The 226,163-nt window shown below is 69.0% G+C and carries 209 protein-coding genes, 3 tRNA genes and 1 pseudogene (2 of these 213 running past the window's edge); 137 read left to right on the top strand and 76 right to left on the bottom strand.

Going from position 1 to position 226,163, the window contains the following annotated elements; all coding sequences use genetic code 11:
* From EL288_RS15020 to EL288_RS14985, 8 genes are all read right to left on the bottom strand, one after another.
* A protein-coding gene (locus tag EL288_RS15020) for a hypothetical protein (RefSeq protein ID WP_003810249.1) crosses the window boundary here: on the bottom strand, positions 1–32 show its 5' portion. Its footprint begins 364 nt before the window's first position; the window shows 32 of its 396 coding nt (coding positions 1–32); the start codon lies at positions 30–32; the stop codon falls past the left edge of the window.
* Positions 29–1,288, bottom strand: a complete 1,260-nt coding sequence (locus EL288_RS15015; protein WP_003810251.1) for a glutamate-5-semialdehyde dehydrogenase — start codon at positions 1,286–1,288, stop codon at positions 29–31. Before EL288_RS15015 ends, EL288_RS15020 begins: the two co-directional genes overlap by 4 nt.
* A gap of 121 nt (positions 1,289–1,409) precedes the next feature.
* Complete coding sequence (gene holA, locus EL288_RS15010) at positions 1,410–2,465, bottom strand: DNA polymerase III subunit delta (RefSeq protein WP_003810253.1); 1,056 nt, start codon at positions 2,463–2,465, stop codon at positions 1,410–1,412.
* Positions 2,466–2,467: 2 nt separating this feature from the next.
* Positions 2,468–3,127 (bottom strand): LPS-assembly lipoprotein LptE, encoded by a 660-nt coding sequence (locus EL288_RS15005; protein ID WP_003810254.1) that lies wholly within the window; start codon positions 3,125–3,127, stop codon positions 2,468–2,470.
* Between the two features lie 15 nt (positions 3,128–3,142).
* On the bottom strand, positions 3,143–5,800 hold the full coding sequence (gene leuS / locus EL288_RS15000) for a leucine--tRNA ligase (protein WP_033452460.1): 2,658 nt from the start codon (positions 5,798–5,800) through the stop codon (positions 3,143–3,145).
* A gap of 77 nt (positions 5,801–5,877) precedes the next feature.
* Positions 5,878–7,083 carry an MFS transporter gene (locus EL288_RS14995; protein WP_126621979.1) on the bottom strand — a complete coding sequence of 402 codons (1,206 nt, stop codon included), beginning with the start codon at positions 7,081–7,083 and terminating at the stop codon, positions 5,878–5,880.
* Positions 7,080–7,592, bottom strand: a complete 513-nt coding sequence (locus tag EL288_RS14990; RefSeq protein ID WP_003810260.1) for a MarR family winged helix-turn-helix transcriptional regulator — start codon at positions 7,590–7,592, stop codon at positions 7,080–7,082. Before EL288_RS14990 ends, EL288_RS14995 begins: the two co-directional genes overlap by 4 nt.
* 122 nt (positions 7,593–7,714) lie before the next feature.
* Positions 7,715–8,164 (bottom strand): HU family DNA-binding protein, encoded by a 450-nt coding sequence (locus EL288_RS14985; protein ID WP_033447186.1) that lies wholly within the window; start codon positions 8,162–8,164, stop codon positions 7,715–7,717.
* A 431-nt stretch (positions 8,165–8,595) separates the two neighbouring features.
* On the opposite strand from EL288_RS14985, the gene EL288_RS14980 reads away from it, so the two are divergent.
* Positions 8,596–10,401 (top strand): SulP family inorganic anion transporter, encoded by a 1,806-nt coding sequence (locus tag EL288_RS14980; RefSeq protein WP_033447544.1) that lies wholly within the window; start codon positions 8,596–8,598, stop codon positions 10,399–10,401.
* 113 nt (positions 10,402–10,514) lie between these two features.
* Here EL288_RS14980 and rpmG read toward each other — a convergent pair whose 3' ends face one another.
* The 3 genes from rpmG to EL288_RS14965 form a co-directional block, all read right to left on the bottom strand.
* Positions 10,515–10,682, bottom strand: coding sequence for a 50S ribosomal protein L33 (gene rpmG, locus EL288_RS14975; RefSeq protein WP_003810296.1), 168 nt, complete (start codon positions 10,680–10,682; stop codon positions 10,515–10,517).
* A 63-nt stretch (positions 10,683–10,745) separates the two neighbouring features.
* Positions 10,746–10,982: a 50S ribosomal protein L28 gene (gene rpmB, locus EL288_RS14970; RefSeq protein WP_003810297.1), complete on the bottom strand. Its 237-nt coding sequence runs from the start codon at positions 10,980–10,982 to the stop codon at positions 10,746–10,748.
* Positions 10,983–11,351: 369 nt separating this feature from the next.
* Positions 11,352–12,545, bottom strand: coding sequence for a multidrug effflux MFS transporter (locus tag EL288_RS14965; protein ID WP_080561929.1), 1,194 nt, complete (start codon positions 12,543–12,545; stop codon positions 11,352–11,354).
* Between the two features lie 159 nt (positions 12,546–12,704).
* Between EL288_RS14965 and EL288_RS14960 the strand changes: the two genes are divergently transcribed.
* The 16 genes from EL288_RS14960 to EL288_RS14885 all read left to right on the top strand — a co-directional run bounded on the left by EL288_RS14960 (position 12,705) and on the right by EL288_RS14885 (position 29,540).
* Positions 12,705–13,970: a class I SAM-dependent methyltransferase gene (locus EL288_RS14960; RefSeq protein ID WP_010926799.1), complete on the top strand. Its 1,266-nt coding sequence runs from the start codon at positions 12,705–12,707 to the stop codon at positions 13,968–13,970.
* Between the two features lie 451 nt (positions 13,971–14,421).
* Positions 14,422–15,423 (top strand): ABC transporter substrate-binding protein, encoded by a 1,002-nt coding sequence (locus EL288_RS14955; RefSeq protein WP_003810304.1) that lies wholly within the window; start codon positions 14,422–14,424, stop codon positions 15,421–15,423.
* Positions 15,424–15,595: 172 nt separating this feature from the next.
* Entirely contained in the window at positions 15,596–16,453 is an 858-nt protein-coding gene (locus EL288_RS14950; RefSeq protein ID WP_003810306.1) for an ABC transporter permease, read from the top strand.
* Positions 16,450–17,712, top strand: coding sequence for a quaternary amine ABC transporter ATP-binding protein (locus EL288_RS14945; protein WP_003810308.1), 1,263 nt, complete (start codon positions 16,450–16,452; stop codon positions 17,710–17,712). The genes EL288_RS14950 and EL288_RS14945 overlap by 4 nt, the downstream gene beginning before the upstream one ends.
* A 100-nt stretch (positions 17,713–17,812) precedes the next feature.
* Complete coding sequence (locus EL288_RS14940; RefSeq protein ID WP_010926797.1) at positions 17,813–18,187, top strand: tautomerase family protein; 375 nt, start codon at positions 17,813–17,815, stop codon at positions 18,185–18,187.
* Between the two features lie 72 nt (positions 18,188–18,259).
* Complete coding sequence (gene bktB, locus EL288_RS14935; RefSeq protein WP_014905810.1) at positions 18,260–19,441, top strand: beta-ketothiolase BktB; 1,182 nt, start codon at positions 18,260–18,262, stop codon at positions 19,439–19,441.
* A gap of 83 nt (positions 19,442–19,524) precedes the next feature.
* Entirely contained in the window at positions 19,525–20,295 is a 771-nt protein-coding gene (locus EL288_RS14930) for a class I SAM-dependent methyltransferase (RefSeq protein WP_010930714.1), read from the top strand.
* A 113-nt stretch (positions 20,296–20,408) separates the two neighbouring features.
* Positions 20,409–21,173, top strand: coding sequence for a GntR family transcriptional regulator (locus EL288_RS14925; RefSeq protein WP_010926795.1), 765 nt, complete (start codon positions 20,409–20,411; stop codon positions 21,171–21,173).
* Positions 21,124–22,425 carry a malonyl-CoA decarboxylase domain-containing protein gene (locus EL288_RS14920; protein WP_010928183.1) on the top strand — a complete coding sequence of 434 codons (1,302 nt, stop codon included), beginning with the start codon at positions 21,124–21,126 and terminating at the stop codon, positions 22,423–22,425. Before EL288_RS14925 ends, EL288_RS14920 begins: the two co-directional genes overlap by 50 nt.
* The gene (locus EL288_RS14915; RefSeq protein WP_010928184.1) at positions 22,422–23,228 is read left to right on the top strand and encodes an enoyl-CoA hydratase/isomerase family protein; all 807 of its coding nucleotides are present in this window, start codon (positions 22,422–22,424) and stop codon (positions 23,226–23,228) included. Before EL288_RS14920 ends, EL288_RS14915 begins: the two co-directional genes overlap by 4 nt.
* A gap of 5 nt (positions 23,229–23,233) precedes the next feature.
* A complete protein-coding gene (locus EL288_RS14910) occupies positions 23,234–24,775 on the top strand; it encodes a malonate--CoA ligase (protein ID WP_033449742.1) in 1,542 nt (513 codons plus the stop codon).
* A 195-nt stretch (positions 24,776–24,970) separates the two neighbouring features.
* Positions 24,971–25,942, top strand: coding sequence for a Bug family tripartite tricarboxylate transporter substrate binding protein (locus tag EL288_RS14905; protein ID WP_003810320.1), 972 nt, complete (start codon positions 24,971–24,973; stop codon positions 25,940–25,942).
* Between the two features lie 156 nt (positions 25,943–26,098).
* The gene (gene sodC / locus EL288_RS14900; protein WP_003810321.1) at positions 26,099–26,611 is read left to right on the top strand and encodes a superoxide dismutase family protein; all 513 of its coding nucleotides are present in this window, start codon (positions 26,099–26,101) and stop codon (positions 26,609–26,611) included.
* 158 nt (positions 26,612–26,769) lie between these two features.
* Positions 26,770–27,744 carry an ABC transporter substrate-binding protein gene (locus EL288_RS14895; protein ID WP_003810323.1) on the top strand — a complete coding sequence of 325 codons (975 nt, stop codon included), beginning with the start codon at positions 26,770–26,772 and terminating at the stop codon, positions 27,742–27,744.
* Between the two features lie 109 nt (positions 27,745–27,853).
* Positions 27,854–28,744 (top strand): ABC transporter permease, encoded by an 891-nt coding sequence (locus EL288_RS14890; protein ID WP_003810324.1) that lies wholly within the window; start codon positions 27,854–27,856, stop codon positions 28,742–28,744.
* 1 nt (position 28,745) lies between these two features.
* Positions 28,746–29,540 carry an ABC transporter ATP-binding protein gene (locus EL288_RS14885; protein ID WP_003810326.1) on the top strand — a complete coding sequence of 265 codons (795 nt, stop codon included), beginning with the start codon at positions 28,746–28,748 and terminating at the stop codon, positions 29,538–29,540.
* Between the two features lie 25 nt (positions 29,541–29,565).
* On the opposite strand, the gene EL288_RS14880 is transcribed toward EL288_RS14885, so the two are convergent.
* Positions 29,566–30,372: a TOBE domain-containing protein gene (locus EL288_RS14880; protein WP_003810328.1), complete on the bottom strand. Its 807-nt coding sequence runs from the start codon at positions 30,370–30,372 to the stop codon at positions 29,566–29,568.
* Between the two features lie 110 nt (positions 30,373–30,482).
* Between EL288_RS14880 and EL288_RS14875 the strand changes: the two genes are divergently transcribed.
* From EL288_RS14875 to EL288_RS14820, 12 genes are all read left to right on the top strand, one after another.
* Positions 30,483–31,073, top strand: coding sequence for a DUF4136 domain-containing protein (locus EL288_RS14875; protein WP_003810329.1), 591 nt, complete (start codon positions 30,483–30,485; stop codon positions 31,071–31,073).
* Positions 31,074–31,083: 10 nt separating this feature from the next.
* Positions 31,084–32,262 carry a DUF3734 domain-containing protein gene (locus tag EL288_RS14870; RefSeq protein WP_003810332.1) on the top strand — a complete coding sequence of 393 codons (1,179 nt, stop codon included), beginning with the start codon at positions 31,084–31,086 and terminating at the stop codon, positions 32,260–32,262.
* A 102-nt stretch (positions 32,263–32,364) separates the two neighbouring features.
* Positions 32,365–32,739, top strand: coding sequence for a helix-turn-helix domain-containing protein (locus EL288_RS14865; protein WP_033449736.1), 375 nt, complete (start codon positions 32,365–32,367; stop codon positions 32,737–32,739).
* Positions 32,740–32,990: 251 nt separating this feature from the next.
* Positions 32,991–34,235, top strand: a complete 1,245-nt coding sequence (locus EL288_RS14860; RefSeq protein WP_003810338.1) for an efflux RND transporter periplasmic adaptor subunit — start codon at positions 32,991–32,993, stop codon at positions 34,233–34,235.
* Between the two features lie 66 nt (positions 34,236–34,301).
* Positions 34,302–37,532, top strand: a complete 3,231-nt coding sequence (locus EL288_RS14855) for an efflux RND transporter permease subunit (RefSeq protein WP_003810340.1) — start codon at positions 34,302–34,304, stop codon at positions 37,530–37,532.
* Positions 37,529–39,028, top strand: coding sequence for an efflux transporter outer membrane subunit (locus EL288_RS14850; protein WP_003810342.1), 1,500 nt, complete (start codon positions 37,529–37,531; stop codon positions 39,026–39,028). Before EL288_RS14855 ends, EL288_RS14850 begins: the two co-directional genes overlap by 4 nt.
* Entirely contained in the window at positions 39,025–39,771 is a 747-nt protein-coding gene (gene pdxJ, locus EL288_RS14845; protein ID WP_003810344.1) for a pyridoxine 5'-phosphate synthase, read from the top strand. Before EL288_RS14850 ends, pdxJ begins: the two co-directional genes overlap by 4 nt.
* A gap of 84 nt (positions 39,772–39,855) precedes the next feature.
* Complete coding sequence (gene acpS / locus EL288_RS14840; RefSeq protein ID WP_003810346.1) at positions 39,856–40,317, top strand: holo-ACP synthase; 462 nt, start codon at positions 39,856–39,858, stop codon at positions 40,315–40,317.
* 38 nt (positions 40,318–40,355) lie between these two features.
* Entirely contained in the window at positions 40,356–41,417 is a 1,062-nt protein-coding gene (gene nagZ, locus EL288_RS14835; RefSeq protein WP_003810348.1) for a beta-N-acetylhexosaminidase, read from the top strand.
* Positions 41,380–43,209: an excinuclease ABC subunit UvrC gene (gene uvrC, locus EL288_RS14830; protein WP_033449735.1), complete on the top strand. Its 1,830-nt coding sequence runs from the start codon at positions 41,380–41,382 to the stop codon at positions 43,207–43,209. The genes nagZ and uvrC overlap by 38 nt, the downstream gene beginning before the upstream one ends.
* A gap of 39 nt (positions 43,210–43,248) precedes the next feature.
* Positions 43,249–43,821, top strand: coding sequence for a CDP-diacylglycerol--glycerol-3-phosphate 3-phosphatidyltransferase (gene pgsA, locus EL288_RS14825; protein ID WP_003810356.1), 573 nt, complete (start codon positions 43,249–43,251; stop codon positions 43,819–43,821).
* Between the two features lie 163 nt (positions 43,822–43,984).
* Positions 43,985–45,238, top strand: coding sequence for an MFS transporter (locus EL288_RS14820; protein WP_003810358.1), 1,254 nt, complete (start codon positions 43,985–43,987; stop codon positions 45,236–45,238).
* Between the two features lie 6 nt (positions 45,239–45,244).
* Here EL288_RS14820 and queF read toward each other — a convergent pair whose 3' ends face one another.
* Complete coding sequence (gene queF / locus EL288_RS14815; protein WP_033458788.1) at positions 45,245–46,066, bottom strand: NADPH-dependent 7-cyano-7-deazaguanine reductase QueF; 822 nt, start codon at positions 46,064–46,066, stop codon at positions 45,245–45,247.
* A gap of 318 nt (positions 46,067–46,384) precedes the next feature.
* Here queF and aceA point away from each other — a divergent pair, with 318 nt between their 5' ends.
* Both aceA and EL288_RS14805 read left to right on the top strand, forming a co-directional pair.
* The gene (aceA, locus tag EL288_RS14810) at positions 46,385–47,707 is read left to right on the top strand and encodes an isocitrate lyase (RefSeq protein ID WP_003810362.1); all 1,323 of its coding nucleotides are present in this window, start codon (positions 46,385–46,387) and stop codon (positions 47,705–47,707) included.
* 542 nt (positions 47,708–48,249) lie between these two features.
* On the top strand, positions 48,250–48,960 hold the full coding sequence (locus tag EL288_RS14805) for a hypothetical protein (protein WP_033458786.1): 711 nt from the start codon (positions 48,250–48,252) through the stop codon (positions 48,958–48,960).
* A gap of 10 nt (positions 48,961–48,970) precedes the next feature.
* On the opposite strand, the gene EL288_RS14800 is transcribed toward EL288_RS14805, so the two are convergent.
* The 5 genes from EL288_RS14800 to bioF are packed head-to-tail and all read right to left on the bottom strand — an operon-like array spanning position 48,971 to position 53,330.
* Complete coding sequence (locus EL288_RS14800; protein WP_003810365.1) at positions 48,971–49,714, bottom strand: LrgB family protein; 744 nt, start codon at positions 49,712–49,714, stop codon at positions 48,971–48,973.
* Positions 49,707–50,066 carry a CidA/LrgA family protein gene (locus tag EL288_RS14795; protein ID WP_003810367.1) on the bottom strand — a complete coding sequence of 120 codons (360 nt, stop codon included), beginning with the start codon at positions 50,064–50,066 and terminating at the stop codon, positions 49,707–49,709. The genes EL288_RS14800 and EL288_RS14795 overlap by 8 nt, the downstream gene beginning before the upstream one ends.
* Positions 50,054–51,490: a dethiobiotin synthase gene (bioD, locus tag EL288_RS14790; protein WP_003810369.1), complete on the bottom strand. Its 1,437-nt coding sequence runs from the start codon at positions 51,488–51,490 to the stop codon at positions 50,054–50,056. The genes EL288_RS14795 and bioD overlap by 13 nt, the downstream gene beginning before the upstream one ends.
* Positions 51,487–52,140, bottom strand: coding sequence for an alpha/beta fold hydrolase (locus tag EL288_RS14785; RefSeq protein ID WP_033458784.1), 654 nt, complete (start codon positions 52,138–52,140; stop codon positions 51,487–51,489). Before EL288_RS14785 ends, bioD begins: the two co-directional genes overlap by 4 nt.
* Complete coding sequence (gene bioF / locus EL288_RS14780; protein ID WP_033449714.1) at positions 52,137–53,330, bottom strand: 8-amino-7-oxononanoate synthase; 1,194 nt, start codon at positions 53,328–53,330, stop codon at positions 52,137–52,139. The genes EL288_RS14785 and bioF overlap by 4 nt, the downstream gene beginning before the upstream one ends.
* 103 nt (positions 53,331–53,433) lie before the next feature.
* On the opposite strand from bioF, the gene EL288_RS14775 reads away from it, so the two are divergent.
* The 14 genes from EL288_RS14775 (at position 53,434) to EL288_RS14710 (ending at position 64,511) form a co-directional block, all read left to right on the top strand.
* Positions 53,434–54,708 (top strand): adenosylmethionine--8-amino-7-oxononanoate transaminase, encoded by a 1,275-nt coding sequence (locus EL288_RS14775; RefSeq protein WP_003810375.1) that lies wholly within the window; start codon positions 53,434–53,436, stop codon positions 54,706–54,708.
* A 64-nt stretch (positions 54,709–54,772) separates the two neighbouring features.
* Positions 54,773–55,747: a P-type ATPase gene (locus EL288_RS14770; protein WP_003810377.1), complete on the top strand. Its 975-nt coding sequence runs from the start codon at positions 54,773–54,775 to the stop codon at positions 55,745–55,747.
* Positions 55,744–55,887 (top strand): cbb3-type cytochrome oxidase assembly protein CcoS, encoded by a 144-nt coding sequence (gene ccoS, locus EL288_RS14765; RefSeq protein ID WP_003810379.1) that lies wholly within the window; start codon positions 55,744–55,746, stop codon positions 55,885–55,887. Before EL288_RS14770 ends, ccoS begins: the two co-directional genes overlap by 4 nt.
* 124 nt (positions 55,888–56,011) lie before the next feature.
* Entirely contained in the window at positions 56,012–57,499 is a 1,488-nt protein-coding gene (ccoN, locus tag EL288_RS14760; protein WP_003810381.1) for a cytochrome-c oxidase, cbb3-type subunit I, read from the top strand.
* Between the two features lie 10 nt (positions 57,500–57,509).
* On the top strand, positions 57,510–58,172 hold the full coding sequence (ccoO, locus tag EL288_RS14755) for a cytochrome-c oxidase, cbb3-type subunit II (RefSeq protein WP_003810383.1): 663 nt from the start codon (positions 57,510–57,512) through the stop codon (positions 58,170–58,172).
* A gap of 2 nt (positions 58,173–58,174) precedes the next feature.
* Positions 58,175–58,351, top strand: coding sequence for a cbb3-type cytochrome oxidase subunit 3 (locus EL288_RS14750; RefSeq protein ID WP_003810384.1), 177 nt, complete (start codon positions 58,175–58,177; stop codon positions 58,349–58,351).
* Positions 58,348–59,286 (top strand): cytochrome-c oxidase, cbb3-type subunit III, encoded by a 939-nt coding sequence (gene ccoP, locus EL288_RS14745; protein WP_003810386.1) that lies wholly within the window; start codon positions 58,348–58,350, stop codon positions 59,284–59,286. The genes EL288_RS14750 and ccoP overlap by 4 nt, the downstream gene beginning before the upstream one ends.
* A 91-nt stretch (positions 59,287–59,377) precedes the next feature.
* The gene (gene ccoG / locus EL288_RS14740) at positions 59,378–60,868 is read left to right on the top strand and encodes a cytochrome c oxidase accessory protein CcoG (protein WP_003810387.1); all 1,491 of its coding nucleotides are present in this window, start codon (positions 59,378–59,380) and stop codon (positions 60,866–60,868) included.
* Positions 60,869–60,896: 28 nt separating this feature from the next.
* Positions 60,897–61,106 (top strand): FixH family protein, encoded by a 210-nt coding sequence (locus EL288_RS14735; protein WP_003810390.1) that lies wholly within the window; start codon positions 60,897–60,899, stop codon positions 61,104–61,106.
* A 13-nt stretch (positions 61,107–61,119) separates the two neighbouring features.
* Positions 61,120–61,359 (top strand): membrane protein, encoded by a 240-nt coding sequence (locus EL288_RS14730; RefSeq protein WP_003810392.1) that lies wholly within the window; start codon positions 61,120–61,122, stop codon positions 61,357–61,359.
* A 95-nt stretch (positions 61,360–61,454) separates the two neighbouring features.
* Positions 61,455–62,198 carry a sulfite exporter TauE/SafE family protein gene (locus EL288_RS14725; RefSeq protein ID WP_003810394.1) on the top strand — a complete coding sequence of 248 codons (744 nt, stop codon included), beginning with the start codon at positions 61,455–61,457 and terminating at the stop codon, positions 62,196–62,198.
* A gap of 32 nt (positions 62,199–62,230) precedes the next feature.
* Positions 62,231–62,731: a GNAT family N-acetyltransferase gene (locus EL288_RS14720; RefSeq protein WP_010930780.1), complete on the top strand. Its 501-nt coding sequence runs from the start codon at positions 62,231–62,233 to the stop codon at positions 62,729–62,731.
* Between the two features lie 98 nt (positions 62,732–62,829).
* Complete coding sequence (locus EL288_RS14715; RefSeq protein ID WP_003810398.1) at positions 62,830–63,753, top strand: ABC transporter ATP-binding protein; 924 nt, start codon at positions 62,830–62,832, stop codon at positions 63,751–63,753.
* Positions 63,750–64,511, top strand: coding sequence for an ABC transporter permease (locus tag EL288_RS14710; RefSeq protein WP_003810400.1), 762 nt, complete (start codon positions 63,750–63,752; stop codon positions 64,509–64,511). Before EL288_RS14715 ends, EL288_RS14710 begins: the two co-directional genes overlap by 4 nt.
* A 15-nt stretch (positions 64,512–64,526) precedes the next feature.
* On the opposite strand, the gene EL288_RS14705 is transcribed toward EL288_RS14710, so the two are convergent.
* The 3 genes from EL288_RS14705 to EL288_RS14695 form a co-directional block, all read right to left on the bottom strand.
* Positions 64,527–65,612 (bottom strand): AI-2E family transporter, encoded by a 1,086-nt coding sequence (locus EL288_RS14705; RefSeq protein ID WP_080603786.1) that lies wholly within the window; start codon positions 65,610–65,612, stop codon positions 64,527–64,529.
* A gap of 97 nt (positions 65,613–65,709) precedes the next feature.
* Positions 65,710–67,785 carry a putative bifunctional diguanylate cyclase/phosphodiesterase gene (locus EL288_RS14700; protein WP_033456898.1) on the bottom strand — a complete coding sequence of 692 codons (2,076 nt, stop codon included), beginning with the start codon at positions 67,783–67,785 and terminating at the stop codon, positions 65,710–65,712.
* Positions 67,786–67,907: 122 nt separating this feature from the next.
* Entirely contained in the window at positions 67,908–68,798 is an 891-nt protein-coding gene (locus EL288_RS14695) for a LysR family transcriptional regulator (RefSeq protein ID WP_003810407.1), read from the bottom strand.
* A 109-nt stretch (positions 68,799–68,907) separates the two neighbouring features.
* Between EL288_RS14695 and EL288_RS14690 the strand changes: the two genes are divergently transcribed.
* On the top strand, positions 68,908–70,194 hold the full coding sequence (locus EL288_RS14690) for an MFS transporter (protein WP_003810409.1): 1,287 nt from the start codon (positions 68,908–68,910) through the stop codon (positions 70,192–70,194).
* Between the two features lie 98 nt (positions 70,195–70,292).
* On the opposite strand, the gene EL288_RS14685 is transcribed toward EL288_RS14690, so the two are convergent.
* Positions 70,293–70,505 carry a YdcH family protein gene (locus EL288_RS14685; RefSeq protein WP_003810411.1) on the bottom strand — a complete coding sequence of 71 codons (213 nt, stop codon included), beginning with the start codon at positions 70,503–70,505 and terminating at the stop codon, positions 70,293–70,295.
* 174 nt (positions 70,506–70,679) lie between these two features.
* Here EL288_RS14685 and EL288_RS14680 point away from each other — a divergent pair, with 174 nt between their 5' ends.
* Positions 70,680–71,090 carry a VOC family protein gene (locus EL288_RS14680; RefSeq protein WP_003810412.1) on the top strand — a complete coding sequence of 137 codons (411 nt, stop codon included), beginning with the start codon at positions 70,680–70,682 and terminating at the stop codon, positions 71,088–71,090.
* A 10-nt stretch (positions 71,091–71,100) separates the two neighbouring features.
* Here EL288_RS14680 and EL288_RS24350 read toward each other — a convergent pair whose 3' ends face one another.
* The 9 genes from EL288_RS24350 to EL288_RS14640 form a co-directional block, all read right to left on the bottom strand.
* Entirely contained in the window at positions 71,101–71,250 is a 150-nt protein-coding gene (locus EL288_RS24350; protein WP_155272952.1) for a hypothetical protein, read from the bottom strand.
* An 88-nt stretch (positions 71,251–71,338) separates the two neighbouring features.
* A complete protein-coding gene (locus EL288_RS14675) occupies positions 71,339–72,202 on the bottom strand; it encodes a DMT family transporter (protein WP_033459530.1) in 864 nt (287 codons plus the stop codon).
* Positions 72,203–72,547: 345 nt separating this feature from the next.
* Positions 72,548–73,483, bottom strand: coding sequence for a LysR family transcriptional regulator (locus EL288_RS14670; RefSeq protein ID WP_010930233.1), 936 nt, complete (start codon positions 73,481–73,483; stop codon positions 72,548–72,550).
* Positions 73,484–73,595: 112 nt separating this feature from the next.
* Positions 73,596–74,333, bottom strand: a complete 738-nt coding sequence (locus EL288_RS14665; protein ID WP_003818574.1) for an amino acid ABC transporter ATP-binding protein — start codon at positions 74,331–74,333, stop codon at positions 73,596–73,598.
* Between the two features lie 19 nt (positions 74,334–74,352).
* Positions 74,353–75,042: an amino acid ABC transporter permease gene (locus EL288_RS14660; protein ID WP_033457461.1), complete on the bottom strand. Its 690-nt coding sequence runs from the start codon at positions 75,040–75,042 to the stop codon at positions 74,353–74,355.
* Positions 75,035–75,724 carry an amino acid ABC transporter permease gene (locus EL288_RS14655; protein ID WP_003810422.1) on the bottom strand — a complete coding sequence of 230 codons (690 nt, stop codon included), beginning with the start codon at positions 75,722–75,724 and terminating at the stop codon, positions 75,035–75,037. The genes EL288_RS14660 and EL288_RS14655 overlap by 8 nt, the downstream gene beginning before the upstream one ends.
* Before the next feature lie 103 nt (positions 75,725–75,827).
* Complete coding sequence (locus EL288_RS14650; protein WP_003810423.1) at positions 75,828–76,646, bottom strand: ABC transporter substrate-binding protein; 819 nt, start codon at positions 76,644–76,646, stop codon at positions 75,828–75,830.
* 65 nt (positions 76,647–76,711) lie between these two features.
* Complete coding sequence (locus tag EL288_RS14645) at positions 76,712–77,914, bottom strand: aminotransferase class I/II-fold pyridoxal phosphate-dependent enzyme (protein ID WP_003810425.1); 1,203 nt, start codon at positions 77,912–77,914, stop codon at positions 76,712–76,714.
* On the bottom strand, positions 77,911–78,591 hold the full coding sequence (locus tag EL288_RS14640; RefSeq protein WP_010928213.1) for an RraA family protein: 681 nt from the start codon (positions 78,589–78,591) through the stop codon (positions 77,911–77,913). The genes EL288_RS14645 and EL288_RS14640 overlap by 4 nt, the downstream gene beginning before the upstream one ends.
* A gap of 285 nt (positions 78,592–78,876) precedes the next feature.
* Here EL288_RS14640 and EL288_RS14635 point away from each other — a divergent pair, with 285 nt between their 5' ends.
* The 3 genes from EL288_RS14635 to EL288_RS14625 all read left to right on the top strand — a co-directional run bounded on the left by EL288_RS14635 (position 78,877) and on the right by EL288_RS14625 (position 80,342).
* Entirely contained in the window at positions 78,877–79,071 is a 195-nt protein-coding gene (locus tag EL288_RS14635) for a hypothetical protein (RefSeq protein WP_033447023.1), read from the top strand.
* A gap of 156 nt (positions 79,072–79,227) precedes the next feature.
* Complete coding sequence (locus EL288_RS14630; protein ID WP_003810430.1) at positions 79,228–80,112, top strand: hypothetical protein; 885 nt, start codon at positions 79,228–79,230, stop codon at positions 80,110–80,112.
* Between the two features lie 11 nt (positions 80,113–80,123).
* The gene (locus EL288_RS14625) at positions 80,124–80,342 is read left to right on the top strand and encodes an oxidoreductase-like domain-containing protein (RefSeq protein WP_003810433.1); all 219 of its coding nucleotides are present in this window, start codon (positions 80,124–80,126) and stop codon (positions 80,340–80,342) included.
* A 7-nt stretch (positions 80,343–80,349) separates the two neighbouring features.
* On the opposite strand, the gene EL288_RS14620 is transcribed toward EL288_RS14625, so the two are convergent.
* Entirely contained in the window at positions 80,350–80,778 is a 429-nt protein-coding gene (locus tag EL288_RS14620; RefSeq protein ID WP_003810435.1) for a copper resistance protein NlpE, read from the bottom strand.
* A gap of 226 nt (positions 80,779–81,004) precedes the next feature.
* Between EL288_RS14620 and EL288_RS14615 the strand changes: the two genes are divergently transcribed.
* The 6 genes from EL288_RS14615 (at position 81,005) to EL288_RS14590 (ending at position 84,068) form a co-directional block, all read left to right on the top strand.
* The gene (locus EL288_RS14615; RefSeq protein WP_033459528.1) at positions 81,005–81,451 is read left to right on the top strand and encodes a carboxymuconolactone decarboxylase family protein; all 447 of its coding nucleotides are present in this window, start codon (positions 81,005–81,007) and stop codon (positions 81,449–81,451) included.
* The gene (locus tag EL288_RS14610) at positions 81,444–82,349 is read left to right on the top strand and encodes a sigma-70 family RNA polymerase sigma factor (protein WP_003810439.1); all 906 of its coding nucleotides are present in this window, start codon (positions 81,444–81,446) and stop codon (positions 82,347–82,349) included. The genes EL288_RS14615 and EL288_RS14610 overlap by 8 nt, the downstream gene beginning before the upstream one ends.
* Positions 82,350–82,493: 144 nt before the next feature.
* Positions 82,494–82,820: a hypothetical protein gene (locus tag EL288_RS14605; protein WP_003810441.1), complete on the top strand. Its 327-nt coding sequence runs from the start codon at positions 82,494–82,496 to the stop codon at positions 82,818–82,820.
* Positions 82,821–82,844: 24 nt separating this feature from the next.
* Entirely contained in the window at positions 82,845–83,063 is a 219-nt protein-coding gene (locus EL288_RS14600; RefSeq protein ID WP_003810443.1) for a DUF3820 family protein, read from the top strand.
* Between the two features lie 49 nt (positions 83,064–83,112).
* The gene (locus tag EL288_RS14595) at positions 83,113–83,730 is read left to right on the top strand and encodes an NUDIX domain-containing protein (RefSeq protein ID WP_003818582.1); all 618 of its coding nucleotides are present in this window, start codon (positions 83,113–83,115) and stop codon (positions 83,728–83,730) included.
* Positions 83,727–84,068 carry a 2Fe-2S iron-sulfur cluster-binding protein gene (locus EL288_RS14590; protein WP_003810446.1) on the top strand — a complete coding sequence of 114 codons (342 nt, stop codon included), beginning with the start codon at positions 83,727–83,729 and terminating at the stop codon, positions 84,066–84,068. The genes EL288_RS14595 and EL288_RS14590 overlap by 4 nt, the downstream gene beginning before the upstream one ends.
* A 36-nt stretch (positions 84,069–84,104) precedes the next feature.
* Here EL288_RS14590 and EL288_RS14585 read toward each other — a convergent pair whose 3' ends face one another.
* Positions 84,105–85,259: a hypothetical protein gene (locus EL288_RS14585; protein ID WP_033447017.1), complete on the bottom strand. Its 1,155-nt coding sequence runs from the start codon at positions 85,257–85,259 to the stop codon at positions 84,105–84,107.
* Positions 85,256–85,984 (bottom strand): oxygen-responsive transcriptional regulator Btr, encoded by a 729-nt coding sequence (gene btr / locus EL288_RS14580; protein ID WP_003810448.1) that lies wholly within the window; start codon positions 85,982–85,984, stop codon positions 85,256–85,258. Before btr ends, EL288_RS14585 begins: the two co-directional genes overlap by 4 nt.
* Before the next feature lie 322 nt (positions 85,985–86,306).
* Here btr and clpB point away from each other — a divergent pair, with 322 nt between their 5' ends.
* The 4 genes and pseudogenes from clpB (at position 86,307) to tcfA (EL288_RS14560) (ending at position 95,343) form a co-directional block, all read left to right on the top strand.
* Complete coding sequence (gene clpB, locus EL288_RS14575; protein WP_003810451.1) at positions 86,307–88,904, top strand: ATP-dependent chaperone ClpB; 2,598 nt, start codon at positions 86,307–86,309, stop codon at positions 88,902–88,904.
* A 316-nt stretch (positions 88,905–89,220) separates the two neighbouring features.
* Positions 89,221–91,062 carry an autotransporter BapB gene (gene bapB / locus EL288_RS14570; protein ID WP_126621978.1) on the top strand — a complete coding sequence of 614 codons (1,842 nt, stop codon included), beginning with the start codon at positions 89,221–89,223 and terminating at the stop codon, positions 91,060–91,062.
* Between the two features lie 365 nt (positions 91,063–91,427).
* A pseudogene (gene tcfA / locus EL288_RS14565) lies at positions 91,428–93,358 on the top strand (autotransporter TcfA).
* Positions 93,359–93,768: 410 nt separating this feature from the next.
* The gene (tcfA, locus tag EL288_RS14560) at positions 93,769–95,343 is read left to right on the top strand and encodes an autotransporter TcfA (protein ID WP_126621977.1); all 1,575 of its coding nucleotides are present in this window, start codon (positions 93,769–93,771) and stop codon (positions 95,341–95,343) included.
* A gap of 64 nt (positions 95,344–95,407) precedes the next feature.
* Here tcfA (EL288_RS14560) and EL288_RS14555 read toward each other — a convergent pair whose 3' ends face one another.
* Complete coding sequence (locus EL288_RS14555; RefSeq protein WP_003810455.1) at positions 95,408–96,091, bottom strand: TetR family transcriptional regulator; 684 nt, start codon at positions 96,089–96,091, stop codon at positions 95,408–95,410.
* A 163-nt stretch (positions 96,092–96,254) separates the two neighbouring features.
* Between EL288_RS14555 and EL288_RS14550 the strand changes: the two genes are divergently transcribed.
* The 3 genes from EL288_RS14550 to EL288_RS14540 all read left to right on the top strand — a co-directional run bounded on the left by EL288_RS14550 (position 96,255) and on the right by EL288_RS14540 (position 98,823).
* Positions 96,255–97,463 carry a Tm-1-like ATP-binding domain-containing protein gene (locus tag EL288_RS14550; RefSeq protein ID WP_003810457.1) on the top strand — a complete coding sequence of 403 codons (1,209 nt, stop codon included), beginning with the start codon at positions 96,255–96,257 and terminating at the stop codon, positions 97,461–97,463.
* 9 nt (positions 97,464–97,472) lie between these two features.
* The gene (locus EL288_RS14545) at positions 97,473–98,303 is read left to right on the top strand and encodes a phosphoenolpyruvate hydrolase family protein (protein ID WP_003810459.1); all 831 of its coding nucleotides are present in this window, start codon (positions 97,473–97,475) and stop codon (positions 98,301–98,303) included.
* A 67-nt stretch (positions 98,304–98,370) separates the two neighbouring features.
* The gene (locus tag EL288_RS14540) at positions 98,371–98,823 is read left to right on the top strand and encodes an SRPBCC family protein (RefSeq protein WP_003810461.1); all 453 of its coding nucleotides are present in this window, start codon (positions 98,371–98,373) and stop codon (positions 98,821–98,823) included.
* Positions 98,824–98,830: 7 nt separating this feature from the next.
* Here EL288_RS14540 and EL288_RS14535 read toward each other — a convergent pair whose 3' ends face one another.
* Positions 98,831–99,793, bottom strand: coding sequence for a LysR family transcriptional regulator (locus tag EL288_RS14535; protein ID WP_003810463.1), 963 nt, complete (start codon positions 99,791–99,793; stop codon positions 98,831–98,833).
* Between the two features lie 104 nt (positions 99,794–99,897).
* Here EL288_RS14535 and EL288_RS14530 point away from each other — a divergent pair, with 104 nt between their 5' ends.
* Both EL288_RS14530 and EL288_RS14525 read left to right on the top strand, forming a co-directional pair.
* Positions 99,898–101,340, top strand: a complete 1,443-nt coding sequence (locus tag EL288_RS14530; RefSeq protein WP_003810464.1) for an N-acyl-D-glutamate deacylase — start codon at positions 99,898–99,900, stop codon at positions 101,338–101,340.
* A gap of 47 nt (positions 101,341–101,387) precedes the next feature.
* The gene (locus EL288_RS14525; protein ID WP_004568582.1) at positions 101,388–102,344 is read left to right on the top strand and encodes a tripartite tricarboxylate transporter substrate binding protein BugE; all 957 of its coding nucleotides are present in this window, start codon (positions 101,388–101,390) and stop codon (positions 102,342–102,344) included.
* Between the two features lie 15 nt (positions 102,345–102,359).
* Here the strand turns inward: EL288_RS14525 and EL288_RS14520 are convergent, their stop codons facing one another.
* The 5 genes from EL288_RS14520 to EL288_RS14500 are packed head-to-tail and all read right to left on the bottom strand — an operon-like array spanning position 102,360 to position 106,757.
* On the bottom strand, positions 102,360–103,739 hold the full coding sequence (locus EL288_RS14520; protein WP_126621976.1) for a sulfite reductase subunit alpha: 1,380 nt from the start codon (positions 103,737–103,739) through the stop codon (positions 102,360–102,362).
* Positions 103,739–104,755: an FAD:protein FMN transferase gene (locus tag EL288_RS14515; protein WP_003810470.1), complete on the bottom strand. Its 1,017-nt coding sequence runs from the start codon at positions 104,753–104,755 to the stop codon at positions 103,739–103,741. Before EL288_RS14515 ends, EL288_RS14520 begins: the two co-directional genes overlap by 1 nt.
* Before the next feature lie 4 nt (positions 104,756–104,759).
* Positions 104,760–105,560 (bottom strand): DUF4198 domain-containing protein, encoded by an 801-nt coding sequence (locus EL288_RS14510; RefSeq protein WP_003810472.1) that lies wholly within the window; start codon positions 105,558–105,560, stop codon positions 104,760–104,762.
* Between the two features lie 29 nt (positions 105,561–105,589).
* A complete protein-coding gene (locus tag EL288_RS14505) occupies positions 105,590–106,105 on the bottom strand; it encodes a DUF2271 domain-containing protein (RefSeq protein ID WP_003810474.1) in 516 nt (171 codons plus the stop codon).
* Between the two features lie 22 nt (positions 106,106–106,127).
* Entirely contained in the window at positions 106,128–106,757 is a 630-nt protein-coding gene (locus tag EL288_RS14500; RefSeq protein WP_003810476.1) for a PepSY-associated TM helix domain-containing protein, read from the bottom strand.
* A gap of 147 nt (positions 106,758–106,904) precedes the next feature.
* Between EL288_RS14500 and EL288_RS14495 the strand changes: the two genes are divergently transcribed.
* The 4 genes from EL288_RS14495 to crcB all read left to right on the top strand — a co-directional run bounded on the left by EL288_RS14495 (position 106,905) and on the right by crcB (position 109,691).
* A complete protein-coding gene (locus EL288_RS14495) occupies positions 106,905–107,852 on the top strand; it encodes an ATP-binding cassette domain-containing protein (protein ID WP_003810478.1) in 948 nt (315 codons plus the stop codon).
* Positions 107,849–108,634, top strand: coding sequence for an ABC transporter permease (locus EL288_RS14490; protein ID WP_003810480.1), 786 nt, complete (start codon positions 107,849–107,851; stop codon positions 108,632–108,634). Before EL288_RS14495 ends, EL288_RS14490 begins: the two co-directional genes overlap by 4 nt.
* Positions 108,635–108,734: 100 nt before the next feature.
* Positions 108,735–109,295 carry an HdeD family acid-resistance protein gene (locus EL288_RS14485; RefSeq protein WP_003810481.1) on the top strand — a complete coding sequence of 187 codons (561 nt, stop codon included), beginning with the start codon at positions 108,735–108,737 and terminating at the stop codon, positions 109,293–109,295.
* Positions 109,296–109,304: 9 nt separating this feature from the next.
* Positions 109,305–109,691: a fluoride efflux transporter CrcB gene (gene crcB, locus EL288_RS14480; protein WP_003810483.1), complete on the top strand. Its 387-nt coding sequence runs from the start codon at positions 109,305–109,307 to the stop codon at positions 109,689–109,691.
* A gap of 22 nt (positions 109,692–109,713) precedes the next feature.
* Here crcB and hpnE read toward each other — a convergent pair whose 3' ends face one another.
* From hpnE to hpnC, 3 genes are read right to left on the bottom strand one after another with little or no spacing between them, the layout of a single operon-like run.
* Positions 109,714–111,045: a hydroxysqualene dehydroxylase HpnE gene (gene hpnE / locus EL288_RS14475; protein WP_033449612.1), complete on the bottom strand. Its 1,332-nt coding sequence runs from the start codon at positions 111,043–111,045 to the stop codon at positions 109,714–109,716.
* The gene (hpnD, locus tag EL288_RS14470) at positions 111,042–111,905 is read right to left on the bottom strand and encodes a presqualene diphosphate synthase HpnD (RefSeq protein WP_003810487.1); all 864 of its coding nucleotides are present in this window, start codon (positions 111,903–111,905) and stop codon (positions 111,042–111,044) included. Before hpnD ends, hpnE begins: the two co-directional genes overlap by 4 nt.
* Before the next feature lies 1 nt (position 111,906).
* Complete coding sequence (gene hpnC, locus EL288_RS14465; RefSeq protein WP_003810490.1) at positions 111,907–112,737, bottom strand: squalene synthase HpnC; 831 nt, start codon at positions 112,735–112,737, stop codon at positions 111,907–111,909.
* Positions 112,738–112,865: 128 nt separating this feature from the next.
* Here hpnC and alr point away from each other — a divergent pair, with 128 nt between their 5' ends.
* Both alr and EL288_RS14455 read left to right on the top strand, forming a co-directional pair.
* Positions 112,866–113,993, top strand: coding sequence for an alanine racemase (gene alr / locus EL288_RS14460; RefSeq protein ID WP_003810492.1), 1,128 nt, complete (start codon positions 112,866–112,868; stop codon positions 113,991–113,993).
* A gap of 151 nt (positions 113,994–114,144) precedes the next feature.
* Positions 114,145–114,861: an SDR family oxidoreductase gene (locus tag EL288_RS14455; protein ID WP_003810494.1), complete on the top strand. Its 717-nt coding sequence runs from the start codon at positions 114,145–114,147 to the stop codon at positions 114,859–114,861.
* Between the two features lie 13 nt (positions 114,862–114,874).
* Here EL288_RS14455 and EL288_RS14450 read toward each other — a convergent pair whose 3' ends face one another.
* The 3 genes from EL288_RS14450 to EL288_RS14440 all read right to left on the bottom strand — a co-directional run bounded on the left by EL288_RS14450 (position 114,875) and on the right by EL288_RS14440 (position 117,972).
* Positions 114,875–115,597, bottom strand: a complete 723-nt coding sequence (locus EL288_RS14450; RefSeq protein ID WP_003810496.1) for a hypothetical protein — start codon at positions 115,595–115,597, stop codon at positions 114,875–114,877.
* 3 nt (positions 115,598–115,600) lie between these two features.
* Complete coding sequence (locus EL288_RS14445) at positions 115,601–116,179, bottom strand: RNA polymerase sigma factor (RefSeq protein ID WP_010926777.1); 579 nt, start codon at positions 116,177–116,179, stop codon at positions 115,601–115,603.
* A 77-nt stretch (positions 116,180–116,256) separates the two neighbouring features.
* Positions 116,257–117,972, bottom strand: coding sequence for a vWA domain-containing protein (locus tag EL288_RS14440; protein ID WP_126621975.1), 1,716 nt, complete (start codon positions 117,970–117,972; stop codon positions 116,257–116,259).
* Between the two features lie 126 nt (positions 117,973–118,098).
* On the opposite strand from EL288_RS14440, the gene radA reads away from it, so the two are divergent.
* The 3 genes from radA to EL288_RS14425 all read left to right on the top strand — a co-directional run bounded on the left by radA (position 118,099) and on the right by EL288_RS14425 (position 120,642).
* Positions 118,099–119,460: a DNA repair protein RadA gene (gene radA, locus EL288_RS14435; protein WP_010928233.1), complete on the top strand. Its 1,362-nt coding sequence runs from the start codon at positions 118,099–118,101 to the stop codon at positions 119,458–119,460.
* A gap of 22 nt (positions 119,461–119,482) precedes the next feature.
* Positions 119,483–120,256, top strand: coding sequence for a sulfite exporter TauE/SafE family protein (locus EL288_RS14430; RefSeq protein ID WP_003818618.1), 774 nt, complete (start codon positions 119,483–119,485; stop codon positions 120,254–120,256).
* Positions 120,257–120,414: 158 nt separating this feature from the next.
* Positions 120,415–120,642: a hypothetical protein gene (locus tag EL288_RS14425; protein WP_015063981.1), complete on the top strand. Its 228-nt coding sequence runs from the start codon at positions 120,415–120,417 to the stop codon at positions 120,640–120,642.
* A 67-nt stretch (positions 120,643–120,709) separates the two neighbouring features.
* On the opposite strand, the gene EL288_RS14420 is transcribed toward EL288_RS14425, so the two are convergent.
* The 6 genes from EL288_RS14420 to radC all read right to left on the bottom strand — a co-directional run bounded on the left by EL288_RS14420 (position 120,710) and on the right by radC (position 126,675).
* Entirely contained in the window at positions 120,710–122,116 is a 1,407-nt protein-coding gene (locus EL288_RS14420) for an MATE family efflux transporter (protein WP_003810507.1), read from the bottom strand.
* A complete protein-coding gene (locus EL288_RS14415; protein WP_003810510.1) occupies positions 122,113–123,849 on the bottom strand; it encodes an ArnT family glycosyltransferase in 1,737 nt (578 codons plus the stop codon). The genes EL288_RS14420 and EL288_RS14415 overlap by 4 nt, the downstream gene beginning before the upstream one ends.
* A gap of 115 nt (positions 123,850–123,964) precedes the next feature.
* Positions 123,965–124,231 carry a type B 50S ribosomal protein L31 gene (locus EL288_RS14410; protein ID WP_003810513.1) on the bottom strand — a complete coding sequence of 89 codons (267 nt, stop codon included), beginning with the start codon at positions 124,229–124,231 and terminating at the stop codon, positions 123,965–123,967.
* A 168-nt stretch (positions 124,232–124,399) separates the two neighbouring features.
* Positions 124,400–125,254 carry a tryptophan 2,3-dioxygenase gene (gene kynA / locus EL288_RS14405; RefSeq protein ID WP_003810516.1) on the bottom strand — a complete coding sequence of 285 codons (855 nt, stop codon included), beginning with the start codon at positions 125,252–125,254 and terminating at the stop codon, positions 124,400–124,402.
* 27 nt (positions 125,255–125,281) lie between these two features.
* Positions 125,282–125,911: an arylformamidase gene (gene kynB, locus EL288_RS14400; protein ID WP_033459719.1), complete on the bottom strand. Its 630-nt coding sequence runs from the start codon at positions 125,909–125,911 to the stop codon at positions 125,282–125,284.
* An 86-nt stretch (positions 125,912–125,997) separates the two neighbouring features.
* Positions 125,998–126,675: a RadC family protein gene (gene radC, locus EL288_RS14395; protein WP_003810520.1), complete on the bottom strand. Its 678-nt coding sequence runs from the start codon at positions 126,673–126,675 to the stop codon at positions 125,998–126,000.
* A 52-nt stretch (positions 126,676–126,727) separates the two neighbouring features.
* On the opposite strand from radC, the gene EL288_RS14390 reads away from it, so the two are divergent.
* From EL288_RS14390 to maiA, 3 genes are read left to right on the top strand one after another with little or no spacing between them, the layout of a single operon-like run.
* A complete protein-coding gene (locus EL288_RS14390) occupies positions 126,728–127,204 on the top strand; it encodes an FKBP-type peptidyl-prolyl cis-trans isomerase (RefSeq protein ID WP_003810522.1) in 477 nt (158 codons plus the stop codon).
* The gene (ispH, locus tag EL288_RS14385; protein ID WP_033446429.1) at positions 127,204–128,181 is read left to right on the top strand and encodes a 4-hydroxy-3-methylbut-2-enyl diphosphate reductase; all 978 of its coding nucleotides are present in this window, start codon (positions 127,204–127,206) and stop codon (positions 128,179–128,181) included. The genes EL288_RS14390 and ispH overlap by 1 nt, the downstream gene beginning before the upstream one ends.
* Positions 128,182–128,219: 38 nt before the next feature.
* Positions 128,220–128,864, top strand: a complete 645-nt coding sequence (maiA, locus tag EL288_RS14380; protein WP_003810527.1) for a maleylacetoacetate isomerase — start codon at positions 128,220–128,222, stop codon at positions 128,862–128,864.
* A 49-nt stretch (positions 128,865–128,913) separates the two neighbouring features.
* Here maiA and EL288_RS14375 read toward each other — a convergent pair.
* Positions 128,914–128,989, bottom strand: a tRNA-Thr gene (locus EL288_RS14375).
* 171 nt (positions 128,990–129,160) lie between these two features.
* Here EL288_RS14375 and EL288_RS14370 point away from each other — a divergent pair.
* Positions 129,161–129,236, top strand: a tRNA-Asn gene (locus EL288_RS14370).
* Between the two features lie 126 nt (positions 129,237–129,362).
* On the opposite strand, the gene EL288_RS14365 is transcribed toward EL288_RS14370, so the two are convergent.
* Positions 129,363–129,698: a cupin domain-containing protein gene (locus EL288_RS14365; protein WP_003810529.1), complete on the bottom strand. Its 336-nt coding sequence runs from the start codon at positions 129,696–129,698 to the stop codon at positions 129,363–129,365.
* A 209-nt stretch (positions 129,699–129,907) separates the two neighbouring features.
* Here EL288_RS14365 and EL288_RS14360 point away from each other — a divergent pair, with 209 nt between their 5' ends.
* Entirely contained in the window at positions 129,908–130,912 is a 1,005-nt protein-coding gene (locus EL288_RS14360; protein ID WP_033446428.1) for a CobW family GTP-binding protein, read from the top strand.
* Positions 130,913–130,964: 52 nt separating this feature from the next.
* On the opposite strand, the gene EL288_RS14355 is transcribed toward EL288_RS14360, so the two are convergent.
* Positions 130,965–131,555, bottom strand: a complete 591-nt coding sequence (locus tag EL288_RS14355; RefSeq protein WP_003810534.1) for a malonic semialdehyde reductase — start codon at positions 131,553–131,555, stop codon at positions 130,965–130,967.
* A 104-nt stretch (positions 131,556–131,659) separates the two neighbouring features.
* Here EL288_RS14355 and EL288_RS14350 point away from each other — a divergent pair, with 104 nt between their 5' ends.
* Positions 131,660–132,571 carry a LysR family transcriptional regulator gene (locus tag EL288_RS14350; protein ID WP_003810537.1) on the top strand — a complete coding sequence of 304 codons (912 nt, stop codon included), beginning with the start codon at positions 131,660–131,662 and terminating at the stop codon, positions 132,569–132,571.
* An 820-nt stretch (positions 132,572–133,391) separates the two neighbouring features.
* Here the strand turns inward: EL288_RS14350 and EL288_RS14345 are convergent.
* A tRNA-Met gene (locus tag EL288_RS14345) sits at positions 133,392–133,468 on the bottom strand.
* A 69-nt stretch (positions 133,469–133,537) separates the two neighbouring features.
* Between EL288_RS14345 and scpB the strand changes: the two genes are divergently transcribed.
* From scpB to typA, 8 genes are all read left to right on the top strand, one after another.
* Positions 133,538–134,626 (top strand): SMC-Scp complex subunit ScpB, encoded by a 1,089-nt coding sequence (gene scpB / locus EL288_RS14340; RefSeq protein ID WP_033446426.1) that lies wholly within the window; start codon positions 133,538–133,540, stop codon positions 134,624–134,626.
* Between the two features lie 35 nt (positions 134,627–134,661).
* Positions 134,662–136,404, top strand: coding sequence for a 23S rRNA pseudouridine(2605) synthase RluB (gene rluB, locus EL288_RS14335; protein WP_033451234.1), 1,743 nt, complete (start codon positions 134,662–134,664; stop codon positions 136,402–136,404).
* A gap of 461 nt (positions 136,405–136,865) precedes the next feature.
* Complete coding sequence (rimP, locus tag EL288_RS14330) at positions 136,866–137,372, top strand: ribosome maturation factor RimP (protein ID WP_003810544.1); 507 nt, start codon at positions 136,866–136,868, stop codon at positions 137,370–137,372.
* Positions 137,369–138,847 carry a transcription termination factor NusA gene (gene nusA, locus EL288_RS14325; protein WP_003810546.1) on the top strand — a complete coding sequence of 493 codons (1,479 nt, stop codon included), beginning with the start codon at positions 137,369–137,371 and terminating at the stop codon, positions 138,845–138,847. The genes rimP and nusA overlap by 4 nt, the downstream gene beginning before the upstream one ends.
* A 76-nt stretch (positions 138,848–138,923) precedes the next feature.
* Positions 138,924–141,917: a translation initiation factor IF-2 gene (gene infB, locus EL288_RS14320; protein WP_003810548.1), complete on the top strand. Its 2,994-nt coding sequence runs from the start codon at positions 138,924–138,926 to the stop codon at positions 141,915–141,917.
* A gap of 27 nt (positions 141,918–141,944) precedes the next feature.
* Positions 141,945–142,346, top strand: coding sequence for a 30S ribosome-binding factor RbfA (gene rbfA / locus EL288_RS14315; RefSeq protein ID WP_003810550.1), 402 nt, complete (start codon positions 141,945–141,947; stop codon positions 142,344–142,346).
* A gap of 44 nt (positions 142,347–142,390) precedes the next feature.
* A complete protein-coding gene (gene truB / locus EL288_RS14310) occupies positions 142,391–143,125 on the top strand; it encodes a tRNA pseudouridine(55) synthase TruB (RefSeq protein WP_003810552.1) in 735 nt (244 codons plus the stop codon).
* A 16-nt stretch (positions 143,126–143,141) separates the two neighbouring features.
* A complete protein-coding gene (typA, locus tag EL288_RS14305; protein ID WP_003810554.1) occupies positions 143,142–144,962 on the top strand; it encodes a translational GTPase TypA in 1,821 nt (606 codons plus the stop codon).
* Between the two features lie 70 nt (positions 144,963–145,032).
* On the opposite strand, the gene EL288_RS14300 is transcribed toward typA, so the two are convergent.
* The 3 genes from EL288_RS14300 to EL288_RS14290 form a co-directional block, all read right to left on the bottom strand.
* On the bottom strand, positions 145,033–145,758 hold the full coding sequence (locus tag EL288_RS14300) for a toxin (RefSeq protein WP_003810557.1): 726 nt from the start codon (positions 145,756–145,758) through the stop codon (positions 145,033–145,035).
* Positions 145,755–146,159, bottom strand: a complete 405-nt coding sequence (locus tag EL288_RS14295; protein WP_003810558.1) for a hypothetical protein — start codon at positions 146,157–146,159, stop codon at positions 145,755–145,757. The genes EL288_RS14300 and EL288_RS14295 overlap by 4 nt, the downstream gene beginning before the upstream one ends.
* A 148-nt stretch (positions 146,160–146,307) precedes the next feature.
* Positions 146,308–146,991 (bottom strand): LOG family protein, encoded by a 684-nt coding sequence (locus EL288_RS14290; protein ID WP_023852903.1) that lies wholly within the window; start codon positions 146,989–146,991, stop codon positions 146,308–146,310.
* Between EL288_RS14290 and polA the strand changes: the two genes are divergently transcribed.
* The 3 genes from polA to EL288_RS14275 all read left to right on the top strand — a co-directional run bounded on the left by polA (position 146,990) and on the right by EL288_RS14275 (position 151,494).
* Complete coding sequence (gene polA / locus EL288_RS14285) at positions 146,990–149,704, top strand: DNA polymerase I (protein WP_003810562.1); 2,715 nt, start codon at positions 146,990–146,992, stop codon at positions 149,702–149,704. The two genes, EL288_RS14290 and polA, sit on opposite strands and share 2 nt — an antisense overlap.
* Positions 149,705–149,814: 110 nt before the next feature.
* On the top strand, positions 149,815–150,651 hold the full coding sequence (locus EL288_RS14280) for a ZIP family metal transporter (RefSeq protein WP_003810564.1): 837 nt from the start codon (positions 149,815–149,817) through the stop codon (positions 150,649–150,651).
* A 54-nt stretch (positions 150,652–150,705) separates the two neighbouring features.
* Positions 150,706–151,494: a dienelactone hydrolase family protein gene (locus tag EL288_RS14275; RefSeq protein ID WP_003810566.1), complete on the top strand. Its 789-nt coding sequence runs from the start codon at positions 150,706–150,708 to the stop codon at positions 151,492–151,494.
* Between the two features lie 33 nt (positions 151,495–151,527).
* On the opposite strand, the gene EL288_RS14270 is transcribed toward EL288_RS14275, so the two are convergent.
* Positions 151,528–153,189 carry a Na/Pi cotransporter family protein gene (locus EL288_RS14270; RefSeq protein WP_003810567.1) on the bottom strand — a complete coding sequence of 554 codons (1,662 nt, stop codon included), beginning with the start codon at positions 153,187–153,189 and terminating at the stop codon, positions 151,528–151,530.
* Positions 153,190–153,356: 167 nt separating this feature from the next.
* On the opposite strand from EL288_RS14270, the gene EL288_RS14265 reads away from it, so the two are divergent.
* Positions 153,357–154,748: an L-serine ammonia-lyase gene (locus tag EL288_RS14265; RefSeq protein ID WP_033446851.1), complete on the top strand. Its 1,392-nt coding sequence runs from the start codon at positions 153,357–153,359 to the stop codon at positions 154,746–154,748.
* Positions 154,749–154,946: 198 nt separating this feature from the next.
* Here the strand turns inward: EL288_RS14265 and EL288_RS14260 are convergent, their stop codons facing one another.
* Positions 154,947–155,606 carry an epoxyqueuosine reductase QueH gene (locus tag EL288_RS14260; RefSeq protein ID WP_003810571.1) on the bottom strand — a complete coding sequence of 220 codons (660 nt, stop codon included), beginning with the start codon at positions 155,604–155,606 and terminating at the stop codon, positions 154,947–154,949.
* Between the two features lie 35 nt (positions 155,607–155,641).
* Positions 155,642–158,467 carry a bifunctional [glutamate--ammonia ligase]-adenylyl-L-tyrosine phosphorylase/[glutamate--ammonia-ligase] adenylyltransferase gene (glnE, locus tag EL288_RS14255; RefSeq protein ID WP_003810574.1) on the bottom strand — a complete coding sequence of 942 codons (2,826 nt, stop codon included), beginning with the start codon at positions 158,465–158,467 and terminating at the stop codon, positions 155,642–155,644.
* 33 nt (positions 158,468–158,500) lie between these two features.
* Here glnE and EL288_RS14250 point away from each other — a divergent pair, with 33 nt between their 5' ends.
* Complete coding sequence (locus tag EL288_RS14250; RefSeq protein WP_126621974.1) at positions 158,501–162,160, top strand: YhdP family protein; 3,660 nt, start codon at positions 158,501–158,503, stop codon at positions 162,158–162,160.
* A gap of 67 nt (positions 162,161–162,227) precedes the next feature.
* Here the strand turns inward: EL288_RS14250 and rho are convergent, their stop codons facing one another.
* Together rho and trxA are read right to left on the bottom strand one after the other, a co-directional pair.
* Positions 162,228–163,484 (bottom strand): transcription termination factor Rho, encoded by a 1,257-nt coding sequence (rho, locus tag EL288_RS14245; RefSeq protein WP_003810577.1) that lies wholly within the window; start codon positions 163,482–163,484, stop codon positions 162,228–162,230.
* 111 nt (positions 163,485–163,595) lie between these two features.
* The gene (trxA, locus tag EL288_RS14240; protein ID WP_033446842.1) at positions 163,596–163,922 is read right to left on the bottom strand and encodes a thioredoxin TrxA; all 327 of its coding nucleotides are present in this window, start codon (positions 163,920–163,922) and stop codon (positions 163,596–163,598) included.
* Between the two features lie 241 nt (positions 163,923–164,163).
* Between trxA and EL288_RS14235 the strand changes: the two genes are divergently transcribed.
* From EL288_RS14235 to EL288_RS14220, 4 genes are read left to right on the top strand one after another with little or no spacing between them, the layout of a single operon-like run.
* Positions 164,164–166,176, top strand: coding sequence for a DNA topoisomerase IV subunit B (locus EL288_RS14235; RefSeq protein ID WP_004568562.1), 2,013 nt, complete (start codon positions 164,164–164,166; stop codon positions 166,174–166,176).
* Positions 166,176–166,787, top strand: coding sequence for a YcxB family protein (locus tag EL288_RS14230; protein ID WP_003810583.1), 612 nt, complete (start codon positions 166,176–166,178; stop codon positions 166,785–166,787). Before EL288_RS14235 ends, EL288_RS14230 begins: the two co-directional genes overlap by 1 nt.
* Positions 166,788–166,804: 17 nt before the next feature.
* Positions 166,805–169,120, top strand: coding sequence for a DNA topoisomerase IV subunit A (gene parC / locus EL288_RS14225; RefSeq protein WP_003810585.1), 2,316 nt, complete (start codon positions 166,805–166,807; stop codon positions 169,118–169,120).
* Positions 169,121–169,122: 2 nt separating this feature from the next.
* Positions 169,123–170,334 carry a DUF418 domain-containing protein gene (locus EL288_RS14220; RefSeq protein WP_003810586.1) on the top strand — a complete coding sequence of 404 codons (1,212 nt, stop codon included), beginning with the start codon at positions 169,123–169,125 and terminating at the stop codon, positions 170,332–170,334.
* Here EL288_RS14220 and EL288_RS14215 read toward each other — a convergent pair.
* The 4 genes from EL288_RS14215 to EL288_RS14200 all read right to left on the bottom strand — a co-directional run bounded on the left by EL288_RS14215 (position 170,331) and on the right by EL288_RS14200 (position 176,560).
* Positions 170,331–172,931 (bottom strand): TRAP transporter fused permease subunit, encoded by a 2,601-nt coding sequence (locus tag EL288_RS14215; RefSeq protein WP_003810588.1) that lies wholly within the window; start codon positions 172,929–172,931, stop codon positions 170,331–170,333. The two genes, EL288_RS14220 and EL288_RS14215, sit on opposite strands and share 4 nt — an antisense overlap.
* A 106-nt stretch (positions 172,932–173,037) precedes the next feature.
* Positions 173,038–174,042 carry a TAXI family TRAP transporter solute-binding subunit gene (locus EL288_RS14210; RefSeq protein WP_003810590.1) on the bottom strand — a complete coding sequence of 335 codons (1,005 nt, stop codon included), beginning with the start codon at positions 174,040–174,042 and terminating at the stop codon, positions 173,038–173,040.
* A 108-nt stretch (positions 174,043–174,150) separates the two neighbouring features.
* The gene (locus EL288_RS14205; protein ID WP_033450744.1) at positions 174,151–175,491 is read right to left on the bottom strand and encodes an aspartate aminotransferase family protein; all 1,341 of its coding nucleotides are present in this window, start codon (positions 175,489–175,491) and stop codon (positions 174,151–174,153) included.
* Positions 175,492–175,531: 40 nt separating this feature from the next.
* Complete coding sequence (locus tag EL288_RS14200; protein ID WP_033450741.1) at positions 175,532–176,560, bottom strand: MurR/RpiR family transcriptional regulator; 1,029 nt, start codon at positions 176,558–176,560, stop codon at positions 175,532–175,534.
* Between the two features lie 195 nt (positions 176,561–176,755).
* Between EL288_RS14200 and EL288_RS14195 the strand changes: the two genes are divergently transcribed.
* The 14 genes from EL288_RS14195 (at position 176,756) to EL288_RS14130 (ending at position 190,408) form a co-directional block, all read left to right on the top strand.
* Positions 176,756–177,301 (top strand): MarR family winged helix-turn-helix transcriptional regulator, encoded by a 546-nt coding sequence (locus EL288_RS14195; protein ID WP_033447334.1) that lies wholly within the window; start codon positions 176,756–176,758, stop codon positions 177,299–177,301.
* Positions 177,298–177,858: a diaminobutyrate acetyltransferase gene (gene ectA, locus EL288_RS14190; RefSeq protein WP_003810598.1), complete on the top strand. Its 561-nt coding sequence runs from the start codon at positions 177,298–177,300 to the stop codon at positions 177,856–177,858. The genes EL288_RS14195 and ectA overlap by 4 nt, the downstream gene beginning before the upstream one ends.
* Before the next feature lie 110 nt (positions 177,859–177,968).
* Positions 177,969–179,276 (top strand): diaminobutyrate--2-oxoglutarate transaminase, encoded by a 1,308-nt coding sequence (gene ectB, locus EL288_RS14185; protein ID WP_003810599.1) that lies wholly within the window; start codon positions 177,969–177,971, stop codon positions 179,274–179,276.
* Complete coding sequence (locus EL288_RS14180; protein ID WP_003810601.1) at positions 179,273–179,668, top strand: ectoine synthase; 396 nt, start codon at positions 179,273–179,275, stop codon at positions 179,666–179,668. The genes ectB and EL288_RS14180 overlap by 4 nt, the downstream gene beginning before the upstream one ends.
* Positions 179,669–179,686: 18 nt before the next feature.
* Positions 179,687–180,613: an ectoine hydroxylase gene (gene thpD, locus EL288_RS14175; protein WP_003810603.1), complete on the top strand. Its 927-nt coding sequence runs from the start codon at positions 179,687–179,689 to the stop codon at positions 180,611–180,613.
* Between the two features lie 249 nt (positions 180,614–180,862).
* Positions 180,863–181,885, top strand: coding sequence for a 2-keto-3-deoxygluconate permease (locus tag EL288_RS14170; protein WP_003810604.1), 1,023 nt, complete (start codon positions 180,863–180,865; stop codon positions 181,883–181,885).
* Positions 181,886–183,103 (top strand): D-threonate kinase, encoded by a 1,218-nt coding sequence (dtnK, locus tag EL288_RS14165; protein ID WP_033459871.1) that lies wholly within the window; start codon positions 181,886–181,888, stop codon positions 183,101–183,103.
* Entirely contained in the window at positions 183,100–184,155 is a 1,056-nt protein-coding gene (gene pdxA, locus EL288_RS14160; RefSeq protein ID WP_003810611.1) for a 4-hydroxythreonine-4-phosphate dehydrogenase PdxA, read from the top strand. The genes dtnK and pdxA overlap by 4 nt, the downstream gene beginning before the upstream one ends.
* Before the next feature lie 4 nt (positions 184,156–184,159).
* Positions 184,160–185,062 (top strand): GntR family transcriptional regulator, encoded by a 903-nt coding sequence (locus tag EL288_RS14155; protein ID WP_010926765.1) that lies wholly within the window; start codon positions 184,160–184,162, stop codon positions 185,060–185,062.
* Positions 185,063–185,138: 76 nt separating this feature from the next.
* Positions 185,139–186,011 carry an MOSC domain-containing protein gene (locus EL288_RS14150; RefSeq protein ID WP_003810615.1) on the top strand — a complete coding sequence of 291 codons (873 nt, stop codon included), beginning with the start codon at positions 185,139–185,141 and terminating at the stop codon, positions 186,009–186,011.
* A gap of 130 nt (positions 186,012–186,141) precedes the next feature.
* A complete protein-coding gene (gene panD, locus EL288_RS14145; protein WP_003810617.1) occupies positions 186,142–186,510 on the top strand; it encodes an aspartate 1-decarboxylase in 369 nt (122 codons plus the stop codon).
* Positions 186,511–186,567: 57 nt separating this feature from the next.
* On the top strand, positions 186,568–187,614 hold the full coding sequence (locus EL288_RS14140) for a CDP-6-deoxy-delta-3,4-glucoseen reductase (RefSeq protein WP_003810619.1): 1,047 nt from the start codon (positions 186,568–186,570) through the stop codon (positions 187,612–187,614).
* Positions 187,615–187,809: 195 nt separating this feature from the next.
* Positions 187,810–189,066: a D-amino acid dehydrogenase gene (locus EL288_RS14135; protein WP_003810621.1), complete on the top strand. Its 1,257-nt coding sequence runs from the start codon at positions 187,810–187,812 to the stop codon at positions 189,064–189,066.
* 4 nt (positions 189,067–189,070) lie between these two features.
* Entirely contained in the window at positions 189,071–190,408 is a 1,338-nt protein-coding gene (locus tag EL288_RS14130) for an extracellular solute-binding protein (protein ID WP_003810623.1), read from the top strand.
* 270 nt (positions 190,409–190,678) lie between these two features.
* Here the strand turns inward: EL288_RS14130 and EL288_RS14125 are convergent, their stop codons facing one another.
* Positions 190,679–191,629 (bottom strand): LysR family transcriptional regulator, encoded by a 951-nt coding sequence (locus EL288_RS14125; RefSeq protein ID WP_003810628.1) that lies wholly within the window; start codon positions 191,627–191,629, stop codon positions 190,679–190,681.
* Between the two features lie 96 nt (positions 191,630–191,725).
* Here EL288_RS14125 and EL288_RS14120 point away from each other — a divergent pair, with 96 nt between their 5' ends.
* From EL288_RS14120 to EL288_RS14040, 17 genes are all read left to right on the top strand, one after another.
* Complete coding sequence (locus tag EL288_RS14120; protein WP_004568554.1) at positions 191,726–193,102, top strand: acyclic terpene utilization AtuA family protein; 1,377 nt, start codon at positions 191,726–191,728, stop codon at positions 193,100–193,102.
* Positions 193,095–193,454: an AtuA-related protein gene (locus EL288_RS14115; RefSeq protein WP_161780343.1), complete on the top strand. Its 360-nt coding sequence runs from the start codon at positions 193,095–193,097 to the stop codon at positions 193,452–193,454. Before EL288_RS14120 ends, EL288_RS14115 begins: the two co-directional genes overlap by 8 nt.
* A gap of 47 nt (positions 193,455–193,501) precedes the next feature.
* Positions 193,502–195,076 carry an ABC transporter substrate-binding protein gene (locus EL288_RS14110; protein WP_010926763.1) on the top strand — a complete coding sequence of 525 codons (1,575 nt, stop codon included), beginning with the start codon at positions 193,502–193,504 and terminating at the stop codon, positions 195,074–195,076.
* 58 nt (positions 195,077–195,134) lie between these two features.
* Positions 195,135–196,073, top strand: a complete 939-nt coding sequence (locus EL288_RS14105) for an ABC transporter permease (protein ID WP_370511778.1) — start codon at positions 195,135–195,137, stop codon at positions 196,071–196,073.
* A gap of 17 nt (positions 196,074–196,090) precedes the next feature.
* Positions 196,091–196,921, top strand: coding sequence for an ABC transporter permease (locus EL288_RS14100; protein WP_003810639.1), 831 nt, complete (start codon positions 196,091–196,093; stop codon positions 196,919–196,921).
* Complete coding sequence (locus EL288_RS14095) at positions 196,914–198,548, top strand: ABC transporter ATP-binding protein (RefSeq protein ID WP_003810641.1); 1,635 nt, start codon at positions 196,914–196,916, stop codon at positions 198,546–198,548. Before EL288_RS14100 ends, EL288_RS14095 begins: the two co-directional genes overlap by 8 nt.
* Complete coding sequence (locus tag EL288_RS14090) at positions 198,545–199,900, top strand: amidase (RefSeq protein WP_003810643.1); 1,356 nt, start codon at positions 198,545–198,547, stop codon at positions 199,898–199,900. Before EL288_RS14095 ends, EL288_RS14090 begins: the two co-directional genes overlap by 4 nt.
* A gap of 177 nt (positions 199,901–200,077) precedes the next feature.
* Positions 200,078–200,839, top strand: coding sequence for a TcpQ domain-containing protein (locus tag EL288_RS14085; RefSeq protein WP_010926761.1), 762 nt, complete (start codon positions 200,078–200,080; stop codon positions 200,837–200,839).
* Positions 200,836–202,413, top strand: a complete 1,578-nt coding sequence (locus tag EL288_RS14080) for a lipoprotein (protein WP_033452424.1) — start codon at positions 200,836–200,838, stop codon at positions 202,411–202,413. The genes EL288_RS14085 and EL288_RS14080 overlap by 4 nt, the downstream gene beginning before the upstream one ends.
* Positions 202,414–202,416: 3 nt before the next feature.
* Positions 202,417–203,691, top strand: a complete 1,275-nt coding sequence (locus EL288_RS14075; RefSeq protein ID WP_033448219.1) for a type 4b pilus protein PilO2 — start codon at positions 202,417–202,419, stop codon at positions 203,689–203,691.
* On the top strand, positions 203,666–204,172 hold the full coding sequence (locus tag EL288_RS14070) for a hypothetical protein (protein ID WP_232018691.1): 507 nt from the start codon (positions 203,666–203,668) through the stop codon (positions 204,170–204,172). The genes EL288_RS14075 and EL288_RS14070 overlap by 26 nt, the downstream gene beginning before the upstream one ends.
* Positions 204,169–205,884, top strand: coding sequence for an ATPase, T2SS/T4P/T4SS family (locus EL288_RS14065; RefSeq protein ID WP_033459815.1), 1,716 nt, complete (start codon positions 204,169–204,171; stop codon positions 205,882–205,884). The genes EL288_RS14070 and EL288_RS14065 overlap by 4 nt, the downstream gene beginning before the upstream one ends.
* Positions 205,877–207,010, top strand: a complete 1,134-nt coding sequence (locus EL288_RS14060; protein WP_033459817.1) for a hypothetical protein — start codon at positions 205,877–205,879, stop codon at positions 207,008–207,010. Before EL288_RS14065 ends, EL288_RS14060 begins: the two co-directional genes overlap by 8 nt.
* A 37-nt stretch (positions 207,011–207,047) precedes the next feature.
* Entirely contained in the window at positions 207,048–207,653 is a 606-nt protein-coding gene (locus EL288_RS14055; RefSeq protein ID WP_003810661.1) for a type 4 pilus major pilin, read from the top strand.
* Positions 207,650–208,468 carry a hypothetical protein gene (locus EL288_RS14050; protein ID WP_033459820.1) on the top strand — a complete coding sequence of 273 codons (819 nt, stop codon included), beginning with the start codon at positions 207,650–207,652 and terminating at the stop codon, positions 208,466–208,468. Before EL288_RS14055 ends, EL288_RS14050 begins: the two co-directional genes overlap by 4 nt.
* A 71-nt stretch (positions 208,469–208,539) precedes the next feature.
* Positions 208,540–211,164 carry an alanine--tRNA ligase gene (gene alaS, locus EL288_RS14045; RefSeq protein WP_003810664.1) on the top strand — a complete coding sequence of 875 codons (2,625 nt, stop codon included), beginning with the start codon at positions 208,540–208,542 and terminating at the stop codon, positions 211,162–211,164.
* Complete coding sequence (locus tag EL288_RS14040; RefSeq protein WP_003810665.1) at positions 211,151–211,405, top strand: sulfurtransferase TusA family protein; 255 nt, start codon at positions 211,151–211,153, stop codon at positions 211,403–211,405. The genes alaS and EL288_RS14040 overlap by 14 nt, the downstream gene beginning before the upstream one ends.
* A 68-nt stretch (positions 211,406–211,473) precedes the next feature.
* Here EL288_RS14040 and EL288_RS14035 read toward each other — a convergent pair whose 3' ends face one another.
* Positions 211,474–212,055: a hypothetical protein gene (locus EL288_RS14035; protein ID WP_003810668.1), complete on the bottom strand. Its 582-nt coding sequence runs from the start codon at positions 212,053–212,055 to the stop codon at positions 211,474–211,476.
* A 303-nt stretch (positions 212,056–212,358) separates the two neighbouring features.
* Here EL288_RS14035 and rpsP point away from each other — a divergent pair, with 303 nt between their 5' ends.
* The 3 genes from rpsP to trmD all read left to right on the top strand — a co-directional run bounded on the left by rpsP (position 212,359) and on the right by trmD (position 214,181).
* The gene (gene rpsP / locus EL288_RS14030) at positions 212,359–212,619 is read left to right on the top strand and encodes a 30S ribosomal protein S16 (protein WP_010926757.1); all 261 of its coding nucleotides are present in this window, start codon (positions 212,359–212,361) and stop codon (positions 212,617–212,619) included.
* A gap of 165 nt (positions 212,620–212,784) precedes the next feature.
* Positions 212,785–213,408, top strand: coding sequence for a ribosome maturation factor RimM (gene rimM, locus EL288_RS14025; RefSeq protein ID WP_003810674.1), 624 nt, complete (start codon positions 212,785–212,787; stop codon positions 213,406–213,408).
* A complete protein-coding gene (gene trmD / locus EL288_RS14020; RefSeq protein ID WP_003810676.1) occupies positions 213,408–214,181 on the top strand; it encodes a tRNA (guanosine(37)-N1)-methyltransferase TrmD in 774 nt (257 codons plus the stop codon). Before rimM ends, trmD begins: the two co-directional genes overlap by 1 nt.
* On the opposite strand, the gene EL288_RS14015 is transcribed toward trmD, so the two are convergent.
* The 4 genes from EL288_RS14015 to EL288_RS14000 all read right to left on the bottom strand — a co-directional run bounded on the left by EL288_RS14015 (position 214,178) and on the right by EL288_RS14000 (position 217,976).
* Positions 214,178–215,386 (bottom strand): aminotransferase class V-fold PLP-dependent enzyme, encoded by a 1,209-nt coding sequence (locus EL288_RS14015; RefSeq protein ID WP_003810678.1) that lies wholly within the window; start codon positions 215,384–215,386, stop codon positions 214,178–214,180. The genes trmD and EL288_RS14015 overlap by 4 nt on opposite strands.
* 25 nt (positions 215,387–215,411) lie before the next feature.
* The gene (locus EL288_RS14010; protein WP_033448216.1) at positions 215,412–215,885 is read right to left on the bottom strand and encodes a RidA family protein; all 474 of its coding nucleotides are present in this window, start codon (positions 215,883–215,885) and stop codon (positions 215,412–215,414) included.
* Positions 215,886–215,958: 73 nt separating this feature from the next.
* The gene (locus EL288_RS14005) at positions 215,959–217,308 is read right to left on the bottom strand and encodes an ATP-binding protein (RefSeq protein ID WP_033448215.1); all 1,350 of its coding nucleotides are present in this window, start codon (positions 217,306–217,308) and stop codon (positions 215,959–215,961) included.
* The gene (locus tag EL288_RS14000; protein WP_003810683.1) at positions 217,305–217,976 is read right to left on the bottom strand and encodes a response regulator transcription factor; all 672 of its coding nucleotides are present in this window, start codon (positions 217,974–217,976) and stop codon (positions 217,305–217,307) included. The genes EL288_RS14005 and EL288_RS14000 overlap by 4 nt, the downstream gene beginning before the upstream one ends.
* Before the next feature lie 129 nt (positions 217,977–218,105).
* Here EL288_RS14000 and EL288_RS13995 point away from each other — a divergent pair, with 129 nt between their 5' ends.
* Positions 218,106–218,861, top strand: a complete 756-nt coding sequence (locus EL288_RS13995) for a MipA/OmpV family protein (protein ID WP_003810685.1) — start codon at positions 218,106–218,108, stop codon at positions 218,859–218,861.
* 92 nt (positions 218,862–218,953) lie between these two features.
* Here EL288_RS13995 and EL288_RS13990 read toward each other — a convergent pair whose 3' ends face one another.
* Positions 218,954–221,836 (bottom strand): valine--tRNA ligase, encoded by a 2,883-nt coding sequence (locus EL288_RS13990; protein ID WP_033459823.1) that lies wholly within the window; start codon positions 221,834–221,836, stop codon positions 218,954–218,956.
* A gap of 321 nt (positions 221,837–222,157) precedes the next feature.
* Between EL288_RS13990 and ndk the strand changes: the two genes are divergently transcribed.
* The 5 genes in view from ndk to hisS are tightly spaced (at most 52 nt apart) and all read left to right on the top strand, a layout consistent with a single transcriptional unit that may run on beyond the window.
* On the top strand, positions 222,158–222,583 hold the full coding sequence (gene ndk, locus EL288_RS13985) for a nucleoside-diphosphate kinase (protein WP_003810689.1): 426 nt from the start codon (positions 222,158–222,160) through the stop codon (positions 222,581–222,583).
* A gap of 27 nt (positions 222,584–222,610) precedes the next feature.
* Positions 222,611–223,759, top strand: coding sequence for a 23S rRNA (adenine(2503)-C(2))-methyltransferase RlmN (gene rlmN, locus EL288_RS13980; RefSeq protein WP_033459826.1), 1,149 nt, complete (start codon positions 222,611–222,613; stop codon positions 223,757–223,759).
* Positions 223,756–224,262: a helix-turn-helix domain-containing protein gene (locus EL288_RS13975; protein ID WP_003810693.1), complete on the top strand. Its 507-nt coding sequence runs from the start codon at positions 223,756–223,758 to the stop codon at positions 224,260–224,262. Before rlmN ends, EL288_RS13975 begins: the two co-directional genes overlap by 4 nt.
* A 6-nt stretch (positions 224,263–224,268) precedes the next feature.
* Positions 224,269–225,570 carry a flavodoxin-dependent (E)-4-hydroxy-3-methylbut-2-enyl-diphosphate synthase gene (ispG, locus tag EL288_RS13970; RefSeq protein ID WP_003810695.1) on the top strand — a complete coding sequence of 434 codons (1,302 nt, stop codon included), beginning with the start codon at positions 224,269–224,271 and terminating at the stop codon, positions 225,568–225,570.
* A gap of 52 nt (positions 225,571–225,622) precedes the next feature.
* A protein-coding gene (gene hisS, locus EL288_RS13965; RefSeq protein ID WP_003810698.1) for a histidine--tRNA ligase crosses the window boundary here: on the top strand, positions 225,623–226,163 show its 5' end (the start). It continues 746 nt past the right edge of the window; the window shows 541 of its 1,287 coding nt (coding positions 1–541); its start codon is at positions 225,623–225,625; its stop codon lies beyond the right edge, outside the window.

Raw genomic sequence — 226,163 nt, 5'->3', positions numbered from 1 at the left:
ACGGTTTGAGAATACATGCCGGCCTGCATCATCCGCGCACCTGGCCTTCGCCGTTGAGCACCCATTTGAGGGTGGTCAGGCCTTCCAGGCCGACCGGGCCGCGCGCATGCAGGCGGTTGGTCGAGATGCCGATTTCCGCGCCCAGGCCGTATTCGAAGCCGTCGGCAAAGCAGGTGGGCAGGTTGACGTACACCGAGCTGGAGTCCACTTCGCGCTGGAAGCGCTGCGCCGCCGACAGGTTTTCGGTGACGATGGCGTCGGTATGGCCGGAACCCCAGCGTGCGATGTGGTCCATGGCTTCGTCGATCGTGTCGACCACGCGCACCGCCAGGATGGGGCCGAGGTACTCGGTGGCCCAGTCGGCGTCGTCGGCCGGCTTGCCCTCGGGCAGCCATTGGAGCGCGCGGGCGCAGCCGCGCAATTCGACGCCGTGCTCGTGCAGCGCCTGGCCCAGCACGGGCAGCAGGCGCTGCGCCACGTCGGCGTGCACCAGCAGGGTTTCCATGGCGCCGCACACGCCGTAGCGATAGGTCTTGGCGTTGAAGGCGATGTCGTGCGCCTTGGCGAGATCTGCGGCCGCGTCCACGTACACGTGGCAATTGCCGTCCAGGTGCTTGATCAGCGGCACGCGCGCCTCCTGCGCCAGCCGGCTGATCAGGCCCTTGCCGCCGCGCGGCACGATCACATCGACGTGTTCGGTCATGGTGACCAGCTTGCCGACGGCGGCGCGGTCGGTGGTGTCGATCACTTGCACGGCGGCCGTGGGCAGGCCGGCGGCCTGCAGGCCCGCCTGCACGATGCGCCCCAGCGCCACGTTGGAGTGCAGCGCTTCGCTGCCGCCGCGCAGGATGGTGGCGTTGCCGGATTTGAGGCACAGCGCGGCGGCGTCGATGGTGACGTTGGGGCGCGATTCGTAGATGATGCCGATCACGCCCAGGGGCACGCGCATCTGCGCCACGCGCATGCCGTTGGGCCGCACGCTGGTGGCGGTAATGCTGCCGACCGGGTCGGGCAGGGCGGCGATCTGGCGCAGGCCCTCGGCCATCAGCGCGATCGAGCGGTCCGAGAGGGTCAGGCGGTCGAGCAGGGCGGCTTCGAGTCCGTTGGCGCGCGCGGCGGCCACGTCCTTGGCGTTGGCGGCCTGCAGTTCGGCGCGCTGGGCCAGGATGGCCTCGGCCATGGCCAGCAAGGCCTGGTTCTTGGCGGCGCCGGTGGCGCGCATCATGGCGCGCGAGGCGGTGCGGGCCTGTTCGCCCACGGACTGCATATAGGTTTCGATAGAGGACATGGCTGCGTTCTGGTCTTGTAATGTCTGGCCGGCGGCTGGCCGGCATGCATGGCTGAAGTTTAGCCCGACCGATGCGCGGGGCGGGCCGGTCGGCGGGACGGAGGTGGCGGCCAGGCCGCCTTCACGGTCGGGCGCCGGCCGCGGCCACGCGCAGCGCGAGCCGGGTCATTTCTTCCCAGGGATCGGCCAGCCGGCCCGGTACGCTCAGGCCCTTGATCAGGCGATCGACTTCATGGGCGTGCTGCACGGCCGCCGGCCATGCGCCGGGCGCGACCCGGCCCAGCGCTTGCAGCGCAAGCCGTTCGTGGGCGCCGAAAATGCGCAGACGGCGCATCAGTGCGCCGGCGTCCTGGCCTTGCTGGCGCGCCTGCGCCACGCGCGCCAGCAGGCGGATTTCCTCGCCGACCGCCCACAGCACCAGCGGCAGGGCTTCGCCCTCGGCGCGCAGGCCGTCGAGCATGCGCACCGTGCGCGCCGTGTCGCCGGCCAGCATGGCGTCGCGCAGCCCGAAGACGTCGTAGCGCGCCACGTTGAGCACGGCGCGTTCGACGTCCTCGGCGGCCAGCTGGCCTTCCGGGTAAAGCAGCCCCAGTTTCTGGATTTCCTGGTGGGCCGCCAGCAGGTTGCCCTCGACCTTGTCGGCCATCCATTGCAGCGTGGCGGTGTCGGCGCGCTGGTTCTGGCGCCCCAGGCGCATGCCGATCCAGGCCGGCAGGCGGCCGCGCTCGACGTTGGCGATGTCGGCCATGACGCCGCCGCGCGCCAGCGCCTGGGCCCATTTGCTTTCGCGCGTGGCCTTGTCCAGGCGGGGCAGGGCCACGACCACGAGCGTGTCGGCGTCGGCCTGGTCGCGCGCCTGGTCGGCCAGCCGGGCCAGCATCTCGCCGCCGCTCTTGCCGGGCTTGCCGGTCGGGATTTTCAGTTCCAGCAGGCGCCGGTCGCCGAACAGCGAGACGCTTTGCGTGGCGGCCGCCACCGCGCTCCAGTCGCTGCGCGCGTCCATGACCATGGAGGTGCGCTCGGTGTAGCCGGCCGCGCGCGCCGCCGCGCGGATGGCGTCGGCGGCCTCGGTGACCAGCAGCGGCTCGTCGCCCGATACCGTGTACAGCGGCGCCAGCCGGCCCCCCGCGCGTGCGAGGTGGCTGGCCAGGGCGTCGCTGTCCAGGGGCGCGGCCATCGTCAGGGCGTGTCCATGCCGGGGTAGGCGTTGGGGGTGTTCCAGGGCGACGGCTGGCTGGCGGGCGTGGCCTGGTTGGGGTCGTAGACCGGCGCGTCGGGATCCAGCGTGCCGGCCGCGGCCCTGGCGGCGGCTTCGTGCACGTCGGGGGCCGTCAGGCGACGCAGCAGGCGGTTGACCAGCTCTTTTTCCATCGACTGGTACAGCGCGTCGATCTGGCCCTGCTTGGCCTGCACGACCTGGTCGTCATACGGCATTTCGCGATAGATCGACATCGTGGTGTCGGGCACCAGGGCATTGCCCTTGGCGTCGATCAGGCGGAACGTGTAGTCGATGCCCAGTTCGTATTCCTCGACCCGGCCCTGCGCATTGAGCGAAACCTCGCGCAGCGTACGGTCGGTGTTGACCTGCTGCAGGATGGCCTGCGCGTCCTTGCTGGTCGGCACCTGGCGGGTATTCGGCGAGGCGGCGCGCAGCGCGCGCCGCACGTCCGCGCCGAAGCGCGTGTTGTCGGGAATGCCGACATACAGCGTATCGAACGGCAGGGGCGTGACGCCGCGCATGGTGAAGCCGCAGCCGGCCAGCAGCATGAGCATCGCCAGCGCGATGCCGCGCGGCCAGGTCAGGCGGGGAAAATGCAGGAAGTGCCCGGCGAAGTTCATGCTTGTGGACCTCTGTCAGCCTACGACGTTGACCAGCTTGCCCGGCACGACGATGACGCGCTTGGGCGGACGGCCTTCGAGAAAGCGCGCCACTTCTTCCTGGGCGGCGGCGATGCGCTCGATGTCTTCCTTGGGCGCCTTGGCGGCAACCCGGATCGAGCCGCGCAGCTTGCCGTTGACCTGCAGCATCAGCTCGATCTCGTCGGCCACCAGGGCGGCCTCGTCGACGTGCGGCCAGGGCGCGTCCAGCAGGTCGCCCAGGTGCTCGGCGTAGCCGAGATCCTGCCACAGGTGCCAGGTGATGTGCGGCACCACGGGGTACAGCACGCGCAGCAGCAGGCCGAGGGTCTCGGCGCGCGCGGCATCGGCGGCGGGGCCTTCGGGCAGGGGCGCGTCGTCGATGGCATTGAGCATTTTCATGCAGGCCGACACGACCGTGTTGTACTGGATGCGCTGGTAGTCGTAGTCGGCCTGCTTGAGCAGCCCGTAGACCTCGCGGCGCAATTCCTTGACGGGGGCCGGGGCCTGCGCCCAGTCGGCGCCGGTGGCCAGGCCGCGGCCGACCGCCTCGCGCTGCGCGTAGCCCAGCGCCCACAGGCGGCGCAGGAAGCGGTTGGCGCCCTCTACCCCGGAGTCGGACCATTCGAGCGTCTGCTCGGGCGGGCTGGCGAACATGACGAACAGCCGCGCCGTGTCGGCGCCCAGGGTGTCGATCAGCGACTGCGGGTCGACGCCGTTGTTCTTGGACTTGGACATCGTGCCCACGCCGCCGTAATTCACTTCGGAGCCGTCGCGCTGGAGCTTGGCGCCGACGATGGCGCCCTTGGCGTCGTAGACGTTGTCGACTTCCTCGGGCCAGAAGTATTCGATGCCGCCCTGCGGCGTCTTGCGCGAGTAAATGTGGTTCAGCACCATGCCCTGGCACAGCAGCTTGGTGAAGGGCTCGTCGAAGTTGAGCAGGCCCAGGTCGCGCATGACCTTTGTCCAGAAGCGCGCGTACAGCAGGTGCAGCACCGCGTGCTCGATGCCGCCGATGTACTGGTCCATCGGCATCCAGTAATCGTTGCGGGCGTCGACCATGGCCTGGTCGTTGTCCGGCGACGTGTAGCGCATGAAGTACCAGGACGAGTCCACGAAGGTGTCCATGGTGTCGGTTTCGCGGCGCGCGGGCTTGCCGCAGCGCGGGCACGAGCACGACAGGAAGGCTTCGTTCTTGGCCAGCGGGTTGCCCGAGCCGTCCGGGATGAGGTCGTCGGGCAGCACCACGGGCAGGTCCTGCTCGGGCACGGGCACCGGGCCGCAATCGGCGCAGTGGATGATGGGGATGGGCGTGCCCCAGTAGCGCTGGCGCGAAATGCCCCAGTCGCGCAGGCGCCAGGTGGTCTGTTTCTCGCCCACGCCCTGGGCCGCCAGGTCGGCGGCGATGGCGTCCACCGCGGCCTGGTAGGCCAGGCCGTCATATTTTCCGGAGTTGACGGTGTGGCCGGCCTGCTTGTCGCCGTACCATTCCTGCCAGGCGTCGGTGGAGTAGGTCTTGCCTTCCAGCGCGACGACCTGGCGGATCGGCAGGCCGTACTTGCGCGCGAAGGCGAAATCGCGCTCGTCGTGCGCCGGCACGCCCATCACGGCGCCGTCGCCGTAGGTCATCAGCACGTAGTTGCCGACCCAGACGTCGATTTCCGCGCCGGTCAGCGGGTGGGTGACGGTCAGGCCCGTGGGCATGCCTTCCTTTTCGCGCGTGGCCATCTCGGCCTCGGTGGTGCCGCCCAGCTTGCATTGCTCGACGAAGGCGGCCAGCGCCGGATTGGACTGCGCGGCATGGGTGGCCAGCGGGTGCTCGGGCGCCACCGCGCAGAACGTCACGCCCATGATGGTGTCGGCGCGGGTGGTGAACACATACAGCTTGCCGTCCTGGATCAGCTTGCCGTCGGCGCCGGCGATGCGGTGCGGGAAGGCGAAGCGCAGGCCCTCGGACTTGCCGATCCAGTTCTCCTGCATCAGGCGCACGCGCTCGGGCCAGCCCGGCAGGTTGGTGCTCACCTGGTCCAGCAGTTCTTCGGCGTAATCGGTGATGCGCAGGTAGTAGCCGGGGATCTCGCGCTTTTCGACCGGGGCGCCCGAGCGCCAGCCGCGCCCGTCGATGACCTGTTCGTTGGCCAGCACCGTCTGGTCGACCGGATCCCAGTTGACGACCTGGGTCTTGCGGTAGGCGATGCCTTTTTCCAGCATCTTCAGGAACAGCCACTGGTTCCACTTGTAATACTTCGGGTCGCAGGCGCACATTTCGCGCGACCAGTCGATGGCCAAGCCCATCGCCTTCATCTGCTTCTTCATGTAGGCGATGTTGTCGTAGGTCCACTTGGCCGGCGGTACCTTGGACTTGATGGCGGCGTTCTCGGCGGGCATGCCGAAGGCGTCCCAGCCCATCGGCATCAGCACGTTGTAGCCGCGCATGCGCAGCTGGCGCGCCATCATGTCGTTGATGGTGTAGTTGCGCACGTGTCCCATGTGCAGCTTGCCGCTGGGGTAGGGCAGCATGGAGCAGGCGTAGAACTTGGGTTTTTCCGACCCGTCGGGGTTCTTGGCGTGCTCGTGCACCAGATAGGCATCGCGGGCCTGCCAGGTTTGCTGGGCGGCTGCTTCGACGGAGTTGGGTTGGTAGCGTTCCTGCATGGACTCGTGCGAAAAAATAGGTAACGGACCGCGCCCGGCAGGGCGCGGGCGGTCAAAACCATCGATTATAGGAGGTGCTAGGCGATCGCAGGGGCCGGCGTGGTTTCCGGGATGCGCGCCGACCGCGCCAGGCACCCGTACAGCAGGGCTGCCAGCGAGGTCAGCGCGCCGGCCGCCGTGACGCCCAGCCAGCCGGCGTGGGCGTAGATCCAGGCCGACAGCAGCGATCCCGCCGCGCCGCCCAGGAAATACGAGGTCATGTAGCCGGCGGTCAGGCGGCTGCGCGCCTCGGGCCGCAGGCGATAGATGGCGCTCTGGTTGGTGACATGGACCGCCTGGATCGCCAGGTCCAGGGCCAGTACGCCGGCCAGCAGGGGCGCGACGTGGTGGGCGCCCCAGGCCAGCAGCGGCCACGAGGCCAGCAGCAGCAGCAGGCCCTGGCGCGTCGAGCGGTTGCCCTGGCCACGGTCGTTCAGGCGGCCGAACCGGTTGGCGCCATAGGCGCCGATGGCGCCGGCCAGACCGAACAGCCCGATGGTGGTATTGGAATAGCCGTAGTTCGGGCCGGACAGCAGGAAGGTCAGCGGCGTCCACAGCATGCTGAACGCGGCGAACAGCAGCGCGCCGAGCACCGAGCGGGCGCGCAGCAAGGGCTCTTGCGCGTAAAGCTGGACGATCGAGGCCAGCAGGCGCGGATAGCTCAGCCTCGTCGGGTTGACCGAGCGCGGCAGCACGCGCCACAGCGCCATCGACATCAGCAGCATCAGGATGGCGGCCACCCAGTAGACGGTGCGCCAGCTGCCGAGATCGGCCAGCGCGCCGGCGATGGTGCGCGCCAGCAGAATGCCCAGCAGCAGGCCGCTCATGACCGCCCCGACCACTTTGCCGCGTTCGTGCGGTTCGGCCAGGGTGGCGGCAAACGGCACCAGGACCTGCGCCACGACGGACAGCAGGCCGGTCACGGCGGTGCCCAGCATGAGCCAGCCGATGCCGGGCGAGAAGGCCGACAGCAGCAGGCCCACGGCCGACAGGGCGGTCATCAGCGCGATCAGGGTGCGCCGCTCGTAGAGGTCGCCCAGCGGCACCAGCAGGATCAGGCCCACGGCATAGCTGAGCTGGGCCACCGTGACGATGGCGCCGGCGGTGGCGGTGGTGAGGGCGAATTCGGCGCCGATGGTATGCAGCAGCGGCTGGGCGTAATAGTTGCTGGCCACGGCCAGGCCGGTGGCCACGGACATCAGCAGGACGATGGGCGCGGTCAGGCGCGCGCGCGCGGAGCTCATTGCGGGATGCCTCCCGGCGTCGTGCGGTCGTGTTCGGCCAGCAGGCGCTTGAGCAGGCCCGCCAGCTGGCGGCGCTCGGTGGCCGACAGGGGCGTCAACAGGGCGTCGATTGCCTCCAGGTAGTCGGCCAGGATCTGCCGGATGGTGCGCAGGCCCGCGGGCGTGAGCGAGACGATGACGCCGCGCCGGTCGTCCGGGTTGGGGCTGCGCGCGATCAGGCCGCCCTGTTCGAGTTGATCGAGCCGGTGCGTCATGGCGCCGGAGGAAAGCAGCAGGGCAGCGGTCAGTTGCTGCGGCGACAACGCATGCGGGGCGCCTGCGCGATACAGCGTGGCCAGCAGGTCGAACTGTCCCTGGTGCAGGCCGGCGGCGCGAAACAGCGGCTCGATGCGCCGCAGCGCGGCGGTATTGAACCGGAAAATACGCGCCAGCACGGCCATGGACGAGACGTCCAGGTCGGGGCGTTCGTGCGCCCATTGGGACAGCACCAGGTCGACGTGGTCTTTCATTGTTGTCTCGATATAAAGTATCTTTATATCAAGATAAATACGGCCCGGTCAAATCGCGACTGCATAAACGAAGAGCCCGCCGGTGCGGCGGGCTCTGCGGTTTGACCTGAGACGTCAGGCGCTTATTGCGCGGCGTCCTTCAGCTTCTTCAGGGGACGAACCTTGACCTTCACCGAGGCGGGCTTGGCCGGGAACCAGCGCTCTTCGCCGGTGAACGGGTCCTTGCCGAAGCGCTTGGCCTTGGCGGGAACCTTCTGCACGGCGACCTTGAACAGGCCGGGCAGGGTGAATTCGCCAGCGCCCTTCTTGTCGACCGAGGCGAGCACCGAGCTTTCCAGGCCAGCCAGCACGGCCTTGACCGACTTGGCTTCCACGCCGGTGTTCTCGACCAGGTAGGCGATCAGTTGCGACTTGTTCAGCGCTTCCTTGATGGGGCGCACTGCGGCGGCCGTTTTCTTCACGGCGGGTTTGGCGGGAGCCTTCTTGGCGGGAGCCTTGGCAGGAGTCTTGGCAGGAGCCTTGGCGGCGGTCTTCGTGACTTTCTTGGCAGGCGCTTTTGCTTTGGTAGCCATGGTCAAAATCCGTAGTAGTGAGGATATGGAGGCAGCGTGTTCGCCGGATATTCGATGAACAACACCTCGCGCCCGATGATAGCGGAAACTCGCGCCGCTGCATGCGTTCAGCGCCGCGCAGAGGTACAGGTTGTTGTTTTCAGCGCAACGAATGCGTGCCGACGCTGGTTTTCCCTAGCCGCGCGGCGGATGCGCGGCGATGCGCGCGCGCACCTCCGAACCCTTCGTGGACGATGCGCGCGGGCAGCCGGGCAGGGCGCGTGGCGATGGCGCGCCCAATCCCGGATGTTCTGGCGCCAGGATCGGAAAGCGCCGTGGCAAACACAGGAGTCGCCCGCGCGTTGCGCGTGCGCGGCCATGGGTTTACGCTAGCGCCTTTTGACGCGACAGCGGGCGCAAGCGGCCGTGGCGCGGGATACAAGGTCAACAAGATGGGGAAGACAGTACGCGGCGGCGCGGCCGCAATCCTGGGCGGCTGGGTCAACGACATCACGCCCGGCACGCTGCGCGCGGATGCGCAGGCCGGTTTGCTGGGGGCGCTGCTGGTGCTGCCGCAAGGGGTGGCCTTCGCCATGCTGGCCGGCCTGCCGCCCGAATACGGGCTTTATTCGGCCATCGTGCCCTGTATCGTCGCGGCGCTGTTCGGCTCCAGCCGGCATGTGCTGTCCGGCCCGACCAACGCCAACTCGCTGGCGCTGTTCGCCGTGCTGGCGCCCTTGGCGCTGCCGGGCAGCCCCGGTTATATCCAGATGGCGCTGGCGGTCACCATCCTGGTCGGGGTGATGCAGCTGGCGGTCGGGCTGCTGCGGCTGGGCTCGCTGGCCAATTTCATTTCACCCTCGGCGCTGTTCGGCTTCACCAGCGGGGCGGCGCTGCTGATCGCCGTGCACGCGCTCAAGGATGCGCTCGGGCTGGAAGGCGTGCAGGCGCACTCCGCCGGCGCGGTCCTGGCGGCAGTGGGCAGCCGGCTGGGCGAGGCGCACTGGGGCGCCAGCGCGGTCGCGCTGACGACCATCATCGTGACGCTGCTGGTGCGGCATTGGGATCGCCGCAAGCCGCACATGCTGGCCGGCCTGGCGGCCGGCACGCTGCTGGCGGCCGCGCTCAACGCCGGCGTGTTCGCCGCGGCGGGCCAGCCGATTTCGGTGCTTGGCGCCCTGGCGCAGCCGTGGCCGCCGTTTCATGTGCCGGCCGTGCAATGGAGCGTGCTGCCTGATCTGGTGGGCGTGGCGGTGCCGCTGACCATTGTCGCGCTGGCGCAATCCATCTCGATCGCCAAGGCGGTCGCGATGCGCTCCGGCCAGTTGATAGACGCCAACCGCGAGTTCATCGGCCAGGGCTTGTCCAATGTCGTGGGCGGACTGTTCTCGTCGTACCTGTCATGTGGTTCGCTGAACCGTTCGGTGCCGAACTACGAGGCGGGCGCGCGCACGCCGATGGCGGCGGTGTTCGCGGCCTTGCTGCTGGTCTTGCTGGTGCTGGTCAGCAGCCCGGTGCTGGCGCTGATTCCGCACGCGGCCATCGCCGGCCTGCTGATCGTGGTGGCCTGGTCGCTGCTGGACCTGCCGCGCTGGCGCGTGCTGGTGCGCATCGCGCCGCGCGAGGCGCTGATCGCCGCGGCGACGCTGGCGGCCACCGTGACGATCCGCATGGAGATCGCCATCCTGCTGGGCACGCTGCTGTCGCTGACTGCCTACCTGTACCGCACGGCGCGGCCCGCCATGCGCCCGATGGGCTTCGATGCCGCCGATCCGCAGCGCCATTTCGCGGTGCTGGAAGGGCAGCCCGGCGAATTGCCGGAATGCCCCCAGCTGAAACTGTTGCGCATGGAGGGGTCGGTGTATTTCGGCGCGGCCACGCATGTCACCGACCGCCTGCAGGCGCTGCGCGCCGGGGCGAGCGCCGGACAGCGCCACCTGCTGGTGATGAGCAAGAGCATGAACTTCATCGACCATGCCGGCGCGCAGGTCTGGGAGGAAGAATTGCGCAGGCGGCGGGCGGGCGGCGGCGATCTGTATTTCCACCGGCCGCGCCCCGAGGTGCTGCGCGACTGGCGCCGCTCGGGCTTCATCGACCGCCTCGGCGCCGACCACATCTTCCCCGACAAGGCGACCGCCATACATACCATTTACGAGCGGCTGGATCCGGAGATCTGCCGCGGCTGTACGGCGCGCATCTTTACGGAGTGCGGCCCGCCGGGCACGGCGCACCAGCCCGGCGCCGAGCGCGACGAATGAGCCGGCCCGCCGGGCCGGGGCCTGCCACGGCGGGCCTTGCCAAATAAAACGGCCCCGCCAGGGCGGGGCCGTTCACCATGGCGCGCGCACGCGCCATGCCAACGCAAGCCGAATTACTTCAGCTTGGTCTCTTTGTAGTCGACATGCTTGCGAGCGACGGGATCAAATTTCTTGATCAGCATCTTTTCGGGCATGTTGCGCTTGTTCTTGGTGGTCGTGTAGAAGTGGCCCGTGCCGGCAGTCGACTCGAGCTTGATCTTTTCGCGGATACCTTTGGCCATGTCGTGCTCCTGGGGTGTAGTGTTGGCGGCTAATGTCTAGGGGACTGGGGGCGGTAGCCCTGCTCAGACCGCTTCGCCGCGGGCACGCAGGTCGGCCAGGACGGCGTCGATGCCGTTCTTGTCGATCGTGCGGATGGCTTTTGCCGTCACGCGCAGGCGCACCCAGCGGTTTTCGCTTTCGACCCAGAACCGGCGCGATTGCAGGTTGGGCAGGAAGCGGCGCTTGGTTTTGTTGTTCGCGTGCGAAACATTGTTGCCCACCATCGGGCCTTTACCGGTCACTTGGCATACGCGTGCCATGGATGCACCTCTCAGGGTTGTTCTAGTCCGCGGCGCGTCGGGAATCGGTGACCGGGTATTTGCCGCAAGGTGCTGCGCCGTGGCCTGCGGCCGACTAGACGCCCGGGGCAGGACCCCGGCCTTGCCACCCAGTATCTGGATGGGGTCCGCGAGATGGCCGATCCGGCGCCTGCCGCGTCGCGGGGTTGAACCACCGAAACGCGTGCGGCAAGCCGTAAGCCACCTCAGGACCTGTGCTTATACCCCGTTGCCTATCCCGCGTGTGTTCACTGCGAGACGCAAATTATGCACACGGCCACAAAGCATAGTAACCGTGCACGGGAAACTTCAAGTCAAGACGGCAAGTCTACTACGAAAACCCAAGGAAAATCAAGCAGGTCTGCGCGCCATGCGGCCGAACTGCCACGACAGGCAGGCCGAGCCGGCCAGCACCGCGGCCAGCGGCAGCACGCTTTCGGCCGGCCAGATGCTGATGATCAGCCCGGCCAGCGCGCCACAGGACAGCTGCAGCGTACCCAGCAGGGCCGATGCCGCGCCCAGGCGCCGGCCCTGTTCCGCCAGCGCCAGGGCGGCCGAGTTGGGGTTGACGAAGCCCTGGCTGAACATATAGCCCATCAGGCAGGCCATCAGCAGCGGCAGGCTCATCAGCCCGAGCAGGGCCAGGGCCAGGGCGCTCAGGCTGGCCACCGCCAGCGCGACCTGGGCGCGCCGCTGCAGGGTGGCCGGCGCGGACTTGCGCAACAGCCGGGCGCTGATCTGCGAGCCGACGATCAGCGCGGCCGCGTTGGCGCCGAACAGCAGGCCGTAATACTGGGGCGCTATGCCGTACAGCTCGATGAAAATGCGCGGCGAGCCGACGATGTAAGCGAACATGCCCGCCTGGCCCATGCCGCCCGCCAGGCTATGGCCCATGAAGCCGCGGTGCGCCAGCAGCGCGCGGTAATTGCTCAGGATGGTGCCTGCCCGCAGCGGCAACACGCGCTCGGGAGCCAGCGTCTCCTTCATCGTCAGCGCCACGGCCAGCAGCAGCGCCAGGCCGCCGGCGGCCATCAGCCAGAAAAGGCTGCGCCAGCCGACGAAAGCGAGCAATTGCGCGCCGGCCAGCGGCGCCAGGATCGGCGCCAGGCCCATGATCAGCATCAGCAGCGACATGGCGCGCGCGGCTTCCTGGGTCTCGTAGTGGTCGCGGATCACCGCGCGCGGGATGACGACGCCGGCCGCGCCGCCCAGGGCCTGGGCCACCCGCCACGCCGTCAGGGTCTGGATGTCGCCGGCCAGCGCACAGCCCAGCGAGGCCAGCACGTACAGGATGAGCCCGCCCATCATGGGCAGCTTGCGGCCGTAGCGGTCGGCCAGCGGGCCATAGATGATCTGCGCCCCGGCCATGCCGATCAGGTATGCCGCCAGGGTCCGCTCGACTTCGCCGCGTTCGACGCCCAGGCCGGCGGCGATCGACGGAAACGCCGGCAGGTACATGTCGATGGAGAAGGGGCCGATGGCGGTCAGCGCACCCATGAGGATGAGCCAGCCCGGCATGCTGCGGGAAATGGTTTGCGGGGGCATGGGAGGGGCGGTGCGCGGCGACGGCGTACAGGGCCGTGCGAGCGTTATTGCATGGTCTGAGGCAAGCCGGCCACTGTATCACGGCCAGGCTTGCGTTTGAATTGCAACTGTTTTCCGATAAAGTCTGCGTGTCCGTTCATATTCAGGGGAGAGGAAGTCGTGAATCCTTTGCTGTCTGTGGTGGAACGCAAGCTCCAGGAATTGCCGGTACCGGTGCAATTGACCCTGCCCGATGGCACGGTCTTGGGCAGTCCCGAGGCGCGCGTGCGCTTCGTGGCGCGGGACAAGACCGCGCTGGCCCACCTGGCCGAGGGCGCCGTCGGCGTGCTGGGCCAGGACTACGTCGAGGGCCGCATCGATATCCAGGGCAGCATGCGTGATGTGATGGCGGCCGCCGCGGCGCTGCTGCCCAGTTCGCCGGTCGACGCGGCGCGCGGCGGCTGGCTGACCGAGCTGGTGCGCAAGGTCACCTCGGTGTGGCGCCACTCGATCGAGCGCGATGCGCGCCAGATCGAGTTCCACTACGACCTTTCGGACGATTTCTATGCCCTGTGGCTGGATCCGCGCCGGGTCTATTCCTGCGCCTATTACCGCACGCCCGACATGACGCTGGCGCAGGCCCAGGAAGCCAAGCTGGACCATATCTGCCGCAAGCTGCGGTTGCAGCCGGGCGAGCGTTTCCTGGACGTCGGCGCGGGCTGGGGCGGGTTGCTGCTGTGGGCGGCCGAGAACTACGACGTCGATGCCACCGGCATCACGCTATCGCGCAACCAGCATGCCTATGTCAACCGCCTGATCGAGGAAAAAGGCCTGTCGGGGCGGGTGCGCATGGAGCTGCTCGACTACCGCAAGCTGGACGAAGGCGCGCCGTACGACAAGATCGCCTCGGTGGGCATGTTCGAGCACGTCGGGCGCGCCCAGCTGCCGGGCTATTTCGCCAAGCTGCGCCGGCTGGTCAAGCCGGGCGGACTGGTCATGAACCATGGCATTACCGCGGGCGGCGTCTACAACGCCGAGCTCGGCAACGGCATGGGCGAATTCATCGAGAAGTACATCTTCCCGGGCGGCGAGCTCACGCATATCAGCAGCGTGCTGGAGGCGGTGACGGCGGGCGGCCTGGAAGCCGTCGACGACGAGAACCTGCGCCCGCACTACGCGCGTACGCTGTGGGCCTGGAGCGACGCGCTGGAAGCATGCCTGCCCGAGGCCGCGCGCATCCTGCAGGGAGAGCAGGGCGAGCGTTCGCTGCGCGCCTACCGGCTGTACCTGGCCGGCTGCGCGATGGGGTTCGAGCACGGCTGGATTTCCCTGCACCAGGTGCTGGTCACGACCCCGGCCACGGGCCGCACCGACGAGCTCGACATGGCCCGGGACCTGGCCTATCCGTGGCGGCGCGATTACATCTACGCCGGCAACGCCCGCTAGGATGCGGCCGGCCCCGGCGCCATGCGCCGGGGCCGGCCGTCGCAAATCATTTCATCTCCAATTGAAACCAAATAATTCGACGCCGTGCTGCGCCGCAACACGGCGCGTACGCTGGTTTTGCGCCTCACGCCTAGGGGCTTTCCCCGACGCCCGAACAGGGTGAATGTATCTGTTTGCTTCGGTCCTGGGGTTGGTCGAGGATTCAAAATCGTCTAAGATGCGGCCTTCTTCGTTTAGTTTCTTTCAATTTTCTGCGAGCCTTGTACCGGCAACTTCGCCGGTGACCAGGCCGCTGTCTTACAGGATGGCCCCAGCCCGCGGCGCGGCCTCCTGCTGCTAGTGTCGGTTTGTATTGGCGGTTCTGCCCGTCTTCCGCACAACCCCCTTAGCTCCACGGCATGGTCCGGCGTCTGCCCGGTCCCGTGTCCCTGACCTATGGAGGCAAAAGCCAATGCGTTTCACCCCAGTAAAGACCCTGGCCGCCCTGGCCGCACTCTGCGCGTTCAGCGGTGCGGCCCAGGCAGCCGACCAGCCCCAGTGCGAAGTCTCGCGGCCCGTCAATTTCGGCGGCATGAATTGGGAATCCAACCTCGTCCTCGTCGACATCGAGCGCTTCATCATGGAAAAGGGCTATGGCTGCAAGACCGAGGTCTTGCCCACCGAGACCCTGCCGGCGCTGGCCGCCCTGGAGCGCGGCGACCTCGACATCAATACCGAAATCTGGCTCAACAGCGTTGCCGACCCTTGGGACCGCGCCCAGAAGACCGGCAAGGTCAAGCGGGTGGGCGAGCTCTACATGGGCGGCGAAGCCTGGTTCGTTCCGCGCTACACCGCCGAGCGCCTGCCCGAGCTGAAGTCGGCGGCCGACCTGCCCAAGTTCAAGGACCGTTTCAAGGACCCCGAGGAGCCCGGCAAGGGGCGCTTCTATGGTTGTCCGGCGGGCTGGGGCTGCGAAGTGACCAGCACCAACCTGTTCCATGCGCTCAAGCTGGATGACAGCTACACGCTGTATTCGCCCGGCACCGGCGCGGCGCAGAAGGCGGCCCTGATGTCCGCCTACAAGCGCAAGCAGGACGTGGTGTTCTACTACTGGTATCCCACGCCGCTGGTCGGCTCGATGGATCTGGTCAAGCTGGAACTGCCGCCGTACGATGCGGAAAAGCACAAGTGCCTGACGGCGCCCAAATGCAGCGATCCGCAGCCTAGCGCCTATCCCGAGAACCCGGTGTTCACCGCTGTGAATACTCGGTTCTCGGAAGAGGCGCCCAAGCTGACCGAGTTCCTGTCCAAGGTGGCGGTGCCGCTGCCGGTCATGGACCAGACCCTGGCCCACATGGAAGAGTCCGGCGACGAGTCCGGCGCCGTGGCGCAGTGGTTCCTGAAGAACCAGGCCGACGTCTGGAAGAAGTGGGTGCCGGCCGACGTGGCCGAGCGCGTCCAGACCGCCCTGTAGCGGTCCAGGGCCACGATGGCGCCATTGCGCCGCCGTGGCCCGCGATGGCGCCCGACGGGGGCGCCGATCGCGCCCGGCGCGGCCATAGGCCCCGGGCATCCCGTGTCGCCGGCCCCGTACGCCGGAGCGGCCCTTTCCCGGGCCGCGCGACACGCCAGAATGGAGTCGCCTGATGTTCCCTGAAGTCATTCCCGCGCGCGCAGTGCGCGGGGCCATCGACGGATTCGTCGATCATCTCGTTACCAACTACGCCGACACGCTGGAAGCGATGTCGCAACCTTTCCTGAGCGTGCTGGTCTGGCTGGAGCAGGTGCTGCGCCAGTCGCCGTGGTGGGCGGTGGTGGCGGTCACCATCGCCATCGCGTGGCTGGTCAGCCGCCGCATCGGCCTGAGCCTGGCCATGGGCGCGCTGCTGTGCGTCATCGGCGTGCTGGGCCTGTGGGACGCCGGCATGCAGACGCTGGCGCTCATGATCATGGCCGCCGGCCTTTCGGTGGTGATCGGCATCCCGCTGGGCGTGCTGATGGCGCGGGTGGACTGGCTGCGCGCCGGCATGCTGCCGGTGCTGGACGTGATGCAGACCATGCCCAGCTTCGTGTACCTGATCCCGGTCGTGATGCTGTTCGGGCTGGGCAAGATCCCGGCCATCATCGCGACCGTGATCTACGCCGTGCCGCCGCTGATCCGCCTGACCGACCTGGGTATCCGCCTGGTCGACCGCGAAGTCCTGGAGGCGGCGCGCGCCTTCGGCGCCAATCCGCGCCAGCAGCTGTTCGGCGTGCAGTTGCCGCTGGCCCTGCCCAACATCATGGCCGGGATCAACCAGACCACCATGATGGCGCTGTCGATGGTGGTCATCGCTTCGATGATCGGTGCGCGCGGCCTGGGCTATGAAGTGCTGCTGGGCATCAACCGCCTGGAGGTCGGCCGCGGACTGCTGGCCGGGCTGGGCATCGTCGTGCTGGCGGTGCTGTTCGACCGCATCACGCAATCGTACGGGCAACGCGTACGCACGGGAGGCCAGCGATGAGCAAAATCGAAGTCAAGAATATCTACAAGATCTTCGGCCCGCATCCCGGCAAGTGGCTGCAGGCCGCCCGCGACGGCATCAGCAAGGAAGACCTGCTGGCCAAAAGCGGCCACACGCTGGGCCTGCGCGACATCAGCCTGTCCATCGAGGAAGGCAGCATCTACGTGATCATGGGGCTGTCGGGGTCGGGCAAGTCGACGCTCATCCGCCACTTCAACCGCCTGATCGAGCCCAGCGCCGGCCATATCCTGGTCGATGGCGTGGATGTGGTCAGCCTGAACAAGCGCGACCTGGAGACGTTCCGCCAGAAGAAGATGAGCATGGTCTTCCAGCGCTTTGGCCTGTTCCCCCACCGCACGGTGCTGGACAACGCCGGCTACGGGCTGGCGGTGCAGGGCGTGGCGCGCGCCGAGCGCGAGCAGCGGGCCCGCCATTGGCTCGACCAGGTAGGCCTGTCCGGCTTCGAGAACCAGTATCCCCACCAGTTGTCGGGCGGGATGCAGCAGCGCGTGGGGTTGGCGCGGGCGCTGGCCACCGACGCCGAGATCCTGTTGATGGACGAAGCCTTCTCGGCCCTGGACCCGCTGATCCGCCGCGAGATGCAGGACCACCTGCTGCAGCTGCAGGCCAAGCTGAACAAGACCATCGTGTTCATCACGCACGACCTGGACGAGGCGCTGCGCCTGGGCAACCGCATTGCGATCCTGAAGGACGGCGAGCTGGTGCAGGAAGGCACGCCGGAAGACATCCTGCTCAATCCCGCCACCGAATACGTGCAGTCGTTCCTGCAGGACGTCAATCGCACCAAGGTGCTCAACGCGGCGCACGCGGTCAACCCGCCGCGCCTGACCTTGACGATGCGCTCGCGGCCGGCGCATGCGCTGGACCGCATGCAGGCGCTGAGCTACGAGTACGCGCCGGTGCTCGATGGCAAGCGCCTGGCGGGCGTGCTGATGGCCGCCGCCGCGCAGCAGGCGGTGGACGAGGGCGCGCGCGATGTGTCGCGCTTCGTCGAGGACCTGGCCTCGGTGCCGGCCACCGCCGGCCTGGACCAGGTGCTGGCGCAGCTGGTGCACAGCGACCAGCCGGTGGCGGTGACGGGCGAGGGCGACGAGTTCATCGGCATGCTGTCGCGCAAGAAGGTGGTCGAGCTGGTCACGCCGGTGCTGGCCGAGTCCGACTCGGCCGACGGGCAGGGCGATGCCGCGGACGCGGCCTCGGACGGCGCGGGGCAGGCGCACGAGCGCGACGCGGCCTGAGCCGGCCGCCCGCAGGTTTCGCCGCACGCCCCGACGGCGATATGATGGAAGACGGTCACCAGTGGGTGGCCGTTTTCCCAATCGCTATCGGAACCCTGTCATGCCTCTCTTGAATGTACAGATCATGCAAGGCCACCAGCCGGCGCAGAAGTCGGCGCTGCTCGCGGCCGCCTGCCAGGCTGTGGTCGACAGTATCGGCGCGCCGCTGGCCAGCGTGCGCGTCGTGCTGGAGGAAGTCCCTGCCGCCCATGTCATCGTGGCGGGCGAGCTGGGCCGGCAAATGGCGCTGGTGACGGTGGACATGATCGCCGGCCGCACCGACGAGCAGAAAGAGGCGCTGATCGGAGCGCTGAACCGCGCCGTGTGCGACAGCATAGGCATCGACGGCGCGGATGTGCGCGTGATGATCCACGACGTTTCCAAGGCCAACATGGGCGTGGCCAATGGCATCAGCGCCCGGGCGGCGGGCCGCTGAGGCATGCCGCGGCGAGCGGCGGTATGATCGATTGCATGGCCATACCGCATGAAAACAGGAGGAATTGACATCATGAACGAAGTCGTAGTCGTAGCCGCTGCCCGTACCGCCATTGGCGATTTCGGCGGCGGCCTGAAAGATGTGGCGCCCTGCGACCTGGGCGCCACGGTCATCCGGGAAGCGCTGGCGCGCGCCGGCGTGGCCGGCCCCGAGGTAGGCCACGTCGCCGTCGGCCATGTCATCAACACCGAGCCGCGCGACATGTACCTGTCCCGCGTGGCCGCGATCAATGCCGGCATCGGCAAGGAAACCCCGGCGTTCAACGTCAACCGCCTGTGCGGGTCGGGGCTGCAGGCGATCGTGTCGGCCGCCCAGACCATCATGCTGGGCGATACCGAGATCGCCGTGGGCGCGGGCGCCGAAAGCATGAGCCGCGCGCCGTATATCGCCCCGGCGCAGCGCTGGGGCGCGCGCATGGGCGACAGCGCCATGGTCGACATGATGACCGGCGCGCTGTCCGATCCGTTTGGCCGCATGCACATGGGCGTGACGGCCGAGAACGTGGCGGCGCGCTATTCCATCAGCCGCGCCGACCAGGACGCGCTGGCGGTCGAGTCGCATCGCCGCGCCGCGGCCGCCATCGACGCGGGCCGCTTTCGCGACCAGATCGTCCCGGTGACGTTGAAGACGCGCAAGGGCGAGACTGTGTTCGACACCGATGAGCACGTGCGCCGCGACATCACCATCGAAGGCATGGCGGCCCTGCGGCCGGTGTTCCAGAAGGAAAACGGCACGGTCACGGCGGGCAACGCGTCGGGCCTGAACGACGGCGCGGGGGCGGTGGTGCTGATGAGCGCGGCCGCGGCGGCGCAGCGCGGCATCGCGCCGATGGCGCGCCTGGTGGCCTATGCGCATGCCGGCGTGGACCCCGAGATCATGGGCATCGGCCCGGTGCCGGCCACGCAGGCCGCGCTCAAGCGCGCCGGCCTGACCGTCGACCAGCTCGACGTGATCGAGGCCAACGAGGCGTTCGCCGCGCAGGCCTGCGCGGTGACGCGCCAGCTGGAGCTGGATCCCGCCAAGGTCAATCCGAACGGCAGCGGCATCAGCCTGGGCCATCCCATCGGCGCGACCGGGGCCATCATCACGGTCAAGGCCTTGTACGAGCTGCAGCGCGTGGGCGGCCGCTACGCGCTGGTGACGATGTGCATCGGCGGCGGGCAGGGCATCGCCGCCATTTTCGAGCGCGTCTGAGGCCCGGCGCTCGTGGCGCCGCTGGCGCCGCGAGCCCGCCTTCGGCATGCGGCGAGGGGGGGCGCAGTGGCTACAATGCCGCGATGCCTATTCGCTACACCCCCTCAGAACTCGACCAACCTTCGCTGTCCGAAGCCGACGGCATCCGTTATCTGCATTTCGGCACCGAGTGGGTGCAGGGCGCGATGCTGATCCGCGACCCGGCCCGGCTGGTGCTCGAGTACACCGCCCAGATGATGGCCTGGCTGCTGTTTCTCGAGCCGCCGCGCGAACAATCCATCGGCCTGCTCGGCCTGGGCGCGGGGTCGCTGGCGCGGTTCTGCCTCAAGCACACGCGCAGCCCGGTGACGGTGGTCGAATGGAATCCTCAGGTCACCGCGGTCTGCCAGATGTTTTTCCGCCTGCCCACGCCGCAGCGCCTGGACGTGCATCATGACGATGCCGGCGCCTGGGTGGCCGACCCTGCGCGCGCCGGCGATTGCCCGGTGCTCATGGTCGATCTCTATGACGCGCAGGCGCGCGGCCCGGTGCGCGATTCGGTCAAGTTCTACCGCGATTGCCGCCGTGTGCTGGGCGAGGTGGGCGTGCTGTCGGTCAACCTGTTCGGCCGCCACGAGAGCTACGGGCGCAACATCGACAACCTGAGCAAGGCTTTCGACGACCGCCTGGTGCTGCTGCCCGAGATCGACGCGGGCAACCAGATCGTGCTGGCGTTTTCCGGCCCGCCACTGGCCATCACCCCGGCCGAACTGCTGGCGCGCGCCGAAACCGTCGAGGCGCAGTACGGGTTGCCGGCGCGCCGCTGGGCGCGGGCATTGACCCGCCACGCGGTCGACGGCGTGCTGCACTTCTGAGCGGGCGGCTTCCTCCCCTGGGAATACCCTAGGCGCGCGGTCCTTAACGGCCGCCGCAAAGCAGGCTACCATCGCCTTATTCATAATTATGAATTACGGCCTAGGGGCAACCGATGACTACACCCATCGTCCGGCAGGCGTTGTACCTGGAAGTGGCGGATCGCTTGCGCACCATGATCCGCACCCATGCGCTGGGCGCCGGCGCCTGGGTGGACGAGGCGGGGCTGACCGAGCAGCTGGGCATTTCCCGCACGCCGCTGCGCGAGGCCCTCAAGGTGCTGGCTACCGAGGGCCTGGTACGCCTGGAGCCTGGCCGGGGCTGTTTCGTCAACGAGCTGACGGTGCGCGACCTGGAGCAGATCTTTCCGCTCATGGCCATGCTGGAGGGACGCTGCGCCTTCGAGGCGGCGCAGCGCGCCGGCGATGACGACCTGCGCGCGCTCGAACCCTTGCACCGCGCCTTGCAGGCGCATGCGCAGGCCGGCCGCATCGACGCCTATTACGAGACCAACTACCGCATCCACGTCGCGGTGCAGACCCTGGCCGACAACCGCTGGCTGTCCGACATGGTCGACAACCTGCGCAAGGTGCTCAGCCTGTTTCGCCACAAGAGCCTGGCGCTGCCGGGGCGCATCCGCGAATCCTGCGCCGAGCACATGGCCATCTTCGCCGCGCTCAAGGCGCGCGACCCGGAAGGCGCCGAGGCCCTGACCCGCAAGCACCTGCTGCGCCAGTTGGCCGCCCTGCAGGCGCTGGCCGGGCAGGAGCCGGCCGGCGGGGCCGCCGCCATCGATTCACCCGCCGTTCAAGCCGTACAGGAGCTCAACCATGTCCGCACTCGATCCCCAGGCATCCGCACGCGTCGCACGCACGCCTGACGCCGAACCGGAGGCGGTCGACGCATCGGCCGCCGGCGAAAGCGCCGGCCTGATCGCCCGGCTGGGCCGTCTGTTCGAGCGAGACAGGCTGCCGCCGCCGGCCGACCTGGCGCAATTGTTCGAGGCGCGCCTGACCGATGTGCGCGCCAACAAACTGGCGCAGGCCTGGCGCCTGGCCTATGAGCAGGCCGACGGCAAGCGGCGCCGCGCCATGCTGGGCGGGCTGGCGCAGGTCGGCGCCGGCATGCAGGGCGACGGCGCGCAGGGCACGCGCCTGTTCAAACGGTTCAATGCCTTGCCCGACGGACTGCGTTTCCTGGTGGCGCTGCGCGCCGACATGCTGCGCTGGCGCAAGCAGGTCGCCGGACTGCAGGCCCTGGACAAGGAGCTGGAGGCGCTGCTGTCGGCCTGGTTCGACGTGGGCCTGCTGGAGCTGCGCCCGCTGACCTGGGACTCGCCCGCCTCGCTGCTCGAGAAGCTGATCCTCTACGAGGCCGTGCACGAAATCCGCTCGTGGGACGATCTGCGCCACCGGGTGGCGGGCGACCGCCGCTGCTACGCGTATTTCCATCCGCAGATGCCGGACGTGCCGCTGATCTTCGTGGAGGTGGCGTTTTCGGCCCAGATGGCCGACAACGTCCAGGCGCTGCTCGACACCAGCGCGCCGCCGCAGGACCTGGACAAGGCGCGCTGGGCGATCTTCTATTCCATCTCGAATACGCAGCCCGGCCTGCGCGGGATCAGCTTCGGCAACTTCCTGCTCAAGCGCGTGATCGACCGCCTGCTGCAGGAGCTGCCCAAGCTGAAATTCTTCGCCACGCTGTCGCCCATTCCCGGCTTCGCCGACTGGCTGTCGCGGCTGGACGCGCAGGAGGTCGAGCAGGCGGTGCGCGACAAGGCGCGCACGCGCAGCGGCGCTCCGGATGGCGCGCGCTGGGTGGCGCGGCTGGCGCGCGCGGCCACGGGCAAGCCGTCGGAAGTGGTGCAGCGAGCCGGCCTGCGCCTGGCCGCGCGCTACCTGCAGGCGATGCGGGCCGGCCAGCCGCTCGACCCGGTGGCCCGTTTCCACCTGGGCAACGGCGCGCGCATCGAGCGCCTGAACTGGGCTGCCGATACCTCGGCCAAGGGCCTGGCGCAGTCCTGCGGCATGATGGTGAACTACCTCTACGAGCTGGGCGACCTGGATGGCAACCTGGCCCGCCTGAACGAAGGCAAGCCGCAAGTCAGCCGCGGCATCGCGCGCCTGGGATGAGCCGCGCCATGAAGCCGAATTCCCAGCCCGGGCAGATCCTGTGCCGCATCGACGCCGGCGTGGCCCATGTCACGCTGAGCCATCCGGGCCGCATGAATGCCATGACGGTCGCGATGTGGCGGCAGCTGCGCGAGGTCTTCGAGGCCCTCGGGGCGGACGCTGCGCTGCGCTGCGTGGTCGTCGCCGGCGCCGAAGGGCATTTCGCCGCCGGCGCCGACATCCGCGAGTTTCCGGCCGAACGCGCCGACCTGGCCGGGGTGCAGCGCTATCACCGCGAGATCCTGGCGCCGGCGCTGGCCGCGGTGGCCGCCTGCCCGCATCCCGTGCTGGCCCGTATCGAGGGCGTGTGCGTGGGCGGCGGCCTGGAGATCGCCGCGCAGTGCGATCTGCGCATCGCCGCCGAGTCGGCCCGCTTCGGCGTGCCGATCGGCAAGCTGGGCTTTCCGATGGCGCCGGACGAAATGCGCGGCCTGCTCGACCTGGTCGGCCGCGCGGCGACGCTGGCCATCCTGCTCGAAGGGCGCGTCTTCGACGCCGCCGAAGCGCTGCGTCTGGGGCTGGTCACGCGCACGGTGCCCGTGGCCGAACTGGACCAGGCGGTGCAGCGCAGCGTGGCCGCCATCCTGGGCGGCGCCCCGCTGGCCGCGCGCATCAACAAGCGCCAGGCGCGCCGCCTGTGCGCCGGCGCGCCGCTGGGCGAAGACGAATACCTGGATTTCTTTTCCTATGCCGAAAGCCGCGACCACCGGGAGGGCGTGCGCGCCTTCCTGGCCGGCACGGCCCCCACATTTACCGGAGACTAGACAAGGTGAGCAACGCCAACCTATATGCTGTGCTGGAGGGGGGCTTCCCCGCCGATCGCGACCGCGTGGCGCTGGAGACCCCGACGCTGCGCTATACCTGGAACGACATCGACCGCGCCAGCGCCTGCCTGGCCAATCTGCTGGCCTCGCTGAAGCTGCCGGCCGGCGCGCGGGTGGCGGTGCAGGTCGAGAAGTCGCCCGAGGCGCTGCTGCTGTACCTGGCCACGCTGCGCGCGGGGCTGGTCTACCTGCCGCTGAACACGGCCTACCGCGAAGCCGAGATCGAATACTTCCTGGGCAACGCCGAGCCGGCCGTGGTCGTGTGCACCAGCGCCAATGCCGGCTGGGTGCGCCGCGCCGCCGCCAAGGCGGGCAGCGCGCACGTCTACACCCTGGACGAAGACCGCACCGGCACGCTGCTGCAGGCCGCCGCGGCGATGCCGCAGCGCTTCAGGACGGTGGCGCGCAAGGCCGACGACCTGGCCGCCATCCTGTACACGTCCGGCACCACCGGCCGCAGCAAGGGCGCCATGCTGTCGCACGGCAACCTGGCCTCCAATGCCCGCGTGTTGCACCAATACTGGGGCTGGCGCGAGGACGACGTGCTGTTGCACATGCTGCCCATTTTCCACGTGCATGGCCTGTTCGTCGCTTCGCACGGGGCGCTGCTGGCCGGCGCGCGCATGATCTGGCTGCCCAGGCTGGACGTGGACCAGGCGCTGCGCTACCTGCCGCAAAGCACCGTCATGATGGGCGTGCCCACCTATTACGTGCGGCTGCTGGCCGACGCGCGCTTCGACCGCGCGGCCTGCGCCAACATGCGGCTGTTCATTTCCGGCTCGGCGCCGCTGCTGACCGAGACGTTCGCCGATTTCCAGGCCCGCACCGGCCAGACCATCCTGGAGCGCTACGGCATGAGCGAAACCGTCATGCTGACCTCCAATCCCTGCCGGCCCGCGGACGGCGAACGCCTGGGCGGCACGGTCGGCAAGGCGCTGCCGGGCGTGCAGGTGCGGGTGGTGGACGACGCGGGCCAGGCCCTGGCGGCCGGCGAGATCGGCAACGTGCAGGTGCGCGGGCCGAACGTCTTCTCCGGCTACTGGCGCATGCCCGAGAAGACGCGCGAGGAGTTCACCGCCGATGGCTGGTTCAAGACCGGCGACGTGGGCCGCTGGGGCGGCGAGTCGGGCGGGCGCGCGGTGCCGGCCGATTACCTGTCGATCGTCGGGCGCAGCAAGGACCTGATCATCTCGGGCGGCTACAACGTCTACCCCAAGGAGATCGAGACGGTCATCGACGAGATGCAGGGCGTGCTGGAGTCAGCCGTCATCGGCGTGCCGCACCCCGATTTCGGCGAGGCCGTGGTGGCGGTGGTGGTGCCGCGCGCCGGCGCGGCGATCGATGTCGCCGCCATGCAGGCCGACCTGAAGTCGCGCATCGCCAATTTCAAGGTGCCCAAGCGGATCCACGTCGTGGACCAGTTGCCGCGCAACACCATGGGCAAGGTGCAGAAGAACGTCCTGCGCGATACCTACGCCGCGTCCTGACGCGATATCGACGGCGCGCGCTGCCAGGGCGCGCGTCCCCATGCAGCAGACCAGAGGAGTGCAGACCACCAGACAGACAACCGCAGGATTTGGACGCGTCAGATGTACATACAAGCCGGCCGCCAGCGTGGCGAGCACGGCGCATAACAGACCGGGCCGGCAGGCCCCGCTACGCTGTACCAACGAGGAGACACCATGAAATACCCCATCCTGGGCGCCGCGCTCATCGCCGCGACGGCGCTGGGCGCCGCGGCGCCGGCTCAGGCCGCCTGGCCGGAGCGCCCCGTCACCATCATCGTGCCGTTTCCGGCCGGAGGCGGCACCGACACCTTCGCGCGCCCGCTGGCCCAGCAACTGGGCATGCAGCTGGGCCAGAGCGTGGTCATCGACAACAAGGGAGGCGCCGGCGGCACCGTGGGCGCCGCCGTGGCGTCCAAGGCCAAGCCCGACGGCTACACCTTCTTCATGGGGGGCGCCCACCATGCCCTGGCGCCATCGCTGTACAAGAACCTGAGCTACGACATCCAGAAGGATTTCGTGCCGGTGGCCCTGCTGGCGCAGCCGCCCCAGGTCGTGGTCATCAACACCGCCAAGCTGCCGGTCAAGTCGCTGCAGGAGTTCATCGAATACGCGCGCAAGCGGCCGGGCGACATCAACTTCGGCACCGCCGGCAAGGGCAGCACCCACCACCTGGCCGGCGAACTGTTCGCCATGCAGACCGGCATCAAGCTGGTCGACGTGCCGTACCAGGGCGCAGGGCCGATGCTCTCGGCCTTGATCGGCGGCCAGGTCGACCTGGCCTTCGACGGGCTGGGGTCGTCGGCGGGGCATATCCGGGCCGGCACCATCAAGCCGCTGGCGGTGGCGGCATCGCAGCGCTCGCCATCCTTCCCCGACGTGCCCACCGCCGCGCAGGCGGGCGTGCCCAACTACGAGGTATCGACCTGGTACGCCCTGTGGGCGCCGGCCGGCACCCCGCAGGAGGCGGTCGACAAGATGACCGCTGCCGTGACCAAGGCCCTGAACGATCCCAAGATCAGGGAAACCTGGGCGGGCAACGGCTCGGCCATCCCCAACCTGACCGGCCCGCAGTTCGGCGCTTTCGTCGACAGCGAAGTGACGCGCTGGGCCAAGGTCGTCAAGGATTCCGGCGTCACGCTGGACTGAGCGGGTGTACAGTGAGGGACGAAAGGGGAGCGGCGCCGGCCGGCGCGGCTCTTCTTTCATCGCTGGTTCCGTATCGCAGGCGGCCTGGCCGCGGGATCGCATGGCGCGGGCTTGCCCGTGCGCGAGCCCCGGCGGGCCCTTTTCAAGGAGCGTGTGATGAAGTCCCTGATAGCCTTGGCTTTGGCGGCCATGTCCGGCGTGGCCGCCGCCCAGTCCGTCGAAATGTCCCTCCTGAGTCCCAAGGGCGACGACCAGAAGATCGGCCAGATCAAGTACGAGCAAACCGACTATGGCGTGCTGTTCACGCCCGACCTGCACGGCCTGGCGCCCGGCGTGCACGGCTTTCACCTGCATGCCAAACCCTCCTGCGCGATGACCAAGGTCGACGGCAAGGACATGGTTGGCGGCGGGGCGGGCGGACACTGGGATCCGGACAACACCGGGGCCCACAAGGGGCCTTATGACAAGACCGGCCACAAGGGCGACCTGCCGGCCGTGTACGTGACCGCCGACGGCAAGGCGACCTATCCGGTGCTGGCCCCGCGCCTGAAGGTGGCCGACCTGGCCGGCCATGCCCTGATGATCCATGTCGGCGGCGACAATTACAGCGATCACCCGGCCGCGCTGGGCGGCGGGGGCGGCCGGATGGCCTGCGGCGTCGTGAAGTAAGGGTTGCGCCGTCCCGCGGCCGGCCGTTCTAGGGATATCCCGCGCCTTGGGGCCGGCCGGCTCACGTTAGACTACACGGTTTCATGGCCGCACGACCTGCGGGAGGCCGCGGGGGCGCCATGGACGATAACTACCCGAGGGTCTAAGGAGCAGACAACATGCTGATCGGAAAAAAACATTTTCTGACGGTAGGCGCGCTGGCGCTGGCGATGGCTATCCACGCCGCACCGGTCATGGCGCAGCAGAAATCGGTGGCGATCACGGCCATCGTCGAACACCCCGCGCTCGATTCCGTGCGCGACGGCGTACAGGACGCCCTGAAGCAGGCGGGTTACGAATCGGGCAAGAATCTGAAGTGGCAATACCAGAGCGCCCAGGGCAACACCGGCACGGCTGCGCAGATTGCGCGCAAGTTCGTCGGCGACCGGCCTGACGTGATCGTGGCGATCGCCACGCCGTCGGCCCAGGCCGTGGTGGCGGCCACCAAGGACGTGCCGGTGGTGTACTCGGCCGTGACCGACCCGGTGGCCGCGCAGCTGGTGCCCTCGATGGAGGCCTCCAACACCAACGTCACGGGCGTGTCCGACCTGTTGGCGCTGGACAAGCAGATCGAGCTGATCAAGAAGGTGGTGCCCAATGCCAAGCGCGTGGGCATGGTCTACAACCCGGGCGAAGCCAACTCGGTCGTGGTCGTCAAGCAGATGCAGGACCTGCTGCCCAAGGCCGGCATGACGCTGGTCGAGGCGGCCGCGCCGCGCACGGTGGACGTGGCCTCGGCCGCGCGCAGCCTGATCGGCAAGGTCGACGTCATCTATACCAACACCGACAACAACGTCGTATCGGCGTACGAATCGCTGGTCAAGGTGGGCAACGACGCCAAGATCCCGCTGGTGGCTTCGGACACCGACAGCGTCAAGCGCGGCGCGATCGCCGCGCTGGGCATCAACTACCGCGACCTGGGCGTGCAGACGGGCAAGATGGTGGTGCGCATCCTCAAGGGCGAAAAGCCCGGCGCCATGCCCTCCGAGACCAGCTCCAAGCTGGAGCTCTACGTGAATCCGGGCGCAGCCGCCAAGCAGGGCGTGACGCTGTCCGACGCGCTGGTCAAGTCCGCGGCGCAAGTCATCAAGTAATCGCGTATTCGGCCGGGCGCCGCGCGGCGCCCGGCCGGCATTTCCACCGAACACAATTCAAGGCAGCGCCGGCCTCATCCACAAGACAGGGCTGGCCAGGTTCTCCTACATGTCATTGTTCTCTTTGCTCGGGGCGTTGGAAATCGGCCTGATCTTCAGCCTGGTCGCGCTGGGGGTGCTGATTTCCTTCCGCCTGTTGCGCTTTCCCGACCTCACCGTCGACGGCAGCTTCCCGCTGGGCGGCGCGGTGGCCGCGACCCTGATCGCCGCGGGCTACGATCCCTTCACCTCCACCATCGTCGCCACCCTCGCCGGCGCCGCCGCCGGGCTGGTCACCGGCTGGCTCAACGTGCGGCTGCGCATCATGGACCTGCTGGCCAGCATCCTGATGATGATCGCGCTGTACTCGGTCAACCTGCGCATCATGGGCAAGCCCAACGTGCCCCTGATCACCGAACCCACCGTCTTCACCCTGCTGCAGCCGCAGTGGCTGAGCGATTACGTGGCGCGGCCGCTGATCCTGCTGGTGGTGGTCATCATCGTCAAGCTGGCGCTGGACTGGTTTCTCGCCACCCAGGCCGGCCTGGCCATGCGCTCGACCGGCTCCAACGGCCGCATGGCGCGCGCCCAGGGCGTCAATACCGGCGCCATGATCCTGGCGGGCATGGCGCTGTCGAACGCCCTGGTGGCGCTGGCGGGCGCGCTGTTCGCGCAGACCCAGGGCGGCGCCGACATCTCGATGGGCATCGGCACCATCGTCATCGGGCTGGCCGCGGTCATCGTGGGCGAGAGCATCCTGCCGTCGCGCCGCCTGGTGATGGCCACCCTGGCGGTCATCCTCGGCGCCATCGTGTACCGCTTCTTCATCGCGCTGGCCCTGAACAGCGATTTCATCGGACTCAAGGCACAGGACCTGAACCTGGTGACGGCCGTGCTGGTCACGATCGCCCTGGTGATCCCGATGCTCAAGCGCCGCCTGGTCGGCAGGAAGGGGGCCTGACATGCTGAGCGCCAAGGATCTGCACATTACCTTCAATGCCGGCACGCCGATCGAGACGCGCGCGCTGCGCGGGCTGTCGCTGGACATTCCGAACGGCCAGTTCGTGACCGTCATCGGCTCCAACGGGGCCGGCAAGTCGACGTTTCTCAATGCCATCTCCGGCGACCTGCCGGTCGACACCGGCACCATACGCATCAACGATGCCGACGTGACCCGCCAGCCGGTCTGGGAGCGCGCCGGACGCGTGGCGCGGGTTTTCCAGGACCCCATGGCGGGCACCTGCGAAGACCTGACCATCGAAGAGAACATGGCGCTGGCCCAGATGCGCGGCGCCAGGCGCGGCTTCAGCCGGGCCGTCAAGGCGTCGATGCGCGAGGGTTTCCGCGAGCGGCTGGCGACCCTGGGCCTGGGGCTGGAGAACCGCCTGGCCGACCGCATCGGCCTGCTGTCGGGCGGGCAGCGCCAGGCGGTCAGCCTGCTGATGGCCGCGCTGCAGCCTTCGCGCATCCTGCTGCTGGACGAGCATACGGCCGCGCTGGACCCGCGCACCGCCGATTTCGTGCTGCAGCTGACCGCCCGCATCGTGGCCGAGAGCCAGCTCACCACCATGATGGTCACGCACAGCATGCGCCAGGCGCTCGACGTGGGCGAGCGCACCGTCATGCTGCACCAGGGCCAGGTGGTGCTGGACGTGTCCGGCGACGAGCGCAAGGGCATGGACGTGCCCGACCTGCTGGCCATGTTCGAGCGGGTGCGCGGCGAGAAGCTGTCCGACGACGCGCTGCTGCTGGGCTGAGTCCGCCGGGGCTGCCCCGGGCGCGTCAGTCCAGCACGCCCAGCATCACGCTGGCGGCGTCGAACAGGGCGCAGACCGGCGTGCCGGCGGCCAGCGCCAGGTCGCGCGCGCTTTCCTCGGTGATGATGGCCGCCAGCGTGCCGCCGCCGTCGAGGTCGACGATGATCTCGCTGTTGACGGCGCCCGGCCGCACCTCGGCCACCTTGCCGGGCAGCTGGTTGCGCGCGGACAGGCGCAGGCCGGGGCCGGGCAGGCCCAGCAGCACCGCCTGCGCCTTGATCAAGGCGATGGCCTGGGTGCCGGGCGCCAGGCCCAGTTCTTCGGTGCTGGCGCGGGTAATGACGGCCGCGATGCGCTGGCCGCCGGCGATACGCAACACGATTTCGTCATTGACGGCGCCGGCATGGACCGCCTCCACGGTGCCCAGCAGGCGGTTGCGGGCGCTGGTCTTGAGCATGAATCGCCTCATGATGTCGATGTCGCCGGCGGCGTCCAGCCCGCTGGCGGCCAGGTGCTGGACGAAACGCTGGTGTTCGGCCTGCAGCGCCCGGAACGTGGCGATCAGGCGGCGGGCGCGGTCGGTCAGGCGCGTGCCGCCGCCGCCGCGCCCGCCGGCCGAGCGCAGCACCAGGGGTTCGCCGGCCAGGTTGTTCATGGCGTCGATGGCGTCCCAGGCGCCCTTGTAGCTCATCCCGGCGGCGCGCGCGGCGGCGCTGATCGAGCCGGTGGCCTCGATCTGGGCCAGCAGGTCGATGCGATGCTGGCCGCCCCAGGGCTGGTCGCCCGAGCGCAGCCAAAGCGTGCCGTCGAGTTGCAGGGAAGGTGCGGACATGGCGGTCTGGCCGGCGCGGCCGGCGGATGGCGGATGCAAATGAGAGTTTATTGCAAGTTGCCTCCGATCGCGGCATGATGGGCGCTCACACGTCGCTACACAGGTGAGACATGCAGATCGTCAAGTTGCTTACCGTCTCGGTGGCCGCCGGCTTGCTGGCCGGCTGCGCGTCGGGCCCCACGCTACGCAGCGATTATGACCACAGCGCCAACTTCGCGCAGTACCGCACTTTCGCGTTCATGTCGCCGCTGGGCACCGACCGGGCCGGCTACAGCAGCCTGCTGACCGAGCGCCTCAAGCAGGCCACTCGCGGCCAGCTCGAGATGCGCGGCTACACCTATGACGAGAGCAAGCCCGACCTGCTGGTCAACTTCAACGGCAAGCTGCAGGAAAAAACCCAGGTGACGCCGGCGCCGCCGCCCATGGGCCCGTACTACGGCTACCGGGCCGGCTTCTACGGCGGCTGGCCCGGCTACGGCTGGGGCGACGACGTCTACCAGTACACCGAAGGCACGCTGAACATCGACCTGATCGACGCGCGCCGCCGGCAACTGGTCTGGGAGGGCGTGGCCACGGGCGAGGTCAACGATCTCGACAAGGCGCAATCCGCCGCCAGCGTCGAGCAGGGCGTGGCGCAGATCTTCTCCAAGTATCCGTTCCGCGCCGGCAACGGCCAGCCGCAGACGCCTCCCAAGCCGTAGCGGGGCGCCGATGAGCAAGCGCAAGGCGCGCCGCGGCGCCGGCATGCCCGACTACGAGACGGTGGCGCTGGTGCTGCAGGGCGGCGGCGCCCTGGGCGCGTACCAGGCCGGCGTCTACGAGGGTCTGCATGCCGCGGGCATACGGCCGAACTGGCTGGCCGGCATTTCCATCGGCGGCATCAATGCGGCCATCATCGCCGGCGCCCCCGTGGACGAACGGGTCGGGCGCCTGCGCGGCTTCTGGGAAGCCATCTGCCGGCCCACCGGATTCGCCGGGCTGCCCTGGGGCGATGCCTGGGCGGCGCTGTTCGCCAACGCGCCGTTCGGCTTCGGCTCCAACCAGAGCAACGGCCAGCTGGCTGCCTTCAACGCGCTCACGCGCGGCCAGCCGGGGTTTTTCGAGCCGCGCTTTCCGCCGCCGTACCTGGTGCAGGGGGGCGGGGCGGCCGCGACCAGCTTCTACGACACGACGCCGCTGCTGCAGACGCTGCGCGACTATGTCGATTTCGACTTGCTCAACCGCGGCGATGTGCGGGTCAGCCTGGGGGCGGTCAACGTACGCACCGGCAATTTCGCCTACTTCGACAGCCGCGAGACCGTCATCAGGCCCGAGCACGTCATGGCTTCCGGCGCGCTGCCGCCGGGCTTTCCCGCCATCGAGATCGATGGCGAGTTCTACTGGGACGGCGGTCTGGTGTCCAACACCCCGCTGACCAAGGTGCTGGCGGTCCACCCGATGCGCGACACGCTGGCTTTCCAGGTCGACCTGTGGCCGGCGCGCGGCCCCTTGCCCACCAGCCTGGAAGAGGTGGCGGAGCGCCAGAAGGACATCCAGTACTCCAGTCGCACGCGCATCGTCACCGATACGTTCCGCCGCCAGCTCAAGCTGCGCCGCAGCCTGCAGCGCGTGCTCGACCGCCTGCCGCCGCAGGTGCGCAGCAGCCGCGAACTGGCGCAGATCCGGCGCGAGGCGTGTACGCCACTGGTCAACGTGGTCAACCTCATCTACGAGGCCAACCAGTTCGAACGCCATTCCAAGGACTACGAGTTCAATACCGAGTCGATGCGGGAGCACTGGCGCTTCGGCCTGGCCGACATCGAACGCACGCTGGCGCAGCCCGGCGTGCTGGACAAGCCGTCGCCCGACGAGAGTTTCGTGACGCACGACATCCACCGCGCGGACGCTTGAACCTTGCACCTAGGATGAGTCCGCTTTTTTTGGCGGGGGCGATTGCAATCGGGTGGGATGGCGTAGCCTCTTGCGCCTGCCGCTTCCGCACCTCCCTCTCCGATGTCCCGCCGTCGTTCCGCTTCCTTCCCCGCCGCCAAGTCGTCCGCCGGGGCGCAGCCCTGGGAGTTGCGTTACCAGGCCTGGGTGCTCGTCACGCCGGCCGGCGCCATCGTGCATCTGTCGGCCGCCGAACGCATCTGTATGCTGGGCCTGCTTGCGCATCCCCGGCGCGAGCTCACCCGCGCGGCGCTGGTCCACAGCCTGCCCGGGCTGGGCGCGGGCGCCATCAACGTGGTCATCAGCCGTCTGCGCCGCAAGGTGGGCGAGACCGGCGAGGTCTTGCCGCTGCGCACCGTGCACGGCATGGGCTATGTGTTCCTGGCCGGGTTGCGCAGCGACACCGCGCCGCCGCAGGCGACGCCCGCCGCGGGTTGAATCCGTCCGGCGTCGTGTCCGCCCCGCCAGGCGGGTGCATGGACATCGGCCCGGCGCAGATGCCGCCGCTGTCCGCAAACGACCGCCCCATGCGCCTTTGACGCCGGCATGTCCATCGGCCAAAGGGGGGAAACCCCGACGTTTTAAACGAAAATCGGCTACATTAATGCGTTCTCTGCGTGCCTCATGCTCGCGTGCGGCCGTCGCAATGGCGGTTGGGAGCAGCGCGCTTTTACCTCCGTGAGGAATCCATGCGTTTTTCGCCTCAGCGTGTCTCGGCTTTCGGTCTTGTTGCGACGCTTTCAGTGTTGTTGGCAGCATGCGGCGAAAAGCCCCAGTTCAATCCTGGCATGCCTCAGGTCAGCGTGATCACGGTGCAGCCGCAGCGCGCCGCGGTGGTGTCCGAGCTGCCCGGCCGCGTGGATGCAGTGCGCGATGCGCAGATCAGGGCGCGGGTAACCGGCATCGTCCAGAAGATCGCCTTCGAGCAGGGCGGCGACGTCCAGGCCGACCAGCTGCTGTTCAAGATCGACCCGGCGCCCTACCAGGCCGCCTACGACCAGGCCGCCGCGCAGCTCAAGCAGGCGCAGGCCGACCTGTTCAGCGCCAAGCTGCTGGCCGAGCGCTACGCGCCGCTGGTCAAGGCCAATGCCGTCAGCAAGCAGGAATACGACAACGCCGTGGCCCGCTACCGGCAGGCCGACGCCAGCGTGGCGGCGGCCAAGGCCAACCTGACCAATGCCAAGATCAACCTGGGCTATACCGACGTGACCTCGCCCATCAAGGGGCGCATCGGCAAGCCGCTGGTGACCGAGGGCGCGCTGGTCGAGGCGACCTCGGCCACCCAGATGGCGACGGTGCAGCAGCTCGACCCGATCTATGTCGACTTCACGCAATCCACCGCCGACCTGGCGGCGCTGCGCCGCGCGTTCGCCGCCGGCAAGCTGCAGCAGGTGGGCAAGGACGCGGTCAAGGTCCAGGTGGTGCTGGAAGACGGCTCGATCTACCCCGAAGCGGGCAAGCTGCTGTTTACCGGCGTGACGGTGGATCCGACCACCGGGCAGGTGAACCTGCGGGCCGAGGTGCCCAATCCCGACAACATCCTGCTGCCCGGCATGTACGTGCGCGTGCGGGTGGACCAGGGCGTCGACGACAAGGCGCTGCTGGTGCCGCAGCAGGCCCTGCAGCGCACCGCCGACGGCATGCAGAGCCTGATGCTGGTCAAGGACAACAAGGTCGAGCAGGTGCCGGTGACCACGGGCAGCGTGATCCACAACCAGTGGGTCATCAACAGCGGCCTGGCGGCGGGAGACGTGGTGGTGGTCGAAGGCTTCCAGAAGATCCGTCCGGGGGCGCCGGTGCAGGCTTCGCCCTGGAACAAGGGGGGCGCGGCGCCTGCCGGCCAGCAGCCCGCTCCTGGCCAGCAGGCGCCGGCCCAGCAGCCCGCCAAGCAGGAACCCGCCAAGCAGGCGCCGGCCGCAGGCCAGCAGTCCTAAGCGGCGCGCGGCGCCCGACGGCGCCGCGTTCCCTTTTCGTGAGCATCGCTTTCAGAGTCAGCCCACATGCCGCAATTTTTTATTGATAGACCGATTTTTGCCTGGGTAGTCGCACTGTTCATCCTGCTGACAGGGATATTGGCCATTCCCAATATGCCCGTGTCGCAGTATCCGGACGTGGCCCCGCCTGCCATCACGATCACCGCGACCTACCCGGGCGCTTCCGCCAAGGAAGTGGCCGAGTCGGTCACCAGTATCATCGAGGACCAGCTCAACGGCGCCAAGGGCCTGCTGTACTACGAATCGGTCAGCGACTCGTACGGCCAGTCGCAGATCACCGCGACGTTCGCTCCGGGCACCGATCCCGACCTGGCCCAGGTGGACGTGCAGAACCGCGTGTCCAACGTGACGGCGCAGCTGCCCGTGGCGGTGATGCAGCAGGGCCTGCAGTACGAGCAGACCAGCGCCGGCTTCCTGATGATCGTGACGCTGTCGTCCACCGACGGCACGCTCGACCAGACGGCGCTGGCCGACTACATCACCCGCAACGTCAAGAACCCGGTGTCGCGCGTGCCCGGCGTGGGCCAGTTCCAGCTGTTCGCCGCGCCGCGCGCCATGCGCATCTGGGTCGACCCGGACAAGCTGGTGGGCTTCAACCTCAGCATGGCCGAGGTCAACCAGGCCATCAGCCAGCAGAACGTGCTGATTTCGGCCGGCAGCATCGGCGCGCCGCCCAATCCGGACAGCCAGCGCGCCACGGCCACCGTGATCGTCAATGGCCAGTTGAGCACGATCGAGGGCTTCGGCCAGATCGTGCTGCGCGCCAACACCGATGGCTCGAAGGTGTTGCTGCGCGACGTGGCCCGCATCGAGGTGGGCGCGGACAACTACCAGTTCGGCGCGCGCCTGAACGGCAAGCCCACGGCGGCGTTCGCCATCGTGCTCTCGCCCGACGCCAACGCGCTGGCCACCGCCGAGGGCGTGCGCCAGCAGATGGCCTCGCTGTCGCAGTACTTCCCGTCCAACATCCGCTACGACATCCCGTACGACACCGCGCCCTACGTGAAGGTGTCGATCGAGCAGGTGATCCACACCCTGGTCGAAGCCATGGTGCTGGTGTTCCTGGTGATGTTCCTGTTCCTGCAGAACGTGCGCTATACCCTGATCCCGGCCCTGGTGGTGCCGGTGGCCATGCTGGGCGCGTTCGCGGTGATGCTGGCGCTGGGCTTCTCGATCAACGTGCTGACCATGTTCGCCATGGTGCTTGCCATCGGGATCCTGGTCGACGACGCCATCGTGGTGGTCGAGAACGTGGAGCGGATCATGGCCAGCGAGGGCCTGTCGCCCAAGGAGGCCACCAAGAAGGCCATGCCGCAGATCAGCGGCGCCATCGTCGGCATCACGCTGGTGCTGGTCACGGTGTTCCTGCCGCTGGCCTTCATGACCGGCTCGGTCGGCGTGATCTATCGCCAGTTCTCGGTCGCGATGGCGGTGTCGATCTTCTTCTCGGCATTCCTCGCGCTCAGCTTCACGCCGGCGCTGTGCGCGACGATCCTCAAGCCCATCCCCAAGGGCCATCACCAGGAAAAGAAAGGCTTCTTCGGCTGGTTCAACCGCAAGTTCGACGCCACCACGCACAACTACCAGAACTGGGTCTCGCGCATCCTGCACAAGGGCGGGCGCATGATGCTGGCGTTCGCGCTGCTGGTGGTGCTGCTGGGCTGGCTGTACATGCGCCTGCCGTCGTCGTTCCTGCCCGAGGAAGACCAGGGCTACGTGGTCAGCAACATCGAACTGCCCACCGGCGCCAGCGCCAACCGCACCATCGAGGTGATCGAGGAAGTCGAGAATTACTTCCGCAACATCCCCGCGGTGGAGAACGTCATCACGGTGCAGGGCTACAGCTTCAACGGCAACGGCCTGAACGCGGCCATCGCGTTCACCACGCTCAAGGATTTCTCCGAGCGCAAGAGCCGCGCCGACTCGGCCGGCGCGATTGCCTTCACGGCTTTTTCCAAGCAGCTGATGGGCATTCACGACGCGCAGGTGTTCACCCTGGTGCCACCGGCGATTTCGTCGCTGGGCAACGCTTCGGGCTTCGACTTCCGCCTGCAGGACCGCGGCGGCGCCGGCACCGAGGCGCTGGGCGCGGCCACCGCCGAGCTGATGGGCATGGCGGCCAAGAGCCCGGTGCTGTCGCAGGTGCGCATCACCGGCCTGGGACCGGGTTCGCAGCTGAGCCTGACGATCGACCGCGACAAGGCGGCGGCGCTGGGGGTCAACTTCGACGAGGCGGCCACCCTGATCTCCACCGCGGTGGGTTCGGCCTTCCTGAACAAGTTCCCCAACATGGGCCGGATGCAGAACATCTGGGTGCAGGCCGACCAGCAGTACCGCATGCAGGTCGAAGACCTGCTCAAGCTGAACGCCCGCAACAACCAGGGTGGCATGGTGCCGCTGTCGACCTTCGTGTCGGCCAAGTGGGTGCAAGGGCCGGTCCAGGTGGTGCGCTACAACAGCTACGAGTCGGTGCGTATCGGCGGCGACGCGGCGGCGGGCTACACCACCGGCGAAGCCATGCAGGAAATGCAGGACCTGGTGGCCCGCTTGCCGCAGGGCTTCGGCTACGAATGGAACGGCCTGTCCTACCAGGAGCGGCTGGCCGGCAACCAGGCGCCCATCCTGATGGGGCTGGCGCTGCTGGTCGTGTTCCTGGTGCTGGCCGCCCTGTATGAGAGCTGGGCCATCCCGCTGTCGGTGATGCTGGTCGTGCCGCTGGGCATGCTGGGCGCCGTCGCGCTGGTGACGGTGCTGGGCATGTCCAACGACGTGTACTTCCAGGTGGGCATGGTGACGGTGATCGGGCTGGCGGCCAAGAACGCCATCCTGATCGTGGAGTTCGCCAAGGACCAGTACGCGCGCGGGCAGGGCCTGTACGAGTCGGCGGTGGAGGCGGCGCGCCTGCGTTTCCGTCCCATCCTGATGACGTCGCTGGCGTTCATCCTGGGCGTGGTGCCGCTGGCCATCGCCACCGGCGCCGGCGCCGCCAGCCAGCGCGCCGTCGGTATCGGCGTGCTGGGCGGGATGCTGGCGGCCACCCCGTTCGCGGTGATTTTCGTGCCGACCTTCTTCGTGGTGGTGCTGGGCCTGTTCAAGACCCGGCCGCGCCTGCTGGGCGCCGAACTGCGCGCCTTCGAGGAAGAGCAGGCGGCCAAGCGCGCCGCCGAGCAACAGCAGCCGCAGGACGGCGCCGCGACGCCGGCGCCGCAGACCGGCGGTCAGGAGAACAAGGAATGATGGCCGTGATGTACAAGCGCAGTGCGCTCTCGGTGCTGGTGGCGGCCGCGCTCGCGGGCTGCTCGCTGGCGCCCGACTACAAGCGACCGGAGGCACCGGTGCAGGCGAACTGGCCGGACCAGCCCAAGGTGCAGTACGGCGCCTACGCCAGCCCGACCTCGCTGGGCGAGCAGCCGGCCGCGGCGGTGGCGCCGCAGGGCGCCACGCCGGCCGACGAGATCGGCTGGCGCGAGTTCTTCCGCGACGCGCGCCTGCAGAAGCTGATCGAACTGGCCCTGGTCAACAACCGCGATCTGCGCGTGGCGGTGCAGCGCGTCGAAGAGGCGCGCGCGCAGTACGGCGTGCAGCGCGGCGCGCAATGGCCCAGCATCGGCGCGGGCATCCAGGGACAGCGCCAGCATCTGCCGCCCGACATGCGTCCGCTCGGCCCGGATTCGACCTCCATCTCCAGCCAGTACCAGGCGGGCCTGGGGCTGACCACGTTCGAGATCGATCTGTTCGGCCGCCTGCGCAATCTGTCCGAGGCGGCCTACCAGCAGTACCTGTCGACCGAGCAGGCGCAGCGCAGCGTGCACATCACGCTGGTCGGCGCGGTGGCGCAGTCGTACTTCAACCTGCGCGCCGCCGAGGTGCAGCTGGAGTTGACCCAGAAGACGCTGGCCTCGCGCCAGGAGTCGTACAACCTGGTCAAGACGCGCTTTGACGGCGGGGTGGCTTCCGAACTCGACCTGAACCAATCCAAGTCGCTGCTCGACAGCGCCTCCGCGGACCTGGCGGCGCTGGCGCGGGCGCGCGCGCAGGCCGCCAATGCCCTGGTGGTGCTGGTCGGGCTGCCGGGCCTGCCCGAGGACCTGCCGGCGCCGGCCGTATTCGGCCGCGACCAGTTGCTGGCCAGCGTGCCGGCCGGGCTGCCGTCCGACCTGCTGACGCGCCGGCCCGACATCCTGGCGGCGGAGAACCAGCTCAAGGCGGCCAATGCGAACATCGGCGCGGCGCGCGCGGCGTTCTTCCCGACCATTTCGCTGACCGGCCTGCTGGGTGTGGCCAGCCCGTCGCTGGACAATCTGTTCAAGGGCGGGCAGGGCTACTGGAGCTTCTCGCCGTCGATCACCACGCCGTTGTTCGCCGGCGGCAGTATCCGCGAAGGCCTGAACCTGGCCAAGGCGCGCGACAACATCGCGGTGGCCCAGTACGAGCAGAGCATCCAGCAAGCGTTTCGCGAAGTCTCGGATGCGCTGGCCGGCGAGGCGACCTACAGCGCGCAGCTCGACGCGCAGCGCGCGCTGCAGGTGGCGGCCGGGCGCACGCTGGAGCTGTCCAACCTGCGCTACAACAATGGCATCGACAGCTATCTGCAGGTGCAGACGGCCCAGGTCGACTTCTTCAACGCGCAGCTTGGGCTGGTACAGACCGGGCTGGCGGCATTGATCAACCGCGTCGAACTCTACAAGGCGCTCGGCGGCGGCTGGCAGGAATCAACCACGAAGCAACCATGATTGAACTAGGTGTCAACATCGACCATGTGGCCACGCTGCGGCAGCAGCGCCATACGGCTTATCCCGACCCCGTGCAGGCGGCGCTGCGCGCCGAGGACGCCGGCGCCGACCTGATCACGCTGCATCTGCGCGAAGACCGCCGCCACATCCAGGACGCCGATGTCTACGCCATCCGCCCCTTGCTGCGCACCCGCATGAACCTCGAGTGCGCGGTCACGCCGGAGATGCTGGAGATCGCCTGCGCGGTCAAGCCCAGCGACGTGTGCCTGGTGCCGGAAAAGCGTACCGAGTTGACGACCGAAGGCGGTCTGGATGTGGCCGGCGCGCAGGCGGCCGTCACCGACGCGGTGCAATTGCTGGCCGAGGCCGGCATCCGGGTGTCGCTGTTCATCGATCCGGACGCGCGCCAGATCGAAGCGGCGGCGCGCGCCGGCGCGCCGGTCATCGAGCTGCACACGGGCGCCTACGCCGAGGCGCGCGACGATGCCGCGGTGCAGGCCGAGCTGGCGCGCGTGCGCGCCGCCGTGGCCGAGGGGCTGCGCCATGGCTTGCGGGTCAACGCCGGCCATGGGCTGCACTACGGCAACGTGCAGGCGGTGGCGGCGCTCGACGGCATCGCCGAACTGAACATCGGCCATGCCATCGTGGCCCAGTCCATCTTCGACGGCTGGGACAAGGCGGTGCGCGACATGAAGGCGCTGATGGTGCAGGCGCGCCTGGCGGCCGTGCGCGGCCACGCCTGAAGCAGGGCGGGGCGCCCGGCGTATTATCATCACGATATCGCGTCGCGGCCGCGCCGCGCGCTCCACTGCAGGAATCCGAACCACATGAGCTCCGTTTCCGCGGCCGGCGCGACGCCGCCCGCGTCGCCCGGCTGCATCGCCGGCATCGGCATGGACCTGTTGCGCATCGAACGCATCGAGCGCGCGCTGGCGCGCCATGGCGACCGTTTCGCGCAGAAGATCCTGGGGCCGGAGGAGCTGGCCAAGTTCCATGCGCGCCGCCGGCGCGACCCGGCGCGCGGCGTGCGTTTCCTGGCCACCCGCTTTGCCGCCAAGGAAGCCTTTTCCAAGGCCATCGGGCTGGGCATGCGCATGCCCATGAGCTGGCGACGGGTGCAGACCCTGAATGCGCCGGGCGGGCGGCCGGTGCTGGTGATCGGCGCCGAGCTGGCCGATTGGTTCGATGCGCGCTTCGGCGCGGCGCATGTGTCCATTACCGACGAGTCCGATATGGCCGCGGCCTATGTCATCGTCGAACGCAAACCGGCGCCCGACGGCCGGCCGTGAGGCCGGCGCGGCCGCCATCCAAACCGAGGCTAGAGCCCATGTCCAGCAAGAAGAAAACCAAGCCCGTCCTGCCTCCCGGCCCCGTCATGGTGGATGTGGCCGGCACGACGCTGACCAAGGACGAGAAGCGCCGCCTGCGCAACCCCCTGGTGGGCGGGGTGATCCTGTTCGCGCGCAATTTCACCGATCGCCGGCAATTGTGCGCGCTGACGCGGGCCATCCACAAGGCGCGCAAGGAGCCGCTGCTGATCGCGGTGGACCACGAAGGCGGCCGCGTGCAGCGCTTTCGCGACGACGGCTTTACCGCGTTGCCGCCCATGCAGGAGCTGGGCAAGCTGTGGGACCGCGATCCGCTGGCGGCGATGCGGCTGGCGACCGAGGCCGGCTACGTGCTGGCCGCCGAGCTGCGCGCCTGCGGCGTCGATCTCAGCTTCACGCCGGTATTGGACCTCGACTACGGCGTGAGCAAGGTGATCGGCAATCGCGCCTTCCACCATGACGCGCGCGTGGTCACCATGCTGTCGCGCGCGCTGGCGCAGGGCCTGGCGCTGGCGGGCATGGCGGCCTGCGGCAAGCATTTCCCCGGCCATGGTTTCGTGGGCGCCGATTCGCACCACGAGATCCCGGTCGATCCGCGGCCGCTCGCGCGCATCCTGAAGGATGACGCGGCGCCTTACGCCTGGCTGGGCGACCTGGTCATGCCGGCTGTCATGCCGGCGCATGTGATCTATCCGAAGGTCGATGCCCAGCCCGCGGGTTTTTCGCGCCGCTGGGTCAGCGAGATCCTGCGCGAACGGCTGGGCTACGATGGCGTGGTGTTCTCCGACGATCTGACCATGGAGGGCGCGTCGGTGGCGGGCGACATCCTGGCCCGCGCCGAGGCGGCCCTGGGCGCCGGCTGCGACATGGTGCTGGTATGCAACCGCCCGGACCTGGCCGACGAGCTGCTGGACCGCCTGCAGGTCCAGCATCCGGCCGCCTCGGTCGAGCGCATCCGCCGGCTGATGCCGCGGTTCGCCGCGCCGGACTGGGACACTTTGCAGAATGACAGCCGCTATCAGCATGCCCGACGACTTCAATCTCAAATCGTTTCTGGCTGACCTGCCGCACCTGCCCGGCGTGTACCGGCATCTCGATGCCGCCGGGGAGGTGATGTATGTCGGCAAGGCGCGCGATCTCAAGAAACGCGTATCGTCGTATTTCCAGAAGAACCTGGCCAGCCCGCGCATTGCGCAGATGGTGGCCAAGGTGGCCAGCGTGGACGTCACCGTCACGCGTTCGGAGGCCGAGGCGCTGCTGCTCGAGAACAACCTCATCAAGAGCCTGCGGCCGCGCTACAACATCCTGTTCCGCGACGACAAGTCGTATCCCTATCTGCTGATCACCGGCCACGCGTGGCCGCGCATCGCGTATTACCGCGGCGCCACCAGCAAGCGGGGGCAGTACTTCGGCCCGTACCCCAATTCGTGGGCCGTGCGCGAGACCATCCAGATCCTGCAGAAAGTGTTTCGCCTGCGCACCTGCGAGGACACGGTCTTCGCCAATCGCTCGCGTCCCTGTCTGCTGCACCAGATCGGCCGCTGTTCGGCGCCGTGCGTGGGCGTGATCGAGGCCGGGGACTACGCCCACGACGTGCAGCGCGCCGTGCGCTTTCTCAACGGCGAGGCGCGCGAAGTCATGGACGAGATCGAAGCCCGCATGCTGCAGGCCTCGACCGAGCTGCGCTTCGAGGAAGCGGCGGTGCTGCGCGACCAGATGGGCTCGCTGTCCAAGGTGCTGCACCAGCAGACCATGGAGAACGTCGGCGGCGACGATACCGATGTGATCGCCGTGGCGTCGGCCGGCGGCAAGATCTGTGTCAACCTGGCCATGGTGCGCGGCGGGCGCCACCTGGGCGACAAGCCGTTCTTTCCCACGCATGCCGAGGGCGAGCAGCCGGCCCAGGTGCTGGAGGCCTTCGTGGCGCAGCATTACGCCGACGGCGCCATGCCGCCCGTGCTGGTCTGTTCGCATGCGCTGCCCGACAGCGGCCTGGTCGGCCTGCTGGCCGAGCAGGGCGGCACCCGCGCGGCCCGGGTGCTGACCCGTCCGCAGGGCGTGCGCCGCTCATGGCTGGAGCAGGCGCAGAAAAACGCCGAGATGGCGCTGGCGCGGGCACTGACCGAATCGGGCGCGCGCGCCGGGCGCACCCTGGCGCTGGCCGAGGCGCTGGATCTCGATACCGACGAGGAGTCGCTCGATGCCTTGCGCATCGAATGCTTCGATATCAGCCACACCGCCGGCGAAGCGACGCAGGCCTCGTGCGTGGTGTTCCTGCATCACGACATGCAGCCGTCGCTGTATCGCCGTTACAACATCGTGGGCATTACCCCGGGCGACGATTATGCGGCGATGCGGCAGGTGCTGACGCGCCGCTTCGGCAAGGTGGCCGACGGCGAGGCGCCTATGCCGGGGCTGGTACTGATCGACGGCGGCAAGGGCCAGGTCGAGGTGGCCCGCCAGGTGTTCGTCGAACTCGGGCTGGACATCCAGTCCCTGGTGGGGGTGGCCAAGGGGGAGGGCCGCAAGGTGGGGCTGGAGACCCTGGTGTTCGCCGACGGGCGGCCGCCCGTCGCGCTGGGCAAGGAATCGGCGGCCCTGATGCTGATTGCGCAGGTGCGCGACGAGGCGCACCGCTTTGCCATCACCGGCATGCGCGCGCGCCGCGCCAAGACGCGCAATGTCTCGCGCCTGGAAGAAATCGAAGGGATCGGGGCGCGCCGGCGCCAGCGGCTGCTGGCGCGCTTTGGCGGCCTGTCGGGCGTCAGTTCGGCCAGCATCGAAGACCTGGCTTCGGTCGAGGGTATTTCGCAGGAATTGGCCGTGCGCATCTATGATGCGCTGCATGGCTGACATCCGCCCGCCGCGCCGGTGAGGTAGCATACGGTCACTATGCCGATAAACGTACCCATTTTCCTGACCTGGCTGCGGATCGCCATGATTCCGCTGGTGGTCGGCCTGTTCTACCTGCCCGAGAGCTGGATGTCCGTGCCCATGCGCGACACCTTCGCGGCCTGGGCGTTCATTATCGCGGCCTTGACCGACTGGTTCGACGGATGGCTGGCGCGGCGCTGGAACCAGACCTCGGCCTTCGGCGCGTTCCTGGACCCGGTGGCCGACAAGCTGATGGTCTGCGCGGCGCTGATCGTGCTGCTGGACCTGAGCCGCGTCGATGCCTTCATTTCGCTGATCATCATCGGCCGGGAAATCACCATTTCGGCGTTGCGCGAATGGATGGCCAAGATCGGCGCCAGCGCGAGCGTGGCGGTGCACCGGCTGGGCAAGTTCAAGACGGCGGCGCAGATGGTGGCGATACCGTGCCTGCTGTACGACCAGCCGCTGTTCGGCCTGAGCAGCCGCCTGATCGGCGACGTGCTGATCGTGGTGGCGGCGGTGCTGACCGTCTGGTCGATGCTGTATTACCTGCAGCGGGCCTGGCCCGCCATCCGCGAAAAGTCGCAGTGAGCGTACGCGGCCGGGCGCAGGCCCGGGCAATACAAGAGGCGAAGCGCGCTGCGCGCCATTCGTCCATGGTGTGGCGGGCTGGTTCGCGGCCGCCGCTTTCTGGAGACCGCGAAGCGCCGCCGCCATCGGCGCACTTCGCTCCTGCCCCCGCCGTGGGGCCGTGATGGCTATGAATTCGGAAACCGCTGTACTGGATAGCCCCGCCCTGCGCCGGCGCGATTGGCAAATCATCCTGCTGATAGGCGTGGCGCACTCGTCTTCCCATTTCTTCCAGCTGGTCCTGCCCTCGCTGTATGTGTCGCTGGGCACGGAGTTCGGACTGGATTTTGCCCGGCTGGGCCTGCTGGTGTCGGTGTTCTACGTGGTCTCCGGCCTCGGGCAGGCATCCTCGGGCTTTGTCGTCGACCGCATCGGCGCGCGGCCCGTGCTGTGGTTCGGACTGGCCTGCTTCGTCCTGTCGGCGGTGCTGATCGGCGCGGCCAGCGGCTATGCCATGCTGATGCTGGCGGCGGCCATCGGCGGTATCGGCAATTCGGTGTTCCATCCGGCCGACTATTCCATCATCAACCATCGCGTCAGCCCGCCGCGGCTGGGCCATGCGTTCAGCCTGCACGGCCTGACCGGCAATCTGGGCTGGGCCTTGACGCCGGTTTTCATCACCACCATCACGCTGCTGGCCAGTTGGCGCGTGGCGGCGTTTTCGGCCGCCGCGCTGGTGGCCGTGGTACTGCTGATGACGGTGATCGGCCGCGACCTGCTGGGCGGCGCCGCGCCGGCCGAGGCGGGCGGCAAGAGCGCCGCGCGGCCGGCCGCGCAGGAAAGCGTCTGGCAGACGCTGGCGGCCCTGCTGGCCCGGCCGGCGCTGTGGGGCGCCTTCCTGTTCTTCGCCTGCACCTCGATCGCGCTGTCGTCGGTGCAGAACTACACCATCCCGCTGCTGGGCCAGCTCTACGATCTGTCCAAGGTGGCGGCCAGCTCGGCGCTGTCGGGCTATATGGTGGCGTCCGCGCTGGGCATGGCCGCCGGCGGCTTCCTGGTGTCGGCCAACCCCCGCACCGAGCTGACGGTGACCGCCGCGCTGATCATGGCGGGGCTGACGCTGGTCGTGCTGGCCATGGGCTGGGTGCCGGCCGGGTGGGCGGCGCTGGTGGTCGGACTGGCCGGGTTCTGTTCGGGCGTGGCGGCGCCGTCGCGCGACATGCTGATCCGCCGGGTCACGCCCAAGGGCGCGACCGGCTCGGTGTACGGGCTGGTGTATTCCGGCATGGACGTCGGGTCGGCCCTGGGGCCGCTGGGTTTCGGCCTGCTGCTCGATGCCGGCATGGCGCATGGCCCGTGGGTCGGCGCCGGCGTGGCGTTCGCCGCCGCCGCCCTGCTGGCGCAATGGATCGCGATGCAGGCGCGCCGCACCGCCTGAACGCGGCTACTGGCGCGCCGTGCGGACGTCGGCCGGCGGCGCGCTTTCGAAGTTGCTGCGCCACGGATTGATGTCCAGCCCGCCGCGTCGCGTGTAGCGCGCGTAGACGGTGAGCTGGCGCGGCTGGCAGGCGCGCATGATGTCGCCGAAGATGCGTTCCACGCAATGCTCGTGGAATTCCGCATGCTGGCGAAACGACACCACATACTTCAGCAGCGCCGCGCGGTCGATCGGCCGGCCGCGGTAGCGCACCTGCAGGCTGGCCCAGTCGGGCTGGCCGGTGACCGGGCAGTTCGACTTCAGCAGGCGCGTGGCCAGCGTTTCCTCCACCTCGTCGCCGGGCGCGCATTGCAGCAATTGCGGCGCCGGCTCGTAGGTGTCGATCTCGATGTCCAGCTTGTCTATATAGATGCCGTCCAGTTCGGCCATGTTCAATTCGCCAAAGCGCTGCGGGCTGATGAACTCCAGCCCCACGGGCGCGCCGGCGGCGGCGGCCAGGTCGCGTTCCAGGCGGTCGCGCAGCGCCTGCGCATTCGGCAGCCGCGTCTGGTTGAACGAATTCAGGTACAGCTTGAACGACTTGGATTCGACGATGTTGGGACTGTCGGCGGGAAAGCTGAAGGTGGCCATGGCCACGCGCGGCTTGCCCCGCGCGTCCAGCCACGAGAGCTCGTAGGCATTCCAGAGGTCGACGCCGGTAAAGGGCAGGGTGGCGCCCAGCTGCAGGCTCGCGCGGTTGGTCGCGCGCGGGATGGGAAACAGCAGGCCGGGGTCGTACTGCGAGGGGTAGGCGACGTGTTGGCCCAGCGGGGTGTTGGACAGCGACATGGAAACCGGATCCGCGTAAGCAATGATGCCCGCATTGTAGGCGCTTCCACGGCCCGCTTTTTTTGCAATGTGAAAAGCCGACTCCGTCATATGAAAGTGCGTGTTGCGCGGCAATGCGATGGCATTTCACAGGCAACAATTGCGTTTCGCAATCCGAAATTGAAAATATAACCACTTGATTTTCAAGATATAAAATTTTTGTCTTATATAAGATATAAGCCCGCATTGCCCTGCAGCAAAGGCATAGACTCTCTCCAACGATTCGCGCTTTGAAAACCGCCGGATCAACGCCTTTCCAAACCTGAGCAGGAGCACACCATGAGCAATCGCGAAACCGAAATCCGCAACTTGCAGAAAGACTGGGCCGAGAACACCCGCTGGCAGGGCATCAAGCGCGCCTACAGCGCCGAGGATGTGATCCGCCTGCGCGGCTCGGTGGCCGTCGAGCATTCGCTGGCGCGCCGCGGCGCGACCCGCTTGTGGGATTCGTTGCATAGCGAGCCCTTCGTCAATTCGCTGGGCGCGTTGACCGGCAACCAGGCCATGCAGCAGGTCAAGGCCGGCCTGAAGGCCATCTACCTGTCCGGCTGGCAGGTGGCCGGCGACGCCAACCTGGCCGGCGAGATGTACCCGGACCAGTCGCTGTACCCCGCCAACTCGGTGCCGCAGGTGGTGCGCCGGATCAACAACGCCCTGGCGCGTTGCGACCAGATCCAGTGGATGGAAGGCAAGAACCCGGGCGACCAGGATTACATCGATTACTACGCGCCCATCGTGGCCGATGCCGAGGCCGGTTTCGGCGGCGTGCTCAATGCCTTCGAACTGATGAAGGCCATGATCGAGGCGGGCGCGGCCGGCGTGCACTTCGAAGACCAGCTGGCTTCGGTGAAGAAGTGCGGCCACATGGGCGGCAAGGTGCTGGTGCCGACCCGCGAGGCCGTGTCCAAGCTGGTCTCGGCCCGCCTGGCCGCCGACGTGATGGGCACGCCCACTATCCTGCTGGCCCGCACCGACGCCGACGCGGCCGACCTGGTGACCAGCGACGTGGATGAGAACGATCGCCCGTTCATCACCGGCGAGCGCACGGTGGAAGGCTTCTTCCGCACCCGCGCCGGCCTGGACCAGGCGATTTCGCGCGGCCTGGCCTACGCGCCGTATGCCGACCTGATCTGGTGCGAAACCTCCACGCCCAACCTGGAGTATGCGCGCAAGTTCGCCGAGGCCGTCCATCGCCAGTTCCCGGGCAAGCTGCTGGCGTACAACTGCTCGCCCTCGTTCAACTGGAAGAAGAACCTGGACGACGGCACGATCGCCAAGTTCCAGCGCGAACTCGGTGCGATGGGCTACAAGTTCCAGTTCATCACGCTGGCCGGTTTCCACGCGCTGAACTACGGCATGTTCGAACTGGCTCACGGTTACGCGCGCCGCCAGATGAGCGCTTTCGTGGAGCTGCAGCAGAAGGAATTCGCCGCCGCCGAGCTGGGCTTTACCGCGGTCAAGCACCAGCGCGAAGTCGGCACCGGCTACTTCGACGCCGTGACCCAGACGATCGAAGGCGGCCAGTCCTCGACCACGGCCCTGACCGGCTCGACCGAGGAAGCGCAGTTCGAGCACGGCGGGCAGGCCGTCAAGGCGGCGTGATTTTCCGGCGCCCGTCCCCGGCATGGGGACGGGCGCCAGCAAGTGTAGTTGCAGGGTGGATTTGGGGCGTCCTCGGACGCCCCCTTTTTTTGCCGCCGGGCCGCCCCAAGGCAAAAAAGCCCCCTCGGGGGGCAGCAAGCCCGCATAGCGGGCGCAGCGTGGGGGCCTTTTTTTGCCGCCGGGCCGCCCCAAGGCAAAAAAGCCCCCTCGGGGGGCAGCAAGCCCGCACAGCGGGCGCAGCGTGGGGGCGCGACCTTTGCCGCCGGGCCGCCCCAAGGCAAAAAAGCCCCCTCGGGGGGCAAAGCGACGGGGTGCCTGTCCCCGCCGGGACAGGCACCCCGTCCCGCTGGCCTGCCAAGACGGTATCTGTCCCCGCCGGGACAGGCGCCTGGAATCTGCGCGTGCCGTCAGCGGGTGCCAGTCCCCCTGCGGGGACAGCACCGCGCGCATCGGGACAGGACCGGGCGCGCGGATGGCTCCGGGGCGGGCCGTGCGCACTTTATGCTAATGTCTGACGCCTCTTTTCCTGCATGGCGTGCTTCATGGCCCTGGTTCTGGCCCGTTTCGGGTTTGGTTTCTGCATGCTGCTGGCGGCGCTGGTGCTGCTGGCGGCGGCGACGCTGCTGGCTACCCGGCTGGTAGGGTGGGCCGTGCGCGCTTTCGCGCTGGAGCGTTCGCAGGCGCTGGCCAGCGGCGTGGCGATCTTCATCCTCGTGGCGCTGGCCCTGTGGGGCTGCCATGCGGTGGGCGAGGTCCTGTATGGCGCCATCGGCGCCACGGCCCTGGTGGGCGGCGCGCCCCATTGGCTGGCGGGCAACAGCCACGTGTCGGCCGCGGCCTTGATGGGCGCCACCACGGCGGCGGCCATGCTGGCCGGCGGCCCGGCTTTCTGGCGCTGGCTGCGCGCCCGGCGCGCCGCCGCGGCCGAGCAGCCGGCGCCCCGCAAGGCGGCGCCGCCCAAGGGGGCGAAGCCGGCCGCCCGCGCCGCCAAGGCCGCTGGCAAGACGCAGATCGCCCCGCGCGGCCAGCGCATTCCCTGGCTGGGCTGGACGGCTTTCTTCCTGTTGTTCATCGGCGCGGCCGTGCTGGCGTTCGCCTATATCGTCGCGCCCATCGAAGCCGGCGCCAGCGGGCTGCGGCTGGAACATGCCACGCGGGCCCGGCCGGTATACCTGGCCGGCCTGACCCTGCTGGGCGGCGGGGCGTTCTTCCTGCTGGCCTGGCTGAGCCGGCGGCGTCCGCCAGGCGATTGAGGGCGCGGCGCTACGAGCCGCCCAGCCCGGCGGCCAGCCGGAACGCGACCGGGATCAGCAGCGAGGCCAGGATGACTTGCAGCCCCAGCGCCAGGCCGGCGTAGGCGCCGGCGTCGGCGTTGACCTGGATGGCGCGCGCCGCGCCGATGCCGTGCGACACCGTGCCCAGCGCGAACCCCCGGTCGGCCCAATCCTGCCGGCCGCGCACCGGGCCAAGAAGATCGAACAGGTATTTGCCGGTCAGCGCGCCCACCAGCCCGGTCAGCGCGGCGAACACGGCCGACAGCGCGGGGATGCCGCCCAGGGTTTCGGACAGGCCCATGGCCACGGGCGCGGTGACCGACTTGGGAGCCAGCGACAGGATGATGTCGCGCGGCAGGCCGACGGCCCAGCCCAGCAGCACCGCGCTGGCGCAGGCCACCGCGCCGCCGAACAGGGCGGCCCACAGCAGCCGGGCCCAGCGGCGGCGCAGCTCGGCGCGCCGCATCCACAAGGGCCAGGCCAGCGCCACCACCGCCGGGCCGAGCAGGAAGTGGATGAACTGGGCGCCGGCGAAATAGGTGGGGTAGGGTACGCCGAAGGCCAGCAGGCCGGCGGCCAGCACCACCATGCTCCATAGCACCGGATTGGCCAGCGGCACCTGGCCCAGGCGCAGGTACATCGCGTGCGCCGAAAGATAGACCGTGAGGGTGGCGGTCAGGCCGAACAGCGGGGTGGACGAGAGGTAGATCCAGAGGTTGACGAAATCAGGCATCGTCGGTCTCCGGCGCTGCGCTCCTGCCCACGCGCAGCGCCCAGTATGTGGCCGCCATGCCGGCCAGCGTCGACAGCGCGATCACGGCCGCCATGCGCAGGCCGTACTCGGCGAGCAGCGCGATATGGGTCATGACGCCCACGCCGACCGGCACGAACAGCAGCGACAGGTGCGACAGCAGGAACTGCGCCGCCAGCGCCACCGGCTCGCGCACCAGCGGCCAGCGCAGCGCCACCAGCAGCAGCAACATGCCGGTCACCGGGCCGGGAATGGGAAAGTGCAGCAGGCGCGAGCAGGCTTCGCCCAGCGCCTGCAGGGCCAGCAGCCAGGTGAATCCGGTCAGGGCCTGCATGCCGGTGTCTCCTGGGTATCGGGCCAGCGGCGCGCCAGGCAGTCGGCCAGCGGCGGGATGCGCGCCGCCCAGGCCTCGACCGCCTCGGCGTCGACGCGCGCCAGGCGAGGGATCTGCGCCAGCACCGGCACGCCGCCGAAATGCTCGATGGCATGGCGGTTGCCTGCGGAGGGTTCGCCCAGCATGATCACGCCCAGCACGGGCAGCCTGCGCTCGCGCAGGGCATGCAGGCTGAGCAGGGTGTGGTTGATGGTGCCCAGCCCGCTGCGCGCGGCCAGCACCACGGGCATGCCCAGGCGGGCAATGAGGTCGATCATCATGTGGCGCTCGTCGATGGGCACGTACAGGCCGCCGGCGCCTTCGACCACCAAGGGGCCGTCGACCTGCGGCGGCGCGATGGCTGCCGCATCGAGCGTGACGCCCTCGAGCGGCGCGGCCGCCCAGGGCGACAGCGGCGCCTGCAGGACATGGGCCGGCGGGTGCAGGCGGGCCGGCTCCAGCCCGGCCAGCGCGGCCACGGTTTCGGTATCGCCCGGTTCTTCGGCCACGCCCGTTTGCAGCGGCTTCCAGTAGTGGGCTCGCCAGGCGCGCGCGAGGATGGCCGAGGCCAGGGTCTTGCCGACGCCGGTATCGGTGCCGGTGACGAACACGCCCGGGGCCTGCTTGCGCCACAGGCCGTAGGCCAGGTCGTAGGTCACGTGGTTTCCTTGTCGATCGAATTGGGCCAGCACGCGCCGGAAGGCGGCGGGCGACAGCGGCGCGTGGCCGGCGGCCGGCGCGCTCGCGCCGATCGCCTTGAGGCTGCGCACGAAGTGCAGCGCATCGGGGTGGCGCTGGCGGTAAGCCTCCCGCGTTATCCCGCCGCGCAGGCCGGCCAGGGTGCGGCCGATGCGCTCGGCCGGCGGATAGGCGGGGGTGGCCGCATGCAGGCCGTGGGCCTGGTGGGCGGCGCGCCATTCGCTGAAAGTGTGTTCGGCCAGCGTCGCGATGGCGAGCAGGCCGCCGGGCGCCAGCAGCCCGGCCAGCCGCGCCAGGCCCGCGTCCAGGTCGCCGAACCATTGGACGGCCAGGCTGGAGCAGATCAGGTCGTAGCCGCCGGGCAGGCCGGCGGGGTGCTCGCCGTCGACCAGCTGGTGGCGCACCCGCCCGGCCGGCGGCGGCCCCGCCTGCTGCGCGGCCAGCATGGCCGGCGCGATATCGGTGATGGTCCAGTCGGCACGCCCCAGCCGGCGCGCCAGCGCGCGCGTCAGCAGCCCGGTGCCGCAGCCGATTTCCAGGATGCGGGGTTCGGCGGGCAGGGGCAGGGCGGCGATACGCTCGGCCAGTTGCTCGGCGGCGTGGCGCTGTACCTCGGCATGGGTTTCGTAGCGGGCCGCGGCGCGGTCGAAGCGCTGGCCTATCGTGGGTGTGGAACGCGTGCTCATGCGGGCAGTCCGGCGAGAAAGGCGCGTATCCGGCCGGCGCACCAGTCGGGGTCCGAGGTGGGCAGCAGGTGGCCGCCGCCGTCGCGCCAGCGCAGTCCGGCGCATGCGCCGAACTGCGCCCGGGTCAGGGCGGGCGCAACGATGGGGTCGGCGGTGCCGGCCAGGGCCAGCAGCGGCAGCCGGCTGGCGGCCAGCGCCTGGCGCTCGTCGGCCTCGCGCAGGCGGCGCAGGTCGTGCCGCAAGGGTTCGGGCCGGGGCGTGCCCGGGTGCGGCGCGCTGCCGGCGCGGCGCCGGAAGTCATCCACCACGGCGGCGGGGTCGAGCTCCAGGCGCGCCAGCATGCGCTCGAGCAGCCGGGGCGCCACCCCGGGCGGGTAATCGGCGCCGCCGGCAAAGCGCGCGAAGCCGTTGATGGCGATGTAGGCGATGCAGCCCGGCGCAGGAGACTGCAGGATTTTCAGAAAGCCGAGCGAATGGCCGATCGCCACCACGGGCGCGCCGTCCGGGGGCGGTTCGACGGCAGGGCCGAAATAGCCGGCGTCGGCGGCCTGCTGGGGCCAGTCGGCCAGCGCGGCGCGCAACGGCGCCCAGACGCCGGCGTCGTGGGCCCAGCCATGTTCGAAGCGCAGCAGCGGGCGGGGCGCGCTCATGCCGCCTGCCGCACGGCGCGCCAGCCGGCGGCCAGGGCCTCGATCAACTGGTCCAGCTCGGCCTCGCCGTGCGCGGCGCTCAGGGCGATGCGCAAGCGGCTGGTGCCGGCCGGCACCGTGGGCGGGCGGATCGCCACCGCCAGCAGGCCGCGCCGCTCCAGCTCGGCGGCCAGGGCCAGCGCATGGCCGGCGTCGCCGACGATGGCCGGCACGATCTGGGTCGAGGATGCGCCGCAATCGATGCCCTGCGCGGCCAGGCTGGCGCGCAGGCGTTCGCCGTGGCCCAGCAGGGCGGCGCGCGCCTGGTCCAGCCGGGGCACCAGGTCCAGCGCCGCGTCGATGGCGCCCAGCACGGCCGGCGGCAGCGCGGTGGTGTAGATGAAGCCGGAGCAGGCATTGACCAGGTAGTCGCACAGCGCCCGCGAGCCGGCCACGTAGGCGCCGAAGCTGCCCAGGCCCTTGCTGAAGGTGCCCATGGCCAGGTCGACGCCGCCAGGCGCCAGGCCCGCCAGTCCCATGCCGCGCGGCCCCAGCACGCCGGTCGCGTGCGCCTCGTCCAGGTACAGGAAGGCATGGTGGCGTGCCGCCAGCGCGGCCAGCGCCGGCACGTCGGCGCGGTCGCCATCCATGCTGAAGACGCTCTCGGTCACGATGAAGCGCGCGCCCGGGGCGCCGGCCCGTTCGGCCAGCAGGTGTTCCAGGTGCGCCAGGTCGTTATGGCGGAAGCGGATCTGGCGCACGCCGGCGGCCTGGCAGCCATGGTGCAGGCTGGCGTGGTTGAGCCGGTCGGTGTAGACCTGCGGCTCGCCCTGCGCGGCCGCGGCCTTGAACAGGGCCGGCAGCACCGCGGCGTTGGCCTGCCAGCCGCTGGCCAGCAGCAAGGCGGCCTCGGTGCCTTTCAGGCGCGCCAGCTTGGCTTCGACCTGTTCGTGCAGGTCCAGGTTGCCGCATACCAGCCGCGAGGCCTGCGCGCCGGCGCCGTGCCGGGTGGCCCACAGGCTGGCGCGCTCGGCCAGCAGCGGGTGGCGCGCCAGCCCCAGGTAGTCGTTGCTGGAGAAGTTGACCAGGGTGCGGCCATCGAGGGCCAGCCGGCCCGGCGGCGCGGCGGTGGCGCGGCGCAGGCGGCGCCGCACCTGGCGCTGCGCGGCCTGCTCCAGGGCGGCGGTGAACAGGGAATCCAGCTTGGACATAGACACGACCCGGCTTGTCGGACAGGGCCAGGCGCGCCTGGCCGTAGAATGCCGAGCATTGTAGTGGAGCGGCCGGCGCCGCTCCCGGTTTCCGGAAACGAGCATGTCTGACACCACGCCTGCCTGGATGGCCCAGGGCTATCCCCATATCTGGCTGCCCTATGCGCAGATGAAGACCGCCGCGCCGCCACTGCCGGTGGTGCGCAGCCACGGCAGCCTGCTGGAGCTGGCCGACGGACGCACGCTGATCGACGGCGTGGCCTCGTGGTGGACGGCCTGCCATGGCTACAACCACCCTCATATCGCCCAGGCGGTGCGCGAGCAGCTGGACCGCATGCCGCATGTGATGTTCGGCGGCCTGGCGCACGAGCCGGCGCTGAACCTGGCCAGCCGCCTGAGCGCGCTGCTGGGACCGGGGCTGGAACGCGTCTTCTACACCGATTCGGGTTCGGTGGCGGTGGAGGTGGCCATGAAAATGGCCGTGCAGTTCTGGCTCAACCAGGGCGAGCGCGGCCGCACGCGCTTCGTGGCGTTTCGCGGCGGCTACCATGGCGATACCTTCGGCACCATGGCGGTGTGCGACCCGGACGAGGGGATGCACGCCATGTTCCGCGGCCTGTTGCCCGAGCACGACGTGCTGGCGCTGCCGCGCGACGAGGCGGCGCTGGCGGCCCTGCAGGCGCACCTGGAGCGCCATGCCGGGCGGATCGCCGGCATGCTGGTCGAACCCCTGGTGCAGGGCGCCGGCGGCATGCTGCTGCACGATCCGCAGGTGCTCGCGCGGTTGCGCGAACTGGCCGACCGATACGGCATCCTGTTGATTTTCGACGAGATCTTCACCGGCTTCGGACGCACGGGCACGATGTTCGCCTTCGAGCAGGCCGGGGTGCGGCCCGACATCGTCACCCTGTCCAAGGCGCTGACCGGCGGGACGCTGCCGCTGGCGGCCACGGTGGCCAGCGCGCGCGTCTTCGAGGGGTTCTGGTCCGACGACCCCGGCCATGCGCTGATGCACGGCCCGACCTTCATGGGCTGCGCGCTGGCCTGCGCGGCGGCCAACGCCTCGCTCGACCTGTTCGAGCGCGAGCCGCGGCTGCGCCAGGTGGCGGCGCTGGAGCAGGCGCTGCGCGCCGGGCTGGAGCCCTGCCGCGACCTGCCCTGGGTGCGCGATGTGCGGGTGCTGGGCGCCATCGGCGTGATCGAACTCGACGGCATCGGCGCGCGCGACGACCTCAGGCGCCGCCTGGTCGACGCCGGGGTGTGGGTGCGGCCTTTTGGCAACATCGTGTACCTGACGCCGGCCTTCACCATTGCCGAGGACGAATTGCAGGCGCTGCTGGCGGCGGTGCGGCAGGTCGTGGCCGAACGCCGCCCCTAGCCAGGCGCGCCGGCTTGATCTGCATCAAGGGCGGGCAGGAGCAGGGCGGGCTACCATCCCTCCCATGCGACCAACCTCTATTCTCGCCGTGCCCGCGGACCTGCCGGGCGCCGACCGGCAGGCGCGCCGCCATGCGCTGGTGCGCCTGGGCGTGGCGTGGCTGGCGATGATGCAGGTCATGATGTTCGCCTGGCCGGGCTATGTGCGCAACGACGGCATCCCCGCCGACGCGCTGGCCACGCTGGACTGGGCCATCGTGCTGATGAACTGGGCCGCCTTGCTGATGACGGTGCCGGTGGTGCTGTATTGCGCCTGGCCGATCTGGCGCGGCGCCGCCAGCGGGCTGCGGCGCGGCCGCGCCGGCATGGACGCGCCGGTGGCGCTGGGCATCGTGGCGGCCTTCGTGCCCAGCGTGCATGCCACCTGGACGGGCCGTGGCGAGGTGTATTTCGATTCGGTCACCATGTTCGTGGCCTTCCTGCTGACCGCGCGCTACCTGGAGCTGTGCGCCCGCCAGGCCTGCGGCGCTTCCGCGCTGGCCACGCCGCTGGTGCGGCGCCTGCACCAAGCCGGCGGCGAACTGGGCGCGGCGGCCGACCGCCTGGCCACGCGCTTCGTGTTCGTCCAGGTGGCGCTGGCGCTGGCCGCCGGGGCGGCCTGGACGCAGATCGACGCCGCGCACGCGGTGCCGGTCATGGTGGCGCTGCTGGTCATGAGCTGTCCGTGCGCCATGTCGATGGCCGTGCCTTCGGCCATGGCGTGCGCGCATTCGGCGCTGCTGGCGCGGCCCGAGGCCACCGCGGCGCAAGGCGACGCCCTGCTGGCCGCGGCCGCGCGGGTGGCGCGCCAGAACCTGTACGGGTCGCTGGCCTGGCACCTGCTCATGACCCCGCTGGCGCTGGCCGGCTGGGTGGCGCCCTGGCTGGCGGCCATCACCATGCTGCTGTCTTCGCTGGCGGTGGCCGGCAATGCATGGCGCCTGCGGCGCCATCGATGGGACGCCGCGCCCGCCGCCGCCGTGGCGCAACCCGCGCCATGAGCATTCTCTATCTGCTGTTGCCGCTGTCGCTGGCTTTCGTGCTGGCGATCGGCGTGGCGTTGTGGTGGGCCGTGTTCAGCGGCCAGTACGACGACACCGAGGACCAGGGCGCCGCGATATTGCGCGATAACGACAACTGAGCGCCGCGCGGGTCCCGGAAACAGGCGGAACGAAGGCCGCTTGACGCAAATCAAGGCGTCCCGGCGCACGGGGCCGCATCATCCATCCTGGAGAAACACTGTCTTTTCTTTTGGGGGATGGCTGATGAACGATTGCAGCGCAATCGCAAGCAAGGCCGAGACGTTCAACTACAAGGTCGTGCGGCAATTCGCCATCATGACTGTGGTGTGGGGCATCGTCGGCATGGCCGTGGGCGTATTGATTGCCGCCCAGTTGATATGGCCGCAACTGAATTTCGACACCGCCTGGCTGAGCTACGGGCGCCTGCGGCCGCTGCACACCAACGCAGTGATCTTCGCCTTCGGCGGCAGCGCCCTGTTCGCCACCTCGTATTACGTGGTGCAGCGCACCTGTCAGGCGCGGCTGTTCTGCGACAAGCTGGCCGCCTTCACGTTCTGGGGCTGGCAGGCGGTGATCGTGGCGGCCGCCATCACCCTGCCCATGGGCTTTACCAGCAGCAAGGAATACGCCGAGCTGGAGTGGCCCATCGACATCCTGATCACGCTGGTGTGGGTGGCCTACGCGGTGGTGTTCTTCGGCACCATCGTCAAGCGCCGCTCCAGGCACATCTACGTGGCCAACTGGTTCTTCGGCTCGTACATCCTGACCATCGCCATCCTGCACATCTTCAACAACATCGAGATGCCGGTGACGCTGTGGAAGTCGTACTCCGCCTATGCCGGCGTGCAGGACGCCATGGTGCAGTGGTGGTACGGCCACAATGCCGTGGGCTTCTTCCTGACCACCAGCTTCCTCGGCATGATGTATTACTTCGTGCCCAAGCAGGCCGGCCGTCCGATCTATTCGTACCGCCTGTCCATCGTGCACTTCTGGGCGCTGGCGTTCACCTACATGTGGGCCGGCCCCCACCACCTGCTGTATACCTCGCTGCCCGACTGGACCCAGTCGCTGGGCATGACGTTCTCGCTGATCCTGCTGGCGCCGTCGTGGGGCGGCATGATCAACGGCATCATGACGCTGCAGGGCGCCTGGCACAAGCTGCGCACCGATCCGATCCTGAAGTTCCTGGTGACCGCGCTGTCGTTCTACGGCATGTCCACCTTCGAGGGATCGATGATGTCGATCCGCACGGTCAACTCGCTGTCGCACTACACCGACTGGACCATCGGCCACGTGCACTCCGGCGCGCTGGGCTGGGTGGCGATGATCACCTTCGGTTCGCTGTACTACCTGATCCCGCGTCTGTACGGCCGCCAGCAGATGCACAGCGTGCGCGCCATGGAGCTGCATTTCTGGGTCGCCACCATCGGCGTGGTGCTGTACATCGCCGCCATGTGGATCGCCGGCGTGCAGCAAGGCCTGATGTGGCGCGACACCGCCGCCGACGGCACGCTGGTCTACAGCTTCGTCGAGGAACTCAAGACGCGCGTGCCGTACTACGTGATTCGCCTGGCCGGCGGCATCCTGTACCTGAGCGGCGTGTTCGTCATGGCCTGGAACGTCTGGATGACCGTGCGCGGCGCGCGCGCCGTCAACCCGGCGATTCCGCTGGAAAACGATAACCGCGCGACGGCGCCCGCGGGCGTGCCGGCGGCCGTCCCGGCAGTCTGAGGAGCATCTCGTGGCACAGAAACAACATGGCTTTTTCTCCCACCAGACGCTGGAGAAGAACATCGGCCTGATGATCATCGCCAGCATCCTGGTGGTGTCCGTCGCCGGGCTGGTGCAGATCATCCCGCTGTTCTTCCAGCACTCGACCACCCAGGCCATGCCCGGGGTGGAGCCCTACGAACCGCTGCAACTGATGGGGCGCGACGTGTACATCCGCGAAGGCTGCGTGGGCTGCCACTCCCAGCAGGTGCGCACCCTGCAGGCTGAGGTGCAGCGCTACGGCCCGTACTCGGTGGCGGGGGAGTCGGTGTTCGACCATCCCTTCCTGTGGGGCTCCAAGCGCACCGGACCCGACCTGGCGCGCGTGGGCGAGCGCTATTCCGACGAATGGCACCGCATCCACCTGCGCGATCCGCGCGCCGTGGTGCCCGAGTCCAACATGCCCGCCTATCCGTGGCTGCAGCATGCCGACCTGACCGGCCAGAACGTGGCCCAGCGCATGCAGGCGCTGCGCAGGCTGGGCGTGCCGTACACCGACGAGGCCATCGCGGCGGCGCCGGCGGCCATCGCCGGCAAGACCGAAGAGGACGCCCTGGTGGCCTATCTGCAGGCGCTGGGCGTGGGCGCGCGGCGCGGCGCCGCCAGCGAGCCGCAGCGCGCGGCGGGAGGCTGATCATGATGGGTTATCTGAGCGCGCTGATAACGGTTCTTTCGATGGGAACGTTTCTTGGCATCGTATGGTGGGCCTGGTCGAGCCACCGCCAGAGCGCCAATCGCGAATCGGCCTTGCTGCCGTTCGCCTTGCCCGACGAGGACGGGCACGCACAACAGGATGGAGCAATGCAGCCATGAGCGATTTCGTCAACGGCTTCTGGAGCTATTTCATAGGCATCATTGCCATCGGCGGCATTGTCTGGTGCGTCTGGCTGCTGTATTCGCAGCGGCGCTGGCTGAGCACCAGGCCGGCCGGCGGGGTGGTCGAGGACACCGGCCACGTCTGGGACGGCGACCTGACCGAGCTGAACAATCCGGTGCCGCGCTGGTGGACCTGGATGTACCTGCTGACCTGCGTGTTCGCGCTGGGCTACCTGGTGCTGTTTCCGGGCGTGGGCTCGTACCAGGGCACCCTGGGCTACACCTCGGTCGGCGAGGTCAAGCAGAAGCAGGCCGAGCTGGCCGAGCGCGTCAAGCCGGTGTACGAACGCTTCGGTGGCATGACGCCGGAGCAGCTGGTCGCCGACGCGCCGGCGCGCGAGATCGGCCAGCGGCTGTTTCTCAACACCTGTGCGCAATGCCACGGTTCGGACGCCAAGGGCAGCACCAGCTTCCCCAACCTGACCGACGGCGACTGGCTGTACGGCGGTACGCCGGAGATCATCGCCGAAACCATTGCCAAGGGGCGCCATGGGGTGATGCCGCCCTGGAAAGGCGTGATCGATCCCAGGATGGCTGGCGATATCGCCCACTACGTGCGCTCGCTGTCCGGCCTGGCGGTCGATCCGGTGCGGGTGTTTCGCGGCAAGCGCGAGTTCGCCAACTACTGCGTGGCCTGCCACGGGGTGGACGCCAAGGGCAACCAGGCGCTGGGCGCGCCCAACCTGACCGACGATGTGTGGCTGTACGGCAGTTCCGAGGCGTCCATCGTGCGCACCATCCTGGACGGCCGCGACAACCGCATGCCGGCGCACGAGGAAGTGCTGACGCCCGAGCAGATCAAACTGCTGTCGGCCTGGGTGTGGGGCCTGTCGAACCAGGCGCCGGCCAAGGCGGCCGAGGCGGCGCGATGAGCGCGCGCCGGTGCGCCGGCTGGCCGTCGGCCGGCGGCCGCGCCGGCGGCGCGTACGCGCGTCTGCGTCAACCGCAGTACGGAGTATCGCAATGACCCAAGGGACACCGGCCGCGCCTGGCGGCCCGTCCGATCCGCAGCCGCCGGCCTGGCGGCCCGCTCCCGGCCCGCGGCGCGCCGACGGAGAAACGCTGGAGCAGACGCTCGCCGATGTGCGCAGCAAGATCTACCCGCGCTCGGTCAGCGGCATATTCGCGCGCTGGCGCGTCGTGTTCGTGGTCCTGACCCAGTTGATCTTCTACGGCCTGCCGTGGCTGCAGTGGAACGGCCGGCAGGCCGTGCTGTTCGACCTGGGCGCGCGCAAGTTCTACCTGTTCGGGCTGGTGCTGTGGCCGCAGGACGTGGTGTACCTGGCCGTGCTGCTGGTGATCAGCGCGCTGGCGCTGTTCCTGTTCACGGCCGTCGCCGGTCGGCTGTTCTGCGGCTATGCCTGCCCGCAGACGGTCTATACCGAAATCTTCATGTGGATCGAGCGCCGCGTCGAAGGCGACCGCATTGCGCGCATCCGCCTGGACGAAGCGCCGTGGAGCGCGCGCAAGCTGCGCATCAAGGCCACCAAGCACGCGCTGTGGCTGGCGGTGGCATGGTGGACCGGCTCGACGTTCATCGGCTACTTCGCGCCCATCCGCGAGCTGGGCCATCAGCTGTTCGCGCTGCAACTGGGCGCCTGGCAATGGTTCTGGATGCTGTTCTACGGTTTCGCCACCTGGGGCAACGCCGGCTTCATGCGCGAATCGGTCTGCAAGTACATGTGCCCGTACGCGCGCTTCCAGAGCGTGATGGTCGATCACGACACGTTCGTGGTGACCTACGACAAGCGGCGCGGCGAGCCGCGCGGCGGCCGCTCGCGCAAGATCGACCACAAGGCGGCGGGCCTGGGCGACTGCGTCGATTGCAGCCTGTGCGTGCAGGTCTGTCCGACCGGCATCGACATCCGCGACGGCCTGCAGTACATGTGCATCGGTTGCGGCGCCTGTATCGACGTGTGCGGCCAGGTCATGGACAAGATGCGCTACGCGCCGGGCCTGATCCGCTATACGTCCGAGCGGGCCGTGGACGAGGGCCTGGACGGCCGGCGCGCTCGCTCGCATCTGCTGCGCCCGCGCGTGCTGATCTATGGCGGGTTGATCCTGGCGCTGGCGATCGCCTTCGTGGTGTCGCTGGGCATGCGCAACCCCTTGCGCGTGGACGTGATCCGCGACCGTGGCACGCTGGGCCGCGAGGTGGCCGGCGGATTGGTCGAGAACGTATACCGCCTGCAGATCATCAATACGTCCGACCAGCCCCTGCGCCTGCAGCTGACGGCCGAGGGCATCGACGGCCTGGCCGTGCTGGCCGGCCGCGACGGCTCGGACGTGGTGGAGGTGGAGGCCGCCGCCAACAAGCTGGTGCCGGTGGTGCTGCGCGCGCCGCGCGGCGATACCGCGCCCGGCGCCCATGCCATCGTCGTGCAGGCCCGTTCGCAGGACACCGGGCGTGTGCTGGAAGTGCGCGAACCCGCAAGTTTCTACCTACCCGAATAGGCCGGAGCCCCGGCAAGGAGACGCTTTCATGACCGATACGCCCGCTGCCCGCCCCTGGTATCGCGAACCGTGGCCCTGGATCCTGATGGCCGGGCCGCTGGTCGCCATCATCGGCTGCGTCATCACCATCTACCTGGCGATGACGCGCTACGGCGACCAGCCCATCGCCGAGGGCGCGGTCAAGCGCGGGCTGGTGGTCGAGCGCGTCGCCGCGCCGGCCGCCGACGCGCGTCGCTGAAGCGGAGCCGACCATGCGCTGGCGTTCGCTGATGTGGATACTCTGGCCGTCCTTCCTGGCCGCCGGCGTGGGCAGCGCGCTGATCTTCGCGCTGATCGACCCGCTGGACGTGGCCATCTTCGGCCAGGTGCCGACCAGCCGGACCGGGTTCTATACCGTGTCCTTCTTCGTGCTGTGGCTGGTGACGGCGCTCTCCAGCACCGTTACCGCCTACCTGATGCCTCCCGGCGACCAGGACGAGGCGCCGTTCTGAAGCGCCGTGTTTGCTGCGACGCAGCAAACACGGCGCGCGCAAGCCGGTAAGATCGCCGCCTGCCATCACGTTGAACAGGGGGCGACGGGCGTATCGTGGATGCATTGCATGTCGTGGTAGTGGCCGGCGCGGTGCTGGCCGGCTTCGTGCAGGGCCTGTCGGGTTTCGGCTACGGGCTGACCGCCATGTCTGTCTGGGCGTGGAGCATCGATCCGCGCCTGGCGGCCGCCCTGGTGGTGTTCGGATCGCTGACCGGGCAACTGATCGCCGCCTTCTCGGTGCGGCGCGGCTTCGACTGGCGGCGGCTGCTGCCGTTCCTGCTGGGCGGCCTGGTGGGCATTCCGATCGGCGTGCGCATCCTGCCCATGCTGGACGTCCATATGTTCAAGGCGCTGCTGGGCGGCTTCCTGGTGCTGTGGTGCCCGCTCATGCTGGCGGTGAAGTACCTGCCCCGCATCACGGCGGGCGGCCGGCTGGCCGACGCCGTCGTGGGCGGGCTGGGCGGCGTGATGGGCGGGATCGGCGGGTTCACCGGCACCTTGCCCACATTGTGGTGCACATTGCGCGGCTTTGCGCGCGACGAGCAGCGCTCCATCATCCAGAACTTCAATCTGGGCACGCTCTTGGTTACCATGGCGACATACGTCGGCACCGGCATCGTCACCGCCGACATGCTGCCGCTGTTCGGCCTGGTGGCGCTGGCGATGCTGATTCCCACCGTGCTGGGCACGCGCCTGTACCTGGGCATATCGGATCAGGCGTTTCGCCGCATCGTGCTGGGCCTGCTGACCTTGTCCGGCGTGGCCATGCTGGCCTCGTCGCTGCCCCGATTGCTATAGGCGCCCGCGTGGCGGGCGCCGCGGGAGGCCCCATGCTGATCCGTTCCGAAACCCCCGCCGACCAGCGCGCCATCTTCGACGTGACGCAGGCGGCGTTTCGCGGCCATCCGCACAGCGAGCAGACCGAGGCGTACATCGTCCAGGCGCTGCGCGCCGCCGGCGCGCTGACGCTGTCGCTGGTGGCCGAACTCGACGCCCGGGTGGTGGGCCATGCCGCGTTCTCGCCGGTGCAGATTTCCGACGGCAGCCCGTCGTGGTTCGGCCTGGGGCCGGTGTCGGTCGATCCGGCCCACCAGGGCCGCGGCATCGGCACCGCCCTGATCGAGCATGGGCTGGCGCGGCTGCAGGCGCGCGGCGCGGCCGGTTGCGTTCTGGTGGGCGAGCCGGCTTACTATGGACGTTTCGGCTTTCGGCCCGAACCCGGGCTGGTGCTGCCGGACATGCCGCCGACGCATTTCCTGGCGCTGACCTTCGGCGCGCCCGCGCGCGGCACCGTCACCTACCATCCGGGATTCGCGGCGCGCGACGCATAATCCGCCGGGGCCGACAACTGTAGTCGGCGCTGGCGTGCAGTGGCGCGCGGCCAGCCGGTAGAATCGGCCATCCCGTACTTTTCCTCCAGGGAGACGCAGTGCAAGCAGTCATCTCCGTGCAAGGCCTGTCCAAGACTTATGCGTCAGGACATCCCGCGCTGAAGAACATCAACCTGGATATCCACCGCGGCGAAATATTCGCGCTGCTCGGCCCCAACGGCGCCGGCAAGACCACGCTGATCAGCATCATCTGCGGCATCGTCAATCCGGGCAGCGGGCGCGTGCTGGCCGACGGCCACGATATCGTGCGCGAGTTCCGCGCCGCGCGCGACGCCATCGGCCTGGTGCCGCAGGAACTCACCACCGACGCGTTCGAGACGGTCTGGAACACGGTCAGCTTCAGCCGCGGCCTGTTCGGCAAGCCGGCCGACCCGGCGCTCATCGAACGCATCCTGCGCGACCTCTCGCTGTGGGACAAGAAGGACAGCCGCATCATGGCGCTGTCCGGCGGCATGAAGCGGCGCGTCATGATCGCCAAGGCGCTGTCGCACGAGCCGCGCATCCTGTTCCTGGACGAGCCCACCGCCGGCGTGGACGTCGAACTGCGCCACGGCATGTGGCAGATGGTGCGGCGGCTGCGCGAAAACGGCGTCACCATCATCCTGACCACGCACTACATCGAGGAAGCGCAGGAGATGGCCGATCGCATCGGCGTCATCCGCAAGGGCGAGATCATCCTGGTCGAGGACAAGCACGCGCTGATGAGCAAGCTGGGCAAGAAGCAGCTCGTCATCATGCTGGATGCGCCGCTGGCCGCGCTGCCGGCGCTGGCCGGCGACTACCAGCTCGAACTGGCCGCCGAGGGCACGCAGCTGGTCTATACCTACGACAACCAGGTCAGCGGCGGGATCGCCGCGCTGCTGCGCGAGCTGGACGCGCGCGGCATAGGCTTTCACGACCTGCAATCGTCCGAGAGCTCCCTCGAGGATATCTTCGTCAGCCTGGTGAGTGCGCAAACATGAACTGGTATGCCATCAAGGCCATCTACAAATTCGAAATGGCGCGCGCCTGGCGCACGCTGATGCAGAGCGTGGCCTCGCCGGTCATCTCGACCTCGCTGTACTTCGTGGTGTTCGGCGCGGCCATCGGCTCGCACATGGTCGAAATCGACGGCGTGAGCTACGGGGCGTTCATCGTGCCGGGCATGATCATGCTGTCGCTGCTGACCCAAAGCGTCGCCAATGCCTCGTTCGGCATCTACATGCCGCGATTTTCCGGCACGATCTACGAGATCCATTCTGCGCCGATCTCGTATGTCGAGATCGTGCTGGGCTACGTCGGCGCGGCGGCCAGCAAGTCCATCCTGCTGGGGCTGATCATGCTGGCGACGGCGCGCCTGTTCGTGCCGTTCCATATCGACCATCCGGTCTGGATGCTGGCCTTCCTGGTGCTGACGGCGGTGACCTTCAGCCTGTTCGGCTTCATCATCGGCATCTGGGCCGATGGCTTCGAGAAACTGCAGATCATCCCGCTGATGATCATCACGCCGCTGACCTTCCTGGGCGGCACCTTCTATTCGATCAAGATGCTGCCGCCGTTCTGGCAGACGGTCACGCTGTTCAACCCGGTGGTGTACCTGGTCAGCGGCTTTCGCTGGGCGTTCTATGGGTCGGCTGACGTCAGCCTGGGCGTGAGCCTGGGCATGACGCTGGCCTTCCTGCTCGTGTGCCTGCTGACCGTGCGCTGGATCTTCCGCACCGGCTACCGTCTCAAGACCTGAACGGCGCGCGCCGGCTCAGCCGGCCGGCGACTGCTGGCGCACCCACTGCATGAACAGGACGTAGCCCAGCCCGAACCCCACCGATCCCAGGAACAGGCCGACGATGCCGGCGGCCAGCACGCCGCCCAGGGCCCCGATCAGGATGACCGGGATGGGGATGTCGACCCCGCGCGCCAGCATCAGCGGCTTGAGCACGTTGTCGCACAGCGACACCAGCAGGCACCATACGGCGAACACGGCGGCGACCGTGGGGGTGTTGTTCAGGAATACGTACACCACCATGGGCACCATCAGCAGGAACAGGGGCAACTGCACGATGCAGATCAGCAGCGCCACGATGGCCCACAGCCCGGCGGCCGGCACGCCGGCCAGCAGGAAACCCAGGCCGGCCAGCACGGCCTGGATCAGGGCCACGCCGATCACGCCCTGGGCCACGGCCCGGATGGTGGCGGCCGTCAGCTGCGCCAGCGCGACGCCCTGTTCGGGCCCGGCGATGCGCACGCCGATCGCGTGCGCGGCGCGCTTGGCCGGGTCGGCATAGACCAGGATGACGCCCGCGATGGCGATCGAGACCAGGAAGACGGCGATGCCCAGGCCGGCGCTGGCCATGCCCGCCAGCAGCCAGCGGCCGGCGGTGGCCAGGTGGGGTTGCAAGGGCTTGAGCACGTCCTGCAGGTTGGTCATCGCCTGCAGCCAGATTTCGTGCAGGCGTACGCCGATCAGCGGCAGTTCGATCACGAAGTCCGGCGGCGCCGGGATGCGCACGATCCGGCCGGTGGAGTGATGGAAGATGTTCACCAGCGAGTCGCCCAGCGACGCGGTCAGCATGGCGCCGGGCACCAGCAGCACCAGCATGGTGGCCAGCGTCAGCACGACGGCGGCCAGCCGCGGGCGCGCGCCCAGCAAGCGGGTCAGCCGCATGTGCAGCGGCGCCAGGGTGACCGCCAGGATGATGGACCACAGCAGCATGCCGATGAAGGGTTCGGCGACCCGGTAGCACCAGACGGTCAGCCCGCCGATCAGGGTAATGCGGATGGCCAGGTCGAGCAGGTTGCGCGCAATGAAGCGTTCGGCCAGGGGATTGGATTCTGTCTGCATCATGAGCCTCGCGGATTGAAGACGGACTTCCGGCGCGCGGCGTCAGGAAAGCGGGCAACGGCAAGCGGGCGCGCGAGGCTATTCTACTGTCGGCCCGCCGCTAGGCGGGCTGGGGCTGCAGCGTGTGGGCCAGGAACTCGGCGGCCGGCAGCGGCCGGCCCAGCAGGAACCCTTGCAGCGAATCGCAGCCCATTTCGGTCAGGAAAGACTGCTGCGCCAGGGTTTCCACGCCCTCGGCGACGATTTTCAGGTTCAGCTTCTGGCCCAGCGCGATGATGGCCGACACGATGGCAGCATCCTCGTTGTCGTGCTCCAGCTGGTTGACGAAGCCGCGGTCGATCTTCAGCTCGGTGGCCGGCAGGCGCTTGAGGTACAGCAGGCTCGAATAGCCGGTGCCGAAGTCGTCGATCGAGATCGACACGCCCAGTTCGGCCAGTTCGCGCAGCACGGTCAGGCTGGCCTCGGCGTCGCGCATCGCGGTCGACTCGGTGATTTCGATGGCCAGGCAGCGCGGGGGCAGGCCGTGGCGCGCCAGCGTGGCGCGGATCGAGTCGATCAGGTCGGGTTGCGAGAACTGCAGCGACGACAGGTTCACCGCCACGGTCCAGTCGGCATGGCCCATGTCGCGCCATTGCCGCATCTGCCGGCATGCTTCGTCCAGCACCCACGCGCCGATGGAGAAGATCAGGCCGGTACGCTCGGCGATGGGGATGAATACGGTCGGGCCGATGACGCCGCGGGTGGGGTGGTTCCAGCGCAGCAGCGCCTCGGCGCCGACCACCGGGCCGGCGGGGGCGACGAACTTAGGCTGGTAATGCAGCTCCAGCTGATTGCGCGGCAGCGCCAGGCGCAGGTCCTGCAGCAACTGCAGCTGTTCGAGCGCGTCCTCGTTCATCGACGGCTCGAAGAAGCTGACGCGATGCGTCTGGCTCAGGCGCTTGGCGTGGTACATGGCGGCGTCGGCATGGGCCAGCAGCGTGCTGGCGTCGGCGCCGTCGCCGGGGAACAGGGCGATGCCGATGCTGGCGGCCACCGACACCTCGTGGCCCTGCACCTCGGCCGGGACGGTCAGCGTGTCGATCAGGCGTTCGGCCAGGCCGGCCGCGTCGTTCGGGTCGGGCAGGTCGGCCAGCACCACGAACTCGTCGCCGCCCAGCCGCGCCACGCAGTCCTGCGGCCGCATGGCGCGCTTGATGCGCTGCGCCATTTCGACCAGCAGCAGGTCGCCCGCGCCATGCCCGTAGGCGTCGTTGATGGCCTTGAAGCCATCCAGGTCGATGAACAGCAGCGAGAAGCCGCGCCCGGCGGCGGTGGCGCGGATGATGGCCTGCTTCAGGCGCTCGTCGAGCAGGGCGCGGTTGGGCAGCTTGGTCAGGGTGTCGTGCAGCGCCATCTGCACCAGTTCTTCATTGGCCTGCGCCAGCGAGGCATTCAGCGCCGAGGTGCGCGTCTCCAGCCGGGTGTCGAGCACCGCCACCACCAGGGCCACGGCCAGCACGGCCAGCGTGACGGCGGCGGTGGAGACCGCCAGCCAGCCGGCCGAGATGCCGCTGTTGGCGGCCATGCAGACGCTGCCTTGCGGGAAATTGGCGGCGGCCATGCCGGTGTAGTGCATGCCGACGATGGCCAGGCCCATGACGATGGCGGCGCAGATCCGATAGGCCGGCGCGCCGGGACGGTTGTGGCGCAGCGCGTGGGTGATCCACAGGGCCGCGCCCGAGGCCACGATGGCCACGGCCACCGACAGCATGAACAGGGCCGGCGAGTACTCGATGGCGGGGTGCATGCGCATGGCCGCCATGCCGGTGTAGTGCATCGCCGCGATGCCCGTGCCCATCAGCGCCGCGGCGCCGGCCAGGCGGCGCCACGGCAGCGTGGCGCGCGTCACCACCCACAGCGCGAACGCCGAGCAGGCCACCGCGAGCGCCATCGACGCCACGGTCAGCGCGACGTCGTAGCCCAGCGGGATGGGCAGGCTGAACGCCAGCATGCCGATGAAGTGCATGGACCAGATCCCCAGGCCCATGGCGAACGCGCCCCCGCCCAGCCAGACCCGCGCGGCCACGCCGCGGCTGGCCGCTACCCGGCCGGCCATGCCCAGGGCGGTGTACGACGCCAGGATGGCAACAAACAGCGAAGTCAACACCAGGGTTGCATCGTAATTGCCGACTAGCATCAGGAGCCTCCAGGAGTACGGCGCATGGCCGCGAGCGCGGGGAGAAAGGGTGCTTGCCGACGCCGGGCGCGTCGAGGTGCGCCAATATACCAGCGGGCGGGCGCTTGTGGGCGGGTCCAGGTCTAGGGGTGGGCGCGGCCGCGCAGCAGTTCGACCGCATGGCGCACTGCTGCGCTGCGGGGCTGGCGCCGGTACGCCATGTCCAGCAGCGCGCGCGGGGCGTCGCCGCGGATAGGGCGGTAGACGATGCCCGCGGCGCCCATGTGGCGCATGGCCGCGGGCACCACGGCAATCCCCACGCCGGCGGCCACCAGGCTGATGATCGACGCCATCTGCGGGGCCTCCTGGATGACGCGCGGCGTGAATCCGGCGCGCTGGCATGCCTGCATGATGGCGTCGTACAGGCCGGCGCCGATGGGGCGCGGGTACAGCACGAAGTCCTGTTCGGCCAGCGCGGCAACGGGCACGGTGCGCTTGCGGCACAGCGGGTGGTCCGGCGGCAGCGCCACCAGCATCGGCTCGTCCAGCACCCGTTCGCTGGCGAACTCATCGTCCAGGGCATAGGGAGGCCGCACGAACGCCACGTCCACCTCGCCGCTGCGCAGGCCCGCCAGCAGCGCCCGCGTATTGCTTTCGCTCAACGCAATGCGTACGCCGGGGTAGCGGTCGCGGTAGGCGCGGATGGCGCTGGGCAGGTACGGGTGAAAGACCGCCGAGGCCGTGAAGCCCACCGCGATGTCGCCCTGTTCGCCGTGGCCCAGCCGGCGCGCGGTCTCGACGGCCAGCTCGGCGGCGTGGAGCACCGCGCGCGCATCCTGCAGGAACCGGGCGCCGGCCTCGGTCAGGGCCACGCCGCGCGGCTGCCGCAGCAGCAGCGGCGTGCCGATCTCCCTTTCCAGCTGCTGGATCTGCAGGCTCAGCGGCGGCTGGCCGATGCCCAGCCGGGCGGCCGCACGGGTGAAATGCAGGTCTTCGGCCACGGCGACGAAGTAGCGCAGGTGACGCAGTTCCATTTTTTTAAAATATCATTGGTGCAGGTTTCATATATTGGACAAATGGCGGCCGGAAGTCTACTGTGGCCAGGCGGGCATGTGCTCCGCTTGCCGTTTTGTCGAGAACCCCATGCCGCCCCCGTCCGCCGTCGCCGCTACCCCGCCCACCACGCATGCCGGGGCGGATCCGGGGCAGCCTTACCTGCGGCGCGGCACGGCCGAGCTGCATCGCGCCCAATGGGCGCTGTTCGCCGCCGGTTTCGCCACTTTCTCCCTGCTGTACTGCGTGCAGCCGCTGATGCCGCTGTTCTCCCAGGCGTTTGCCGTCTCGCCGGTCCAGAGCAGCCTGTCGCTGTCGCTGTCCACGGTCTTCCTGGCGCTGGCCATTTTCCTGGTCGGGCTGTGGGCGCAGGCGCTGCCGCGCAAGGCCGTCATGGCGGTCTCGCTGTTCGCCGCCGCCACGCTGGGCACGGTGGCGGCCTTCGCGCCCGACTGGCACACGCTGCTGGTGCTGCGCGCGCTGCAGGGCGCCGCCATGGGCGGGGTGCCGGCGGTGGCCATGGCCTACCTGGCCGAAGAGGTCGAGCCGGACACCCTGGGTTTCGTGATGGGGCTGTACATCAGCGGCAGCGCGTTCGGCGGACTGACCGGGCGCGTCATCACCGGCTTCGTGTCGGACTACCTGGGCTGGCGCGCGGCGCTGGGTGCGCTGGGCGCCCTGGGCCTGCTGGCGGCCGTCCTGTTCGTCTGGCTGTTGCCAGCCTCGCGCCGCTTCGTGCCGCGCCGCGGCAATGGCTGGCGCGACGCGCGGGCGGGCCTGGCCGCGCATCTGCGCCACGGCCGCCTGGTGGCGCTGTTCGCGCTGGCCGGCCTGCAGGCCGGCGCGTTCGTGACGGTCTACAACTACGTGGGCTACCGCCTGCTGCTGCCGCCGTTCTCGCTCAGCCAGACTTTCATCGGCGCCATTTTCGTGGTCTATCTGGTCGGCATCGTGGCTTCGACGCTGTTCGGCAGGCTGGCCGACCGGCATGGCCGGGGCGCCATGCTGTGCACGGCCACCAGCATCGCGATGGCGGGACTGCTGCTGACGCTGTCCGATGCGCTCTCGGTGCTGGTGGCCGGCATCGTCGTGTTCACCTTTGGCTTCTTTGCCGCCCATGCCGTGGCCAGCGGCTGGGTGGGGCAGATGGCGCGCGGCTACAAGGCGCAGGCGGCCTCGCTCTACCTGCTGGCCTATTACTTGAGCGCCAGCGTGCTGGGTTCGGTGGGCGGCGGCAGCTGGTCGCATGGCGGCTGGGCCGGCGTGGTGGCCCTGGCCGGCGCGCTGCTGGCCGGGGCGGTGGGGCTGAGCGCGTGGCTGTACCGGGGCAATCCGGCCCGCGGCGCGGCGGCCGCGGTCCGCCCGCCCGCCGCCTGAGCCCGGGCCGCGCATCGCGGCCGCCGCACGGCGCGCGCGGACCCGTGCGCGCACGCTGCCGGGGCGGCGCGCCGGACTTGCGGCGGGGGGGCTGGGCGCTAGGCGCCGTTTTTCAGGATCGCGTAGATCTGATCCTTGAGATGCAGCTTTTCCTTCTTCAGCTTCTCGATATCCAGCGATGTGCCGGTGGCGCGGCCGGCCTCGATATCCTGGATATGCTGGTCGAGGTTGTTGTGCTTGTCGTACAACCTGGAGAAATGCGGATCGTCGTTCTTGAGTCGGGATATCAAGTCGCGATACTCAGGGAACATGGGGACCTCCTTGATGAAAATACCGCGCCCGCCAGGGGGACGGTGCGGCGGTTCAAGATTGCCGGGTTCCTGATATGAACCCAGTATAGCGATTGCCGCGCGCTCCATGCGCCGCGCCGATTGCCTATCATGGCGTAACGGGCGCGCATCGCGCCGTCGACCTGTGGAGGCGCTATGTTCAGGATCAAGGGGTTGGACCACATCGTGCTGCGCGTGCGCGACGTGGCGCGCATGCGCGCGTTCTATGTCGACGTACTGGGCTGTACCGGCGAGCGCGAGCAGGCCGAACTGGGCCTGACCCAGCTGCGCGCCGGCAGCGCCCTGATCGACCTGGTGGCGCTCGATGGCAAGCTGGGGCGCGCCGGCGGCGCGGGGCCGGGCGCGCAGGGCCGCAACGTCGATCATTTCTGCCTGGCGGTCGAGCCGTTCGATACCGACGCGATCGTCGCCTATCTGCGTGGGCATGGCGTGGATGTGGGCGAAACAGGCATGCGTTATGGCGCCGGCGGCGAAGGGCCGTCGGTGTATCTGAGCGATCCCGAAGGCAACACCGTCGAATTGAAGGGGCCGCCAACGGCTGCATGAGCCAGCGGCGCTAGTAGCCGCCGCCACCGCCGCCGCCTCCGCCACCAGCGCCGGTATCGTCCGGCATGGAAGAGGCGGGGCGGCCGGCTCCGGGTTCGCCGGCGCAGCCGCCGGTCAGGGCGGCGATCGCCAGCATGGCGAGTATGAGCAAGCGCTTCATGGCGCGTCTCCTGCCGCGGCTAGCGCGGCGCTATCCGCATACCATAGCGCCGCGCCGGCTCGTTGCCAAGGCATCCTGTCCGGCATGCTCAATGCGCGCGCCGGCGCCCGAACACCAGCCCCAGCCCGGCAACGATGGCCGCCATGCCGGCCAGGCTGGCCGGCGCGGGCCGGTTGCCCAGCAGCAGGTAATCCAGCAGCGCCGTGCCGGGGGGCACCAGGTAGAACAGGCTGGTCACGTTGACCAGGTTGCCGCCCTGGATCAGGCGGTACAGCAGCAGCGTGGCCGCGACCGATATCACCAGCGCGAGCCACAGCCAGGTCGCCACGAAACCGGGGCTCCACTGCACCTGCCAGGGCTGTCCGGGCGCGAGCGCCAGGCACAGCGCCAGGCTTGTCGCGTACTGCAGCGGCAAGACCGCGCCGGGCGCCTGGCGCGACCCTTTCTGCAGCAGGGCGCCCGCCGTCATGCAGGCCAGCGCGGCCAGGGCGTAGGCCATGCCGGCGTGCTCCAGGCGCGCCACATCGATGTTGCGCCACACCACCAGCACCAGGCCCGCCAGGGCCAGCGTCAGCCCGGCCAGCCGGCGCGCCGGCAGGTCGCGCTCCAGCCATAGCAGCGTCAGCAGCGGCTGCACGCCCAGCACCGTGGCCAGCACGCCCGGCGTCACGCCGTGTTGCAGCGCCAGCAGATAGCAGATCGAATAGCCGCCCAGCAGCAGCGCGCCGGTGGCGGCGGTGCGCAGGCGCGTGCCAGGCGCGGGCAGGCAGCGCCCCGTGCGCAGGCCCAGGGCTGTCAGGACGGCCAGCGCCAGGGCGAAGCGCAGCACCAGGAAGGCAAAGGGCGAGGCATAGTCCAGCCCCCATTTGGCGAAGATCGCGCCGCTGCTCCACAGCAGCACGAAAAGCGCCGTCGAGCCGCGTGCGGCCCAGACGGTTTGCTTGAATGGCATGTCGAATCACCTGTGTCGAATAACGCACGGGCCGCCGGCGCACGCGCGGGCGCGCACGCCATGGCCGCGCAAGGCGGCCGCGGTGCAGCGGCGACGGTATGGGGCCGGGAGGGCTGCGGATCAGCCCCGGACGTGCCGGGGCGGCGGCGGGGCGCCGCACAGCTGGCCGGCTGGCGGTGAGACGACAGGCGGCGGGGCCTGCAGGCCCGCCAGGGTCGTGCGCGCGCGCGGCAGGCCGCCGGCAAAGGCGGCGGCGGGCGGGCAAGGCAGACCGAAGCGGATCATGGAGGCACCCAGGTGGCGGGACGCAGGAGCCCTATACGCTACACAGGGACGCCGGCGGCGTCAACCGGACCGCAGGCCGCCGGGAGGCAGCGGCAGGAACGCGCCCTCGACCTCGAAGTTGCAGGTCTCGCGCGCGATGTCGATGACCGTGCTGACGACCGGATTGATCAGGCTCTTCTTGTAGACGGCGTAATAGTGGATGGTGGGCAGGTCGGGCTGGACGCGCAGCCGGCACAGCGCGCCGCGCGCCACCAGCGGGTCGAAATAGGCCGAAGGCAGGTGGCTGATGCCCAGCCCCAGCATGGTCAGCTGCGCCATCATGGCCAGGCTGTTGCAGGTCAGCACGCGCTTGACCGACAGGCCTTGCTGCGCGAACCATGCATCGTACAGGTGCGACAGCGCCGAGTTCTGCGGCTGGCTGATGACGGGGAAGGGCGCCAGGTCGTGCGGCGTCAGTGCGCGCGCCGCATCGAGCGCCAGCGCAGGGCTGGCCATCCAGACGTTGGTCACCGAGCCGAGCTGTACGCAGTCGTACTCGTAGCTCCAGAAGGGGCCGGGCATGATGGCCAGGTCCAGTTCGTCGCGCTCGAGCTGCTGGTACATCGTGATGCCGGCCTCGATCTCGGGTACCAGCTGGATCTTCGGATAGCGCTGGTTGAGCCGTTCTATGACCCCGGCCAGCGAAGTGAGCGCCACCAGCTCGGTCACGCCCAGGCGCACGCTGCCTTCGAAGCGCGACGGGTCGGCCATGTCCAGCACCATGCGGCTGTTGAGCTCGAGCATCTCGCGCGCGCCCTCGAACAGCTTGCGGCCTGGCTGTGTCAGGACCAGCGATTTGGCGCGCCGCTCGAACAGCGGCGTGCCCGCGAACCCTTCCAGCTCTCCGACCCGCTTGGCCACGGCCGACTGGGTGGTGTGCAGTTTGCGCGAGGACGCACTGAAGCTGCCCAGCACGGCGCTCCAGTAGAACGCCTCGAGTTGCTTCAGGGTGTACATGGCAGAGTAGGCGGGCTGTCGATCGGAAAGCCCAACCATACCATCGCCCCGCGGCGCCGCCGCCATGCGCCGGTTCATGGCGCCGCGGCGCCATGCAAGGTGTCGCTGCGCATCAGGCCGGGTGGTGCCCGATGATGTCGGCCAGGAAGCGCTGCGCCCGCGGATGCTCGGGCGCGCTGAAAAAGCGCTGCGGCGTGGCGATCTCGAGGATTTCGCCGGCGTCCATGAAGATCACCCGGTCGCTGACCTCGCGCGCGAAGCCCATTTCGTGCGTCACGCAGACCATGGTCATGCCGTCGCGCGCCAGCGATTTCATCACCTGCAGCACTTCGCCGACCATCTCCGGGTCCAGCGCGCTGGTCGGTTCGTCGAACAGCATGATGGGCGGCTTGAGCGCCAGCGCCCGGGCGATGGCCACGCGCTGCTGCTGGCCGCCGGACAGCGCGCCGGGGTAGGCCTGCGCCTTGTGCGCCATGCCCACGCGCTCCAGCAGCTGGTGCGCCAGCGCCTCTGCCTCGCGGCGCGGCGTCTTCAGGATGTGCAGCGGCGCGTACGTCACGTTGTCCAGCACGCTCATGTGCGGAAACAGGTTGAACTGCTGGAACACGAAGCCGATGCCGCGGCGCAGCGTATTGATGTTCACGCCCTTGGCATGGATGTCCTGGCCGTCGATGCGGATGACGCCCTTGCCGATGGGCTCGAGCCGGTTGATGGTGCGGATGAGCGTGGACTTGCCCGAGCCCGACGGGCCGCACACGACCAGCACTTCGCCGCGCCCGACCTCCAGGCTCACATCCTTGAGCACATGGTGCTCGCCGTACCACTTGTTGACGCCTTCTAGCTTGATCATGTTGTGATTCCTCCCGCCGTCACGCCATGCTGCGGCTGCGGCGTACCCAGCGGTCCAGCCAGGCCACGCTGCGGCTCAGGCTGAAACACACCAGGAAGTAAATAATGGCCAGGATGCCGAACACCTGCAGCGGCTGGGTCAGCACCAGGTTGTTGACCTGGTTGGCCGCGAAGGTCAGCTCATTGACGCTGATCACATAGCCCAGCGAGGTCTCCTTGATGGTGGAGACGAACTGGCTGGTCATGCTGGGCAGCACGTTGAACAGCGCCTGCGGCAGCACCACTTTGCGCATGGTCGTCCAGTAGCCCACGCCCAGCGAGCGCGACGCTTCGATCTGCCCCTTGGGAATGGCCTCGATGCCGGAGCGGATGACCTCGGACAGATAGGCGCTTTCGTAGATCACCAGCGCGGTGACCAGGGTCCAGAAGCCGCTGATGCTTCCGCCCGTCAGCTTGGGCACGGCGAAGTAGGCCCAGAAGATCAGCATCAGCAGCGGCATGCCGCGCACGGTGTTGACCAGCAGGCGGCTGGCCACCCGCAGGCCGCGAAACGGGCTGACCCGGGCGATGGCGATCAGCAGGGCCAGCGGCATGGACAGCAGCAGGCCCAGCAGCGCCAGTATCAGGGTGAGCGCCAGGCCGCCCAGCGGGCCGTTGGGATATTGGCCCACCAGCAGCATGGGCCAGTAGTCATGCAGGATATCAAGCACGGCGGCCTCCGCTTCCGATGTTGTAGCGGGCGTACACGCGCGAGCCGATGAACATCAGCAGGAAGGATCCGAGCAGGTACATGAGGGTGGCGGCGCCGAAGGTGGCGAAGGTGCGGTAGGTCTCGTTCTCGATCTCGCGCGCCTGGTAAGTCAGCTCGACCACGCCGATCGCCATGGCCACGCTGGTGTTCTTGAACAGCAGCAGGGCCCGGCCGACCAGCGGCGGGATCGAAATGCGCAGCGCCTGCGGCACGATGACGTGGCGCATGCATTGCAGGTACGACGAGCCCAGCGCGCGGGCCGCCTCGAACTGGGTGCCGGGGATCGCGCGCAGGCCGCTGCGTATGTCCTCGGCGATGTAGGCGGCAGAGCCCAGGCCCAGCGCGATGGCGGCCAGCGAGAGCTCCGCGTTGTGCTGGTAGAGCCAGCCGCGCACGCCTTCGGGCAGCAGTTCGGGCATGCCGAAGTACCAGAACAGCACCTGCACCAGCAGCGGCACGTTGCGGTGGTATTCGACGTAGGCGTCCACGAACCAGCGGCACGGCGCCAGGTTGGTGGTGCGTATCACGACCAGCAGCACGGCCAGTGTGAAGGCCAGCACCCAGGCCACCAGGAACAGCTGCACCGTGGTCATCATGCCATCGGCGAGCTGGGACAGATAATGGGCGTCTAGAAAAAACACGCGTAGAACTCCGGAAACGACTGCGCGGCGGCGCCTTGGTGGGGGCGCACGCCGCGGCAGGATGGCGCGCCAAGGTCCGGGCGCAGGCCGGCGCGCCGGGGCGTCATCCCGCGATGGGCCCGATCTTGAACGAGCGCTGCAGCTTGTACGGGGTCTGCGCGCCGAACCACTTCTCGAACAGGCGCTGCGCCTCGCCGGAGGCTTCGGCCTGGTCCAGGATCTCGTTCACCTTGGCGATGAAGCGGGTTTCGGACTTGCGCATGCCCAGGCCCCACGGCTCGTCGAACACCGCCTTGTCGATGATCGAGACGGGCGCGGTGGGCGGGCTTTGCAGCATCAGGCGCACCAGCACCAGTTCGGAGGCGAATTGCGCGTCGACCTTTTTCTGCTGCAGGGCCAGGTATGAGGCCGAGCTGTCGGTGAAACCGAGCACCTGCGACTTGTCCAGGATGCGCTTGATCTCGCGCTCCGAGCTGGAACCCTTGGTGGCGGCCACGCGGCGGCCGTTGACCGACTCGATGGTCTGCAGGTTCGAGTCCTTGCGCACCAGCAGCTTCTGCGGGCTGACGTAATAGGTGTGGCTGAAGGCGATCTGCTCGGCCCGCTCGGGCGAGTAGCCCAGGTTGGCGGCCAGGATGTCCACGCGGCTTTCGTTGAGTTCGGGCACGCGCGCGGCCACCGACAGCAGCTTGTAGTTGACCTTCACGCCCAGCTTGTCGGCCACCAGCTTGCACATATCCACGTCGTAGCCCACCACGGTGCGGGTGGCGGCGTCCTGGTAGCTGAACGGCTGGGAGGTGCCCAGCGTGCCGCACAGCAATTCGCCGCGCGCCTTGATATCGTCGAGCTGGTCGGCGTGGGCCGGGCCGGCCAGGCCGAGCAGGCTTATCGTCAGCACGGCAAGAACATTGCGTTTCATCATCGATCCCCTTGTTGGTTGTCGAAAAAGCCGCGGCGGGCGCGAGCCCGCCGCCGATCGGGTTGCGCTCAGGCCAGGCGTTCGCACGCCGCGCGGATGGCCGCGCAGCCTTGCTGGATATCCTCCAGCGCCGCTGCGAAAGAAAGCCGGAAGGTGCCGGGCACGCCATACGGCGTGCCGTCGATCACCGCCACGCCGGCTTCGCGCAGCAGGTAGTGCACGAAGTCGGTATCCGTCTCCAGGACGCGGCCGTCGGGCGTGGTCTTGCCCAGCACGCCGGCGCAGTCCGGGAACACGTAGAAGGCCCCCTCGGGCATCACCACGGACAGGCCGGGCGCGCCCTGCAGGGCCGCCACCGCGGCGTCGCGCCGGGCCTTGAAGGTGCGGGCGAATTCGGCCACGCAATCCTGCGGGCCGGCCAACGCCTCGCGCGCCGCCGCCTGGCTGATCGAGCAGGCGCCGGAAGTGCTCTGCGATTGCAGGATGGCCATGGCCTTGATCAAGGCCTCCGGACCCGCACCATAACCGATGCGCCAGCCCGTCATCGCATAGGCCTTGGACACGCCGTTGACCACCAGCGTGCGCTCGGCCAGTTCGGGCGCCACCTGCAGCGGATGCACCGTCGGCGTCGCGGTGAAGTTCAGCCGTGCGTAGATGTCGTCGGTCATGAGCCAGACGTGCGGGTGGCGGCGCAGCACCTCGGCCAGGCCGCGCCATTCGTCGGCGGTGTAGATGGCGCCGGTGGGGTTGCTGGGCGCGTTCATCATCAGCCACTTGGTGCGTGGCGTGATGGCCGCCTCCAGCGCCTGCGGCGTCAGCTTGTACTGGGTGGCCGGCGTCGCGGTCACCGCCACGGGCACGCCGCCGTTGACCAGCACCATGTCGGGGTACGACACCCAGTAGGGGGCCGGAATGATGACCTCGTCGCCCTCGTTCAGCGTGGCCGCCAGGCCGTTGTAGAGCACCTGCTTGGCGCCGGTGCCAACGATGATGTGGCCTTCGGGGTAGTCGACGCCGGTTTCTTCCCGCAGCCGGGCGCGTACCGCCTTGCGCAGCGCCATCGTCCCCTGGGCCGGCGGATACTTGGTTTCGCCGCGCTGCATGGCCGCGATGGCGGCCTCGCAGATATGCGCGGGGGTCGAGAAATCCGGCTCGCCCACCGTCAGGTCGATGACGCGGCGGCCTTCCTCGCGCAGCTGGGCCACGATGGCGCGCGTGGCGACGCTGGGCGACAGTTTGATGCGCTTGATCTTGTCGGCGACGATGCTCATTGCGCGTCCCCGGTCTTCTCGGCGATGATGCGGTCCACCCAGGGCTTGGCATAGGTGCCGGCGCGCAGCTTCTCCTTGGCTGCCAGTTCGGCATCCTCTTTCCTGCGGGCCGCCGCCAGGACTGCCCCGGCCTGGGCCAGCGGTACGGCAACCACGCCGTCGGCGTCGCCCACGATGACGTCGCCGGCGGCCACGACCTGGCCGCCGATGCTCACCGGCACGTTGATCTCGCCGGGGCCGTCCTTGTAGGGCCCCTTGTGCGACACGGCGCGCGCAAAGCAGCCGAACGCGCCTTGCTGGAACACATCCAGGTCGCGCACCGCCCCGTCGATGACGAAGGCGGCCACGCCGCGCGACTGCGCGTCCATCATCATCAGTTCGCCGACCAGGGCGTTGGCCGTCTCGCCGGCGCCATCGACGACGATCACGTCGCCCGGGCCGGCCAGCGAAATGGCCTTGTGGATCATCAGGTTGTCGCCCGGGCGCGTCTTGACCGTGATGGCGCGGCCGACGATGCGGGCAGCGCCGGCATGCAGCGGGCGCAGGCCCTGCACGCCGTACAGGCGGCCCATGCAATCGCTGATCTGGGCCGTGCCGATCTGGGCGAAGCCAGCCAGCACCTCATCGGCCGCGGGCGGCTCGGGCAGGGGAAGGATACGGAAACCGATAGAACTCATGGGAATGGAACCAGATACGTCACGGAACAGGCTTGCATTACAAGACGTCGGTGTGCATTCCTCAAAACGATATAAATTCCACGCCCTGTACGAAATTAATTCGTGAATGGTTATTGTAAGGGTAAACCCTTATTCGTGCCGCCGCGCCGGGCCCGCCGCCTGGCTTGACGCCGCCGCCCGGGCTGGTAGTATGGGCGCGACCGCCTGTCGAGGCGGTCTTCTTTTGGTCGGCGCGTACTGTTCCCGAAAGGGCTGGAGCAGGCGCGCCGCTTGCTATCGACGGTCATGAACGCCACAGCTCCTGCCAGCCGCACCACGCTTTCCGCCGGGACCGCCCGCCGGTGGGCGCAGCGTTGCGCGCCGCGGGCGGCGCATGGCCTGGGCGCCATCGACGCGCTCGATCTCGCACGCCGGGCCATGCTGCTGGCCTCGTACGAGGTGGCCGCGCGTTCGGCTTATGCGCGCGCCAAACCCGGCTGAGCAGACAAGCACGCCATTTCCCCGCCACACCGCCCGCGGTGGCGCATTGCGCCACGCGGCGGCCCGGCCCGCTCGCGCGCACCCCTGGCGGATGCGCGGGCCGGACCGGCCTCGAGCCTGCGTGGCGCGCCATGTCTCGTCCTGTCCGATAGCGTTATGCAACTTACCAAGAATTTCGTCAAAGCCAAGAACCCCTGCACGGCCGGATACCGGTGGTTCCTGCGCGACCACAACGGCCATGGCGAGTACCAGCCCGTGCTCGACGCGCTGGTGGAGGCCGGCCGCATCGACGACGCCATGTGGCTGATCGACCAGTTCGGCCCCACCGATCAGGTGCTGAACCTGGATACGCTGGACGCGCCGGCCCTGGTGTTCGCCGGCACCGTGACGGTACGGCGCGGGATCACCGTCGACGGGGTGCTGCGCGCGGGACGCAATATCGTCTGTGGCGCCGGCATTCGCGCCGGCACGCTGGTGCAGGCCGGCGAAGGCATCGACGCGCGCGGCAGCATCGTCTGCGACGGCGACGTCCAGGCCGGCGGCGATATCCAGACCACATGGGGCGTCCAGGTGGGCAAGCGCCTGACGGTGGGCGGACAGTTGCGCGCCGGCTGGGACATCCGCACCGGCGGCGACCTGAGCGTGGCCGGGCCCATCCGGGCGGGCGACGCGGTGGTCAGCGGCGGCATTCTGAAATGCGAGCAAGGCATCCGCGCGGGGCAGGACGTACAGGCCGAATACGATATCAACGTGGTCAGCGGCATCCAGGCCGGCGGCTCCATCCTGGCCGGCGGCCACGTGGAAACGGGCTGGGGCATGATTGCCGGCCACGATATCGTGGCCGACGGTGCGATCCGCTCGGGCGAAGGCCTGGAGGCGGGCGGGCGCATCGAGGCCGGCGAGGGGCACGGCGTGTACGCCGGGCTGCGGGTGCGCGTCGATGCCTGGCCCGATTCGGCGCGGGTCGCCGCCGCGCGTTGCCTCGGGCCGCTGCTCAGCGGCCACTGGATCGGCGCGGCCGCCCTGGATGCGCAGGCATAGCGCCGCGGCGCATGGCGTATCCTAGGACTATGCAAAGACTTCCCGACCAGGCCGTGGCCGGCGACCCCAGGCCGCAGCCGCCCGAGCCGCCCGAGCCCTCCGATTGCTGCCAGAGCGGCTGCATTCCGTGCGTCTACGATCTCTACGACGAGGCGCGCGAGCGCTACCAGGAAGCGCTGCGCGCCTGGCGCGCACGCCATCCCGAGGCGGCCGGCGGCGGCGACGCCTGACCAGCCGTCACTGGCTGCGCTTGAGCACGTAGTGCTCGGCCAACGGGCCGCTGGGCAGGGTGCCGTCTTGCGACATCATGGTCAGCCGGTTTTCGCCGACCTGGTAACGGTAGTGATCGCCGGCGCTGTCGAGCTCGATGGCGTTGTCGCCCGTCAGCCAGCCGAATCTGCCTTGCACCGTGTCCGGGCGGGGCTGGCGCTCCAGGTACTGGGTCTGCAACTGGTAGGTGTTGTCGGCGCGCAGGGTCAGCACCGTGCGGATGCCGGGGCAGTCGGCGCATGGCAGCACGCCCTGGTACGTGCCTTGCCAGTCCAGCGAATTGCGCGAGGTATGCGTATCGGGCGGCGGCGCGCCCTCGGGCATATCCGAGGGGGCGTTCGCGTTGCAGGCCGACAGCAGGGCGGCAAGCGCCAATACGGGTAGCAGGGTTTTCAAGATGCGCTCCTTTTTGCTGATCAACGCCAACCATAGCTGGCGTTGCGGTTGGCAGGGTAACCGGATATTGACTGCCCATGCCTCGCCGGCGCAATCAGCGGGCATCCACGCGGCAGGTTGAAATTTTTTGTTTCATCTTTGATGGCGCCGCCTGTCACGCGGGCCGGGGCCGCCTCGTCTTGTCTGCATGGTCCGCCATGGTGGGGGGCCGCCTCGGAGAAACCGCATGAAGCCCCGCATGAATCCCTACACCGTCGCCCCTCGGACCATGCAGGCGCTGATGGCCCTGCAGTCGTACGTCAACGATTGCGGCCTGGAGCACAGCCTGCTCGAACTGGTGAAGATGCGCGCCTCGCAGATCAATGGCTGCGCGTTCTGCCTGAACCTGCACTATACCGAGGCGCGCAGGCAGGGCGAGAGCGAGCTGCGCCTGCAATTGCTCAGTGCCTGGCGCGAATCGCCGCTGTATACGGCGCGCGAGCGCGCCGCGCTGGCCTGGACCGAAGCGCTCACGCTGCTGGCGCAGACCCGGGCGCCCGACGCGGACTATGCCGAGCTGGCGACCCACTTCGACGAACTGGAACGGGTTAACCTGACGATGGCCATCAATACCATCAACGCGTGGAACCGGATTGCAGTGGGGTTCCGCAGCCTGCATCCCGTCAATGAGTAAAACCGCCGCCATTACGATCGATACGCCGGGCGCGGACGATTTCGAGCCGCACCGGCGCCACCTGTACGGGCTGGCGTACCGGATGCTGGGCTCCTGGTCCGAGGCCGAGGACATCGTGCAGGAAACCTGGCTGCGCTGGCGCGAGATCGATCCGGCCACGCTGGACAATGCGCGCGCGTTTCTCTCGCGCATCGCGACCCGCCTGTGCCTGGATGTGCTCAAATCGGCGCGCGTGCGCCGCCAGGTCTATGTCGGCCCCTGGCTGCCCGAGCCCCTGCCGGACGCGCAGGCCTATGCCGGCGCGGCCCCGGGCGAGATCGCGCATGACGTGTCGGTGGCGCTGATGCTGGCGCTGGAACGGCTGTCCGCATCCGAGCGCGCCGCCTTCCTGCTGCACGATGTGTTCGATGTGCCGTTCGCCGAGATCGCCGGCACGCTGGGCCGCACCGAGGCAGGCTGCCGCCAGTTGGCCGCGCGCGCCCGCAACCGCGTGCGCGAGTCGCGGCCGCGCTTTGCCGTGGAAGAAAGCGAGGGTATCCGGCTGGCGCGCGCCTTCATCGACGCCGCGCAGCATGGCGACGTGGATGTCCTGCGCCAATTGCTGGCCGATGACGCGGTGCTGCACAGCGACGGCGGCGGCAAGAAACTGGCGTTCATGCGCCCCATCCTGGGCCGCGCCAATATCGTGCGCGCCTTCGCCGGCCTGGCGCGCAAGGGCCAGAGCGACCTGTCGTCGGTGCGCATCGTGCAGCTCAACGGCATGCCGGCCATCTACGGCATCGAGCGCGACGGGCTGCCGCGCACGATTTCGCTGGGCGTGTGCGGCGGGCGCATCGTCCGTGTCTACATCATGCGCAACCCCGACAAGCTGGCGCACCTGGCCCGATTCACCGGCTGATCCGCCGGGGCGGGCAGGCGTGCGCTCTTGTTGCCCTTGTTGCCGATTGGCACGCACGGGCGCGGCCGCGCCGGGCTACCATAGGCGCAGCCATCCGGCGGCCGCCATCGGCCGCCCGGCGCACCGTATCGTCACGAGGTAACCATGAAGACCACCCACCGCATTCTTGCCGCCGGCCTGCTGGCGGCCTTGTGCGCCGCCGCCTCGGCGGCCCAGGCGCAGGCCGTGCAGCAGCAATACCAGTATCCCAGCGCGCCGTCCAAGGATGGCAGCCAGTCCCCGCCCTCGACGTTGCGCATCACCGAGACGCCGGGCGCCGCGGCCGTTCCCATTCGCGACACCCCCGAGAGCGTGCGCGAGTACCAGCGTTGCCGCGAAGTCTCGGACCGCGCCGCCGTGTCCAACGAGCAGATGCGCGCCGGCGTGGCGCAATGCCTGAAAGAGCTGGAGGCGCGCCGCCAGGCGGGCTGAGACCGGGTACATCAGGCGGCGTCCATGAATCCACAATTGCTGGCGCTGCTGGTCGAGCGCGAAATGCCCTACGGCAAGTACAAGGGCCGCCTGATGGCCGACCTGCCGGGCCATTACCTGGCCTGGTTCGCGCGCAACGGTTTTCCGGCCGGCGAGATCGGCCGCCTGCTGGCGCTGATGCACGAGCTGGATCACAACGGCCTGCGCGACCTGCTCAAGCCCTTGCGCGGCGGGCGCGCCTGACCTTCTGCGCCGCGCCGGCGATGGTAAGCTGGCTCTTTTCCGCGCGGCCGTGTCGGCCGCCCGCATGCCCGCGAATGCCATGAGCGCCGATCCGTCCGATTCCTCCCATCTCGTCGAAACCCTGGTCAGCAGCGAAACGCTGTGCGATGGCGGGTTCCTCAAGGCGCGCCGCGACACCGTGCGCCTGCCCAGCGGCCGCACCGCCACGCGCGAATACATCGTGCATCCCGGCGCCGTGGTGGTGGTGCCGCTGCTCGATGACGGACGGGTGCTGCTCGAGCGGCAGTTCCGCTACCCCATCGGCCAGGTCATGACCGAGTTCCCGGCCGGCAAGCTGGATCCGGGCGAAGACCCGCTGGCTTGCGCCAGGCGCGAACTGCTCGAGGAAACCGGCTATACGGCCGGGCAGTGGGCCAGCGCCGGCGCGCTGCACCTGGCCATCGCGTACTCCACCGAAATCATCCACATTTTCTTCGCGCGCCAGCTGCGGGCCGGCACGCGCCAGCTGGACGAAGACGAATTCCTCGATGTGCACAGCGCGACCGTGCCCGAGCTGCTGCAAGCCTGCCGCGAAGGGCGCGTTACCGATGCCAAGACGCTGACCTGCGTGCTGTGGCTGCAGAATGTGCTGGCTGGCGACTGGCCGCTGGACTGGCAGCCCGCATGAATCCGGCGGGCCACGAGGTGGAGGTCCGCCCGCAGGGCTGGCGGTTCGACGCGCGTCCCGGCGAGTCCTTGCTGCGGGCTGCCGCGCGCGCCGGCATCCGGTTGCCCAGTTCCTGTCGCAACGGAACCTGTCGCACCTGTCTTTGCCGCCTGGTCGCGGGCGAAGTCGCCTATCTGGTCGAATGGCCGGGCGTCAGCGCCGACGAGAAGGCGCAGGGCTGGATCCTGCCTTGCGTGGCGCAGGCGCTTGGGCCGGTGGCCATCGAGGCGCCGCAGGCAACGCCCTTGCCGCCCAAGCCGCCGCCCTCTACGCTGTTGACAGGCGCCCGGCGGGCCTGAAGGGGCGGACAGCCCGGGCCGCCCCGGGGCCGCGCTTCAGCGCCGGGCGGGCAGGCAGGCCGGGCCGTCGGGCAGCGGCGCGGTGCGATCGCCCAGCAGCGCGCGCGCACCGCAGCTGGAGCTGAACATCTGCGCGGCGTCATGGCCGGCATCCACCACTTCCTGGGCGTCGTGGTGCCACGCCACCGACCTGGGCAGGCGCGGCGCCAGCACGCCGGCTTCGTAGCGCCAATACCCCAGCCCCCGCGCCAGCCGCGTGGCGCCTTGCGCCTCGGCGCCGCAGCTCTTGTCCAGCAGCTGATGCTCGGGGTTGTTGTCGGCCGATCCCAGCAGATAGGTGACGTGCCGCTGGGCATAGCGCGCCGGCAGGCTGGCCGGGTCCAGGCCGCGCGCATAGGCGGGCAGGTGATCCAGTCCGTACTTGTATTGGTTGTAGGTGGGGCAGATGCCGCGCTCGTAGGGGGCATGCCCCTTGCCGTCGGCGCGTGGGCGCTCGGGCGACAGGTACAGGTACGAGGACGGATTGGCGACCACGTATTGCAGCGTCAGGCCTTCGCGGCGCAGGGTCTCGTCCAGGCTGTTGAGCACCGCGTAGCGCTGCACCAGCTGGGCCCCGCCCGAATGGCCGGCCAGCACGATGGTGCGCAGGGCCGGCAGGCGGGACGAATCGCTCAGCTCGCGCAACAGGTCGTCGAGCACCTGCAGCGAGCTGACCGGCGCCGGACGCCCCCTGGCCTGCATGCTGAGCTCGCCGTCCTCCCAGGAGGCGCGGCGCCAGGCCGGCATGGCGGCAAAGCCCGCGTCGATGGCGCTGGCGAACTTGGGCGCGATGACCAGGGTGTCTTCGGCGCGCTCGGGATTGGCCGCGAACAGCGCCGTCACCGTGCCGTGGATGGAAGCCGCGTTGCGCTTGACCCCGTGCAGGACGATCACCAGGCGCCGGATGCCGCGCAGGTCGTCGCGCTCCAGGTTCTTGCTGCTGTAGAGGGGGAAGGCATAGCGGTGTCCGGGCGGGCCGATCTTCAGCGGCTTCCACTGCGGCGGCGCGGCGCGCGGCGCCACGATGGGATCACCGTAGGGGTCGGCCTCGGCGTCCTGCGCCCATGCGCCCCCGCACAGCAGTCCGGCGGCCAGCAGCGCGCCTATGCGGAAAAGGCCGGATACCATGGGCGCCCGCGGCGTGCCGGTCAACAGCTTTCTTGGCCGATCAACTGCTTCAGGCCGGGCAGGTCGATCAGGCGGACTTCGCGTTGATTGATGCGGATCAAGCCCTCGCGGCCGAAGCGCGAGAATAATCGGCTTACGGTCTCCAGCGTCAGGCCGAGGTAGTTGCCGATCTCCTCGCGGCTCATGCGCAGCACGAATTCGGTCGAGGAATAGCCGAGCGCCGCGTAGCGCTGCGACAGATTCAGCAGGAAGGCGGCCAGCCGCTGTTCCGAGCGCATCGCGCCCACCGTCGCCAGCATCTGGTGCGAGCGGGTGATCTCGCGGCTCATCAGGCGGCGGAATTGCTGCTGCAGCGATGGCAGCTGGGTCGAGACGCGGTCGATTTCCGGCAGGCGTATGACGCAGACCTCGGAGTCTTCAAGGGCGACGGCGCTCGAGACGTGCTTGCTCTCGATCATGCCGTCCAGGCCGACGATTTCGCCGGGCAGATGAAAACCGGTGATCTGCAGCTGCCCGCTGGAATCCTCGAGCTGCGTCTTGAGCGAGCCGAAACGCACGCCGTAGACGGCGTCCAGGGGATCGTCGAGTTCGTAGAGCGATTTGCCGCGCTCCACGCGCACGCGCTCCTTGACGAGTTCGTCCAGTTTCTCGACTTCGTTGGCAGGCATGCCCACGGGGACGCAGACGTGCCCCAGCATGCAGCTGGAACAGTGTGCCGCATCTGGTGAAAGGGGAACCCGTCTTTGCATGTGATACCTCTGGCAATGCGTAAGAGCCGGTGCGCCGCGAGCGCCCGGCACGCTAGGAATCGTTACATTGTAGACCGGACCGCGCGCGGCAGCTTGACGGAGTGGTTACAACATGGCGCGCCGCGGCCGGCCCGCCCGGCCGCATGGCGCGGCTTGGACGAATGCGTATATGCTGGCGGGACAAGGTGTTGTAACGAGCAAGTCGTCATAACGGCAACAGGAGCGGGCGCAAGGTCTTGAAATGGCCTGCATTGCCCGCATTTTCAGATCATCGGGCTGACCGCGACCCCGGTCGGGCTCTCTCATCTGCTAACCGTACATTATGCGATTCGACAAACTTACCACCAAGTTCCAGCAGGCCCTGGCGGACGCGCAAAGCCTGGCCGCCCGTAACGATCATCCCTATATCGAGCCCGTCCATGTGCTGGCGGCCCTGTTGGGCGACCCCGACAGCGGCGCGGCCAGCCTGCTGGCGCGCGCCGGCGTCGCCGTCAACCGCGTGCAGCCGGCCATCGACAGCGCCCTGAAGGGCCTGCCGCAGGTGCAGGGCGAGGACAACGTCCAGGTCGGGCGCGAGCTGCAAAGCGTGCTCGTGCGCACCGACAAGGAGGCCGCGCGGCGCGGCGACACCTACATCGCCAGCGAGCTGTTCCTGCTGGCGCTGGCCGACGACAAGGGCGACGCCGGCCGCATCCTGCGCGAGGCGGGCCTGCAGAAGAAGGCCCTGGAAGCGGCCATCGACGCCGTGCGCGGCGGCGAGAACGTCTCGGGCGCGGAAGGCGAGTCCAACCGCGAGGCGCTGTCCAAGTACACGCTGGACCTCACCGAGCGCGCCCGCCAGGGCAAGCTGGATCCGGTCATCGGCCGCGACGACGAAATCCGCCGCACCATACAGATCCTGCAGCGCCGCACCAAGAACAACCCCGTGCTGATCGGCGAACCCGGCGTCGGCAAGACCGCCATCGTCGAAGGGCTGGCGCAACGCATCGTCAACGACGAGGTGCCCGAGACGCTGCGCGGCAAGCGCGTGCTCTCGCTGGACCTGGCGGCGCTGCTTGCCGGCGCCAAGTTCCGTGGCGAGTTCGAGGAACGCCTGAAGGCCGTGCTCAAGGAGCTGGCCCAGGACGACGGCCAGAACATCGTCTTCATCGACGAACTGCACACCATGGTCGGGGCGGGCAAGGCCGAAGGGGCCATGGACGCCGGCAACATGCTCAAGCCGGCGCTGGCGCGCGGCGAGCTGCATTGCATCGGCGCCACCACGCTGGACGAATACCGCAAGTACATCGAAAAGGATGCCGCGCTCGAGCGCCGCTTCCAGAAGGTGCTGGTCGGCGAGCCCGACGTGGAATCCACCATCGCCATCCTGCGCGGGCTGCAGGAGCGCTACGAGCTGCACCACGGCGTCGAGATCACCGATCCGGCCATCGTGGCGGCGGCCGAGCTGTCGCACCGCTACATTACCGACCGGTTCCTGCCCGACAAGGCAATCGACCTGATCGACGAGGCCGGCGCGCGCATCCGCATGGAAATCGACTCCAAGCCCGAAGTGATGGACCGCCTGGACCGGCGCATCATCCAGCTCAAGATCGAACGCGAAGCCGTCAAGAAGGAAACCGACGACGCCTCCATGCGCCGCCTGGCCGTGATCGAGGAAGAGCTGGAGAAGCTGCAGCGCGAATACAACGACTACGAGGAAATCTGGAAAGCCGAGAAGGCCGCCGTGCAGGGCACGCAGGCCATCAAGGAAGAGATCGACCGCGTGCGCGCCGAGATGGCCGAACTGCAGCGCAAGGGCCAGTTCGACAAGCTGGCCGAGCTGCAATACGGCAAGCTGCCCGAGCTCGAGGCGCGCCTGAAGGCCGCCGACAGCGCCGAGCGCGAGGCCGGCGAATCCGACAGCGGCAAGCCGCGCCTGTTGCGCACCCAGGTGGGCGCCGAGGAAATCGCCGAGGTCGTCTCGCGCGCCACCGGCATCCCGGTGGCCAAGATGATGCAGGGCGAACGCGACAAGCTGCTGCGCATGGAAGATTTCCTGCACAAGCGCGTCGTGGGCCAGGACGAAGCCGTGCGGCTGGTTTCCGATGCCATCCGGCGTTCGCGCGCGGGCCTGGCGGATCCGTCGCGTCCGTATGGTTCGTTCCTGTTCCTCGGGCCCACCGGCGTGGGCAAGACGGAGCTGACCCGTGCCCTGGCGGATTTCCTGTTCGACTCCGAAGAGCACATGATCCGCATCGACATGAGCGAGTTCATGGAGAAGCATTCCGTGGCGCGCCTGATCGGCGCGCCGCCGGGATACGTGGGCTACGAAGAAGGGGGCTACCTGACCGAGGCGGTGCGCCGCAAGCCGTACAGCGTGATCCTGCTCGACGAGGTCGAAAAGGCGCATCCCGACGTGTTCAACGTGCTGCTGCAGGTGCTCGACGACGGCCGCCTGACCGACGGCCAGGGGCGCACGGTGGACTTCCGCAATACGGTCATCGTCATGACGTCCAACCTTGGGTCGCAGCATATACAAAGCATGGCGGGCAAGCCGTACGAGGTCATCAAGGAAGTCGTGTGGGACGAGCTCAAGCATACGTTCCGCCCCGAGTTCCTGAACCGTATCGATGAAGTCGTGGTCTTCCATGGCCTGGAAGCCCAGCACATCGAGTCCATCGCCCGGATCCAGCTCAAGCGGCTGGGCGAGCGTCTCGAGAAGCAGGAGATGCGCCTGGACGTGTCCGATGCGGCGCTGGCGGAAATCGCACGCTCGGGCTTCGACCCGGTGTTCGGCGCCCGGCCGCTCAAGCGGGCCATCCAGCAGCAGATCGAGAACCCGGTCGCCAAGCTGATTCTCGAAGGCGTGTTCGGACCGCGCGATGTGGTGCCGGTCGACTGGCAGGACGGCAAGTTCGTCTTCACGCGCACTTTGCAATAACGCCGCCGACAGGCGCCGCCACGCGCGGCGCCCTGCCTCTCAACCCCTGGATCCAATGGACCAGGGGTTTTTTCTGTTCGCTCGCATCGCGATTTCAGGGTGGCCTTGTGGTGGCTTCAGTGCGAAGAAAGGCCGATGCGACACCATTCGCGAACAACTTGCCTATGGCCGGATGGGCAATGCCGATAGGAGACTTGGTTGTGCGCTTGTGTATGGAAATGCTTAGTCGAGTGCTTCCATTTTCGCAAGTGTGCGGATCATTCTTGATAAACGGCATGCTCATTCATGTGGGTGTGCGTAAGACAAGTCTTAGCCTATGTTCATCCATCGAAAATCGCATCGCGTGCGCGTCGGCCGGCGCGTGCATCGCGCTCCGGCTTCCTGGCGCCATTGCTGGCGTTGGCGGCTCGCCGCGCTGGCGGGCTCGGGCGCGATATGCGCGGCGCCCGCCTGGGCCACTGGCGCGGGCCTGGACGACCTGCGCCAATGGTTGGCCCCGCCCAGCCGAAAGACGCCCGAGGTCTCGCCGCCGGGGAAGCAGGCAGCGGCCGCGGGCATGGCAGGCTTCGGCTCGCTGAGCGCCGGCGGCCTGAACCAATGGTTGGCGCCGTCGAGCAGGCCTGCCCCGGTCCGGCCCGGCAGCCCTTCCGGCTCGCCAGCGGCGCCCGTGAGCGGCGCATCGCCCGGCGCGCCTGCCATGCCGTCACCCGATGCCTTGCCGCACACGCCGCCTGCTTCAGGCGGCGATCGCGTGATCAGCGGGATCCTGCAGCAGGACCTCGGCAGTTGGCTGGCGCCGGATGCCGCAAAGCGCAGCCCCTCCGAGCCTGGCAAGGCGCCCGAAAAAATCGGGGTAATGCCGAACGAGGACCTCGGCAAGTGGCTGGTTCCGGGGGCGCAAAAGAACAATCCGCCCGAGCCTCGCAAGACGCTGGACGAAATCCGTGCGGGTCTCGAAAAATGGGTGGCGCCCGGGTCCAAGCCGCCCGTCGAACCGGATCCGGACAAGGCGACGCAGGAGTATCGCAAAGACCTCGATAAATGGCTGGCGCCTCCGGCCAAGTCCGGCCCGCCTTCAGCCCCGCCCGAAGCGCCGCCCGAAGCCCCGCCCGAAGCGCCGCCGCAAGCGCAACCTGAGGCGCCGCCTGTCGTGCCGCCGCCGGCCGAGCCGCCGGCAGCTCGACCGCCGGCCGTTCCACCTGCGCGGCCGGCCGGCGACGCGGTGTACCTGCCGGGCACGCGCACGCTGACGCCGACGGCCAACGCGGCGCTGGGCACGGCCAGCGCCGCGCAAGGTTTGTGGCAGGCCGAGATGAACGCGCTGGGCAAGCGCATGGGCGAGCTGCGCCTGACGCCCGCGGCGGGCGGGGTGTGGGGCCGGGTCTTCACGCAGCGGCAGAAGCTGGACAACGGGGTGGCGCGGGAGTTTCGCCAGACGGTGGGCGGCTTCGAGGTGGGCGCGGACACGGCGCTGGCGGCGCCCGACGGGCGCTGGCACATCGGCGCGGTGGCTGGCTACAGCCAGGGCAGTCTGAAGTTCCGGCACGGCGGCACGGGTGATGACGACAGCGTGCACGTAGGCGCCTACGCGACCTATATCGGAAACAGCGGTTTCTATCTGGACGGCATCGTGCGGGTGAGTCGGTTCTCGCACGAGTTCAAGGTGCACGACACGCAAGGCCGGCGCGTGCGCGGCCAGTACCGCGGCAATGGCGTGGGCGCGTCGTTGGAGCTGGGCAAGCGCTTCACGTGGCCCGGCGCCTGGTACGTGGAGCCGCAGCTGGAGATGGCCGCCTTCCACGCCCAAGGGGCCGACTACACCGCCAGCAACGGCCTGCGCATCAAGGACGACGGCACGAACTCCATGCTGGGCCGGGTGGGCCTGCATGTGGGGCGGCAGTTCGACCTGGGCGATGGCCGCGTGGTGCAGCCGTACGCGAAGCTGAGCTGGCTGCAGGAGTTCGACGGCAAGAATACGGTGCGCACCAACGGCGTGCGGCACAAGAGCCGTCTGGACGGCGGTCGCGCCGAGCTGGACCTGGGCGTGGCTGCGCAACTGGGCAAGCACGGCAGCCTGTACGGCTCGTACGAGTACGCCAAGGGCAGCCGCCAGACCATGCCGTGGACCTTCCACATCGGCTATCGCTACGCCTGGTAGCGGGCGCTTGCGCTGTGAGCCAGTCCCGCATGGGGACGGGCGCCTGCACGATTGCATGGTGTCTGCCCGTGCGTGTGCCTGTCCCCGCTGGGACAGGCACATTGCGCGTGTGTTTCGTGCGTGGATAGCGCTTATTTCCTTTGTATTGGTTCGCAGCTTCGTTTTGTAGGCATGGCGAGTGCAGCGGGAAATAAAGGGTGCGTCTGATGGTTGGGCGGTGGTGGTGTGTAGACACTCACGGGCAGCAATGGGAGGGCGGGTGCGTCATCCGCGACGTGCGGCGGTTCTCCACATTGATTCAGGCCGCTTCTTGCGCGTCGTGTCTTCCGGCAGCGGGAGCGTCAATCCCCTTGAGACCAGAACCTATGCACATTTACGGAAATATGAATCGAGCAACACCGTGCCGCGGTGCGGTGCGTGCCCTTGCGCTTGCCCTGCTGGGAGCGGGTATGTGGACACTTTCTCCTGCTTCGACATGGGCGCTGGAGCTCCCGCCGCCGCTGACGGACGACGAGCTGAAGCTGGTTCTGCCGACTGGCATGTCGCTGGATGACTTCAAGCGCAGCCTTCAGGAGTCCGCGCCGGGCGCGGTGGCAACGCCGCTGCCGTCTTCCCCTCCGGTTGCGAAGCCGGGCCCGGGCCTCGTTGCCGAGGCTCCGTCGGGGCCAGGCCGCAACGACAGCCCATCCCCTCCCGCCGTCGGCGTCGGTCCAGGCTTGGCGGATTCGGCTGCCGGACATAACCCTGGCGCGCGGGGGGGGGGGGCAATTCCGGGCATGAAAATGGATCGCATGACGTAGGAAAAGTGGATGGACCTGCGCCTGGGCCGGGTGGCCTGGGCCGCAGTGACGATAGCCCCGAAAGTCCGCCGAATCCGGGAGCTCACGGATCTTCGCCCGGCCCGGATGCCAGTACGGGCTCAGGTCCCGACGCCGGTATGGCGTCCGGAGCGGGATCGGCATCGCCCGGCGGATCGGATGGGGCGGGCAATGATGCGATGTCGCCCTCGACAGGCGAGATGTCGGACTCCGGTGTGTCCGATTCGGGGCGTGGTGGCGAATCGCCGGCCGGAGGCTTGAATCCGGGCGGCGCTGGCCAGCCTCCGCGGGAGGATGGCGCGCCGGGCTCCAAGTCTCCCGCGGACGGTGGTCAGGACGTGCCACCGCCGCCCCGGGACGGTGGCGCTGCGGATCCGCAACCTCCGCGCAACGATGGCGATGGGGAACAGCCGCCGCCCAAGGGCGACGGCAATGAGGGGCAGCGCCCGCCGCCTGCCGCCGGAAACGGTGGCAACGGGAATCCGCAGCTTCCCGAGCGCGGCGACGCGGGTCCGCGGCGGCCAGCAGGCGCCGATTCCGGCGTCTATCTGCCTGGTACGCATACCTTGAGCAATCCGGCCAACGCGGCGGTGGGCACGGCCAGCGCCGCGCAAGGTTTGTGGCAGGCCGAGATGAACGCGCTGGGCAAGCGCATGGGCGAGCTGCGCCTGACGCCCGCGGCGGGCGGGGTGTGGGGGCGGGCCTTCACGCAGCGCCAGAAGCTGGACAACGGGGTGGCGCGGGAGTTTCGCCAGACGGTGGGCGGCTTCGAGGTGGGCGCGGACACGGCGCTGGCGGCGGCCGACGGGCGCTGGCACATCGGCGCGGTGGCTGGCTACAGCCACGGCAAGCTGAAGTTCGGCCGCAGCGGCACGGGCGAGGGCGACAGCGTGCACGTGGGCGCTTACGCGACCTACATCGAGGATGGCGGGTTCTATATGGATGGCATCGTGCGGGTGGCGCGCTATGCGCACGAGTTCAAGGCGCCCGATGCCAAGGGCCGGCGCGTGCGGGGCAAGTACCGGGCCAATGGCGTGGGCGCGTCGCTGGAGCTGGGCAAGCGCTTCACGTGGGCCGGCGCCTGGTACGTGGAGCCGCAGCTGGAGATGGCGGTGTTCCATGCGCAAGGCGGCAGCTACCGCGCGGGGCAGGACTTGCGCGTCAAGGACAACGGCCTGACCTCGTTGCTGGGCCGGGTGGGCCTGCACGTGGGGCGGCAGTTCGATCTGGGCGACGGCCGCGTGGTGCAGCCGTACGCGAAGCTGAGCTGGCTGCAGGAGTTCGACGGCAAGAACACGGTGCGCACCAACGGCGTGCGGCACAAGAGCCGTCTGGACGGCGGTCGCGCCGAGCTGGACCTGGGCGTGGCTGCGCAACTGGGCAAGCACGGCAGCCTGTACGGCTCGTACGAGTACGCCAAGGGCAGCCGCCAGACCATGCCGTGGACCTTCCACATCGGCTACCGCTACACCTGGTAGCGGGCGCCTGCGCCGAGAGCCTTGTCCCCGGCATCTGCGGCAGGGTGTGCCTGTCCCCGCCGGGACAGGCACACCGCTCTACGCCATGAACGCTAGTCGGCCAAGACGGTATCTGTCCCGAGGCGGACAGGCTCACTGATCCTCTCCGCGCAGGTGCGTGTGCTCCGTGCGTGGAGAGTGCTTATTTCCGATTGATTGGTCAGCTGCTTGGTTGGCAATGAAGAAAATACAACAGGACAAAAAGGATTTGTCTGATGGTTGGGAGGTGGCGATGTGTAGACACTGACGGGCAATGGGAGGACGGATGCGTCATCCGCGACGTACGGCGGTTCTCCATATTGATTCAGGTCGCTTCTTATGCGTCGTGTTTTCCGTCAGCGGGAGCGCCACTCTCCTTGAGACCAAAACCTATGCACATTTACGGAAATATGAATCGGGCAACACCGTGTCGCGGTGCGGTGCGTGCCCTTGCGCTTGCCCTGCTGGGCGCGGGTATGTGGACACTTTCTCCTGCTTCGACATGGGCGCTGGAGCTCCCGCCGCCGCTGACGGACGAGGAACTCAGGCTGGTTCTGCCGACTGGCATGTCGCTGGATGACTTCAAGCGCGGTCTCGAACAGGCCGCGCCCGGTTCCGTCGCGACGCCAGCACCGCCGCTTCCCAAAGTCCCGGTGCCGGGTCCCGCTCCCGGTGCCTCGCCTGGGGCGGGCTCTTCACCGCCTGGTGGCAGTGATGTGCCCGGCGGCGCGTCATCGTCGCCGGGTGAAAAACCGCCGGCAGTTGCGGATCAAGGGAAGGGCCAGGGTAATGGGGCAGGCGGCGGCCAACCACCGCAGGCAGGCGCAGGCGGCGCCAATGGGCTGCCGCCCGGCGGGGCTGATCCCAAGCCACCCGCAGCGGCGGGCGGCGACGCGGGCCCGAAGCCTCCCGAGGGAGATGGCGGCGATGAAGGTCCGCAACGGCCGCAGGGCGGTGGCGAGCAAGGTGGCGGCGAGCAGGACGCGCCGGAGGTTCCTCCCGTCGCGCCGGCGCCGCCAGCGGACAACGGCGTCTATGAGCCGGGTACGCATACCTTGACCACGCCGGCCTCTGCGGCGGTGAGCCTGGCCAGCAGTTCGCATGGCGTCTGGCAGGCCGAGATGAACGCGCTGAGCAAGCGCATGGGCGAGTTGCGCCTGACGCCGGTTGCGGGCGGCGTATGGGGCCGCGCTTTTGGCCGGCGCCAGGATGTCGATAACCGCGTGGCGCGCGAGTTCCGCCAGACCATCAGCGGTTTCGAACTGGGCGCCGATACCGCCTTGCCGGTGGCCGACGGGCGCTGGCACGTGGGCGCGGTGGCTGGCTACACCAACGGCCGCATCAAGTTCGACCGGGGCGGCACGGGCGATGACGACAGCGTGCACGTGGGCGCTTACGCCACCTACATCGAGGACGGCGGTTTCTACATGGATGGCATCGTGCGGGTCAGCCGCATTCGCCACGCGTTCAAGGTGGACGACGCCAAGGGCCGGCGCGTGCGCGGCCAGTACCGCGGCAATGGCGTGGGCGCGTCGCTGGAACTGGGCAAGCGCTTCACGTGGCCCGGCGCCTGGTACGTGGAGCCGCAGCTGGAGGTGGCCGCCTTCCATGCGCAAGGGGCCGACTACACCGCCAGCAACGGCCTGCGCATCAAGGACGACGGCACGAACTCCATGCTGGGCCGCCTGGGCCTGCACGTGGGGCGGCAGTTCGACCTGGGCGATGGCCGCGTGGTGCAGCCCTACATGAAGCTGAGCTGGGTGCAGGAGTTCGACGGCAAGGGCACGGTGCGCACCAACGACATCCGGCACAAGGTGCGGCTCGATGGCGGGCGCGCCGAACTGGCCGTGGGGGTGGCCTCGCAGCTGGGCAAGCACGGCAGCCTGTTCGGCTCGTACGAGTACGCCAAGGGCAGCCGCCAGACCATGCCGTGGACCTTCCACATCGGCTATCGCTACGCCTGGTAGCGCATCGTATGGCGGGGGTGCCTGTCCCGGCGGGGCCGGCACCCTTGCCGCACCAGGGACAGACCTACGGCATTTGCTTGCGCTTGCCGCGCGGCTTGCCGGGGTCCGGCGTCAGGCCCGCTTCCTGCTGCGCCTGGCGGACGATGGCCTGTGCGGCCCATGTCACGACGTCCACGATGTCGTCCAGCTCCAGGTGCCAGATATCCTTGAGGATCAGGAAGACTTCCGTGCCATACAGCAAGGACAAGGCGCGCATGACGCGCTGATGCGCGGCAGGCTCGAGCTGGCTGGCCAGCGGGGCCGTGACATGCTTGAGGGTGTCGACGCGATGCCCGCGCACCAGGCGCGGCGTATCGGGGTTCTGTCCGGCGCTGGCTTCGGCGTACTGCTGCAAGGACACCATGATGGCCGCGCGCAGCGAGGCTTCATGCTGTTGCAGGCGCGGGTAGGCAAAGCGCAGCAGTTCGTCGATGCGTTCGGCCGTATCGTCCGATTGCGCCCGCCATTGCAGGATGGGGCCCAGGCTCTGGTCCACCACTGCGGCAATCAGCGCGCTCTGGCTGGGAAAATAACGGTAGGCGGTGGCGCGCGAGACCGCCGCGGCTTCCGCCAGTTCGGCCACCGAGGGGGTGATGCCCTGGGCCATCAAGCGCTGGGCGGTATCGAGCAAGGTCCTGCGCATGCGGGCCCGCGGACCGTGCGGCGGTTCGCCGCTGAGCGCGGCCTGTGGACTGGCCGGCGCGATCAACGGCGCTGATTCGGGTAACGTCTGCGTTGCGGCCGTGTCGGCCGCCCCAGCGGATTGACGTGAGACACTGGTCTCAATATGATTCTTTCGTCTCATTTTTCCTGGCGTACTGTCTGCCGGAGACACCGGGATCCATCAGTGTAGCTCGCCCAGCGGAGGAGCCATGCAAGAGATCGAACAGCGGATTTACCTCGCCGCCACCTACGACACCAAGGGCGAGGAGGCGGAGTATCTGCGGCAGCTGCTGCGCCGCGACGGCGTCATGGTGGTGACGGTCGACGTGGCGACCAGCGGCCAGGGATCGCCGGCCATGGTGTCGGCCCAGGAGGTGGCGGCCTGCCACCCGCAGGGCGCGCAGGCCGTTTTCACGGGCGAGCGGGGCAGCGCCATCGTCGCGATGGCGCTGGCTTTCGAACGCTATCTGGCGGGCCAGCGCGATGTCGGCGCGGTGCTGGGCATCGGCGGCTCGGGCGGTACGGCGCTGGTTACGCCGGCGATGCGCGCATTGCCGGTCGGCGTGCCCAAGCTGATGGTCTCGACCATGGCCTCGGGCAACGTGGCGCCTTATGTCGGGCCGTCCGACATCGCCATGATGTATTCGGTGACCGACGTGGCGGGCCTGAACCGCATTTCGCGGCGCGTGCTGGCCAATGCCGCGGGAGCGATCGCCGGCGCATTCCGCCAGGCGCGCCAGCCGATCGCCGACGATGGCCGGCCGGCCGTGGGCATCACCATGTTCGGGGTGACCACGCCCTGCGTGCAGCATGTGACGGCGGCGCTGCACGACCGCTACGATTGCCTGGTGTTCCACGCTACCGGCACGGGCGGCCAATCGATGGAAAAGCTGGCCGACAGCGGGCTGCTGGCCGGCGTGCTGGATCTCACCACGACCGAAGTCTGCGACTTTCTGTTCGGCGGCGTGCTGGCCTGCACCGACGACCGCTTCGGCGCCATTGCGCGCAGCGGCGTGCCTTACGTGGGATCGTGCGGCGCGCTGGATATGGTCAATTTCGGCGCGCTGGACACGGTGCCGGCGGCCTGCCGCGAGCGCCTGCTCTACCCGCACAATCCGCAGGTGACGCTGATGCGCACCACGGCGCAGGAAAACGCCCGGCAAGGCGCGTGGATCGCCGAGCGGCTGAACCGCTGCGAAGGCCAGGTGCGTTTCCTGATTCCGGAGGGCGGGGTGTCGGCGCTGGACGCGCCGGGGCAGGCGTTTTACGACGAGGCCGCCGACGCGGCGCTGTTCCAGGCGCTGTACGACCATGTGCGGCAGACCGACAGGCGCCGCCTGGTGCGCGTGCCTTGCCATATCAATGATCCGCTGTTCGCCCGCGCCGCGGTCGAGCAGTTTCACGAAATCAGCCAATGAGGTATCGCCATGCCGCGTTTTGAACGCTCGGCCCTGCTCGACAAGTTCCAGGACATGGTGCGCCGGCGCCAGCCCATCGTGGGCGGCGGCGCGGGCACGGGCCTGTCGGCCAAGTGCGAAGAGGCTGGCGGCATCGACCTGATCGTCATCTACAACTCGGGCCGCTACCGCATGGCCGGGCGCGGCTCGCTGGCCGGGCTGCTGGCCTATGGCAACGCCAATGACATCGTGCTGGACATGGCGCGCGAGGTGTTGCCGGTCGTGCGGCACACGCCGGTGCTGGCCGGGGTCAATGGCACCGATCCGTTCTGCAATTTCGACGCCTTTCTCGACGAGCTCGCCCGGGTCGGTTTCTCCGGCGTGCAGAATTTCCCCACGGTAGGCCTGATCGACGGCACGTTCCGCGCCAATCTGGAAGAAACCGGCATGGGCTATGGCCTGGAGGTCGAGATGATCCGCCTGGCGCACGCCAAGGGCCTGCTGACCACGCCCTACGTCTTCGATCCGGACCAGGCGCGCGCGATGACCGCGGCCGGCGCCGACATCGTGGTGGCGCACATGGGGCTGACCACGGGCGGCAACATCGGCGCGGAGACCGCGCTGTCGCTGGATGACTGCGTGGCGCGCATCGACGCGATCGCCGCCGCGGCGCTGGCCGAGCGCGGCGACGTGATCGTGCTGTGCCACGGCGGACCGATCGCCACGCCGCAGGACGCCGCCCATGTGCTGCAGCGCTGCAGGCATTGCCACGGTTTCTACGGCGCGAGCTCCATGGAGCGCCTGCCTGCCGAACAGGCGCTGACGGCGACCACGCGCGCGTTCAAGCAGCTGAGTTTCTGAGGGCCGGCGGGGCCGCCGGCCCGCGCCGGGATGTGCAAGCAGGCGGCTGCGGCCGGGGAGATTGTCCATGAGTCATCTGGTATATGTCAGCCGTGTCGTCGCCGCGCCCATCGAGCGGGTGTGGCCGCATCTGCGCGACTTCAACGGCCTGTCGGCGTGGCATCCGGGCGTGGCCGACAGCCGCCTGGAGGAGGGCGGGCGCGACGATGCGCCGGGCACGGTGCGCTTCCTGTCGCTCAATCCATCGGGCTACGTGCGCGAGCGTTTGCTGATGCTCGACGATGCGGGGCGGTCGCTGCGCTACGCCATCATCGAAACCGACCTGCCCATGCGCGATTATGTCGCCGGCGTGGATCTGTGTCCGGTTACCGAGGGCGGTGGCACGTTCGCGCAATGGTGGGCCGATTTCGACGTGGTGGCTGGCGCCAACCGGGACGAGGTGGCTCGCCTGGTGGGCGAGGGCGTGTTTGCCGCCGGCCTGCAGGCCCTGGACCAGTACCTGCGCGGCCGGCAGGCATAAGGGCGGGTCAGGCGCGGCTGTTGCGGCCGGCGGGGCGGCAGCCCGCCGGCAGGGTGGCCTGCCGCACATAGGCGCGCAGCGTGTCGATGAGCGCCGCGGCGGCCGGGCTGAGCGCCCGCTCCTGGTGGCCGATGATGCAGAGCGTGCGCATCACGGTGGGGCGCGCCAGCAGCGCGAAGGCCAGGCCCGGCTCGCGCACCCGTTCGGCCGCCAGCGCCGGCAGCAGGGCCACGCCCAGGCCTGCCTTGACCAGCGCCGCCTGCGAGGTGGTGCTGGAGGCTTCGTAGAACGGCGCCGCCGCTTCGATCGGCAGGTCGGCGCGCGCGCGCAGCAGCGCCATGATGCCGGTCTCGTCCACGACCCCCACCAGTTTGCGATGGCTCAGGCGCTCCCAGCGCACGTGGCCGTCGCGGCCCGGCTGGATGCTTGTGTCGTCGGCCCGGTAGAGCACGCCGAAGCGGTCTTCCAGCAAGGGGTCGAACGCCAGCCCCGGCGCGTCGGCCCAGCGGCTGGTCAGGCCGAAGTCGACCTCCTGCGCGGCCACCTGCCGCTGGATGCGTCCGGAGTTGTCGTCGCGCAGGTACAGGCGGATGGCGGGGTGGCGCCGCGCGAAGTCGGCCGCCGCCGGCGCGATCAGCTGGGTAATGGCCGATGGCGCGGCCGCCACGCTCACGCGGCCGCGTTCCAGCGCGCCGTAGCGCACCACATCCTCGATCACGCCGTCGAAATCGGCCAGCAGGCGCATCACGCGCGGCAGGAAATCCTGGCCGGCCGCGCTCAGCAGGACCTTGCGGCTGGTGCGCGCGAACAACTGGGTGCCCAGCGCGGTCTCCAGTTGCCGCACCAGCGTGGTGACCGAGGATTGCGTCTGGAACAGGCGGCGCGCCGCATGCGTGAAACTGCTTTCCTGGGCCACGGCCACGAAGGCGGTCAGGTGCTTGAGCGTGACGTGCTTGGGCAGGCGATTCATTGCAAATTACGATAGATGGATAAAGTAAAACAATTTTTCATGATCGATGTTTGCGATGATACTGGACCCTTCCCAGGTTTGAGACAGGCCCGCAAGGGGTAGACATGCAGAACGCGGAAAAGCTGGATTTCAAGATTACCGGCGGCTGGATCATCGACGGCACGGGCGCGCCGCGCCGCCGCGCCGATCTGGGGGTGCGCGACGGACGCATCGCGGCGATCGGCGAGCTGGGCGCGCATCCGGCGCGCCACGCCTGGGACGCCAGCGGCAAGATCGTGGCGCCGGGTTTCATCGATGTGCACGGCCACGACGACCTGATGTTCGTCGAGAAGCCGGACTTGCGCTGGAAGACCAGCCAGGGCATCACCACGGTCGTGGTGGGCAATTGCGGCGTGAGCGCCGCGCCCGCGCCGCTGCCGGGCAACACCGCGGCGGCGCTGGCGCTGCTGGGCGAGACGCCGTTGTTTGCCGATGTGCCGGCCTATTTCGCCGCGCTCGACGCGCAGCGGCCCATGATCAACGTGGCCGCGCTGGTCGGGCATGCCAACCTGCGGCTGGCGGCGATGCGCGATCCGCAGGCCGCGCCCACGGCGGCCGAGCAGCAGGCCATGCAGGACATGCTGCAGGCGGCGCTCGAGGCCGGCGCGGTGGGTTTCAGCACCGGGCTGGCCTACCAGCCCGGCGCCTTGGCGCAGGCGGCCGAGCTCGAAGGGCTGGCGCGGGTGGCGGCCGAGCGCCGGCGCCTGCATACCAGCCACATCCGCAACGAGGCCGACGGCGTGGAGGCGGCCGTCGAGGAGGTGCTGGCGATAGGGCGCGGCACCGGTTGCGCCACGGTGGTGTCCCACCACAAATGCATGATGCCGCAGAACTGGGGGCGCAGCCGCGCCACCCTAGCCAATATCGACCGCGCGCGCGAGCAGGGCGTGGAGGTGGCGCTGGATATCTATCCCTACCCGGGCAGCTCCACCATCCTGATTCCCGAGCGCGCCGAGACCATCGACGATATCCGCATCACCTGGTCCACGCCGCACCCGGAGTGCAGCGGCGAGTACCTGGCCGATATCGCCGCGCGCTGGGGCTGCGACAAGACCACCGCGGCGCGGCGCCTGGCGCCTGCGGGCGCGATCTACTTCGCCATGGACGAGGACGAGGTCAAGCGCATCTTCCAGCATCCCTGCTGCATGGTGGGCTCGGACGGCCTGCCCAACGATGCGCGCCCGCACCCGCGCCTGTGGGGCAGCTTCACCCGCGTGCTGGGCCGCTATGTGCGGGAAGCCCGGTTGATGACGCTGGAGCAGGCGGTGGCCAGGATGACCGCGCTGCCGGCGCGCGTGTTCGGGTTTGCCGAGCGCGGCGTGCTGCAGCCGGGCGCCTGGGCGGACGTGGTGGTGTTCGACCCCGACACGGTGGCCGACCGCGCCACCTGGGACGAGCCGACGCTGGCGTCGGTCGGCATCGCCGGCGTGCTGGTCAATGGCGCCGAAGTGTTCCCGCAGCCGCCCGCCGATGGCCGCCCCGGCCAGGTACTGCGCGCCGGCGCCTGAGAGCCTGTTTTTTCCCCTACGCATCGATATTGAAACGGAGACATCCCATGCGCAAGACCCTGGCCGTTCTGGCCCTGATGGCCGCGTTGCCCGCGGCGCACGCCGATTTTCCCGAGCGTCCGATCACGCTGATCGTGCCGTTCCCGGCCGGCGGCCCGACCGATATCGTCGGCCGCGTGGCCGCGGCCAAGGCAGGTGAAATCCTCGGTCAGCAGATCGTGGTCGAGAACCGGACCGGCGCGGCGGGCACCATCGGCATCACCGCCACCGCGCGGGCCAAGCCCGACGGCTATACGCTGGGCCTGGCCACGGTCAGCACGCACGGCACGGCGCCGCACCTGTTTCCCAACCTGGCCTACGATCCCGTCAAGGACTTCACCCCGGTCAGCAACCTGGTGACCAGCCCCAACATCCTGAGCGTCAATCCTTCGTACCCGGCGGCCGACCTGGGCGCGTTCGTGGCCCACGTGCGCGCCAATCCGGGCCGCGACGGCTACGCCAACGCGGGCGCGGGGGGCGTGAACGACCTGGGCATGATCTGGTTCCTGCAGCTGATCGGCGGCAAGATGACCAGCATTGCCTACCGCGGCTCGGCGCCCGCCCTGACCGACGCCGTCTCGGGCGTGGTGCCGGTGATCTTCGACAACTTCCCCTCGTCGTTGCCGTACATCAAGAGCGGCCACCTGCGTCCGCTGGCCATCACCGGCGCGGCGCGCAATCCGCGCCTGCCCGAGGTGCCCACCTTCGCCGAACAGGGTTACCGCGATTACGACGTCACGGCCTGGTATGGCGTGGTCGCGCCGGCCGGCCTGCCGGACGCGGTGCGCGACAAGCTGGCCCAGGCGTTCGCCCAGGCCGTGCGCGATCCGGCCACGGCCGCGAAGATGGAGGAGACCGGTGCGTTCCCGCTGGGCAACACGCCGGCCGAGTTCGCCGCGCAGATCCAGGCCGAGCAGGCGCGCTGGAAGACCGTGATCGAGAAGGCCGACATCAAGCTGCAGTGACGGCGCGCGCGGCGCTCAGTACACGTCGCGGCGATAGCGCCCGGCGTGCTGCAGCGCCTGCAGCTGCGCCGGGCCCAGGATGTCGGCCAGCGCCTGGTGCACGCCTTCGGCCATGCCGTGCAGGCTGCCGCACACATATACCGCGGCGCCCTCGCGTATCCAGTCGCGCACGCGTTCGGCGCGTTCGCGCAGCAGGTCCTGCACGTAGCGGCGCTGCGGCGCGTCGCGCGAAAACACCGCGTCCACGTATTCAAGCCAGCCTTCGCCGCGCCATTGCTCCAGCTCGTCGCGGCAGAACCAGTCGTGGGCCGCGCTGCGCTCGCCGAATACCAGCCAGTTGCGCCCGTGGCCGGCGCTGCGGCGCGCCTTGAGGAGGGCGCGCAGGCCGGCCAGCCCGGTGCCGTTGCGGACCAGGATCAACGGGCGGGCGTCGGCCGGCGGATGGAAGTTGCGATTGGCGCGCACTCGCAGGTCGATGGCCTGGCCGGTTTGCGCGGTGTGCGTCAGCCAGCCGCTGCCCAGGCCCAGCGCGCCGTCGGCGGAGCGCATCTGGCGCACCAGCAAGTGCACCGCGCCGTCGGCCGGCAGCGAGGCAATCGAATATTCGCGATGGGCATGCAGCGGGCTGTCGGGCGCATCGCGCGGGCCGATCTCGGCAATGTCGCCGGCCTGCCATTGCGGCGCCGTGCCGTGCGGCGGCGTCAGTTCGATGAAGTAGCAAGGCGCGCCCTGGCTGCCGGGGTTGAGCAGGGTGCGCCGCGCCAGCCGCCAGGCCTGGTAGGCGGGGGCCTGCCAATCCGGCAGGTCGGTGCAGCCGGTTACCACGCCCAGGTGGTGCTGCCAGTGGCGCAGCGCCGCCGCGTCGCCGGCGTCGACTTCGACCAGGTCGAACAGCGGCGCGGCGCCGTTGGCGCGCAGCCAGTCGTCCAGGCGATGGCCGAAGCCGCAGAAGTGCGCGTAGCTGCTGTCGCCCAGCGCGAGCACGGCGTAGCGCAAGGCGCCCAGCCCGGCGCCGGATTGCATGGCGGTGTCGGCGAACGGGGCGGCCGCGTCGGGCGGATCGCCTTCGCCGTAGGTGCTGACGATGAACAGCGCACGCGCATAGTGGCCGAGCGTGGCGGCGTCGATCTGTCCGAGCTCGGCCACGCGCGCTTGCAGGCCGCCGCTGGCCAGTGCCGCCGCGGTATGTTCGGCCAGTTCGGCGGCGAAGCCGGTCTGGCTGGCGTAGGCCACCAGGACGGTCTGCGGGCCGGGCCGGGCCTCGAGCGCGCGCAGCGCGCGAGCCTGGCTGGCGGCGCGCATGCGCGCCTGGCGCCACGCCCACAGGCACAGCAACAGCCAGGCGAGCACGAGGCCGGCCGCGGCGACCAGGCGCGGATGGGGCGGCAGCGGCATCAAGGGCGGTCCAGCAGCGCGGCGAAGGCCGGCGTGGCGCGTACCTCGTGGCCCGCCGCGCCGCGCAGGATGAACAGGGCGGCCAGGTCGTGGCGCGCGGCGTAGTCGGCGCCGGCGGCCGCGCCCAGTACGCCCAGTGCGGTGGCCAGGCCATCGGCCAGCATGCATTCGGGATGGATCACCGTGACCGAGGCCAGGTCGTTGTCGAGCGGCTTGCCGGTGCGGGGGTCCAGCGTGTGCGCGTAGCGCCGGCCGGCCTGTTCGATGTAGCGGCGGTAATCGCCCGAGGTGGCGATCGACTGGTCGCGCAGCGGCACCGCCAGCGCATGCGCGCCGCTGGCGTCGGGCACTTCGACCGCGACACGCCAGGGCAGGCCATCGGGCCGCGCGCCATGGGCGCGCAGCTCGCCGCCCACTTCCACCAGGCAGGCAGTCACGCCCAGCGCGCGCAGGGCCAGCGCGGCGCGGTCCACGCCATAGCCCTTGGCGATGGATGACAGGTCCAGGCGTACGCCGCCGGGTTGCCAGGCGCGCCGGGCCTGGGCGTCCAGCCGTACCCGTGCGTGGCCGCAATCGGCCAGGGCCGCGGCGATCGCCGCGGCGGCCGGCGGCTCATGCACGCGCGGTCCGGCGCCAAAGCCCCAGGCGTCGACCAGCGCGCCGATGGTCGGGTCGTAGGCGCCGCCGCTTGCGTCGGCCAGGTCCAGCGCGTGCGACAGCACATGGAACAGCGCTTCGGGCAGCGCCTGCCAGCCCGTCGCGGCGCGATTGAAGCGCGAGATGTCCGAGCCGGCCTCCCAGGTGCTCATCTGGGCCACGACCTCGTCCAGCGCCGCCGCGATGGCCGCCTGGGCCTGCTGGCGCGTCACGCCGGGCGGCAGGGCCAGGCGTGCGGACCAGGTCGTGCCCATGGTGGAGCCGGCCAGCGCCACCGGCTCGCCAGACAGGCGCGGCGGGGCCGAGGGCATGCGCGCCGCCAGCGGCGGCGCGTAGGACGGTGGACGGGCCATGCTCATGCGCTCAGGGGCGCAGCACTTCCAGGGTCAGCGCGTACGACATGCGGCGCTTGGTGGCCTTGGGCACGCTGACCTTGTCGTCTTCGGCCTCGGTGTGCACCCAGTACATGCCGGGCTGCGGCCACTTGACCTGGAACTTGCCGTCGGCGTCGGTCTTGAGCTCGATCTCCTCGATCTTGTCGCGGTAGCGGCTGCCGTTGGGCACGATTTCCATTTCCAGGCCGGCGGCGGGCTTGCCGTCGAGCAGCATCTGGAAGGTGGCCGGCTCGTCGGAATACAGATCGTTCGGGTGCGATACCGCCACCAGCTCCAGGCCCTTGCCGACCGGCTTGATCGCGCCGGGTTTGCCGGCGGTCACGAAGGTTTCGACGCGGCCCAGGCTCTGCGAGACTTCCAGTTCCTGCGCGTTGGCGGGTACCGCCGCGGCCATGCCTTCGGGCTTGCCGAAGTAGCGCTTGGGCTTGCCGTCTTCCTTCCAGCGCGCGAACACGCCGTCGTTGACCACCGCCACGCGATACGTGCCGTTCTGCTTGAGCTGCAGGTCGAAGGTGCTGCGGATCTTGCCGCGGCTGACGTTCTCGGCCTGCGCGGCGCTGCCGTCGGGGGCGATGATGTCCAGGCCATCCAGGCGCAGCGGCGCGTGGTTGAAGTAGAACTTGTCGTTGCCGACCGCGGCGTCCACGGTGATCCAGCTATCCACGCCGGACAGCACCGTGGAAGAGGGCAGGACCCAGACGTCGTGCGCCTGCGCGGCGAGCGGCAGGGCCAGGGTCAGGGCGGCGGCCAGTTTGGCTACGGCTTTCATGAGGGCGCTCCTAGTGGGGGAAAGGGATGTCAGGGCTTGAGGTCGACGGCGATGGCGCCCAGCTCGTGCTCGCCGCGGGCGGTGAGCTGCTGCGCCTGTTGCGGCGGCCAGTCAAAGGGCACGCGTACCAGTTCGCGGCCGCCGACCTCGCGGGCGGCCTCGACCACCACGGCGTATTTGCCGGGCTTGAGATCGGCCAGCGGCTTGGCGGTGCCGGCGAACGACAGGGCGTGCTTGCCCGCCGGACGCGTGGCGCCGCTGACGCCGTCGACCGGGAACTGCTGGTTGCGGCCGCTGCGGCGCCACCATTGGCGCATGTCCTTGAGCCATTCGGCGCCTTCGTTGTTCTTCTTGGCCACGTCGTACCAGACCGCCAGGTCGCCCGCCACGCTCTGGTCGGCCTGCTCGATCCAGATGGCCACGTACGGGCGGTGGTACTCGGCCACGTCCAGGCGGGGAATTTCGACGCTCAGGCCCAGGTCGGCCGCGTAGGCGGTGCGGGCCACCAGGCCGGCCAGCAGGGCAGACAACAACAGTTTGCGCATAGTCCGATATCCAGTAAGACGGTCAATGAATGAATAGCAGTGCCAGCACGACCGGGATGACCACGCCCAGCCCGACCATGGGCCAGGTGGCGGCGCGATTGCCGGCGTGCATTTTCAGCAGCACCAGTCCGGTGAGCGAAAACACCAGACAGGCCACTGCGAAGATGTCCAGGAACCAGCTCCAGGCCAGGCCGGTGTGGCGTCCTTTGTGCAGGTCGTTCAGGTAGGCGATCCAGCCGCGGTCGGTGCGCTCGTATTCCAGTTCGCCGCTTTGCAGGTCGATCGACAGCCAGGCGTCGCCGCCCGGCCGCGGCAGCGACACGTACAGTTCGTCGGGCGACCATTCGGGCTTGGCGGCGGCGCCGCGCGCATCGACATCGAGCTCGCGGTCCAGCCATTCGAGCAGCGCCGGCGGCAGGGCCGGCCTGGCGGGGGCGGCGGCGGCCAGTTCGGCGCGCAGCGGCGCCGGCAATTCCAGATGGCGGGTATCGACGCGCGCGCGCGACTCGATGTGCGAGGCGTTGTTCAGCGTCAGGCCGGTCACGGCAAACAGCAGCATGCCCAGCAGGCAGAGCGCCGAACTGATCCAGTGCCATTGATGCAGCGTCTTCAGCCAGTAGGCGCGCCGTTTGGAGGAGGTTTTGCCGTCCATGGGATTTCGTTTGTCAAGGTCGCGGATTCTAACACTTAATGAGAATGAATCTTATAAAAGCCTCGTTTTCATCCTGGCTTGCCGTATTTCAATCGGTTTCGCGCGCGTCACACGGGCGAGGCGCGACGCGGATATAGAATCGTCGCCATGTCCTCCAACCCGGTTTCCGCCTCATGCGCGCCTGTCTTGCAGGTGCACGGCCTGACCAAGCGCTACGGCGAGCGCGTGATCGTCGACGGCCTGTCCTTCGCGCTGCGGCGCGGCGAATGCTACGGCCTGCTGGGCCCCAACGGCGCCGGCAAGACCACGACCTTGCGCGCCTTGCTGGGCCTGACGCCGTTTGACGGCGGAGCCGTCGAGGTGCTGGGCCACGCCGTGCCGGCGCAGGCCAGGCAGGCGCGGGCGCGCCTGGGCGTGGTGCCGCAGATCGACAACCTGGACCCCGATTTCACCGTGGCCGAGAACCTGCTGGTGTTCGGCCGCTACTTCGGCCTGAGCGACGCGCAGGTACGGGCCAGGCTGCCGCAATTGCTGGCCTTCGCGGCGCTGGCGGCCAAGGCCGATGCGCGCATCGGTGAGCTCTCCGGCGGCATGAAGCGGCGCCTGACGCTGGCGCGCGCGCTCATCAACGATCCCGACCTCATCATCATGGACGAGCCGACCACCGGGCTGGACCCGCAGGCGCGCCACCTGATCTGGGAGCGCCTGAAGGCGCTGCTGGCGCGCGGCAAGACCATCCTGCTGACCACGCACTTCATGGACGAGGCCGAACGCCTGTGCCACCGGCTCGGCGTGATCGACCACGGCCGGCTGATTACCGAAGGCGCGCCCCGGGCCCTGATCGAGCGCTGCCTGGAGCCGCAGGTGGTCGAGGTCTATGGCGATGACCTGCACGCCTGGCTGGATGCGCACCGCGCGGCCTTGCCGGCGCGGGTCGAGGTGAGCGGCGAAACGGCGTTCTGCCATACGGACGACGCCACGCCCGTCGTGCAGGCGCTGCAGGGCTGGCCGGACCTGCGCTACCTGCACCGGCCCGCCAACCTCGAAGACCTGTTCCTGCGCCTGACGGGGCGCGGCATGCGGGAGGACGCATGAGTGCGGGCGCCTGGGGCTGGCCGCCGCTGACGCGCCGCTGCGTGGCGGTGCTGCGGCGCAATTTCCTGGTGTGGCGCAAGACGGCCCTGACCACGGTGCTGGGCGATGTTCTCGACCCCGTCGTCGCGCTGCTGGCGCTGGGGTTCGGCCTGGGCGCGCTGCTGCCGGGCATCGAGGGCGTGCCCTACGTGACCTTCCTGTCGGCCGGCTCGATGTGCGTGGGGGCGCTGTACGGCGCCACCTTCGAGGCCACCTACAACGCTTTCTCGCGCCTGCACGTGCAGCGCACCTGGGACGCCATGCTGAGCACGCCGCTGGACCTGGACGACGTGGTCTGGGCGGAAATCCTGTGGGCGGCCGCCAAGGCGCTCAAGAGCGGGATTGCCATCCTGCTGGTGGTGGTGGCGCTGGACATCGCGCGCGCGCCGACCCTGCTGTGGGTGCCGCCGGTGCTGGCCCTGGCCGGGCTGGCTTTCGCCTCGATGGCGCTGGTGGTCAGCGCGCTGGCGCGCGGCTACGAGTTCTTCATGTATTACTTCACGCTGGGCGTCACGCCCATGGTGTTCCTGTCGGGGGTGTTCTTTCCCGCCTCGCAACTGCCGGCCGCGCTGGCCGGCCCGCTGCAGTGGCTGCCCGTGGCTCCGGCGGTCAATCTGATCCGGCCGCTCACGCTGGGACAGGTGCCGCACGCCTGGTGGGCCGATGTGGCGCAACTGGCCGCGACGGCGGCGCTGGGCATCTGGCTGGTGGCGGTGCTGATGCGGCGCCGGCTGCTGCGTTGAACAGCGTTGAACCGCGCCCCATGACAGGGGCGGCGCGGGCGTCTAACATGTTTCCAGGGCCCGCCTGGGTGGTTTGTCTCGGTACTCAAAGGAGAACGTCATGGTCACGGATGCGGTGTTGAATCATGCAGGACGCGAGTGGGGCTGGGTGGCGTTGCGCGGCGTGGTGGCGGTGCTGTTCGGCCTGATGGCAGTGCTGATGCCCGGCATCACGTTGTCGGCGCTGGTGCTGGTATGGGGCGCTTTCGCGCTGGCCGACGGGATCTTCGCGCTGATCGCGGGCTGGCGCATCCGCGACCAGGACAAGCCGTTGTGGCCGCTGATCCTGGTGGGCCTGACGGGTATCGCGGCCGGCATCGCGACCTTTGCCTGGCCCGGGCTGACCGCGCTGGTGCTGCTGTACATCATCGCGTTCTGGGCCGTGATCGGCGGGGTGTTCCAGATTGCCGCGGCGATCCGCTTTCGCAAGGATATCGAGAACGAGTGGCTGCACGGCCTGTCGGGCGCGCTGTCCATCGTATTCGGCGCGCTGCTGCTGTTCCAGCCGGGTGCCGGCGCGCTGGCGCTGGTGTGGGTGATCGGCGTGTACGCGGTGCTGTTCGGCGTGCTGCTGCTGGCCCTGGCATTGCGGCTCAAGAACCACGCCGCGACGCCGGCCTGAGGAGTTGCCGTGCTGACTTTCGCTCCGCTCAATTTCCTCGCCATCGGGGTGGGCGCGACCCTGGGCGCCTGGCTGCGCTGGGTGCTGGGCCTGCGCCTGAATGGCGCGGGCTGGCCGTGGGGCACGCTGACGGCCAATCTGGTCGGCGGCTACCTTATCGGCGTGATGGTCGCGCTCATCGCCAGCCATCCGGAATGGCCCGCCTGGATACGGCTGGCCGCGGTAACCGGCTTCCTGGGCGGGCTGACCACGTTCTCGACCTTCTCGGCCGAGACCGTCGACATGCTGGAGCGCGGCGTCTACGCGACCGCGGCGGCCTACGCCGGCGCGAGCCTGGCCGGTTCGCTGGCCATGACCGGGCTGGGGCTGGCGACCGTGCGCCTGCTGTTGCGCTGAGGCCGGCGCCGGGCGCCAGGTTTCAGTCCTGCGTGGCCGCGCCGCCGAGCACGACGCGGGCGGCTTGCAGGCCGCTGCGCACCGCGCCTTCGAGCACGCCGGGGTAGCCGGTGTCGGTCCAGTCGCCGGCCAGCGCCAGCGAGCGCCATGGGGTGCTGTTCAGCGGCCGCGCCAGGCCCGGCACGGCGGCGAAGGTGGCGCGCTTTTCCACGAACAGTTCGGCTATCTCGACAGCGGGCATCGGGGCCAGGCGCGCCGGGTGGCGGCGGGCCTGTTCGGCCACCTGGCGCGTCAGGGCGGCGATGGCCTGTTCGCGGTCGGCAGCCGCCACGGCGCGCGCCGCGCTGACCACCACCGCCAGTTCGCCGCGCTCGCCACGGCCGGTCAGGCGCGAGCGGTCGAACAGCCACTGGCCGTGAAAGCCGCGCGCCGGTTCCTCGCGCAGCATCATCATGGGCTCGGGCAGGGGCCAGGGGCCGGCCAGGCGCAAATTCAACGTGGCGATGGGTTCGTAATCGAACGCCTGCAGGGCGCGCAGCAGCCCGCTGGAGCCTCGCTCGGCCAGCGCATTCTCAAGCAGGCGCGCCGCCACCTGGGGCGATACGGCCAGTACGGCCGCGTCGAACCGTTCGCCGTTGACCTCGACGCTATGGGCCTGCGGCGTCAGACGCCGCACCGTGTTGCCGTAGCGCATGGTGGCCTGGCGGGCCGCCACGTCGGGCCACAGCGCCGACAGGTCGGCGCAGGGCAGCAGCAGATCGCTGTTGCGCCGGTGGCCGGTCAGGCTGTCGCGCAGGATGTGCGCGTACAGCAGGGCGCTGGCCTGCGCCGGGGGAGTGTTCAGGGCAGCCAGGCACAGGGGCACCCAGACGGATTGGCGGATGCCGGCGGGCTGGCGGGTATGGTCCAGCAGCTGCGTGACGGTCCAGTCGCGCGGCGCCTGCCACTGCATCTGGCGCAGGTAGTGCATGAGCCGCACGGCAGCCACGCGCGAGCGCCAGGGCAGGCCGCGCGCCAGCAGCAGCGCGGCGGCGGCGTGCAGGGGGGCGGGCAGGGGCGGCGCCGACAGGCGAAAGCCGCCGTCCAGGCTGGCCAGCCGCAACGGCCGGCGCATCAGCAGCGCATCCGGGTTGCGTCCCAGGCGGCGCATCAGCGCCAGGGTTTCGCCATAGGCGCCCAGCAGGATGTGCTGGCCGTTGTCCAGGTCGTCGCCGAACTCCGGGTGGACCACGCGGCGGGCGCGCCCGCCGGGCGTGCGCCCGGCTTCGAACACCGTGACCTTGGCGTCGGCCTCGCGCAGCGCCACGCTGGCTGCCAGGCCGGCCCAGCCCGCTCCGATGACGGCGACCTTCATCGCGCCAGCCGGCGCACCAGGGGGGCGCCGCCGCTTACCCAGGTCTTCCAGGCCAGCCACAGCTTGCGCACGGGCGTCAGCGAAATGCGCTGGTGCAGCACCTGCCAGTCGTCGCGCTCGATTTCGTCGAGCAGCGCATGGTAGATGGCCGCCATCATCAGCCCGGGCCGCTGGGCGCGCCGGTCCGTCTCGGGCAGGGCCTGCATCGCCTCGCGGTACAGCCCGCGGGCGCGCTCGGCCTGAAAGCGCATCAGCGCGCTGAAGCGTTCGGAATGGACGCCGTTGAGGATATCGGCGGCCTTGACCTCGAATTGCTGCAGTTCATTGACCGGCAGGTAGATGCGGCCGCGCCGCGCGTCGTCGCCGACATCGCGGATGATGTTGGTGAGCTGGAACGCCAGTCCCAGCTTGCCGGCATAGTCCAGCGTGCGCGCATCCTGGTAGCCGAACACGCCGGCCGACAATTCGCCGACCACGCCGGCCACGTGCCAACAGTACTTGCGCAGGCCGGGCCAGTCCAGGTAGCGGGTCTGGTCCAGGTCCATCTCCATGCCGTCGATGACGGCCAGCAGACGCTCGCGCGTGATGTTGCAATCGGCCAGGTGCGGCTGCAGCGCGCGCGTGACGGGGTGGTCCGGCTTGCCATCGACCATCTGGTCGACCTGCGTGCGCCACCAGGCCAGCTTGACGCGCGCCAGGGACGGGTCGCTGCATTCGTCGACCACGTCGTCGACCTCGCGACAGAACGCGTACAGCGCAGTAATGGCCCGCCGCCGCGCCGGCGGCAGGAACAGGAACGAGTAATAGAAGCTGGAGCCGCTTCTGGCGGCCTTTTCCTGGCAGTATTCGTCAGGGGTCATATCAGGTGAAGGCGCGCCACAGCATGACGGCCCAATCTTTGGCGCCCAACTCGGGGCGATTCATGAAGACGTCGTATCCGGCGTCCTCGATGCGTTGCAGGATGCGCAGGCCGCCCTGGACGACCAGGCGCAATTCCAACCCGATCCTGCCCGGCAGGCGGCGCGGCAGCGCAGCGCCAGAGTGTAGCAGCGCGCGCGTGCGCTGCACTTCGAAGGCCATCAGCTCGCGCCATTGCGGGGTCAGCCGGCAGGCTGCCAGGTCGTCGCGGCTGACGCCATGGCGGCGCAGGTCCTCCTCGGGCAGGTAGACGCGCTGCTTGCGCCAGTCGATGCGCACGTCCTGCCAGAAATTCACCAGCTGCAGGCCGGTGCAGATCGCATCGGCATCGCGCAGGTTGGCTTCGTCGACGGCGCCGTAAAGGTGCAGCATCAGCCGGCCCACCGGGTTGGCCGAGCGCCGGCAGTAGTCCAGCAGATCGTCATGGGACTCGTAGCGCTTGACCGAGATGTCCTGCTCGAACGCCGACAACAGGTCGAAGAACGGCGTGATGGGCAACTGGTGGCGCGCGATGGTGGCCGCCAGCGGGGTGAAGATGGGCGCCAGGTCGGCGCTGGCCGGCACGGCCAGCGTGCCGGGTTCGGCGCCGATGCGATGCAGCTCGGCGCGGAAGGCGGCCAGCTGGCGCAGGCGCTCGGCGTCCTCGGCGGCGCCTTCATCGGCGATATCGTCGGCGGCGCGGGCGAATCGATAGATATCGGTCACGGCGCCGCGCAACCGCCGCGGCAGCAGCAGCGAAGCAACGGGGAAATTCTCGTAGTGATCGATGGCCATACGGATAGCGAGGTCAGGGCGGCATCAGCCACCGGAATGAGGCATTTTAGGGGAGGGCGGCGTATGGCGCCGCGGGCGGATCAGTTAGACTTGGCGGCAACAGGCCCGGGTGCCTCGGAAATCTCATCATGCCGCGTCCCATATTTGCTTCGATCTCCCAGTCCGCGCTGCGGCACAACCTTGCCACCGTGCGTCGTCATCTCGATGACGTGGCGGCCAAGGCGGACGGCACGCCGCCCTCCATCTGGGCGGTCATCAAGGCCAATGCCTACGGCCATGGCATCGAACAGGCGGTGGCCGGTTTCTCGGCGGCCCAGGGCCTGGCCATGCTGGACCTGCAGGAGGCCGTGCGCTGCCGCGAAGCGGGCTGGGGCGGCCCCATCCTGCTGCTCGAAGGCTTCTTCCAGCCGTCCGACCTGGAAATCGTCGACCGCTATCATCTCGCCACCACCGTGCATACGCGCGAGCAGTTCGACATGCTGGCGCATGCGCGGCTGTCGCGCCGCGTCGACATCATGGTCAAGCTCAACAGCGGCATGAACCGGCTGGGTTTCGCGCCGGACGCCTACGGGTCCGCCTACGCGCGCGCGCAGCAGCTGCATGAGTACGGCGTGGTGGGCGGCATCGGCAAGATGACCCATTTCGCCTGTGCCGACGGGCCGCAGGGCGTGACCCAGCAGATGAACGTCTTCAACGGCGCCACCGCGCACCTGGCCGGGGCGACCAGCGTCTGCAATTCGGCCGCCACCCTGCGCTATGCCGACCTGGCGGTCGGCCACGACGGCCAGACCCACTGGGTGCGGCCGGGCATCTGCCTGTACGGCGCCTCGCCGTTCGCCGATGCGCAGGCCGGGGCGTTCGGATTGATTCCGGCCATGACGCTGCGCTCCGAGCTGATTGCCATCCAGGATATCCCGGCCGGCGCGGCGGTGGGTTATGGCGCCATTTTCCGCGCCGACCGGCCGATGCGCATCGGCGTGGTGGCGTGCGGCTATGCCGACGGCTATCCGCGCCATGCCGGCACCGGTACGCCCCTGACCGTGGGCGGCGTGCGCACGCGGCTGGTCGGCCGCGTGTCGATGGACATGCTCATGGTCGACCTGGATCCGGTGCCGGCCGCCGGCATCGGCACGCCCGTGGTGCTGTGGGGCGAGGACGGCCCGTCGGTCGACGAAGTGGCCGAGGCCGCCGGCACCATCGGCTACGAATTGCTGTGCGCGCTGGCCCCGCGCGTACCCGTGCGCCACGAAGGCTGAGCATTGTGCGGATCGCCGGCGGGCCGGCCTGCTGGCATGAATTGCTACGCAAGTTACATGACGCCGCCGGCCGGATGGTGTCTACTCTATACCCTGTCGTCGCGCGGCCGCCGGTCGCGCTGGCGGGGCAAACATGACGAGGTTTCAATCCATGAAGGACAAATGCGTGCTGGTGACAGGTGCCACCAAAGGCATCGGCTGGGCACTGACGCAGCGGTTGACCGATCTGGGTTGCCACGTAGTGGGTATCGCGCGCAATACCGCCGATGTGGACTTCCCTGGCTATCTCTACGCCTGCGACCTGGCCGACGCCGGCCGCACCGAAGAGGTGCTGCGCGAGATCCGCGATAAATTCCCGGTCGATGCGGTGGTCAACAATGTCGGCATCGTGGCGCCGCAGGCGCTCGGCGAGATCGACCTGGCCACGCTCTACAGCGTGCTCGACCTGAACGTGCGCGTGGCGGTGCAGGTCACCCAGACCTTCGTCGAATCGATGAAGGTGCGGCGTAGCGGACGGATCGTCAATATCTGTAGCCGCGCCATCCTGGGAGCCTACGACCGCACCAGTTATTCGGCCGCCAAGAGCGCCCTGGTCGGGTGCACCCGCACCTGGGCGCTGGAACTGGCCGAGTATGGCGTCACCGTCAACGCGGTGGCGCCCGGCCCGGTCGAGACCGAGCTGTTCCGGCGCGGCCATCCGGCCGGCAGCGACGCCGAAAAGCGCGCCCAGGCTTCGATTCCCATGAAGCGGTTCGGTACGCCGGCCGAGGTCGCCGCCGCGGTGGCGTTTTTGTTGTCGGACGACGCCGGCTTCATTACCGGGCAGGTCCTGGGCGTGGACGGCGGCGGCAGCCTGGGCGGCCACTGACCGGTTCCGCCCCCTATTGGCCGGGCGTACCGCCGTCGGCTGGCGCCAGCTGCTCGAGATCGGGCGGCAGGGCCAGCCCCGGGGCGGCACGGCGCCAGGCCAGGACCTGCGCGGCCGCCTCCTGCGGCTTGCCCTCGCGCACCAGCGCGCGGATGCGCTCGACGCGTTGCGCATAGGCCGGATCGTCACGCTGGCGCGCTGACGCCGCCAGATTTTCCTGTTGCTGTTTTTCGGCCCGCACCGCGGGCGCGGCGCGCTGCGGCATATAGCCGCGCCGTGCCGGCGCGGCGTCCTGGGCCGATGATTCGGCCGCGGCCCCGCGTGCCGCCTCGGGCGCCAGCGCAGGCGGCAGGGCGGGCGCGGGCGCCGGCGCACCCAGCGGCGGCGGCGCGGCCAGGGCGGGATCGGGGGCGGGCGGCTCGGGCATGGCGTCGCGGGTGGCCTGGGCGGCCTCCTGCTCGGCCTGCAGCTCGACCTCGGCGGCGGGCTGCAGCGCGTACTGCTCCAGGTCGGTGAACACGAACAGGGCGCTCACCGCGACCACGCAGGCCGCCACCGCCCAGGCCGGGTGCCAGGTCGCGCGTGGCCGGCGGGCGCGCCGGTCGGCTTCGGCGGCGCGCTGGGCCTGCTCGCGGATCGAGGCGTCGAGCATGATGTCGGGCTCGTGGCGCGGCAGCTCGCGATACAGCGCGCGCAGGTCGCGATCGTCGTCGTCGGGCGGCAGGTGCGGGTTCATGGCCTAGGGGCTCCTGGGGGCGCTCTCGGAGCTCAGCTCCTCGCGGATGCGCCGGGTGGCGTAGCGCAGGCGCGATTTGACGGTTTCGCGAGAGACACCGGTGACTTGCGCAATTTCTTCCACATCCAGATCGTGCTCCAGTCGCAGCAGCATTGCCAGTCTTTGTTCATCCGGCAGGCGCTCGATGGCCAGTTGCAGCCGGCGGCGCTGCTGGAACTCGGATAGCCGCGCCTCGGGCTGCTCGTGTTCGGCGGCGGGCACGCTGGCCAGCGCGGCCTCGGCCTGTTCCGGGGCGACCGGGGCGGGCTGGCGGCGATGGGCATCGACCAGCAGATTGTGCGCGATCTGCAGCAGCCAGGTGGTAAAGCGCGCCTGGGGGCGGTAGCGGGCCCGGGCGTCGATGACGCGGCTCCAGGTTTCCTGGAAGATGTCGTCGGCCTGGGCGGCGTTGCGCGCACTGCGCAGGATGTAGCGATACAGGCCGGCGCGGTGGCGGGCGTACAGGGCGTCGAAGGCGTCCATGTCGCCTTCGGCCCCGTAGGCCAGCATCAAGGCTTCGTCGGCGGCGCTCGCGGTGTCCATGGCGGCGCAGTGTATCGCCTCGGCGGCGATTGCGCACGCCGCCGAGGCCGGCGCGACTGCCAGGGCCGTCACCGTAATCAGCGCGCCGCCGGCGTGCCCAGGCTGGCGGCCAGCTCGACCAGGTTGGCGAACTCGGCCTGCAGGCCCAGCGGGTCGGCGCCGCGCGATTGCCGCGCCAGCGCCGCGATGGCCTGCGGCGCGTAGCCGTCCAGGTATTTGCCGCCGCGCAGCCATTGCGCGAAGGCCGCCGCGGCCGCCGCGCGATTCAGTCGCGCGCTGGCGGCCGGCGCCGCCGCGTCGGCGGCCACCGGTTGTTCGATCAGGCGGCTGGCGCCGCCTTCGGGCGACTGGTAGCGGATGCGCACATAGGCCAGCTCGTCGCGCGGGCTGTCCGCGGCGCGGGCCGGCTGTCCGTAACGCAGCGCATCGATGCGCTGCGCTGCGCCCGCCGGCGTGATCTCGTACAGCGCCGTTACGTTGGCGCCGGCGCCCAGTTCGCCCGCGTCGACCGCGTCATTGTTGAAGTCCTCCCGCGCCAGGGCGCGCTTCTCGTAGCCGATCAGGCGGTACTCGGCCACCCGCGCCGGGTTGAATTCGACCTGCACCTTGACGTCCTTGGCGATGGTCAGCAGGGTCGCCGACAGCTCGCTGGCAAAGACCTTGCGCGCCTGCAGCAGGCTGTCGATGTAGTGATAGCTGCCGTCGCCGGCGTTGGCCAGCTGCATGGCCATGGCATCGTTGTAGTTGCCGCTGCCCAGCCCCAGGGTGGTCAGCGCGATGCCGCGCTTGCGCTGGCTGCCGACATAGTCCTTGAGCTGCGCAAGATCGGTGCGGCCGACGTTGAAGTCGCCGTCGCTGGCCAGCACGATGCGGTTGACGCCATCCTTGACCAGGCCCTTGGCGGCCTCGGCGTAGGCCAGCTCCAGGCCGGCGCCGCCATTGGTCGAGCCGCTGGCCTGCAGGCCGTCGATGGCCGCCAGGATCTGCGCATGGCGATCGCCGGGCGTGGAGGGCAGCACCAGGCCGGCGCTGCCGGCGTAGGCGACGATGGCGACGCGGTCCTGCGCGCGCATCTGCGTCACCAGCTGGCGCAGGGCCGATTTGAGCAGCGGCAGCTTGGCCCGCTCGGCCATCGAGCCGGAGGTGTCGATCAGCAGCACCAGGTTGACCGCGGGAATATCCTGCGGCGCCACCCGGTATCCCTGGATGCCGACCAGCAGCAGCTGGCGCTGCGGATTCCAGGGCGCCGGCGCGATCTCGGTCGTGAGGGAAAAGGGGACGGCCGGCGTGGCGGGGGCCGGGTAGCCGTAGTCGAAGTAATTGATGAATGCTTCGGCGCGCACGGCGTCGGCCGGCGGCAGGCGGCCATCGTTGAGCAGGCGGCGCACATTGCTGTACGAGCCGGTATCCACGTCCAGCCCGAAGGTGGAGACCGGCTGCTCCTGTGCCAGCTGGACAGGATTGTCCTGGTAGCCGGCATAGTTTTCGCGATCTTCCTGGATGACGGGCATGGGCGCCGGCATGATCCGCATGCGCGCCTGGTCGGCATGCGCCCGGGCCGCCGCGTGCGGCGCCGGGGGCATATAGGTTTGCGCCGCCAGTTCGCGCTGCGGCGCGCCGGCCGGTTCGCCGCGCGGCGCCGCCGGCACGGCCTGGGGCGCCGGCTGGCCCGGTACGGCGGCGGGCTGGCCGGCCACGCCGGCCGAAGGCGGTTCGGTCGGGCTGCAGGCGCTCAGCATGGCCAGGCTGAGCACCGTGCACAGCAGGGGGGAGGGGCGTAGGATCGGCGTCATGGCGTCGGGTCTCGTGGTGGTGGATCGGTACTTGGTTAAACGCACGAGGGGGCCGGAAGGGGTTGATGGGCGAGGACAGAATTGCAAACAAACGTATCGCGCCTCGCTTGCCGGTAAACTGCCGGCATGGCGAAATCCCGAACCATCTATGTCTGCGCCGAATGCGGCGGCACCAGCCTCAAGTGGCAGGGCAAGTGCCCGCACTGCTCGGCCTGGAATACCCTGGAAGAAACCGTGGAGTCCGCCGCGTCCTCGGCCGGCGGGCATCGCTACGCGCCCCTGGCGGCGGCCAGCCCGGTGCGCAGCCTGTCCGAAATCGAAGCGCGCGAGACGCCGCGCCAGCCCACCGGGCTGGACGAGTTCGACCGCGTGCTGGGCGGCGGGCTGGTCGCCGGCGCGGTGGTGCTGATCGGCGGCGACCCCGGCATCGGCAAGTCCACGCTGCTGCTGCAGGCGCTGGCCTCGCTGTCGGCCACGACCAAGGTGTTGTACGTCACCGGTGAGGAGTCGGCCGAACAGGTCGCGCTGCGGGCGCGCCGGCTGGGCCTGCAGACCGGCAATGTCGACTTGCTGGCCGAGATCCGGCTCGAGGCGATCCAGGCGGCCGTGTCGGAACAGAAGCCGACCGTGGCGGTGATCGATTCGATCCAGACGCTCTACAGCGGCGAGCTGACCGCCGCGCCGGGCTCGGTGTCCCAGGTGCGCGAATGCGCGGCGCAGCTGACGCGCCTGGCCAAGCAGACCGGCATCGCCATCGTGATGATCGGCCACGTCACCAAGGACGGCGCGCTGGCCGGACCGCGCGTGCTCGAACACATCGTCGACACGGTGCTGTACTTCGAGGGCGACACGCATTCGTCGTTTCGCCTGGTGCGCGCGTTCAAGAACCGCTTTGGCGCCGTCAACGAACTGGGCGTGTTCGCCATGACCGACCGCGGCCTGCGCGGCGTGGCCAATCCGTCCGCGCTGTTTCTCTCGCAGCACCAGCAGCAGGTGGCCGGTTCCTGCGTGCTGGCGACCCAGGAGGGCACGCGCCCGCTGCTGGTGGAAGTGCAGGCGCTCGTCGATACCTCGCATGCGCCCAATCCGCGGCGCCTGACGGTCGGGCTGGAGGGCAACCGCCTGGCCATGCTGCTGGCCGTCATGCACCGCCATGCGGGCGTCTCGACCTACGACCAGGACGTGTTCGTCAATGCCGTGGGCGGGGTGCGCATCACCGAGCCGGCGGCCGACCTGCCGGTACTGCTGGCCATCATGTCATCGCTGCGCGACAAGCCGCTGCCCGCCGGCCTGGTGGCGTTCGGCGAGATCGGCCTGGCCGGCGAGATCCGGCCCGCGCCGCGCGGCCAGGAGCGCCTGCGCGAAGCGGCCAAGCTGGGGTTCAGCGTTGCGCTGATTCCCAAGGCCAATGCGCCGCGCCAGCCTATCGAAGGGCTGGAGATATGGGCCGTGGATCGGCTGGACGCCGCCCTGGACAAATTGCGTTGATGGCACGTCCGGGGAGCCTGTCTTGAGTCTGCTGGTAATCGCGGCCTGCCTGGCCAGTGGCGCGCTGATCGGTTTCATGGGCGGCGCGCTGGGCATCGGCGGCGGGCTGATCGCCATTCCCGCGCTGGGGCTGCTGCTGGGCATGCCCCAGCAACTGGCCCAGGGCACGGCGCTCATCATGGTGCTGCCGACCATCATGATGGCGGTGCGCAAGTACCACCAGCATGCGCGCATCGATATGCGCGTGGCGGGCGCCGGCGCGGCGGGCGCCGTGGTGTTCACGTGGGTCGGCGCGCAATTGGCGCTGGGCATCGCCTCGCGCACGCTGCGCCTGAGCTTCGCGGTGTTCCTGTTCTTCATCGCGCTGTTCTATGTCTACCAGACCGTGCGCAAGCGCGCCGCTGCCGCGCCGGCGGCGCCGGCGCGGCCCGCGCCTGTCCTGAGCCCGCCGCGCGCCAGCGTGCTGGGCGTGCTGTGCGGCACGCTGGGCGGGTTCTTCGGCGTGGGCGGCGCGGTGCTGGCCGTGCCCATCATTACCTCGGTGTTCCGCTTGCCGCAGACGATGGCCCAGGCGCTGGCATTGACGATGGTCATTCCCGGTTCGATGATCGCCCTCGTCACCTACACCTGGGCCGGCCAGGCCGATTGGTGGATAGGCGTGCCATTGGCGGCGGGCAGCCTGGTGTTCGTGCCGGTGGGGGTACGGCTGGCCTATCGGCTGCCTGAACGCAAGCTGAGAGCCTGCTTTGCCGCCATGCTGTTTGCGACCGTCGCCTTGTTGATCTTCGAGGCCTGATCGGCGCGGGATCATGACGAGCGGTTAGCGACGGAAAAATTTCTTCCGTGCTCCGAACCTTTCGTTGGACGCCTGCTCCAACGAATTACAGGTCCCATGGCATTTTGCCGGGCCTTGTATGGACGGGCTCCCGCGCCCGCAAGATAGGAGTACACAACATGACGACTCAGTCCCGTATCGCCGCTTTCTTGTCCACCTCGGCCCTGTGCCTCGGGCTGGCGGCCGCGCCATCGGCGTATGCCGCGCAGGGCGACACCCAGTCCGGCGCCAAGAGCAGCGTCAAGGCGCCGTCCGGCGGCAAGCACGCCAAGGGCGAGAAACACGCCAAGAACGGCGCGCATCACGGTGCCCACCACGCCAAGACGGGCAGTACATCCACCAAATAATTCTCAGGGACGCCGGTCCATGGCACGGGGCGCCGCGGGGGCGCCGCGCCGCGCACCGGCGCCGCATTCAGCCGCGGGCGAGCGCCAGCCGCGCGATCCGGCGGTACCAGTAGTGCAGCAGCACGGCCGACAAGCCCAGTCCGGCCATCGCCATCAGCCACATCGTGCCGGCGCCAGCCGGCGAGCCCGGCATCAGCGCCGCGCGCACCGGATCCAGGCCGCCGCGTCCCGGGCCGAATCCCAGCCACCATCCTCCCAGCAGGCCGACGCCGCCCAGCGCCACGGTTTGCAGCACCAGCGGCATGACAGCGACCTTGTGGGCGCGCAGCAGGTACGAGTTGATGCATTGCATCGAGTCGCACAAGTGGAACAGCGGGATGATGGCCAGCAGCGACGCCGCCACCGCGGCGACTTCGAGATCGTCGGTATAGGCGGCGATGATGAGCGGGCGGCCGACCAGCAGCACCGCGGCGGTAAGCGCCGCGCCCAGCAGGCCCAGCGCCAGGCCGGCCATGCCGGTGCGGTGCGCCAGGTCGGGGCGGCCCGCGCCGATCGCTTGCGCGGTCAACGCGGCGGTCGCCACCCCCAGCGCCATCGGCATCATGTAGCACAGCGCGGCCAGATTGGACATGATCTGGTGTCCGCCGGACACGTACGTGCCTTCGCGCGCCACCAGCAGGGCCATGAACGTGAACGCCGACACCTCGACCAGGTACGACCCGCCCATCGGCAGGCCCAGGCGCAGCAGCTCTTTCAGCGCGCGCCAGTCGGGCCGCCCCACGCGCAGGCGGAAGCGGCGGTAATAGCGGTCGTGCGTGATGATCCACAGGCCGGCAGCCAGGCTCAGCCAGCCCGAGATGGCGGTGGCCAGGCCGGCGCCCACGGCGCCCAGCGCCGGCAGGCCGAATTTGCCGTAGATCAGCACCCAGTTGCAGAACGCCTTGACGAACACCGCCGCCAGGTTGATGCTCATCACCACCTTGGGACGCGATACCGCCGTGCCCAGGGCGTAGATGGTGCGAAACACCAGCGTGGCGGGCAAGGCCAGCACGAGGGCGCGCAGGTAGGCCGCCACCCGGTCGCGCACGGCCGGGTCCACGTCGCCGGATAGCGAGAGCCAGGCGTCGGGAAACAGCATCAGGATCGCGCCCACCACCGACAGGCCCAGCGCCAGCCATACGCCCTGGCCCCAGGTACTGCCGACTTCGCGCTGCTGGCCGGCGCCGAAGTGTTGCGCCAGGATGGGAATGAGGGCGTGCACCACGCCCATCAGGCCGACGAAAACCGTGATGTACACCGACACCGACAGCGACATCGCTGCCAGGTCCTGCGGGCTGGCGTGGCCGGTCATGGCGGTGTCGAGCACGCCGAAGGAGATGCCGGCCCATTGGCTGATCAGCACCGGCCATGCCTGGCGCGCGATGTCGCGCATGGTCGCGCCGAACCCGGGCGAGGGGGCGGCGGCAGGGGTCATCGGGTGGGCGTGACGCGCAGCAGGCGGAAGACTTCGTGCCGGTCGGCGCGGCGGCCGCCGCGCCACAATTCGGTGGCGCCGTCGCTGTAGGCGGCGGTGCCGTCGCGCAGGCTGCTGTGGGTAGTCTGCTGCAGCACCAGCGTGCATTTGGAATCGTAGGTGAACGACATGTTGTCGAACACCAGGAACGAGGCGCGCTGCCCGCTGCCCAGGCTCAGGCCGCGCACGCACTCGCCCGGCTGGAGGTTGGCCTGCAGCGCTTCGGCCAGCTGGCCCGATACGGTGCGGTAGCTGCGCGCATAGTCCACCGCGGGCTGCCACAGCAGCACCAGCAGGATCCAGGTGGCGGTCAGGCCGCCGGCCGACAGCACCGTGCCGCGCCACAGCGCCAGCGGACGGCTGCGCAGGCGCCAGACGACCAGCACGACCCAGGCGGCCGAGATGACCAGCGCCAGCGCGCTGGCCAGCCAGGAAATGGAGGCTTCGTAGCCGGTGGTCTGGCGGGCGATATTGCGCGAAATCTGCGCCGGCCAGCCGAAATGCAGCGCCACCCAGCCCAGCCAGGCGGTGGCCGCGGTAAGCGAAAAGCACATCACCGCGAACCAGTCCAGCGTGTTGACCACGCCGCGCCGCAGCGTGGGCAGCGAGAAGGCGCCCAGGATGGCGCAAGGCACCGCCAGCATGGCGTACTCGGCGTCATTGGGTCCGTCCAGGAACAGCAGCATCAGCGCCGCGGTGGCGGCCAGCACCAGCGGCACCCAGATATGGGGCGCATACAGCCAGGCGCGCCAGCGCCAGATCGCCAGCAGGGCCAGCGGCCAGGTCGGCCACAGGTACCAGGGCAGGTCGCGCAGCGTGCGGCCGGTGATGCGCAGGTCCGGCCAGTCGTACGAGGCCAGGGTCCAGGTTTTCCAGTTGCGTATCCAGTAGTCGCTGCCCTCGGCCAGGGTGGCGGGCAGCCACCAGGCCAGCATCAGCGCGGCGGCGATCAAGGCCGCCCAGGGCAGCCAGCGTACCCGCTGCCACAGCAGGCTGCGCGGGTAGAACGCCAGCACCGCGGCCACCATCACCGGCGCGGCGCCGATCCAGCCGCGCGTCAGGAAGGCGCCGGCCACCGCCACCCCCAGGGTGGTGGCGCCAAGGAAAGGGCGATCCAGCGTGCGGGCCATGGCGTAGAACGCGAGCGCCTGCCAGGCCATGATGGCCGGCACCACCGAGGTTTCGTGCAGGCGTTGCAGGATGCCCACCGTGGCCAGCAGCAGCAGCAGGGCCGCGTCGGCCAGCATGCGGCCGTAGTCGCGCGCCGCCGGCTCGCCGCCGAAAGGCAGTTTGAGCGGCTGGGCCTCGGCGCGCCGGCCCAGCAGATAGGTGCCGTACCAGACGCTGACCGTGGCGATGCCGAACCACAGCAGGTTGGGCAGGCGGCCGGCCGTGATATCGCCCAGCCATGGGCCGAACAGCCACATCGAGGCGCCGCCGACCCAGGTGATCATCGGGCCTTCCTCGGCGTGCGCCAGGTGCCCCACCTGCGGCAGCAGCCAGGTCATGCCGCCTTCGCGCAGCGCGGTGACCATGGTGGCCAGCCCGACCACGTCGTCGGTCTTCCACGGGTCGCGCATGAACAGGCCCGCCACGATATAGATCAGCGACAGGCCAAGCAGGACGAGCCGGGGCAGCTTGGCGGTAGCTTGTACCGTCAGCCGGGCCGGAGTAGAGCGCGAAATGGGAGACACGGACGTAATGTAACCGACGAGCGTGGAACCGATGAGGGTTGGCGCGGCATGCCGCGAGGAAAAAAAAGCAGCCCGCAGGCTGCTTTCTGGTGCGCCTCCCGAAGGAGCTTGCCGATCAGGACGCCGACTTGACCGTCCCGGCGGTGCGGGCGAAGCGGGCGCGGAATTTTTCCACGCGGCCGGTCTCGACGATACGCGTCTGCGCGCCGGTGTAGAACGGGTGCGATTCGGACGTCACGTCGCACTTGAAGAGCGGGTACGTCTTGCCGTCCATTTCGACGGTTTCGCGGGTGTGGATGGTCGAGCGGGTGATGAACTTGTTGCCCGTCTGAACGTCCATGAACACCACTTCGCGGTATTCGGGGTGAATGCCTTCTTTCATGATAATTTCCCAGGTTAGCGGGTCGCCAGCCAGGCCGTGCAAGCCGCCCGGCGCACGGCCACGCGTCTTGCGTGGCGGCAACCAGGATGCGCCGTCTGGCAACGTATCCAAAAAACAACCCCGCATTCTAGCACGCATACCTGGCCCCGATACAAGGCCCGTGTGGCGTCAGAGATCCGTCCTCAATTTCCAGATTTCCGGAAACAGCACCACCTCCAGCATCTTGCGCAGGTAGGTGACGCCGGAGGTGCCGCCGGTGCCGCGCTTGAAGCCGATGATGCGCTCCACCGTGGTCACGTGGCGAAAACGCCACAGGCGAAAGGCGTCTTCCAGGTCGGTCAGCTTTTCGCCCAGCTGGTATTGGTTCCAGTAGCGCTCGGATTGCCGGTAGACGGTCAGCCAGGCCTGTTCGACCTGGTCGTCGGCCCGGTAGGGCTGGGTCCAGTCGCGCTGCAGCGCGCCGGCCGGCACGGCCAGGCCGCTGCGGGCCAGGAACCGCAGCGCCTCGTCGTACAGCGAGGGCGCCTCGAAGGCGGCGCGTACCTGCGCCAGCAGGTCGGCGCGGTGGGCGTGGGGCTGCAGCATCGCGGCGTTCTTGTTGCCCAGCAGGTATTCGATCTGGCGGTACTGATAGCTCTGGAAGCCGCTGGAGTGCGCGAGGTAGGGGCGCAGGGCCGAGTATTCGGGCGGTGTCATGGTGGCCAGCACATCCCAGGCCGACACCAGTTGCTCCAGGATCTTGCTGACACGCGCCAGCATCTTGAACGCCGGCTGCAGGCGGTCCTGCTGGATCGCGGCGATGGCCGCGCGCAGTTCGTGCAGCATCAGCTTCATCCACAGCTCGCTGGTCTGGTGCTGCACGATGAACAGCATTTCGTTGTGCTCGGGCGAGAGCGGGTGCTGGGCGCCCAGAAGTTCGTCCAGGTGCAGGTAGTCGCCATAACTCATGTCGCGCGCGAAATCGAGCTGGGCTTTTTCGTCGTGCACGATGGCTTCGGGGCGTTGCGTAGGGGTGGGCTGCATGGTGGGTCCTGCTGCGTGAATGGCGGGTCAGGCCAGTTCGCGCAACACGGCGCGCACCGGACTGGCGTCGGCCTGGACCAGCGCCAGCGGAAGCGCGATCAGTTCGTAATCGCCCTCGTCCACGTCGTCCAGGCGGAGGTTCTCGAGTACGCGCATGTCGCGCCGCCGGATGGCGTGATGGCTGTCCAGGGTCTTGCTGGACGCGGGATCTATGCTGGGCGTATCGATGCCGATCAGCGTGACGCCGCGTCCGGCCAGCCATTCGATGGTCTGGGGCGCATAGGCGGAGAAATCGTCCACCCACCATTGCAGCGCCGCGTGGCGCGCCGTGCGCACCAGTACCCGCGGCGGCAGGCCGGCCTGGGCATGCGCCAGGTGCTCGGGCAGGATGAGCGGGCCGCAGCCGATGGCGTGGATGACGCGACAGGGGCCCAGGAAGGGTTCGAGCGCGACGGCGCCTATGGCGGCCGCGCCATTCTCATAGTGCAGCGGCGCGTCGGCGTGGGCGCCAATGTGGGGCGACAGGGTGATCTCGCTGACATTGACCGGGCAATCCGGCGTCAGCGACCATTTCCATTGCTGGCGATATGGCGTGTCGCCCGGGAAAACCGGCGAGTCGGCAGAAACCGGCGGTGAAATGTCCCACAGGCGCTTCATGAGAAAAAACGGTTTAGGGTTGAAATGACTGACTCCTAGTCTAACGAACTGCCCGGAGTTTGGCGATGCCGGGATGTCGGGTCCCGTCAGAGGTGTCCTTGCGCGGCCATCGATACCGTGGCGGCGCCGGCGACGATGACGTGGTCGATCAGCCGCACGTCGATCAGGGCCAGCGCCTGCCTGATCTGGCGCGTCATGGCGATGTCCGCGGCGCTGGCGGCGGCGGTGCCGCCCGGATGGTTGTGGGCCAGGATCAGCGCGGCCGCGTGGTGGCGCAATGCCTCGCGGACGATTTCGCGCGGGTAGATCTGCGCCTGGGTCAGGGTGCCGCGGGCGACTTCGGCGCAGATGATCAGCTTGAGCCGCGCGTCCAGGTACAGGGCGATGCAGTGCTCGACCTTGCGGTGGCCCAGGGCCGCCTGGCAATAGCGGCGCACCAGGTCGGGGTTGGCCAGGGCGTCCTGGCGCACCAGGTCTTCTTCGAGCGTGCGGCGGGCCAGTTCCAGCACCGCGGCCAGTACGCAGGCCTTGGCGGTTCCCAGGCCGGGCACCACCTGCAGCTCCGCCGGCGAGGTGCCGAGCAGGCCGCGCAGGCCGCCGAACCGGCGCAGCAGGTCGTGCCCCAGCTGGACCGCGTTGCAGCCCGCCACGCCGGTGCGCAGCGCCAGCGCCAGCAGCTCGGGATCGCTCAGCGTCGCGGCGCCGTGGCGCAGCAGGCGTTCGCGCGGCCAGTCGGCGCGGAGCAGGGGTTCGGGCAGACTCATGGCATAAGCTCTAAAATCAAATCTTTATTGGATTGCCATACGGTGACAGACCTTGAGCGCCGCCTCTGAGAATGTGAATGTTTTGGTCCGTCCGGACTCCTACCTCACCCTGCATTACCGCATCGTGCTGGCCTCGGGGCCTGCCGAGGGCTCGGTGTTCACGGATACCTTCGATGGTCGCCCGGCGACGCTGCAGATGGGCAGCGGCCAGTGGGCCCCCGGCCTCGAAGCCGCCTTGCTCGACCATGCGGAGGGCGAGCGCTTCAGCGTGGCGCTGGCGCCGGCTCAGGCCTATGGCGAGCGCAATCCGGACCTGATCCAGAAAGTGACGCGCGCCATGCTGGCCGAGCATGCGGGCGCCGATGCCGCCTTCGAGCCCGGCGACCTGGTCGAGTTCGCCGCGCCCAATGGCGGGCGCTACTCGGGCGTGCTGAAGGAAATCAACGCCGATTGGGCGATGTTCGACTTCAACCATCCGCTGGCCGGCACCGCCTTGCGCGTGGATGTCGCCATCCTGGGAGTGCTGTGATGACCGCTGAAGTGACCGCCGCCGATGCCGAGGTCCTGCTGGCGCAGCCGCGTGGCTTCTGTGCCGGCGTGGATCGCGCCATCGACATCGTCGAGCGCGCGCTCGAGCTGCATGGCGCGCCGATCTACGTGCGCCACGAGATCGTCCACAACCGCTACGTGGTCGAGGACTTGCGCGGCAAGGGCGCCGTGTTCATCGACGAGCTGGACCAGGCGCCCGCGGGCGCCATCGTGGTGTTCTCGGCGCACGGCGTGTCGCAGGCGGTGCGCGGCGAAGCCGAGGCGCGCGGCCTGCGGGTGTTCGATGCGACCTGCCCGCTGGTGACCAAGGTGCACATCGAAGTGGCGCGCATGCGCGCGGCCGGGCGCGAGATCGTCATGATCGGGCACAAGGGCCATCCCGAGGTGGAGGGCACGCTCGGGCAGGCGCAGGGCGGCATGTACCTGGTCGAAACGGTCGAGGATGTCGCTGCGCTGCGGGTCAGCGATCCGGGCAACCTGGCCTACGTCACGCAAACCACGCTGTCGGTGGACGACGCCGCGGCGGTCGCGGGCGCGCTCAAGGCGCGCTTTCCGGGCATCGTCGAGCCCAAGAAAAGCGACATCTGCTACGCCACCCAGAACCGCCAGGACGCCGTCAAGCTGCTGGCGCCGGAGTGCGACCTGGTGCTGGTCGTGGGCAGCACCAACAGCTCCAATTCCAACCGGCTGCGCGAAGTGGCCGAGCGCAAGGGCGTGGCGGCCTACCTGATCGACGGCGCGCACGCCATCGACCCGGCATGGCTGCAGGGCAGGCGCAGCATCGGCATCACGGCCGGCGCGTCGGCGCCCGAGGTGCTGGTGCAGCAGGTGGTCGAGCGCGTACGCGAGCTCGGCGCGGTGTCGGTGCGCACCATGCCCGGCCTGGAGGAGAGCGTGGCTTTCCCCCTGCCCAAGGGGCTGTCGCGCAAGATCGCCCAGACCGAATCCCTCGAATGACAACGACGCGCGGCGCAGCCCGCGCAGCTGGAGGCAAAATGGAGTTGTACAGCTATTTCCGCAGTTCGGCCGCCTATCGGGTACGCATCGCTCTCAACCTGAAGGGCCTGCCGTACGACTATCGCGCCGTGCACTTGCTCAAGGATGGCGGCCAGCAATTGGCGCCGCAGTACCGCGCGCTCAATCCGAATGCCCTGGTGCCGGCGCTGGTCGACGGCGACGCGGTCCTGACCCAGTCGCTGGCCATTGTCGAATATCTCGAGGAAACCCATCCGCAGCCGCCGCTGCTGCCGTCCGATGCGCTCGGGCGCGCCCGCGTGCGCGCGATCGCGCAGACCATCGCCTGCGACATCCATCCGCTGAACAACCTGCGCGTGCTGAAGTATCTCAAGCACGAGCTCAAGGTCAGCGAAGAGGCCAAGAATGCCTGGTACAAGCACTGGGTGGAACTGGGCCTCGCGGGGGTCGAGGCCATGCTGGCCGGCGCGCCGCAGACCGGGCGCTTCTGCCATGGCGACGCGCCGACCCTGGCCGATCTGTGCCTGGTGCCGCAACTGGCCAATGCGCGCCGTTTCGGCTGCGATCTGTCGGCCATGCCGACGCTGGCCCGCATCGAAGCGGCATGTGCCGAATTGCCCGCCTTTCAGCAGGCAGCGCCTGCCGCGCAGCCCGACGCCGAGTAGTCGCGCGCCCAAGCAAAAAGGGCAGCCCGGATGGGCTGCCCTTTTTTTCTGGTGCCGGCAAGAGGAGTCGAACCCCCGACCTTCGCATTACGAATGCGCTGCTCTACCAACTGAGCTATGCCGGCCAAAACCTGTTTCTCGGATGCCGCGCTCCCGTGCGGGTGGGCGTATCGAGGAAAGACCGAAATGATATCAGAAAAAAATCGCGATGAGAAATGGGGGACGTGCAAACCCGCGTCGGGGCAGGCAACTTGCACACTTAAAAAAAAGCCGTCATAATCTCGTTTCTTGGCAGTTCCCCGATAGCTCAGTCGGTAGAGCGACGGACTGTTAATCCGCAGGTCGCTGGTTCGAGCCCAGCTCGGGGAGCCAACAGAATTTTTGCCGTATCGTCGGCGATATCGACACCGTCGACACAAAAGGGCCGTTCACGCAAGTGAGCGGCTTTTTGTATTGCGCTTGGCTGGGTGGCCGGGGCGGGGCAGTTGTCATCAGGGATCAGGGGCGCGCGAGCATCAGCGTGACCAGCAGGGTGCTGTCTTCCAGGGCCTTTACGGCATGCGCGACGCCCGGCGCCAGGTAGACCAGCGTGCCGGCGGGCATGCGTTGCGTCGTGTCCTGCGCGGTCAGCATGACGGCGCCTTCCAGGCACTGGATGGTGATCGCGCTGGCGTCGATGGCGTGGCTGGGCAGTTGCTGATCGCGCGGCAGCACCAGGCGCATCACTTCCAGGTGGTCGGCGCGCACCAGTGCCTGCGAGACGGTCTCGCGCAGCGATTCGCCCAGCGGGCGCAAGTCGATCAGTTCGCCCGAGCGGGCGTGATGCATGGCCATAACAAGAACCTCCCTGTGCAAAGGGGGCAAAACCTCAGCTTACTGCACGTCCCCGGGTGTGCAAACGCCGCAGGCGCATGTGCAAGCCCGCGGGCGGCCCGCGGAATGATCAATAGGTGTTGCGCCGTGTGCGGCCGCCGCCCGTGGAGTGGGCGGCGCGGCCGTTTCGGGGCGGCAATGGCGCGGGCGGGCCCGCGCATGGGAAAGCGATGGATGCGTTCAAGCAAGACAGCCGCATCGGCGTGACGGTGTTGACCGGATTCCTGGGCAGCGGCAAGACGACGCTGCTCAATCGCCTGGTGCAGGAGCCCGAGTACGCCGAGGCGGTGGTCATCGTCAACGAGTTCGGCGACATAGGCGTGGACCACCATCTGGTACGCAATGTCGATGACCGTATCGTGCTGCTGGAGGGCGGATGCATATGCTGCACCGCCAGCGGCGGCCTGGTCGATACGCTGCGCGACCTGTTCATGCTGGCGGTGCGCCGCCGCATCAAGCCGTTCAAGCGGGTGCTGCTGGAGACGACCGGCCTGGCCGGGCCCGCCTCGGTCATGTTCTCGCTGCGCCACGATCCGTTCCTGGCCGAGCGCTACGCGTATCATGGCGCGATCGCCATGGTCGATGCGCAGCACGTGCGCGAACAGCTGATGGTGCAGCCCGAGGCGGCCCAGCAGATCGCGCTGGCGGACCTGGTCGTATTCAGCAAGGCGGACCTGGCCGGCCAGGCGCAACTGGCCAGCGCCATGCGCGATGTGGCGCGCGCCAATCCGGGCGTGCCCATGTGCGTGGTGCGCCGCGGCGAGCCGCTGGATGAGCGGCTGCGCGGCGACTTCCTGGTGCGCGAGCGCCGGCAGGCGGCGCCCCTGGGGCGCTGGCTGGGCGCCTTTGCCGCGCCGCCGGGCGGCCCGCACCCCAATGTGGCGCATTTTTCCCTGAACCTGTCGGTGCCGCTGACGCGCGGCATGTTCCTGGCCCGGATGTCGGAGATCCAGGCGGCCTATGACCGCGGCATCCTGCGCATCAAGGGGTTGGTATGTTTCGAGGCCGAAGCCTTGCCCTGTGCGGTGCACGGGGTGCATCGGCAGCTGTATCCGCTGGAGGCGTTGCCGCAATGGCCGGGCGACGACCGCCAGTCGCGCCTGGTGTTCATCCTGCGCGGCCTGGACCGGGACGCGGTCCGGGCCGATGTCGCCAGGCGGCTGCAGCAGGGGTGAGGGCGACGGCCCCTGGTCGGGGGCGGGACCGCGGCGCTACGGCCGGGCGCGATCAGAGGATTTGCGCCGCGGTGTCGAACGCCAGGCGGGGGCCGCGCGGGTAGTTGCCGGCCGGGTCGCCGTAGCCCAGATTGACGAGGAAGTTGGCCTTGCAGCGGCCGTCCGGGAAGAATTCGGCGTCCACCTTGGCCGCGTCGAAGCCGCTCATCGGGCCGGCGTCCAGCCCCAGCATGCGGGCCGCCACGATCAGGTAGGCGCCTTGCAGGGAGCTGTTGCGCATGGCGGTCGCGCGCGCGGCGTCGGCGTTGTTCTCGAAGGCCGGACGGGCGTCGTAGGCGCTGAACTGCGTCGGCAGGTGCTCATAGAACTGGGTGTCCTGGGCGACGATCACGGTCACGGGCGCGGCCAGTGTCTTTTCCAGGTTGCCGGGAGACAGGGCGGGCGCCAGGCGCTGCCTGGCCGCGGCGCTGCGCAGGAAGATGAACCGGCCGGGCTGCGAATTCATGGCGGTCGGCCCCCATTTCATCAGCTCGTACAACTCGTGCAGGGTCGCGTCGCTGATCGATTGTTCGGTATAGCGATTGAAGGTGCGGGCGGCCTGGAAGATCTGTTCCTGGGCGGCAAGGCTCAACGGGGCATTCATGGGGCGTGCGGGCGTGGATGATTGAGACTGGCCAATTTTAAGTGCTTGAAACGCATCAAAATACGGTATAAACAGAACAGTCTGATGCATAAAGCGAGACAATCGTGGATCGTCTGAAAGCCATGCAGGTCTTCGTGGAAGTTGCCGATCGCGGCAGCCTGTCGGCGGCGGCGATGCACCTGGGCATGTCGCGCGCCATGGTGTCGCGCTACCTGGCCGAGCTCGAGGCCTGGGTGGGCGTGCGGCTGCTGCATCGGACCACCCGCCGCCTGAGCCTGACGCCGGCCGGCTCGGAGACCCTGCCGCGCTGCCGCCGCATGCTGGAAATGGTGGGCGACATGCGCGAGGCCGTGGCCGCACCCGACGCCGAGCCGCGCGGGCTGCTGCGCGTCACGGCCGCCATGTCGTTCGGCGGCGCGCAGCTGGCCGAAGCGGTGGCGGAGTTCGTGCGCCGCCATCCGGCGGCCAGCATCGATCTGTTGCTGGTCGATCGCGCGGTCAACCTGGTCGAGGAGCGCGTCGACCTGGCGGTGCGGATCACCAATGACCTCGATCCCAACCTGATCGGGCGCAGGCTGGCCGACTGCCGGTCGGTCGTCTGCGCCGCGCCGCAGTACCTGCAGCAGCACGGCGCGCCGGCCAGAGCCGAGGATCTCTCGCTGCACAATTGCCTGACGCATTCTTATTTCGGCCGCAGCCTGTGGCGTTTCGAGCGCGCCGGAGAGCCCGTCGAAGTGCCGGTCGGCGGCAATATCACGGCCAACGAAACCGACGTGCTGATGCGGGCGGCGCTGGCCGGGGCGGGCATTGTCATGCTGCCCACCTACCTGGCGGCCGGGCAGATCGCCGCAGGAACCCTGCGTCCCTTGTTGCCTGATTGCGCGCCGCCGGTGCTGGGAATACATGGGGTCTACGTGTCGCGCAAGCAGATGCCGCTGATACTGCGAACCATGCTCGATTTCCTGGCCGAGCGCTTCAATCCCGCTCCCTGGGACGCGGCGCTCGAGGGGCGCTGAGTGTGGCGCGGGCGCGGCCGGGGCTTTGTCGGGAGGGCGGTTACGGGTATAATCAAGACATTACAGCCGGCCTGGCGCGCGACGCCAAACCGGTTTGTCCGGGCAGGCCTGCGCTGATTGCGCGATATGCCGCCGGGCACGATGTCGTTCCAATACGTCTAAGAATCCCCGATCAACGATTGCGCGTAACCCGGCCCTTGCGGCGCGGGCGCCCGGTCACAAGCCGGCACGGTTGTCGTTGTGCGGTCGGGGCCGCGCCCTGGTCCGGAACGGGCCGCGCAGGCGGGCCCGCCCTGGCGGATTCATTGTTTGCGATTGCCGTGGCGCGCCTGTCCTGGCGCCTGGATACAGGCGCTTGCAGCGGCCGCCGGCTACGGTCAAGAAAGCCTCGGTCTGTGGGCCATGCCCGCGATGCGGTTTGCCGGTGTCGCGCCGCCATGTCGGCACGGCGGCTGGCGCGCCATGTCGCGGCATGCCGGGCCGCGGCATAGCTGGCGGGCCGGCATGCGGTAGTCCCGCCATGATCCAGTTTGATTGAACAAGATATTCGTGAGCGCCAGTATCCGTATTTCCGGTCATGCGTTTTTTCATGCCAGGGCCCATGCCCAGGTTGCCGGGGCGGCCGTGCGTGCTCGCCGCGCGCCCGTCGGCCCGTGGCCAGGCCAGCGCCGGGGCGCGCGCGGCATCGTTGTCGCCACTGCCGCCGCCGCCGCTGTTGTTGCAGCTGTTGTCGCCGCTCTTGTCGTCATTTCAGCCCGCAGCAAGCGCCGCGCCAATGAAAAAGGCCCGGCAACGATGTGCCAGGCCTTGATCAACGATTTGGTTGCGGGGGCAGGATTTGAACCTACGACCTTCGGGTTATGAGCCCGACGAGCTGCCAGACTGCTCCACCCCGCGTCTGAGAAGAAGAATATTAATCTCAATCCCGATTTAGCGCAAGTTTGCTCCCTTCTTTTGTGAGTGCCGATGAACGATAGCGAGGCAATACTCGTGCTGGAAACCGCGCTGCTGTGCGCGTCCCAGCCGATGCAGTTCGCCGAAATGCGCAAGCTGTTCGGTGATGACCAGGATATCGACAACACCGCGTTGCGCGCCTGGCTGGAAGCGCTGCAGGCGCAATGGAACGAGCGCGGCCTGGAGCTGGTGCAGCTGGCTTCGGGCTGGCGTTTCCAGAGCCGGCCGCAGATGCAGCGCTATCTCGAGCGGCTCAATCCCGAGAAGCCGCCCAAGTATTCGCGCGCGGTGCTCGAGACGCTGGCCATCGTTGCCTGGCGGCAGCCCGTGACGCGCGGCGACATCGAGGATATCCGCGGCGTGACGGTGTCGTCGCAGATCGTCAAGGTGCTGGAAGACCGCGGCTGGATCGAGGTCATCGGCCATCGCGATGCGCCCGGCCGGCCGGCGCTGTTCGCCACCACCCGCCAGTTCCTCGATGACCTGGGCCTGCGCGCGCTGGATGAGCTGCCTCCGCTGGAGTCGGCGCAGGCCGCCGCCGCGCTGGCAGGGCTGGACCTGGGCGGCGCCGAGGTGCTGGTCGAGGCGGTCGATGCGGTCGAGGGCGGCGCGGCCCGGGACGAGGCGGACGGCGACGAAGCGGCGGGCCAGGTGGCTGCCTCGCTGGGCGATGCGCAGCCGGAGGTGGCGCAGGCGGGCGTGGATGGCGTAGAATCCGCCGTGTCGCCGGAACCGGTCCTGCCCGTGTCCGCCGACGATGATACGAACGAGCCGGCCGAAACCGCGGCCGCCAGCCTGCCCGGGGCAGGTGTTGCCGAACCGGCGCACGAGTCCGCCGGTGCAGCGCCGGATGATGGGAACGGACCTGTCGAGGTCCCCCCGCTCCAGCCAGACCAGATATCCCTACCTGACGAGCCCGCCGAGGCGCGACCGCACGTGCCGGCGCCCGAGGTCGGTCCTGGCGAGCCGCAGCCCGAAATCGTGCCCGCCGCGCCCGAGCCCGTCACGCCGCCGGCACCGGGGCGCGACGAGGCCGATGGCGTGGTGTCCAACCCTGAAGATGACGAGCCTGCCGCATCCGGCCGGCTCCCCAAAGTTTGAAATTCGGAGCTGTCCCAGTGACAACGAATACAACGATGCAAGACGACAATTCCTTTCCCGACAATGAATCCCCGGTGGCGCAGCCGCCCGTTGGCGAGCCCGCCGCATCCGGCGAGGCCGGCGACGGCGAGGGCGCAGCCCGGGCGCGTGGCCGCAAGCTGCGCACGCCGTTTCGCCGCCGCCGCGGCGACGCGGCCGCCGCCGGCGAAGCCGGCGCCGACGAGGCGGGCAGCCAGCCCGCCGCCCAGTCCGAGGGCGATGCCCGCGCCAGCGAGCGCGATGCCGACCAGGCGCTGGCCTACCTGGACAACGCGGCGCGCATCGAGCAGCGCCTGGGCAAGTACCTGAACAGCGAGGCAGTGATGCCCAAGCTGCACAAGGTGCTGGCCGATGCCGGAATCGGTTCGCGCCGCGAAATGGAAGAGCTGATCGTGGCCGGCCGAGTGTCGGTCAACGGCGAGCCGGCCCACATCGGCCAGCGCGTCGCTCCCAACGACCAGGTGCGCGTCAACGGCAAGCCGATTGCGCGTCCCAACGCCAAGAAGCCGCCGCGCGTCATCCTCTATCACAAGCCGGCCGGCGAGATCGTCAGCCATGACGACCCGGGCGGACGCGCCAGCGTGTTCGCCAGGCTGCCCAAGCTGCGCACCGGCAAGTGGCTGTCCGTGGGGCGGCTGGACCTCAATACCGAGGGGCTGCTGATCTTCACGACCTCCGGCGACATGGCCAACCGCATCATGCATCCGCGCTACGGTACCGAGCGCGAATACGCGGTGCGCGTCCTGGGCGAGATGGACGACGCGCAGCGCAAGTCGCTCACCGAGGGTATCGAGCTGGAGGACGGCAAGGCGGCTTTCGGTTCTTTCGAATACCTGGGGGGCGACGGCAGCAATCGCTGGTATCGCGTCACCTTGCAGGAGGGGCGCAACCGCGAGGTGCGCCGCATGTTCGAGGCGGTGGGTGTGACCGTCAGCCGCCTGATCCGTACGCGTTTCGGCGATATCGTGTTGCCGCGCAACCTGCGCCGCGGCCGCTGGGAAGAGCTCGACGGTTCGCTGGTGACGGCCCTGATGGTTCAGCTGGGCCTGCTGCGCGACGGGGACGAGTCCGAAGGGCGGCGCAAATCGCGCCAGCCCCAGTCGCATGACAGCGCGCTGCCGCCGGGCTTCGGCACGCTGGAGCGCAATGGCATGAACGGCGCCCGTATCGGCCGTCGCGGCAAGCTGCAGGGCGGCCGTCCCGGCAGCGCGGCCGCGTGTCCGTCCGACCCGTTCGGAACGGGCTTGATGATCACCGGCGGTTATGCCAACGGCCACCCGCTGGGCAACGACAGCGCGGCTGGGCGGGGCGGCAAGGGCAAGCCTGCCAAGGGCAAGGCGGGCGGCGACAAGCCGCAGCGCGGCCAGGGCCGCAAGGCGGCGGGCGCGCAGGCTGGCGGCCAGGGCAGCGGCCAGGGCGCGGCTGCCAAGCCGGCGGGCGCGCGTGGCGGCAAGAAGGCGGGCGGCCGCGCGGCGGCGCCTGGCGCCAAGGGCGCGGGTGGCCGCGCCGGCGGCAACAAGGCAGCCAGCGCGGGCGGCAAGGCGGCCGGCGTGGCCAAGCCGGCCTCGCCCACGGGCAATCGCGGTCCGGCCGCGCCCAAGCCGCAACGCGCGCGTCGCGGCGGCGGTGGTGCCGGCGGTGGTGGCGGTGGCCGGGGCGACGACTGGCAGCCCAAGGGCGCCGGCGCCCACGAGTCCCGTCTCGGGTTCATGGGCGGGCGGGGCGGGCGCGGACGTTGATGTGCGGCGCCACGAAGATCGGATGTGTCCCGCTTATCCGTAAGCTCCCGACGTATCAGGCAAATTTCCGGTTTATCTGGTAAAATCAACGGTTTTCATGGCGCGCAGTGCATTTGCAGGGCAGTGCGCGTGCAGCACGGCGTTGCGCGCAGCGGCTTTTGAATGCACGTTGTGCACGCTTTGGCGCGTGATTGCTGTGATTGACGCCATTTGGCGCGTGAGTCGCAAATGCGCCGGGTTTGCCTTTTTGCAGGGCAGGCCAGCCGGGTGGGCGGCGCGCCAGGGGAACCTGGAATGAGCACGCGGCCACCAGCGGGCCGCGGGCAAGCGCGGCCGATTTTTGCAATATATTTTGGGTCGCAATTTTGGGCTTGGGTTCGGCAAGCGGCGCTGTCAGCAGCGCCCGGCCGGGGGCCAGGCAATACGGTGGGCTGGGCGTGCAGCCCATTTTTTTTGAGTGTATGGCTGATTTATTCGCACTGACCGAAGAAGCGCTGGCGGGCATGGACATCGAACTGGTCGATGTCGAACGTGCCGCCATGGGGCTGTTGCGCGTCACCATCGACCGGGTCGATGGCGTGCGTATTGAAGATTGCGAGCAGGTGTCCCGCCAGTTGTCGCGCGTGTATGAAGTCGAGAACATCGACTACAAGCGCCTCGAAGTCGGGTCGCCGGGCGTCGATCGTCCGTTGCGCAACGAGGCGGAGTTCCGCCGTTTCGCGGGCGAACGTATCGAGATCAAGCTGCGAGAGGCGCTCGACGGGCGCAAAGTGTTCTCCGGCACGCTGCGCGCGCCCGAGGCGGATGGCGCGTCCGGCCAGGATGACACCGCCGGTGCGGGCAAGGCCGTGTTCGGTCTCGAATTTGAGGCAAAGAAGAACGATATCCAGGTGCTGAGCTTCACGCTCGATGACATCGAGCGCGCAAAGCTGGATCCCGTTCTGGATTTCAAGGGCAAAAAGCGATGAGTCGCGAAATTCTTCTGTTGGTCGATGCTTTGGCGCGCGAAAAGAACGTCACCCGCGAAGTGGTGTTCGGGGCGCTCGAAAGCGCGCTGGCTTCGGCAATGAAAAAGCGCTTCAAGGACGATGCGGACATCCGCGTCTCCATCGATCGTGAAACCGGCGGCCACGAAGGCTTTCGCCGGTGGCTGGTCGTGCCCGACGAGGCTGGCCTGCAAGAGCCCGACAAGCAGGAGCTGCTGTCCGAGGCGCGCGAAATGGCGCCCGACATCGAAGTGGGCGAGTACATCGAGGAAGCGCTCGAGCCGGTCGAGTTCGGCCGTATCGGCGCGCAGGCCGCCAAGCAGGCGATCCTGCAGAAGATCCGCGATGCCGAGCGCGAGCAGGTCCTGAACGACTTCCTCGACCGCGGCGAGACGATTATTTCCGGGTCCATCAAGCGGATGGACAAGGGCGACGTGATCATCGAAACCGGCAAGATCGAAGCGCGCCTGCCGCGCTCCGAGATGATCCCGAAGGAAAACCTGCGGGTCGGCGACCGCGTGCGCGCCTTCGTGCTGCGGGTCGACCACGCCGCGCGCGGCCAGCAGGTCATCCTGTCGCGCACTTCGCCCGAGTTCATCCGCCAATTGTTCGAAAACGAAGTGCCCGAGATCGAACAGGGCCTGCTGGAGATCAAGGCCGCGGCACGCGACCCGGGCGTGCGCGCCAAGATCGCCGTGGTGGCCTACGACAAGCGTATCGACCCGATCGGCACCTGCGTGGGCATGCGCGGTTCGCGCGTGACCGCCGTGCGCAACGAGCTGGGCGGCGAGCAGGTCGATATCGTGCTGTGGTCGGAAGACCCGGCGCAATTCGTGATCGGCGCGCTGGCGCCGGCCAACGTCGAGTCCATCGTGGTGGACGAAGACAAGCACGCGATGGACGTGGTGGTCGACGAGGAAAACCTGCCCAAGGCCATCGGCGCCAAGGGGCAGAACGTGCGCCTGGCGTCCGAGCTGACCGGCTGGCAGATCAACATCATGACGCCGGAGGAAAGCCTCAATCGCCAGGAAACCGAGCGTGCCGCGTTGCGCGCGACGTTCATGAGCAAGCTGGACGTCGACGAAGAGGTGGCCGACATCCTGATCGATGAAGGCTTCACCGGTATCGAAGAGATTGCCTACGTGCCCATGCAGGAACTGCTGGAGATCGAGGCATTCGACGAGGACACCATCAATGAGCTGCGTGCCCGTGCCCGCAATGCGCTGCTGACCGAGGCGATCGCCCAGGAAGAGCGCCTTGAAACGGCCCAGGACCTGCTCGAACTCGAGGGCATCACGCCGGAGCTGGCCGCCAAGCTGGCCGAACGGCAGGTGCATACGCGTGACGATCTGGCCGAGCTGTCGACCGACGAGCTGGCCGAGATCGCCGGCCTGCAGGAAGAGGAAGCCAGCGATCTGATCATGCGTGCCCGCGCCCACTGGTTCGACGAGGAATGAAACACGGCGCACGGTTGTACGGCGTAATGCCGAGAGTTCATGTTTGTAATTAGCTGCATATAGGGAAGAGAGCCTAATGTCGAGTAATACTGTCGCCCAGTTCGCTACCGAGCTGAAAATGCCTGCCAACGTGCTGCTCGAGCAGTTGCGTGCGGCCGGTGTTGACCTCAAATCGGTGGACGACGCCGTCACCGATAGCGACAAGGCGAAGTTGCTCGAATCGCTGCGTCGCGCGCATGGTGCGACCGAGGGCAAGAAAATCACCCTGACGCGTCGCCAGACCTCCGAGATCCGGCAGGCCGACGCCACCGGCCGCTCGCGCACGATCCAGGTCGAGGTGCGCAAGAAGCGCGTTTTCGTCAAGCGCGATCCGGCCGAGCTGGCCGCCGAGCAGGCCGCCGCGCGTGCGGAAGAAGCCGCGGCCGAGGCCGTGCCGGCCGAGGCGGCGCCCGCGCCGGCCGAACCGGTGCGCGCCGAGCCGGCGGTCGAGACGGCTGCCAAGCCGGTCGAGCCGCCCGTCGCCGAGGCGCCCGCCGAGCCCGTCGCGGCGCCGGCGGCCGAACCGCAATCCGAACAGCCCGCTCAGGCCGAAGCCCAGCCCGAGCCGACTCCCGCTGCCCAGGCCGAGCCTGAGCCGCAACCCGAGCCTCAACCGGAAGCCGCTCCTGCCCAGGCAGTCGCCGAGCCGGTCGAACCTGCAAAGAATGTATCTGTCACCGAGACCGAGGCTGAACAGGCCCGTCCGGAACCCGTTGTGCACGCCCAAACTGAACTGACCTCCAAAACCCCGGCTCCGGTCGCCCAGCCGTCCGCACCCGCTGAATCTCCCAAGAGCGCCAAGGCCGAACCGGCTGCCGCGCCCAAGACCACGGCCAAGCCGGGTGAGATCCGCCGCGCCGCCGCGCCGGCGGCGCCCGACCGCGCCCGCGAAGAGGCGCGCCGCGCCGCCGAGGCCGAGGCCGCCGCGCTGCGCGAGATGCTCAGCCGTCCGCGCAAGGTGCTGCGCGCGCCCGAGCCCGAGCCGCAGGCAGGCGCCCTGTCGGGCACGCTGCACAAGCCGGCCGGCAAGCCGGCCACCACGGCCGCGCCCAAGAAGGACGCCAAGCCGGGCGCGCCGGGTGCCAAGAAGACCATCAAGACCGCCGAGGTGTCCTCCACCTGGAGCGACGACAGCGCCCGCAAGAAGCCGGCCGACAACAAGCCCGCGGTCACCACGCGTGACGGCTGGCGCGCCGGCGGCAAGGGCGGCAGGGGCGGACGCAACAGCCGCAACCAGCACCAGGACCGTCGTCACGAGCAGGTGCAGCAGGAATTCATCGCGCGCGAGATCCACGTTCCCGAAACCATCAGCGTGGCCGACCTGGCCCACAAGATGTCGGTGAAGGCGGCCGAGGTCATCAAGCAATTGATGAAGCTGGGCCAGATGGTCACGATCAACCAGGTGCTGGACCAGGAAACCGCGATGATCGTGGTGCAGGAGTTCGGCCACATGGCGATCGCCGCCAAGCTGGACGATCCCGAGGCCTTCCTGGACGAAACCGCAGCGGTCACCGAGGCCGAGGCCGAGCCGCGCGCGCCGGTCGTGACCGTCATGGGCCACGTCGACCACGGCAAGACCTCGCTGCTGGATTACATCCGCCGCGCCAAGGTCGCCTCGGGCGAAGCCGGGGGCATTACCCAGCACATCGGCGCGTATCACGTCGAGACCGGCCGTGGCGTGGTGACCTTCCTGGACACCCCGGGCCACGAGGCCTTCACGGCGATGCGTGCGCGCGGCGCCAAGGCCACCGACATCGTCATCCTGGTGGTGGCGGCCGATGACGGCGTGATGCCGCAGACGCGCGAAGCCATCCACCATGCCAAGGCCGGCGGCGTGCCGCTGGTGGTGGCCGTCAACAAGATCGACAAGCCCGAGGCCAACCCCGAGCGCGTCAAGCAGGAACTGGTGGCCGAGGAAGTCGTGCCGGAAGAATACGGCGGCGACGTGCCGTTCGTGCCGGTGTCGGCCAAGACGGGCGCGGGCATCGACGATTTGCTCGAGAACGTGCTGTTGCAGGCCGAGATCCTGGAACTGAAGGCGCCGATCGAAGCGCCGGCCAAGGGCCTGGTCATCGAGGCGCGCCTGGACAAGGGTCGCGGCCCGGTTGCCACCATCCTGGTGCAAAGCGGCACGCTCAAGCGCGGCGATGTCGTGCTGGCCGGCGCCAGCTTCGGCCGCGTGCGCGCCATGCTGGACGAGAACGGCAAGCAGATCCAGACCGCCGGTCCGTCGATCCCGGTCGAGATCCAGGGCCTGACCGAAGTGCCGGCCGCCGGCGACGAGCTGATGGTGCTGTCCGACGAGCGCAAGGCGCGCGAGATCGCGCTGTTCCGCCAGGGCAAGTTCCGCGACGTCAAGCTGGCGCGCCAGCAGGCCGCCAAGCTGGAGTCCATGTTCGACAACCTGGGCGAGGGTACGCAGACCCTGGCGCTGATCGTCAAGACCGACGTGCAGGGTTCGCAGGAGGCGCTGGTGTCTTCGCTGACCAAGCTGTCGACCGACGAAGTGCGCGTGCAGGTGGTGCATGCCGCCGTGGGCGGCATCTCGGAAAGCGACGTCAACCTGGCCATCGCCTCCAATGCGGTGGTGATCGGGTTCAACGTGCGCGCCGAGCAAAGCGCCAAGAAGCTGGCCGAGACCAACGGTATCGACCTGCGCTACTACAACATCATCTACGACGCGGTCGACGAAGTGAAGGCCGCCATGTCGGGGATGCTGGCTCCCGAGAAGCGCGAAGAGGTCATCGGCCTGGTCGAAGTGCGCGAGGTCTACACGATCTCCCGTATCGGCACGGTGGCGGGCTGCATGGTGCTCGACGGCGTGGTGCGCCGCGATTCGCAGGTTCGACTGCTGCGCAACAACGTGGTTCAATGGACGGGCCATCTCGATTCGCTGCGCCGTTTCAAGGACGACGTCAAGGAAGTCAAATCCGGCTTCGATTGCGGCCTGACCCTGCGCGGCAACAACGACCTGCAGCTGGGCGACCAGCTGGAAGTCTTTGAAATCAAGGAGATCGCGCGCACGCTGTAAGGTGCGAGGCGATACAGCAATCTTTACATGAGCCGTCACAAGTCCAAATCCATCCCCGGCCGCAATCTGCGGCTGGCCGACCAGATCCAGAAGGATCTGGCCGGGATCATCCAGCGCGAGATCGATATGACCCGCGCCGGACTGATCACGCTTTCGGGTGTGGAGCTGTCGGCCGACTACGCGCATGCCAAGGTGTATTTCACGGTGTTGGGCGCCGAGCCCGACACCGCTGCCGCCTTGCTGAACGAGAAGGCCGGCTGGCTGCATTCGCAGCTGTACAAGCTGCTGCACATCCATACTGTTCCCACCCTGCGGTTCGTGCATGATCCGCAAATCACCCGCGGCATCGAGATGTCGATGCTGATCGATCGTGCCAACCGGCCCGGTCCGCACTCGGGTGTTCCCGACGAGCCCGAAGACCAGTCCTGACCGGGCTGTCGTCGCTGCTTTTTCTCCTTTTTCCGGATTCGACGATGGCTAAACGACGCGGGCTCGCGCTCGACGGTGTGCTGTTGCTGGACAAACCCGTGGGTTTGTCCAGCAACCACGCCTTGCAGCGAGCCAAGCGCACCGTGGACGCGGCCAAGGCCGGTCATACGGGAACGCTGGACCCTTTCGCCACCGGCCTGCTGGTTTGCTGCATGGGCCGGGCTACCAAGATCTCGGGCCGCATGCTCGAGGCCGACAAGACCTACCAGGCCACGCTGCAGTTTGGCGAGGAGACCGACTCGGGCGACCTGACCGGCCACATCGTGGCCCGGGCCCCGGACGGATTTGCCGGTGTCGAAGAGGCGGCGCTGCGCGATGTGCTGTCACGTTTCGTGGGCACGATCGAGCAGATCCCGCCCATGTATTCGGCGCTCAAGCGCGACGGCAAGCCGCTTTACGAGTACGCCCGGGCGGGCATCGAGCTGGACCGTCCGCCCAGGCAGGTGACCATCCGCCACATCGAGCTGCTGTCGTTCTCCGGGATGCAGGCGCAGATCGATGTGGCCTGCAGCAAGGGCACCTATATACGCACGCTGGCCCAGGACATCGGCCGCGCGCTGGGCTGCCATGCCCACCTGGCGGCGCTGCGGCGCACGCACGTCGGGCCGTTTTCGCTGGACCGCGCCGTAACCCTGGAAGCCCTGCAGGCGATGCCCGACGCCAAGCAGGCCTTGCTTGCCATGAATGAATTGCCGGCGGGCCTGCTGCCCGCCACCTGAACTTAAAGGACCTGCTATGACCCGCGCCCTGCGCAACGTCGCCATCATTGCCCACGTGGACCACGGCAAAACGACCCTGGTCGACCAATTGCTACGCCAATCCGGCACTTTCCGCGAGAACCAATCGGTGGCCGAACGGGTCATGGATTCGAACGACATCGAGAAAGAACGCGGCATCACCATTCTGGCCAAGAACTGCGCCGTCGAATACGAAGGCACGCACATCAACATCGTCGACACCCCGGGACACGCCGACTTCGGCGGCGAAGTCGAGCGGGTGCTGTCGATGGTCGATGGCGTCCTGCTGCTGGTCGATGCCGTCGAAGGCCCCATGCCGCAGACCATCTTCGTCACGCGCAAGGCGCTGGCCCTGGGCCTCAAGCCCATCGTGGTGGTCAACAAGATCGACCGTCCGGGCGCGCGTCCGGATTTCGTGATCAATGCCACCTTCGAGCTTTTCGACAAGCTGGGCGCCACGGAAGAGCAGCTGGACTTCCCGGTGGTGTACGCCTCGGGCCTGTCGGGCTACGCCGGCCTGACCGACGACGTGCGTTCGGGCGACATGCGGCCGCTGTTCGAGGCCATCATGAAGTACGTGCCGCAGCGCGATGACGATGCCAACGGGCCGCTGCAGATGCAGATCATCTCGCTGGACTACAACAGCTACGTCGGCAAGATCGGCGTGGGCCGCATCAACCGCGGCCGCATGCGCGGCAACATGGACGTCGCGTTCCGCTTCGGGCCCGATGGCGAGGTCCAGCGCGGCCGCATCAACCAGGTGATGAAATTCAGCGGCCTGGAGCGCGTCGTGGTGGACGAGGCCGAAGCCGGCGACATCGTGCTGGTCAACGGCATCGAAGACCTGCACATCGGTTCGACCATCACCGACCCGTCCACGCCCGAGGGCTTGCCGGTACTGCGCATCGACGAACCCACGCTGACCATGAACTTCATGGTCAACACCTCGCCGCTGGCCGGCCGCGAAGGCAAGTTCGTGACCAGCCGCCAGATCCGCGACCGCCTGGAGCGCGAGCTGAAGTCCAACGTGGCGCTGCGCGTACGCGACACCGGCGACGATACGGTGTTCGAAGTCTCGGGCCGTGGCGAACTGCACCTGACCATCCTGCTGGAGAACATGCGTCGCGAGGGCTACGAGCTGGCCGTGTCGCGCCCGCGCGTGGTCTTCAAGGAAATCGACGGCGTGAAATGCGAGCCGTTCGAGGCGCTGACGGTCGACGTCGAGGACGCCCACCAGGGCGGCGTGATGGAAGAGCTGGGCCGCCGCAAGGGCGACCTGCAGGACATGCAGCCCGATGGCCGTGGCCGTACCCGCCTGGAATACGTCATTCCGGCGCGCGGCTTGATCGGCTTTCAGAACGAGTTCCTGACGCTGACGCGCGGCACCGGCCTGATGAGCCATATTTTCCACGAGTACGCGCCGCTGCGCGAAGGTTCGATCGGCGAGCGCCGCAACGGCGTGCTGATCAGCCAGGATAACGGCGACGCGGTGGCCTACGCCCTGTGGAAGCTGCAGGATCGCGGCCGCATGTTCGTCAGCCCCGGCGAGCCGCTGTACGAAGGCATGATCATTGGCATCCACAGCCGCGACAACGACCTGGTGGTCAACCCCATCAAGGGCAAGCAGCTGACCAACGTTCGCGCGTCGGGCACCGACGAGGCCGTGCGCCTGGTGCCGCCGATCCAGATGTCGCTCGAGTATGCGGTCGAGTTCATCGACGACGATGAACTGGTCGAGATCACGCCCAAGTCGATCCGCCTGCGCAAGCGCTACCTGCAAGAGCACGAGCGCCGCCGCGCTTCGCGCGAAAACGCGTAACAAACGTGCCGGCCGCCTTCAGGCGGCGGTGCCAGCGCAAGGGTTGTGGCCGTGGCGGCCACAACCCTTTTCACATGCAGCCGCCGCGATTGCAGGTGGCCAGCCCGGTGATCGAGTAGGCCGGCATGTCCGGCACGGCGGCAAAGTCGGGGCGCCGGTCGTGGTCGACATAGACGCGCAGCGGCAGGCCCTGCCGCCTCAGCGTTTCCAGGGCGCGCCGCAACGTGGGGTAGGATTCGCGGTGCAAGCGGCCGGCCTGCGGGCTGATGCAGGCTTGCACGACGGGATTGCCGTCACGCGTGAATACCGCGCACAGGTCGCCGAAGGGCAGGTCGTCGAGCCGGGCCACGAGCACATTGGAGTAGTGGCCCAAGCCCGTGGCGGGAGGAAGGGTGCGGCGCCACTGCCAGGCGCCCCACCCGGGTATGTGCCCCCAGGCGGGAACGCCCCAGCCGATCGCGCCGTCCGAGCCCGATGCGAGGCAGAAGTGGTCGCGCAGGCCGCGGATGTCCGCGAGCCTGGCGCGCTTGAGCTCGCCGCCATACTTGCCGCCCAGGTATTGGCCGTCGGCCAGGCCGTGGATTGGCCAGGGCTCGTTGCCCGAGAGTTCGCGCATGCGCGCCCGCAACGAGGGGCGATGCGCTTGGTCGTACGTCAGCGGGGCGTAGCCGGAAGGGCAATTGCCATAGCCGCGCACCAGGATCAGTTCGGAAGCGGCCCAGGCGCGCGCGCCCGGCAACAGCAGGCACAGCAGCGACGCGGCCAGCCAGCCGGCACGCGGGGAGATCCGCCTCATGGGAGCAGCCCTCCCACGCCGCAAGGCGCAATGGAGAGGATTTCTGCGCGCGAGAACAGGCGGTAGATCTGCGGATCGGTCCAAACGTCGGATTCGACCCGCAGCGATGTAGGCCTGTTTGCCGCATGGCAGGTGATGATGCGCGCGACGTGTTCGTCGAAGTGGCGGCGCGCCTTGCCGTAGCGTTGCACGGCGCAGGCAATGCGCAGCGCTTGCGGCGAGGCCTGTCCTTCGGGATGGAAGCGCGCGCACACGAAGGGCGTGGAGCCGGTGTGCAGCTGGCCGATGTGGTAGGCCTCGATGACGGCGGAAGGGTAGTCGTGCACCGCGCCGGCGTGCGCCAGCGGCCAGGCGGCCAGCAGCGCGGCCAGCGCGGGTACGGTGAATTTAAATGGGGGCATAACGAGCGAAGCGTCGGACTGCGAATTGCGTGGCAGTCTAGGGCCTGGCCGGCGCCGTGGGCGCTCGCGCGTCGTGTGTTATGCCAAAGTAGATGCTTCCTTTGCGTCTGGTTATTCTTTCTGGGTAACAACCAGGCGTTATTCCTGGTTATGCCGGGAGGGAAGGCGCGTACTGACTGTCCGTCCTGCCTTGCTTGTCGTGGAATTCGACCACCTTGCGCACGACTTTGGCGGGGTCGTCCTCGATGATGAAGAGATTCAGGTCGTGGGCCGCGATCATGCCGTTGGCCAGCAATTGCTCGCCCAGCCAGTCGACCAGGCCGTGCCAGAATTCGCTGCCCACCAGCACGATGGGGGCGGGCGGGACCTTGCCGGTCTGGATCAGGGTCAGCGCCTCGAACAGCTCGTCCAGGGTGCCGAACCCGCCGGGCATGGCGACATAGGCCATGCTGTGCATGAAGAAGGTGGCCTTGCGGGAGTAGAAGTACTCGAACGACAGGCTGATGGTCTGGTATTCGTTGTTGTGCGCTTCGTGGGGCAGGCTGATGTTCAGGCCGACGCTGGTGCCGCCGGCCTCGAAGGCGCCTTTGTTGGCCGCTTCCATGATGCCGGGGCCGCCCCCGGCGATGATCGCGAAACCGGCGCCGGCCAGGGCTGCCGAGATCGCCGCACAGGTTTCATAATAGGGCGATTCGCGGCTGATGCGGGCGCTGCCGAACATGCTGACCGCGGGACCGATGTCGGCCAATTTCTCGGCCGCGGTCTTTATCTCTGACATAATCACCGGAATTTGTTTGCCGGCGGGTGTCTCAAGCTCTGCCTTTGTAACCATGAAAAAAACCTTATTGCTGGTAGACGGTTCGAGCTACTTGTACCGTGCTTTCCACGCCATGCCCGACCTGCGCAATGCGCAGGGCGAACCCACGGGTGCGCTTTATGGCGTGGTCAATATGTTGCGCAAGCTCGTTCAGGATCATAAGGCAGAGTATGCCGTATGCGTTTTCGATGCACGCGGAAAAACATTCCGGGACGATTTGTTCCCTGACTACAAGTCGCACCGCCCGCCCATGCCCGAAGACCTGGCGGCGCAGATCGAGCCGATCCACGAGGCCGTACGCGCCCTGGGCTGGCCGCTGCTGGCCATCGAAGGGGTGGAGGCGGACGACATCATCGGCACGCTGGCGCGGCAGGCCAGCGCGCAAGGCATCGACACCATCGTCTCCACGGGCGACAAGGACCTGGCGCAACTGGTCGACCCGCACGTCACGCTGGTCAACACCATGAGCGGCGAGGTGCTCGACGTTGCCGGGGTGAACGACAAGTTCGGCGTGCCGCCGGAGCGCATCGTCGATTACCTGATGCTGGTCGGCGACACGGTCGACAATGTGCCCGGCGTGAACAAGGTCGGACCCAAGACGGCCGTCAAGTGGCTGGCCGAACATGGCTCCATCGACGCGCTGGTGGCCGCCGCCGACAGCGTCAAGGGCGTGGCCGGCAACAATCTGCGCGAAGCCATTCCGAACTTTCCGCTCACGCGCACGCTGCTGACGGTCAAGTGCGACTGCGACCTGACCGGCCATGTGTCGGATTGGGAAGACCTGGCATGGCGCGAGCGCGACGCGGCCACATTGACCGCGCTGTTCGACCGCTACGGTTTTCGCACCTGGCTGCGCGAACTGACGGGCGACCAGGAGCGCCTGCCCACGGGGGACGCACGCGCCGTGCCGCAGGCCGTCGCGCCGGCCGAGCTGGACTACCGCATCATCACCGACTGGGCCGCCTTCGATGCCTGGATGGCGCTGGTGGAGGACGCGCCGCTGGTGGCGCTGGATACGGAAACCACGTCGCTCGACGAGATGCAGGCGCGGCTGGTGGGCCTGTCGATGGCGGTCAAGCCGGGCGTGGCCTGCTACATCCCGGTGGCGCACCGTGGCCCCGAGGCGGGCGATCAATTGCCCAGGGACGAGGTCATCGCGCGCCTGCGCGGCTGGCTGGAGGACGCCGGGCGCGCCAAGCTGCTGCACCATGCCAAATACGATACCCATGTCTTCGCCAACGAAGGAGTGAGCCTGGCGGGCGTGGCCGAGGACACGATGCTGCAGGCCTATGTGCTGGAGTCGCATCGCGGCGTGGGCCTGAACGACCTGGCCCAGCGGTTTCTCGGGCGCAGCGGCGTGAACTACGAAGACCTGTGCGGCAAGGGCGCCAAGCAGATCGGTTTCGACGAGGTGGCGGTCGCCCTGGCGGGGCATTATTCCTGCGAGGATTCCGATTTCACGCTGCAGTTGCACGAGGTGCTGCGCCCGCGCGTGGCCGAGGACGAAGGGCTGGAGCGCACCTACCTGCTGGAGCTGCAGGTCTCGCGCGTGCTGACCGTGGTCGAGCGCAACGGCGTGAAGGTCGATGCCCAGGAGCTGGGGCGCCAGAGCCACAAGCTGGGCCAGGAAATGCTGGCGCTGGAGCAGCGCGCCTACGAGCTGGCCGGCCAGCCGTTCAACCTGAACTCTCCCAAGCAATTGGGCGAGATCCTGTTCGGCCGCATGGGGCTGCCGGTCGTGCGCAAGACCGCGGGCGGCGCCCCCTCGACCGACGAGGAAGTGCTGTCCAAGCTGGCGCAGGACTACCCGCTGCCGCAGGTGCTGCTGGAATACCGGGGCCTGTCCAAGCTGAAGTCCACCTACACCGACAAGCTGCCGCGCATGATCAACCCGGCCACCGGCCGCGTGCATACGCACTATTCGCAGGCGGCGGTGATCACCGGCCGGCTGGCGTCGTCGGATCCCAACCTGCAGAACATCCCGGTGCGCACCGAGGCCGGCCGGCGCGTGCGCGAGGCCTTCATCGCCGAGCAGGGCAAGCTGCTGTCGGCCGACTACTCGCAGATCGAACTGCGCATCATGGCGCACGTTTCGGATGACGCCAACCTGCAGCGTGCCTTCGCGGCGGGCGAGGATATCCACCGCGCGACCGCCTCCGAGGTGTTCGGCGTGCCGCTGGCCGAGGTCGGCGCCGAGCAGCGCCGCGCCGCGAAGGCGATCAATTTCGGACTGATCTACGGCATGGGCGTGTTCGGGCTGGCTTCCAACCTGGGCATTACGCGCGATGCCGCGCAAGCCTACATCGACCGCTATTTCACCCGCTATCCCGGCGTGGCGCGCTACATGGACGACACGCGCCGGCTGGCGCGCGACCAGGGCTACGTCGAGACGGTATTCGGCCGCAGGCTGCAGCTGCCGGACATCCGCGCCGCCTCCGGGCCGCGCCGCCAGGGCGCCGAGCGGGCCGCCATCAATGCGCCGATGCAGGGTACCGCCGCCGACCTGATCAAGATGGCCATGGTGGCGGTGCAGGACTGGCTGGACGCCGAGCGCCTGCGCACCCGCATGATCATGCAGGTGCACGACGAACTGGTGCTGGAGGTGCCCGACGAGGAACTGGCGGCGGTCGCCGAAGCGCTGCCGCGGCTGATGTGCGACGTGGCCACGCTGCGCGTGCCGCTGGTGGCCGAGGTGGGCATGGGCACGAACTGGGAACAGGCGCACTGATGCGGCCCCGGCCGGCGTCCGCGCCGGCCGGATACTGTCTGACAGTCATTTTTGATTTGGCGCTTGCAACGATATAATGTTGCGCTTTCCCGCCTGAATCGCCCCTCGCCATGCTGCTGCTCTGGATACTGCTTGCCACGATTGCTGGCGGCCTGATCGCCGTCTCGATCGCCAGCTGGCTGGCCTATCGCGTGTTCGCGAAGTACCTGCACCACATGGTCAGCCTGTCGGTGGGCGTACTGTTGTCGGTGGCGCTGCTGCACCTGCTGCCCGAGGCGTTCGAAACGGCGCACGCCGACGCGCGGGCCCTGTTCGCGCTGATGCTGGCCGGCCTGATCGGCTTCTTCGTGCTGGAGAAGATCGCGCTGCTGCGCCACAGCCACCACCACGAGGGCGACGGGCACCATCATCACAAGGGCCACGACCGGCACGAGGCCGGCCGAGGCGGCGTGCTCATCCTGGTGGGCAGTTCGCTGCACAACTTGGCCGACGGCGTGCTGGTGGCGGCCGCCTTCCTCACCGACCCCATGCTGGGCGTGCTGACCGCGGCGTCGATCATCGTGCACGAGGTGCCGCACAAGCTGGGCGATTTCGTGGTGCTGCTCAACGCAGGCCTGGCGCGGGGCAGGGCATTTTCGCTGATCCTGTTCACCAGCCTGTGCACGGCGGCAGGCGGCGTTGTAGGATACTTCGTATTGCAGGAGGCGCAGGCGGCAGTGCCCTATGTCCTGGTCGTGGCCGCCAGCAGCTTCCTGTACATCTCGGTTGCCGACCTGATGCCGCAAATGCACGAACGCGTTTCGCTGGCCGATGCGGTGCCGCAGTTGTTGCTGGTGGGCGCCGGCGTGCTGCTCATCTATGGCGTCACCTCGTTCATGCATCATGAGCATGACCCGGCCCACGAGCACGGGCAACATGCCATCGAGGCGGCAGACCACCGGCATTGACCGCGGCGCGGCGGCAGGAGGGCGGCCATTCCCTGTCCATGCCCAGGAGTTGCCATGAGTTTCGCCGCCGCCGCGGGTAGTACCGCACCCACCACGATCCATACCGACACCCAGGGCCTGTCGCACGGCGATTTCGAACTGGCGGTGCCGGGCGGTCCGGTGGCCGCCTATTACGCCGCGCCGGCCGGGCGCGAGCAATTGCCCATCGTGCTGGTGGTGCAGGAGATTTTCGGCCTGCACGAGCACATCAAGGATGTCTGCCGCCGCCTGGCGCACGATGGCTATCTGGCGGTCTCGGTCAACCTGTACCAGCGCCAGGGCGACGCCTCGCGCTACGACAACATTCCCAGGCTGGTCGCCGAACTGGTGAGCAAGGTGCCGGACGAGCAGGTCCATGCCGACCTGGACGCCAGCCTGGCCTGGGCTGCCGCCCATGGCGGCGATGCCGCGCGGGTGGGGGTGACGGGCTTTTGCTGGGGCGGACGCACCACCTGGATGTATGCGGCCCGCAATCCCGCCGTGAAGGCGGGCGTGGCCTGGTACGGCCGCCTGTCCTCAGGCCATGGCCCCTTGATCAAGCAAGTGCCGCTGGACGTGGCCGGGAGCCTGCATGCGCCGGTGCTGGGGCTGTATGGCGGCAAGGACGAAAGCATTCCGCTGGACGATGTGCGGGCCATGGAAGCACGCCTGCAGCAGGGCGGCGCGCCCGCCCAGGCATCGCGCATCGTGGTGTATCCGCAGGCCGGGCATGCCTTCCTGGCCGATTACCGCCCCAGTTACCGCGCCGCCGATGCGCAGGACGGCTGGCGGCGCATGCTGGATTGGTTCGCGCTGTACCTGTAGCGGGCCGGGGCCTGCCCGTGCTCGGGCAGGCCCTCAGTTGCCCGCGTCGCGCAGGCGGCTGGGCAGGAGTTCGCCATGGCGCGCCAGCAGCGGATACGCCGATGCGCCCACCACGTGCGAGTTGATGCCCTTGAGATCGCGCAGGATGTCCAGGTAGAGCGCGCCGACCTCGGCGGCATCGACCTTGCCGGACTTGATCTGCTGCAGCTGCGTTTCGGCGGCTTCCGCCTCGAGGGCGCGAAAACGCGCCTTTTCGCCCGCCAGCGCGCGCGCCTGGCGCAGGTCGTCGGTGACGAACAGCGCGGCGGCCTGGCGCTGGTTGGCGATCAGCTCGCCCAGCGTGGCGTCCAGGCTGGCGCGCTGCTCGGCCGACAGCAGCAGGCCTTGCTTGCGCAGGCGGCCGATATGGTTGAGCAGGCCGTGGTACGCAATATCGCCGGCGTGGCCGATGTTGCTGCAGAACGCCAGGATGGCGTCGAGCCGCTGGTGATCCTCGCGCGTCATGTTTTCCTGGTCGAGCGTGGCCAGGTAGGTGGTGATGGCGGTCTCCAGCTTGTCCAGCGCGCTGTCGAGCTGGCGTGCCTGCACCATGCGGTGCCGGTTGTCGCGCTTGAAACCGGCGCGGGCATACAGCAGCAGGGTCTGCAGCATGTCGGCCATGCGCAATGCCTCGCGCGCGGCGTTGCCCAGCGCGACGGCCGGCACGTCATGGGCCCATTCGTCCAGGTATTGCGGCCGCGCCGGGTCGTTGGGATCGGCGCGCTTGGGCAGCCAGCGCGTCAACAGCGCGGCGTACGGCGTGAGAATGGGCAGGAAAACCAGCGCGATCACGACGTTGAACAAGGTGTGGAAGTTGGCCACCGCGTGCGCGGGGTCGCCGGCCAGTCCGCTGAGCCAGGGTTGCAGCCAGGGCAGCAGGATGATGCCGGCCAGTACGCCGGCCACGCGCGTGAGCAGGTTGCCCAGCGGCAGGCGGCGAGCGGCCGGGTCGTCGCCGGTAACGCCTTCGATCATCGGATTGATGGCGGTGCCCAGGTTGGCGCCCAGCACCAGCGCGAAGGCCAGCGCAGGATTGACCATGTCGTGGCTGGCCAGCGACATGACCAGCACCACGACGGCCACGCTGGAGTGCGCGGCCCAGGTCAGGGCCGCCGCCAGCAGCACCGCGGCGACCGGCTGGCTGGCCAGCGCGTCGAGCAAGACGCCCAGCAAGGGCGCGGTCTCGAAGGGCTGGAACAGCTGCACCAACTGGTGCAGCGACAGCAGCAGCAGCCCCAGGCCGATGAATACCCGTCCCAGGTCGCGGGTGCGGCCGGGCGCGGCGCGGCGGAACATCCACACGCCGGCCAGGATGAGGATGGGCGCCAGCGAGGTCAGGTCGAACGACAGCAGCTGCACGATGAGGGTGGTGCCGACGTTGGCGCCCAGCATGGCGGCCAGCGCCGGCACCAGCGCCACCACCCCGCCGGCGGCGAAGCCGGTGATCATCAGTCCGGTGGCGGTGCTGCTTTGCAGCGCGGCGGTAATGCCCAGGCCGGAGGCGAAGGCGCGCAACCGCGTCCCGAGCGCGCGTCCCAGCGCGATGCTCAGCGCGGCGCCGAAGGCGCGCTGCACGCCGGTCTGCACCATGTGCACGCCCCACAGCAGCAGGGCTACGTAGCCCGCGAAATCGAGCAGCGGCAGCAGTCCGGACATGGCTCTCCCAGGGACAGGGGCGCCGTGCGCAGGGCGCGGCGCCAATATATGACATGAAATAATTCTGTAATCATCGCACGCCGCGCCTCGCAGCGGAAATCCGGGCCGGCGCGTATGATGCTATCGACCGCCATGGCGGGCGGTGGACCCAGATACGGAGTGTGCGCGTGGCAGTTTCCGTTTTCGACCTTTTCAAGATAGGCATAGGGCCGTCCAGTTCGCATACGGTGGGCCCGATGCGGGCGGCGCTCCTGTTCGCGCAGGGGCTGGAGCGCGATGGCCTGCTGGCGCGCGTGGCCAGCGTGCGCGCCGAGCTCTATGGGTCGCTGGGCGCGACCGGCAAGGGGCACGGCACCGACAAGGGCGTGCTGCTGGGGTTCATGGGCCAGGCGCCCGATACGGTCGACCCCGCGGCCATCGCCGGCATGCTGCAGGCCGTGCGCGCCAATCGGCGCGTGTCGTTGCTGGGGCGGCATGACGTGCCGTTCGTCGAAAAAGAGCATATGTTGTTCTATCGCCGCGAGGCGTTGGCCGAACATCCTAACGGGATGAAGTTTCACGCTTTTGACGCCGATGGCCAACTGTTGCGCGAATCGCGCTATCTGTCGGTGGGCGGCGGCTTCGTGGTCACGGCCGGCGCGGCCAATGCCCAGGTCATCGGCGCGCACGACCAGCTGCCGTACCCGTTTCGCACCGGACGCGAGCTGCTGGACATGTGCCGCGCCAGCGGCCACTCGGTGGCGGGCCTGATGATGCGCAACGAGCTGACCTGGCGCGGCGCCGCCGAGATCGAGCAGGGGCTGGACCGTATCTGGGAGGTCATGCAGGAGTGCGTGGCCCGCGGCTGCGGCATCGGCCATCCGGAGGCCGACGGCGACCTGCCGGGCCCGCTCAAGGTGCGCCGGCGCGCGCCGGAGCTGTATCGCGCGCTGACGCAGCGCGCCGAGCGCACGCTGTCCGACCCCTTGTCGGTGATGGACTGGGTGAACCTGTACGCCATGGCCGTCAACGAGGAAAACGCCGCGGGCGGCAGGGTGGTGACGGCGCCGACCAATGGCGCGGCCGGCATCATTCCGGCGGTGCTGCATTATTACGACCGTTTTGTCCCGGCCGCCAACCGGGCGGGCGTGCACGATTTCCTGCTGACGGCGGCGGCCATCGGCCTGCTGTACAAGTACAACGCCTCGCTGTCGGGCGCCGAGGTGGGCTGCCAGGGCGAGGTGGGCGTGGCCTGTTCGATGGCGGCCGGCGCGCTGGCCGCCGTGCAGGGCGGCAGCGTCGAACAAGTCGAGAACGCCGCCGAGATCGGCATGGAGCACAACCTGGGCCTGACCTGCGACCCGGTGGGCGGGCTGGTGCAGATTCCGTGCATCGAACGCAACGCCATGGCCTCGGTCAAGGCCGTCAACGCGGCGCGCATGGCGTTGCGCGGCGACGGACATCACTACGTCTCGCTGGATTCCGTCATCAAGACCATGCGCGAAACCGGCGCCGACATGAAGACCAAATACAAGGAAACCGCGCGCGGCGGGTTGGCGGTGAATATCGTGGAGTGCTGACGGCATCGTGTGCCAGCCCCCTTGCGGGGAGGGACACCGCCTGCAGGTGCCTGTCCCCGCCGGGACAGGCACCCCTCCCTGTGGGGGGGGACAGGCACGCCGGGGGTGGAGTTTGCGGGTGCCAGTCCCCCTGCGGGGACAGGCACCCGGGGTTGGAGTTTGCGGGTGCCAGTCCCCTGCGGGGACAGGCACCCGGGGTTAGAGTTTTTCCTCTACCCCGTAGAACTTCACGCCGAGGTGGATGCGTTCGCGGCCCTGGGCGCGGCGGTGGCGGTTGGTGTCGCGCAGCGAGTAGACGCAGCCGCAGTATTCCTGCTGGTAGAAGTTTTCGCGCTTGCTGATTTCGATCATGCGCTGCGAGCCGCCGCCCTTGCGCCAGTTGTAGGTCCAGTACACCAGGTCGTCGTAGCGGGCGGCGGCGCGTTCGCCGCAGCCGTTGATCTGGTTCATGTCTTTCCAGCGCGAGATGCCCAGCGAGCTGGTGATGGTGTCGAAGCCGTGCTCGTGCGCATACAGGGCGGTGCGCTCGAAGCGCATGTCGAAGCAGGCGGTACAGCGGATGCCGCGTTCGGGCTCGTTTTCCATGCCCTTGACGCGCTCGAACCAGTTGTCCATGTCGTAGTCGGCGTCGATGAATTCGATGCCGTGCTCTTCGGCGAAGCGGATGTTCTCGTTCTTGCGGATCTCGTACTCTTTGACCGGATGGATATTCGGGTTGTAGAAGTAGATCGCGTAGTCGATGCCGGAGGCCGTCATGGCTTCCATGACTTCGCCGGAACAGGGCGCGCAGCACGAGTGCAGCAGCACCTTGCGGCGGCCGGCGGGCAGTTCGAGTGTGGGGCGCACGAGTTGGGACATGGCGTGAAAAGCGGCTTTGCAGCGGGGAAAAACCGTTATTTTACTTCGGCTTGCGCGATCGTGCCGTCCTGCAGCACGGTTTGCCACAATTCGCACACCGTGGCGCGCTCGGCGGCCAGTTGCCCGGGCGGCACGCGCGCCTTGTCCACACCCTTCAGGCGCAGCTGGTGCTGCGCCCGCCGCAGCGTGCGGTAGGCGTCGCCGGCGGCCAGCGCCAGCGGCGCCGGGATCAGGCCCGCTTCGCCGGCCAGGCGCAGCAGCGCGATATTGCCCAGGTTGTTTACCAGCACCCGATGCGTGGCCGCATGGCACAGCACCAGGTATTGGGTGACGAATTCCACGTCCACCATGCCGCCGCGGTCATGCTTGACGTCGAACAGCTCGGAGCGGTTAGGGTGCCCGGCGCTGATCTTGTCGCGCATGCCGAGCACCTCGCCGCGCAGCGCCTGCACGTCGCGCGGCATGACCAGGATGTCGGCGCGGATGCGCTCGAAGCGCGCGCCGGCCTCGGTGTCGCCGGCGGCGTAGCGCGCGCGCGTGAGCGCCTGGTGCTCCCAGGGCCAGGCGTGCGAGCGCTGGTATTGCTCGAAGGCCTCCAGCGAGACGGCCAGCAGCCCGGCGTCGCCGTCGGGGCGCAGCCGCAGGTCGACTTCGTACAGGCGGCCCGACGACGTCATGGTCGATAGCCACGAGGTCATGCGCCGGCCCAGCTTGGCGTAGAGTTCGGCGGCGTCCTCGCGGTCGTCGTCGAACAGGAACACCAGGTCCAGGTCGGAGGCGTAGCCCAGCTCCTTGCCGCCCAGCTTGCCGTAGGCGATGACGGCCAGGTGCGGCTCGGCGCCGGGCCGCCGGTTGACCAGCGGCCAGACGCGGCGGATGGTCTCGGCCAGCAGCAGGTCGGCCAGCGCCGAGAGCTGGTCGGCCAGTTTCTCCACCGTCAATTCGCCTTCGAGGTCCTGCGCCAGCAGCTGGAAGCTGGCCTGGCGCTGGACGTCGCGCATCAGATTCATCTGCCGTTCGATGTCGGGCTCGCCGTCGGGCAGCCGGCAGGCGTCGAGGTCGGCGGCCAGCTGGCGCGCGACCTGGGCGAAATCCAGGGGTTCGAACAGCGTGCGCCAATCGATCAGGCTGTCCAGCAACAGGGGGTGCTGGGTCAGGTACTGGGCCGCCCAGGGGCTGGCCGCCACCATGCGCGCCACGCGGGCCAGGGTATCGGGGTACTCGGCCAGCAGCGCCAGGTAGGCGCTGCGCTGCGCGATGGTTTCGATGAGGTCGAACAGGCGCAGCGCGGCATCCATGGGCGCGCTGGTCTGCGCCGCCGCCGTCAGCGCCGCCGGCAGCAGCGCTTCGAGCCGGTGCCGGCTGCTGTCGGGCAGGCTGCGTACCCGATGGCTGCCCAGCAGCGTCTCGGTGCGGCGCAGCAGGTCCTCGGCGTGCTCGGGAAAGTCGCGCTGGATCTGTCCGGCCAGGCGCTCCTCGATATCGTGCAGGGCGCCGGCATGCGGGCGCATGCCGTGTCCGTTGGCGGGCGTGCGCGCGGGGGCGGGGCTGTCGTCCTCCTCGCCCATGCCTGCCAGGCGGAAGGCGTTGCGGAAGGTTTGCGACACGAAGGCGCGATGCTCGGCCAGCGTGCGCTCGAAGGCGGCCGGTTCGTAGCCCAGGGCCGCCGCCAGCGCTGCGCGCTGGGCCGGGTCTGCCGGCAGCAGATGGGTCTGCTCGTCCTCGCGGTATTGCAGGGCATGCTCGGTGCGGCGCAGGAAGCGATAGGCGGCTTCCAGCTTTTGCGCGTCGCCCTCGGGCACCAGCCCGGCGGCGCGCTCGGCGTGCAGCGCTTCGAGCAGGCCGCGGCGTTGCAGCGCCGGCATGCGGCCGCCGCGGATGAGCTGCGACAACTGCACGATGAACTCGATCTCGCGGATGCCGCCATCGCCCAGCTTGATGTTGTTGGCGCTGTCCACGCCGTTGCGCGCCAGGGCGCGGCGCTGCCAGTCCTGGCGTATGCGCTCGCGCAGGGCGCGCAGCGCCGCCAGGGCGTCGAAGTCGAAATACTTGCGGTAGACGAACGGCACGCGCAGGCTTTCGAGCTGGCGCGCCTGGGCGTCCGGGTTGCTGTCGGCAAACGCTTGCGCCGGCATCAGCCTGGCCTTGAGCCAGGCGTAGCGTTCCCACTCGCGCCCCTGGCCGATGAGATAGTGCTCCAGCGCGTCCAGGCTCCAGGCCAGCGGTCCGGCGTCGCCATCGGGGCGCAGCCGCAGGTCGGTGCGAAAGACCTGGCCATCGGCATCGACTTCCGACAGCACCGGCATCATGCGGCGGGTCAGGCGGCCGTAGAACTCGTGGTTGCTGATGCGCCGCGGGCCGTCGGTCTCGCCTTCGTCACCGTACAGCATGACCAGGTCGATATCGGAGGAAACGTTCAGCTCGCGGCCGCCCAGCTTGCCCATGCCGACGATCAGCATTTCCTGCGGATCGCCCGTGCTCTGTTCGCGCGGCAGGCCGTGGACGGCGGCAAGTTCGGCGGCCACGCTGCGGTAGGCGGTGCCCACGGCGATGTCGGCCAGCACCGTCATCGCCCCGACCACTTCCTCCAGGTCAGCCTGCCCGCCGAGATCGCGCACGATCAGGGTCAGGAAAACACGCTCGCGCAGCTTGCGCAGCATGCCGCGGCATTGCTCGACCGGCAGCACTTCCGGCGCGTCCGGGCCGCTCAGTTCGGCCTGCCAGGCCGCCAGCACGTTGGCGCTGACGGGGTGGGCGCAGGCATTGGCCAGCCAGGCCGCCAGGTCGGGATGGGCGTCGAGACGGCGGCGCAGGTGGCCGGACCAGGCCAGGGCGGCGGCGAAGGGAGGGGCGGAAGACATGGCGGGACTCAGGCAGACGGAAAGGCGGGATTCATGTATAAGGGGACGATACTGCAAGACGCCTCTTCCTGCCCGCCGCCCGTGTCCGTATCGACGAAAATTCTTCGCTTGCTGTTCTGGAGCGTGTTCGCCATTTATGGCGTGCTGGCGGTCGCTTTCCTGGGTTTGCGTTACTGGGTGTTGCCCCGGGCCGATCAATGGCGGCCGCAGATCGAGCAGTACGCCAGCCAGGCGTTGGGTTCGCGGGTGGCGATCGACAGCCTGAGCGCCGACTGGAGCGGCCTGAATCCGCGCCTGAACCTGTCCGGCGTGCGCATCTACGATCACCAGGCCGATCCGGTGCTCAGCCTGCCCTCGGTGGCGGCGGTGCTGGGCTGGCGCAGCGTGCTCAAGCTGTCGCCCACGTTGCAGAGCCTGCGCATCGACGGCGCCGATCTGCTGGTGCGGCGCGATTCCGCCGATCGCCTGTGGGTCGCCGGGCAATCGATCGACCTGGCCGCGCCGTCCGATCACGGGTTCACCGAATCGCCGGCGCTGCGCTGGCTGGCGCGCCAGCGCGAGCTGGCCCTGCGCGGTGTGACGCTGCGCTGGCAGGACGAAGCGCGCCAGGCGCCCGAGCTGCGGCTCGATGGCCTGGACCTGCTGGTGCGCAATGGGGTGTTGTCGCATCGCTTTTCCCTGCGCGTGCGCCCGCCCGCGCAGCTGGCGGCCAAGGTATCGCTGCGCGGCGAGCTCAACCGCAGCCTGTTCGCGCGCGACGGCAGCAATCCGGCCAGCTGGAGCGGCCAGCTGTATGCCGAGGTGCAGGACGCCGAACCGGCGGCCTGGGTGCCCTGGGTCGCGATGCCGGCGGCCCAGGGCCGCTATGCGGCGCGCGCCTGGCTGCAACTGGATCACGGCAAGTTCACCGACCTGACGATGGATGCGGCGCTGCGCGGGCTGAACTGGCGCGCCGGCCAGAGTGCGTCGGTCAGCGTGGACAGCGCCCAGTGGCGCCTGCAGGGCGCCCCGGGCGACCTGCTGCAGTTTTCGGACCTGCCGCTGGCGCGCAGCGCCGACGGCGCCGGCGTGTCGGTCACGGGGCAGGCGGACGGCCTGTGGCTGAACCTGCCCGAAATATTCGAACACCCGCTGGCGCTGGACCGGGCGCAACTCGACGCCAGCCTGACCGAGCCGGCGGGGCAGCCGCTGACCCTGAACCTGCGCCGCCTGCAGCTGGCCAATCCCGACCTGGATGCGACCCTGCACGGCGCCTGGCGCCAGCAAGGCAAGTCGGCGGCCGGCACGGCCGACCTGCGCGGCAGCCTGGCGCGCGCGTCGATGCCGGCCATCCACCGCTACCTGCCCCTGGAGGTGAACGAGGATGCCCGCCTGTGGCTGGCGACGGGCCTGCCCGCAGGGACGGTTCATGACGCCGCCATCACCCTGGCGGGCGACCTGGATGATTTTCCGTTCTCGGAGCCGGGCGCGCAGGGGCAGTTCCGTATCGCGGGACGGTACCAGGATGCCGTGGTCGATTACGCGCCGGCCGAGGGCAAGCGCAAGGCCTGGCCCAGGCTGGAGCAATTGTCGGGCAACTTCGCCGTGGACAAGGTGAGCCTGAGCCTGGACAGCGCCGGCGGCGGCCTGGTGCGCACCGCCGCAGACCAGGTGGTGAGCCTGGGGGCGGTGAAAGCCGCGATTCCCGACATGGAGGACCACGCGCAATTGCACGTGGAAGGCCAGAGTTCCGGCACGGTGCCGGCGTATCTGGCGCTGGCCGCCAATTCGCCGCTGGGCGAACTGCTCGACGGCGCGCTGGCCGAGGCCGAGGGCACCGGCCAGTGGGAGGTGCCGCTGGCGCTGGATGTGCCGCTGCTCAATGCCGAAGACACCAAGGTCGAGGGGCGCATCGTATTCGCCGGCAACGCGTTTCGCTTCATGCCCGAGATGCCCATGCTGACGCAATTGCGCGGCGAGCTGGCGTTCTCCGAACTGGGCATGAGCGCCAAGGAAATCCATGCCCGCTTCCTGGGCGGGCCGGCACGTATCTGGGGCGTGCTGGAGCAGGACAGCGCTCCGCTGCGCTTCGAAGGCACGCTGACGGCGGCGGGCCTGGGCGAAGTGAGCAAGGCGCCGGCGCTCAAGCGCCTGTCGGGCCAGAGCGCCTACCGCGGGCAGCTCAACTACCTGAAGGGCGGGGCGGTCGATATTTCGATGGAATCGAACCTGGACGGCCTGGCGATCGACATGCCGGCGCCGGTGGGCAAGCCTGCGCGCGGCGCCATGCCGTTCAAGCTGCAATGGGGGCCGGCCAACGACCGCGGGCCGCGCGGCCGGCGCTGGCTGTCGGGCAGCCTGGCCGAGAACATCAATGTGCTGCTGGAGTACGATCCGGCCGATGCCTCGCGGACCTACTTCGCGCGCGGCGCGCTGGGCGTGAACCGGGCCGCCAGCCTGCCGCAGCGCGGCCTGACCGTGGCCGCGACCCTGCCCGAACTGGACCTCGACGCCTGGGACGCCATGAAGGCCGATTTCGACGAGCCTTCCAGCGGCCGGCGGCAGCCGTCGCGCGTGCCGCTGCTGCCGCAGCCCGACCAGATCAACCTGGCCACCGACCGCTTGCGCGTGGCCGGCTATACCCTCGATGACCTGAAACTGGCGGCCCAGCGGCCGACCGCCTCGCAGTGGCGCGTGACGGTGGACTCGCGCCAGGCGCTGGGCACGCTGGAGTGGACGGAGGCCTCGGGCGCCATCGCCGGCCGCGTGACCGGCCGTTTCAAGCGGCTGGCGCTGGCGGGCGAGGAAGACACGCGCCAGGAAGAGGACGCGCTGTCGGCTGGCAACGATCTGGAGGATATTCCCGCCATCGATCTGCAGGCCGAGGAGTTCAGCCTGTACGGCAAGCAGCTGGGCAGCCTGCAGCTGATCGGCACCAACATGGAGCGCGGCCGCCTGTGGCGGCTGGACAAGCTGCAGATCGCCAACGATGCCGCCCGGCTCGACGCCACGGGCAATTGGCGCCTGGGCGGCACGCAGCGCGGCCTGACCGTGCAGGCCAATGCCGAGTTCAGCGACCTGGGCAAGTTCCTGGACCGGGTCGGCCTGCCTCAGACCGTGGGCGGGGGCAAGGGCAGCCTGGAGGGCACCGTCACCTGGCGCAATCTGCCCTGGTCGCACAACCTGGCCGAGCTGGAAGGCAATGCGCGCGTCAGCCTGGACAATGGCCGTTTCCTGCATGTGAATTCGCGCGCCGCGCGCCTGCTGGAACTGCTGTCGCTGCAGTCGCTGCAGCGGCTGGCGCGCCTGGACGCCAACCCGGGCGGGTTGCTGCGCGAAGGGTTTCCGTTCGACACGATCCGCGGCGACATGTCGCTCAGCCAGGGCGTGCTGACGACCGAGGGCTACAAGCTGAGCGGTCCCGTGGCCGGGATCGTCCTGGCCGGCAACACCAATATCGTGGACGAGCGCTGGGACATGCGGGCGGTGGTGGTGCCCAACCTGGACGCCAGCGGCGCGGCGGCGGTCACGGCCGCGCTGGTCAATCCGCTGATCGGCCTGGGCGCTTTCGTGACGCAGTGGCTGCTCAAGCAGCCGCTGGCGCGCGCCATGTCTTCCGAGTATGCCGTCACCGGCACCTGGGACGATCCCAAGGTGACGCCGGTGGAGTCGCGCGCGCCGACGCGCCAGCAGGAGCCGCAGCCCGAGCACTGAAGCGCGCCCGCAAAGCAAAACCCCCGGCGCGGGCCGGGGGTCGGGACGGGCGTGGCGCAAGCCAGGCTTATTTCTTCATCATGTCGAAGAATTCGGCGTTGGTCTTGGTGGCGCGCATCTTGTCGAGGATGAATTCCATCGACTGGATTTCGTCCATGTCGTGGATGAACTTGCGCAGCACCCATACCTTCTGCAGCAGTTCGGGCTTGATCAGCAGCTCTTCGCGGCGGGTGCCCGACTTGTTCAGGTTGATGGACGGGTAGACGCGCTTTTCGGCCAGGCGGCGCTCCAGGTGCACTTCGGAGTTGCCGGTGCCCTTGAATTCTTCGTAGATGACTTCGTCCATCCGGCTGCCCGTTTCGATCAGGGCGGTACCCAGGATGGTCAGCGAGCCGCCTTCCTCGAGGTTGCGCGCCGCGCCGAAGAAGCGCTTGGGGCGCTGCAGGGCGTTGGCGTCCACGCCGCCGGTCAGCACCTTGCCGGAGGCCGGCACCACGGTGTTGTAGGCGCGGGCCAGGCGGGTGATCGAGTCCAGCAGGATGACCACGTCCTTTTTCATCTCGACCAGGCGCTTGGCCTTCTCGATGACCATTTCGGCGACCTGCACGTGACGGGTGGCCGGTTCGTCGAAGGTCGAGGCCACCACTTCGCCGCGCACGGTGCGCTGCATTTCGGTCACTTCCTCGGGGCGTTCGTCGACCAGCAGGACGATGAGCACCGCATCCGGATAATTGGTGGTGATGGCGTGGGCCACGTGCTGCATCATCACCGTCTTGCCGGACTTGGGCGGCGCCACGATCAGGCCGCGCTGGCCCTTGCCGATGGGGGCGAAGATGTCGAGGATGCGGCCGGTGAGGTTTTCCTCGCTCTTGATGTCGCGTTCCAGACGCATCACCTGGTTGGGGTGCAGCGGCGTCAGGTTCTCGAACATGATGCGATGCTTGATCGCTTCAGGGGGCGAGCCGTTGACCTTGTCCACCTTGACCAGCGCGAAATAGCGCTCGCCATCCTTCGGGGTGCGTACTTCGCCCTCGATGGAGTCGCCGGTGTGCAGGTTGAAGCGGCGGATCTGCGACGGCGAGATGTAGATGTCGTCGGTGCTGGCCAGGTACGAAGTGTCCGGCGAGCGCAGGAATCCGAAGCCGTCGGGCAGGACTTCCAGCACGCCGTCGCCGAAGATCTGTTCGCCTTGCTTGGCGCGCCGCTTCATGATGGCGAACATCAACTCCTGCTTGCGCAGGCGGTTGGCGTTCTCGATTTCCAGGCCGGCGGCCATTTCCAGCAACTGCGACACGTGCAGCGCCTTCAGTTCATTGAGGTGCATCGCGGTGAATGTAGGGGGAGATAAGAAGAAGGGTTCGGGCGGCGGGCCACGGACGGGCCCGCGCGGGAATCAGGGGGAATGCGCGGCCGATTGGCGGCGCATTCCCGGATTTTACAACGCGCCGTCCAGGAATGCGGTCAGTTGCGATTTGGACAGGGCGCCGACCTTGGTGGCGGCGGCCTGGCCGTCCTTGAACAGCATCAGGGTCGGAATGCCGCGCACGCCGTACTTGGCCGCCGTGTCCTGGTTTTCGTCCACGTTCAGCTTGGCCACGGTCAGGCGGCCGGCGTATTCGGAAGCCACCTCTTCGAGGATGGGGGCGATCATCTTGCAGGGGCCACACCAGGCGGCCCAGTAGTCCACCAGCACCGGCTGGCCGGATTTCAGCACATCTGCCTCGAAGCTGGCGTCGCTGACGTTCTTGATTTGCTCGCTCATGATGGTGATTCTCGGATTCCGCTGCGCGACCCGTGCATGGAGCATGCGGCCGCTGTTCTTGTTCGACGTGTAGGAAGGATTAAAGCATACCACTGTCATTAACAACAGGGTTTGCCGGTTTTGTGTAGGATGTTGCGGCGTCACCGGGCCTACAAAAGGGTTCGGCGGCTGTCACAATGTCCATCGTACCGAATTCGCGGCTGGTCAGCGCGTGCGCATCCCACCTGGAGCCGCGCCGAATATGGACTTGTCCGTAAAATGTCGGTTTTTTTCCACAGATGTTGGGGATAACTTGGCCACACCACGTTACACCGAAGCGTCGATCCGCGTTCTGAAGGGGCTGGAGCCTGTGCGCCAGCGCCCGGGTATGTATACCCGCACCGAGAACCCCTTGCACATCGTGCAGGAGGTCATCGACAACGCGGCCGACGAAGCGCTGGCCGGTTACGGCAAGCAGATTCAAGTCACGCTGCACGGCGACGGCAGCATTTCGGTCGAGGACGACGGACGCGGTATTCCGGTCGGCCTGCACCCGGAAGAGAACGCGCCGGTCGTCGAGCTGGTTTTCACGCGCCTGCACGCAGGCGGCAAATTCGACAAGCAGGGCGGCGGCGCGTATGCGTTCTCCGGCGGCCTGCATGGCGTGGGGGTGTCCGTCACCAACGCGCTGGCCACCCGCCTGGAGGTGGTGGTGTGGCGCGACGGCGCGGTGCACCGGCTGGTGTTCGCCGGCGGCGACGTGATCGAAGCGCTGGCGCCGTACCCCGAGGGCGGGCGCAAGAAGTCGGGCACCCGCGTGCGGGTATGGCCCGACGCCAAGTATTTCGACAGCCCGGCCATCCCGATGGCCGAGCTGACCCACCTGCTGCGCAGCAAGGCCGTGCTGCTGCCGGGCGTCAAGGTGTCGCTGGTCAACGAGAAAACCGGCGACACGCGCACCTGGCAGTACCAGGAGGGCCTGCGCGGCTACCTGGCCGAGGCGCTGGCCGGCGCCGAGCTGATGATCCCGTTCTTCGAGGGCCAGCAGTACGCCGGGGCCGACCACGACAGTTTCGCCGAGGGCGAGGGCGCCCAATGGGTGGTGGCCTGGGCCGAGGACGGCAACGTGGTGCGCGAGTCGTATGTCAACCTGATCCCGACCCCGGCCGGCGGCACCCACGAATCGGGTTTGCGCGAAGGCCTGTTCGGCGCGGTCAAGGGATTTGCCGAGCTGCACAGCCTGCTGCCCAAGGGCGTCAAGCTGCTGCCCGAGGACGTGTTCGCGCGCGCCAGCTTCGTGCTGTCGGCCAAGGTGCTGGACCCGCAGTTCCAGGGCCAGATCAAGGAGCGCCTGAACAGCCGCGACGCCGTGCGCCTGGTGGGCGGCTTTGCCAAGAGCGCCCTGGACCTGTGGCTGCACAGCAATGTCGAATATGGCAAGAAGCTGGCCGAATTGGCCATCCGCCAGGCGCAGGCGCGCCAGCGTTCGGCGCAGAAGGTCGAAAAGCGCAAGAGCTCGGGCGTGGCCGTGCTGCCCGGCAAGCTGACCGATTGCGAGTCCAGCGACGCCAGCCGCACCGAAGTGTTCCTGGTCGAGGGCGACTCGGCCGGCGGCTCGGCCAAGATGGGGCGCGACAAGGAGTTCCAGGCCATCCTGCCGCTGCGCGGCAAGGTGCTCAATTCCTGGGAGGTCGACCGCGACCGGCTGTTCGCCAACAACGAGATCCACGATATTTCGGTGGCGATCGGGGTGGACCCGCACGGCCCGGGCGATGAGCCCGACCTGTCGGGCCTGCGCTATGGCCGCATCTGCATCCTCTCGGACGCGGACGTGGACGGCTCGCACATCCAGGTGTTGCTGCTGACGCTGTTCTACCGGCATTTCCCCAAGCTGATCGAGGCCGGCAACGTGTTCGTGGCCCGGCCGCCGCTGTTCCGGGTGGACGTGCCGGCGCAGGGCAAGCGGCCGGCGCGCAAGATCTACTGCCTGGACGCCGGCGAACTGGAGGCCGCGCAGGACAAGCTGCGCAAGGAAGGCGTGCGCGAGTCGGCCTGGAGCGTGAGCCGCTTCAAGGGCCTGGGCGAAATGAACCCCGAACAGCTGTGGGAGACCACCATGAACCCGGACACCCGCCGGCTGCTGCCGGTCGGCTACGGCGACCTGACCCCCGGCGACACCACCCGCATGTTCGACATGCTGATGGGCAAGGGCGAGTCGTCGCAGCGGCGTGCCTGGATCGAGGAGAAGGGCAACCTGGCGGAGCTGGATATCTGATGGCGCAGGCGCCCGACAGCAGCGCGCCGGTGCGCATGGTGGTCGACCTGACGGTCGACGACTATGCGGCATTCACCGCCTATGCGTACCAGCGTCCGGCGCTGCGCCGCCGCCGCCATGTGTCGCACCTGCGTTTTGCCGTCCTGCTGGCCGCGGGCCTGCTGGCGGTGATCCTGCTGCGCGTATGGGATGGCCGGCAGCTGGATTGGGGCGCGGCGCTGCCGGCGTACGCGCAGGCGCTGGCCGTCGGCCTGGCGGTGTTCGCGCTGCTGGCCGCCGGCTACGAGTACGCGCTGCCGCGGCTGGCGCGCGGCAACGTGCGCCGCGCGCTGGGCCGCCAGCCCGACAATCCCTTCCTGGGCCGGCACACGCTGGACTTCGGGCCGCGCGGCGTCGATGACGCCGCCGCCGGCGCCAGCGGTACCATGCCATGGGAGGCGGTGGGCCAGGTCGAGGAAACCGCCAGCCATCTGTATCTGTTCATCAGTCCGCTGCAAGGCGTGATCATTCCCAAGCGCGGCCAGTCCGCCGATGTCCTGCAGGCGGTGCGCGCGCAGCTGCGCGCGCACGTGCCCGGCGCGGTGCTGGCCGATGCGGCGGACAAGCAATAGTCAAATCCGAGTACATCATGAGCGACAGCAATCAACCGGGCCTGTTCGACGGTGGCGCCACCGATCCCCACGAAGCCATCACCCTGGGCCGCTATGCCGAGCAGGCCTACCTGGACTACGCCGTATCCGTGGTGCGCGGCCGCGCCCTGCCCGATGTGGGCGACGGCCAGAAACCGGTGCAGCGCCGCATCCTGTACGCGATGCAGGCCATGGGGCTGGCGGCAGGCGCCAAGCCGGTGAAGTCGGCGCGCGTGGTCGGCGACGTGCTGGGCAAGTACCACCCGCACGGCGACCAGGCCGCCTATGACGCCATGGTCCGGATGGCGCAGGACTTCTCGCTGCGCTATCCCCTGATCGACGGCCATGGCAACTTCGGCTCGCGCGACGGCGACAACGCGGCGGCCATGCGCTATACCGAAGCGCGCCTGACGCCGTTCTCCAAGCTGCTGCTCGACGAACTGGAGGAGGGCACGGTCGATTTCGTGCCGAACTACGACGGCAGCCAGCAGGAGCCGGCCATGCTGCCGGCGCGCCTGCCCGTGATGCTGCTCAACGGCGCTTCGGGCATCGCCGTGGGCATGGCCACCGAGATTCCCTCGCACAACCTGCGCGAGGTGGCGCAGGCCTGCGTGGCGCTGATCCGCAATCCCAAGCTGCCGCAGGAGGAACTGCTGGCGCTGGTGCCGGGCCCGGATTTCGCCGGGGGCGGCCAGATCATCACCCCGGCGGCCGATATCGCGCAGATCTACGCCACCGGGCGCGGCTCGCTGAAGGCGCGCGCGCGCTGGCAGTTCGAGGAAATGGCGCGCGGGCAGTGGCAGCTGGTGGTGACCGAGCTGCCGCCAGGCACCTCGGGCCAGAAGGTGCTGGAAGAGATCGAGGAAATCACCAATCCGAAGGTGCGCGCGGGCAAGAAGAGCCTTTCGGCCGAGCAGCAGCAGGCCAAGGCGGTCATGCTCAGCCTGCTCGACGCGGTGCGCGACGAGTCCGGCAAGGACGCGGCGGTGCGGCTGGTGTTCGAGCCCAAGACCTCGCGCGTCGATCGCGACGAATTCGTCAACACCTTGCTGGCGCAGACCAGCATGGAAAGCAACGTGCCGGTCAACGTGGTGTGCATCGGCACCGACGGCCGGCCGCGCCAGAAGAGCCTGCGCGACGTGCTGGAAGAGTGGGTGGCGTTTCGCACCGATACGGTGGTGCGCCGCACGCGCCATCGCCTGGACAAGGTGCTCGACCGCATCCATGTGCTGGAAGGGCGCATGGTGGTCTACCTCAATGTCGACGAGGTCATCCAGACCATCCGCGAGGCCGAGGAGCCGCGCGCCGCGCTGATGGCGCGTTTCGGGCTGACCGAGCGCCAGGCCGAGGACATCCTGGAAATGCGCCTGCGCCAGCTGGCGCGCCTGGAAGGCATCAAGATCGAACAGGAACTGGCCGGCAAGCGCGAAGAACAGCTGCGCCTGCAGGACCTGCTGGACAACCCGGGTTCGCTCAAGCGCCTGCTCATCAAGGAAATCGAGGGCGACGCCAAGCAGTACGGCGACGATCGCCGCACCCTGATCGAAACCGCCGAGCGCGCGGTGCTCGAGACCAAGGTGGTCGACGAGCCCGTCACGGTGATCGTGTCGCAGAAAGGCTGGCTGCGCGCCCGCCAGGGCCACGGCCATGATGCCGGGCAATTCAGCTTCAAGCAGGGCGACGACCTGTACGGCGCCTTCGAGTGCCGCACCACCGATACCCTGATCGCGGTGGGCGACAACGGCCGCGTCTATTCGGTGGCCGTGTCCGGCCTGCCGTCGGCGCGTGGCGATGGCCAGCCGGTCACCACCATGATCGATCTCGAGGCCGGCACGCGCATCGTGCACACCATCGCGGCGGCGCCCGGCAGCCGCTGGCTGCTGGCCACGCGGCGCGGCTTCGGCTTTGCCGCCCGGCTCAGCGACATGAGCAGCCGCCAGCGCGCTGGCAAGCAGTTCATCACGCTGGAGCAGGGCGACGAGCTGTTGCGGCCGGTTCCGCTGTTCGAGGGGGCGACCCAGCTGGCGCTGCTGTCGGCCAAGGGCAAGTTCCTGGTGTTCGGCCTGGACGAGGTCAAGAGCCTGTCGGGCGGCGGGCGCGGCACCATCCTGATGGGGCTGGACACCGCCGACAAGCTGGACCAGACCGTGCCGATCGGCGCGGCCGGCCTGCGCGCCGCCGGCATCTACCGCAACAAGCAGACCGAGGACATCCTGGCCGGCGCCGCGCTCGCGCCGTACGTCGGCAAGCGCGCCCGCAAGGGCCGGCAACTGGACGTGCGTCCCAGGCAGCCGGTGCTGTCGCCGGTGTTCTGAGCGTGAACGACGGCACCGCCGCGCAGCGCCTGGTCCATCTGGACGCGCTGCGCGGCTTCGCGCTGTTCGGCATCCTGGTCGTCAACATCGGTGTGTTCGCCTCGGTCTACTACGGTACCGGGCTGCCCGATCCGGCGTTCTCGCGGCCGCTGGACCAGTGGGTCAACGTGCTGGTGGCCGTGCTGTTCGAATCCAAGTTCTACCTGCTGTTTTCGTTCCTGTTCGGCTACAGCTTCACCTTGCAGATCGACGCGGCGCAGCGGGCCGGCGCGGCCTTCGCGCCGCGCTTCCTGCGCCGGCTGGCCGGCCTGGCGGTCCTGGGGCTGGCGCATGCGGTGCTGCTGTATCACGGCGACATCCTGTTGACGTACGCCGTGCTGGGCGCGCTATTGCTGGCCTTGCGCCGCACGGCGCCCGAACGGGCGCTGCGCTGGGCCTGCTGGCTGGCGCTGCTGGCCGGACTGGGCTGGCTGGCGCTGGGCGTGCTCAGCCTCATGACGCCGCAGGATCCCGCCACGCTGGCGCTGACGCAGGAGGACGCGCTGGCGGCGCTGCAGGCCTACCGCGGCACCGTAGGCACCACGATCGCGCGGCACATCCATGATTTGACCCATGGCGTCTGGATGGTGGTGCTGTTGGTGCAGGGGCCGTTCGTGCTGGCGATGTTCCTGGCCGGCCTGGCGCTGGGCCGGCGCCATGCGTTGGCCGACCCGCAGGCGCATCCGCGCCTGCTGCGCGCCGTGCTGGCCGTGGGCCTGCCGCTGGGCGCGGCGGGCGCCGCCGTCTATGCCTGGAGCGGCTTGCCCGGCCAGCCGCTGGGCATCGATCTCATTGGCCTGGGCGCGGGCATGCTGACCGCGCCGTTGTTGAGCGCTTCGTACGCGGCCGCGCTGTTGCTGGCGATGCGCCGCCCGGCGGGGGCGCGGCTGGCGCGCTGGCTGGCGCCGGCCGGGCGCATGGCGCTCACCAATTATCTGCTGCAATCGCTGGTCTGTGCGGTGCTGTTCACGGCCTGGGGGTTGCGCTGGGTCGGCACCCTGGCGCCGCTTTCCGTGCTGGGACTGGCCGTGCTGGTGTTCGCGCTGCAGCTGCCGTGGTCGGCATGGTGGCTGCGCCGCCATGCGTACGGGCCGGTGGAGTGGCTGCTGCGCGCGCTGACGCTGGCGCGCCGGCCGGCATGGCGGATCGAGCCGCCGCCGGCCGCACGCCGCTAGCGCGCCGCCGCGCGCTGGCGGCGCCCCTGGGCGAACCACACCAGGGCCAGCAGTACGAGCCCGGGCAGATAGGCCCAGAATTCCGCCGGACGCGCGGGATTGGGCACGCGCAGTTCGAGGACGTCCCAGCCTTGTTCCCAGCCGGCGCGGCGCGCGCTGCTGCCGAAGCGCACGCCGCCGATCTGCACCTGGTCGCCCAGCGCGACGATGGTCAGGCCGGCGTCGGTCAGCCGCTTGCGGCCGGCGGCCTCGCCTTGCAGGGTTTCGCCTTCGTCCAGGGCCGGCAGCGCCACCGCCACGGTCTTGGTCAGTTCGTCGCCTTCCAGGTTGATGCCGCGCAGCACGGCGACCAGGCGTCCGTTGTGGGGCAGCGCCGCGGCGGTCTGCACCACCTCGGCGGCCGGCCGCGCCTGGTAGCGCTCGGACACCTGGTCCAGCAGCCAGTCGGGCCGGAACAGCATGAACGTGACGGCCAGCAGCACGACGATCTCCAGCACCGTGCAGCGCACGCGGAACCAGCCCAGCGTTGCCGCGGCGAAGGTCAGCGAAGCCAGCGTGGCGCTGCCCGCCACCAGTATCAGCTCGGTCCACGAGTTGACGTCGATCAGCAGCAGCAGCGGGTTGAACACGAACATGAACGGCAGCACGGCCGTGCGCAGCGCGTAGGTCACGCCCTGGACGCCCGTCTTGATCGGGTCTGCGCCCGAGATCGCCGCGGCGGCGAAGGTGGCCAGGCCCACCGGCGGCGTGATGTCGGCCATGATGCCGTAATAGAACACGAACATGTGCACGGCGATCAGCGGGATGATGAGCCCGTTCTGCGCGCCCAGCTCGACCACCACCGGCGCCATCAGGGTGGCCATCAGGATGTAGTTCGCCGTGGTGGGCATGCCCAGGCCGAGGATCAGGCAGACGATGGCCGTGAAGATCAGCATCAGCAGCACGTTGCCCATCGACACCAGCTCGACGAAGGCCGTCATGCGCAGGCCCAGGCCGGTCAGCGTGATGGCGCCGACGATCAGGCCGGCGGTGCCGCATGCAATGGCGATGCCTATCATGTTGCGCGCGCCGTCCTGCAGGCCGCCGATGGCGTCCTGCCATCCCAGCAGGGCGGCGGGCGCGATCGCCTGGCCGCGGAACCAGGCGGTCAGGGGGCGCTGGGTCACCATTTGCAGCAGCATCGCCGCGGCCGCCCAGAACGCCGACAGGCCCGCCGACAGCTCCTCGACGCTCAGGCACCACACCAGGATGCCGATGGGGATGAGAAAGTGCAGGCCGGCGCGCACCGTAGGCCATGGCTCGGGGCGCACCGGATGGTTGACGTCGATCTCGGTGGGCAGGTCGGGGTGGCGCGCGGCGACGCGCAGCAGCCATATGTTCAGCGCCACCAGCATGGCCAGCAGGATCCAGATCGCGGCCGCGCCGGCCACCGCCTGCACGCCCACGCCGATCCAGTAGACCAGGCCCATCGCGATCAGCGTGCCGCTGATGCCCATGCCCCAGCCGGCCAGCTTCTGCAGCGGCGTGCGCGGCTTGCCGGCGGCCATCATGGGCTCGATGCCCAGCTTGAGCGCTTCCAGGTGCACGATGTAGAACAGCGCGATGTACGAGATCGAGGCCGGCAGGATCGCGTGGCGGATGATGTCGGTGTAGGGAATGCCCACGTACTCGATCATCAGGAAGGCGGCCGCGCCCATGACCGGCGGCATGATCTGGCCGTTGACCGACGAGGCCGTTTCGATGGCGCCGGCCCGCACGCCGCCGTAGCCGGCCTTTTTCATCAGCGGGATGGTGAAGATGCCGCCGGTCACCACGTTGGCGACCGACGAGGCCGATACCAGGCCGTTGACCGCCGAGGACACCACGGCGACCTTGGCCGGGCCGCCGCGCAGGTGGCCCAGCAGGGCGAACGAGACCTGCATCATGTAGTTGCCCGCGCCGCATTTGTCCAGCAGCGAGCCCAGCAGCACGAAGATGAAGATGTACGACACCGACACGCCGAGCGCCACGCCGTAAACCCCTTCGGTGGTCAGCCACATGTGCGACATCAGCCGTTCGATGGAGGCGCCGCGGTGCGCGAGCACATCGGGCAGCCACGGGCCGGCCAGGGCGTACAGGACGAACACGGCGCCCAGCACGGTCATGGGCAGGCCCAGCGCGCGGCGGGTGACTTCCAGCAGCAACAGCAGGCCGGCCACGGCGGTGGCCACGTCCATGGAGGTGGGCTGGCCCGGCCGGGTGGCCAGCTCGTTGTAGAACAGGTACAGGTAGGCGCCGCAGAACCCGGCGGCCAGGGCCAGCACCCAGTCGTACCAGGGCATGCGGTCGCGCGCCGAGCGCTTGGTGGCGGGGTAGGCGAGATAGCCCAGGAACATGGCGATGCCCAGGTGCAGCGCGCGCGCCTCGGTATCGTTGAAGATGCCCCAGTGCAGCGAGAAAGGCAGCGGCGAGGCATACCAGAGCTGGAACAGCGACCAGACCAGGGCGCCGGCGGCCAGCGTGGCGCCGGCCACGCCGCCGGCATGGCGGCCGCCGCGGTCGGCTTCGGCGACCAATTGCTCGAGGTCTGCGGTCGTAGTGGACGACTCGTTTTTCATGCGTGGATTCCCCTGCTTGTCATGACGCGCGCGCGGCCTGGCGGCCGCCCGCGCGGTGTTGCGAAGGCGCGCGCCCCGGCAGGGTGGCGCGCGCCGCGGCTTGCGTCTACAGCAGGCCCTTTTCCTTGAAGTACTTCTGGGCGCCGGGGTGCAGCGGCGCGGACAGGCCATTCTTGACCATGTCGGCGGCCTTCAGGTTGGCGAAGGCCGGATGCAGCTTCTTGAAGTCCTCGAAGTTGTCGAAGACGGCCTTGACCACCAGGTACACCGTCTGCTCCGGCACATCCTCGGAGGTGACGAAGGTGGCCGTCACGCCGTAGGTCTTGGTGTCTTGCGGATTATTGGGATACAGGCCGCCGGGGATGGTGGCGAGCGCGTAATACGGATACTTGTCGACCAGCTTGTCGACCGCCGGGCCGGTCAGCGACACGAGTTGCGCGCCGCAGGTCGTGGTGGGGTCCTGGATGTTGGCCGAGGGGTGGCCCACGCCGTAGAAGAAACCGTCGATCTTGCCGTCGCACAGCGCCGGCCCGTGCTCGTCGGGGCGCAGTTCGGAGGCCAGCGAGAAGTCCTTCAGCGTCCAGCCCATGCTGGCCAGCAGCTCTTCCATCGAGGCGCGCGTGCCCGAGCCCGGGTTGCCGACGTTGAAGCGCTTGCCCTTGAAGTCCTCGAACGACTTGACGCCGGCTTCCTTGCGGGCCAGCACGGTAAAGGGCTCGGGGTGGATGGAGAACACCGAGCGCAGCTTCTTGTACGCGCCGCCTTGCTTGAACTGGCCTTCGCCGTTGTAGGCATTGAAGCCGACGTCCGATTGCACCACGCCCAGGTCCAGTTCGCCGGCCTTGATGGTGTTGACGTTGAACACCGAGCCGCCGGTCGATTCGACCGAGCAGCGCACGCCATGGCTGGCGCGGTCCTTGTTGACCAGGCGGCAGATCGCGCCGCCGGCGGCGTAGTACACGCCGGTCACCCCGCCGGTGCCGATGCTGACGAACTTCTGCTGGGCCGCCGCTGGCGTGGGCGCGGCCCACGCCAGCGCCACGGCGGCGCAGGCGGCGGCCAGGCTGAAGGCTTTGCGGTGGCCCAAGGTGTGTTTGACTGACTTGCCCATACAAACTCCTTTTGGGGTTTTTCCCCGTGGTGTTGCCGGTCTGTGCCGGCGGTCTGCGCTGGCGCCCGTGACGCCAGCCGCTACTGAGTTGCGCGCCGCGCGCGGCCGTCAGGCGCGCGTCTGCGCGATGGCCGCGTCGATGGCGCCGGCCAGCCGCTCGACGAGCTGGTCCAGTTCGTCGTCGGCGATGATGAACGGCGGCGCCACGAGCACATGGTCGCCATGGCGGCCGTCGATGGTCCCGCCCATCGGATAGACCATCAGGCCGCGCGCCATGGCCTCGCGCTTGACGCGTGCGTGCAGGGCCAGTTCGGGATCGAAGGTCGCCTTGGTGGCGCGGTCGCGCACCAGCTCCACGCCCAGGAACAGGCCGCGTCCGCGGATATCTCCCACGTGCGGATGTGCGCCCAGCGCCTGCATCAGGCGCCGGCGCAGCCCGTCGCCCTGCTGGCGCACGCGCGCCAGCAAGCCGTCGCGGCGGATCACTTCCTGCACCGCCAGCGACGCCGCGCAGGCGGTCGCGTGGCCCAGGTAGGTATGGCCGTGCTGGAAGAAGCCGCTGCCCTTGCCCATGGCGTCGACGATGCGGCCTTGCGCCATGACGGCGCCGATCGGCTGGTAGCCGCCGCCCAGGCCCTTGGCGATGGTGATCAGGTCGGGCACGATCTCCTCTTGCTCGACGGCGTACAGCGTGCCCGTGCGGCCCATGCCGCACATCACTTCGTCGGCGATCATCAGGATGCCGTAGCGGTCGCAGATCTCGCGGATGCGGCGGAAGTATCCGGGCACGGCGGTCAGCGCGCCGGCGGTGGCGCCCACCACGGGCTCGGCCACGAAGGCGATGACGGTGTCCGGGCCCAGCCGCTGGAAAGTGTCCTCCAGTTCGCGCGCCAGCCGTTCGCCGTACTGCTCGGCGCTTTCGTCCTCGCGCTGGTCGCGGTAGGCATAGCACGGCGCAACGTGCGCCACGTCGATCAGCAGCGGCGCGAACTGGGCGCGCCGCCATTCGTTGCCGCCCACCGCCAGGGCGCCCAGCGTATTGCCGTGATAGCTCTGGCGGCGCGCCACCAGGTGGCGGCGCTGCGGCTGCCCGATCTCCACGAAGTACTGGCGCGCCATTTTCAGGGCCGCCTCGATCGCCTCGGAGCCGCCCGAGACGAAATAGGCATGGCTGGTGCCGGCCGGCGCGTCGGCTACCAGGCGGTCGGCCAGGCGCTCGGCGATCTCGGTGGAGAAAAAGCCCGTGTGCGCATAGGCCAGCGCATCGATCTGCGCGTGCATCGCGGCCCGCACGTCGGGGTGGTTGTGGCCCAGGCACGAGACGGCCGCGCCGCCCGAACCGTCGAGGTAGGCGCGGCCGGCCTGGTCGTACAGCCAGACGCCTTCGCCGCGCACGGCGACCGGCGGAGTATGGCGCAAGGAGCGATGAAGGACGTGGGTAGTGCTCATTCCGGTATTCCTGGTAGGAGAGGCAAGAGGAGTAGGGCGGTCATGCCGTTTCCCGCGGCATGCCGCGGCCAGGCCGCGCCTTGTCGCGGCGCGCGTGCGCCGGCGACCAGTACACCTGTTCGGCCTGCAGGCGCGCCTCGATTTCGGCCAGGCGCGCCAGGGCGGTCTCGCCGCCGCACGCGGCCAGGCGGGCGATCAGGTGCTCGGCCAGGCCCAGCAGTCCGGCGGTGGTGTGAAAGAACGAGCCGGGACCGCGCTGGGCCGGCTCGGCATAGACCCGTTCGCGTTCCGGCCGCGCGAACAGCAGCACATGGCCGGCCTCCAGCGCCAGGGGCGAGAGCGGGTCGTCGGTGAGCGCCACGACGGTCACGCCGCGCTGGCTGGCCTGGCGCGCCAGGTGCACCGTGGCTGCCGGGTAGGGAGCCTGCGAAATCGCCACCAGCGCGTCGCCGGCCTGCAGGTTGTCGATCTGTTCGGCCGGCGCGCCGCCCAGCCCGTCGATCAGCAGGCCATTGCGGCGTACCAGTTGGTAGGCGTAGCGCATCTGGTGCGCGATGCCGAACGCCGAGCGGGTGCCCAGGAAGCCGACCTGGCCGGCGGCCAGCAGGGTCCTGGCCGCGGCATCGAAGGCGGCCGGCGGGTTGAGCGCCCGGATCGAGCCGATGGCCTGGGTCTGCAATCCCGTCAGTACGTCATGGCCGGGCGCGGCGCCGGCGTCCTGCGCCGCTTGCAGTTCCGCGGCGCGGTCGCGCCATCCCGACCCGCCGGCGGCGGTCAGCGCCTGCTGGAAGGGGGCGCGGAAGTCTTCGTAGCTGCCGCAGCCTGCCGCCCGCGCCAGGCGCAGCATGGTGGCTGGCGCCACGCCCACGGCCTGGGCCTGCCGGCGCATCGACCACAGGCCGACTTCGGCCGGGTGCGCGGCCACCCAGCGAGCGGCGCGCTGCAGTTCGGCGGGCAGGTCGTCGAGCAATGACTGGAGGGTTTCCAGCATGGACGGGGCAGGGGTGGCGGGCATGGTGCGAAACAGGATAAAAAACACATGATATATCTCGCTAAAAATAAAAAACATGTGTTTTATGGGACCTACGGGTAATCCACTAAGCCCCCTGGGAAGATTCGCCGGTCGAAGCGATCATGACGGCAATTGCCGGAAAAACGCTCGCATTGAATTACATCTTGCCGGCAATTCTGGTTTGACTTGAATGAATGGCAGGCATATCATTTGAGTAGAAATCAATTTTGTCCGAACCTCTTTTTCCTGGCTATGAACAACGTCGCTCAGACTGATACGCCGCAGCAATACGATCTACGCATCCTGCGCGCCCTGCGCCGCATTACGCGTTCCATCGCGCTGCATTCCCGGCAATTGGCGGCCGTCAGCCACATCACCGCTCCGCAGCTGATGTGCCTGCGCGCCGTGATCGCCGGCGGCCCCATGACGGCCACGGCCATCAGCCGCGAAATCCACGTCAGCCCGAGCACGGTGGTCGGCATCCTGGATCGTCTCGAAGACAAGGGCCTGATCCGCCGCGAACGCGGCCGGGAAGACCGCCGTATCGTGTTCGTCACAGCCACCGAGGGCGGCCGCACGCTGGCCGCCGAGGCGCCGTCGCCGTTGCAGAAGCATCTGGCCGACGGCCTGAATGCCCTGCCCGAACTGGAGCAGGCAACGATCACGCTGGCGCTGGAGCGCATCGTGGCGTTGATGGAACAGGAGGGGCATGCCGTCGAGGCGGCCGGCGAAGGATCGCCGCCCATACTCGAAATGCCTACTGGCGGCGCGCCCCCGGAATCGGGACTGGTAGTATGAGAAAAGACGAAACATCGAACACCTCGCCAGATATCTCCGCCGCGCAGCCGGCCAGCGCCTTGCGCTACCAGCTGCGCCCACCCCGCCGCAACGACGGCGCGGCCATACACCAGTTGGTGTCCGAGTGTCCGCCACTGGACCTCAATTCCCTCTACGCCTACCTGCTGCTGTGCGAGCACCACGCCCATACCTGCGTGGTCGCCGAAAGCCCGGGCGGACGTATCGACGGGTTCGTTTCCGCTTATTTGCTCCCGACCCGGCCCGACGTGTTGTTCGTCTGGCAGGTCGCGGTGCATTCCCGCGCACGCGGCCATCGGTTGGGCCGCGCCATGCTTGGCCACATCCTGGAACGCCAGGAGTGCAGGCATGTTCGACATCTTGAAACCACGGTGGGGCCTGACAACCAGGCTTCGCGCCGTACCTTCGCCGGCCTGGCCGGCGAGCGGGGCGCGCATGTCTCCGAGCAGCCGTTCTTCGACCGGCAGGCTTTCGGCGGCGCAGACCATGACGACGAGATGCTGTTGAGGATAGGTCCGTTCACGCATCCGCCGCACTAGCAGGGCGGGCCGTACGGCCTATCGGTACCGGGACGCAGCGTAAAGCCTGGCCGCCATAGCGGCAGCAGGCCGGCGCTGGCCGTCTGTCAACTTATATGAAGGGAGGATTTATGGACTTGAAAATCTTTGACCGAATGGAGTCGGAAGTGCGGGGCTACATTCGGTCTTTTCCAGTGATATTCAGCCAGGCACGCGGTTCGCTGCTGATCGATGAGGAAGGCAACGAGTACATCGATTTCTTCAGCGGCGCCGGCACGCTGAACTACGGCCATAACAATCCGGTCTTCAAGGAACGCCTGCTGGAGTATCTGCACTCCGACGGCGTGGTACACGGCCTGGACATGGCCACCAGCGCCAAGAAGCGCTTTCTCGAAACGGTGGACCGCGTGCTGCTCAAGCCGCGCAACTGGCAGTACACCCTGCAGTTCACCGGCCCGACGGGCACCAACGCGGTCGAGGCGGCGCTGAAGCTGGCCCGGCAGGTCAAGGGACGTTCGAACATCATCTCGTTCACCCACGGGTTCCACGGCGTCAGCGGCGGCTCGCTGGCGGCGACGGCCAATGCCAAGTTCCGCGACGCGGCGGGCGTATCGCTGGGAAATACCACGTTCATGCCGTATGACGGCTACTTCGGCCCGGACGTCGACACCATCGCCTACATCGAGCGCATGCTGGACGATCCCAGCAGCGGGCTGGACAAGCCGGCCGCGGTGATCGTCGAGACCGTGCAGGGCGAGGGCGGGGTCAACGTCGCGACGCTGCGCTGGCTGAAGGACCTGCAGAAGCTGTGCCGTCGCCACGACATGCTGATGATCGTCGACGATATCCAGGTCGGCTGCGGCCGTACCGGCAGCTTCTTCAGTTTCGAGGCGGCCGGGATCCAGCCCGACATCATCACGCTGTCGAAGTCGCTGTCCGGTTTCGGACTGCCCATGTCGCTGGTGCTGATGAAGCCCGAACTGGACGTCTGGAAGCCGGGCGCCCACAGCGGCACGTTCCGCGGCAACAACCTGGCCTTCGTCACCGCCACGCAGGCGCTGGAGACCTACTGGTCCAGTGATGCGTTCTCCAACGAGGTGCAGCGCAAGGAGCGCCTGGTGCGCGACTGGCTGGAGAACCTGGCCCACAGCTATCCCAACGCCGGCCTGGCCGTGCGCGGCCGCGGCCTGATCCAGGGCCTGGTGGCGACCGCCGAGCCGGAACTGGCCAATCGCATCGCCCGCAAGGCTTTCGAGCGCGGCGTGGTGATCGAAACGTCGGGCGCGCAGGACGAAGTGCTCAAGCTGCTGCCGGCGCTGACCATCGAGGACGAGCTGCTGACGCGCGGCCTGGACCTGATCGAGGCCAGCGTTGCCGATGCGCTGTCGGAAGAGCAGCCTGCCGCCCAGGTACTGAAATTTGGAGGAAAACGTCGATGATCGTACGCAACGTGAAAGATGTGATGGGAACCGAGGACGAAGTCCGCACCGATACCTGGGTCAGCCGCCGCGTGCTGCTCAAGAAGGACGGCATGGGGTTCTCGTTTCACGAAACCACCATTTTTCCGGGCACCCGTACCCATATCCATTACAAGAACCACCTCGAAGCCGTGTGGTGCATCGAGGGCGACGGCTCGATCGAAACGATCGCCGATGGCAAGACGTATGAATTGGGTCCGGGCGTGGTCTATGCCCTGAACGAGAACGACGAGCACTGGCTGTGCGGCGGCAAGCAGCCGCTGCGCGTTATCTGCGTGTTCAACCCGCCGCTGACCGGCCAGGAAGTGCATGACGCCGAAGGCGTTTATGCGCTGGTCGAGGAAGCGGCCTGAGAACCAAGGAGGCTCATTATGATTTCACCTGCTCAGGATCCGTACGCCTCGCGTACGGATCGCAGTTCCGCCATCATTGCCCGCCAGGATCCCGTGGTCTATGGCGAGGGCAAGTTTGCCGACGCACTGTCGGCCGACCAGGTCCAGTCCTACGAGCGCGACGGCTTCCTGCTGCTGGAGAACCTGTTCTCCGATGAAGAGGTTGCCGCATTGCTGGCCGAGGTCGAGCGCATGACGCGCGATCCCGCCATCGTGCGCCGCGAAGAAGCGATTACCGAACCGGGCAGCAACGCGGTGCGTTCTATCTTCATGGTGCATGTGCTCAGTCCGATCCTGGGCCGCCTGGTGCGCGATCCGCGCCTGGCCAATGCCGCGCGGCAGATCCTGGGGTCGGAGGTGTACATCCACCAGTCGCGCGCCAACATGAAGCCGGGCTTCAAGGGCAAGGAGTTCTATTGGCACTCCGACTTCGAGACCTGGCACGTCGAGGACGGCATGCCGTCGATGCGTGCGCTCAGCTGCTCGGTGCTGCTTACGGACAACAACGAGACCAACGGCCCGCTGATGCTGGTGCCGGGCTCGCACCGCCAGTTCATCTCGTGCGTGGGCGAGACGCCGCGCGACCATTACAAGCAGTCGCTCAAGAAGCAGGAGTATGGCGTGCCCGATCCGGTCAGCCTGCAATTGCTGGCCGAGCAGGGCGGCATCAGCACCATGACCGGCAAGGCCGGCTCGGTGGTGTTCTTCGACTGCAACACCATGCACGGCTCCAACAGCAACATCTCGCCGTGGCCGCGCGCCAACGTGTTCATGGTCTACAACAGCATGGAGAACACGCTGAACCCGCCCAAGTACGGGCTCAATCCGCGGCCCGAGCACATTGCCACCCGTCAGGCGTTCAAGGCGGTGCGTCCGCTCGATAGCCTGAAACTGGTCGAGCGCTAGGCGCGGCGCGGCCTTCGGGCCGGCCTGCGTTTGGCTTGAGCCCCGCGAACCCCCGCGGGGTTTTTTTATGGCCCGCTCAGGCCGCGCCCGTGCGCGCCGTGGCCCGGCATCGAGAAAAAACGGTGACGAATCAGTGTGTTGCAGATTTGTACGTACAGGTTGTACGTATAGGATTAGAATGGCGCTTTTCCCAGCAGCTGTGTTCCCTCTGATGCATAAGCAAAGCAAATCCTACGGAGACAACCTGTCATGACTACCGAAGTTTCCCGCGTACCGTTCTACACAACCATGATGAAAGTGCCGGGCGGCCTCATGCTGCTGCCGCTGATCCTCGGATCGCTGCTGGGTACGTTCGCGCCGGACGCGCTGGCCATCGGCGGCTTTACCACCGCACTGTTCAAGAACAGCGCGCTGCCGCTGATCGCGCTGCTGATCTTCGCCACCGGCACGCAGGTCAACATGCGCACCGGCGGTCCGATCCTGGCCACGGCAGGCACCATCTTGCTGATGAAGACGCTGGTGCCGGCCACGCTGATCATCCTGCTGGGCCATTTCGTCGGCCTGGACGGCGTGATGGGCATTTCCATCCTGGCCATGCTGGCCGCCTTCGACAACAGCAACGGCGGCCTGTGGCTCGCCTACACCGGGCAATACGGCGACAGCCGCGATCGCGGCGCCTACGTCGCCAGCGCGGTCAACGACGGCCCGTTCTTCAGCCTGCTGTTCCTGGGCGCCTCGGGCCTGGCGGATATCCCGACCATCGCACTGGTGGCGGCGCTGGTGCCGTTCCTGCTGGGCGTGGTGGTGGGCAACCTGGACATCGAATGGCGCAACGTGCTCAAGCCGGTGCCCAACATCGTGATCCCGTTCTTCGCCTTTGCGCTGGGCACCGGCATCAACCTGGGCGCGGTGATCTCGGGCGGCATGAGCGGCCTGGTCCTGGGCCTGCTGATCAGCCCGATCACCGGCGCGCTGGTGTATTTCGGCTACCGCTACATCCTGCGCCGCGGCGGCAAGAGCGGCCTGGGCTTTGCCGCCGGGACCACCGCCGGCAACGCCATCGCCACGCCGGCCGTGGTGGCCGCCGCCGATCCGTCGTTCCAGCCCTATGTCGCGACCGCGACCGCCCAGGTGGCCGCGTGCGTGCTGATCAGCTCCATTCTTGCGCCGGTGCTGGCGTCCTACTTCCTCAAGCGCGCCGGCGAACTCAAGCCGGTGGAGCAGGAGCCGCAGGACGAGCGCGCCGGCCAGCCCGCCGAAGTGAGCCTCTGAATGGGCGGGCCGTACATAGGCATCGTGGCCGACGACCTGACCGGGTCGGGCGACACCGCGGTGCAGTTCGTGCGGGCCGGCTGGGCGACCCAGCTGTCGGTGGGCGGCGCCGAGCAGGCGCTGGCCGATCCGGCCGTGCGCCAGGCCGAGGTGCTGGCGGTCACGACGCACAGCCGCCCCTTGGCGGCGGCGGATGCCGCCGCCGTGGTGCGCGGCGAGGTCGAGAGGCTGCGCGCCGCCGGCGTGCAGCGCCTGTACAAGAAGGTCGATTCGACCCTGCGCGGCGCCTTCAAGGCCGAGATCGACGCCGCGCGGCTGGCCTGGGGCGAGGATGCCATCGCGGTGGTCTGCCCGGCGTTTCCCGTCACCGGCCGCACGGTGCGCCAGGGCGTGCTGTACGTGGGCGATCGGCCGGTAACCGAGACCTCGGCCGCCACCGACCCGGTGACGCCGGTGACCGAGTCGCACATTCCCACCCTCTTGGGCTGTGCCCAGCTGGCGGCGCAGGCGGGGGAAACCCCGGCCGAACTGGCGCGGCGCATCGCCGCCGCCGCGCCGGTGGTCGTGGTCGATGCCCTGGACGACGCCGATGTGCAGCGGCTGGCGCGCGCCATCGGCGTGCTGGGCCAGCGCGCCGTGCCCGTCGGCTCGGGCGGGCTGGCCGCGCCGCTGGCGCGGGTATGGGCCGGCGGGCAGGCGGCCGGCCCGGTGCTGGTGGTCGTGACTTCGCAGCACAGCGCGGCGCGCCAGCAGGCCGCCGCGCTGCAGCACGCCGGCGCGCGCACCTGGGCGCCGACGCTGGCGCAACTGGCCGATGACCGCAACTGGGCTGCCTGGACCGCCGAGGTCGAGGCGGCCGAGCACGGCATGCCGGCGGTCGACGCCCTGATGCTGCTGGCGCCCGAAGGGCGCCTGGCCGGGCTGGACGCGGACAGCGTCGCGCGCAGGCTGGGCGAGCTGGCCGCGCGCCTGGTGCTGGCGCACGGCGCGGCCGGCGTGGTGGCCACCGGCGGCGACGGCGCCAGCGCCGTGCTGGCGGCATTGCAGGCCAGCGGTATCGCGCTGGTCGACGAAGTCACCGGCGGCGTACCGCTGGGCACCCTGACCGGTGGCCAGGCGGCAGGGCTGCCGGTCGTTACCAAGGCCGGCGGCTTTGGCGAGCAGGATGTATTGATCCGGGCCGCGCAGGCGATCCGGGAACGGAGATTCACGAAATGACGCAAGACGCTACCCCCTCCCGCATTCCCACCCTGGCGGTGACGCTGGGCGACGTGGCGGGCATAGGCCCGGAAATCACCGCCAAGATGCTGCTCGGCCACGACGAGCTGCGCCAGCGCGCCCGGCTGCTGGTGGTCGGCGACGCCGCCGTGCTGGCCCAGGCCGTGCAGGCCGTGGGGGGCGATCCGGCGCGGGTACGCGTCATCGCGACGCCGGCCGAGGCCACCAACCAGCCCGGCAGCATCGAAGTGATCCAGGCCGGCCCGTCGCTGGCGCACGTGCCGCCGGGCCAGCTGAGCGCCGAGGCGGGCGACGGCTCGGTGCGCTACGTCACCACGGCCTGCGCGCTGGCGCGCGACGGACTGATCGACGGTATCGTCACCGCGCCGCTGAACAAGGCCGCCATGCACATGGCCGGCCACAAATGGCCGGGCCATACCGAGCTGCTGGCGCACGAGTTCGGCGTCAAGACCTTCTCGCTGGTGCTGTCGGCCGGCGACCTGTATATCTTCCACGCCACCACCCATGTGTCGCTGCGCCAGGCCATCGAGGATGTGAATCCGCAGCGCATGCGCGCGGTGCTGCGCCTGGCCGGTTCGTTCGCGCGCGCGCTGGGCCGCGCCGACCATCCGGTGGCGGTCGCGGGCCTGAACCCGCATGCCGGCGAGAACGGCATCTTCGGCACCGAGGACGCCGAGATCCTGGCGCCGGCGGTGGCGCAGGCCAATGCCGAGGGCATCCTGGCGGCCGGCCCGATTCCGGCCGACGCGCTGTTTCCGCAGGCCGTGCGCGGCAAGTGGAAATTCGTCATCGCCTGCTACCACGACCAGGGCCATGCGCCGTTCAAGTCGGTCTATGGCGACGACGGCGTCAACATCACGGTAGGCCTGCCGGTGGTGCGCGTGTCGGTCGACCACGGCACCGCGTTCGACATCGCCGGCAAGGGCATCGCGCGCGAGGACAGCCTGGTGCTGGCCGCCGAGCGCGCGGCGCAGCTGGCGCCGGGTTGGCATCAAGTATGGGAAACTGCGCGCTCCACGACCGGAGGCTGACCGCATGGCGTTGTCCGCCATTGAACCCTTTGCGCTGGACCGTTCCGGCGCAACGCCCCTGCATGCGCAGGTGGCGGACGCAATCCGCAACCATATCCGCGATCACCGGCTGACCGCCGGCACCGTGCTGCCCAGCGAGGCGGCGCTGTGCCACAGCTTCGGCGTGGCGCGCAGCGTGGTGCGGCAGGCCCTGGGCGCCCTGGTGGCCGAAGGGCTGATCCGCCGCGACCCGGGCCGCGCGCCGGTGGTGGCGCCGCCGCGCGAACACCGGCGCATGGTGCAGCGCTCGGCCGGCCTGTACGAGCAGTTCGCCGGCCTGGGCGTGGCGCTGCGCACGCGCGTGCTGGCCTGCCGGCCCGCCGAGCCGCCGCCCGAGGTGGCGGCCTTCTTCGGCACGACCGAGACGCTGCTGCTGGAGCGTTTGCGCAGCGTCGACGCCCAGCCGCTGGCCTACGTGCGCACCTGGCTGCCGCGCGCGGCCATCGCCGGGTTGGCGGCCGACCACCTGCAGGACGCCTCGCTGCACCGCGTGCTGGCGCAGCGCTTCGGCCTGCGCCCGGGGCGCGGCCGCAACCGCATCCGGGCCGTGGCCGCCGAAGCGGCGCTGGCGCAGGCGCTGGACGTGGCGCCAGGCAGCCCGCTGCTGATGCTGGAAGGGCAGGGGCTGGACCAGGACGGCCATCCGCTGGAGTGGTTCACCACCTGGCATCGCCCCGAAAACCTGGTGTTCGACGTGGACGTGGGGCAGGAGCGGGAAAGCGTGCAGCCCGCGCTCACCTGCGGGACGGCCGCCGTGGCGCCGCCGGCCGTGGCCGCGCCGCCGTCCGGCGCGCTGGACGCCGTCGAACAGTCGCTGCTGCAGGCGCTGCAGGCCGTGCGGCGGGCCCGCGGGGACCAGCAGGAGTAGGGCAGGCGCGCGCCATTTCGTGCCGGCCTGCGTCAGCTGCTATTCTTGACGCCTTCTCCTGTCAGGTCGCGTCGCCATGTCCACCCGCATCCGCAGTCTGCATATCTATCCCGTCAAGTCCTGCGCCGGCATCGACCTGGCCGAATCGATCGTCGATCGCGCCGGCCTGGCGCACGATCGCCGCTGGATGGTGACGACGGCCGCCGGCCAGTTCATGACCCAGCGCCAGTATCCGCAGATGGCGCGCATCCGCACCGCGCTCGAGGACGGCATGCTGGTGCTGCGCGCCCCGGGCATGGAAGACTTGCGCATACCGGCGGATGGTTCGGAGCTGGCCGAGCGCACCCAGCCCGTGGGCGTGTGGCGCGATACGGTGATCGCCCGCGCCGAACATCCGCGCAGCGCCGAGTGGCTGAGCCGCTTCCTGGGGCTGCCGTGCCGCCTGCTCAAGATCGACCTGCGGGCGGACCGCTCGGCCAATCCCGAATGGGTCGATACCTGGCTGGAGCGCCACCCCGAGTGGGCCGAGGATTTCGCGGGCGACCATTTCTTCGGCTTTGCCGACGGATTTCCGCTGCTGGTGGCCAACCAGTCGTCGCTGGACGAGTTGAACGAACGCCTGGCGGCGCGCGGCCAGGCGCCGGTGCCGATGAACCGCTTTCGCGCCAATATCGTGGTCGAGGGCGACTGGCCGGCCTTCGAGGAGGACCAGACCGCCTGCATCGTGGCCGGCGGCGTGCGCATGGCGTTCGTCAAGCCGTGCACGCGCTGTCCGATGCCCAATGTGGACCAGGTCACCGCCGAGGTATACGACGAGCCCGGCCTGACGCTGACGACCTTCCGCTCGCTGGAAATCGGCGTGGTGTTCGGCCAGAACGCCATCGTCGACCGTACCGCCCCGGCGCCCTTGCGCGTGGGCGACGCGGTCGAGATCGAACTGGATTTCTAGCCCCGCGCGCCGCTGCGCGCGCGTCGGCGGCGGCAAAAAATATAGAATGTGGGTTTGCGCGGGCACAGCCGGATGCCGGGCGTATTCGAGCACGCTTGCGCGGTCCGGCCCGCGCGCCAGGAAATTTGCTATGCAACGCATCATGCTGCGGGCGAAGCTGCACCGCGTTACGGTCACCGAGGCCGATCTGCACTACGAGGGATCGTGCGGCATCGACGAAGACCTGCTGGACGCCGCCGGTATGCGCGAGTTCGAACGGATCGAGCTGTACAACGTCACCAACGGCGAACGCTTCGACACCTACATCATCAAGGCGGCCCGCGGCAGCGGCGCGATCTCGCTCAACGGCGCCGCGGCGCGGCGCGCGCAGGTCGGCGACCTGCTGATCATCTGCACCTACGGGCCGATGTCGGAAGAGCAGTCGGCCACGCACAAACCGCAGGTCGTGCTGGTCGACGACGCCAACCGCGTCAAGGAAATCCGTAAATTCCCGGCCTGACGGCCGTTGCGCGCGCGCCCGGCAAGGGCGCCGCGGTCACTTCCGATTCGTATCGCTATGAGTTTCCAGGTCACTATCGAACCCAGCAAGCACCAGTTCCAGGCCGAGGCCGGCCAGACGGTCCTGGATGCGGCCCTGGCGGCCGGCATCGTGCTGCCCTATAGCTGCCGTACCGGCGCGTGTTCGACCTGCAAGGGCAAGGTCGTCGCCGGCGAGGTGGATGCGGGGCCCTATCCGGCCCAGATCCTGTCGCCCGAGGACCTCGCGCAGGGCTACACGCTGTTCTGTCAGGCCAAGCCGCAAAGCGACCTGGTGGTCGAGTCCACCGAAGTGCGGCTGGCCAGCGACATCCAGATCCGCAAGCTGCCTTCGCGGGTGCAGACGATAGAGCGCGTCGCGCCCGACGTCGCGGTGCTGAAGCTGCAATTGCCGGCTTCCGAGCAGTTCCGCTACTACGCCGGCCAGTACATCGAAGTCATTCTCAAGGACGGCAAGCGCCGCAGCTACTCGATGGCCGGCGCGCCGCATACCGGCAGCCCGCTCGAACTGCATATCCGCCACATGCCGGGCGGGCTGTTCACCGACCACGTATTCGGCGCGGGCGATACCCAGATGAAAGAGCGCGAGATCCTGCGCCTGGAGGGGCCGTTCGGCTCGTTCTTCCTGCGCGAGGACAGCGACAAGCCCATCGTGCTGCTGGCCAGCGGCACCGGGTTCGCGCCGGTCAAGGCCATCGTCGAGCACATGATCCACAACCAGATCCAGCGGCCTGCCGTGCTGTACTGGGGCGGACGGCGCCCGCGCGACCTCTACCACGACGCCTTGGCGCAATCGTGGGCCGGGAGCCTGCCGGGCTTTCGCTATGTGCCGGTGGTGTCCGACGCGCTGGACGAGGACGGCTGGAGCGGCCGCACCGGCTACGTGCACGAAGCGGTCATGCAGGACCTGTCCGACCTCTCTGGTTACGAAGTGTATGCATGCGGCACGCCGCTGATGGTCGACGCGGCGCGGCGCGAATTCAGCGCGCAGTGCGGCCTGCCCGCCGAGGCGTTCTATGCCGACGCCTTCACCTCGGAAGCCGATCTGGCCAAGGCCACGCCCTGAGGGCGGGCCAGCGCGGGAACCCGGGGCGGCATCCTCACACGCGGCGCGTGCAAATGGATACCGCCCTTTTTTTAATGTCATAGGCGCGCCTGGCGCGCCGGAGTAAACTGCCGGCCAGCATATTGACCGGTCATGCGGCCGCGGTGCGCAGGTCGGGCCCGCCGATCCGACCCGCACCCAGGGAGCGATTCAGGAATGAAAGTAGCGGTATTGGGCAGTGGCATCATAGGAGTTTCGAGCGCCTGGTGGCTGAGCCAGGCAGGCCACGATGTCGTGGTCGTCGATCGATGCACCGGCGCGGCGCAGGAAACCAGCCTGGCCAACGGCGCGCAGATATCCGTGTCGTACGCCGAGCCCTGGGCCAATCCGCAGGCGCCGTTCAAGCTGCTGAAGTGGATGTTCCAGGACGACGCGCCGCTGCTGTTCCGGCCGCAGCTCGATTGGCGCCAATGGCAATGGGGCCTGGCTTTCCTGCGCGAATGCCTGCCGTCGCGGCTGGCGCCCAATATCCGCGCCATGGTGCGCATGGCCGAATACAGCCGCGCCACGCTGCAGGGCATGCGGGCCGAGCTGGGCATCCAGTACGACCATCTCGAGCGCGGCATTCTCAATTTCTACCGCGACCAGCGCGAGTTCGAGACCTCGCAGCGCGCCGCCGGCCTGATGCGCGACTTCGGCGTCGAGCGGCGGGTGATCAACGCCGACGAGGTGGTGGCCATCGAGCCGGCCCTGGCCCCGCATCGCCAGACCATCGTCGGCGGCGACTATACGCCCGAGGACGAAAGCGGCGACGTGCATCTGTTTGCCGCCGCGCTGGCCCGGCGCTGCGAGGCCGCCGGCGTCGAGTTCCGTTTCTCGACCCGGGTGACGCGCCTGCTGGGCGAAGGCGGGCGCGTGCAGGGCGTGGAGCTGATCGAACCCGACGGCCGCTACGGCCGGCTCGATGCCGACGCCTTCGTGGTGGCCATGGGCAGCTTCAGCGCGCAACTGGTGCGTCCGCTGGGCGTGCCATGCATGGTGTATCCGGCCAAGGGCTATTCGGCGACCTTCCCGGTGCGCCCGGGCGCGCTGGCGCCGGTGGTCAGCCTGACCGACAGCAGCCACAAGGTGGTGTTCTCGCGCCTGGGCGAGCGCCTGCGCATGGCCGGCACGGCCGAACTGTCGGGTTATTCGCGCGGCTTGAATACCGGCCGCTGCGAAGCCATGACGCGCCTGGCGCGCGAACTGTTTCCCGATGCGCTCGATTTCGAGCGCGTCAGCTACTGGTCGGGCCTGCGCCCGTCCACACCCTCCAACGTGCCCCTGATCGGCCGCACCAGCGTATCCAACCTGTACCTCAATACCGGACATGGTACGCTGGGCTGGACGATGGGGGTGGGCTCTGGCCGGGCCCTGGCCGACCTGCTCAGCGGGCGGCGGCCGGAACCGGAATTTCCCTTTCTTGGTCTGTGAACCTATGAAGAAACTGCAAATGACGGGCTTTGCCCGCGCGATGCGCGCCAGCCGGCGCGCTTGTGTGCTGGGCTTGGCGATGGCCGCGATGGGCGTGGCGCAGGCCGCCGACTCGGTCGAAATCCAGGTCTGGCATACGCTGTCGGGTCCCAACAAGGCCGAATTCGAGAAACTGGCCAAGCAATTCAACAAGGAGCAGGGCGACGTCGTCGTCAAGCTGCGCGATTTCGGCAACCAGGACGACCTGAAGAAGGAGGCCGTTTCGGCCGTCAAGTCCAAGAAGGGGCCGAACCTGGTGCAACTGGCGGACAACCACTCGCCGGAAGTGGTCGCCGAGCACAAGTCCATCCTGCCGCTGCATCAACTGCTGGCCAAGTACCCGGTCAAGGACCTGAACTGGTTCCTGCCGTCCACCACCAGCTTCACGCGCGACGGCAAGGGCCGCCTGCTGGCCTTCCCGTGGATGGCCGAAGTGCCGGTGATGTTCTACAACACCGCGTACTACAAGAAGGCGGGCCTCGACCCCAACAAGCCGGCGCGTACCTGGGCCGATCTGCAGGCCGAGCTGCTCAAGCTGCGCGACGTGGCCAACATCGATTGCCCGTATGCCACCAGCGACCAGGTCACGGTGCACCTGGAGAACCTGGCGCCGGTCAACAACCAGTTGTACGCCACCCTGAACAACGGCCTGGACGTCGCCAAGAAGGGCTCGCCGTCCATGCAGTTCGACACGCTGTACATGCGCCACGTCTCGCTGATGGTGAGCTGGAAGCGTTCGCTGCTGTTGACCGCGTATTCGGACGACAACAAGAGCGACCAGCTGTTCGCCAAGGGCGAGTGCGCCGTGCTTACCACCAGCTCGAGCGCGCTCGGCCAGTTCCTCAACACCCGTTCGCTGTCGTTCGGCGTGGCGCCGCTGCCGTACTACGACCAGGTCACCAAGACCGGCGGCCGGCCGTTCGTCAGCGGCTCGGCGCTGTGGGCCATGGAAGGCCATCCGCAGGCCGAGGAAAAGGCCACCGCCAAATTCCTGGCCTGGCTCTCCAAGCCCGTGATCGCCGCCGAATGGCACCAGCGCACCGGCTACCTGCCGCTGACCGAGGCGGCCTTCCGCGCTTCGGACGTGTCGTTCTACAACAAGGTGCCCGGCGCCCAGCAACTGGTCGAGCTCATGCGCAACCCGCCGGCCGCCACCAGCCGGGGCTTTCGCATCGCCAACTACGAGCGCATCGAACCGGTGCTCAACACCCAGCTGACCGCGGCCTTCGACGGCAAGACCCCGCCGGTCGCGGCGCTGAACAATGCCGCTTCGCAGGCGCGCTCGCTCGCCGCGCAACGCTGAGCGTTCAGGCGACGCTACAGACCCGGGCCGCTGGCCCGGGTTTTTTTTGGGCGTGCGACGCGATGCCTGTGCCCGCAGGGGGAGCGACACCTGCGGCCAGGGTGCCTGTCCCCGCCGGGGACAGGCACGCCGTCATGCGCCAGCGGCATGGGGACTGACATCTGCGGCTGGGTGCCTGTCCCCGCCGGGACAGGCACACTTGCCGTATGCCATCGACGCCCGCCTGCCGGGGGGGCGGCATCTGCCCCTACGCGGACCGGCGCGCGGCGATCAGCGGCCTTTTTCCGTCCGGCGTCGCCGCGGCTTGGCGGCCGCAGGCGTGCCCAGTTTCGCGACCACCAGGTCGTACAGCGCCTGCGCGGCGATCGACAGCCTTTCCTCCTGCCGGCGGACGATGTAGATCTGGCGCGTCAGGCCCGGCAGCGAGATGGGGCGGATGAGCAGGCCGGGTCGTTCGAACTGGTACAGCGTGAAGGTCGGCACGACGCTGATGCCCAGCCCGGCTTCGATCATGCCCGCCACGGTCGCGAGCTGCGCGACTTCCAGTATCGTTTTCGCGACCTGCGGGCGCAGCGCCGCTTCCACCGTCTGGCGCACGCTGCTGTTGCGCGTGAGATGGATGAAAGGCCACGGCGCCAGGTGCTTGAGGGTAAGGCGCGGCTCGCGCGCCAGCGGATGGTCCTTGCGGCAGATCAGGTGGAACGTGTCGCTGCACAGCTCACGCGCATGCAGGACCGCGGGGTCCGAGGCGCGGATGCCGCGCGAGGCAAGCGCGAAATCGGCCTGGCCGCTGCGCACCAGTTCGATGCACTCGTCGGACAGGACATCCGAGAGCATGAGTTCGATGTCGGGGTGCTCGGCGTGGAACTCATGCAGGACTTTCGGCAGCCATCCCGCCGCCAGGGAGGGAAGGGCGGCGACATGGACGCGCCCGCGCCGCAACTCGACGAAGCTGGCGATGTGCGTCATGGCGTGGCCAAGGTCGGCCAGCAGCCGGCGCGCCAGGGGCTCGAACAGCTCGCCTTCCTGCGTCAGCACCACCCGCCGCGTACTGCGATCGAACAGCTGCATGGCCAGCGTCGCCTCCAGCGACTGGATCAGTGCGCTGAATGCGGGCTGGGACAAATGGCATGCCTGCGCGGCCTTGGTGAAGTGGCGCAGGTCGGCAAGCATGACGAAGGCGCGCAATTGGCGGGTGGACAGATCGGCCTGTGGTCTCATTGATTTGATGTATCTATTAATCAATCCAAAAAATCGATTTTTCTTATCGTACCGCCGATTCTAAACTGGCTGCCATCGTCACTTCGTGATTCCGCAATGCGTTCACTCCCTTCCCTGTTGATCGGCTGCGCCGCAGGCTTCTCGGGCGACCGTGTCGACGCCGCCGGCCCGGTGGTGGATACGCTGATCGCCCGCCTGGGCGGCGTTCCCGCCAACGGCCGAGCCTTCCTGATTTTCGAGACCCTGGCCGAACGCACCCTGGCGCTTGCGCAGCTGCGCAAGCGCGCCGATGCCCAGGCCGGGTACGAGCCGCTGCTCGAGGACATGCTCGGACCGGTGCTGGCGCGCTGCCTGGCGCACGGCATACGCATCGTCAGCAACTTCGGGGCCGCCAATCCGGAAGGCGCGGCGCGCCATATCCTGCGCATGGCCGCGCGGCTGGGCTTGCGCAAGCCGCGCATCGCGGTGGTCAAGGGCGACGATGTTTCCGGCGCGCAGCATGCCGGCATGCTGGCCGAGTACCTGGGCGAGCAATACGATCCCTCCAGCATCGTCAGCGCCAATGCCTATCTGGGAAGCGAACAGATTCGCGACGCGCTGGACCATGGCGCGGAAATCGTGGTGTGCGGCCGCGTGGCGGACCCGTCGCTGACGGTGGGCCCCGCGATGTCCTATTTCGGCTGGCAAGCCGACGACTGGGACCGCATCGGACGCGCCACCATGGCCGGGCATCTGCTCGAATGCGGCGCGCAGGTTTGCGGCGGCTATTACGCCGACCCCGGCTACAAGGACGTGCCCGGGCTGGAGCAGGTCGGCTTTCCGGTCGCCGAGATCGACGAGGACGGCCATTGCATCATCGGCAAATCCGATGGCACGGGCGGCCTGGTCGACGAGGCCACCGTCATCGAGCAGTTGCTCTACGAGGTCCATGATCCTGCCGGCTATCTGACGCCCGACGTGGTTGCCGACATTTCGCAGGCCGAGGTCCGGCGCGTGGCGGACAACCAGGTCCGGCTCACCGGCGTGCGCGGCCACCCCCGGCCGGCGGCGTACAAGGTCAACGTGTGCCTGGAAGGCGGCTGGCTGGCCGAGGGCGAGATTTCATACGCGGGCCCGCGCGCCGAGGCGCGCGCGCGCCTGGCCGCCGAGGTCGTGTGCAAGCGGCTGGCCGACCTGCGCATCCGCACCGACCTGATCGGCCGCGTGAGCATTTTCGGCGACGACGCCGGACGCCTGCTGGCCGGCGCGCCGGCGGGCGATGGCGAGGACGTGCGCTTGCGCCTGGCGGCGCACGCCGTCACGCGCCAGGACGCCATGCGCCTGACGCGCGAAGTGACCGCGCTTTACTGTTGCGGCCCGGCCGGCGGCGGCGGTGTGCGCACCACGCTGACGCCGCGGCTGGACATGGTTTCATGCCTGCTGCCGCGCGACCTGGTGCGCGCCGGATTCGAAATGGTGGATGCCGATGTCTGATGTGCTTGTTCCCCTGTTTCGCGTCGCGCACGCGCGCACCGGCGACAAAGGCGACCGCTCGAACATCAGCGTGATCGCCTGGGATCGCGCCTTGTATCCCTTGCTGGTCGAACAGCTGACGCCCGAGGTGGTGCTGGCGCAATTCGCGCATCGACGGCCGGCCGGGGCGCAGCGCTACCTGCTGCCCAAGCTGGGCGCCATGAACTTCGTGCTGGACGCCGTGCTCGACGGCGGCGTCAATGGCGCGCTTAACCTCGACGCGCATGGCAAGGCGCTGTCCTATTTGATCCTGAAGACGGAAATCGCCGTTCCGTCCGACCTGGTCTGCCGCCTGGCCGGTTCGCCCGGCTGAGGGCGGTCAGTCCGCTTATAACAACTCAACTGATAAGGGGCCCCCTGATGCGATACCTGAAAAGTACCTATGCAGCCGTCCTGCTGGCTATCGGCACGGCCGTGCCGCACGCGACCACCCTGGCGCAGGAAGTCAAGGTTGCGGCCGAGGCGCCATTGAGGCTGCTGGACCCGGTGGGCACGACTGCGTATATCACGCGCAACCACGCCTACATGGTCTATGACACGCTGTTTGCGCTGGATGCGCAGCTCAAGCCGCAGCCACAGATGGTAAGCACCTGGAGCGTGAGCCCCGACAAGCTGGTCTACCGCTTCACCTTGCGCGACGGGCTGAAGTTCCATGACGGCAGCCCGGTTACCGCGGCCGACTGCGTCGCGTCGATCAAGCGCTGGGCGCAACGCGACCTGACCGGCTTGCGCATGATGGCCGCCGCCAAGGAAATCACCGCCAAGGACGACAAGACGTTCGAGATCGTGCTGGAGCAACCCTTCGGCGCCGTCATCGAAGGCCTGAGCAAGGCCAGTTCGCTGCCGGCCTTCATCATGCCCAAGCGCATCGCCGATGCGCCGGCCAGCCAGGCGATCACCGAGGTGATCGGGTCCGGGCCGTTTCGCTTCGTGGCGTCGGAGTACCGCCCCGGCCTGCAGGTCGTCTATGAGCGCAACACCGACTATGTTCCGCGCAGCGAGCCCCCCAGCGGCCTGGCCGGCGGCAAGGTCGTGAACGTGGACCGCGTCGTCTGGCTGTCGCTGCCCGACATCCAGACCGAGGCCAATGCGCTGGCCAAGGGCGAGGTGGACTATGTGCAGACCGTGTATCCCGACGTGGTGCAGACGCTTCAGGCCAGCAAGGACGTCGTCATCCAGAAACTGGCCAGCACGACCACGCCGACCCTGCGCCTGAACTGGCTGCAGCCGCCGTTCAACAACCAGAAGGTGAGGCAGGCGCTGCTGCATGCGGTGAGCCAGCGCGACTACATGGATGCGCAGGTCGGCGACCCCAAGGCCTATCGCGTGTGCTGGGCCATGTTCGGCTGCGACTCGCCGCTGGCCAGCACGGCGGGCGTGGTGTCCCAGGACGACGAGGCCGATCTCAACGCCGCCAAGGCCTTGCTCAAGGAAAGCGGCTACAAGAACGAGAAGGCGGTCGTGCTGCACGCCACCGACTATCCGCCCACCTCGGCCATCGCGCCTTTCACGGCGCAGATCCTGCGCTCCATCGGCATGAAGGCGGAAGTCCAGTCCATGGATTGGGCGACCTTCCTTACCCGGCGCGGCAAGCAGGACCCGGTGGAGAAGGGCGGCTGGAGCGTGGCCTACGGCAGCTGGAACACCCTGGACCTGATGTCGCCCATCGCCAACCTCAACCTCGATGGCCGCGGCAAGGAGGGATACGCGGGCTGGACCGAGAGCGCCGAGATGGAGTCGCTGCGCACGCAGTACGCGCAGGCCACCGAGCCCGCCAGCCGGCAGCAGATCGCCGCGAAGATACAGCAGCTGGCCTATGACCAGGTCTTCTATATTCCGCTGGGTACCTACAGCAATTACGCCGCCCGCCGCAGCAACGTGACGCCGCTGCTGGACGCGCCCGTGACGGTATTCTGGGGAATATCCAAGAACTGAGTCGCCGCGCGGCGCCGCCATGGCGCCGCGCAGCACGTAGGAGATCGTTTTCGTGCAAATTCTGAGGTTGCTGTTCCTGCGCCTGGCCAGCGCCATTCCCGTGGTGCTCGTGGTGGTGACGGTGGTTTTCCTGCTGGTCAGGCTGACCGGCGATCCCGCCACGATTCTCGCCGGCGACATGGCCAGCCCCGAGGTGGTCGCCAGCGTGCGCGCCGACCTGGGGCTGGACCGCCCCTTGCTGGGCCAGTATGCCCAATGGCTGTGGGATCTGTTGCAGGGCAACCTCGGCACATCCATCGTCACCAAGCAGCCCGTGGCGACGCTGATCGGCGAGCGCCTCGAATCGACCCTGGTGCTGTCGCTCAGCGCGCTGGTGGTCACGGTGCTGCTGGCGGTGCCGCTGGGCGTGCTGGCGGCCTGGCGCCACAACACGCTGGTCGACCGGGTCGTGATGATCTACGCGGTCATCGGCTTCTCGCTGCCCAGCTTCGTGGTGGGGTACCTGTTGATACTCATGTTCTCGGTCTGGCTGGGCTGGCTGCCGGTGCAGGGATACGTCAGCATCACCGACGATATCTGGCTGGCCGCGCAACACCTGGTATTGCCCACCCTGGCGCTGGCGATCTTCTACATGTCGCTGATTTCGCGGGTGACGCGCGCCAGCGTGCTGGAAGTCCTGAACGAGGATTTCGTGCGCACCGCCAAGGCCAAGGGGGTGCCGCCGCTGCGCATCCTGTCGCAGCACGTGCTGCGCAACGCCGCGATTCCCATCGTCACCGTCATCGGCATCGGGCTGGCCTTCCTGATCAGCGGGGTGGTGATCACCGAGAGCGTGTTCAACCTGCCCGGCCTGGGCCGCCTGACCATCGACGCCGTGCTGTCGCGGGACTACCCCGTGGTCCAGGGCGTCATCCTCTTTTTCGCCTGCGTCTACATCCTGGTGAACCTGTTGATCGACATGCTGTACGTGGTCATCGATCCACGGATCCGCTACTGACGATCCGGAGACGAGACATGACATCCATTCTTCGCCACAACAGACTGGCGCTGCTGGGAGGCGGCGTGCTGCTGCTGATGGTCGCCATCAGCGTCGCGGCTTCCTGGATCGCCAGCATGGACCCCGCGATGATGCAGCCGCGCATGCGCCTGACGCCGCCGGGAGAGGCCTTCCTGCTGGGCACCGATGCGCTCGGGCGCGACGTGTACTCCCGCGTCGTGCATGGCAGCCGCATGTCCCTGGCCATCGGCGCGCTGGTGGTCGTCATCACGATTGCGATCGGCACCCTCATCGGCCTGGTGGCCGGGGCCTCGCGCATCATGGACCGCGTCCTCATGCGGATCATGGACGGCGTCATGGCCATTCCCGGCATCCTGCTGGCGGTGGCCCTGGTATCGCTGTTCGGCGCCAGCCTGGCCTCGGTCGTGATCGCGATCGCCGTGCCCGAGATTCCGCGCGTGGTGCGCCTGGTGCGCAGCGTGGTGCTCTCGGTGCGCGAAGAGCCCTACGTCGAGGCCGCGGTCGGGCTCGGGGTGCCGTATCCCAAGGTCGTCTGGCGGCACATCCTGCCCAATTGCTTCGCGCCGCTGATCGTGCAGGCCAGCTACGTGTTCGCCGCGGCGATCCTGCTCGAGGCCGTGCTGGGCTTTCTGGGCGTGGGGTTCCCGCCCGAGATCCCCACCTTCGGCAACATCCTGGCCGAGGCGCGGCCGGTCTTCCAGCGCGCGCCGTGGGCCACCGTGGCGCCCGGCCTGCTGCTGGCCGTCACCGTGCTGGCGGTGAACCTGCTGGGCGATGGACTGCGCGACAGCCTGGACCCGAAACTCGCGAGGCGCGCAAATGATTGAGAACACACCGAAGCAACGGGTGCTGGAGGTGTCCGGCCTGGCCATCCGCGCCGGCGCGCGGACACTGGTGCAGGACGTCACGCTGAGCCTGGCCCAGGGAGAAATCCTGTGCCTGGTGGGCGAATCGGGGTCGGGCAAGTCGCTGACGGCGTCGGCCGTCATGGGGCTGCTGCCGGGCAACCTGGGCGTGAGCGCCGGCAGCATCCGGCTCGATGGCGAAGACCTGACCGCGGCGTCGCCGGCGCGCATGCAGGCGCTGCGCGGCGACCGCATGGCCATGGTGTTCCAGGAACCCATGACCTCGCTCAATCCGCTGATGCGCGTGGGACGCCAGATCGCGGAGGTGTTGCAGGTGCACCGGCCGGACCTGGGCGCCGGGCAAGTGCGGGCGCGGGTGCTGGAGCTGATGGGCGATGTGCACCTGCCCACCCCCGAGGCGCTCATGGACGCCTTCCCGCATCAATTGTCGGGCGGGCAGCGCCAGCGCATCATGATCGCGATGGCGCTGGCGCTGGAGCCCGCGCTGATCATCGCCGACGAACCCACCACGGCGCTCGACGTCACGACCCAGGCGCAGGTGCTCAAGCTGTTTCGCCAGTTGCTGGCCAAGCATTCGAGCGCGGTGCTGTTCATCACGCATGACTTCGATGTGGTGCGCGATATCGCCGACCACGTGGCCGTGATGCAGCTGGGCCGCATCGTCGAACAGGGGCCGGCCGGGCAGGTGCTGGACGCGCCTCGCCACGACTACACCCGCAAGCTGCTGGCCGCGGTGCCGAGCGGCGTGCCCAAGACGCAGCAGAACGCGTCGTCCGATGAACTTCTGTCGGTTAGCGGCCTGAACCTGGTTTATGAGTCGCGCGGCCTGCTGGGCCCGGCGCGGCGCACGCATGCCGTCGCCGATGTCGGCTTCACGCTGAAAAAGGGCGAGACCCTGGGCGTTGTCGGCGAGTCGGGCTCGGGCAAGTCGACCCTGGGGCGCTGCATCACGCGGGCGCACGCCCCCACGTCGGGCCGGATCGTCTTCGACGGCGTGGACATCGCGGGGCTGTCGGGCAAGGCGCTGCGGGCGGTGCGCCGCCGCGTGCAGATGGTGTTCCAGGATCCCTACCGGTCGCTGAACCCGCGCCGCAGGATTCTGCATGCCTTGATCGAAGGCCCGATCGAAAGCGGGGTGGACCGCAAGGCGGCCTGCGCGCGCGCGGCCGAATTGATGGCCCTGGTGGGCTTGCCGGCCGACGGCCTGCAGCGTTATCCGCACCAGTTCTCGGGCGGGCAGCGGCAACGCATCTGCATTGCGCGCGCCCTGGCGATGGAGCCCGACCTGATCGTCGCGGACGAGGCCGTGTCGGCGCTGGACGTGTCGGTGCAGGCGCAGGTGCTGGAGCTGTTCGAAGATCTCCAGAAGCGGCTGGGATTCGCCATGATCTTCATTACCCACGACTTGCGCGTGGCCGCGCAGGTCTGCGACCGCATCGGCGTGATGCAGAAAGGGCGCCTGCTCGAGCTGGGCCCGGTGCGGCAAGTCATCCATGCGCCCCAGCACCCCTATACCCGCCACTTGTTCGATTCGCTGCCCGGCCGCGTGGGCCAGGCGGCGGAACCCGCCATGGAGCTACAGGCATGACCAGTACTGACCAGCATATTGCCCGGGCCGGCGTCGCCGAGCTCGCCAGGGGGATCGCCCGGGGCGCGTTCACGCCCGCCGAGGTGACCGACGTCTTCCTGCGCCGCATCCAGGACCTGAATCCCGCGATCGGGGCGTTCGTGGCCGTCTACGAGGACGAGGCCCGGCACGCGGCCCGCCAGGCCACGCAGGCGCTGGCGCAAGGGCAGCGCCTGAGCCCCTTGCATGGCATTCCGTTCGCCGTGAAGGATATCGTCGACGTGGCCGGCAGATTCACGACCTATGGCTCGCGCACCGGCGCGGGGCGGCAGGCCGGCGCCACCGCCGAGTACGTGCGTGCGCTGCTCGATGCCGGGATGATCCTGCTGGGCAAGACGCACACCGTGGAATTCGCGTTCGGCGGCTGGGGCACCAACCAGCGCATGGGAACGCCGCGCAATCCGCTGCGCGCGGACGTGCCCTGCGCGACGGGCGGATCGAGCAGCGGATCGGGGGCCGCCGTCGGCGCGCAGATGGTGCCCTTCGCGGTAGGCACGGACACCGGCGGCTCGATCCGCATTCCTTCGGCGTTCTGCGGGCTGACCGGCATGCGGCCCAGCATGGGGCGCCACAGCGGCGCGGGCGTCATGTCGCTCAGCCACACCCTGGACACCATCGGACCGTTGGCGCGCACCGTCGAAGACGTGCAGATGCTCGACGACCTGTTGACCGGCAAGACCGCCACGGACACCGCGCAGCCGGGTTCGCAGGCCGTGGCGCGCGTGCGCGACGCGCGTATCGGCGTGCTCGGCGCGCAATGGCTGGGCGCCATCGAGCCCGAGGTGGCGCACGCCTATGCGCAAAGCCTGCGGGCCTTCGAGGCGATGGGCGCGACGCTGGTCGAGCTGGCGCTGCCGTTCGACCGGGAAGCGTTCGCCCAGTTGACCTCCACGCTGATCGCCTGCGAAGGCCTGCAATTCGCCGGGAAGTACGTCCACGACCCACTGTCCGGCATGGACGAGGACGTGCGCGCGCGCTTCCTGGTGGGCGACCGGTACGATGCCGCCGCCTATGCCGAATTGCTGGGGCGCCGCAGCGCGATGATCGATACGTTCACGCAGGCGATGGCCGGCGTCAAGGCCTTGCTGATGCCTACGACGCCGTGCGTGGCGCAGCCGCTTGCGGGGCTGGAGCAGTCGCCGTACAACCCGGCGGTGTACACGCGCATGCCGGCGTGGCTCGGCTGCTGCGCGCTGGCGGTGCCCAACGGCTCGGGGGCGCACGGCTTGCCGACCTCCCTGCAGATCGTCGGCCTGCCCGAATCGGACCGGCTGGTGATGTCGCTGGGGCGCGCCTACCAGGAATATGCGTAGGGCGCGACGCGCTGCGGGCCGGCCGCTGGCCGGCCTTTTTTATGGCCATGCAGATCGCCTGGCAAGGCATGGTGCCCGATTGATCCATGCGTACATGTCGGTCTAGGCGCGCCCCGCCGGCTGCGTCACCATGCCTGGCATCCCGCGGCCGTCGCGCCGCCTTGCCAGGAAAGTCGCATGGTTCGATCGCTGTCCATAGTGTGCCTGCTGGCCGTCTTGCAGGCCTGCGCGGGCCCGCGCCCGGCCGCCGTCGCGGCCGCCTGGGACGAGGCGCCGGCCGGCCAGTACCGCTTCGACTGGCAACTGTCGGGCGACCCGGCGGTGGCGCCGCTGCAGGTGTTCGACGATGCGCGGCGCATCTGGCTGCAGTTCGCGCCGGGCCAGCCGATACCGGCCATCTTCGCGCACGGCGCCGGCGGCGAACGTCCGGTGCCGTACCTGCGCCGCGACCCCTACATCGTCGTGGACGGCGCCTGGCCCGCGCTCAGCCTGCGCGGCGGCCGCTATGTCGCGCGCATACAGCGCAGCGGCGCGCCGATTCCGGCGGGCGCGCCGGTTGTCCGCGCCGAGGGGCCGGCCCCGGTCCCGGCCACGCCATCCGCCGTCGCGCCCGCCGAGGCCGCCGAGGCCGCGCCGCCGGCGCCGCGCTTTCGGGCCGCGCCGCCCGACCTGACCTTGCGGGCCGTGCTGGCGCGCTGGGCGCGCGCCGCGGGCTGGACGTTCGAGGCCGAACACTGGGCCCTCGACGTCGATATTCCGCTGGCGGGCAAGGCCGAACTTCCGGGTGATTTCAAGACCGCCGTGCGCGCGCTGCTGGCGGCCACCGAATTGTCCGAGCGGCCGGCGCAGCCGTGCTTCTACGCCAATCGCGTACTGCGCGTCGTGCCGCTGGCGCAAGCCTGCGACCGCACGCGCGCCGCCGCGCCGGGGCTGACATGAAGGCGCGGCGCCTGGCCATGGCGGGCCTGTCGCTGGCGCTCGGCGGATGCTCGCTGTCGCAGCAGATGCAGGCCATGCGCGACGCCGCGACGTCCCTGCGCGCACGCCTGCTCGAAGGGCAGCAGGCCGTGGGCCGGGCCGGCGAGCGGCCGGCGCGCGAAGCCGCCCAGGACGTCGCGCGGCCCTGGCTGGCCGGTCGCGCCCAGCCGCTGGCACGCGAGGTGCTGCTGCCGCCGGCGCTGCGCGCCGATGTCGATACGACCCTGCTGTTCGCGGGCAAGGCCACGCTGCCCGTGCTGGCCGAGCGCCTGCATCGCGCCACCGGCATCGCCGTGCGCGTGCATCCCGACGCGCTGCTGCCGCGCGCCGCCTTCCTGCCGCGCCTGGCGGGGCCGGCCGAGCTGGCGGCCGAGCCTCCCGCCCAGGCCGAACTGCGCGCCGGGCCGCGTCCGCTGGCCGACACGCTCGACGCGCTGGCCGCGCAGCTGTACGTGCACTGGCGCTACCATCGCGGCGCCATCGAGTTCTACCGCACCGAAACGCGGGTCTTCGATGTGCGCACGCTGGCGCTGGCAGCCAGCGCGCAGGCTCGGCTGGGCCGCGCCGGCAGCGGCGAGACGGGCAGTTTCGACCATGCCTCGAGCACGGTGCTCAGCGCCGACGCCGGCAAGGCGCTGCAGGCCGTGCGAGACCGCGTCGCCGCTTTCCTGACGCGCGCCGGCGTCATCGCCGAGATCGAGGCGGGCGGAAGCACGCTCGCGGTCACGGATACGCCGGAGGCGCTCGCGCGCATCGAGAAATACCTGCAAGGCGAGAACCGCGCCCTGACGCGCCGGGTACGCCTGGTGTTCGAAGAACTCACGGTGCGCACCATGGCCGCCGCCGAAGGCGGCATCGATTGGCAGGCGGTCTACGCCAGCGCGCGCGCCGCGGCGTCGTACGCCATGCCCGGCGGGGCCGGCGCGGCAGGCGCGCTCGGGGCCCGCGTGCTGGCCGGGCCCTGGCGCGACGCGCGCGCCCTGATCGCCGCGTTGAGCACCATGGGAGCGGTACTGCGCCATCGCAGCATACCCATGCTGACGCTGAACCGGCGCGCCGTCACCCACGCCGTGCGCACCACGTTTTCCTACGTGGACCAGGTGCAGCGCCTGAGCCCGACCGCGGCGGCGCCCGGTGGGCGCGATGCCGTGCCCGGCCTGGCGGTGCAGCAGAAGCGCGAGACGGTGGGCACGTTCCTCACGCTGTTGCCCGAGGCGCGCGATGACGGCCGCATCCTGCTCTCCATTTCCTATGACAACACCATCGCCCAGCCGTTGCGCACCCTGACCTTCGGCGAGGGCGGCCAGCAAGTGTCGCTGCAGCAGATCGCCATCGACGGCAGCGGCATCGTGCAGCAGGTCGAGCTGCTGCCCGGCCAGCCCGTCATCCTGTCGGGCTTCGACCACAGCGAAGACCAATACGAACGCCACCGCCTGTTTCCCGATGCGCCGCTCGCGGCCGGCGGGCACGACCGCACGGCGCGCGAGCGGGTCACGACCGTGGTCATGGTCACCGCGCAGATCGACGAGGGTTGAGCCATGCGCGCCGCCACGCATCCGCCGCTGGTGCTGCAGCAGACGCAGGGCGGGCCCATGCTGGCCTTCGGGCTGACATGGTTCGCCGTGCTGGGCAGTCACGCCGCGCTGCAGGGGCGGGCCCGCGCCCGCGCCTTGCGCGCCACACATTACCTGGTGGGCGGCCGGCACGCGGTCGCCGCGGGTTGCGCGCGCCTGCCTCGCCGCTATGGCGCGCTGGCGCTCCACAGCGCGGCGCAGGCGTACGCCAGTCTGCACCCGGATGGCGCGCAGGCCGGCGTGGCCAGCCTGCCGGACGGGCAGGGCTGGCTGATCGCCGTGCAGGACGGCGCCGTGCTTGCCAGCGCCGACCGGCTCTTTGCGGATGTCGCGCAGGCGCAGGCCTGCCTGCGCACGCTGTTGGCGCAGCGTCCCGACCTGCGCGAGGTGCCGGCGCAGGCCGCGCTGGATACCTTGCTGGCCAGGCCGGATCCCTCCGCGCGCCTGGCGCCGCTGGCCTCGCGCTGGTCGCGTGCGCCGGTAGCGGCGCGAGCGGTCGTGCTGGCGCTGGCCGTGGCCGGCGGCGCCTCGTTGTGGCGCGGCCTGCGCCAGGCGCCGCCGCCCGCCGCGCCCGATCCGCGGGCCGTCTGGCGCGCCGCCCAAGCGGAGTTCCTGCGCGGCTGGCCGGTGCATACCAGCAGCGAGCTGGCGCGGGTGCTCGATACCTTGCAGGCCTTGCCGCTGCGGGTCGCCGGCTGGGCGCTGCGGCAGGCGCAATGCGTGCCGGGCCCGGCGTGGCACTGCGACGCCGACTACCACCGCGTCGATGCGGCGGCCACCAGCCTGGCGTTTGCCGCCGCGGTTCCGCCCGGCTGGCAGATGCGGCTGCATACGCTGGAGCATACGCGCGTGGCCTGGACGCTGGCCGGCGACCAGCACGGGCTGGATCGCACCGCGCCGGCCTCGCCGGCCGACACGCTGGCGCTGGCCGCCACGCTGCAGCGTGCCAGCGCCGCCTTCACGCATGTCTCGGTGGGCGCCGCGCAGGCGCTGGCCGGCCCGGCCTGGGATGGCCCGCCCGAGCTCGCGCCGCCTGCCGCGCCCGAGCTCCGCCGGCGCGAGCTCGTGCTCGACGGGCCTCTGCGTTCGCTGGCGCTGGTGTGGCCGCTGCCGGCGCCCATCGGATGGGCCACGGTGTCCCTGCGCGTGGTCCCGGACGCGATCGCGACGCTGCGCGCCAGCGTGCTGTCGCTGCATCTTCAAGGATCCCTCTATGAGCAGACGACTTCACGTTCCTAGCGGGGCCTTCCTGGCGGCGCTGGTATCGGCCCTGACGGTTCATGCCGCGCAGGCCCAGCCGGCCGCGCCGCCCGCACCCTGGCCGCACGCCGATACCGTGCGCGAGCTGCTGCGGCGCGAAACCCTGGCGATCGCACAGCCGCCGCGACCGGCAGCCCCGGCGCCGTGGAGCGACGCGCCAGCCGCGCGCAAGGCAGCGCCGGCGGCGCCGGGCCCGCGCGCCGACCGCATCGTATTGCTGGCCATCTACGGCGTCGGCGCTGCGCTGCGCGCGGAGGTCTCCATCAACCGGCGCCATTGGCGCTACCTGGCGGGCCAGCGCAGGCCGTCCGGCCAGGCGCCCGAGGCCCGCTACCAGCTCGAAGCCATAGCCGTGCCATGCGTGCACTTGCGCAGCGGCGCGGTCCGCCGCACCGCCTGCCTGGCTGCGGCCGCGAGCCTGGACAACGGCGCGGCGTCTGCCGCAGGGGCCGCGCCATGAGAATCCGATCCCACAGGCCGGTCTTGCACAGCCCGTGCACCACGCTTGCTCCCTTCGTGGCCGACCACGAGGCGCTGGGCCGCCTGCGTCCCGCGTTCGTGCGTGCGCTGGCGCGGGAGTTCGACCTCGGCGCCCTGGCGGGACGCCTGTGCCCGGTGCTGCTCGAAGGCAGCTACGCCGCCTTGTTCGCGCTGGCCGACTACGTACATGGCGACCAGGCCGACGAACTCGAGCGCCTCATGCGCAAGCGCGGCTACCGGCTGGCGGCGCCGGCGCGCTATGTGTTGCCTTCGCCCTTGCTGCTGGCCGTGGCGCGCGAGGCGGCTGGCGCCCCGGGCCTGCATGCGGCCGACCATCCCGCGCAACGGCGCACGGCGCTGCAGGCGCTGTTCTTCGACATGGTGCGCTGGGGCGTGCGCCACGGCGCCAGCGATCTGCACCTGCACGCCGACCGACGCGCCGCCACCGCGCAGGTTCGCTATACCGTGGGCGGCGCCTACGTGGCCGCGCCATGCTTCAATGGCCTGTCGCATGCCTGCCTGCTCGAAATCCTCGCGGTGGCCTGGATGGACGTGCGCGCGGGCAACGGCGCGGTGTTCGATCCGCGTGCCGAACAGCAGGGACGCATCGCGCTGCAGGTCGACGAGGTGCCGGTCGTGCTGCGCTGGGCCTCCCTGGCCACGGATCACGGTCCGTCCGTATGCCTGCGCATCCTGCGCCAGGACCCGCCGCAAGGCGGGGCCAGCCTGGCGGAACTGGGCTATCTGCCGGCGCAGGCCGCCACGCTCGAGCGCGCCTGCCAGCGCGCTGGCGGGGCGGTGGTGCTGGCGGGCACGGTGGGGGCCGGCAAGTCCACCACCCTCGCCACCATGCTGCGCGGCCTGCCGGCCGAGCGCAAGCTGGTCACCCTGGAAGACCCGGCCGAGTACGCCATCGCCAACGCCCTGCAGAACAGCGTGAGCCGCTCGCTGGAAGGAGAGGCCGGCGCGCCGTTCGATGCCAAGCTGCTGACCATCAAGCGCTCGGCCATGCACGACCTGTACCTGGGCGAGGTCCGGGATCGCCAGACCGGGCGCGTCTTCACCGACCTGGCCGGCTCCGGGGTCAGCCTCTACACCACGACGCACGCCGGCTCCGCCTTGCTGATTCCGGAACGCCTGGCATCCGACTTCATCGGTGTGTCGCGCGACTTCCTGGCCACGCCCGGCGTGCTCAAGCTGCTGGTCTACCAGACCTTGCTGCCACGCCTGTGTCCGGCATGCGCCTTGCCCCTGGCCATGCTGTGGCACCGCGGCGCCGGCCGGTCCCACGCGCAGCGCCTGGCGTGGCGTTGCTGGGCCGCGCGCCTGCGCCGCGCCGGCGTGGCGCTGGCGCAGGCGCGCGTGCGCAATCCCGCCGGTTGCGCGGCCTGCGCAGGCGCCGGTCTGCCGGCCCTGCGCGGCTACGCGGGGCGCACCGTGGTCGCCGAACTGCTCGAGCCGGAAACCGACGCCGTCCTGCTCGATCTCATCCGCCGGCGCGACAATCCGGCGCTGCGCCGCTTGCTGGGGCGGCGCGCACGCCGGCAGCCGCCCGACGCGCCGCTGCGGGCAGTCGATTGCGCCTGGCGCAAGGTCGAAGCAGGCGTGGTGGATCCGCGCCTGGTCGAACGCTGTTTCGCGCTGCCACCCGCCTTGCGTACGCCGATGGGCGCCGAGGACGGCCATGGCTGAGCACGCGGCGCTGGCGTTGGCGTGGCGCGCGGCCGGCGCGCTGGGCCAGCGGCTCGACGCATGGCGCTTCGGCGCCGAGCGGGGCGACTACTACGAATACCTGGCCGACATGCTGGAAGGCCTGCAGGGGCGTCAGACCCTGCGCGACATCTTCGAGACCGACGCGGCGCGCCATGGCGAGGCGAGCGTGCGCGGCCGCCTGGCGCGCCGTTGGCTGCACCGCTACCAGGATTGCGGCGGCGACCTGCGCGCCACCTGGACCCGTTGCCTGCCCGAAGGCGATTGCACGCTGCTGGCGCTGGCGCAGTCGGCGGGCGGCGGCGCGCTGGGCATCGTGTTGCGCGACCTGGCGCACCTGACCCGCCTGACGCAGGGAATGCGGCGCGAGTTCTGCGTGACGATCGCCGCCGGCTTGGTCGCCATGACGGTGGCCTGCGCCTTGCTGGCGGCCGTGCCGGCCTTCAGCGCGCCGCGCCTGCGCCTGGTATTCCAGGCCGTGCCGCCGGATTACCACGGCGCCTGGTCGGCCGGCCTGTTCGCGCTGGCCAGGTACGTCGAAGCGGCCTGGCCCGCGGCGGTGGCGGCATTGACGGCGGCGGTGGCGCTAGTGTGCTGGTCGCTGCCCCGCTACGCCGGGCGCGCGCGCGTGTTCCTGGACCGCTGGCAGCCATGGCGCCTGTACCGCGATATGCAGGCGATCCGCTTCCTGGCGCTGGCCACCGTGCTGTTGCGCCAGCGGGGCAACATCGACACGCGCCTGCGCACCGCGCTGCTCGTCCAGGGGGCCGACGCGCCGCCGTGGCTGGCCTGGCACCTCGAGCGCATGCTGCTGCGGGTCGACGCCGGGGTGGTCGATGCCAGCGTGTTCGATACCGGGCTGTTCGAACCCGCGCACGCCTGGTTCATGGCCGACATGGTCGCCGCGCATGGCCTGGCCGACGGCTTGGCGCGGGCGCGCACGCGGGTCGAGGCGCACATGCTGCCGCGCCTGCGGCGCCAGGCGCAGGGCCTGCGCTGGGTACTGCTGCTGGGCGCGGTCGGGGCGGTGCTGGCCCTGGCGTTTTGGCATTACGCCGCCATCGACGATCTACGGCGCGCATTGGTCAGTTTCTACGCCAGCCAATAAGCCTCGGCAGGCGTTTCTTCACGCAGGAGGATTCTTCATGTCACACACGATTCTGTCCGGCCGCCAAGCCGGCTTCTCCCTGGTCGAGGTGTCCATCGTCACGGCCATCGTCTTGCTGGTGGCCATCATCGGCATTCCCGCCATCGGCTCGTATGTCATCGAAAGCAAAGTGCCCCGGGTCGGAGAGGAACTGCAGCGTTTCGTGGCGCGGACCAAGGCCAATGCGCAAGGCGATGGCGCGGCGCCCTACACGGGCATCGGCACGGCGTCGCTGGCGCATGCGCTGCGCGATTCCAGCGTGGTGTCGGTGCGCGGCGAGGGCGCGTCGGCGACGGTCGCGCACGGCCTGGGCGGGCAGGGGGCTGGCGCCCATGGCGTCATCAGCGTGGCGCCGGCCGCGCCGGGCGGCGCGCCGCCCGGTTCGGCGTTCACGCTGACGCTGACCAATGTCAACGGCGCGGCCTGCCCGGCGCTGGCCTCGGTCATGCAGCGCGTATCCGACATCATCGCCGTGCAGGGCAAGGCGGGGCCGGTGGTGGTCAAGAATGCGCTGGCCGTCCCGGCGTTGCCGTACCGCGCGCAGGCCGCCCAGGCGCAGTGCGTGGCGGGCGATCGCAACACCTTCGTGTTCACGGCGCGATGAGATCCGCGCGCACCCAGGGCGGCCTGGCCTTGCTGGAACTGGCTGTGGCCGCCGCGCTCGCGGCCATGGCGGCGGTGTGGGCCGCCAACCGGCTGGTGCAGGATGCTCAGGACGCGGCCGCACGCGGTGCCGGCGTCTGGCTGGGCGAAATCCAGCGCGGCCTCGACCAACTGCTGCAGCGGCATTTCGACACGCTGGCCGATGGGCTGGCGCCGCGCGATGAGCGCGGGCGCGCGCTGTTTCGCGATGCCTGGCGTCCGACGCTGCCCGAGCTGCAGGCCGCCGGCCTGCTGGCGCGTTCCCTGCCGAGGCGCTCGCCCCTGGGCACGGGGGTGATCATGCTGGTCCGGCGCGATCCGCATTGCCCGCGGGCGGGCTGCCGGCTGGACGCGCTGGCCTGGCTGGACCGCCCCTTGCTGGATGGCCACGGCCAGGTCGACCTGATGCGCATGGCGCCCCTGGTGGCCGCCACCGCCGGCCGTGGCGGCTTCGCCGTGGCCGGCGGGGTGCGCGGCGCGGCGTTTCGCTTCGCCAATCCGCCCTGGCCGGACGTGGCGCGGCTGCCAGCCGGCACGCCGCTGGCCTGGGCCGGCCTGGCGGCGGGCAAGGCATCGCCGGCGTTCGGCGGCGCCTATTCGGTGAATTCCCACGTGGGCTGCCGCTCGTACAGCGGCCATACCAGCCGCAACCCGCTTACCGGACAGTGTTCGTGCCCACCGGGTTACGCGTCGGTTATCATGGCGCAGGCCATCGACCGCGTGGACGGCGCGCCGGGGTTCACCAGCTTCGTCTGCGTGCGTCCGGGCAAGGAGTAGGGCGGCGGCGCTGGCATCGGCCTGCCGACCCTCTATAATCAAAAATTCGCCAAAATCCCGATTCATCCACGATGAAATCCTCTGAGATTCGCCAGAAGTTCCTGCAATTCTTCCAGTCCAAGGGCCACACGATCGTTCCGTCGTCGTCCCTGGTGCCGGCCAACGACCCCACGCTGCTCTTTACCAACTCGGGTATGGTGCAGTTCAAGGACGTATTCACCGGCAAGGAAGCGCGCGCCTACAAGCGCGCCACGTCGTCGCAGCGCAGCGTGCGCGCCGGCGGCAAGCACAACGACCTCGAGAACGTGGGCTACACCGCCCGCCACCATACGTTCTTCGAGATGCTGGGCAACTTCAGCTTCGGCGACTACTTCAAGCGCGAGGCCATCCAGTACGCCTGGGAGCTGCTGACCCAGGTCTACAGGCTGCCGGCCGAGAAGCTGTGGGTCACGGTCTACCAGGAAGACGACGAGGCCTACGACATCTGGGCCAAGGAAGTCGGCGTGCCCGCCGAGCGCATCATCCGGATCGGCGACAACAAGGGCGCCCGCTATGCGTCCGACAACTTCTGGCAAATGGCGGACACCGGCCCCTGCGGCCCGTGTTCGGAAATCTTCTACGACCATGGCCCGGAAATCTGGGGCGGCCCTCCGGGCTCGCCCGAGGAAGACGGCGATCGCTACATCGAGATCTGGAACCTGGTGTTCATGCAGTTCGAGCGCGACGCCGCCGGCAACATGGAACGCCTGCCCAAGCCCTGCGTGGACACCGGCATGGGCCTGGAGCGCATCGCGGCGGTGCTGCAGCACGTGCATTCCAACTACGAGATCGACCTGTTCCAGAAGCTGATCGCCGCCGCCGCGCGCGAGACCGGCGTGAAGGATCTGGCCGATAACTCCCTGAAGGTCATCGCCGATCACATCCGCGCCTGCGCCTTTCTCATCGTCGACGGCATCATTCCCAGCAACGAAGGCCGCGGCTACGTGCTGCGCCGCATTGTGCGCCGCGCCCTGCGCCATGGCTACAAGCTGGGCCAGACCAAGCCGTTCTTCCATCGCCTGGTGCCGGACCTGGTGGCCGAGATGGGCGAAGCCTATCCCGAGCTGGCCCAGGTGGCCGAGCGCGTGGCGCAGGTGCTGCGCCAGGAAGAAGAACGCTTCGGCGAAACGCTCGAACACGGCATGAAGATCTTGGACGGCGCGCTGGCCAAGGTCGCCAAGGGCGACCCGCTCGACGGCACCACGTTGTTCACGCTGTACGACACCTACGGCTTTCCGGTCGATCTCACCGCCGACATCTGTCGCGAGCGCGGGGTCGAGGTGGACATGGCCGGCTTCGAGGCGGCGATGCAGCGCCAGCGCGAGCAGGCGCGCGCCGCGGGCAAGTTCAAGATGGCCGAGGGCCTGAGCTACGAAGGCGCCGAGACGCGCTTCGAAGGCTACGAGAGCCTCGAATTGAGCGGCGTCAAGGTGACGGCGCTGTATGTCGAGGGTACCCAGGTCGAGCAGGTGTCGGCGGGCCAGGACGCGGTCGTGGTGCTCGATGCCACCCCGTTCTATGCCGAGTCCGGCGGCCAGGTGGGCGACACCGGCCTGCTGGAGGCTGGCGGCGTGCGGTTCGCGGTGGCCGACACCCTCAAGATCCAGCCCGGCGTGTTCGGCCATCACGGCACGCTCGAGGCCGGCGCGCTGAAGGTCGGCGATACCTTGCTGGCGCGCGTGGATGCGGTGCGTCGCGCCCGCACGGTGCGCAACCACTCGGCCACGCACCTGATGCACAAGGCCTTGCGCGAAGTGCTGGGCGCCCACGTGCAGCAGCGCGGCTCGCTGGTCGATCCCGACAAGACCCGCTTCGACTTCGCGCACGACGCGCCCATGACGGCCGAGCAGATCGCCCGCGTGGAAGCCATCGTCAATGCCGAGGTACTGGCCAACCAGGCCACAGAGGCCAAGGTCATGGCCTACGACGACGCCGTCAAGGGCGGCGCGATGGCGCTGTTCGGCGAGAAGTACGGCGATACCGTGCGCGTGCTCGACATCGGTTTTTCGCGCGAATTGTGCGGCGGCACGCACGTGCGGCGCACCGGCGACATCGGCCTGTTCAAGGTGGTGTCCGAAGGCGGCGTGGCGGCGGGCGTGCGTCGCATCGAAGCGATTACCGGCGACAACGCGCTGGCCTGGGTGCAGGACCAGAACGCGCTGCTGCAGCGCGCCGCCGGCGTGCTGCGCGCCCCGGCGCACGAGCTTCCCGAGCGCATCGTCCAGGTGCAGGAACAGCTCAAGGCGCTCGAGAAAGAGCTCGAGCAGGCGCGCACCAAGCTGGCCGCCAGCGCCGGCAACGACCTGGCCGCCACGGCCACGGTCGAGGTCAAGGGCATCAAGGTGCTGGCCGCCAGCATCGGCGATGTGGATCCCAAGGCCTTGCGCGGCATGGTCGACAACCTGAAAGACCGCCTCAAGCCCGCCGTGGTCCTGCTGGCCGCCGGCTCGGCCGATGGCAAGATCAGCCTGGTGGGTGGCGTGACGGCCGATCTCACCGGCCGCATCAAGGCCGGCGATCTGGTCGGCTTCGTGGCTGGCCAGGTGGGCGGCAAGGGCGGGGGCCGTCCCGACATGGCGATGGGCGGCGGCACCGATCTGGCGGCGCTGCCGGCTGCCGTGGCCAGCGTACAGAAGTGGGTCGATGAGCGCCTCTGATACCGGCGGCCTGCCGCCCTACCAGCACGAAGTCGATGCCAGCGGGCTGACCTGTCCGCTGCCCATCCTGCGCGCCAAGAAGGCGCTGGCGCAAATGGAAAGCGGCCAGGTGCTGCGGGTGGTCACCACCGATCCCAACGCCATCCGCGATTTCCAGGCCTTCGCGCGCCAGACCGGCAACACCTTGCTGGCGCAGCGCGAGGCCGAGGGCCGCGGCGAGCACTTCCTGCAGCGGCGCTGAGCGCCTGCCGGCAAGCAAACGGCCCGCGCAAGCGGGCCGTTTGCCTTGGCGCGCGACCGTGCGTGGGGCTAGCGGCTGCGCACGGCGGCGGCCAGCGCGCGCGTCACCGTGAAGTCGACCAGGTCGCCTTCCTTGAGAGTGCGCAGTTTTTCCTGCGCCGCGGCGCTGCGCAAATGGAAGGTCTCGCGGCCGCCTTGCGGGCCTTGCAGGATGACCGTGCGGCCGTCCTTGGCGATGTGCCAGATTTCGGCCGTGATGGTCGTGCTGCGGCCCACCGCGCCTTGCGGCAGGGCGCCTTCCTTGGCGCGGGTGGCGACGGTCTCGCTGCGGACTTCCGGTACACCGCTGCCCTTGGCGCGCGTGGCGATCGACACGGACTCGTAGTAGTCCACACGCATGGTGTCGCCCACCTTGATGCGGTCGAAATTGCGCACGTCGGGGCCGGCCTGCAGGGGAACTTCGTTGCCTTGCGGGCCGCGCACCGTCACCGTGCGCGTGGCGGGGTCCACCGCGGTGATCTGGCCTGTGACCGAAACCAGGGCGGCGTCGCCGACCCGGGCGGCCGCCGGCAGGGGCGCCGCCAGGACGGCGGCCAGGGCGCCGCAGGCGGCCAGGCGGGTAAGCGGGGCAAGAATCGAACAATGCTTCATGATGGAAAGCTCCTGTCGATGCGATGAAACAGCGGGCGGTGTATGCTTGCATACCTGCCGGGCCGGCTGCCTTTGCAGGCAGGCCGGCGCGCCGCTTGCGAGGGGCCTTCGGGCCGCCCGCGTGGCCGCCCCCCGGTTGCGTCACGCAAGCATACGCCTGTGGCGCGGGCGGCGTTCAGCGCAGTTGGGCATTCGTCCCATTTTTTTGTCTGTCCATAGGGGAAAAACGCAACTTCAGTTGCCACCAGGCAACTTTAAGTGCTAGAATTTCCCGTTTTTCACAACCAATTCAAGGGATTACCTATGCTGGTGATTCGTCTGGCCCGCGGTGGCTCGAAGAAGCGTCCGTTTTACAACCTGGTAGCTACCGATTCGCGCAATCGTCGCGATGGCCGTTTCGTCGAGCGCGTTGGCTTTTACAACCCGGTTGCCGCTGAAGGCACCGAGAATCTGCGCATCGCCCTGGACCGCGTGCAATACTGGACCGGCAACGGCGCGCTGCTGTCGCCCGCCGTCGAGCGCCTGGTCAAGGAATACTCGGCCAAGGTTTCGGCTGCTGCCTGAGCCCGCTGCCGGGTGCGGCGGGTGCGGGCGCGCGTAAGCGTACCCCCGGCCGTGCCCCCGTGCGCGTCTGGCCGGGGCTTTGCCATGCCCGCCAGCGCCTGCATTTCTTGAAAGCGCTGCCTATGCCAGCGCTTTCTTTGTCCGCAACTTTGCTACACACGACACATGTCTGAAGCCGCACATTCCGGCGCGGCGCCCGCGGATCTGGTCGAGCTGGGCCGCATTGCATCGGCCTACGGTGTCAAAGGCTGGGTAAAGGTGCAGCCCCACTCGGCGCAGGCCGAAGTGTTGCGCACCGTCTCTCACTGGTGGCTGACTCGCCCCGCGCCGCAAGCGGCCCGGGGCGTTGTCGCGTCCGTGCCGCGCGCCTATCAGGTGCTGCAGGCGCGCGTCCATGGCGGCGCGGTGGTGGCCCAGCTGGCAGGCATCGACGACCGCGATCAAGCCGAGGCCTTGCGCGGTTGCCTCGTCCAGGCGGCGCGCAGCGCCTTTCCGGCGCCCGCCGACGACGAATACTATTGGGTCGACCTGATCGGCTGCGCGCTCTACAGCGATGCGGACGGCGAGTCCCGCTTGCTGGGCGTGGTCGACGAGGTGTTCGACAACGGCGCGCACGCGGTCCTCAAGGTCTTGCGCCAGCAGCTCCAGCCCGGCCAGCCCGGGCCGGTGCCGCTGGTCGACCCCAAGGGCCGGCCGCTCGAAGAGCTGGTGCCGTTCGTGCGCGCCCATATCCGGCATGTCGACCTGGCCGCGCGCCGCATCGACAGCGACTGGCCTCTGGACTACTGATGCGCTTCGACGTCGTCACGCTGTTTCCCGACATGTTCGGCCTGGTGCGCGACCAGGGCGTGACGGGGCGCGCCCATGCGCAGGGCCTGTGGGCGCTGCACGCCTGGAACCCGCGCGATTTCACCCAGGACGTGCATCGCACGGTTGACGACCGCCCCTACGGCGGCGGCCCAGGCATGGTGATGATGGCCGCGCCGCTGGAAGCCGCGGTGGCGGCCGCGCAGGCCGCCCGCGCCGCGCAGGGCCTGCAGGCCGCGCCGGTGATCCTGCTGTCTCCGGCGGGCCGGCGCTACGACCAGGCCGAAGCCACCACGCTGGCGGCGGGCTCGGGCGCGATTTTCATCTGCGGACGCTACGAAGGCGTGGACCAGCGTTTCATCGAGCGCTGTGTCACGCATGAGCTGTCATTGGGCGATTTCGTGCTGTCGGGCGGCGAACTGGCCGCCCTGGCCATGATGGACGCCGCGGTGCGCTTGCTGCCCGGCGTGCTCAACGATGGCGACTCCGCGCTGCAGGACTCCTTCAACGCGGCGCTCGACGGCCTGCTCGACAGCCCGCATTACACCCGTCCGGAAGTCTACGAAGGCGTGCCGGTGCCGCAGCCGTTGCTCAGCGGCCATCATGCCAACATCGCGCGCTGGCGCCGCGAGCAGTCCCTGCGGCTGACCGCCAGCCGCCGCCCTGAGCTGATCGAACGCGCGCGCGGCGAGGGCCGGCTCAGCAAGGCCGACGAGCGCTTCCTGGCCGGCCTGGCGGGCGAGCGCGAAAGCTAGGGCGCGCGGCGCGCCAGCGCGGCCAGCGCGCCGAGCAGCGCATCGATCTCGGCCTCGGTGGTCAGGTAGCTGACCGAAGCGCGGGCGATCTGCCGCAGCCCGCGCGCCTGCATGTCCAGGGGCGTATAGGCCACCCCGTTGCAGCCCAGCGCGATTCCCTGGCGCGCCAGCTCGCGTTGCACCGCGTCGGCCTGCCAGCCTGCCACATCGAAGGCAATCAGCCCGGATCGCACCCGTCCCTGGTCCAGCAGCGTGATGCCGTCGAGCGCGGCCAGGCGCGTGCGCAGACGCGTGGCCACGGCGTCGATGCGCGCGCGGATCGACGCGATGTCCAGCTCCAGCGCTTCGTGCAGCGCGTGGGCCAGCCCGCAGCGCAGCGCCACGCTGTTTTCGGCCGACTCGAAACGGGCGGCGTCGCCGCGCACGATGGGGCAGCCATCCTCGCCCAGCGGCGCCGACCAGGTATCGACCCAGGCCGGCGCCAGCCGCTCCAGGAAGGCCTGGCGCACATACAGCAGCCCGGTGCCGCGCGGCCCGCGCAAGGCCTTGCGGCCCGCGCCGCTCAGGACGTCGCATCCTACCTCGGCGACATCGATGGGCAATTGCCCGACGGCCTGCGCGGCATCGACGAAATAGGCGATACCGTGGCGCCGCGCAATGCGCCCGACGGCGGCAGCCGGATTGACCAATCCGCCATTGGCCGGCAGCCATGTCAGCGCGATCAGGCGCACCCGCTCGTCCAGCATGGCCTGCAAGGCGCCGGGGTCCACCGCGCCGCTCTCGTCCGAGGCAATGGTTTCTATCGTCGCGCCGGCGCGCTGCGCGGCCAGGCGCATGGCCGCCAGGTTGCCGCCCCATTCGTGGCGGGCGACCAGGATGCGGTCGCCGGCCCGCCAGGGTCCGAGCGCGGCGAAGGCCGCGCCCCAGCCCGCCGAATTGCCCGTGGTCAGCGCAACCTCGGCTGGCTGGGCGTTGAGCAGGCGCGCGGCCAGCAGGCGTGCGCGCTCGGCCTGTTCGCGCGCCCGTACGCCGGCCTCCATGGGCCCCTGCGTGGCCTCGAGGCGCAGATGCGCCTCGATGGCCTGCAAGGTGCCGGCCGAGGGCAGCGAAGCGCCCGCGTGGTTGAAGTGGATGAATGCGCCTTGCGCGCCCGGTGTGCGGGCACGCAGGACGGCGACGAGCTCATCGGTCAGCGTGGCGGGCATGGTGCGATCCTGGCGTCGGGGCGGCTCAGGCCTGCGCCAGCGCGACCACGGCCTCGACTTCGACGGCGACGCCGTTGGGCAGCGAGGCCACGCCCACCGCGCTGCGCGCATGGCGGCCCGCTTCGCCGAACACATTGACCATCAGGTCCGATGCGCCGTTCGCGATGGCGCTGTGGCGATTGAAGTCCGGCGCAGCGGCCACGAATACGCCCAGGCGCACGACGCGCGCCACGCCCTGCAGGCGGTCGCCGGTGGCGGCGGCCAGTTGCGCCAGCACGCCCAGCGCGGCCTGGCGCGCGGCCTGCACGCCTTCTTCGTCGCTCACGCTGTCGCCAAGGCGGCCCAGGTGGACGGGCTTGCCGTCCACGCGCGGCACCTGCCCCGAGATGTACAGGAGGTTGCCGTCGCGCACGAACGGCACGTAATTGGCCGCCGGGGCGTTGGCCGGCTCGAGAGTCAGGCCGAGTTCGGCGACGCGGGCGGAGATCGAAGCAGTCATTGTCGTACACCTGTTCAGAGAGTGAGCCCCACATCCTAGCGGTTGCGGCGCATGCTGGCCAATTCCTCATGCGCTAGCTGCGCGGCGCGAAGCCCACGGCGATGCCGAAGCCGCGGCCGTCCAGGCCGGCGCCGCAGTCGATCCGGGCACGATGCAGGCGGGCGATCTGGGCCACCAGCGACAGGCCGATGCCGCCGCCGCGCTGCGCCTGGCCCGGCTGGCGATAGAAACGCTCGAAGATGCGCTCGTGCCGGTCGGCGGGCACGCCCGGCCCGTTGTCCAGCACGCGCAGGCCGACCGCGCCGTTCTCCAGCGGGCCGCAGTACACGACGACCCGGCCGCCCTCGGGCGTATAGCGCAGGGCATTGTCGACCAGGTTGCTCACCAGGATGCCGAGCGAATCCAGGTCGCCGCTCACGAAGGCGGGCCGGACGTCGAGCTGGATGCGTTGATGGCGCGCCTGCGCGCGCGCCTGGTGGTCGGCGATGATCATGGCGGTCAGCGTGGCCAGATCCACTTCGCCGCCAGGCACGGTGGCTTCCATGGCGTCCAGGCGCGCCTGGTCGAGCAACTGCTCGGACAGGCGGGCGGCGCGCCGCGCCGCGTCCAGCAGTTTGCACAGCGCGCTGTGCCGTTCGTCGGCGTGGCGCGCGCCAAGCGCGACTTCCGCCTGCATCTTCAGCGCGGCCAGGGGCGTGCGCAGTTCGTGGGCCGCGTCGGCGATCAGGCGCCGTTCGCGCGCCAGCGCCGTGTGCACACGCCCAAACTGCCGGTTGATCGCCGTGATCAGCGGCCGCAGTTCCGCCGGCACGTCGCCGTCGGGCAGGGGGGCGAGATCCAGCGGATCGCGTTGCTGGACGGCGCGGCCGACACGGTCCAGGCGCCGCATGGCGCGGTCGATCGCCAGCAGGATGCTCAGGGCCAGGAACAGGAACAGCAGGGCCGAGGCCTTCAGGCTGGCACCCAGCCATTGCAGGATGTCGCCGCGGCGCGCGGCCAGCGAATGGCCGGCCTGCGCCTGTATCCGGCCCTCGGCGTCGGTCACGCTGTAGACGCGCCACGGCTCTCCATCCAGCTCGACGTCGGCATAGCCGTCGGCGAAGGCCGGGTTGAGCGGGCCGGGCGGCGCGTTGACGCTGTGCACGATCTGGCGGCGCGACGCCATGCTCCAGATCTGGAAGCTCATGCGCAGCTCGCTGGTCTGCACCGGCTCGGGCAGGCGAAAGCCGGTCGGCTCCGAACGCTCCATGATGTCCAGCGGCATGGACAGCACGGCCTGGCTGGCGACATCGCGCAGCCGGGCGTCCCAGGTGCCGGTTTCGCGCCGGCCCATTTCGAAGGTCTGCCAGCCCAGCCAGACTCCCCAGTTCAGCAGCAGCGCGGCCAGTACCGCGGTCAGGATGCGTCGCTTGAGCGATTTCATGCGCCTTCCTGGCCGATGCGATAGCCGTAGCCGTGCACCGTCTCGATCAGGTCGTCGCCCAGCTTGCGCCGCAACTGGTGCACGTACACGGCGACCGTGTTGCTTTCCAGCGCCACGCTGGCGCCGTAGACATCGTGCTCCAGCTGCTCGCGCGAGACCGTGCGGCCGCGCCGCTGCATCAGCGCCAGCAGCGTGCGGTATTCGCTCTGGCTGAGCGCGACGGGCCGGCCCGCGCGCGACACCTGGCGCGCCGCCGGGTCCACCAGCAGCTCGCCATGCCGCATGAGCGGCGCCACCTGGTTGTGGCTGCGGCGCAGCACGGCGCGCAGGCGCGCCAGCAGTTCGTCCAGTTCGAACGGCTTGACGATGTAGTCGTCGGCGCCGCCGTCCAGGCCGCGGATGCGGTCGCTGAGCTGGTCGCGCGCGGTCACCAGCAGCACCGGGGTGGTGTCGTAGCCCTCGCGCAGCGCGCGCAGCAGCGCCAAGCCGGACTGGCCGGGCAGGCCTATGTCCAGCAGGATCAGCTGGTAGGCGTGGTCGACCAGCGCAAGCTGCGCCTGCGCGCCGTCGCGCACCCAATCGACCCGGGCGCCGAGTTCGCGCTGCAGCGCGGTCTGCAGCGCGTCGCCCAGCATCGGGTCGTCTTCCACCAATAGCAAATGAGTCATGTCGTGTCGCCGGGCTATCCGCGTCCAGTGTCGCAGCCGCCGATTAAAAAGAATTTAAAACGCGGCGCGCACAATCGCGCCGTTGGGGCAGGCCGCCTGCGCGGCGCCCCGGTTTCCCAAGGAATGACAATGAAGCACGCATGGTGGCGCGCGACCGTCGTGTGCCTGGCCGGCACGCTGGGCACGGCGGCGCAGGCCCAGAACTACATCGGCATATCGGCGGCGGTGGCGCCGCGCTACGAGGGCGCCAAGGACTACCGCTTCCTGCCGGTGCCGCTCATCCATTACGAGAACGGGCCTTTCTTCATTTCGCCGCGCGCCGGGCTGCCCAGCGCCGGCCTGAAGTGGCAGCTCGGCGAGCATGTGCATGCCGGCGTGTTCGTCGGCGCGCACCTGGGGCGTGACGCCGACGATTCGGACATTCTCCATGGCCTGGACGACATCGATATGCACGCGACCTACGGCGCCTACATCGAATGGCAGTATGGCGCGCTGGGCCTGGGCGCCGCATACCGCCAGGCCGCGCGCAGCGGCTACGGCGGAGTGGGGGAGCTGCGCGCCACCTACCGCGTCTGGCAGACCGGGCGCGACAGCGTCTCGGTGGGCGCGCGCACCGAGTGGGCCAGCGACGACTACATGCGCACCTGGTACGGCATCAGCGCCTCCCAGGCCGCCCGCAGCGAGGCCGGGTTGCGCCGCTACTCGGCCTCGTCGGGATTCAAGTCCGGCGGGATCTTCGCGTCCTGGACGCACCGCCTGGACCAGCGCTGGGCCGTCAACGCCACGGCGGGGGTCAATACCCTGTTCGGCGATGCGCGCGACAGCCCCGTGAGCGAGCGCTCGACCAACTACTTCGGCGGCGTGGGCCTGACCTACGCGTTCTGAACCGTGCCGGCGCCGCCTGTGCGCTCGCGCCGCTGTGTCCATTGCGCTTGCCATGGGCAGGAACCCCCGGCCGCGCCGGGGGTTCCTTGCGTTCAGGCGCCCAGCTTGACGCGCTGGCCGCGTACTTTCTCCAACGTTTCGCTGAACTGCGCCAGGCGCGCCTTCTCCTGTTCGACCACGGCCGCCGGCGCGCGCTCGACGAAGCTGGCGTTGCCCAGCTTGCCGTTCGCCTTGGCGATTTCGCCCTCCAGGCGCGCGATCTCCTTGTCCAGGCGCGCGCATTCGGCCGCCACGTCGATTTCGACATGCAGCATCAGGCGCGCGTCGCCCACCACCTGCACCGGCGCGCCGGCGTCGGGCAGGGCGGCCACCACCTCGACCTCGCTCAGCTTGGCCAGCGCCGCCAGGTAAGGGGCATTGCGCGACAGGACGTCGGTGGGGCCTTCGGCGACCAGCGGGACACGCTGGGCCGGCGACAGGTTCATTTCGCCGCGCAGCGCGCGCACGGCCTCGACCTGGGATTTCAGTTCGGCCACCGCGGCTTCCGCCTCGGCGTCGACGGCCTGCGGATTGGCGCGCGGGTAGGGCTGCACGCTGACGCTGGCCACGGCGCCGGCGGTCCGCTTGCCGGCGACCAGCGCGACCTTCTGCCACAGTTCTTCCGTGATGAACGGGATGACCGGATGGGCCAGGCGCAGCACCGCCTCCAGTACGCGGATCAGCGTACGGCGGGTGCCCAGCTGCTGGGCCGGTGTGCCCTGCTGGATCTGCACCTTGGCCAGCTCCAGGTACCAGTCGCAGTATTCGTCCCACACGTAGCGGTACAGCGCGTTGGCCACGTTGTCGAACCGGTAGTCGGCGAAGCCGCGCTCGACCTCGGCTTCCAGCGCCTGCAGCTGGCTGACGATCCAGCGGTCGGCAAACGAGAGTTCGCCGCCGTCGCCGTCCAGCGCGTGTCCTTCGGTGTTCATCAGCACGAAGCGGGTGGCGTTCCACAGCTTGTTGCAGAAGTTGCGGTAGCCTTCACAGCGCTTCAGGTCGAAGTTGATGTTGCGTCCCAGGGTGGCATAGGCCGCCATGGTGAAGCGCAGCGCGTCGGTGCCGAACGCGGGAATGCCGTCCGGGTACTGGCGGCGCGTGGCCTTCTCGATGGCGCCGGCCTGCTTGGGGTTCATGAGGCCGAAGGTGCGCTTGCGCACCAGGCCTTCCAGGTCGATGCCGTCGATGAGATCGACCGGGTCGAGCGTATTGCCCTTGGACTTGCTCATCTTCTGGCCGTCGGCGTCGCGGATCAGCCCGTGCACGTACACATGCTTGAACGGCACGCTGCCGGTCATGTGCATGGTCAGCATGACCATGCGCGCGACCCAGAAGAAGATGATGTCGAAGCCGGTGACCAGCACGCTGGAGGGCAGGTAGCGGCGCAGGTCGGGCGTGTCCTCGGGCCAGCCGAAGGTGGTGAAGGGCACCAGGGCCGACGAGAACCACGTATCGAGGACGTCCGGGTCGCGCGTCAGCGGGCCGGCCACGCCGGCGGCGCGCGCCTGCTCCTGCGCCTCCTGCTCGGAGCGAGCCACGAACACCTGGCCGTCCTCGCTGTACCAGGCCGGGATCTGGTGGCCCCACCACAGCTGGCGCGAGATGCACCAGTCCTGGATGTTGTTGAGCCACTGGTTGTAGATCGTGGTCCAGTTCTCGGGGTAGAAGGCGATGCGGCCGTCGGCCACCGCCTCCAGCGCCACTTCGGTGATGCTCTTGCCGGGGTTGAGCGTGCCGGCCGGGGCGGGCTTGCTCATGGCGACGAACCACTGGTCGGTCAGCATGGGTTCGAGCACGACGCCCGTGCGATCGCCCTTGGGCTGCATCATCTTGTGCGGCTCGACCTTCACCAGGTACTGCTGCGCCTGCAGCTCGGCCACCACGGCCTGGCGCGCTTCGTAGCGCTCCAGTCCCTGGAACTGCTTGGGGCCGTTCTCGTTGATGTGGGCGTCGAGCGTGAAGATGACGATCAGCGGAATGTCGTGGCGCAGCGCGCAGGCGTAGTCGTTGAAGTCGTGCGCGCCGGTGATCTTGACACAGCCGGTTCCGAAATCGGGGTCGACGAAATCGTCCGCGATGATGGGAATGTTGCGGTCGCACAGGGGCAGCTCGACCAGCTTGCCGAGCAGGTGCTTGTAGCGCGGATCGTCGGGGTGCACGCACAGCGCGCCGTCGGCCAGCATGGTTTCCGGGCGCGTGGTGGCGATGGTCATGCCGCGCAGCGTGACGGTGTTGCCGTCCTGGTCGGTGATGGTCTGCGGGCCGTCGACGAAGGGGTAGAGGATGTGCCACATGTGGCCATCCACCTCCTCGGACTGTACTTCAAGGTCCGACACGGCCGTCAGCAGCTTGGGATCCCAGTTGACCAGGCGCTTGCCGCGGTAGATCAGCCCTTGCTGATACAGGCGCACGAACGTCTCGGCCACGCCGCGCGACATGCGCGCGTCCATCGTGAAGTACTCACGCGGCCAGTCGGCCGACGCGCCGAGGCGGCGCACCTGGCCGGTAATCGTGCTGCCGGACTGTTCTTTCCACTCCCAGACCTTTTCCACGAACTTCTCGCGGCCGAGGTCATGGCGCGAAACCTTCTGGGCATCGAGCTGGCGCTCGACCACGATCTGGGTGGCGATGCCGGCGTGGTCGGTGCCGGGCACGAATACGGTGTCGTCGCCCAGCATGCGGTGGTAGCGCACCAGGCCATCCATGATGGTCTGGTTGAAGGCATGGCCCATGTGCAGGGTGCCCGTGACGTTGGGGGGCGGGAACTGGATGACGTAGGGCTGGGGGTCGGTCCCCGTTTCTACGTGCCGGCCGGCGTCGAAGTAGCCGCGCTTGGTCCACTCGTCGTACCAGCGGGTTTCGATTTCGGCGGGTTCAAAGCTCTTGGACAGTTCCTGGGATTCGTTCACGGGTTGATTGGGTGCGGCGTCAGTCATTGCGGGTTCCGGCGGTCAGCCTGGGAAGAATAGGGGGCAAGCAAACGATCGATTTTAAGATGTAATACGTTCTTGCCGGCGTGTTAGAATACCCGGTTACTGTAAACCTTTTAGAAGTGCCTGTTTTTATTGGGAAAATCTGATCGGTATGCAGTCGCGAATCCTTGCTTTGACGTTCGGCCCGAGCCTTTCGGGCGTTTCGCGCGCCCATGGCGCAGGCCGCCCGCGGCGGCGCCCCCGGGTGCCCGGGCAGCAGGCTGCGCGGATTTGAGCGTCATAGCCCCTCGGAAATATATTCTTTAGTCAGATCCTGGAGTTTTCATGTCCATCGAACGCACCCTTTCGATCATCAAGCCCGATGCCGTCGCCAAGAACGTCGTCGGCCAGATCGTCGCCCGCTTCGAGCAGGCCGGCCTGAAAGTGATTGCCGCCCGCATGCAGCAACTGTCGCGCACCGACGCCGAGCGTTTCTACGCCGTGCACAAAGAGCGCCCCTTCTTCAAGGACCTGGTCGACTTCATGGTCTCGGGCCCGGTCTTCGTGCAAGTGCTCGAAGGCGAAAGCGCCATCCAGAAGAACCGCGACCTGATGGGCGCCACCGATCCCAAGAAGGCCGCGCCGGGCACCATCCGCGCCGACTTCGCCGACAGCATCGATGCCAATGCCGTGCACGGCTCGGACGCGCCCGAGACGGCCGCCGTCGAAGTGGCTTTCTTCTTTCCCGAAATCAACATCCACAGCCGTTGATTCCCGGATATAACGCCTGAACCGATCATGGAATCCGTCGAACGCGTCAATTTGCTGGGCCTGGATGGCGCCGCATTGTCCGAGCTGGTGGGGCAGTGGGGCGGCAAGCCGTTTCGCGCCCGGCAATTGCAGCGCTGGGTGCACCAGTGCGGCGCCGATTCGTTCGACGCCATGACCGACCTGGCGCGCGATTTCCGCGCGCAACTGGCGCGGGACTGCGTGATCGAGGCGCTGCCGGTCAATACCGAGCAGCGTTCGTCCGACGGCACGCGCAAGTGGCTGTTCGATGTCGGCCAGGGCAATGCCATCGAAACCGTTTTCATCCCCGAAGACGACCGCGGCACCCTGTGCATTTCCAGCCAGGCCGGCTGTGTGGTGAACTGCCGCTTTTGCTCCACGGGCCACCAGGGCTTCAACCGCAACCTGCGCGCCAGCGAGATCATCGGCCAGCTGTGGTGGGCCAAGCGCGTGCTCGAGGCGGCGGCCGATACCGCCCGGCTGCCCGGCGGCAAGGCCGGCGAGGACACGCGCGTCATCAGCAACGTGGTCATGATGGGCATGGGCGAACCCCTGCTCAACTACGACCAGGTCCTGCCCGCGTTGCGCCTGATGCTCGACGACAACGCCTATGGCCTGTCGCGGCGGCGCGTCACTGTCTCGACCTCGGGCGTGGTGCCCATGATGGACCGCCTGTCCCAGGATTGTCCGGTGGCGCTGGCCGTGTCCCTGCACGCGCCCAACGATGCGCTGCGCGACGAGCTGGTCCCGCTCAACAGGAAATACCCCTTGAACGCGCTGCTGGCTGCTTGCGAGCGCTATCTCGCCCATGCGCCGCGCGACTTCATCACCTTCGAATACTGCATGCTGGACGGCATCAACGATACCGACCAGCACGCCCGGGAACTGATCCAGCTGGCGCGCCAGGTGCGCTGCAAGCTGAACCTGATTCCCTTCAATCCTTTCCCGGCCTCCGGCCTGAAGCGCTCGCCGTCGGCGCGCGTCAGGGTATTCGCCCAGCGCCTCATGGATGCCGGCATCGTCACCACGGTGCGCAAGACGCGCGGCGACGATATCGACGCGGCCTGTGGCCAGCTGGCCGGCGAAGTGCGCGATCGCACGCGCATCACTGAACGCAACGCCACCCGAACCATTCCCATTCAACAGGTGCACGCATGACGCAGGATCCCGCTTCGGCCGCTTCGCCCGCCGCAATCGCTCCCGGTGCTGCGGCGCCTACGGTGGGTTCGGCGCTGCGGGCGCTGCGCCAGGCCAAGGGGTGGTCGCTCGAAGAGGTCTCAAGCCGCATCAAGTTCTCGACGCGCATGATCCAGGCGCTCGAAGAAGAGCGCTGGGAATCCCTGCCCAAGGGCGTGTCGCTGCGCGGCCTGGTGCGCAACTACGCCCGCATGCTGGGCGCCGACGCCCAGGCCGTGGTCGATTCGCTCGATCTCGAGGCGGCACGCACGCCCGCGCCGGCCCGGCCGGCGCCGCGCGGCGGACAGGGCCTGCGTCCGGCTGGCGTCAATATCTCCGTCGATGACGAGCGCTCCTCCGGCTCCTGGGGATGGCTGCTCGCCATCCTCGTGGTGGTCGCCGCCGCAGTGGCCTATGCTTTTTGGCAAGGCTGGCTGCCGCAGGAGTGGCTGCCGGCGCAATGGTTTTCTCCGGTGACCCAGTAACAACGGGTGCGATACATGCAAGATAGCTCTATGCCCTGCCAGGACGCGTCGCCGCCGGACGTCGGCGCGGCGCCGCGCCGCGCCACGCGCGCCGTGCGGGTGCAGTGGGGCGGGCGCACGGTCACCGTGGGCGGCAATGCCAGCGTGGTCGTGCAGTCCATGACCAATACCGACACCGCCGATGCGGTGGCCACCGCCATCCAGGTCAAGGAACTGGCCCAGGCCGGCTCCGAGATCGTGCGCATTACCGTCAACACCCCCGAGGCCGCGCGCGAAGTCGCCGCCATCCGCGAACAGCTCGATCGCATGGGCGTCGAGGTGCCGCTGGTGGGCGATTTCCACTACAACGGCCACAAGCTGCTGACGCAGTTTCCCGAGTGCGCGCAGGCGCTGTCCAAGTACCGCATCAACCCGGGCAACATGGGCGGCGGCAAGCGGCGCGACGACAATTTCGCCCAGATGATCGAAGTGGCGTGCCGCCACGACAAGCCCGTGCGCATCGGCGTGAACTGGGGCAGCCTCGATCACGAGCTGATGGCGCGCAAGATGGACGAGAACAGCCGGCGCGCGCAGCCCTGGGAAGCCCAGGCCGTCATGCGCGACGCCCTGGTGGTGTCGGCCATCAGCAATGCGCGCCGCGCCGAGGAGCTCGGCCTGCGCTCCGACGCCATCGTGCTGTCGTGCAAGGTCAGCCATGTGCAGGACCTGATCGCCGTCTACCGCGACCTGTCCGCGCGCTGCGACTATCCGCTGCACCTGGGCCTGACCGAAGCCGGCATGGGCAGCAAGGGCATCGTCGCTTCCACAGCGGCGCTGGCGGTGCTGCTGCAAGAGGGCATCGGCGATACCATCCGCATCTCGCTCACGCCCGAACCGGGCGGAGACCGGACCCGCGAAGTCATCGTGGCGCAGGAAATCCTGCAGACCATGGGCTTGCGCGCGTTCACGCCCATGGTGGTGGCGTGTCCGGGCTGCGGGCGCACCAGCAGCACCTTCTTCCAGGAACTGGCCGACAGCATCCAGTCGTTCCTGCGCCGGCAGATGCCCTTGTGGCGCACGCGCTACCCCGGCGTCGAGAGCATGAATGTCGCGGTGATGGGCTGTGTGGTCAACGGGCCGGGCGAAAGCCGGCACGCCGACATCGGCATCAGCCTGCCCGGCACGGGCGAGGTGCCCGCCGCGCCGGTTTTCATCGACGGCGAGCGCACGGTCACGCTCAAGGGCGACCATATCGCCGAAGAATTCCAGGCCATCGTCGAAGACTACGTCGCGCGCCGCTACGGCGCCGGCATCACTCATCAGGAATAAGGGACCAAGCCGCCAGGCCCTCTTCGATGCGGGTGTGGTGGGCATGACGAAGATGACGCAAGTTTTCCAGAAAGTCTCCGCCATCCGGGGCATGAACGACGTGCTGCCCGGGCCCAGCGCCCGCTGGGAAAAATTCGAAGAAATCGTGCGTGGCTGGCTGCGCAGCTACGGTTATCGCAATGTGCGCACGCCGGTGCTCGAGCACACCAGGCTGTTTGCCCGGGGCATTGGCGAAGTTACGGACATCGTCGAAAAAGAGATGTACACCTTCACGGACGCGCTCAACGGCGACTCGCTGACGATGCGTCCCGAGATGACCGCCGGCATCGTGCGCGCCAGCATCGAACACAACATGCTGTACGACCGGCCGCACCGGGTCTACGCGATCGGCCCCGTGTTCCGCCACGAGCGTCCGCAGCGGGGGCGCTACCGCCAGTTCCACCAGATCGACGTCGAGGCGCTGGGCTTTGCCGGCCCCGATGTCGATGCCGAAATGATCGTCATGCTGGCCCGGCTCTGGAAGCTGCTGGGCCTGCAGGACGTGCGCCTGGAGCTGAACTCGCTGGGCCAGCCGGCCGAGCGCGCCGCCCACC

This window comes from Bordetella bronchiseptica, from assembly GCF_900636925.1.
Classification (GTDB): domain Bacteria; phylum Pseudomonadota; class Gammaproteobacteria; order Burkholderiales; family Burkholderiaceae_B; genus Bordetella; species Bordetella pertussis.
This window is presented reverse-complemented; position numbering and strand designations above follow the sequence as displayed.

Bases quoted from the DNA above. Each gene is read 5' to 3' on its own strand.
- EL288_RS14965 (WP_080561929.1), bottom strand. From the start codon at position 12,545: ATGCCCCCGCAAACCATTTCCCGCAGCATGCCGGGCTGGCTCATCCTC.
- EL288_RS14100 (WP_003810639.1), top strand. From the start codon at position 196,091: ATGACATCCATTCTTCGCCACAACAGACTGGCGCTGCTGGGAGGCGGC.
- EL288_RS14680 (WP_003810412.1), top strand. From the start codon at position 70,680: ATGTTCAGGATCAAGGGGTTGGACCACATCGTGCTGCGCGTGCGCGAC.
- clpB (WP_003810451.1), top strand. From the start codon at position 86,307: ATGCGATTCGACAAACTTACCACCAAGTTCCAGCAGGCCCTGGCGGAC.
- truB (WP_003810552.1), top strand. From the start codon at position 142,391: ATGGCTAAACGACGCGGGCTCGCGCTCGACGGTGTGCTGTTGCTGGAC.
- EL288_RS14420 (WP_003810507.1), bottom strand. From the start codon at position 122,116: ATGACCCCTGCCGCCGCCCCCTCGCCCGGGTTCGGCGCGACCATGCGC.
- rimM (WP_003810674.1), top strand. From the start codon at position 212,785: ATGTCTGAAGCCGCACATTCCGGCGCGGCGCCCGCGGATCTGGTCGAG.
- ccoN (WP_003810381.1), top strand. From the start codon at position 56,012: ATGAACGATTGCAGCGCAATCGCAAGCAAGGCCGAGACGTTCAACTAC.
- hpnC (WP_003810490.1), bottom strand. From the start codon at position 112,737: ATGGCCATCGATCACTACGAGAATTTCCCCGTTGCTTCGCTGCTGCTG.
- EL288_RS14010 (WP_033448216.1), bottom strand. From the start codon at position 215,885: ATGACTGCTTCGATCTCCGCCCGCGTCGCCGAACTCGGCCTGACTCTC.
- EL288_RS14710 (WP_003810400.1), top strand. From the start codon at position 63,750: ATGAACTGGTATGCCATCAAGGCCATCTACAAATTCGAAATGGCGCGC.
- infB (WP_003810548.1), top strand. From the start codon at position 138,924: ATGTCGAGTAATACTGTCGCCCAGTTCGCTACCGAGCTGAAAATGCCT.
- EL288_RS14940 (WP_010926797.1), top strand. From the start codon at position 17,813: ATGCCTCTCTTGAATGTACAGATCATGCAAGGCCACCAGCCGGCGCAG.
- rbfA (WP_003810550.1), top strand. From the start codon at position 141,945: ATGAGCCGTCACAAGTCCAAATCCATCCCCGGCCGCAATCTGCGGCTG.
- EL288_RS14365 (WP_003810529.1), bottom strand. From the start codon at position 129,698: ATGGCCATGCATCACGCCCGCTCGGGCGAACTGATCGACTTGCGCCCG.
- EL288_RS14870 (WP_003810332.1), top strand. From the start codon at position 31,084: ATGAGCAAGCGCAAGGCGCGCCGCGGCGCCGGCATGCCCGACTACGAG.
- EL288_RS14850 (WP_003810342.1), top strand. From the start codon at position 37,529: ATGATGGCCGTGATGTACAAGCGCAGTGCGCTCTCGGTGCTGGTGGCG.
- EL288_RS14995 (WP_126621979.1), bottom strand. From the start codon at position 7,083: ATGAGCTCCGCGCGCGCGCGCCTGACCGCGCCCATCGTCCTGCTGATG.
- rpsP (WP_010926757.1), top strand. From the start codon at position 212,359: ATGCTGGTGATTCGTCTGGCCCGCGGTGGCTCGAAGAAGCGTCCGTTT.
- ectA (WP_003810598.1), top strand. From the start codon at position 177,298: ATGAGAAAAGACGAAACATCGAACACCTCGCCAGATATCTCCGCCGCG.
- EL288_RS13990 (WP_033459823.1), bottom strand. From the start codon at position 221,836: ATGACTGACGCCGCACCCAATCAACCCGTGAACGAATCCCAGGAACTG.
- EL288_RS14985 (WP_033447186.1), bottom strand. From the start codon at position 8,164: ATGGCTACCAAAGCAAAAGCGCCTGCCAAGAAAGTCACGAAGACCGCC.
- EL288_RS14545 (WP_003810459.1), top strand. From the start codon at position 97,473: ATGCCGCGTTTTGAACGCTCGGCCCTGCTCGACAAGTTCCAGGACATG.
- EL288_RS14210 (WP_003810590.1), bottom strand. From the start codon at position 174,042: ATGGGCAAGTCAGTCAAACACACCTTGGGCCACCGCAAAGCCTTCAGC.
- aceA (WP_003810362.1), top strand. From the start codon at position 46,385: ATGAGCAATCGCGAAACCGAAATCCGCAACTTGCAGAAAGACTGGGCC.
- EL288_RS14510 (WP_003810472.1), bottom strand. From the start codon at position 105,560: ATGAAAGCCGTAGCCAAACTGGCCGCCGCCCTGACCCTGGCCCTGCCG.
- EL288_RS14125 (WP_003810628.1), bottom strand. From the start codon at position 191,629: ATGAGACCACAGGCCGATCTGTCCACCCGCCAATTGCGCGCCTTCGTC.
- EL288_RS14750 (WP_003810384.1), top strand. From the start codon at position 58,175: ATGATGGGTTATCTGAGCGCGCTGATAACGGTTCTTTCGATGGGAACG.
- rpmB (WP_003810297.1), bottom strand. From the start codon at position 10,982: ATGGCACGCGTATGCCAAGTGACCGGTAAAGGCCCGATGGTGGGCAAC.
- uvrC (WP_033449735.1), top strand. From the start codon at position 41,380: ATGCCCGACGACTTCAATCTCAAATCGTTTCTGGCTGACCTGCCGCAC.
- rho (WP_003810577.1), bottom strand. From the start codon at position 163,484: ATGCACCTCAATGAACTGAAGGCGCTGCACGTGTCGCAGTTGCTGGAA.
- EL288_RS14880 (WP_003810328.1), bottom strand. From the start codon at position 30,372: ATGTCCGCACCTTCCCTGCAACTCGACGGCACGCTTTGGCTGCGCTCG.
- EL288_RS14055 (WP_003810661.1), top strand. From the start codon at position 207,048: ATGTCACACACGATTCTGTCCGGCCGCCAAGCCGGCTTCTCCCTGGTC.
- EL288_RS14615 (WP_033459528.1), top strand. From the start codon at position 81,005: ATGAAGCCCCGCATGAATCCCTACACCGTCGCCCCTCGGACCATGCAG.
- EL288_RS14950 (WP_003810306.1), top strand. From the start codon at position 15,596: ATGTTCCCTGAAGTCATTCCCGCGCGCGCAGTGCGCGGGGCCATCGAC.
- EL288_RS14235 (WP_004568562.1), top strand. From the start codon at position 164,164: ATGGACTTGTCCGTAAAATGTCGGTTTTTTTCCACAGATGTTGGGGAT.
- EL288_RS14665 (WP_003818574.1), bottom strand. From the start codon at position 74,333: ATGATCAAGCTAGAAGGCGTCAACAAGTGGTACGGCGAGCACCATGTG.
- EL288_RS14945 (WP_003810308.1), top strand. From the start codon at position 16,450: ATGAGCAAAATCGAAGTCAAGAATATCTACAAGATCTTCGGCCCGCAT.
- ccoP (WP_003810386.1), top strand. From the start codon at position 58,348: ATGAGCGATTTCGTCAACGGCTTCTGGAGCTATTTCATAGGCATCATT.
- queF (WP_033458788.1), bottom strand. From the start codon at position 46,066: ATGTCGCTGTCCAACACCCCGCTGGGCCAACACGTCGCCTACCCCTCG.
- EL288_RS14885 (WP_003810326.1), top strand. From the start codon at position 28,746: ATGCTGAGCGCCAAGGATCTGCACATTACCTTCAATGCCGGCACGCCG.
- EL288_RS14005 (WP_033448215.1), bottom strand. From the start codon at position 217,308: ATGAAATCGCTCAAGCGACGCATCCTGACCGCGGTACTGGCCGCGCTG.
- polA (WP_003810562.1), top strand. From the start codon at position 146,990: ATGAAAAAAACCTTATTGCTGGTAGACGGTTCGAGCTACTTGTACCGT.
- EL288_RS14930 (WP_010930714.1), top strand. From the start codon at position 19,525: ATGCCTATTCGCTACACCCCCTCAGAACTCGACCAACCTTCGCTGTCC.
- EL288_RS14280 (WP_003810564.1), top strand. From the start codon at position 149,815: ATGCTGCTGCTCTGGATACTGCTTGCCACGATTGCTGGCGGCCTGATC.
- EL288_RS14290 (WP_023852903.1), bottom strand. From the start codon at position 146,991: ATGGTTACAAAGGCAGAGCTTGAGACACCCGCCGGCAAACAAATTCCG.
- hpnD (WP_003810487.1), bottom strand. From the start codon at position 111,905: ATGACCCCTGACGAATACTGCCAGGAAAAGGCCGCCAGAAGCGGCTCC.
- EL288_RS14445 (WP_010926777.1), bottom strand. From the start codon at position 116,179: ATGGACACCGCGAGCGCCGCCGACGAAGCCTTGATGCTGGCCTACGGG.
- EL288_RS14895 (WP_003810323.1), top strand. From the start codon at position 26,770: ATGCTGATCGGAAAAAAACATTTTCTGACGGTAGGCGCGCTGGCGCTG.
- EL288_RS14805 (WP_033458786.1), top strand. From the start codon at position 48,250: ATGGCCCTGGTTCTGGCCCGTTTCGGGTTTGGTTTCTGCATGCTGCTG.
- EL288_RS14650 (WP_003810423.1), bottom strand. From the start codon at position 76,646: ATGATGAAACGCAATGTTCTTGCCGTGCTGACGATAAGCCTGCTCGGC.
- ccoS (WP_003810379.1), top strand. From the start codon at position 55,744: ATGAGCATTCTCTATCTGCTGTTGCCGCTGTCGCTGGCTTTCGTGCTG.
- EL288_RS14205 (WP_033450744.1), bottom strand. From the start codon at position 175,491: ATGAGCACTACCCACGTCCTTCATCGCTCCTTGCGCCATACTCCGCCG.
- EL288_RS14675 (WP_033459530.1), bottom strand. From the start codon at position 72,202: ATGCCATTCAAGCAAACCGTCTGGGCCGCACGCGGCTCGACGGCGCTT.
- EL288_RS14080 (WP_033452424.1), top strand. From the start codon at position 200,836: ATGAAGGCGCGGCGCCTGGCCATGGCGGGCCTGTCGCTGGCGCTCGGC.
- EL288_RS14700 (WP_033456898.1), bottom strand. From the start codon at position 67,785: ATGCTAGTCGGCAATTACGATGCAACCCTGGTGTTGACTTCGCTGTTT.
- EL288_RS14260 (WP_003810571.1), bottom strand. From the start codon at position 155,606: ATGTCCCAACTCGTGCGCCCCACACTCGAACTGCCCGCCGGCCGCCGC.
- panD (WP_003810617.1), top strand. From the start codon at position 186,142: ATGCAACGCATCATGCTGCGGGCGAAGCTGCACCGCGTTACGGTCACC.
- EL288_RS14865 (WP_033449736.1), top strand. From the start codon at position 32,365: ATGTCCCGCCGTCGTTCCGCTTCCTTCCCCGCCGCCAAGTCGTCCGCC.
- EL288_RS14440 (WP_126621975.1), bottom strand. From the start codon at position 117,972: ATGACGCCGATCCTACGCCCCTCCCCCCTGCTGTGCACGGTGCTCAGC.
- bapB (WP_126621978.1), top strand. From the start codon at position 89,221: ATGTTCATCCATCGAAAATCGCATCGCGTGCGCGTCGGCCGGCGCGTG.
- EL288_RS14770 (WP_003810377.1), top strand. From the start codon at position 54,773: ATGCGACCAACCTCTATTCTCGCCGTGCCCGCGGACCTGCCGGGCGCC.
- nagZ (WP_003810348.1), top strand. From the start codon at position 40,356: ATGTCCAGCAAGAAGAAAACCAAGCCCGTCCTGCCTCCCGGCCCCGTC.
- acpS (WP_003810346.1), top strand. From the start codon at position 39,856: ATGAGCTCCGTTTCCGCGGCCGGCGCGACGCCGCCCGCGTCGCCCGGC.
- EL288_RS14495 (WP_003810478.1), top strand. From the start codon at position 106,905: ATGTCCTCCAACCCGGTTTCCGCCTCATGCGCGCCTGTCTTGCAGGTG.
- EL288_RS14140 (WP_003810619.1), top strand. From the start codon at position 186,568: ATGAGTTTCCAGGTCACTATCGAACCCAGCAAGCACCAGTTCCAGGCC.
- EL288_RS14130 (WP_003810623.1), top strand. From the start codon at position 189,071: ATGAAGAAACTGCAAATGACGGGCTTTGCCCGCGCGATGCGCGCCAGC.
- thpD (WP_003810603.1), top strand. From the start codon at position 179,687: ATGATTTCACCTGCTCAGGATCCGTACGCCTCGCGTACGGATCGCAGT.
- EL288_RS14705 (WP_080603786.1), bottom strand. From the start codon at position 65,612: ATGATGCAGACAGAATCCAATCCCCTGGCCGAACGCTTCATTGCGCGC.
- EL288_RS14800 (WP_003810365.1), bottom strand. From the start codon at position 49,714: ATGCCTGATTTCGTCAACCTCTGGATCTACCTCTCGTCCACCCCGCTG.
- tcfA (WP_126621977.1), top strand. From the start codon at position 93,769: ATGCACATTTACGGAAATATGAATCGGGCAACACCGTGTCGCGGTGCG.
- bktB (WP_014905810.1), top strand. From the start codon at position 18,260: ATGAACGAAGTCGTAGTCGTAGCCGCTGCCCGTACCGCCATTGGCGAT.
- ispH (WP_033446429.1), top strand. From the start codon at position 127,204: ATGACCGCTGAAGTGACCGCCGCCGATGCCGAGGTCCTGCTGGCGCAG.
- EL288_RS14875 (WP_003810329.1), top strand. From the start codon at position 30,483: ATGCAGATCGTCAAGTTGCTTACCGTCTCGGTGGCCGCCGGCTTGCTG.
- EL288_RS14610 (WP_003810439.1), top strand. From the start codon at position 81,444: ATGAGTAAAACCGCCGCCATTACGATCGATACGCCGGGCGCGGACGAT.
- EL288_RS14550 (WP_003810457.1), top strand. From the start codon at position 96,255: ATGCAAGAGATCGAACAGCGGATTTACCTCGCCGCCACCTACGACACC.
- EL288_RS14955 (WP_003810304.1), top strand. From the start codon at position 14,422: ATGCGTTTCACCCCAGTAAAGACCCTGGCCGCCCTGGCCGCACTCTGC.
- trmD (WP_003810676.1), top strand. From the start codon at position 213,408: ATGCGCTTCGACGTCGTCACGCTGTTTCCCGACATGTTCGGCCTGGTG.
- EL288_RS14795 (WP_003810367.1), bottom strand. From the start codon at position 50,066: ATGCAGGCCCTGACCGGATTCACCTGGCTGCTGGCCCTGCAGGCGCTG.
- EL288_RS14060 (WP_033459817.1), top strand. From the start codon at position 205,877: ATGGCTGAGCACGCGGCGCTGGCGTTGGCGTGGCGCGCGGCCGGCGCG.
- EL288_RS14230 (WP_003810583.1), top strand. From the start codon at position 166,176: ATGGCGCAGGCGCCCGACAGCAGCGCGCCGGTGCGCATGGTGGTCGAC.
- typA (WP_003810554.1), top strand. From the start codon at position 143,142: ATGACCCGCGCCCTGCGCAACGTCGCCATCATTGCCCACGTGGACCAC.
- EL288_RS14410 (WP_003810513.1), bottom strand. From the start codon at position 124,231: ATGAAAGAAGGCATTCACCCCGAATACCGCGAAGTGGTGTTCATGGAC.
- EL288_RS14860 (WP_003810338.1), top strand. From the start codon at position 32,991: ATGCGTTTTTCGCCTCAGCGTGTCTCGGCTTTCGGTCTTGTTGCGACG.
- EL288_RS14670 (WP_010930233.1), bottom strand. From the start codon at position 73,483: ATGTACACCCTGAAGCAACTCGAGGCGTTCTACTGGAGCGCCGTGCTG.
- kynA (WP_003810516.1), bottom strand. From the start codon at position 125,254: ATGCAGCCCACCCCTACGCAACGCCCCGAAGCCATCGTGCACGACGAA.
- EL288_RS15005 (WP_003810254.1), bottom strand. From the start codon at position 3,127: ATGAACTTCGCCGGGCACTTCCTGCATTTTCCCCGCCTGACCTGGCCG.
- EL288_RS14070 (WP_232018691.1), top strand. From the start codon at position 203,666: ATGAGCAGACGACTTCACGTTCCTAGCGGGGCCTTCCTGGCGGCGCTG.
- EL288_RS14085 (WP_010926761.1), top strand. From the start codon at position 200,078: ATGGTTCGATCGCTGTCCATAGTGTGCCTGCTGGCCGTCTTGCAGGCC.
- EL288_RS14525 (WP_004568582.1), top strand. From the start codon at position 101,388: ATGCGCAAGACCCTGGCCGTTCTGGCCCTGATGGCCGCGTTGCCCGCG.
- rimP (WP_003810544.1), top strand. From the start codon at position 136,866: ATGGCTGATTTATTCGCACTGACCGAAGAAGCGCTGGCGGGCATGGAC.
- EL288_RS14180 (WP_003810601.1), top strand. From the start codon at position 179,273: ATGATCGTACGCAACGTGAAAGATGTGATGGGAACCGAGGACGAAGTC.
- EL288_RS14645 (WP_003810425.1), bottom strand. From the start codon at position 77,914: ATGAGCATCGTCGCCGACAAGATCAAGCGCATCAAACTGTCGCCCAGC.
- alaS (WP_003810664.1), top strand. From the start codon at position 208,540: ATGAAATCCTCTGAGATTCGCCAGAAGTTCCTGCAATTCTTCCAGTCC.
- EL288_RS14250 (WP_126621974.1), top strand. From the start codon at position 158,501: ATGTATAAGGGGACGATACTGCAAGACGCCTCTTCCTGCCCGCCGCCC.
- EL288_RS14120 (WP_004568554.1), top strand. From the start codon at position 191,726: ATGCGTTCACTCCCTTCCCTGTTGATCGGCTGCGCCGCAGGCTTCTCG.
- rlmN (WP_033459826.1), top strand. From the start codon at position 222,611: ATGGAATCCGTCGAACGCGTCAATTTGCTGGGCCTGGATGGCGCCGCA.
- EL288_RS13975 (WP_003810693.1), top strand. From the start codon at position 223,756: ATGACGCAGGATCCCGCTTCGGCCGCTTCGCCCGCCGCAATCGCTCCC.
- EL288_RS14270 (WP_003810567.1), bottom strand. From the start codon at position 153,189: ATGTCCGGACTGCTGCCGCTGCTCGATTTCGCGGGCTACGTAGCCCTG.
- EL288_RS14135 (WP_003810621.1), top strand. From the start codon at position 187,810: ATGAAAGTAGCGGTATTGGGCAGTGGCATCATAGGAGTTTCGAGCGCC.
- parC (WP_003810585.1), top strand. From the start codon at position 166,805: ATGAGCGACAGCAATCAACCGGGCCTGTTCGACGGTGGCGCCACCGAT.
- EL288_RS14200 (WP_033450741.1), bottom strand. From the start codon at position 176,560: ATGTTTTTTATTTTTAGCGAGATATATCATGTGTTTTTTATCCTGTTT.
- EL288_RS14890 (WP_003810324.1), top strand. From the start codon at position 27,854: ATGTCATTGTTCTCTTTGCTCGGGGCGTTGGAAATCGGCCTGATCTTC.
- EL288_RS14500 (WP_003810476.1), bottom strand. From the start codon at position 106,757: ATGGACGGCAAAACCTCCTCCAAACGGCGCGCCTACTGGCTGAAGACG.
- btr (WP_003810448.1), bottom strand. From the start codon at position 85,984: ATGCAAAGACGGGTTCCCCTTTCACCAGATGCGGCACACTGTTCCAGC.
- glnE (WP_003810574.1), bottom strand. From the start codon at position 158,467: ATGTCTTCCGCCCCTCCCTTCGCCGCCGCCCTGGCCTGGTCCGGCCAC.
- EL288_RS14425 (WP_015063981.1), top strand. From the start codon at position 120,415: ATGACGACTCAGTCCCGTATCGCCGCTTTCTTGTCCACCTCGGCCCTG.
- EL288_RS14150 (WP_003810615.1), top strand. From the start codon at position 185,139: ATGTCCACCCGCATCCGCAGTCTGCATATCTATCCCGTCAAGTCCTGC.
- EL288_RS14300 (WP_003810557.1), bottom strand. From the start codon at position 145,758: ATGAGGCGGATCTCCCCGCGTGCCGGCTGGCTGGCCGCGTCGCTGCTG.
- EL288_RS14925 (WP_010926795.1), top strand. From the start codon at position 20,409: ATGACTACACCCATCGTCCGGCAGGCGTTGTACCTGGAAGTGGCGGAT.
- EL288_RS14590 (WP_003810446.1), top strand. From the start codon at position 83,727: ATGAATCCGGCGGGCCACGAGGTGGAGGTCCGCCCGCAGGGCTGGCGG.
- EL288_RS14490 (WP_003810480.1), top strand. From the start codon at position 107,849: ATGAGTGCGGGCGCCTGGGGCTGGCCGCCGCTGACGCGCCGCTGCGTG.
- rluB (WP_033451234.1), top strand. From the start codon at position 134,662: ATGCAAGACGACAATTCCTTTCCCGACAATGAATCCCCGGTGGCGCAG.
- nusA (WP_003810546.1), top strand. From the start codon at position 137,369: ATGAGTCGCGAAATTCTTCTGTTGGTCGATGCTTTGGCGCGCGAAAAG.
- pdxA (WP_003810611.1), top strand. From the start codon at position 183,100: ATGACGCAAGACGCTACCCCCTCCCGCATTCCCACCCTGGCGGTGACG.
- EL288_RS14990 (WP_003810260.1), bottom strand. From the start codon at position 7,592: ATGAAAGACCACGTCGACCTGGTGCTGTCCCAATGGGCGCACGAACGC.
- EL288_RS14540 (WP_003810461.1), top strand. From the start codon at position 98,371: ATGAGTCATCTGGTATATGTCAGCCGTGTCGTCGCCGCGCCCATCGAG.
- dtnK (WP_033459871.1), top strand. From the start codon at position 181,886: ATGGGCGGGCCGTACATAGGCATCGTGGCCGACGACCTGACCGGGTCG.
- EL288_RS14690 (WP_003810409.1), top strand. From the start codon at position 68,908: ATGCCGCCCCCGTCCGCCGTCGCCGCTACCCCGCCCACCACGCATGCC.
- EL288_RS14730 (WP_003810392.1), top strand. From the start codon at position 61,120: ATGCGCTGGCGTTCGCTGATGTGGATACTCTGGCCGTCCTTCCTGGCC.
- bioF (WP_033449714.1), bottom strand. From the start codon at position 53,330: ATGTCCAAGCTGGATTCCCTGTTCACCGCCGCCCTGGAGCAGGCCGCG.
- EL288_RS14110 (WP_010926763.1), top strand. From the start codon at position 193,502: ATGCGATACCTGAAAAGTACCTATGCAGCCGTCCTGCTGGCTATCGGC.
- EL288_RS14050 (WP_033459820.1), top strand. From the start codon at position 207,650: ATGAGATCCGCGCGCACCCAGGGCGGCCTGGCCTTGCTGGAACTGGCT.
- EL288_RS14295 (WP_003810558.1), bottom strand. From the start codon at position 146,159: ATGCCCCCATTTAAATTCACCGTACCCGCGCTGGCCGCGCTGCTGGCC.
- EL288_RS14685 (WP_003810411.1), bottom strand. From the start codon at position 70,505: ATGTTCCCTGAGTATCGCGACTTGATATCCCGACTCAAGAACGACGAT.
- EL288_RS14090 (WP_003810643.1), top strand. From the start codon at position 198,545: ATGACCAGTACTGACCAGCATATTGCCCGGGCCGGCGTCGCCGAGCTC.
- EL288_RS14515 (WP_003810470.1), bottom strand. From the start codon at position 104,755: ATGAGCATGGCCCGTCCACCGTCCTACGCGCCGCCGCTGGCGGCGCGC.
- EL288_RS14000 (WP_003810683.1), bottom strand. From the start codon at position 217,976: ATGACTCATTTGCTATTGGTGGAAGACGACCCGATGCTGGGCGACGCG.
- EL288_RS14035 (WP_003810668.1), bottom strand. From the start codon at position 212,055: ATGAAGCATTGTTCGATTCTTGCCCCGCTTACCCGCCTGGCCGCCTGC.
- EL288_RS14695 (WP_003810407.1), bottom strand. From the start codon at position 68,798: ATGGAACTGCGTCACCTGCGCTACTTCGTCGCCGTGGCCGAAGACCTG.
- EL288_RS14905 (WP_003810320.1), top strand. From the start codon at position 24,971: ATGAAATACCCCATCCTGGGCGCCGCGCTCATCGCCGCGACGGCGCTG.
- EL288_RS14355 (WP_003810534.1), bottom strand. From the start codon at position 131,555: ATGAATGCCCCGTTGAGCCTTGCCGCCCAGGAACAGATCTTCCAGGCC.
- EL288_RS14600 (WP_003810443.1), top strand. From the start codon at position 82,845: ATGAATCCACAATTGCTGGCGCTGCTGGTCGAGCGCGAAATGCCCTAC.
- ectB (WP_003810599.1), top strand. From the start codon at position 177,969: ATGGACTTGAAAATCTTTGACCGAATGGAGTCGGAAGTGCGGGGCTAC.
- EL288_RS14015 (WP_003810678.1), bottom strand. From the start codon at position 215,386: ATGCCCGCCACGCTGACCGATGAGCTCGTCGCCGTCCTGCGTGCCCGC.
- EL288_RS14640 (WP_010928213.1), bottom strand. From the start codon at position 78,591: ATGAGTTCTATCGGTTTCCGTATCCTTCCCCTGCCCGAGCCGCCCGCG.
- radC (WP_003810520.1), bottom strand. From the start codon at position 126,675: ATGAGTCTGCCCGAACCCCTGCTCCGCGCCGACTGGCCGCGCGAACGC.
- EL288_RS14625 (WP_003810433.1), top strand. From the start codon at position 80,124: ATGGCGTATCCTAGGACTATGCAAAGACTTCCCGACCAGGCCGTGGCC.
- leuS (WP_033452460.1), bottom strand. From the start codon at position 5,800: ATGCAGGAACGCTACCAACCCAACTCCGTCGAAGCAGCCGCCCAGCAA.
- ccoG (WP_003810387.1), top strand. From the start codon at position 59,378: ATGACCCAAGGGACACCGGCCGCGCCTGGCGGCCCGTCCGATCCGCAG.
- EL288_RS14635 (WP_033447023.1), top strand. From the start codon at position 78,877: ATGAACGCCACAGCTCCTGCCAGCCGCACCACGCTTTCCGCCGGGACC.
- holA (WP_003810253.1), bottom strand. From the start codon at position 2,465: ATGGCCGCGCCCCTGGACAGCGACGCCCTGGCCAGCCACCTCGCACGC.
- EL288_RS14735 (WP_003810390.1), top strand. From the start codon at position 60,897: ATGACCGATACGCCCGCTGCCCGCCCCTGGTATCGCGAACCGTGGCCC.
- EL288_RS14115 (WP_161780343.1), top strand. From the start codon at position 193,095: ATGTCTGATGTGCTTGTTCCCCTGTTTCGCGTCGCGCACGCGCGCACC.
- EL288_RS14275 (WP_003810566.1), top strand. From the start codon at position 150,706: ATGAGTTTCGCCGCCGCCGCGGGTAGTACCGCACCCACCACGATCCAT.
- bioD (WP_003810369.1), bottom strand. From the start codon at position 51,490: ATGAGCACGCGTTCCACACCCACGATAGGCCAGCGCTTCGACCGCGCC.
- scpB (WP_033446426.1), top strand. From the start codon at position 133,538: ATGAACGATAGCGAGGCAATACTCGTGCTGGAAACCGCGCTGCTGTGC.
- EL288_RS24350 (WP_155272952.1), bottom strand. From the start codon at position 71,250: ATGAAGCGCTTGCTCATACTCGCCATGCTGGCGATCGCCGCCCTGACC.
- EL288_RS14040 (WP_003810665.1), top strand. From the start codon at position 211,151: ATGAGCGCCTCTGATACCGGCGGCCTGCCGCCCTACCAGCACGAAGTC.
- kynB (WP_033459719.1), bottom strand. From the start codon at position 125,911: ATGAAGCGCCTGTGGGACATTTCACCGCCGGTTTCTGCCGACTCGCCG.
- EL288_RS14360 (WP_033446428.1), top strand. From the start codon at position 129,908: ATGGATGCGTTCAAGCAAGACAGCCGCATCGGCGTGACGGTGTTGACC.
- maiA (WP_003810527.1), top strand. From the start codon at position 128,220: ATGGAGTTGTACAGCTATTTCCGCAGTTCGGCCGCCTATCGGGTACGC.
- EL288_RS14820 (WP_003810358.1), top strand. From the start codon at position 43,985: ATGGCTATGAATTCGGAAACCGCTGTACTGGATAGCCCCGCCCTGCGC.
- alr (WP_003810492.1), top strand. From the start codon at position 112,866: ATGCCGCGTCCCATATTTGCTTCGATCTCCCAGTCCGCGCTGCGGCAC.
- pdxJ (WP_003810344.1), top strand. From the start codon at position 39,025: ATGATTGAACTAGGTGTCAACATCGACCATGTGGCCACGCTGCGGCAG.
- EL288_RS14775 (WP_003810375.1), top strand. From the start codon at position 53,434: ATGTCTGACACCACGCCTGCCTGGATGGCCCAGGGCTATCCCCATATC.
- pgsA (WP_003810356.1), top strand. From the start codon at position 43,249: ATGCCGATAAACGTACCCATTTTCCTGACCTGGCTGCGGATCGCCATG.
- EL288_RS14455 (WP_003810494.1), top strand. From the start codon at position 114,145: ATGAAGGACAAATGCGTGCTGGTGACAGGTGCCACCAAAGGCATCGGC.
- EL288_RS14170 (WP_003810604.1), top strand. From the start codon at position 180,863: ATGACTACCGAAGTTTCCCGCGTACCGTTCTACACAACCATGATGAAA.
- radA (WP_010928233.1), top strand. From the start codon at position 118,099: ATGGCGAAATCCCGAACCATCTATGTCTGCGCCGAATGCGGCGGCACC.
- EL288_RS14485 (WP_003810481.1), top strand. From the start codon at position 108,735: ATGGTCACGGATGCGGTGTTGAATCATGCAGGACGCGAGTGGGGCTGG.
- rpmG (WP_003810296.1), bottom strand. From the start codon at position 10,682: ATGGCCAAAGGTATCCGCGAAAAGATCAAGCTCGAGTCGACTGCCGGC.
- EL288_RS14520 (WP_126621976.1), bottom strand. From the start codon at position 103,739: ATGCCGCTGCCGCCCCATCCGCGCCTGGTCGCCGCGGCCGGCCTCGTG.
- EL288_RS14915 (WP_010928184.1), top strand. From the start codon at position 22,422: ATGAGCCGCGCCATGAAGCCGAATTCCCAGCCCGGGCAGATCCTGTGC.
- ndk (WP_003810689.1), top strand. From the start codon at position 222,158: ATGTCCATCGAACGCACCCTTTCGATCATCAAGCCCGATGCCGTCGCC.
- EL288_RS14630 (WP_003810430.1), top strand. From the start codon at position 79,228: ATGCAACTTACCAAGAATTTCGTCAAAGCCAAGAACCCCTGCACGGCC.
- EL288_RS14920 (WP_010928183.1), top strand. From the start codon at position 21,124: ATGTCCGCACTCGATCCCCAGGCATCCGCACGCGTCGCACGCACGCCT.
- EL288_RS14195 (WP_033447334.1), top strand. From the start codon at position 176,756: ATGAACAACGTCGCTCAGACTGATACGCCGCAGCAATACGATCTACGC.
- EL288_RS14980 (WP_033447544.1), top strand. From the start codon at position 8,596: ATGGGGAAGACAGTACGCGGCGGCGCGGCCGCAATCCTGGGCGGCTGG.
- EL288_RS14450 (WP_003810496.1), bottom strand. From the start codon at position 115,597: ATGAACCCGCACCTGCCGCCCGACGACGACGATCGCGACCTGCGCGCG.
- EL288_RS14530 (WP_003810464.1), top strand. From the start codon at position 99,898: ATGCAGAACGCGGAAAAGCTGGATTTCAAGATTACCGGCGGCTGGATC.
- EL288_RS14095 (WP_003810641.1), top strand. From the start codon at position 196,914: ATGATTGAGAACACACCGAAGCAACGGGTGCTGGAGGTGTCCGGCCTG.
- EL288_RS14215 (WP_003810588.1), bottom strand. From the start codon at position 172,931: ATGAAAAACGAGTCGTCCACTACGACCGCAGACCTCGAGCAATTGGTC.
- EL288_RS14720 (WP_010930780.1), top strand. From the start codon at position 62,231: ATGCTGATCCGTTCCGAAACCCCCGCCGACCAGCGCGCCATCTTCGAC.
- EL288_RS14855 (WP_003810340.1), top strand. From the start codon at position 34,302: ATGCCGCAATTTTTTATTGATAGACCGATTTTTGCCTGGGTAGTCGCA.
- EL288_RS14065 (WP_033459815.1), top strand. From the start codon at position 204,169: ATGAGAATCCGATCCCACAGGCCGGTCTTGCACAGCCCGTGCACCACG.
- EL288_RS14605 (WP_003810441.1), top strand. From the start codon at position 82,494: ATGAAGACCACCCACCGCATTCTTGCCGCCGGCCTGCTGGCGGCCTTG.
- EL288_RS14505 (WP_003810474.1), bottom strand. From the start codon at position 106,105: ATGCGCAAACTGTTGTTGTCTGCCCTGCTGGCCGGCCTGGTGGCCCGC.
- EL288_RS14155 (WP_010926765.1), top strand. From the start codon at position 184,160: ATGGCGTTGTCCGCCATTGAACCCTTTGCGCTGGACCGTTCCGGCGCA.
- sodC (WP_003810321.1), top strand. From the start codon at position 26,099: ATGAAGTCCCTGATAGCCTTGGCTTTGGCGGCCATGTCCGGCGTGGCC.
- EL288_RS14785 (WP_033458784.1), bottom strand. From the start codon at position 52,140: ATGAGCGCGCCCCGCCCGCTGCTGCGCTTCGAACATGGCTGGGCCCAC.
- hpnE (WP_033449612.1), bottom strand. From the start codon at position 111,045: ATGAAGGTCGCCGTCATCGGAGCGGGCTGGGCCGGCCTGGCAGCCAGC.
- trxA (WP_033446842.1), bottom strand. From the start codon at position 163,922: ATGAGCGAGCAAATCAAGAACGTCAGCGACGCCAGCTTCGAGGCAGAT.
- EL288_RS14075 (WP_033448219.1), top strand. From the start codon at position 202,417: ATGCGCGCCGCCACGCATCCGCCGCTGGTGCTGCAGCAGACGCAGGGC.
- EL288_RS15015 (WP_003810251.1), bottom strand. From the start codon at position 1,288: ATGTCCTCTATCGAAACCTATATGCAGTCCGTGGGCGAACAGGCCCGC.
- EL288_RS13995 (WP_003810685.1), top strand. From the start codon at position 218,106: ATGAAGCACGCATGGTGGCGCGCGACCGTCGTGTGCCTGGCCGGCACG.
- EL288_RS14535 (WP_003810463.1), bottom strand. From the start codon at position 99,793: ATGAATCGCCTGCCCAAGCACGTCACGCTCAAGCACCTGACCGCCTTC.